We start from the raw sequence: 230,686 nt of genomic DNA on the forward strand, positions 1-230,686 counted from the left end.
CGTTTGAGTTTGAAAACAGCCAGAAACAGCTGGAAGGCTTTGATATCGATATTATTAAAGCCATCGCGAAAGCGGAAAATTTTGATGTCAAACTGGTCAACACGCCGTGGGAAGGTATCTTCGCGACGCTGGGTTCCGGGGATCGCGACATTATTATCTCGGGGATCACCATCACGGATAAACGTAAGCAGATGGTGGATTTTTCTCTTCCTTATTTCCCGGCGGAGCAGTCAATTGTCGTTCCGGCTGATTCAAAAGTGAGTTCTCTGGACTCGCTGAAAACGGAAAAGGTTGGCGTCGTTAACTCCAGCACCGGCGACATTGTGGTTTCTGGCGTTCTTGGGAAAAACAGCACCGCGATCAAACGGTTCGACAATACGCCGTTAATGTTGCAGGAACTGTTTGAGGATGGCGTCAGCGCGGCGGTCGGCGATGTTGGCGTGGTGAAATACTACATCAAGCAGCATCCGGAAAAACAGTTCAAGCTTGTCCCGGATGCCAAGTTCGAGCGCCAGTATTTTGGTATTGCGGTCGCCAAAGGGAACACCGAATTGCAGCAGAAAATTAACGCGGGATTGAAGAAAATCATCGCTGATGGCACCTACGATAAAATTTATAAAACCTGGTTTGACAGCGAAGTCCCGACGCTTCCGTCAGAGTAATTTGCGGTATTAATTTTTTTTAGGCTGGCACGCTGTCTGTGCCAGCTTTTTTGCAGGGGAAAACCATGACGGGATTTCGTTGGGAAATCATCCAGGAGTATGCGCCATTGTTTATGGAAGGCGCATGGATGACCATAAAATGCACCATCATCTGTGTCTGTCTTGGCACACTCTGGGGGCTGACGCTGGGGCTGGGCCGCATGGCAAAAGCCGAGCACGGCTTCTGGAAATACGCGCTCCGCTATTGTGTTCAGTATCCCGTTCGTTTCTACGTCAGCGCCTTTCGCGGAACGCCACTGTTTGTTCAGATCATGGTCGTCCATTTTGCGCTGGTGCCGCTGTTCATCAATCCCCGGGATGGGATGCTGGTTACCAGTGGACTGATGAGCGCCGATGTTGCCCGCGAATTGCGCTCGGGCTACGGTGCCTTCTTATCCTGTATTGTGGCCATTACGCTGAATGCCGGGGCCTATGTTTCCGAGATCTTCCGTGCGGGGATCCAGTCGATTGACCCCGGTCAGATGGAAGCGTCGCGGGCGCTGGGAATGCCGTGGTGGAAAACCATGCGCAAGGTTATCCTGCCTCAGGCTTTTCGCCGTATTCTTCCGCCGCTGGGCAATAATGCCATTGCAATTGTCAAAGATTCCTCACTCGCCTCGGCGATCGGGCTTGCCGATCTGGCCTACGCGGCGCGAACGGTTTCAGGGGCTTACGCGACCTACTGGGAACCCTACCTGACTATTTCGCTGGTGTACTGGGTACTCACCTTCCTGCTGGCGCAGCTGGTTAACCGTCTGGAAAAAAGGTTTGGTAAAAGTGATCCACATTAAAAATTTACATAAACACTTTGGTGACAACCACGTTCTGCGCGGTATTGACTGTGATATCAAACCCCAGGAGGTGGTGTGTATCATTGGTCCGTCAGGGTCGGGGAAAAGCACCTTCTTACGCTGCATGAATGCGCTTGAGACGGTCACCGAAGGCGAAGTCGTGGTGAACGGTTTTGCCGTTCACGATCGCAAGACCGATCTCAATAAAATGCGTGAAAGCGTGGGAATGGTATTCCAGCGTTTTAATCTGTTTCCGCACATGACGGTGCTGGACAACCTGATGATGGCGCCGCAAATGCTGTTGGGGATCTCCCGCAATGAAGCGGTCAGCCGGGCTGAAATGCTGTTGGAAAAGGTCGGGTTAAGCGATAAACGCGATGCCTGGCCTTCGCGCCTGTCGGGTGGTCAGCAGCAACGCGTGGCGATTGCGCGCGCGCTGGCAATGAATCCCTCGATCATGCTGTTCGACGAGCCAACCTCGGCGCTGGACCCGGAGCTAGTCGGCGATGTGCTGGAGGTGATGAAGAACCTGGCCAACGAAGGCATGACCATGGCGATCGTCACCCACGAAATGGGGTTTGCCCGTGAAGTGGCCGACCGGGTCATTTTTATCGATCACGGTATTATCCAGGAAGAGGGAACGCCTGAGGTGCTTTTTACGTCGCCAGCAAATCCGCGAACGGCTGAATTCTTAAGTAAGGTTCTCTGATATAAGGTGCCAGATCGGTATTTCCCGATCTGGCCATTTACGTCAAAAAATCAGATCTGCTCTTTTATTGTTTTGCTGCTGCCGTTTGTTTTTACCGACGCGATACCCACGTCACGCGACTGCGTGGAGGCATACATCTGGCTGGTGCCAATGATCTGATGATTGCCTGCTTTTAAATTAAAGAAGAACTTACCGTTCGACGCCGTTTTCGTTTCGTAGCGCTCGTCCAGCGGACTGTTCGACTGAACGGAGGCAATGCCATTTTCTGCCGCCGCTTTCGTGGTATACAGTTCGCTCGTGAGGATCACCTCGCCATTACCTGCTTTCAGTACAAAGCGAAACTGATCGTTTGTACTCTTACTTAATTCAAACCAACCGGCCATAATTATCACCTTTTTGAAAAGAGAGGAATTACCGCACCGTATTGAGCATAGTTTAATAATAATTTATCAGGCAATATTCGAAGGGATCTGAAAAGTCTCAAATAATTGCGCTGCAAAAGGAGGGAAATGAAACACGTCAACGTGCGTCTCGAAAAGCTCAGGAGCCGATTTCCGCCACCGGTCATTCTGTTAATCTTTGTGGTGGGAGATTGTCTTACCGCAAATCCGCGTTTTACCTTTGGTCTGGTCACCCAGGTTCTGAGCCTGGCGATAGCCGCAGTAAGCCTTGGCGTCATCCTGACAACCGCATGGCAAATGCATGTGAATCGCACCACGCTCAATCCGCTTCAGGCGGATAAAACGACGACGCTGGTCACGCGTGGATGTTATGCCTGGAGCCGAAACCCCATTTATCTTGGACTGAGCGGAGGGCAACTTGCCGTTGCGCTCTGGATGGGCAGTCTGCCTGGCGTGATTGCCGTACCACTCTTCATGCTGGCGGTGGCACGATTGCATATCGATTTTGAAGAGTTTCAGTTACATAAGCGCTTTGGGGCAGAGTGGGAGCGCTACGCTAAGCAGGTTCGTCGCTGGCTATAAAGGCCATCACGCTGACTATCCGCAGATTGCGTCAACAAAGGCGATGGCATCGGCAACGGCATGACGCGCCTGCCACGCAAGGTGTCCGGGGCTGTCGGCGTCGCAGAAACCGTGCCGGGCGTCGAACATATGACATTGTACCAGGGGCAGTGTTTCCAGCTTCTGTTGTAGTACCGTAGGATCGAATGACGGCTCGTGGCGAGCCATGATCATCAGCGCAGGGCAGTGGGGCACCTCGTCGCTGTACTGGCGGATTCGCGAACCGTAATGACAGATAACCCCGTCACACAAGCCGCTTCCTGCAACTCGCCATGCAAGCGTTGCGCCGGTGCTGTAGCCAATGACAATCAGTTTGCGATGTTGCGCGCGGAGTGTGGCAAGCAGCGTTAAGACGGGTTGCGGATCAAAACCCACGTGGTGCGAAAAATAGCGATAAGCCTCGTCCTGTTGCGCGTAGCTGTAGGGAATCTCATGCGGGAAAAGCGCGGGAGTATAGACCTCGAACCCACGCGCTCGCCACATCTCGCTGGTACGCCGGATATGCGCATTGATGCCGTAGATTTCATGCAGAATGACGACGGCATCCGACCGTGGACTGGGCATCTGCAGTTTAGTCGTCTGCTTTGTGAGCCCAGGCGGGCATGGATGTCAGGAAGCGAATCGCGCGCTTACGTGACTCCTCGGGACCGACTTTTTGCCAGGAATCAAGAAACCCCGCCAGGCCAGAAACGGCATCTTCCCAGGGTTTCAGATTGCCTTCGGCATCGCTGCAATACGCACAGTACGTATCGCTCACCCCTTTAGCGTTGGGTATCGATAATGGCATTCCACAGGCGTGGCAATATTGTTCTGTTTCTGACATTGCATCCTCCTTGTTTTATGATCGCCTAATAAATATACGGTTATTTGGCGGGCTGAATCCGATGCCAGATCAAATAACCCTTATGGATGTGTAACAAATATTGATTTGGTTTATGTATTAAGAAAATGAGGGTCTGTTAGTCTTACTGTCATCATCGATGACTCAAGGGATTGTTGTGCTGGAAATCTTTTCTTAACCCACTGAAAAATATCTTCAAATATTTTTCGCATAGCAAAATTTATGGTTCGTTCAGAACGAATCCGTTTTTGTATGGGTTAAAAAAGGATCAATATGCACGTCACATGGACCGTCAGTCCCGTGGGCTATCAGCGCATCGCGAAGCGCTGTCCTGCCTGCAATATCAAACGCGATTTCATCCCTTCCGGGGCTTTCAGAATGAATTCACAAAAGAAGCTGCTGGATGTCTGGAGCATCTATAAGTGTCTTCATTGCGATTACACCTGGAATATCAGCCTGTTCTCGCGACTCCCTGTCAGTCGTATCAACCACGCGCTCTATATGCGGATCGTTGCTAATGACGCAAGCACAATTCAACTTTTCGCTCACGATCGCCAAATCCTGAAGCGAAATAATGCTGAGCTTTCCGGGATCCCGGACTTTGCGGTTCGCGAGCAGTGGCGGATGACGCTTGCCCGACATCAGCAACTGAAGGTGAGTATCAGGTTAACGATCGCCTTTCAGGTCAGCCTGTTGGCGGTGGTGAAAAAACAGTTGCGACTCAGTACGGGGGAGGTCGCGCGATGGGTTGCCGAAGGTAAGATTCGCGGTATCACGCTGCGTGAGCTCAAAAATCGTAAACGTCATGAAACGGCTTATGATCTCTGGATGAGCCCGAACGCGTTTTACGCAACCCGGAAAATGCGCATAGGAGTGAAACGCTAAGCCAGACGACGCCTGGCCTACAAGGCGGGCGTCGACATCGGTGGAAAACGCAACGCCGAATCAGGTTCTTGTCTGGTGCTTTTCAAGGTAAATCATTGTCAGACCCGCGTGAATGGGTTCGCGACGGTATTCCTGATAACCGTGACGGCGGTACAGGCGTAAATTGCCTGCACTTTTATGTCCGGTAAAGAGTTCAAAACGTGTGATATCAGGGAATTGTCTTTCCAATGCATTCAGTAAGTCTGAGCCGATACCTCTGCGCTGAAAGTTCGGGTGGACAATCAAACGCCCCACATGGCAGGTATTCCCGACAACATGACCGCGCACCGAGCCGACAATTCGCCCCTCCGCCAGAGACGCTTTAAGCAGGAGTGTGTTCGTAAATTGCGCCCGTAATGATTCCAGCGTTTGCTGCAATGCAGGAATGGAATCATCCTGATAAAGTAATGCTTCACTCTGGTAAGCCATTTGCTGAAGCAATAAAATATCTTCTGCGTCGACGGGTTTGGCCTGAACGATGGTAATATCCACTTTACTCCTCCCTGTTTACCGCTTTCTGTTACCGTTATAACGTCTTTTTAGTTCGCGGAATATCTCCTCCTGAAATATCAATCTTCAATTGAGAGGAATTCTTCGCAAAAAGGCGTATAAGGACGCAGATTAGCGTAATTTCGCGAGAAACGAAGTCTCCGGTCTATATTTTTGACCAGCCGGTCTGTGGAATCTTCATTCAGGAGCTTGCACACGTGCCGTGTATCCAGATGCAATATTTTGCATGCCTCAAGCGTTGGGCAGAAATTCATGGAATGGAAAACTATCTGCTTTTCACTTCTGGCCACAACAGGCATTTCATCCTCCGCGGCGTGAAATCGGGTCACCAGCAAGTGGTGGGCTGCCTCTAACGGATGGCTATGTTCAGTACGCAGTACCGCGCTATTCTCACAGAACCAGAGTGTTCGACGGGCAATGGAATCCGCATTCAGCGCCCTGAGATCGTCATCAGTCGCGGAACGGAGATTATTGATTTCATGTCGAACATCCGCCCGATACAGAATTGAACATTCCCGCTGAAGAATGCCTTTATGAACGGTAATATCCATTCCTGCTTTATCAAACGCCTCGGTACAGAGGAATAAAATCCGCCGCCGCCCCTGGGCCAGCGCATCCTGAATAGAGTAGCCATAGGCAATCTCTTTGATACCAGACCATGCAATGGCAAAGGCACACATCGGGCAGGGTTCACTGGTTGAGAGAAGAAGACAACCCGATAAGTCTTTACCGATCTTTTTTCCGGCGAGTTTTATGGCATTAATTTCCGCGTGCGATGTCGGGTCTGCTTGCGTTTCCTCACCATCATGCGCGCAGGCAATGATTTCTCCATCCTTAATGATGACCGCACCAAATCCCTTATTTCCTTCACGCAGACTTTCTTCAGCCTCACGAATAGCATGACGCATATAATATTCAAGTTGAATAATATTATCCATAAGTTATTTATTCCGTGGCGTGTTTTTATGAATTATTACACCGGCTTTATAATAATGGCAAGGAACAATAATATGGCCTCCGGTCTCTAAAAGAAATGCTTCTCATCCGTCATCCGGAATAACTGAAATGCTTAAGATATCGCGTTAATGCGCCTGTTTTAGTTAAGTGAGGGGTCATGACCGATCGTCTAAACCATGCTATTAACGTTAATGGAGCAACGAATCCTGCGCTAAACGCCTGCAAAACCACGACGCCTTCAACACACGCCAGCGGATCCTGAATGTGACTTACCATCCTCTGGTTTGTCTTCCCTTACCTGACCAACGTGCACTGGCATTCTGGATCAGATGGCCACTCTGAAAATTTCTCAGTAGAATATCTTTCCTGTTGCATTTTTGTTTAATAAAATGAACATTACTCAATGACAATTTAACCAACGTAATACAAATTAGTTCGCGTTTCATTTTTTATGGCGTGTTTTTATAGTGTTAGTTGTAATGCCGAAATAATATGCTTATCTGTGTCAGGTATTTTTGTCTAATATTCTTAATTATCCCTGATTTATTTAAGTGTTATAATGTACTAAGGATATATTTAAGAATTTTCTTTGTTTCAAAGTTAATCCTATCTAATTATAATAAGTTCAGAAAAGGATTTTGGAGCATAGAGTATCTGACCGGATTTGATTTTTATCTGTTTTTGTTCTTATTTGATTATTGTGTTAATTAACACTCGGTCGCGTGTTTTGGTAAGTTAATATTTGGTATTTTCTCATTAAAAATTAGTTACGTTATTCTGTTAACCTTCTGATTTTCTGTCGCTCTTAACTCTGCCCCTGTTAGCCTTTCATCCTATGGTGAAAACTCCTTTTTATCACGGTATTAATTACGTTGTTTTATTTATCAGACAACCAGAACACATTATTTCACGCATCATCACAGGGATGATACAGATATAAACGATTAAAAACAGGATGTTAAATGACATATTCAGTTTTAATTCATGCGCAAAAAGCCAGTACCCGGAAAATTAAAAAGCCCGCCAGCGAAAGACGGGCAGCGTTCTCATTTCTGAGTAAAAGCATTGGAATAACTCAGGATGAATTTATCAGTAGCAATATTACAACCCGTACAGACAGGGTGTAACAGAGGGATCTTATGAACAAAATCTATCGCGTTATCTGGAACAGCACCCTGATGCAATGGGTTGTCACTTCGGAATTTGGTCGCGCCAGAATCAAAAGAGCCGTCAGCAATGCGGTGAAGGCGACCGGCCTGATGGCGGTAATGACAGCAGGGGCGTATGCAGCCACCTGCGATCTTGCCTCCCTGAATTGCCAGCTTGATGCCACCTGGAGCGCGGCAACAAACAGCAATGAGACCGGCGCTGCGGTCATTACTGACGGCAATACCTGGTCGGTTTCGGGGCTGGATACATGGCGGGCAGGAGATATGACCTATAAGTATTATACTCATCTCCAACAAGTCATTGACGCAGGCTACACCGTAATGCAAGGCGGGAGCGCTGTGACGTCTTTGCCTGCGGCCGGGAACACGATTATTTTCCCTGGCCTGACCACGGCGGTAACCGTATTTGATCCGATCACCTCGAGTAACAAAACGGTTATGGTCTATAGCTCTGGCGCGTTTACCGAGCTTGATGCCTACTATTTCAACCCTGCTGAATCCTTTGTCTTAGCGGATGCTGAACCTTATATTGATACCCGACTGGCAACGGTAACGAATGGTGTTGCTAATATATCGCTGAATAAAAGCCAGTATAATCTTGGGGAATTAAGAGAAAGCGCCCTGGTTTATGTGGATGGCACCACGGCAAATGACGCCACGGCTAACTGGACGTCACAACAACTCATTTATGCAAATATTCCGAGTGACCTGGATACGCTGGGTTCACCCATTAACCGGAGCATTAAGACTGACAGTTATGTGGGGACCTTCACCGCGTTTGACGGTTCATCGCATACCGTCAGTTCCCTGGCTGATTTTAAAACCTGGAATAACTGGCTTATCAGTAAATTGTCTTCCGGCGATCTGGCTTACACCAGCTATCAGTCTGAACTGAAAAAAGCGTATACCTCAACCTCGCAGACTTATCAGGTCTCTCACTCCCCGGATGGGTTTGACGTTTCTGTTTATGGTGAGCGTGATGTCGCTGTTCTTCAGGCAAATGGGCAAAATGCTACTATCAACATTGCCCCGGGTGGTTCAATTGATTTGAGAGCAAGCAGCAGCGCATCATTTCTGCTTGTCAAACTGAATAATAATGCCACGTTTATTAATAACGGTACGGCAATGACCACTAACAGGATCGCCCACATTAACAGTGGCTCATCCTTTATCAATAATGGGTTCCTGAGCCTGGGGGGGAATATCCCGGATAGCGCTTATCAAAATATCGCAATTGTCGTTGATGGCAACGACAGTCGTTTTATAAATAGCGCCCAGGGGACCTACACCATTTCACCCCGTTACAATTACACCAATAAAAACCAGAATGGGATTGTTGAAGGGGTTCAGACACATATCGGAACCACTGCTGAAAATGCCGGGACCATTAATACCGGTTACTGGAGCAACGCTGTCGATAAGTTTCAGACAGGCAGCGTCTGGATTGCCAAGGTGTATAACGCCTCTTCTTTCGTTAACACGCCGACGGGTCATATCAATTTAGGTTACACCCAGGATGGCAGTAGCGAAGCCTATCTGAATACCGAAAGTGCCGCGATTCACACGGAAACCGGTGGCCGCGGTGATAACCAGGGGACCATTACGCTGAGTTCGATGGCCAACGGTGTCTATGGTCTGCATGCCCTTGATGGCACCGCGTCCCTGGTAAACAGCGGCACTATCAACGTCAACAGCGACGGGGATGATGGGGCATTTGTTCCCTCTGAAAGCATCGGGATTTATTCGTTCAGCAAAACGGCGGGGACCGTTGGCAGTTCCGGCATCATCAACCTTAACGGCGTGAATAATACCGGGATCAAAGCGGTTTCCGGCGGGAAAGCGTCATTATCCGGCGACATCAATATTACCGGCGGCGCAGAGCTGTCAACCGGACTGCGTAACTACGGTGTCTGGTCTGAAGGCACTGGCTCGCAGGTCGATATTTCCGGCCAGATCAACATGGACGGGGACGGGGCGATAGGCGTTCATGCCCGCTATGGCGGCAATGTGACCATTTCCGGTACCGGTGAAGTGAACTTTACTGACGGCAGCAACCAGATTGGCTACTACGTCTATGGGCAGACGGCTTCCATCACCAACAACGGTACCGGCGCGCAGGATGTCAGCACCGAAGATTCCGTGCTGTTCCGCGTCGATGACGGGGCCGACTTTACCGGCGGCGCCGGTGCGGCGTCCGTCCTGACGGCCTCCGGTAAGGGGTCAACCGCCGTGGTCGCCAACGGTAAAGATGCCATCAGCGGTAATGTCTCCGCCTTTAACTCCGGCGGTATGACCCTTAATCTCTCCGGCCGGGATGCCACCGGCGTGGTTATCCAGGGCGGTGCGCAGGGTAAAATCTCGTCTAACGCCACCATCAACATGACCGCCACCGGCGCAGTCGCGGGGATTGCCGACGGTCAGGGCTATGACATCAACGGTAATGTTCTGGGCAGCCCGATTGCGGGCGTGCTGTCGAACGCGGCACTGGCGGCGGGGGCGGCAGGTTTTGGATCCGGCACCCTGCTGGTCACTGAGGCGGCGCTGAATTCCGCGCTGGATGCGGTAACCGGCTTCATTGCCCGTAACGGGGCGGAAGTCAGCAACGCCGGGAACATCGTCTTTACCGGAAACAACACCACCGGTCTGCTGGTTGAAGCGGGTGCCCGCGGTAATAATACCGGCAGCATCACCGTCGGTGCCGGCGGTACCGGGATCGTGGCGCAGGATGCGACCGGTACCCGCACCACGGTGGTCAACACCTCGGGTAACCTGGTGCTGAACGGTGGCAATACCGCCAACCGCACCACCGGGATTGTTGCCAGCGGTGCCAGCACCACGGTCAACATGACCGCCGGAACGGTGACCCTGAACGGCAACGGCGCCACCGGCGTGCGGGCCTCAGAGGGGGCAACCGTGAACCTCTCCGGTACTGCGACGCCTGCGTTTTCTTCCTCCGCGACGGACCAGATCCTGTTTGCTATTTCCGGCGCGGGCTCCACCATCAACACCAGTGTCCCGACCGGGACGGTGCTGGATGCCTCCGGTGAGCGTTCCACCCTGTTCCGTCTGGAAGATGGGGCGGCGATGGACGGCGACATTCAGGTGGCGGCCAGCGGGAAGGATGCAACTGCGCTGTACGCCACCGGTGAAAATACGACGGCGGTTATCGGCAGCGGCAGTCAATTGGATATCAGTGGTAACGGCGCCACCGGGGTGATTTCTTCGGGGAGTGCGACCGCCACCATCGAGAGCGGTGCGACGCTGGCGCTGACCGGTAGCGGTGCCACCGCCGGACTGGTTGACGGTAACACCTATGCGTCTGACGGCGCGCTCTTGCAGCAAAATACCGGCGCGGAACTGATTAACGCCGCAACCATCAGCTCCACGGTTTCCGGTGCCACCGCCTTTACGGCGCAAAACAGCGGAACACTGACCAACAGCGGTAATGTCCTGCTGACCGGCACGAATTCCACCGCCATTAAGGTAATGGGCGGGAAAGTTAACAACACCGGCAGCATCGAAGCGAACGGGACTGCCCTGTATATCGGAGCCGGTGACCAGGGACAGGCCTCTACCGTCACCAACAGCGGCACGGTGCTGGCGACCAACGGGAATGCCGCCATCGAACTGGCGGCCGGCAGCCTGAACCTCGTCGGCAGCGGCGTGGGCACCGTTGAAGCCCGCGGCACGGCAGACGGTGTGCTGGTCAGCAGCGGCGCCAGCGGACTCGACGTGACGAATGCCCATATTATTGTCAGCGCGGCGGGCGCATCCGGTAACGGCATCGAGAACGCCGGTAATCTGACCGACCTGCAACTGACGGGCACCACCATTGATGTGGCGAATGGTGCCGGGGTCCGTACCTCGGTGACCATCGACGACACCAACAGCGGCACTATTAATGTGGGCGGCGCGGGTACCGGGATTGCCTTTGCAAACGCCGATGGCAGTGCGACCAGCAGCAACCTGGACCTCTCCGGCTCGTCCGGCCTGACCATTAATGTCAGCGGCACCGGCGGTACGGGGATTTATGCGAACACCGCCGGCACCACTGACACCGCAGTGAGCGTGAACGTCAGCAACGCCGCGGGCGGCGCGGCTCTGAAACTCGGTAACGGCGTCACCTCCGCCACTAACCGCGGTACGCTGACCTCAGCCAGCACCACGACGGCGACGGTGGAGACGGCGAATGCCACCGCCTTTACCAACACTGCCACCGGGGTTATCACTGCGTCAGCGTCCGGTAACCCGGCGCTGGCGATGAACGCGGCGAATGCCACAGTGACTAACGCCGGGACCATCAACGGCGATGTGGTGATGAACCGTGCCAGCGGTACGGTGAACAACAGCGGTACGGTCAGTAACAATATCACCACCACCAGCGGCAATAACGCGGTCACGGTGGACAGCGGAACTGTTGGCGGCAATATCGCGCTGAGCGGTAACGGCACCAATACCGTTTTGCTGAAAAACAACGCGGACGTGAACACAGTCAGTGGTTCGGCGGGTAACGATACGGTCACCGTTCTGGGTAACGGTAACACCTTTACGGCGCTCAACGGCGGCAGCGGTACGGCCACGGCGGTGTTTGACGGCGTGACGGCGGGCTTCCATATGGACGGCACCGGCGCGCAAATCAACAACTATAACCAGGTGAATCTGCGTAACGGCTCGTTGTTCAGTCTGGATAACAACTATGCCCTCGGCGGTAAACCAGCCGGCGGTGCCGGGTTCAATATTGATGCCGCCTCGGTTCTGGCGGTGAACAGCACGGTCGACCGGACGCTGACCAATGCCCTGACCGGCACCGGTACCGTGGCGGTAGAGAACGCCGGACAGGCGTTTAACTTCGCCACCACCACCGGCAGCGCCTTTGTCGGGACCGTGGACCTGAGCAATGCGACCCTGGCGCTGGGCGGGGTGAACACCACCGCCCTGACGAATGCCACCCTGAAGGCCGATACCGGCAGCGTCACCACCGTGGCGGACGGGGAACAGGTTATCGGCGGTCTGGCTTTCGCCAGCGGTAAAGTGGCGTTTAACGCCAGCGCGCCAGCACAGAAAGTGGCGACCAGTCATATGACGGTCAACAGACTGGATGCATCCGGTAACGGTACGGTACAAATTAACGTTCCGGCGCCGTATGTCCCGGGCCATGAAACCAGCACTACCGCCTCACTGATGACTCAGGATGACGCCAACATCGGCCTGGAGCTGGTTGGCGCCGCACTGGTTAACGGTGCTGGCGGTAACCTGGTACTGCAGGACCAGAGCGGCAATGTCATCACGGACGACACGCAGGTGGATATCGCTCAGGGTGGCAGCACGGTGGCGAAAGGCACTTACGATTACCGCCTGACCACGGCCGGTTCATCCGGCAGCCAGGACGGTCTGTATGTCAACTATGGCCTGACAGAACTGGAGCTGCTGGCAAACCAGACCCTGACGCTCGACGGCACACCGGGTGCCACCGGTGCGGCAGCGGACCAGTCCGCCCGCATCACCGGCAGCGGCAGCCTGGCGGTCAGTACCACAGGCAGTGACGTACTGTCCCTGTCCAACAGCAGCAACGATTACACCGGTGATACCACGGTCCTGAGCGGGACTCTGCGTACTGACGTCGACGGTGCGCTGGGGGATACCGCCAGACTGGCGATTAACAGCGGAGCGAAGGCTGACCTCAACGGCACACGGCAGACTGCTGGCATCCTGGCCGGTGATGGCGGTTCACAGCTTGACTTCAACGCCGGCACGCTGACGCTGACGGGGGGCGGGGACAGTAACGGCATCCTGAACGGCGGTGGGAAACTGAACGTTGAAGGCGGCGTGCTGACCATTGACGGTGCCAACAGCAGTCTGAGTGTGATCACTAACATCAGCAGCGGTGCGGAAGTGGTCCTCAGTGATGCACAGGGCGCAGGCAGCGGTGATATCACCGACGAAGGCACCCTGACGCTGAACAATGTCACCGGGATGCTGGCAAACAACATCAGCGGAACCGGTAATGTGGACGCTACAAACACCACGGACGCCGCCCTCTCCGGTGACAACAGCAGCTTCAGTGGTCTGTTTAACATCGACAGCGGCAGCAACCTGACCGTCGGTGAACAGAACCATCTCGGTACGGCGACAGTGAACGATAACGGTCTGCTGACCGTCGACACCGCCAGTGACTGGACGCTGGTGAACAGCGTAAGCGGTAGCGGCGGCCTGAACAAACAGGGCGCAGGTACCCTGACCCTGACAGCGGACTCTGCTGCGTATACCGGTACTACCGACATCACCGCCGGCGAACTGACGCTCGGCAGTGACGCTGACTCTGCGTTGGAAATGGCGAGCCAACAGGTGAATGTACACAACGGCGCCACCTTCACCGGTTACGGCAGCACTGCCGGGAATGTGGATGTCATGCAGGGCGGGACGATGCAGATGACGGACTTCCTGGTCGGCGGCAACCTGAACAACCGCGGTTCCGTTCTGCTGACCCGTGCGGACGGTCAGCCGGGCAACACCCTGACCGTCAACGGCAACTACGCCGGCAGCAACGGCCTGCTGGCGTTCAACACCGAACTGGGTGGCGACAGCTCTCCGACCGACAAACTGACGGTGAACGGCAACACGGCGGGTAACACCCGGGTCAGTGTCACCAACACCGGCGGCACCGGGGCGCAGACGGTGAACGGTATTGAGGTGATTCAGGTGAACGGCAGCTCTGCCGGCAACTTCGCCCTGACCACCGGCACCGTGGAGGCCGGGGCTTATGTCTATGCGCTGGCGAAAGGCACCGGCAGCGCGGCGAAAAACTGGTATCTGACCAGTAAATGGAAAAACAGCACCACCCCGACAGACCCGGTCTCCCCGGCCACGCCGGATAAGCCAGGGACCTCACCGGTGGTTGACCCGACAGCACCGGATGCGCTGCGTCCGGAAGCGGGCAGCTATATCGGCAATATCGCGGCCGCCAACACGCTGTTCAACACCCGTCTGCACGACCGTCTCGGTGAACCACAGTACACCGATGCGCTGAAAGGCGAGGGACTGGCCGCCAGCATGTGGATGCGTCATGTCGGCGGACACGAACGGTCTTCTGCCGGTGACGGTCAGTTGAAAACACAGAGCAACCGCTACGTGCTGCAACTGGGTGGCGACATCGCGCAGTGGAGTACCGACGGCGCCGATCGCTGGCATCTGGGCGTGATGGGCGGCTATGCGAATGCGCACAGCAATACCCGCAGCGACCGTGCCGGTTACGGTTCAGACGGGCGTATCAGCGGCTACAGCGCCGGTCTGTACGGCACCTGGTACCAGAACGAGGCGGACAAAACCGGGGCGTATGTTGACAGCTGGATGCTGTACAACTGGTTCGACAGCAGTGTGGAAGCGGATAACCGCGACAGCGACAGCTACAACTCGAAAGGGCTGACCGCCTCGCTGGAAGCGGGTTACACCCTGAAAGCCGGTGAGTTCAACGGCAGCCAGGGCACACTGAACACCTGGTATGTACAGCCGCAGGCGCAGGTCACCTGGATGGGCGTGAAAGACAACGCGCACACCCGGAAAGACGGTACCCGCATCGAAACGCAGGGTGACGGCAACATCCAGACGCGTCTGGGCGTAAGAACGTACCTGAACAGTCACCACAAAATGGATGACGGTAAACAGCGTGAGTTCCAGCCGTTCGTGGAAGTGAACTGGATCCACAACACCGAAACCTTTGGCGTGAAGATGGACGGCACGAAAGTCAGTCGTGACGGCGCACGCAACCTGGGCGAAATCCGCACCGGGGTGGAAGGCAAAGTGAATGACCGTCTGAGCGTCTGGGGCAACGTGGGCGTACAGATGGGGGATAAAGGCTACAGTGACACCCAGGGCATGCTGGGAGTGAAATACAGCTGGTAACTGACAGCCAGGGAAATGTAGCTGAAGTAAAACAGGAGTCGGGAAACCGGCTCCTGTTTTTACTTATTCTTGCCCAATGACAACGTCTGTCGCAAGTCGCTTGCGGCATGATGGCGTTTAATATTGAACATCAGAAAAACCACTATAAGAATGACAATGTAGATATCCGTTTCGTCGTTCCTGAGTGTTGATTCGAGCTGTCGCTGACCCGGATCGAACCAGAAGCGTTCCATACCAGTATCCGGATCGTCCGTGAAGGTGGCAACGCGATGCGACTGAAATACAGCTTAGAAAGGAGAAGGACATGTTACAGGCTAAAGCGTTTCTGTTTGATATGGACGGCACCCTGGTAGACTCAACGGAGGTGGTTGAAAATGAATGGCGTAGGTTCAGTGCCCGCTTTGATCTGGATGCAGAAGAGGTTATCGCCTTTGCTCATGGGCGACAAACGATTGATACGGTTATTCATTTTTTAGGCGCAGGCGAAGAGGCCGTGACGGCAGCAGAGGAGCTGGATGCACGTGAACTGGTGATCCTTGACGGGATTGTCGCTATGGCCGGGGCGGCCGATTTGTTGAAGCGCCTGCCGCAGGAACGCTGGGCACTCGTTACCTCCGCAAGCAGAGAGTTGGCTATTAACAGGATGCGGGCAGCCGGATTACCGCTTCCGGCCGTGATGGTCTGCGCAGAGGATGTCGCAGAAGGAAAACCCTCGCCTGAAGGCTATCTGAAAGCAGCATCGATTCTTGGTTATCACGCCCGTCACTGTCTTGTTTTTGAGGATGCGGAGGCCGGTATACGGGCCGGGAATGCAAGCGGTGCGCGCGTGATTGCCGTCGTCCCCGATGCTAACGGTGCTCAGGACGCGTTTGCCTGCGCAACCTTGACCATGCTAAACATCGTCCCCGACAATAATGGCTTCAGGATAACTTTACGCACGGCTGAGGAGTAAGCGTCATTCCAGCCCCGTCTGGCAGAATCTGAAACTCCTGAAAAGGATAGTGGTCACTATCCATGAAATCATTAACTGCAGTGGGTAAAAAAGCCTATATATCCCGTTGAGTTCAAAATCAAAAGGGGGGAACTCTCACACCGTTCAGCGATGTCCGTCGCGCAGCTCGCGCGTGAGGACAGGCAATGTCTACTGTTATTCAAGGCCCCTAAACGATTATTGATTTACGTTTAATTGGGCTGACGTCGTGTAGCCAGAATTAAGAGACTGTCTATGATAGTAAAGCGATTTTATTGAATTCAGCAGATATCAGGAGAGGCATGTCATGGTGTCCCTGCAGGAATCGAATGAAGGTTTAATTGATTGATATTTTGGTGTTTATAAACTTAATTTTTGTTGAATACCATCACAGATACCATCAGGTGATTGTGACAACTCCAATTCTGGGTATCTCGAGAATAGAACCTGGGAAAGTGACCTGCATTGAATTTACTCCCTACCTTTTTATGAGCGGGTCATCCCATCGGTTCGGTTTGTGAACTGTTACTATAGCCATGTCGAACAACGGAAGATGGCAGAGGGAATATGGTGAGTCATCATTGGCTGGACCAAATGACAGAATGCTTGAAAGAAGCCCGAAAGAAACATGAAGACCTCAACAAAAAAGATGCTATTGAGTTTAACGTCTTTCGGTATATCACTGCTGACGAAAATGGTCTTTCACGCATCATTGCGGATTTGCTAAACGTGAACGATGTCCATGGTCAGCAAGCCCTCTTTCTAAGTAGCTTTCTGGAATTGATTGGAAGAGGGTCATGGGATGCAACATCTTGCAGATTTGTACAGTGTGAGCAGCAAACCGATGCCCTGGGCACTAAACGTCGAATTGATATCGTCGTACAGGGGGAGCGATGGACTTTAGGGATAGAGAACAAACCCAGTGCAGCCGATCAACCTAACCAGGTTTTGGACTATCTCCACGAGTTAAGGAAGCGCCGCAGCATACTAAACGAGACTTTGCTCATTTACCTAACTCCTGAAGGGAGCAGGCCAAGCCTGATTAGTATTGATGAGTACCAATGTGATGCCGCTCTTCAGTCTGGTGAACTTGTCCTCCTGTCTTATCAAAGCATTGTTGCGTGGCTGGATGGGTTATGCAAAAACGATGCGGTACCTTATCGTGTGCGAGTCTTTTTATTCGATTTACAGCGTTTTATTTCGGCGAATGTGCTGAATTGTAGGGAGGGGAAGGTTGTGGATGTGTTGTTAGACAAAATCTTTAACGACGATTCAACGCTGGATACAACGTTAAGCTTATTGAGCCTGCAAAATAGCATTTATCAAACCCTGACTAAAAAAGCGACTGCGGATTTGATACCACCGGCAGGCTGGGAAGTGTGTCGAAAATTATATCCAGATTACGGGATCGGATTACGGCCGCCAGAGGCCATTGGCTGGCACTACTGCATCGAGCCTGCCAAAGGGAGTTACCAGGATTGGAGTTACGGTATTAAGCTTGATAGCGCGTCGAACCCTACTGAATCCGCTTTGCTGGCTGCGCAACAACTCAAAATAGATTTCCCTACAGGGGCAAAATCTAGTGCCTGGTGGCCTTGGTGGCGAAGCTTTAATGGGTATCTGCCGCATGACCTTGATCCCACTGAATACAGGGATTGGCTCACAAGTAATCGTGCCTGGCTTGATATGAACAATGGTGAGTTTTCGAGACGCTGTGTCGATTTGTTTATTCGGCTGCATGAGTCGGTTAGCAGCGGAAGTTCTTTTAACATGTAAGGTCTTTTCAACTGACAGCCCAAAACATCGTTTCAGGTCATTACGTCATGCACTAATCTGTGTAAAATCAGAGCTAACCCAATATCGTGGAGTGCTCTGCTATGGCTGGCGTAAACAAAACTCATCTGACCGAAACGGACGTCATTACCAAATTCATCCTGCCCGCGATTAAAGACGCGGGCTGGGATGTGATGTCGCAGATCCGCCAGGAAGTGAAGCTCCGCGATGGTAAAGTGGTGGTGCGCGGCAAGCTGGCCGCGCGTCTAACCGTAAAATCAGCGGACATTGTGCTTTACCATAAGCTGGGATTACCGCTTGCCGTCATAGAGGCTAAAGCCAATAAGCATGAGATTGGCAAAGGGATGCAGCAAGGGCTGGATTACGCTCGCTTGCTCGACGTGCCTTTTGTTTTTGCCTCTAATGGCGATGGTTTTATCTTCCACGATAAAACGAATCCCACCCAGCTTGAATCAGAAATCACGCTCAACGATTTCCCAACGCCGGAACAGCTGTGGAATAAATACTGCGTCTGGAAAGGTTTCACCGCTGAGCAATTGCCGGTGATCAGTCAGGATTACCACGAAGGCAAATCAGGCAAGTCCCCGCGTTACTACCAGCTCCAGGCAATCAATAAAACAGTAGAGGCCGTATCTGCCGGGCAAAAACGGGTATTACTGGTGATGGCCACTGGAACCGGGAAAACGTATACAGCCTTTCAAATTATATGGCGTTTATGGAAAGCAAAAAATAAGAAACGCATTCTGTTCCTTGCTGACCGCAATATCCTGGTCGATCAGACTAAAATTAATGACTTCCAACCTTTTGAAAGCGCGATGACAAAAATCACCGGGCGCACCATCGACCCGGCCTATGAAATTCAACTGGCACTCTACCAGGCTATCACCGGCCCCGAAGAGCATCAGAAAGCGTTTAAACAGGTTGCCCCTGATTTCTTTGACCTGATTGTGATTGACGAATGCCATCGCGGCAGCGCGTCGGAAGACAGCGCCTGGCGTGAAATCCTCGAATACTTCAGCAGCGCTACGCAAATTGGCCTGACCGCCACGCCGAAAGAAACCGAAGAAGTCTCCAGCACCGACTACTTTGGTGAGCCGGTTTACACCTATTCGCTCAAAGAAGGCATCGAAGACGGTTTCCTTGCCCCTTACAAAGTGGTGCGTGTGGATATTGATGTCGACTTACAGGGTTGGCGGCCAACCAAAGGGCAGGTTGATAAACACGGTGAACTGATTGAAGACCGTATTTATAACCAGAAAGATTTTGACCGCACGATGGTCATTGATGAGCGCACCTGGCTGGTGGCACAAACCATCACTGACTATCTGAAACGCACCAACCCGATGGATAAAACCATCGTTTTCTGTAACGACATCGATCACGCCGATCGTATGCGCCGGGCGCTGGTCAACCTGAATCCGGAGCAGGTGGCAAAGAACGAAAAGTACGTGATGAAAATCACTGGCGACGACGATATCGGCAAAGGGCAACTGGATAACTTCATCAACCCGAAGAAAGCCTACCCGGTTATCGCCACCACCTCAGAATTGATGAGTACCGGTGTGGATGCGCAGACCTGCAAACTGGTGGTTCTGGACCAGAACATTCAGTCGATGACCAAATTTAAGCAGATCATCGGGCGCGGCACGCGTATCAACGAAAAATTCGGCAAGCTGTGGTTCACCATTCTCGATTTCAAAAAAGCGACCGAGCTATTTGCGGACGAACGCTTCGACGGCGTACCAGAGAAAGTGATCCGTACCACGCCGCAGGATATTACCGATCCTGAATCTGATTTCGACGACCAGCTTGAAGACGAAACGCCAGAGCACGAATTACCTGATTTGATAAATGGCGTCGATGAAACACCTGCCATCTATGACCCAACATCAGGTAACGGCAGTGGGGTTTTTGAAGAAGACGACGAAAACAAAATCCGTAAGTTCCACGTCAACGGCGTCACTGTAAAAGTGCTGGCAAAACGCGTTCAGTATTACGACGCGGATGGCAAACTGGTGACCGAATCCTTCCAGGACTACACCCGCAAAACGCTGCTCAAAGATAAAGACTACGCATCGCTTGATGACTTCATCCGTAAGTGGCACTCTGCGGACCGCAAACAGCTCATCATCAATGAGCTTGAGCAGCTCGGAGTGCTTTGGGATGTGCTGGCCGAAGAGGTGGGGAAAGATCTCGACCCGTTCGATTTGCTGTGCCACGTGGTTTACGGCCAGCAACCGTTGACGCGCAAAGAGCGCGCCGACAACGTGCGCAAGCGGAACTACTTCACCAAATACTCCGGGCCTGCGCAGAACGTATTGAATACGCTGCTGGATAAGTACGCCGATGAAGGTGTGCAGGAGATTGAGGACATCCAGGTGTTGAAGCTGAAACCATTCGATTCGCTCGGTCGCCCGCTGGAAATGATCAAAAGCAGCTTTGGTAGCAAACAGGCTTACGAAGATGCCGTGAACGAACTGGAAAGTGAAATCTACCAGTTGCCACCACGCACTGCCTGATAACCAACCCTTATTCTGCCACCTGGCGCTGACGGCTCCCGGTGGCATCCTTTTTAAAGAATGGAAAGAAAATATGTCGATTAGCTCAGTCATTAAATCCCTGCAGGACATCATGCGCAAAGACGCAGGCGTGGACGGCGATGCCCAGCGTCTGGGACAGCTTTCCTGGCTGCTGTTCCTGAAGATTTTTGATACCCAGGAAGAAGAGCTGGAACTGGAGCAGGATGACTACCGTCTGCCGATCCCGGAACGTTATTTGTGGCGCACCTGGGCGGCAGACAGCGAAGGCATTACCGGCGATGCATTACTGGAATTCGTCAACGATGATCTGTTCCCAAAACTAAAAAACATGACCGCGCCGATGGATACCAACCCGCGCGGCTTTGTAGTGAAACAAGCATTCAGTGACGCCTACAACTACATGAAAAACGGCACGCTGCTGCGTCAGGTGATCAACAAGCTCAACGAAATCGACTTCAGCAGCAGCCAGGAACGTCATCTGTTTGGCGACATCTACGAACAGATCCTGCGAGACCTGCAAAGCGCCGGGAATGCGGGTGAATTCTATACCCCGCGTGCCGTGACGCGCTTTATGGTCAACCGTATCGACCCGAAACTGGGTGAGTCAATTATGGACCCGGCCTGTGGAACGGGCGGCTTTCTTGCTTGTGCGTTCGATCATGTGAAAGAGCATTACGTCAACACCACCGAAGACCACAAAACCCTGCAACAGCAGATCCACGGCGTGGAGAAAAAACAACTTCCGCACCTGTTGTGTACCACCAACATGCTGTTGCACGGCATTGAAGTACCGGTGCAAATCCGGCACGACAACACGCTCAACAAACCGCTCTCCTCATGGGACGAACAGCTAGACGTGATTATCACCAACCCGCCGTTTGGTGGCACCGAAGAAGACGGCATTGAGAAAAACTTTCCGGCAGAGATGCAGACCCGTGAAACCGCCGATCTGTTCCTGCAACTGATTATCGAAGTGTTGGCAGACAAAGGCCGTGCGGCGGTGGTATTGCCGGACGGCACGCTGTTTGGCGAAGGTGTGAAAACCAAAATCAAAAAGCTGCTTACCGAAGAGTGCAATCTGCACACCATCGTGCGGTTGCCAAACGGCGTGTTTAACCCGTACACCGGCATCAAAACCAACATACTGTTCTTCACCAAGGGCCAGCCAACCAAAGACGTCTGGTTCTACGAGCACCCGTACCCGGCGGGCGTGAAGAACTACAGCAAAACCAAACCGATGAAGTTTGAAGAGTTCCAGACCGAAATCGACTGGTGGGGCAATGAAGCTGACGGTTTTGCCAGCCGCGAGGAGAACAACCAGGCGTGGAAAGTCAGTATCGACGACATCATCTCCCGCAACTTCAATCTTGATATCAAGAACCCCTATCAGGGTGAAACCATCAGCCACGACCCGGACGAGTTGCTGGCGAAGTTCCAGACGCAGCAGTCGGAAATCAGCGAGCTGCGCAACCAGCTTCGCGATATCCTCGGTGCCGCACTGGCGGGCAACAAGGAGGCGAACTGATGACCGTTGAGAATTTAATCACCGACCATATCGATATCTGGTCTTCTGCGCTGCAAACCCGCTCCACTGCCGGGCGCGGCAGTAATGGAAAAATTGACCTCTATGGCATCAAGAAACTGCGTGAGCTGATTCTGGAACTGGCGGTACGCGGCAAACTGGTGCCGCAGGACCCGAATGATGAACCAGCGTCAGAGCTGTTAAAGCGTATCGCCGCAGAGAAAGCAGAGCTAGTGAAGCAGGGTAAAATTAAAAAGCAGAAGCCCCTGCCGGAAATTAGCGAGGATGAGAAGCCTTTTGAATTGCCGGAGGGGTGGGAATGGGTGAGGCTGAATGATCTTGCTCCAATGTCGCTATTTGATGGCGATTGGATTGAGAGCAAAGACCAAGACCCTCAAGGTAACTATCGCTTAATTCAATTAGCCGACATTGGAGTTGGTGAGTTTAAAGATAAGTCGGAGAGATATATTAACGCCGAAACTTTCTCTAGGCTCAATTGTAATCAGTTATCTATGGGGGACATTCTTATTGCACGTCTTCCTAGGGAAGGTGCGAACAAGTTCCTGATATGAGATCATCATATTCATCCGGAGCGCATCCCAGAGGGACATCATGAGCCATCAACTCACCTTCGCCGATAGTGAATTCAGCACTAAGCGCCGTCAGACCCGAAAAGAGATTTTCCTCTCCCGCATGGAGCAGATTCTGCCATGGCAGAATATGACCGCTGTCATCGAGCCGTTTTATCCCAAGGCAGGCAATGGCCGACGGCCCTATCCGCTGGAGACCATGCTGCGTATTCACTGCATGCAGCATTGGTACAACCTGAGCGACGGTGCCATGGAAGATGCCCTGTACGAAATCGCCTCCATGCGCCTGTTTGCCCGATTATCCCTGGATAGCGCCCTGCCGGATCGCACCACCATCATGAATTTCCGCCACCTGCTCGAGCAGCATCAACTGGCCCGTCAATTGTTCAAGACCATCAATCGCTGGCTGGCCGAAGCAGGCGTCATGATGACCCAAGGCACTTTGGTGGATGCCACCATCATTGAGGCACCCAGCTCTACCAAGAACAAAGAGCAGCAACGCGATCCGGAGATGCATCAGACCAAGAAAGGCAATCAGTGGCACTTTGGCATGAAGGCCCACATTGGTGTCGATGCCAAGAGTGGCCTGACCCACAGCCTGGTCACCACCGCGGCCAACGAGCATGACCTCAATCAGCTGGGTAATCTGCTTCATGGAGAGGAGCAATTTGTCTCAGCCGATGCCGGCTACCAAGGAGCGCCACAGCGCGAGGAGCTGGCCGAGGTGGATGTGGACTGGCTGATCGCCGAGCGTCCCGGCAAGGTAAAAACCTTGAAGCAGCATCCGCGCAAGAACAAAACGGCCATCAACATCGAATACATGAAAGCCAGCATCCGTGCCAAGGTGGAGCACCCGTTTCGCATCATCAAGCGGCAGTTCGGCTTCGTGAAAGCCAGATACAAGGGGCTGCTGAAAAACGATAACCAACTGGCGATGTTATTCACCCTGGCCAACCTGTTTCGGGTGGACCAAATGATACGTCAGTGGGAGAGATCTCAGTAAAAACCGGAAATAACGCCAGAAATGGTGGAAAAAATAGCCTAAATAGGCTGATTCGATGTGTTTGCGGGAAAAAAATCGGCCCAGATCCGCGAAATTTTAATCAGCGAGTCAGCTTGGGAAGAAATGACCTGCTTATTCGCACCTTCCATAAATTGGTGTTTGAACACCGAAACGATCAGCATAAAATGCTATCGTTGCTGCACTTACCTAAAAATAACAGCATTGTAATTGATGGTGCAGGCATAGATATATCTTATTTTAATTTTAAAACCCCAAAAAAAGATAGCCCGGCAACTATTTTTTTTGCTGGACGAATGCTTAAAAGCAAAGGTTTGAATGATCTGATCCAAGCAAAAAATTTATTAAAGCAACGGGGAATCGATTGTATTCTAAAAGTGGCTGGAATCTTGGTAGATAATGATGAAGATGCCATTAGTCGTAAACAAATTCAGCAATGGCAAGATCAAGATGATATCGAATGGTTGGGAACTCGAACAGATATCAAAGAATTGCTTGAAGCGGCGCATGTTGTTGCATTACCATCACTTTACCCAGAAGGAATCCCACGAATATTATTAGAAGCCGGGGCCGTAGGTCGGCCTTGTGTCGTCTATGATAATGATGGTTGCAATGCTTTGATAGTAGACAACTATAATGGATTCGTTGTAGAGCGAAGCAATGTCAGCAAACTGGCTGATAAAATTAGTTTATTGATCACAAATCCCGATGAGCGAGATCGCATGGGGAAAAATGCCAGGCAAAATATCGAAGAACGTTTTACGTCAACATTGGTTATTGAGCAAACGCTCAAAGTCTATCAGGAAATATATAATAAATAATTACTTTTCGATATTTAATATTGTTTATGTATTTAGAAGTGAAACATATTTAACACCATTATATAATTTATTCTAGAATGATTTCATTGTTTATATTAATTTATGAAACAATGCAAAGAGATAATAAGAGGCATCATGAGATTATTGGTTCAGGATATTATAGTTCCTAGCATTGGGTTGTGTACTGATGAGTCGTTATATTACCATGCAGGAGAGCGGGTTTTTGCTGACTTAAACAGTAAAGAAATTCACGTTCCTAAAAATGCGGTGATTAGTTTTGATTCCTTCTTTAACTCTCTTAGTGTGAAGAAATGGAAAGAAAACACAACCATTGATAATCTTTTAGTGACATATAAAGTTCGTGGGAAAGGTTGCCTTTACATCAATCACTTTAACGATAGTAAAGATGAAGTTTTAGAGCAAATTATTATCGATAATGATGAAGGGGAAGTGCAATTTTCACTGAGTGGATTACATACTGGCTATATCTACTTAAGATGGCGAGCATTTGAAGAAAGCGTAATTGAATCCTTTTCATTTTATACCTCTTCACCTTGTAAAGACGTCAAACTCGGGTTAGTTATAACAACGTTTAATCGTGAAGAACAAGTTGTTAAGTCGGTCAAACGTATTCGTGATGAATTGTTAACTGATCCACGTTATGTAAATAAAATACAACTATATTTAATTAACAATGGTAATGATGTTGATGGTATCGATTATCCTGAAGTAAATATAGTCAAAAATAAAAACCTTGGCGGTGCCGGTGGGTTTTCTCGAGGCTTGTGTGAGTTGACGGACGAAGGCACTTTTACACATTGTATATTTATGGATGATGATGCAGCATGTGAAATCGATTCAATTCGACGTACATTTGCACTTCTTTCTCTGTCTAATGATGATAATCTGGCTGTATCGGCTGCTATGCTCTATGAAGAAAGGCCAAGAATTGTGCATGAAGCCGGTGCTGTAGTTTTCTGCGATGGTATTTTTCATCGCCCGGCAAAGATAGGCTTAAATGTCTCTGAGCGCTCAGGTATTATTAGTTTTGATGAAGAAGAGGCTTTGGGATATGGAGCCTGGTGGTTTTATGCGTTTAATATAAAGAATACTAAATACTATCCATTCCCTTTCTTTGTCCGGGGTGATGATATGCTATTTGGGCTAATGAACGATAATCATAAGATTATCACTCTCAATGGCATTGCATCCTGGCAGATGGATTTCAATAGAAAACTGAACCCGCTAGTCTTTTATCTTAGCTTCCGAGCTATGTTTATGAGTTCCTGCCGAAAAGTTACCTGGCGTAATAGAATAATGCTCTCAGCATTTTTCATGCGTGAAGTTATAATTCTATCGATGGCTAATCGCTATGAAAGTGCGCAGGCTGTTGTACAAGCTTATAAAGACTGCATGAGTGGGATAGATTTTTGGGAAAACAATGTAGATTGCGCTGAAGTACGAAAAAAGATAAATCAGCTTACTATTAATGAGAGATTTAATATACCTTCAAGTGATTTATTAAAAATTGAAACAGATTCTTTTTTGTATATAAAAGAAAATAAGATACATAAGGCCTTAAGATACTTGACATTAAATGGCCATCTTATTCCTAAATATTTCTTTAATAAAAGAGCTCGTTTAATACCTGAAACACACAAAAACCCGACTAATATGGTGTTTATGCGAAATGATGTTTACTATGTTTCGCAAATGAATGGTTCAGCAATGAAATTGTCGCATTCAAAAGAGAAATTTTTCCGTGTTGTTTTAAATGCAAGTTTACTTAGCTTTAACACGTTATTTTCCTTAAAGAAACGACTTGAGTCTTATCAGTCTGAAATTACCCGGTTGACGACTAAAGATTTTTGGAAAACTAAGTTTTAAAATAGGCCCCAATTGTTAACAATTGGGGCCTATTTTTTTTATGTTAACGGAAAGCCACGACCAGTAGGTGTGGCTGTTTACGAATTTAGTTCAACCTGATTACCTTTAAATTTAAATTTCGCTGGATTGTTTGAGATCTTTTAAAATTTTAATGCATCCATATAAGCGGTAATGAATGATATTTTTTGAATTGGAGGGTGTGACCAGCTTCACGTTATTGATATGAATAGTTAGATATTATTAGGTTTTAAATATCTTTACTGGAAGTCATCGTTTATCTGCAAGTGGTAATGATTTATATATGGTTTAATTTGCCAGAAATAATAATTCGACAACATGTGTATGGGCGGCTGCGCGCCAGGGTGTGTTAAAATCATAAAATGACTACACGCAGAATCATAGAAATTGTTTTTTTGAATTTTTTTTTTGGAGTTTGCATGAGCAATTTTTTTAAATTTTTAGGCTACTTGAAAACCAGAAGATTTCTCTATTTTATACTTTTTTTTCTGTCGCTTGCATTGTGCTGGCTTGATCCCACAAATGTGTTTTTCACCACGTTCTTTTCTGTTTTTCTTTTACTACGCTTAATTTTCTGCATTCGCAACAGAATAATTAGAAATAGCCTTGTGATTTTTGTTTCATTAATTACTTTTTTGACCTATTTTATCTATCAAAAGTACGGTGGCCTTTCCACAAGTATGGTAATGTCTACCTTCGGCGTAGGTCTTTCTGTATCATTAGGTACGGTGCAAACGTTTGGTCTCAAATTCCTGGTCGGTTTTCTTTTTATACTGTTCGTGATCTCGCTGTTATCGATTAAAATTCCGAAAGCATGCTACTCTATTAAAGAGCGTGTAGTTTTGACTGTCTGTCTTATTCTTATTCTTTCGAAACCAGTATTCGATGGTATCAGCTTTTGGGGTGCAAAATTCTTCATTAACAATCTCGAATACTCACCAACTTTTATTTCTCAGCCATATATCGACCAGTACAAGATTTTTTTTTGGTCCTCTCATTTCCTCAGTTTCTATCATCGCTGAAAATATAGTTGATGATGTCAAATATAAAAAGGTTGATCATGAAGAATATCCTGATTATATTAAGAATAAAACAGCAGGCAGCACAAATATTATTTATGTCATCGGCGAATCATCCAATCCTGGTCGTTATGGCATCTACGGTTATGGTAAAGACACCACACCAAACTTATCGCAGATGGATAGAGATGGAAAAATCTGCGTCGTTAACAATGTGCATTCCCCGGCTGCGCAAACACGACTTGCTGTACCAATGCTAGTTTCTTTCGAAACGCCTTTGCAGCGTGGTAATTTATTTAAGTATAAGAATCTTATCGAAATGGCAGAGTTGCAGGGGTACCATACATATTGGTTCGACTCTCAAATGCAAAACAATATGTGGAACAAACCCTTTGGCTATCTGGCTAAATACGCGGAAGTATTGCAAACTCCTGAAGAAAATAATACCCGCTTCCCAATTAACGAAGGGCAGGACGAAAAACTATTACCTGCAATCAAGCATTACTTTAAAGAATCACAAGAGAGAAACTTTTACGTTATTCATTTGATGGGCAACCATTTACCTTATTCTGCTCGCCGGGGAGATGAGGATAACCCTATGGTTGATGATTATGATGCGTCTATCTATAACGTAGATGATACCTTACAAAGCATTTTTACCCTTGCGGATTCCTATCTTAAAGATTACAAGCTGGTTTATGTATCAGACCATGGGGAAGTTGTTGGTCAGGGACATGGTTTCCCATCCAGCGATAATGAAATGTATAAAATTCCATTGCTGATGAATGATGCTTCCTGGTGTGCAAAGGCTGAACAATTACGCAATAATAATCATTATTTTTCATCAGATTTAACCAAGCTTCTGGTTTTAGAAATGATGGGTTATTCTGTCTCCGACCAACATTTACGGGATGCAGTAAAAAATTCTGATTTCGTACTGAATGAAAAAGAGGATGCTATCCGTTTCTCTGAATTAAGAGATGTGCCTTTACCGCAACATCCTTAATCGTCTGTTAATACATTAACTCTGGTTTAAATGTTGATCATATTAAACCAGAGTAATTTTCTACCTGTTACATTTTACTTATGTCTCGCCCTTAAATTCTCAATCACTTCCCCTAAATTCAGCCCCTGGTCCTGCAACAACACCAGCAGGTGATACATCAGGTCTGACGCCTCATTCTTCAGTTCAAACTTATCGTTAACCGTCGCGGCCAGCGCGGTCTCCACGCCTTCTTCCCCCACTTTCTGCGCAATACGTTTGGTGCCGCTGGCATACAGTTTCGCAGTGTATGAGCTCTCCGGGTCTGCATGTTTGCGCTCGGCCAGCAGTTGTTCCAGTTGATAGAGGAACAACCACTGGTGTCCGGTTTCCCCAAAGCAGCTTGACGTCCCTTTGTGGCAGGTCGGGCCTACCGGGTTGACCAACACTAGCAAGGTATCGTTATCGCAATCCGGGGTGATGCTGACCACATTAAGAAAGTTGCCGGAGGTTTCACCCTTTGTCCACAGGCGCTGTTTGGTGCGCGAGTAGAAGGTCACTTTGCCGCTTTCTTGCGTTTTCGCCAGCGCGTCCTCATTCATATATCCCAGCATTAACACTTCGCCAGATTCAGCGTGCTGTATGATGGCCGGCATCATGCCGTCGGTTTTTTGCCAATCCAGCTGTTCACTCAACATACCCTGATCTCCACGCCCTGGGCTGCCAGGAACGTTTTTAATTCGCCAATATTAATAATCTGTTTATGGAATACGGAAGCTGCGAGGGCGCCATCGACGTTGGCGTCGCGGAAGGCCTCAAGGAAGTGCTCCATGGTTCCGGCGCCGCCGGAGGCAATCAACGGAACGTTACACACTTCACGGACCTTTCTGAGCTGATCCAGATCGTAACCGTTGCGCACGCCGTCCTGGTTCATCATGTTGAGGACGATTTCTCCTGCTCCGCGCTTTTGTACCTCCTGCACCCAATCCAGCGTCTCCCATTGGGTGACGCGAGTCCGGCTTTCATCGCCGGTGTACTGATTAACGTGATATTTACCGGTTTGTTCATCAAACCAGGTATCGATACCTACCACGATGCACTGCACGCCAAAGCGATCGGCGAGGCGGGTAATTAACGTTGGATCCGCAAGCGCAGGCGAGTTAATTGAAATTTTATCTGCGCCGAAGGAGAGGATCTGCGCTGCGTCTTCCCTAGCCCAATTGGTCGGGCTTGTATTTATCCCGGACTAAATCAGCCTGCAATTACCGTTGTTGATGTTGCTATATTGCGCCCTTCAATAAATTATAAAACTGAATATTTAGTTAACGCTATAAATAGCAATGTTTTTAGAGAGCAGGTAGAGTCATTCGGTAAAGGTGCTACTCGTTTTAGAATTGCAACTGGTCATCTCAAATCTTTACTTATTCCAGTATCCCCGTTCAATGAGCAAAATCGACTTGTTGCAAGAGTCTATGAACTTCTGTCCCTTTGCGACCAACTGGAGCAGCAATCTCTGACCAGTCTGGACGCGCATCAGCAACTGGTGGAAACCCTGCTGGCAACGCTGACCGACAGCCAGAATGCCGAAGAACTTGCCGAAAACTGGGCGCGAATTAGCCAGCATTTCGACACGCTGTTTACCACTGAAGCGAGTATCGATGCGCTTAAGCAAACTATTCTGCAACTGGCGGTAATGGGTAAGCTGGTGCCGCAAGATCCTAACGACGAACCAGCTTCTGAACTGCTTAAACGTATTGAACAGGAAAAAGCACAACTGGTAAAAGAAGGGAAAATAAAAAAACAAAAACCTTTTCCGTCAATTAGTGATGATGAGAAACCGTTTGAATTACCGCAGGGATGGGAATGGTGTCGTATTGGTGAAATCATTGTAAATATGGATGCTGGTTGGAGTCCCTCGTGTTCTCCTGAACCATCGCCAAATGAAAATATTTGGGGAGTATTAAAAACTACTGCAGTGCAAAGTTTGGAATATAGAGAACAGGAAAATAAAACTTTGCCAAGTAGTAAACTGCCCCGACCTCAATATGAGGTTCATGATGGTGGGTAATGACTCCAACTTATTGATAGTGTTTTATGTTCAGATAATGCCCGATGACTTTGTCATGCAGCTCCACCGATTTTGAGAACGACAGCGACTTCCGTCCCAGCCGTGCCAGGTGCTGCCTCAGATTCAGGTTATGCCGCTCAATTCGCTGCGTATATCGCTTGCTGATTACGTGCAGCTTTCCCTTCAGGCGGGATTCATACAGCGGCCAGCCATCCGTCATCCATATCACCACGTCAAAGGGTGACAGCAGGCTCATAAGACGCCCCAGCGTCGCCATAGTGCGTTCACCGAATACGTGCGCAACAACCGTCTTCCGGAGCCTGTCATACGCGTAAAACAGCCAGCGCTGGCGCGATTTAGCCCCGACATAGCCCCACTGTTCGTCCATTTCCGCGCAGACGATGACGTCACTGCCCGGCTGTATGCGCGAGGTTACCGACTGCGGCCTGAGTTTTTTAAGTGACGTAAAATCGTGTTGAGGCCAACGCCCATAATGCGGGCGGTTGCCCGGCATCCAACGCCATTCATGGCCATATCAATGATTTTCTGGTGCGTACCGGGTTGAGAAGCGGTGTAAGTGAACTGCAGTTGCCATGTTTTACGGCAGTGAGAGCAGAGATAGCGCTGATGTCCGGCAGTGCTTTTGCCGTTACGCACCACCCCGTCAGTAGCTGAACAGGAGGGACAGCTGATAGAAACAGAAGCCACTGGAGCACCTCAAAAACACCATCATACACTAAATCAGTAAGTTGGCAGCATCACCATGATGGTGATATCTTAGTTACAAGAGCAGGACCAAAGAACAGAGTTGGTGTTTCGTGTTTAGTTGAAAAAACACGATCCAAGTTAATGATATCGGACAAAATCATCAGGTTTCATTTAATTTCTGATGAGATATCAGCGAAATATATTTCATTATGCCTTAACTGTGGGGTGACAGCTGATTATTTGGAAGCATCGAAGTCTGGTATGGCTGAGAGCCAAATGAATATATCTCAAGAAAATTTGAGGTCAGCACCGGTAGCTCTTCCTCCTACAGCAATCCAATTGAAGGTGATATCCACTATTGAAGACTTTTTCAAAGTATGTGACCAACTTAAGTCCCGTCTGCAAGCCGCCCAACAAACCCAGCTTCACCTGGCGGATGCGCTCACAGAGGCAGCATTAAACTAAGCGCCTGTCCACCAGGCTATTTTATTCGCCATTTTGGCCCTGGGCAGTGCTCAGAATCCTCACGTACTACGTGTACGCTCCGGTTCTTCCACGCTGTCCTAGTCCAAACTGGCTTCAACAATAACGCCAGCTGGATCAGGCGTTAAGGAAGAGACGATGCCGGTTCATCATGCTATCTGGCGGGTAGGGGAGAATCCTCAGCCGCTGATCATCAGCAAACTCGCCAGTGAGCAACTGCTGGAGAGGATGATTTTAACTGATCCCACCATCCTCTCCGATCAGTGGATGATCATCGGCCATCAGGAAAATACGCTCGATAAAGGGCGTATCGATCTGCTGGCGATTGCGCCGGATGCCTCGCTCATCCTGATTGAACTGAAGCGCGATCGCACTCCGCGAGAAGTGGTCGCGCAGGCGCTGGATTACGCCTCCTGGGTGGATGACTTATCCCCGGAGCGTCTTTCGCAGATCTACGAAAATTTTTCCGGCGGCAATCTTGGCGACGCATTCAGACAACGTTTTAACGTTGAACTCGAAGACGACGCCATCAACAAGTCACACCAGATAATTATTGTCGCAGCAGAGTTGGACCCTTCAACTGAACGCATCGTCGATTATCTGAGTAAATACGGAATCTCAATTAACGTCCTGTTCTTCAAGGTGTTCCAGCACGGTGACGAACAGTTTTTAAGCCGCGCCTGGCTTATTGACCCAAGCGAAACGCAAACCAATGCCGCGCAGGCCACTGCCACCAGCGCCAGTGCAAAAGAACCCTGGAACGGCGAGTTTTACGTATCGTTTGGTGACCCGAAAAGCCGCGTCTGGGAAGAAGCGCGTCGTTACGGATTTATCAGCGCAGGTGGTGGAAGCTGGTACAGCCAAACGTTAAAGCAGCTGCAGCCTGGCAATCGTGTGTGGGTAAAAATCCCGGCAACGGGCTACGTTGGTGTCGGCATCGTGCAGAGCGCCGTTGAACCCGCCAGCAGCTTCACCATTAACACGGAACACGGCGAGAAGTTGGCGATGGATGTCCTCAAATTTGGTGACGGATATCGTGAAAACGCCGACGACCCTGACAAATCAGAATATTTTGTTCCCGTGAAATGGCTGGAAACCCGTGCAGAAAGTGACGCGGTGAACGAGGTCGGATTCTTCGGCAATCAGAACACGGTCTGCAAGCCTACCACGCCGAAATGGCGTCATACGGTGGATAAGCTAAAACGTATTTTTTTACGTTGGGATGCTGAACGGGCAGAGTAAGAGAGGCTGGAATGAGGTCTGTTAACGATAAAGTATTAAAACTCGCTTTCCAGGGAGAATGGGAAATGCTTTTGCCCATTCTTGGTGATTATCCTCATCTGGTCAATCTTCCCAGTGAACCTAAAGGCTACACCCCGTTGCATCAGGCGGCATGGCATGGGGCTAATTTGTCGGTGATAGGGGAATTGTTATCTCTTGGGGCCGAGCGAAGTGCGACAACGAACACTAAGCGGCAGACGGCTTATGACATCGTGGTCGAAAAGCACAACAGACCCGAACTGGAGTATCTTCTTTTCCCACAAAAAGAGACTCTCGCGCAAATCATCAGAAAAGTCGTTGCCACTGAACGGCAATTGTTCACTGATTATGATGGCAACCAAATTTTGGTCGATAAAATGATTTCGGCTTCAGGTGTTGAGCCATGTCCTGATGACCTTAGCGAACTGGATACCAGGCTAAATCACCTCTTTTTTGCGTTGACGGGTAAAGCGATATCAACGACTGAAGCCATTCACTTTGATGTGGCTGAAGGTTTTACATTCATGGTAGAGGCTGATTTTTTCAGGCAGATATTTTTCCCATTGGTACATAAGGTTGCGGCAAAAAAGATTAGCTTTCCGGAACGTGAATGGGCTGTTGTATCTGACTTGTTTGATCCTGCGCCAACCCAGTGGGGATCGCGCGGGAGTCTCTTCTTATGGTTGGAAATGCGCAAGGCTTTGTGTCAGGTGAGTATCCCGGAAGATGAAGACGAGTTGGCAAATATCATCGCGGCGGCATTCCAGGCATTGACTGGAAGATCATTAATTCATCGGGTAGGGGAAGATGAGTTTTTTGTAAAACGGTTTAGCCGTGGCGGCGGATCTTCAGGCTATGTTTCCTCCCTGTACTGGCTGAATAACGTTATCCCACAGTTGCAAAAAAGACTGTCCTGGATGCAGGTGGTGTGGTTGATATCACCACATGAGGCGTAGTGCTTTTTTTTATTAGGTGCTGAAAGTTGCTTTTGTTGTTTTAGGCTTTTACCTCATCGCTGCAAATTTGCGGCACTTGCTGGTTTTTTTGAATCGTTCGAGAGGAAATTATGAACACAGCAGAATTAGGGCAGTTAGCGGTATTGCACAAATTAACCAGCCTTGGGGCCAGAAATATTGTCGTTCAAAAGGAAGGCAACAAGTCATTCATCTTATTTGAGGCACCCAACGGTAAAACGTGCAAAGTGACGACCCGATCGAAAAAAGCAGGAACATGGCAAACCACAACCAACTATGCTGCCCAGTGTACTCTTGATAAAAAAGATAATGCGTTTTGGGTGTTTGTTGATCTCGGACGAGAGCCGAATACTTTCTATATTACGCCGCTGTCGTGGATCAGGAATGATATTTATGAGGCTCATTTGGCGTATCTGGATAAGCATGGTGGGCACCGTGCGCAGAATGATGAGTCGACGCATCATTCTATTTCGGTAAAACGCATTGCTGGCTGGAAAAATGCTTGGGGAGAAATGGGCTTGAGTGAGTCTGCAAATAATTCTGCATAACTGGCATCACCTGAAAGGTTACGTTAAGCAGCTATCAGCCACTCGTACGCTGAAATCTGTGTGGCCATTTTTCAAAGCCGTCATACCTCACCTGATTTTTACTGATAGTAAGCACAGTAGTGTTGGTTCTGTTGGTTTAGTCGGTTCAATGCCCGGCAGGCCTTGCCAACACCGGGTTTTGCTGAACCAACATTGGTGATGCTGAGCTGGTTCAGCGGGACTTTCTGTTGGTTTACTGCCTGCCAGAGGGAATGTCAGTATTACTAATTATTGATTCAAAACGGATATTTGTTGGTTCAGCGCTGGTTCAATATGCGAATTAAAATCCTTATAAAACAATGAGCATTTTATATTGAACCGACTGAGCTAACTGAACCAACACCCTTTTTACGTATGTGAAAAATGCTATTCCTCAGATGCGGCGTAGTCCTCTGTCTGGAAGGTCAGGACGTAAACGTTAATCTGCCTTCCGTCGATGCGAGGTGATTTGCGCTGGTAACCTCGCCCGCTCGTAGGAGGGGTCAACATCCCTGAATTTTTCAGAACTTCAGCGAATTGCTTCGGGTTAAAGTTCTGGGCGATCTCTTTTTCAAATGTGCTTCGAAAGGTGTAGTAGATTGTCGGATCGTTTTCGTGCTTCCCTTTCTGACGATACCCCGCCAGATCCTTAATCGGCATATCGGCTGAGCTATAGGGGAACGGTGCAAACCGGCTGAATCCATAGGAATTCAAAAACGCCTCGCACTGTTCAATTATTTGCTGGTGTTCTTTGTTGCCGGTGCCGAACTCGCGTAGCCACGCGTTGTAACTGTGCTGTATTGCATCACGGCAGGTCTGTGCATCCCATCCCGTGACCGCTTCACTCAACTGTAACGCAGCCTCCAGAATGGCAAATCGTGCGGCCACACGATGTACCTGCTCGCCATAGTCGGCAGGAATAAGATTGCGCCAGTGTGCTTCACACTTACGCACGGTATCAATCGCCTGTTGCGAGTGGTCTGCCAGCCATTTTATCCACGACCTTCCAGCGGAACCGTGATGGTGCTGGTATGCTTCTTTGAGTGCGTCGGCATGTTGCTTGCCGTTCGCGTATTCATGAAAGCGCACAGCTTTACTGAGCGGTATATTCAGTAGGCGCACGAGTTGTCCCGCTTTGGTTTTGCGCCCCGCACTGGCTATGAATGTTTCTAAATCCATTTCACCTGTACTGATAGCCACGGTTCGCCAGCGTTTTAAATCGCGGTTGCCGCCTTCCTTCGCGCCCTGCAATTTTCCTACACCGTTAAATAGCGCATAGGCAGACTGCGACACGCTCACCGGGTCAGCTCCCTGTCCGACTTCATCCAGTGGCATTAATCCGTCATTGTGAGCGGCGGCTTCGTTTGCCAGCCCCAATGCCGTTCCGTACCACGTCAGGCGTAATAAATCCGGATTGCCGTATAAGCTGCTCGCCACATTCGCGGTGGTGGTTTTGCCTGCACTCGACTGCTCATAAAAGTGAATGCCGAACCCATCCGCGCCCGTCAGGCCGATTAATGGCGCTGCCAGGGCGGCAGCGACGCCGGTCATCATTGCATAGTTGCCGTATGCCAGACGCGCCACACTGCCACGCCAACTCTCAGTTGTGCCCTGTACGGCATAACCTGCACTTGCGGAGCTGCGACCGCTGAATAAAACAGGCCTGGCAGGTGTGCCGATGATTTCTCCGTCGGGCATGATATATGCCCCGCACTGCCAGCCAGTGGCATAGGTAACACGCCATAGCTCACGTGAGCTGTTGCGCTGTAACCAGTCGGCCAAAATTGCCCTCATATTGCTTTTAGCAGTGACTTTAACCCCGCCTGCTTTCAAAGCGCGCCAGCCTTCTCGCTCTCCAATATCCGCTAGGGGAATGGCAGCGGTCGTCGGTACGTCTGAGCCAAAGGCCAGCCAGCGTAATATCAGATACTGGTCTTTATCGTCGCGTCCGGAGCCGATCACGTCCATTGCTGACGCCAGCCAGTTTTCGTTATTGATAATATTGCCGCTTTCTTTGTCCACCTTTGGCACAATCCAGTACACACCATCCTCCCGGCTCTCGATACGCGGTTTTAACGGGTCTATTTCTGGAGGGCTAGATTTACCTCCCTCAATGGCCTGCAACTCTGGTTTCATGCTTTCTCCCTGTGCTTGGTACATCGAATCGGTAAACATGCAGATGCTCTCAGCTACCCCGTATTGCTGGTGGATGTCGTTCCAGTCGGCTTTATTCTCACCCGGTGGAAGAGCCACCCATCCAGCTACCAAAAGCGCCGCTTTATCTGCGACCGCTTTCCCGGTGTTTGGCTGGTTGTTGTGGTGGTCGTTATCAGCGGCAATAATTATTTTTGCTTGTGGGTACTGCTGACGCATCTGGATGGCGACGTGTAACAGGTTACCGGCATCGACTGCACAGATGGTCAGTGCATCCGGTCGCATTAAGTGAACTGATAAGGCCGTTGCCAGTCCTTCGGCAAGGATCACCTCCTGCGGTTGCTCTGTAGCGTTGATAGCGTGGAATGCTCCGCGTTTGGCTGAATCCACTACAAGACGTTTTTCCCCGCTCGAGGTAATGGTTTGTGCGGCAGTGACCGCACCAGTGTTGTCCACCAGCGGCAGCAGGATCGCGCCATTAGTGAGAAGGGGATAGGTGAGGCCGTTCAGCCCCTTTGATTTCAGATAGTCAGATTCGCCCTGTGTGACATTCTGGCACATCGCTGCATAGCGGCGAGAAAAGGCTAGGCGACGGTGCTCTGTGTCCTGTGCGGCCTGCTCCTGTCGCATTTGCTCACGCTGCAGGCGCTCTGTCTTAAGTAATTTCCGGCGCTCAATGACAGCGCTTAGATTCGTTTGCGATACCCGAAAATCAATACCCAGCACTTCCGCTACCAGCTGCGCGGCCTCTGTCGTGTCGCAGCCATTCACCTTCTTAATCAGATCGAGGCCGTCGCCAGCGCCACACTGATTGCAGATATGAGCCCCGCGCTCGTTGTCGTCGAACCGAAAGCGATCTGTTCCTCCGCACGCCGGGCAGGGGGTATGCCTGAGCGGTGAATCAGAAACTGCGATACTGAGGTCAGACAAAACGGAATGCCATTGCCCGGCAGCGGTATGAGTCACTTCGCGTATAAAGTCGATATTACGCATCGGATTCACCGCTCAAATGTTTGCTAATGATAATTAGCGGTTCACTTTTTTCAGCGTGAGTTTGGCCACTGGCAGTTAAGCCAGATTTTTCTAATTTCATAGTTTTTACTCCAGGGTTAGCTGTGCTTCTTCGAATCCAGCCAGGATCGGATCTCTGCAGCGTCGTAGACAGTGACGCGTTCAGAAAGACGAATGGACTTCGGGAAATCGGGTTTGCTTGTTTCCCAGCGCCAAAGAGTGACAGTGCTGACTTTGAGAAAATCAGCAGTAGCTCGTGGTCGGGCATGCCCGGTGTGAGGGTAGGGTTGTGTAATCATAGGTTTCACCTGCCATGTTATGTCGTTAGTGTAATCATCACGACAAATGTTAGGAGGTGCGTAGAACGATTTAAATACAGGGTAAGCTTACACAGTAGCAGGGTAAGTTTACTCTGCATTATGTTGAGCAATTTCCTCTTCCTGCATTTCCTTGAGTATTTTACTTATTCCTCTTTGGCTCGAATGAATAAAGCCTCCATAATCATTTCTATATTTCAATGTGGCTGAAGCCCATTTTGTAAAAACCAATTTACCACCTTTGTCGACACATTCACTCCGGTGATTGGCAAGTACCTTTTTAGCCGCAGATTCGAGTCTCTGCCTATTTTTATCATGCCTTGCACTTTGTGTTAGCGATACAGCATTTGGAATAATAGGTTTATCTTCTCGAGGTTTACCCGTGAAATAGCTATCCATTGGCTCACCAAGGATTGTAGCTGTCCAGATTTTTTCGATATCTAACCTTGTTATGAAAAGCTCACTCAATTCAAGTGAAAACTCCTCCTCTCCTTTGTAAATAAAAAAGACAGAGCAAATTTCATCAGATCTACTAACAGGGTGAAATAAATTATGTCCTTTGTGGTTTTTATTTGTTATGAATACTCCATTATTTTCATTTATAATTCCGGAGCTAATAATCCACAATCCATTAATGTACCCTGAAAAATTAAATCCATAACGGGATTGATGGAAATACACACCTTCTTTATGTCCTCGTTTAGAGTTAAAAATAGAACCATAAAAGCTCAACTCGGCTGTGATATTGTACGAGAGGTTATATCGTTCAATATTATCAGCGGCATTTTCGTAAAAGCTAACAGACAAATCACCAGCTAAATTTTTAGGCTCAAAAGCTATTGAGATAGCACCTATTTTATTCCAGTGAATTAAGTCTTCACATTCGCAATTGAGCAATTTAGCAGCTCTTTCGAATGAGCAGTATTCTAAAGGCGCGATTCGGTTCTCTTTCCAGACGTTGCTATCCATCACCTCATCCTCTTGCGCATCTGATAAAAACTGAGGCAGGCATCAGGTGTTACTGCTTTTCGCCTGACCGGGCTAGCCCCAGTTTGTTCGGTTAATTGCCAACAACCCGTAATTTCTTCATGTCATATGGTGCAACATGTTGATCAGAGTTTGCTTCAAGATAGTCTGACCACCACTGCATCATTCGGCGGCGCTCCTGCATGTGCTGCGCCAGATGAACATAAGCCGCACGTACCTCATTACGTTCCTGATGGCTCATTTGCCGCTCTACGGCATCCCGTGACCACAATCCTGATTCGGTAAGAGCAGAGCAGGCCATTGCCCGGAAACCATGTAAGCAAACATCGGCCTGAGTATCATAACCCATAGTACGGAGCGCTTTATTAACCGTGTTCTCACTCATAGGCTTATAGGGGTTGCTATCGCCAGGAAAAATCAGTGTGTACTCATTGCTGATGCTTTTAATCGATTTCAATACGTCAATTGCCTGCGAAGACAATGGTACTGAATGCCCACTGCCCATTTTAGCCCCACGTTCAGAGAATTTTACACCTGCGATTTCTTCTCGCTGACCAGGGATTGTCCACATGGCAGTATCAAAATTTATCTCGTCCCAGCGAGCGTGGCGAAGTTCGCTGGAGCGAACAAACGTATGAAGAGATAGTAATACTGCGAGTTTGGTGAGAGATCTGCCTGTGTATGTTGCAGTTTTCGTCATCAATTCTGGCAGGCGATCCAGAGGAAGGGCGGGGCGGTGTTTAGTTTTAGGACTCGTCAAAGCACCTTTCAGGTCGTGAGCTGGGTTGTACTCGACTATTCCACGCTGAACCGCATAGCGGAATACGCTGCTCATCGTTGTCTTTACTCTTCCCGTAGTAGCACCAATGCCTTGTTCGTTCATGCTGATAAGCAAAGGTAGCAGATCCCGTGTTTTTAAGCTGTCGATGGGTTTACTACCGATGAGAGGAAATATGTGGTTTTCCATTTCCCTCAATATTTTATTACGGGTGATCTCTTTCCACTCAGGATGTCCCATCGTTCCGCCGTGCCACTCACGGGCTATAGCCTCGAAAGTCGGTGACGTTGGTTCAGTGCTTTCAGCTTTTTTTGCTTCACGTGGATCTTTGCCGTCGGCAAGAAGCTGTCTGGCTTCATCTCTGCGTTTACGTGCTGTTGTCAGTGGAACATCCGGATACACGCCCAATGCTAATGTCGCCTGTTTACCAGCAAAGCGATAATTCATGCGCCAGTATTTGCCACCCGTTTTTTTGACCAAGAGGTACAGACTGCCACCATCGGTTATTTTGTAATCGGTGTCTCGTGGCTTGGCATTCTCGATCTGTTTGGGTGAAAGCTCGTTTATAGCCATAAATGGCACCCCCTCAAGAGGTAATTGATGGTATCTGGATATCGAACTGATGAATACCATCACTTATACCATCAGAGTGCTGTAATGTCATGAAGGTAATTGAACGCTGTGTAAGTGTGGTTTCTGTTGAAAGGCTTGGTATTGCTGATGTTGTGAAGTGAACTGAAGTGGTGTGAAATGACTTAATGGTGTCCCCTGCATACATCGAATTGGCATGGCAGGGGATTGTTAGGAAAGGGGTTTTTCAGAATTGGATTTTATTTTACCCGCAGTTTTACCCATCGTGGCGATTCAGGAGCTTTTCTTTGAATGCGCAATGCTCACTATATAACCAACGGGCGCGGCCGTGGATGAGTCTGCTTTTTGGCAGGGTGCCGTCTTTGATGCGGTCATAGATGAAGGTCTTTCCGAAACCAGTATCTGCCATGATGAATTTCAGATCAACCAGTGAATCGGGCTGTAATTGGTGTTGCATGGGTTTCATCTCCGGTTTGGAAATCGAACCTGTAAAACAGGTAAAAGAATGCCCTCACAGTGGAGGGCAAAAGGGATAACGTTGCAGTGCTTTCGCACCCAAAAGCCAGCTCATAACTGGCTATCAGTTGCGTCAGTCGTCTTCATCTTCGTCCCAGTCCTCGTCGTAATATGGCGAGGTGAGAAGGGGGTTAGTTGCTGAGAGAATCTCTCCGGCGGCGCCCTGCCGCTGAAGTCGACGAAGTGCTTCGTAAAGCTCAAATGCCTCGGTTCGCTCGTCACCTATATCGAGGGCGCATGCAACCTTGTGCGCCTCGGTGACCAGAGTTGATAGCTGGTTTCGGATGTCCTGAATGGTGCTCATAGTTCTCCTTACGCCGCACGCTGGGCGCGCAGCTTTTTCAGGTGATCTGCTGTTTCGATTTCTTCGGCGATCCGCTCGGCCTGTGCTTTGGTCAGCGGCTCGAATTCATGCTGAAAGCGGCCCATGCTGGCGATGCAGGTGCGACCGTTGCGGATGTAGTGGATTACTTCGTGGGTAGTGCGGATGATTTTGCAGGGCGCGCCGTGGGGATCGGCGTACCAGGTGTTAGGCTGGATTATCCTGAACATTGGGCACCACCTTAAATTCAATTACCCAAACCCATGGGTTGGCCTTCCAACTTTCCTCGCCGTAGATTGATTCCCACAGCTGCGCAAAGTTGTCATATGGAGTCCAGACTTCTCCGCCGCTATCTGGGTCAGAGTATGTTGGCCGCCATCCGGTAAGTTCCATGCCTTCAGCCTGCGCATCCTCCTGGCTGATAGAGTTCAAGCGCTCCACGCTCACGCTGGTAACTTCCAGCAGAATGCGACAGGCTGCGCGAGGCATGTGGATAGATGGTTTCCAGCACGAACGACCATCTTCATAGCCATCGTCATCACCCCAGGTAAAATCCCCATCTGCTGCGTAAATAGCGTGACCAGAGTAGTAACCATTACCAAACGGCATTTCGTGAATGGCTGTGGCAGGACGGTCAGGGATCCATGGCTGAATGCGACCGTCCTCATCCAGTTCATGGCTAACTACGCCCCACGTTTCGCGCACCCAGATGCGATCGCCGACGGCACCGAACGGGCAGGTATAGCCTTCATTCTCATCAGCAACGCCAAACACATCTTTCTTTGCAGGCTGCAGGTATCCGTTTTTATCGACCACGCCAGGCGTGTACCAGTGTGCGTTTAAATCCAGATCGTAACCGTTATGCGTTGGATGGAAGCCATCAGACGGCTGAATTTTCATGATGCGCCGGGTCTGCGTCTTCCGACCGCCGAGGATGGCGCGAACCATCTCGCCATTAAAAATCATTCCGCGCTCTTTCACTGGATCCCCCTCTGCTTATTCTTCAGCTCAATGACCGATTGGCACTCCGCGCATGTCTGGCAGCCGGGAACGGCGGCGCGCCGCGGCGCCGGGATATCCTCGCCGCATTCCGCGCAATGCTCAGCTGATATGGTGTTACGGTTGAGCCGGTGAGCGGAAAGGGCAGCGTTACGCTGAAGCTCTTCAATCTCTGCTGCTGTGTCGATGATGTCGGCCATGGTCAATGCTCCCGGAACTGTCGGTTAATTCGGTTGAAGGTGATACTTTGGCCATTCACCTGTCACTATCAGCCAAATGAGACGATGCGCGCGATAGAGGCGGCCAATCCTAACTTTGACGTAAAGCTTTCTACCGTTCCCACAAACCGAGCCAGCAACACTACCTTTCTGGACTTTTTTGCGACAAGTCTTCCAGGTCAGCAGCCCTGTTGTGGGGTCATATTCCAGAAGCTCTCTAACCATTTCGGCAGTTAATTCAGGGCAGTTTCTACTCGGCATTTTCATATCTCCCCGGAACAAGCTTCACATCGCCATCAACTTCATTCCCCCAAGCATCCCAGCCCGGTGCCGCGCTGCGACTAAACAGCTCAATGCGCGGCACATCTCCATAAAGCAGCTCCAGCCGGTGGCGCACTTCCCAAGGCTTTTCGCTGTGCGCGCCGAGCGGGCTGTAGACCACCTGCTTAATCGCGGCATGCTTTCGCTCCAGCCCGGCGCCGCGGGTAGCAATCAGCAAGTCCTCGGTGTTGGCTCGGGTGTGGTTGCCACCGTTCATGCGCGTCTCAGCGTTAAGCAGATCGAGGAAGTCGTAAAAGTCGGTGACTTCACCCTCGGCCAGCGCCTTGTTGATGCGCAGTTCCGCGTTCTGGTTCAGCTTCACCCAGGTAAAGCCCTTCATCGTGCGAACGGTAAAACCCCAGGCCTCGGCCAGTTCTATCGCTTCCTGGTTATGCGTACCTGTGTACCACATCGCCAGCACCGCGTTTTCGGCGGCTAGTTCCCACACTGGCAGACGCTTGATGTCGATTAACTTCATGGTGGAGTAGTGGTCGGCAGCGGCGCCGTTGCTTATGGTGTTGCCGTAAGACCAGGGCGGATCAGCGTAGATTAGAGAGTATTTTCCGGTCATACACCCTCCCGCTCCGGGTCGTTAACATCCCAGCCATTACGCTCCATATTGGTTTGCAGCCGCTTATCTCCGACCTCTTCGATACTCCGTCCGGTCATATCTGCGACTTCTGCGTTTGTGTGGCGCCACAGGTATGCAACTTCTTCTGCTGTCCATTCAGGCATGACTTTTCCTCCTGACGTTCTGGTCAGAGACTGTAATTTGCTGCGTACGGAGTAGATGGAACGCCCGGTTGCTGCAGCGACCTCTTCAGGTGTGAAACGACTGAGAAGGAATAACTCGGCTTTAGTCCAGCGTCTGCCGGTCATTCGAGATGGAATACTTGCGCCGATACGCGATGCTTGAGTTGTTATGGCGCGTTCCGTGCGCTCAAGCTTTTCAGCAATGACCGATACCGGCATTGTTCCACCCACTTCATGCAGGAATAGGTTTTCCCAAGATTGCCAAAGTACGCTCATTGGCTCTCCTTAAGGCGATACACGCAGCCGCCGATCGTTCCGTTTCCCCATTCCTCGCTGGTAAGTAGGTGTTGAATCCGAGACAGAGACGGGCCTGAGATGAATGTTTGTTGCATCTCCAAAGCAGGTGCCCACCCCTCGTAATAGGGCTCGTGATAGTTGAGAGTGATTCCGCCGGTATGACCAAGAGCTCCCTTTGCGGTCTGCCAACGGTGGAATGAAGTGATATGATTCCGCGCATCCTTACGCAGAATTCTGATAATCGATTCAGGAGTCATAGTGTTAACGGCAATGCCGCCCGCTAATGAAGAGTGGTTTTACGCAGCCTGTTTGAGCTCTTTGATGCGAATACCAGTGACGTCTTTGCATTTGTTCTGGTGCTCAGAAAATCCGTTAAGCAATTTCCATGTTTCTTCGTATCGATGCTTTAGCCGCTCGCTGTTGTTTTCAGAGCTGGCATATTCAGAGAAATCGGCAAGGATTTTGTCAGCATCCTCAGGCTGAGTTGTCCTCTCTTCCTGCTGCGCCTCATTGCAAGGTTGCTCTTCCTGTTGGACTGCAGATCCGGATGGCAATGCCCATGCTGGCAATGCTGGAGCCTTCCAGTAAAACACGCCGACCTCTTTTGATTTTGCATACTGGAATCCCGGTGCGCGTGTTGCTGAAACTACGGCAAAACCTTCATCCAGGTTGTAGAGGTAACGTCCGATACCCCACTGAACGGCGGCGCGCTTCATTGCGCCAGAACGCCCCCCTTTAACAGCTTCTACCTGGGTGTTTTCAGCCGCATCCCATTTGGTGATCCACTCGCCATCAACTTTGATGGAAATACCGCACTCAACCCCGCCATTATTTGGGATGTCGCGGTAGTCGTTACGCCAGCCAGCCTTTCCGCATACTTCATCCAGGCGTTTCATGATTGCCCGGTTAGTAACGTAAGCCAGCACTTTGGCCCAAATGCCGTTATTAGTTTTCCCTGCTTGCTGTATGCGCCATTCGATGTCGTCTGAATGGAATGGCTCATCTAATTTATTCAGATCCATGCTTCACCTCAGAACGGCAGGTTTTCGCCGAGAAAGTCACATTGATTGATGCGTTCATCACGAGCCATGCGCAGACAATGACGCTTCATGCTTTTGTTGGCGGACTTACGCCAGTACAGAGCTTCAACAACGTGATACTTGCGTTTTATCCGGCTGAGCTCCGGTGTTCTTGCTAAATCAACGGGGATCATTGTTCACCTCAGTAATGAATTTTTGCGCAGGGGATCAGGTCATCTTTCAGAGCGGTAAGCACTTCGATAGCCTGTTCGCGGGTTAAGCTTGTGTGGCTGGTGAGCGCGTTAACGATGTTGGTGCCGACCGTCTTGCGGTGCTTAACGTCAGCTTCGCGCTTGGCTTGCTCGTCGGCTTTGCGCTTCTCTTCGGCCAGGCGAGCATCTTCGGCCTGTTTTGCCTTCAGGCGCTCGGCTTCAACCGCCGCGGCTTTTTCGCGTTCCGCCCGGGCTTCCGCTTCCTGCTTCTCGCGAGCTGCACGCTGTTCCGCTTCAATGCGCTGGCGCTCCGCTAGTTCAGCGCGGGCTTTCTCTTCAGCCTCACGGCGTGCCGCTGCATCCAACTCAGCTTTGTGCTTCGCTTCTGCATCGCGGCGGGCTTGTTCTGCCGCTTCCTGTTTCAGTTGCTCATCACGTTCACGCTGAGCCTGTTCCGCCAGACGGCGCTGCTCTTCGCGGTCACGGTCAAAATCCTTATTCATCAGCAGGGCCATTTCGTGGTCCGCTTCGAACTTGGCAGCCAGCTCCTGATCGAACCTGATGTTCATCTCCAGCGCTTCGGCGTGCATCGCGTTCATGGCTTCTTCAGCCTTAATGCGTTCCTGCTCGGCTTCCCATTCGGTTAGTGGGCGGCGGGTCGCATCACGTAGCTCGTCGCAAGCATCAACGAATCGCTTAATTTCAGCCTCTGCTGGACGCACAGCCTCTTTCAGGCGCTTAAGGTATTCACGGCCCGGCTTTTCGATTGCCGTCTTGCTGCGGGATACCTGCGCCGCCAGAGAGGCGACACGGTCACGGCCTTTCTTCGTGGACAGGTCAGGTACTTCGTTCACTGCCTGGCGGATTTGCTCGAGGTAAACATCAAGGCCGCCCGATACGTAAAGCACCGGTGCCTGCTCAGGCTTGATTTCGATGACAGTTAAGTCCGTTACTTCGCTCATGGTTTCTCCTGAAATTTGGATGCAACGATGCCGCCCGCAGAAAGCCAGGCCGATCGGTTGAATAGGGTGGTTAGTGACTAAGTCCGTGACCGCGACCGTCGAGATAAACCTCAACAAGCAGCTCTTTGGTGTAGGTGCGCTCACAGCCGCGGTGAAGGTAGAGTTTGCCGCGGGCATTTGCTGATGCGGTCCACATTCCGTCTTTGTGCTTTACCAGCATTCCTGGCTGAACGGCGCCGCGGTTAACTTCAAACACTCCGTAATGGTGCATCATGCTTCACCTCAACCTTTTCCAGGAGACCAGCGATATGCATCTGCCAGCGGTTAAGCGTCAGCTTTTCACGCGGTGCCGATACCGACGTCAGCTGCCACTCGTTATCGTTGAGCTTTTTGGCGGTGTACTGCTTGCCGTTGTGGGTGACTGTCATAAATCCTCTTGGCCTTATCGCGGCGAACGGAACGTTAATAATGGGGTTGCGCAATATCTGGCGGTGGATGGCCGCCGGTTGTCATAAATGGGCAGACTCGAAAATCTGCCTATGTATGGCCGATAAAAAACCCGCCGTGGCGGGTCTTCAGAAATAGTTTTTTTGATCGTGCATCGCTCGCTCGAGAATCAACTTTGCATCTTCAAAGTTGGAAGATTCAAAAGCATCTCTTATGGCTTTAGCCAAGCAAGTTGCGTCGCTTTCATAGTCATCAGCTCTGCTTTCCCAGTTTGATGCCTCTTCTTCAGCCTCATAAAGGCGATCACCATACTCACACTCGAGCTCTTGGCGTACTTCATCACGAAGCTTCTCCTTGATGATTTGAGATGCTTCTTCAATCGGCATTGTTTCCAGAATCGTCTCTGGCTGATGAGTGCCGTACTTCAACGTAATATCAGTAGCAAACATGCAACCTCCGAAAAAATGCCCGCACGGTGGCGGGCCAAAAAAGACTTTTCAAACTTAACCAGAACAGGTCTTCGTCTCCTGTTTGGTTACGATGGCTTCATTACCATCACCAAGCACCGGGTTAAGATGCTTGAGGTTGGCTATGTCGTTACCCGCTGATGCGGGAGAAATGCTAAAGATGCCCAAACTCTTTCATGAGCATCTCTTCGTTATGTTTAATCTTTCGAATGGCGTATTCGCCATGATGGAAAACGGCCGCCTCGTTAAAAGCACGCACCGCATCAATTTTTGTTTGGAAAGTACCGAGGGCTATTTGCTTCCTGTTAACCTTGATCTGCGCTCTCCAGCACCCATGACGCTTATCAATGCTGATCCCGATGTAACCGCTGGTGTTTGTTGATTTAATGGATACATTCCGGCAGTTTTCCTCACGCTTAGCTTCTCTGAGGTTAACTAGGCGGTTGTCAGCTTTATCGCCGTTGATGTGGTCGATAAAACCTTCAGGCCAGTGTCCATGCACATAAAGCCATGCGAGCCTGTGAGCAAAGTATTGCTTTTGGTCGATCAGGATCTTGATGTACCCGTAACTGGTTAGCGTCCCCGCATAAGGAGATTTATTGCGAGCGCCTTTGTTAAAGTTCCATTTGAAATGACCACTTTCAGGATCGTAAGTTAGGATTTTGCGGAGATACTCTTGGTTTAACTCAGGCCGCATAATTACCTCCCTGCTTGTTTACCGTCAGCCCCTCGCAAAGAGCTGCCGGTAAAGATTCCCCGATGTTCGGGAACTGAGCAGCAAACCATTCCGGTGCGGTAAGGTGGCGTTAACCACCCCAGCGATCGCCCCTCTGAATTCTGCCGATATGTGATTTGCTGACGTTGAACATATCGGCAATCTGTTTTTGCGTTTTCTTTCCCTTAAGCCGTTTTATTTCATCAACGTCAGAACTACTTAATTTCGCTCTTGGGTTTAACTCGCCGTGACGGTGGCAACTTCTACCCTTAAGTGCCATATCATTCATATTGTCCTGATGGGTGCCAATTCGTAGGTGAGAAGGATTGATACACTTTGGGTTGTCACACTCGTGCATAACAATCAAGCCGCGAATGTCATCCAATGTGAGTCCGTTTGCCTCGCAATAAGCCTTCCTGTGAAGCTTTATTGATACCGTTTTACCGTTAACCTTAGTCGTGGTAATTCCGTATTTTCTGTTCTGTTTGTGTTCGACACATGCACTTAACATATCGACCTCTTTTGATAAAAATCATTAGGTTAAGTATTCGTGTGTAGTCAGCGCCAACTCCCTGCCAGTGTTGCCCGTTCTCACGCCGTTCTCGCTCTCGCGCGGGGATACTCTCTCACCGACCGGATCGCACCCGGTGATACAGCACGTTTTCGTGTAGGGGTCATAACAGGTCATTGACGCTGTAAATCTGCATGTTGTTAAAAAGCAGGCGACTTGCTATCCGCCGCTGGCTAACTTCGCTCAGCTGTCGATGTTTCGTTTCGATGGGCTTATTAAAAACCATAGTTGTTTTATCGTCAACAACAATAGTTGTATTAATGATTAATGTGGTTTTATTTGGTTGTTTTTAAACTAAATTTATTTTTAGCTCCGATGATGGTATGTTTGAAAAAACATCAAAAAGGAGTGGGTAATGGGCTTGGATGAAGAAAGAGTGAACATGATGGTTCACGCCATGGGGCGGGCGGTCATGGAGTTGTCACTGGCAGATTTACCTATGACCCAGCAAAACATCATCGACAAGCTGGAACGGTACCGGAAGGAAACGGGAAACGTGATAGGTAAGGGTGTGAACAGGGATGCAGCTGAGATAGTGCGGAAGGGCAATAAAAACCCGGCGCGGTGGCCGGGTTTTAGCTGGTGATTTGAAATCCTATATCTTCAAGCGTAGCGTCACCTCTGCATAATGCGTGAAAGTGGCGATCTTTCAGCCCGGCTTGTTTAGCCATGGATTTTATCAAATCTCTGGAAAATGGGGCGTGATGCTTATCAACTGTAACCACCCATTTCCCTTTGCTGTTCTTGAGAACCCATTGTTCGTGAGAGGTTCCTGTTTTGGGTTTCATTTCAAACCCCATTTTCTTAAGCCCTCTGATTACCTCGTCGTATTTCAAAGGGGTAAGCTTTTTCAAGAACATGTAATGCAGTCCTAAGCATGAGCATCACAAGGTTCAGCAAAGAGCTTTGCTTCACCTCGTTTTCTGACAAAGACCTGAAAGGCGATCACCCAATACTTTAGCCACATAGATAGCGGTGCTTTACGGCTAAGTAATTGTTTTGCATATTCCGGTTCTGATAGTGCTTCAGTGAAAAAGTCTTTAATCTGTTCGTCCAGTTTTTTTACGGCGTCCTGCATGGTATCTGCTTGCGCTGCCAATGACAGGTCTAAACACGCAGCTACGTAAACGCCGTTCTGCTGGTAGGCCATGCAACGTAAGGTTTTCATTTTGTATCTCCTCAGAAGCTCTCATATAGGAGCTTAAGTGAAGTTTACCCTATAGGTGATTTTAGGCAACTCAAAAAATAGATAAAAATGTAAATGTCAAGGAGTGGGGTTTATTAATCTGAATTTTTATACAGTGTAATTGTTTTGTATGAAAAATTCGCCATCCTTAACCAAACGTCTCATCAGGCCACTATAAGCACGATAGCAACAACCGAGAGCAAAGTAACCACGCCTACTATCAGATATTCTCTCATCACCCAAACACCTCATCAGGCCACTGCTACAGTTTGTTGTAAGCTATCGATTCATGGATCAGCGCTTTTCCCATGATGTAGAGCTGGTCCTGATTCTCTTCTGTTACATACCAGTCTTTGTAAGCCGGGTTATCTGAAAGCACGGCTAATTGCAGGCCCTGCATTTGCAGACGCTTAACATGGAAGTGCTGCCCAAAGACAAATGCGTATACTCCGTCAACCTTGAAGTTCCTCACTGACACATCGAAGAAGAGGCGATCACCAGACTGAATCGTTGGACACATACTGTCACCGTCTACAGTCATCACCTTCACATCATGCTGTGCGCGATTGCCGAAGAGGGCGCGGGCATGCTCATTTGTGAACTCAATAGCATGCAGAACTTCTACAAACTCAGAAATCATGAATGATCCCGGTCCCGCACTAACAGTGAGGTCGAGAACGTCTACGCGGAATACGTCCGAAGCTGCATTAGTTAATAAAGCTGCCCCTGATTGCTTTCCGTCATTAAGCATCGCCCCTTCTCCAGAGCTGAGCCAATCAGGCATTACCCCGAGCGCGTTAGCAATTTCCACAAGCTTGGTGGTCTGGCTGGCTTTTCCTGTTTCAATTTTCTGAATAGCCGCCTGGCTAACACCCACGAGATCCCCGAGCGCCTTTTGTGTCAGGCCTCGTGCCGCGCGTGCTTCTTTCAGTCTTCCAGCAAGTGTCGTTTTCATAAGGTTAAATGTACAACCGTGGTTTTATTCCATCAAACGAAAATGGTTGTTGACTAAATACAACCATAGTTTTATTCTTCGTTTATGTTCACTATGGAGGTTGTTATGAACCCAACCATTAAAACCGCTATCACCATCGTCGGGTCACAAAAAGCCCTTGGTGAAGCGTGCGCAGTGTCGCAGCAGGCGGTTTACAAGTGGCTACACAACAAAGCGAGGGTTTCTCCGGAGCATGTGAACAGCATCGTAAAAGCAACTGGTGGCGAGATTCAGGCCTACCAGATTCGCCCTGATTTGCCGACGCTGTTCCCGTCACCGGCCGACAATAACGCCGCCTAACCGGCGGCCCTAACCACGAAAGGGAAAGCAATGCATTCACTTGCGTATCAACAGAGTACCGGACTTGAACAACGTCCGTTGATTTCGATTTATCAAAGTGTTCCGCGTAATAACCGTAAGCTAACTCGAATACGGGAGGCAGTTAAGGCCTGGCAAAAAGCTACGCCGGGCCAGTCTCAGGTTCACATTTCTCAGCTGGTTGCGAAAGAGTGGCTGGCGCGCGGCGGGAAGGGGTTGTTACTGGCAGGTTCTGAACACAACACGAAGCAGAACTTCTTCCGGATGATTAACGATCCGGGCCCGAAGAACGACAAGGGGTTGATGCTACTGATCCCCGTCATTATCGACGTGATGGCGCGGGATAACGAGAAAGTGGCGAGAGAGTTCGGTCTGGTCGCAAAGACTGAGGCCGAACTGATAGCCGAGGCCATGAAAGAGTGCACTGAAGCACATCAGGCGAAGTTACTTGGTCAGCCGATACAACGCCTTGAGAAAGAGGTGAGAGAAGCTGCTGAAGCACTGCTGCGCTTCCTGCCAACTGAATCAATCGCTGCGGTGGTGACAAGTCTGGCCGCTATGGCGCCGGGAGTTATGTGATGGGTACTACCAAAAAAGCGAAAGCCCTTGAAGCGGTCACTTCAAAGGCCCTTATCACACTGTGTTACGCCAAGTAACTGGAGTAAGTATGTCAAAAACTCGCAAAAAGTACCAGGAAAAAGAGGAACGTCGCCATCCAGATTCACCAGATGGCCTGGTTGTCGCTGCCTCAAAAAACCGGGCGTTCGCTGAGCGCTTCGTTGGCATGGCAAGACTGGCACTGATTCAGGCAGGGGTGAAGCATGGGCGTCGTTAAGTTAGCTGATTATCGTAAACCTCAACAAGAGGTTATGGAGCGACAGGTGGCAGATATTGAAGATGGCTATACGCGCATCGCCAATGATTTGCTCGATGCCATTATGTCTAACAACTTCACCGTTCGGCAGATGAAACTCCTGCTAGCTGTAATTCGTAAAACATACGGATTTAACAAGACGTTTGACTGGATAAGTGGTGAGCAATTCTCAGAAATGACAGGCATGCCGAGAACAAGATGCAGTTCAACTAAAACAGAGTTGCTGAATATGCGGGTCTTGGTTACCGAAGGAAGAAAGGTTGGCATTAACAAGGTGATCTCAGATTGGTGCGTAGATAGACCAGAGCGTCGCAGAGAATACGGCTCTACAAAACACAAGGCTGGTTACATATACGTTTTTGCTGAAGATGAATTCGGTCCTGTGAAAATTGGCTTCACCACCCGTGATGCGGAAGAAAGGCTAAGAGAGGTTAAATACTACTTCGAAGGAAATAATCCTAAGGTGTTTTATGTTTCTCCTTTCCATCTTCACGCAGGGGCTATCGAACCACTGGTTCATGAAGCGATGAAAGAGCAGATGATTCGCGGAGAGATGTTCGAAACCACAGTGGCACAAGCAATAAATAAGATTAACGACGTGATGGAATATTTTACACCGTCTGTGACAAATAGTGTCACACCGTCAGTAAATCGTGATTTACAGCGTGAGGTACACACAAAAGACAATAATCAAAATACAGAAAAACAAGATCCCCCTAAATCCCCCCAGGGGGAAAACTCACTCGCTCAGGAAGTGATGGATTACTTCAACGAGCTAACGGGTAGTCGTTGTGCTGCACTGGCGCCTTTCGAGAAAGCTCTCTCCACGGTGAAGAGCAAAGACCAGTGCTACACCGCTGAAGAGCTGAAACTCGTTATCCGCTGGGCCCATGTGAACTGGGGTCACAGCTTCAAGCCAGAGAACCTGTGCCGTATGACCCGCTTTGATGGATACCTGTCAGACGCCCTGATATGGGCAGATGGTCATGGAAGCAACCCGAAAGCCTGTCCGCACGAAGAGATCATCAAGCTCTGGAATGAAAAATTCCCTTCGAAGGCCGTTTCACTGCATGAGTGGAACCGCCGCCGTCCGGCCTATCGAGACCTGGAAGCTGTGTGGAACGGCAAAACCACCCAGGGCAACTGGCGAGAACTGAAGCACATGGGAATGGCCTTCGAGCTGATTAGCAAGTCTTCCCTGTTCGGCACCAGAGGCGATCAGCCATGGCTGACTCTCGACTGGATACTGAATCCGAAGAACTGGGGATCTGTCTACGAGCAGGCCATCAACGAGCACCGTGAGCGCAAGGGAGTGAAAGCATGAGCCGTTTTATTGATTTATACGTTGAGCAGGCCGTCATCGGCGGAATAATGCTTGCAGCAGGTCGCCCAGAGGGTGCGGACATGGCTACCGATGCGATTGAGGGGCTGACTGAAGACCACTTCACAGCAACGCCTCACAAGGTGGCTCTGCGGTCCTACAAACGCCTCAACGAGTCCGGGGAGAAGATAGACCTGCTGACGTTGACCAGCGACCTTGAACGGCTTGGCGCGCTGGAAAGTGCCGGGGGATTCGCTTACCTGGCTGAATGCAGCAAAAACACTCCGTCTTTCGCAAACCTTGCAGCCTACTGCGAAAAGCTTCGGGAAATGTACCTTGGTCGCCGTATGACCCTGGCGTTACAGGTTGGGATCCAGAAGCTGTCCGAACCAACGACCGAGGGTATCGCAGACATCATCGGCAACATTCAGGCCGACATCTCTGGAATTGAGCACAGCGCTGACTACGGAACTGAACACATCACCACTGGAATCGATATGTCGCTTGAAACCATCCAGGCGATCATCAATGGCGACATCTGGAAATACAAAACAGAGCTCGGCATGTCGACCATCGATAGCGCTTTCGGAGGATTCAACAATACGGATTTTATCGTTGTTGGCGGACGTCCTGGCATGGGGAAAACCATGTTTAGCACCACAGTGACAGAAACCGTAGGCCTGAAAAACAAAAAGCCGGTGCTGTTCTTCAGTCTCGAAATGCCAGTGGAACAAATCTCTGAGCGAGTCGCTTTCCACCGGGCGCGGGTAAGCAAAGAAGATCTGCTGAGCAAAGTTAGCGGGAAAATGGACGAGGCATGGGGGAAGGTTAGTCACTGCATGAAGGAGTTCATCGACTCTCCAATCTACATCAATGACAAGCCATCCCTCAGCGTTCATCAGGTGCGAGCGGAAGCCAGGCGAATGAGCAAGAAACTGGGTGGACTTGGTGTGGTCATTGTCGATTACCTCCAGAAGATGCGCATGTCTGACCCTGAGAACATGAACCGCAGCGTAGGGGAGATCGCCACCGGCCTGAAAAACCTGGCGAAAGAGTTGCGTTGCCCGGTCATCGCACTGGCTCAGCTTAACCGTAAGGTCGAAGAACGTGCTAATAAGCGCCCGGTCGCAGCTGACCTCCGCGAGTCCGGTGTTATCGAGCAGGAAGCCGATGTGATTTTCATGATCTACCGGGATGAGAAATACAACCCGAACACCGAACTGAAAGGCATCACCGAAATCATCTGTGTGAAGTCCCGCCATGCGCCAGGGGCAGAAAAGACCTACCACTTCAGCAGCCGCTACTCCGGCCTGGACCCGGTAGATTTCACCTACAGCGGCCAGATGCAACAGGAGGCTGACTATGAGTGCTAAGACGATGAAAGGCAAACAGGTAATCCTGCGTTATCTCGAAACGCACCGGACCTTCACCGCGAAGGATGTGGCCACAGAGTGCGGCATGACCATCAACTGCATCACGAAGAACGCTATCGATCTGGAGCGGGCCCGGAAGATTGTGCGCGTGAGCAAGGTATGGCGAACGGTGACTTATCGCCTGGCCACGCAGGAAGAGCAGGCCGGTACCGCACGCAGCTGCACCAACGGAATATTTCAGGAATGCCGCAACAGCGCGGCTATGAAGCGAGTATTGATGGTTTGGGGGAGGGAAGGGGTATGAGCAACAAATACGAAGATCTGATTAAAAACGCCAGGATGAATGCCGACTGCGGTGAGCACATGTCACCGACAGAGGTTACGACTCTGCTTAACGTGGTTGAAACCACATTCGCGGCGCTGGCTGCGGAAGTGTACGACCTGAAACATCCTGGCACATACCTGCCATCGAAACGCGAAACTCCTGCTACGGACGCCTTCCTGGCTGAAGTGCGGGCGCAGGGTGTGGAGTCGTTTGCTGAAAGCCAGAAGGAATACGTCAGAATGAACCGCTACGAATTGGATTCCATGACTCGCGCTTCATATTGCGGAAGTGCTGTTGATGCTGAACGATTCGCCACCCAGCTTCGCAAAGGAGTGCAGTCATGAGCAAATTAACAATCGATTTACTCGTCATGGATGATGCCTGCGACCCATATATTTGCGGCGTTCGTGGAGCTTGCACCATTGAAGACTTGCAAGCTATTGAGAAGGAAATTGTTGAAAACCGAGGCGACCATTTGCCAACAGATGGTACCTACACCATCGAGGCCAGTTTCTTTGAAGGTCAGTACGGTGAATATGGTCGATGCGAATTATCTCCAGGGTGGGAGTGGGAGATTATTGAGTTTTCCACTTTTGATTTTGGTGAGGAGGCCGCCCAATGAGCAACATCGACAAACAGGCGCTGCGTGAAGCGGCGGAGAAAGCATTACCAGCGATGAAACGCCTGCTGATGATGCCTAACGATGAGTTATTTGATGAGGCGTTGTTAAACGTCGATGGTGATGTTGACGCGGCGAATGCATTTAACTTGCTCTCTGGACCGGAAACTATGCTGGCGCTGCTGGATGAGCTGGAAGCCGCAGAGAAGCTGATTGCTGAGCTGGAGTTGAAACTAGAAGCCGCAGACAAATTGCAGGATAGCGCGTTTCGTCATGGTCTCCAGCATGGCTTTAGTTACGGGCAAACGGATAATCAGGCGGGGTTCGAGCAAGCCATCCAGGCATATGGTCAGCAGTGGAAAGGAGAGTGAGTATGAAATACGAAATACCAGAATCAGAAGACATTGAATGGCAGCAGGATATGCTCCGTGAAATAGACAGCGCCCTTGACGTCTTGCGTGATGAGCATGAGCACGCAGTGGTGGTGGAAGAAATCATCAATGATATCACCGCGAGAATAGCATCACTCCGCGCGTACTCTGGATACTGAGGACTAACCCATGAGCCCTATTACCGAAGAATTCACCAAAGAGCAGTTACAGCAAATTATCGAAACTGACCACGTTCAATGCGGTGAGGCTTCTTCGCTGGCGCGTATCGCGCTGGCCTCGCTGGAGGCTGCGCCAGTGGCGTCATGCATCGTTGAGGATGGGGGCATGTGCGTTGATGGATTTGGTGAGTATGTAGGTCACTCGCTGCCAGATGGAACGCACCAGCTTTACGCCGCCCCGCCAGCGCCGGTAGTGCCGCCTGAGAAAAATGATAGCGATTACGTAACTGATTGTCATGGCGTGCCTAGCCTTGAGGATTGCGCACATCAGCGAGGGTGGAATGAATGCCGCGGCGCCATTCTTCAGGGTAGCCAACCTGTAAGTAATCGTGATGAGTTGCCGATGGACTACATGCAGGGGCATAAAGACGGCCTGGAGTGGGCCGCACGACTGGCAGAAGCCAATCACCCACAAACCGGCGACTGGCTTTACGATGACCCTATTGAGCTTGCAAAGGCGATTCGAAAAGGTCCGCACATGCCTGAATTAAAGTTAGTGCAAGCTGATGCTGATGACAACTTCTACTCGTGGTTTGGCAGATTCTGGCATGAAAATTATCAGCAAAAGAATTACACAACATCTGCAAAACAGATGCTTGGTACGATGGCTGAGTTTGCATTTAGAGCAGGGAGAGAGTCGGCAACTCAGGCTGGCAACTCTCCGGTAATTCCGGAAGGTTGGGTGATGGTGCCGATTGAGCCGACTGAAGACATGATCGTTAATGGCTTTGAATCAGAGCCTGATGAGAGTTTCAGTGATGAGAAGGAGTGGGAAGTATACGACGACATGAGTGGATGCCAGCAAGCTGCGCACCGGGCTAAGTTGTGCTGGGCGGCAATGATTGCAGCGGCGCCGAAGTTAGAGTGATTCTTGATAATCATTTTTCAAAAGTGATGTTATAATTAACCATCGTCGGTCTGAACACCCGGCGATGGGGTTGCGCTAAACGGGGACGTTTATGCGCACACAAAATCTGAAGTCACTTCTCCAGTCACAGATGCAGAAATGCACCTGCGATTTTCTGTATTCTGCGCTACCTATCGGAGGTGGCGTATGAGTATCAAATTTTACCTCCGCGACGAGCAGGTTCGCCGCAACCTCATTGACTACATCAACAAGCAGCCTGTAAACGCAGATTTCCCGCTCGTGGTGAGTTTTGCCGACCCTAAGCGCACTCTTCCTCAGAATTCACTGTTCCACGCGCTTTGCGGCGACCTGGCTAAGCATCGCATTGAGTGGGCTGGCTCTGCGTGGTCACTTCCGTCATGGAAATCAATTCTGGTTTCCGGTCACTCCATTGCCACTGGCGGGCAGGGGAAGGTTGTTGCCGGGATTGAGGGCGAATTGGTGGCAATTCGCGAAAGCACCTCATCGATGGGGATCAAACGGATGAATAGTCTGATTGAGTACACCCAAGCTTTCGCCGTCAGCCAGAACATACAGCTTCGCGATGTCCGTTACCGTGGCGATTATTTCGGGAGGCTTGCATGAATAACCCTCTCGCACGCGTCATCACCAACGAAATCTTCCGCGTTCCGGCACGCCGCAAACGTAAGCCCGCGGTTAAGCCGTCCGACATCCCGACACTGAAGGGCTACACCGCCCGCCTGGTGGATAAGAAATGGCTGCGTCTCGCGGCACGGAGAAAGCATGCGTAAACCAACCCGCCGTAAGTGCAAAGTGTGCGGTGAATACTTCGTGCCGAAATTCCACGACATCCGGATCCGATGGTGCTGCCCGGAGCACGGCGCAATCCTCGCGTTGGAAGAGCGCGAAAAGGAGAAGGTGAAAGCCGCGGCTAAACGCATCAAGGAGCAGAAAGAGGCAGAGAAGGCCGGGCGCAAGCGTCGTGCTGAACGTCGCAACGAGTTGAAGCCAATCCGCCACTGGGTGCAGATGACTCAGCGAGCTTTCAACGACTGGCGGCGCGAAATGCTGTTGGCCGCCGGGCATGGCTGTATATCCTGCGGAACGAAGACCGCCTTTGCCTGGCATGCCGGGCATTACCGTACCACGGCCGCCGCACCACAGCTTCGCTTTAATCCGGACAATATCTGGCTCCAGTGCTCCGCCTGCAACGTTCACAAGTCCGGGAACATTGAGGCGTACCGTGCCGCTCTGGTCGAACTGATCGGAGAAGAGCGCGTGCTGGCGCTGGAATCCAACAACAAAACCCACCGATACACCCGAGAAGAGCTCGATGGCATCCGCGCCAAAGCCCGAGCAGACCTTCGCGCACTGAAACAGCAGGAGGCAGCATGACCCGCACCGATATCGAAAATTACCAGAAAGCATCGGTACTGCGTGCCGATCCTGAATGCTCATGGATGAAGTTGGCTTCTGTACCGCGGCGCTCATATCTTGGGAAATATCGCCGCCTCACTCCTGCTCAAAGTCGGTGGGTTCGTTCGTTATTAGGACTTTGGGGAAGAGAGTTTGGTGGTAGTGACACCTCATATCTGTCTGGAGGTGGCGGCATGTGGTCGATGATACTCACTGGATGGACAGGTGAGCAGCAGGAGAGGATTACTACCGTACTCGCCGGTCTTCGCAAGATGGGGTATTCAGGAGATCAGCTTATCATGCAGGCAAAAGCTATCATCTGGCCTAAAAAGTCTCTATCCGATCTGATGGGAAATGCTGCTGATGAAGAAGAGGCTGAATTTATGGAGAGAGTGATTCTCAAATCATTCCCAAAAAATAGCATCGTCTACGAGATAGGGAAGGACTATTACACATGGCGCAAGACCATTAACGATATGGCCCGTTGGATGCAGTATCACCACGCGCCTTTCTTGACTGAAAAGCAGTGCATCGATCGCGTTCGGTGGTGTATCGATCTGTTCAATTCTGCTGTCTTCTTCACGTTAAAAGATGAATTAGGCTTCGAAAATGCAAAAACTTGCGAAAAAGACTTGAAAACAAGTTTTGAAGATGCATAATTCATATATGCTCGGACGTCGAAGGCGAAAGAGCGAGGTGGTGAGGAAAAAGAGGCGGCTCTCACCACTGAACCGCCTAGTTGGTATCTTCGACGCATCGTCTGGTACTCCAACCGTAGAGGGCTGAGAGGTTCTCCAAGACCTGAGTAATCAGGCCGCCATCTGGATGATGGCGTTGTTATTCGAAGCCTCGCCATCGTGCGGGGCTTTTTGCATTCAGGGTCAGAAGCACAGAGGTTGTGCGATCGGCTGTTAACCGATTGGTCGAAGGTTCGAATCCTTCCTGTCACGCCAAATACCTACCAGGACCATAAGAGCGAAAGCTCAACGCACTACCCTCATCTTGCCAGCCATCGTGCTGGCTTTTTCTATTTCAGGCCCCGGGAATCATCATCGACATGCTTCGTTGTTAAATCCAGCCCGTGAAGCCTGCTCCCTTACTACAAACAGCACCTGCTAACTATGCGAGGTGAGGCTATGAAAATGAATGACAAAAACCCTGAATTCTGGGCTGCGGTTTTGACCGGACTCAAAAATGCGTGGCCCCAGATTTTGGGGGCGTCAATGGCCGGACTCATTGCCTACGGTCGACTGATATACGACGGTGCCACCCGTAAGAATAAATGGCTTGAGGGCGTCCTTTGCGGCGCTCTTTCTTTATGTATCACCAGTGCGCTTGATGTTGTCGGACTTCCGGTATCGATATCACCCTTTGTTGGTGGCGTGATTGGATTCGTCGGCGTGGACAAGCTGCGCGAGATCGCTATCAGCGCACTTAAAAAACGGGCAGGAGTGAACGATGACAACCAGTAATGTTTCCCGCGGTATCCGCAACAACAATCCCGGCAATATCCGGTGGGGTGATGAGTGGCAGGGCTTGGTACCAAAAGCACAGCGCACTGATAAATCATTCTGCCAGTTCACCACACCTGAGTATGGTATCCGGGCGATGATCATCATCCTGCGCAATTACCAGCGTAAGCACGGTCTGAACACGGTAAGTGGCATTATTAAACGCTGGGCACCGCCGAACGAGAACAACACGCAGGCATATATCAACAGCGTGGCCCAGGCGACGGGCGTCACCCCCGACCAGCGCATCGATACCAGCGACAGCCGGTTCATGATGAAGCTGTTACAGGCCATCATTAAGCATGAAAACGGTAGCCAGCCTTACGGCTTCGATACGTTTGTTCGTGCAGTCGAACTGGCGGGGTAATCATGAATATCGCGCTGGTGGAAAAATACTGGAAGCCACTGGCGGTGATGACCATGGTTATCGTTGTCGCCGTGCTGTGTATCCTGCTGGCAAATAGCCGTTCTGATGTCGCTCTACTTCAAAGTGATAATGATGTTCTTCGCAATAACAACTCGCTGCAGGGACAGGTTATTGCCACTCAGGCACTCAACTTCAACCGCTTCAATCAGGTGGCCGAGAATTCCAGTCGCCTTAATTCGTTGATCGATGCAGGTACCGAAAAAACTGTCATCGAATACCGGGAGATTCTTCGACGTGAAAAAACCTGTGATCTGCCTGTTCCTGCTGATGTCGCTGGTGGGCTGCTCAGCTACGCGAACAGTTTACGTGCCAGCGCAATGCAAGCCGATTCCGGGAACGCTGACGCAGCCAGTGATAGCGCCACTTCCACCGGCACGCTGACGTATTGCCAGGCTGTTCTCTGGATTAAGCCGTTGCTGGCCGCTATTGAAAAAGCGAATAACCAACTGGCTGGCATACGTCAAATCGAGCAGGACCGAAAATGAGCCTTATCCCCTTGTGCGGATAAATTACTAAATATCCCCACGCGAGGATAAGACCATGAAGCATTAAGCGGATTGACCGCAGCCGATAGGCAATGCAGCAGTAGTGATGCTGCTCCGAGTCGCGTAATGGCGAGCCTGTGTAGTGATGGGTAAGGGTTCATAGATAACAATAAGCTCCGGGAAGGCAGCGCGATCGCCAAACGCGCACCGGTTATCAGCGGCGATGATGCGACAGCAACTCAAGGGCATGAGCGTGGCCACTCCGGGAAGTGGCAAAGTATTACAGAAGCTCTTCGCTGAGGGGCTTCGATAATAACAAACAGGCAGGTGATCAGATATGGCAAAACCGGACTGGGGAGCACTGCAACACCAGTTCCTCGCCGAGCATGCCAAAACAGGTATTTCCCCCAAAGACTGGTGCCAGGCTCAGGGACTGAATTACTCGACCGCAAAGCGCTACATCAAGATTGCGAATGGTAGTGCGAATTCGCAAAAAAAAATTGCGAATAAAACTGCGAATTCGCAGAAGGGAAAAATCAGTAAGCGTGGGGATTCTGAAACCGAAGACAAATGCAAAGGTAGCCCAAAACCCTCAAATTCTCCAGAAACGAAACCGATACGCGGTTCAAGGCGATCACCGCCAACAAATCCATTCAAGCCTGGTAATCAGCAAGCCCTCAAACATGGGGGGTATGGGCGCCGCATGCTTCTCTCTGATGCCATCACCGAAGACGCGAAGCTGCTCACGCTCGACGATGAGCTTTTCTGGCTGCGCGCGGCGAATCTGACGGCGGCGGAAAATATCGGTCGCTGGCAGGCAGAATTAGAGATTGTTGATGACAACAAGGTTAAAGATCTGCACTCGCTTATCTCGTCAGCTGAGAAAGCCATGCACCGAAACACGGCGCGCATTGAGTCCCTGGAATACACCAAGGGATCGATAGCAAAGCTTCATGTCGATGCTGCGTATAGAGAAGCCGCCACTGAAAAAGTGGAATTGGAAATTGACGTGATGAGAGACGGCGATAAAGACAACGCGATTGTCGTTCATAACTCGCTGCCAATACCGGGAAGATAATATGGCTGACATTTACCTTCCCACTCTTCACGATGGGCAGTTAATGGTCTGGTCCGATTCTTGGGATCACCAGTTAAACGCTGTTCGATGTGGCCGACGCTGGGGTAAAACCTTCATGCTCTCCAGCGCAGCGGTGACTTACGCTACAACGAAGTTTAAGCGGCCTGGCATGGATATTGAGCTCGGCGGCAGGGTGGGGATTTTTACCGCTGAATACCGTCAGTATCAGGAAATTTACGACAAGCTGGAAGAAGTCCTGCTGCCGTTAAAAAAGAGTTTCAGCCGTCAGGAAAAACGCCTGATGCTGAAGAACGGCGGGAAGATAGACTTCTGGGTAACAAACGATAACAAGCTGGCTGGTCGTGGTCGTGAATACGAAATAATCCTGATAGATGAGGCAGCGTTCACCAAATCACCGGAGATGCTGAGGGAGATCTGGCCGAAGTCGATTAAGCCAACGCTGCTGACGACGAAAGGCCGGGCCTACGTATTTTCAACGCCGGACGGGGTGGACGAAGAGAACTTCTTCTACGCCATCTGCCACGACAAGAACCTTGGCTTTATCGAGCATCACGCGCCGACATCCTCAAACCCGTTTGTTCCGCCGGAAGAACTGGAGAAGGAGAGGGCCAACAACGACCCGCGCGTGTTCCGCCAGGAGTTTCTGGCCGAGTTCGTCGACTGGTCCGCCGCTTCGCTGTTCGACGTCCGCAAATGGTTCGAGGGTGAGAATCAGGATCAGCCTGTCGATTACCCTGAAATGTGCCAGGCCGTCTTCGCTGTCATGGATACCGCTGTCAAAGGTGGTTCAGAGCATGACGGCACGGCGGTGGTGTATTACGCCGTCGACACCCGGCCCGGCATTCAGCGCCTCACCATTCTGGACTGGGATGTCGTGCAGATTGACGGCGCGCTGCTGGAAACGTGGATGCCGTCGGTGTTCGACCGCCTCAATGAGCTTTCCGGCCAGTGCGTTGCCATCAACGGCAGCCTTGGCGTGTTCATAGAAGACGCCAGCATGGGCAGCATCCTCCTGCAGAAAGGCGAAAGCCTTGGATGGCCGGTCAACAAAATTGAGTCCGCCCTGACCAGCAAAGGAAAGGACGAGCGCGCCATTATGGCCTCCGGTTATCACTACCGCGGCCTGGCGAAAATATCCCGATACGCCTACGAGAAGACAGCCGTCTTCAAGGGCGAGACAGCAAACCATCTGCACAAGCAGGTTTCCCGATTCCACCTTGCCGACAAGAAAGCGCATAAGCGCGCCGATGACCTGCTCGATGATTACACCTACGGGCTGATCATCGCCTTCGGCAGCGGCGACGCAATCTGACGAGAGAACCAATGAACGAAGACGATTTCGAAATCGGCAGCTGCTCTCACTCAGAGTTGATGGCATTGCTGGACAGCGACGACATCCAGCCAGGTTCCACGGCTGGCTATCAGACCTGCAAAACGGTTTACCTCTATCACCCGCTGGGCGGCAAGATGGTGGATCGCCCGATTAAAATGGCGATGAATGAGCCGCGCACCGTGCATGTTGCCCAGTCCTATGGGCTTGAACAGCGCCTGCGCGACGCGTTCGAGCGCGAGTGGAAAGCGATGGGTGCCAACCAGCACATCGCCAACGCCGCGCGCATCGCCCGAATTTACGGCGTATCAGCGATCGCAATGCTGGTGGATAACCAGGAGCCGAATGAATCGCTGGACTACCGCACGCTGTACAAGCACAACGTCAGCTTTAACATTCTCGACCCGCTGAACACCGCCGGCAGTATCGTGCTGAATCAGGACCCGAACGCGCAGGACTTCCAGAAAGTCGACGGAATCCGGGTTGCTGGCAAGCCGTATCACAAATCGCGCTGTGTCGTCGTGCAGAACGAGGATCCGATTTACCTCGCATACAACCAGGCGGCGTTCGGCTTCACCGGTCGCAGCGTGTACCAGCGCGCCCTCTACCCGCTGAAGTCTTTCATCCAGACCATGCGCACCGACGATATGGTTGCGGTGAAAGGCGGCTTGCTGGTGACGAAAATCAAGGGGCCAAGCTCCGTCGTCAACAACATGATGCAGAAGCTCAGCGGCATCAAGCGCATGATGCTGAAGCGCGGGAAGACGGGAGAGGTCCTGCAGATCGGCGAGAGCGACAATATCGAGTCAATCGACCTGAGCAACCTGGAAAAGCCTCTCGACTCTGCGCGTAAGCACATTCTCGAGAACGTGGCCGCCGCAGCCGACATGCCGGCGATCATCCTCAACTCTGAGACATTCGCCCAGGGCTTCGGTGAAGGCACTGAAGATGCCCGCGCCGTGGCGGTGTACATCGACAACATCCGCGAGTGGCTGGACCCGCTTTATGCTTTCTTCATCCGCGTGTGCCAGTACCGCGCCTGGAGCATTGAGTTCTTCCAGTCGCTCAGAGCCGACTTTCCGGAGCTGAAAAACACCTACAGCGTGTATTTCGCGAGCTGGATAAATAACTTCGAATATCGCTGGCCGTCATCTCTGAAAGAGCCGGAAAGCGAGAAAGTTAAGGTAGACGAAATACGATTCAACTCATTGATAAGCATGGGTGAGTTATTGCTTCCACAGTTAAATAATGACCCTGAAAACCGAGCTGCGTTGATTGAGTGGATGCAATCTAATGCAAACGCCAATGAAAACCTTTTCCCGCAGAGGCTTGATCTGGATTTCGATGATCTGAAGAAAAGACCTCCTACCAACCCTGATGGCAACCCCGAAAAGCCAGATGTCGACTGGAATTTGGTATGAACACTTTCACCCGAACAGTGAGAGATGCGGTGAAGTTCTTTCTCCGCAACGGCTACTCATCCCGTGAAGAGCTGGAGCGCTGGCAGGCGATTATCCGCCAGGCCGCCGAAAGCGAAACCGCCGATGACTACATGGCGATGGTCACCCGCAACCTGACGAAGGCATACGACCTGCAGGTGGGCCGCGCTGGCGCGCTGAAGCGCCATCAGGGCATATCCCGGTTCACGCTCAACTACCTTGAGCCGAAGCTGAGGACGGAGCTCGACAGGCGGATCCTCGCCAGCGCTGACCTAATCCAGCTCAACCGCAAAAAAGCCATCGACACCACGTTGTCGCGGTTTAGCGGCTGGGCCAGCAGCATTCCCTCAGCAGACAGCATTGCGCTGACCGGCATTCAGGGAACGATGCGGGAGACGGCAGCGCACATTCAGAAGGCCGCCGAGAAGGTCGACTATGAAGCGCGCCGGGTGATGATCGACCAGAACCATAAGCTGATAGCCAACATCGACAACGTGATCGCAACCAGCAATAACGCGATTGCAGCGATATGGCACAGCCACTGGCGGCGTCCGGGTTATGACTTCCGGGAAGACCACAAGGAACGCGATCAACTGTACTACCTGATTCGCGGGAACTGGGCGCAAAAAAACGGTTACGTTAAAGCTGGTCCAGCCGGTTACCTCGATGAAATCACTCAGCCTGGCGAAGAGGTTTTTTGTCAGTGCTACGTGACCTACATCTACAACCTCCGAAGCATTCCTGAATACATGCTGACCCAGAAGGGGCAGAAGTTCATGGAGTCGATGAAGAAAGCAGCATAGGAGCATTAAAACGTGGCTATTTTTGGCAGCGGGATAATGTTCCGTCAGGGTAAGTTCGTCTTCCTGATCCAGCGCTCGGATGATGGTACGTGGTGCCAGCCTGGCGGCACGGTAGAGCCGGGCGAGCTGGCTATTGATGCCGCGCGCCGCGAGGTGCTGGAAGAGGTGGGCTATCAGTACGATGGCCCGCTGACCCCGCACAGCGTATACGGCGATTATCTGACGTTTCGCGCCGAGGTGCCGGAGAGGTTCGAGGCGAAGCTTAACGACGAATCGCTGGCCGCCGGATGGTTTCACATTGACGATCTGCCCACGCCGCTTCATCAGCCATTCGCTGAGATGCTGGCGCAGCAGGCGCTCAATGAGACCGAAGTGGCCGCGCTCATCGCTGACGGGACGCTAAGCAGCCCGCAATTCTTTATCAACATGTGGATGTTCGCCATCCGGGTAACCGGAACAGGGGTTACCTGGCGCTCCGCAGATCAACAGATGGCCTTCCGTAACCCGGACGACTATCTCACCCCAGAGTTTCTCCAGCGAGTTGCCGGTGTACCACTTATCTGGCTGCACCCGGAGAAAAACAAGCTCGATAGCGATGAATTCGCGAAGCGTGTTATCGGCACCCTGACGAACAGTTGGGTTGCTGATAATGGCGAGGTCTGGGCTATTGCCCGGGTATATGACGCTGAAGCCGCCGAAATTATGGCGACACGGCAGCTGAGCACCTCGCCAACCGTCACGTACAGCGAAGCGCAGGACTCAATCATCAAAATCGACGGTCAGCCTCTATTGGTGGAAGGTTCCCCGGTATTGCTCGACCACGTTGCAATTTGTGAACAGGGCGTATGGGACAAGCTCCTTGCCCCTACTGGTGTTAAATCTGATTCCATTCCAAACGAGGCTGAAAAGATGGACAAAGAGGAATTGAAGGCCCTAATGCGTGAGTGCTTGGCAGACATGCAGAAAGAAAAGGCCGACTCCGATGCGAAAGAAAAAGCTGACGCTGAAGAGCGCGAAGCTAAAGAGAAAGCTGACGCTGAGGAAAAAGAAAAAGCGGATGCAGCTGAAGCCGAAGAAAAGGAAGCAAAAGAAAAAGCAGATGCTGAAGCCAAAGAGAAGGCCGACGCTGAAGATGCAGAACGTATGGAGAAAGAAAAGGCTGATTCTCAGCTGCGCCAGGAGATCGCCGACCTGCGCTCCCGCATCCCAGCTGAGTTGAGCGATGAAGAGCGTAACGAAGTCGCCGACGCACAGGTGAAGGCCGATAGCGTGTTCTCCTGCTTCGGCAAGCGCGCACCGGTTCCGCTGTCTGGTGAAAAGCCGCTGGCGTACCGACGCCGACTGATGATCCAGTTGCAGGAGCATTCTCCGGACTTCAAGTCCGTAGATCTGTCATCAATCGCTGATTCTGCGCTGCTCAATGTGGCTGAGAAGCAGATTTATGCCGATGCACAAAAATCAGCAAGTCTGACAGTTGGCCCAGGCATGTTGCGCGAAATTAAACGCGCTGATGCGACCGGTCGCCAGATCAGCACCTTCGAAGGCGATCCTGCTGCCACCTGGGCTCCATTCCAGTCCGGCAAACGTCAGGTAACCAGTTTCAACAACCAGGCTTAACGGGAGCTCTCAAGCATGGCTAACTTATCTCTTAACCCGATGGCAACCACGAATGCGCTGGGCTCCTTCGGTGTGCAGTCCGACGGTTATATTCAGGGCGTGGCGCTGGATGACCCGGCTAACCGCTTCAATCTGGCGGCGGGCACCGTGGCGGCAACGGAAACCAAACCACTTTGGGGCGGTCTGCCGGTTGCTGAACTTCTGCCTGGCACCAGTTCAAGCCCGCGCGGGTCATCCATCCGTCGCGCTGTGTCTGTTGCTGAACTGGAAGGCTTCACTGTCTTCAATCAGGCTCACAACGGCCTGACCACTCCGCAGTCGCCGGTCCCGCTGTACGCCTCTGGCATGAGCGTTTCTTACTACCGCCTGGGCTCCAACATGCGCGTTCCGCTGAAAGCATCTGCGCAGGTTGTTGCGCTGGGTACCTCCGGCGCTTCAGTGAAAACGCCGCTGGCCTGGGATTTTGTGAACAACCAGATCACCACTGCGGCGGCTGCCGGTTTCGCTGGCGCTGATATCGCGACAACTGCGGTGACCTATGCCAATGGTGTGGCTACGGCTACCACCGCATCGGCACACGGCCTTACTGCTGGCCAGTACGTGAAAATCAGCGGCGTCGCTCCTGCTGCGTACAACGGTACTGTGGTCGTGCTTTCAGTCGTGAACACAACGACCTTCACCTATGCCCCGGCAACTGCACCAGGCGGCGCTGCAACCACGCAGGGAACCATCGGCGCAGTTACTCTTTCCGACATCACGCTGCCGGTAAAAGTGCTCGCCATCGAATCAGGAAACTCCAAGACTGTCAGCTATGACAGCGTGACGGGATTCCTGACCTGGAATAACACCGACAGCTGCGCGCTGGTCTTACTTTAATCGGGAGCTGAATTAAATGGCTGCAATTACCCCCAGCTACACCATCGTCAATCCATCGTACATCGCTCCGGAGATGATCATTGGTTACCAGCAGGCATCAGGTGCGTTCGAAACCATCGCCAGCGGTAACCCGCAAGTCCGTCTCGGCGTGGGCGATCAGTACGTCTACATGCGCCGCCTGGATATTCGCACCCAGACCACTTCCAGCCAGTCCGGTAACGGTAACCAACTGCCGAGCGTGGCGCTGGATGCGAAGATGATTTCCACCCCAACCTACCTGTTCCGCTGCCGTGGTATCTACGATCACCATGACATGGCCGCTGCCGGTAACTGGAACTTTGCACTGCCGGAAGCCCAGCGCCTGGGCATGCGTCAGGGTATTTTCCAGCAGCTGCGCTCTGCTCTGCTGTACGGCATGAACCCTGCTGGCGGTGAAGGCCTGCTGAACACTGCTGGCGCGACTACCGAGTCCCTGCCTCCGGACAGTAACAGCAACACCACTGTGCTGACCTATGACCATGGTGAGATGGCGGTATATCTGCTGGGTCACGTACAGGCAGCATTGACACGCACCATGCAACTGGGCCGACAGCAGCGCGTCGTTATCCTTGGTCCGCAGCGCGTCCTCGGTGCCATGGAGATTCAGCAGATCGTTCAGCTGACTTCTTACCAGCGTCCTGGTGGTGGTACTGACACCGTCGGCGGCACAGTGAAAGAAGTGCTGAAAGGCGCAAACGTCCAGGTTGACTGGGTGTATGACGATACCCTGATCGGCGCTGGTGCTGGCGGTACCGACGCGGTGGTGATCACCATCCCTGAGGTCGAAGTGCCGATGGTCAACTCTACCGTAAACACCAACGAATTCGCCAAGCTGACCCCGTCTCTTGCCGCGAACGCGCTGATGTTTACCGACATGGCCGCGCCGCGCGAGATTCCGACGCCGATCGCTGGTGGTGCCATCGATGTTCTGTCCGAAATGCGTTCTACCGCAGGCTGGGCAGTTCGTCCGGAAGCAATCACCATCCTGTCCATGGATTACAGCGCCTGATCCATTCTTTGATGTGGTTAAGCCTCTGCCGGGGAGACTCAGCAGGGGCTTTTTTACGAGGGTAACCAATGAAACTCTATATCGCTAACACCACCAAGCAGCGCCAGATTTTCGCCTATCGCAAGCTGGAGACCGGCCGCCTTATTCAGATCCCGATTAACCACGGCGATCAGATGATGGTGCTGGATGGCTCAACTGAAGAAGTTGACGCAGTGGTGCAGCATCACCAGGTTTACGGTCTGGTTGACTCGACGAAAATCGACCAGAGCCAGGCGTTTGTCGGCTTGTGCTACAGCCTGAACAAGCCTGTATCAGCGTCGGTAATCGAAAAAGCAATCCGCGATAACGATATTCACCTGACCCGTGGCGCCCACGGCCGCCGCCAGGCATCCGTAGCGGCTCTGGATAGTTCTCTGCGCGAAAGCGGTACCGGCTATTCCGGCGAAATGGAAGTCAGCGCTGAGCAGGCGAAAGGCCGCGAAGACAGCGAAGACACCCCAACGGTTAACGAAACAATCGTGACTGAAAAATCCGGGAGCAAGAAAAAATGACAACGAGCCTGTCGGGATTCATCGAATTCGTTCGAACTGACATGGGCGTGACCGCCGCGCAGGTTCCCGACGACTCGCCGTCTTTCAACCTGGCATATGGCGGCGCGGTTGAGTGGGTAAACCCTGATATCGCGTGCGTCACGCCGAACCTGTACACCGTTGCGGTGTACAACCTGGGCGCGTCTTTCCTGGTCAACTATGGCACGGAATCGGTATTCGCCGAGTTCAGGAAAACGTATGGCCTGAACGATTTCAAGGCTGGCGTGATTACTGGTGCAGGGGATAACTCAACCAGCGCTCAGCGCCTGGTTCCGGACTTCTTCAAAGACCTGTCGCTGGCTGACCTGCAGATGTTGCAGGACCCATGGGGCCGCCGGTACCTGATGATTGCCCAGCAGTTCGGCAGCCTGTGGGGGCTGTCATGATCACCTTCCACCTTGGAGTGATTGACGTCCCGTATGAGGACGAGAACACCACAACAGGAGACGTCGCCGAGTATCTGGAGGAAAAGTACCAGATCATGCAGACGTTTTTCGACAGGTACAGCAACGACATCGCTGATTTGATGGCAAAGGACATGGCGGAACAACTGGAAAACTTGATTGCAGGCTTCCCGCCACAGAGTGACCCTTTTCGACAATCAATGTCACAGATCCATGACCTGTTCGTCGGATTCCTCGACAACGCCGAAATGAACGGATTGCCTGGAGTGCCAACGAAGCGCGCGCTGGAGGGTATTTCGAAGCGATTCAAAAGCGGAAAAGGGCCGAAACCTCGCCCTTCATTCATTGATACCGGAACCTACCAAGGGGCGATGTGCGCCTGGGTAAGCGGGGTGCTGAATGCCTTCCCTGAGTGAGTTGCAGCAGACTGCAAAAACCGAGCTTAACGCCACCCTGACGCAGGGTCTTGACGACCTGAGCCGCTTTCAGGTGGTCACGTTCACGAAGTATATCCGCAAGGTGCTGCCCCTCGATGGGTTCGTCTTCTGGGTGAAAGCTTCTGTTCTGTCGGACGACCCCAGCAGCGAGCCGGATACGGTTGAAGTTAAAGGCTATTTGCACCTGACGACCGAAACCATCCAGGACGATGAGCAGCTCTATGACCGGAACGTCGTGACGTTTACCGCTCAGGCGGATATCGACCCGTTCAACGACATCGGTTCTGATGTCCTGTACATCGGCGAGTTCTTCGGTATCCAGTTTTCTTTCTCCCGGCGCACCGGGCTGAACGAACCGGCCAACCTCTACCACTACACAGGGGAGGCAATATTCCCCTACATGCGGTCGCAGATCATCAACTCTGCTGACGATATCGATCTGTCTGATGTGGTGGTTTCGAGCTCATTGCCGGTATGGCTGACTTTGAGCCAGTACATGCCGATGTTTCCGGCCATGCTGTCGACGCAGAACCTTTCACCGCCGTATGCGACGGTGAAGTGCAGCAACACTGCGCCGATTGCCGGGAGCTTTTACCTCGATGAGCAGCAGAACCAGTATCAGCTGGTTTCCGAGGATGTGACGATCTCCATCACTGGCCTGCGTAATGCCGGAGTTGAAGATTTTCTGAGGTACGTGCAGCAGTACACGCTCGGCGATGACGCGGAAATGGGCGTGATGAATATCCCTGTCGTTCAGGACGAGCGCGTCACGCAGAACGAGCTGAACATCATAGCCATGAGAAAAACCATCAAGTTCAAAGTCAACTATTACCAGCAGCGCATGCGGAACGTCGCGCGCAAGCTGATCACGTCAGCGATTCCGTCCATTTACCCGGAGAAATAAATAAATGGCAATTGTTAACATTAACGTCTCGGTGACCAATCCACCGAAGCCCTCTCAGCTGCTCAAATCCGGCGCGATGATCTCCATGGGCGGAACAACCCTGGCTGCAGGTGAGTACCAGCTCCTGACGACGAAAGACGATCTGAAGGATATCACCTCACCGGCTAAAACTATTTCAACTATCACCTGGGCAACCGGCGTGGTCACGGTGACCCTCTCGGCAGCGCATGGCTGGAACGTTGGCAACACTATCCCGCTGGTTGTCTCTGGCGTTACTCCAGCAGCTTATAACCGCGCCGTAACCGCCACTGTGACCACTTCTACCGCCTTCACTTATCCGTTGGCTACAGACCCAGGAACGGCAACAGTTATGGGTACGGTGAAAACCGTAGCGGCAAACGAAATCATCGAGATGAACACCACGTTCTGGGCTCAGGGAACTACCCGCGCGGTCTACGTGCTGGAGCTGGGCGACGTGTCTGTCGCTGCTGCTGTGGCTGCACTGGCTGACTTCATCGATGAGGATATTTCGCTGGGCAACACCTACCAGAAATTCTTCTCATACCTGGTGCCGCGAGAGTGGGACTCCGAGGCAACATTCAAAACCCTGACAGGTCAGTACACCAGCCCGGCGTCTCTGGTTTACTTCTTCGTGACCACGACGATAGCAACTTATGAATCATGGGTTGCGACGGCAAATAAGTCTGTCCTGGCAGGCGTGGAAGCGCCGGGAATTCCTGCTACAGAATTTTCCATGGCGTTCCCGTTCCAGTCATCGCTGGCTAATGATCCTGGGTCGTCGAATATGGTTCCTCCGATGGCTTATCGCTTCGGCTACGGTGTAACTGAATATCCGATCGAAGGTAACGGCACGCTGCTGAAGCAGTTGCAGGACAACAGCATCAACTATATCGGCACCGCCGCAGAGGGTGGCCTGAGCAATAAGATGTTGGTGGCAGGCCACATGCTGGACGGTAACCCGTTCAACTACTGGTACTCAGTGGCCTGGGTTGCTATCAACCTCGAGCTAGATTTGGCTAATGAAATCATCAACGGCTCGAATACCAACATTAACCCGCTTTACTACGAGCAGAACGGCATTGACCGCCTTCAGCGCCGCGCACTTAAAACAATGCGGAATGGCATCAGTTACGGCCTGATTCTCGGTCGCGTGATTGGCACCGAACTGACACAGAAGGATTTCAATACCGAGTACGAGAAAGGCACGTATGCCGGGAACGCGGTGATTAACGCCGTTCCGTTCAGTAACTACAACAGCCTGAATCCGTCCGATTACGCTGCTGGAAAATACGCTGGCCTGAGTACCGTAATGACGCCGCGCCGCGGCTTCGAATCCATCACGTTTAACGTCAACGTAACCAACTTTGTAGGGGCATAAAATGGCAAACCCATTAGTACCACAGGGATTCCTCAACCGCGTCCGTGGAGCGGTTTCCATCACTGATGTTCCGGCTCTGAATGTCACCGCATCTTATCTTGGTAAAGACGGGATCAGCATACGCCCGGACGGTCCTGCAACGGACATTCTGCCGACCATGACCGGCACTGTTGGCAGTCAGGTACCGTATCAGCAGGTTACCTTAACCGTCCACATGCTGCGCACTCAGGGTCTTGCCGCAAGCTATCAACAGCGCTTTACGACGGACACAGCGCTTGGCGAGGTGGTCGTTACCCCGGACGCAACCACATTTGGCAACTTCACCCTGCTTAACTGCTATCTGGTCAACTTTAACGAAATGCCATTTAACGGCATGGATGCCGGGTACGTGGTAACCATCAGCGGCTACCTCATCACTAACGACAACATGTGGATCTGACCGTGAAAATTGATAAAAAACTTAATCTGGTCTGTTCGATCAGCCGTGATGACGGCTCTCTCATTTACGTTCACACCTCACCTTTCCCCTATGAGGTGGTGGAAGAGCATTGCCTGATGCTCGGTAGTCTGTTTACCAGCTTCATCGCTCAGGTTGGTGGGCTTGGTGCGGCCCGGGTAGCTGCAATGATGCTCCGGAAGAAAATTAAAAAGGAACAGGAGGTAACCGGGGAGGGTAGCCCAAACATTGTTGATGAAATCCAGCGTCAGACAACGGTCATTTTTAATGACAACGGTCAGTGGAAATCTGTGCCGTTAGATTCTGCGATGAAACAGGGCATTATTTCTGCTGACGAGTTTCGTGAGGTGGAAGGCGAAATCGTTTTTTTTATGGTTTCCTCTGCCATTCAGAAACCGGAACTCATCAAACCGACGGTGGGGAGCGTGATCGGTATGTTCGGTGGTCAGTTAACGTTATCGACCGCTACGGAGTGGCGAGGTTCTTTACTGACGTCGAAAACGGATACCGATACCCCGAACCAGACTGCCCCGCAGGAAACGTCGTTTATACCCTCCTAGACTGGGCCTCTAACGAGGGGTTCAGGGACGTTGTAAGGGAAATAGCTGGCGAAGAATACGCCAGCCCATCCCAGTTCAGGCAGCGCTTTATTATCTCTGCGTTAAAAGAAAGAGGCTATTTCAATGGCAGCTAAATCCATTATTGAAGTTGACGTGAATGATGAGAAATTCCTGTCATTTATGGATAAATTCAATGAGTACCAGGCTGCTCTTGAAGATCTTCCCGAAGCATGGCGGGCATCTGCGCAGGGTATTGGCGACACCGCCCGCGAAACGTCAAAAGCATCCTCAGAAGCAGAGGGGATGACAAAGGCTTTTTTGGATGGCGTTGATGCTTTGAATATGATGGTGAATAACCTCGATCGCATCAACACCAGCCTTGACGATGCCAATAAGCGTCAGAGTGACCTGAATAAGAAAACTGCTGGCTCTTCCAGCATATTTGGCAAACTTAAAAAGGACTCAAAAGAGTTCGCCGGCCATATCAAAGACGCCACAGTCAGCCTGCTGTCATGGGGCGGTATTGTAGGGCTGTTTACTGGTGTTCTCGGCGCTGGTGGGTTGTTCGGACTGAACCGCCTGGCATCCACCGCGAGCGCCCAGCGATTCACCTCTATGGGGTTGAATACCTCGATTGGTGCCCTGGATTCAACGGCCATTAACTACCAGCGTGCAGTGGCCAACCCAACAGCGACACTGGGCGCCATTCGTGACACTCAGGCCGATTTATCCCAGCGCTGGAAATTCCAGGCTATGGGGATCAATAACCCTGACCGTTCACCGGACCAGTTGCTGCCGGAGATGATTCGTGCCGCCAGGAGTATTTTCACGCAAACAGGTGGCACGTTGCAGGGGGCTAACGCCTACGGGTTGACCAGCTTCTTCAGCATTGACGACCTCAATCGCTTTAAAAATATGAGCGATGCCGAGATCGACGCTATGGAGAAACGTGCGAAGCGTGACGCTCAGTTGCTGCAGATCACTGATGAGCAGGCCCGGCAATGGCAGGACTTCAATGTTCAACTCGACTACAGCAGTCAGAGCATCAAAAACACGTTCATCCGTGGACTTGGCCCGCTTACCCCTGGACTGACAAAACTCTCTGATGCGCTGTCTGGTGCTATCGATACTGTTCTTCAATCTCCAGAACTTGGGAAATGGATAGACGGGCTCGCTGGTGGTATTCAGCGATTTGGTGATTACCTGGCCTCTCCCGACTTTAAAAATGATGTCGAAAACTTCATGGTAAAAGTCGAGAAGCTTGGAAAAGTAATTGGGAAGGTTGTTGACTGGATTATTGGTAAAACTAACCTGTCAGTCGATGACATTAAATCAGGCTCATCAATCCTAAGTGATAAACCAGTTGTCGACCCAAAAACTGGACAGAGTTACATTCCAGGGAGTGAAAGTGACCCAAATGTTTCAGCTGGTTTGAAATGGTTGAAAAGAGCTTCAGGCGTGACACCAACAGCCTACGATTCGTATTTTGAAGAAGCCGCGAAAAAATTCGACCTCGACCCAAAACTCCTTAAATCAGTTGCGGCTGCGGAATCATCCTGGGATCAGAATGCTGTGAGCAAAGCTGGTGCTCAGGGTCTGATGCAAGTAATGCCCATGAATTTTCAACCAGGTGAAAATCCTTTTGATCCACGAGACAACATAATGGCCGGAGCACGGGTTATGTCGTGGGCAAAACAGCAATCTGGAGGCGATTTTGATGAGATGTTGCGCTGGTATAATGGGGGTAAGAACCGCGGTAGTCAGGAGAATATTAACTATCCTGGGCGTGTGAAAGAGCAATACGCGGCTATTTACGGCACACAGCCAAATCCAGCCAACACCCCCAGCCAGGAAACTTCAGAAATTGCTCGTAACACTGCTAAAACCAATCAGCTTCTCCAGCAGGCTATCGACAGCAACAGAAACTCTGGTGGCGCCGGACTTGTTGTTTATAACAATACTGGTGGAAATGCAGTCGTAACAAGCGCTCAACTCGGAGCACGATAATAATGGGGTTCACTCGTGAGATGTACAAGCTGGGGTTTGAAATATCCCCGGTTATCCTGTGCGATGGCATCGCGCAGGCAATCCCAGGTGGTATGCTACCGATTGTTGCCCTGACCCAAAGTGCCAGTTTTGTTACTGGTCTTTTAGGGGGCGCAATAAATCTTACAGACCTGGATAAGTATTTCTGTCACTGGAAGCCAGTGCAGGGCGCGACGATAGTAGATTATGACATTGCCCGCTATCCTTTTGCTAACCAGGTTGTGGCCGCGAATGCCTTACTGGCACAACCGTTGCGTGTTGCTCTGGAAATGAAGGCCCCGGTTAACGAAAACACCGGGGTAATGACAAAGCTGGTAACAATAAGCGCACTCCAGTCTGTCTTACAGGCACACGCCAACTTGGGCGGAACATTCATCGTTGCTACCCCATCAGTTATCTATAACCGCTGCATTTTGCGCACTGTAAAGGATGTCACCAGCGGAAATGATGCATTACCTCAGCTGACATGGATGTGGGATTTCGAGCAGCCCCTTATTACCACCACTGATGCTGATAGGGCTGTTACCAACTTCCTTAAGAGAATAGATGCCGGGGACCCCAATAAAACACCTTCATGGACAAACACAGCATCATCTCTTGGTAATACTGCCTTGGGTGGAGCGGTAGCAAGTAGTGCTGAGGGGGTAATTGGACTGATCGGTAAACTCCAGGGGGCGTTCGGGATATGAGTACCGTCAATTATCCATTTACTGGAAGAGAGCAGCGTAGCATGACGTTCTCACCAATTCTGGACGGGAACGTCTATACCTGCCAGATGAGGTGGAACATCGCCGCACAGCGTTGGTATTTGTTGATCACTGATAGTTCTGACAACACGGTCATGAATACCGCCGTCGTAGGCTCAACATCTACTGGGGGGATAAACCTTTTAAGTGGAGTTTTCTCATCGACGACCATGATCTGGCGCGAAAAGAACGGACAGATTGAGGTAACGAGCTGATGCGTTATTACGAAATAAATATTCTTGATAGCAAGAATAAAGTCATTCAGCACTACTCCAGTCATAAAAATGGAGCGTACAACCCTGGCGCCTTGATGGTTGAATTTGACATTCTCAGGTTCGGAGAGTCTACCCCGCAGGGTGAAACTCACTTAACCATATGGGGGATTGGACCGAGAGACATGCAGCAGGCAAGGCAGAATCGCTATGGTAAAAAAATTCAGATCTTTGTTAGCATGTCAAAAGGGCTTCCACTGGCAGGCTCGGTGAATAAAAAGCTAGCTATAGAAGGCTATATCTTTCAGGTGTTCGGCAACTGGCAGGGCACAGAGCTGAGGCTGGACTTCATCATTGTCACTGGTCCGGTTAACACCACGGCCCGCGGGCAAATGGTTCCTCTCCAGCTAACCATGCCGTGGTCTATGGGGCAGAAACTTTCCGTTGCACTGACACAATGCATAATGACTATGGGCGGCTTTACACCAAACATAAGCATCAGCGACAGGCTGACGCTGAATTACGATCGCCCCATGTTTTGCGGCTCCCTCGCTGAACTGGCAAAAAACCTGAGAGCGTTTTCGCTGTCCCGCATCAAAGACCCAGGCTATACGGGCGTTGAAATTGCCGTGGTCAACGGCAACGAAATCCGTGTGTGGGATAACGACTACGCCAATCACCCCGATCAGGGCTCGAAGACCAGCGCGACGGAAAGGAGCAAAAATCCCGTCCAGATAAATTTCAATGACCTGATCGGCCAGCCAACGTGGATCAGTTTTGGCGTTGTCAGCGTCATCTGCGTTATGCGCGCTGACCTACAGACTGGCGACCACATCCTGATGCCGGAGAAGGCCAGGCCGATGATTCAGGCATCTTCTTACTCCCAGTTTAGAGACGACTCTGCCTTTAACGGTGAATTCGTCGTTCAATCGGTGCGGTTGCTGGGTAACAGCAGGCAGCCAACAGCAGAAGCGTGGATCACCGTGATTGAGGCATATCCGGCGGAGGCGGTTAAGACAAAATGAGCGTTGACCAGAAGCTAAATTTCGGCCGGAACATGAACAGGTTCGCTGAGCAGAAATTCCAGGAGGCGTTCCAGGCTGCAGGGAAGATACTTCCTGCCAGCATTGTTGAGCAGAAAGGCAATATGGTCACCGTGGCCTTCGAGTTGCATGACACGCCATATGTTTTCCCGAATGTCACTATTCCGCTTTTTGGCCCACAGTACATCCGCTATCCGATGCAGCCAGGTGATAAGGGCATTGTTATTCCTGCCGACACCTATCTCGGCGGTGTCAGCGGGCAGGGAGGCGGCGTCGCTGACTTAACCCCTCCGGCAAACCTGAGCGCTCTGGTATACCTGCCGATCAGCAACACGGAGTGGGAGGCCGTCGACGGGAACGTTGTCACTATCTATGGGCCCGAGGGCGTGACTATCAGGGACCAGGGCAGCAACACAACGTTTCTGTTAACGCCTGACAGCGTGACGATTGCGGCCGTTGATTTGTTTAAGGTCACAGTCGGTAGCACTGTCCTTACCCTTACGCAGGGTATGTGGAGCATCACGGGCCAGAGCGGGAAGCTGCAGGACTCAACCGCCAGCACCAGCCCAGAGATTATGCACACCGGCTGGGCCGCCCTGGTTTCATGGTTGAATAATCATCTGCATTCAAACGGTAATGGCGGTGCAAACACCGGCGTTCCGACCACTACTTTCAACGGGAATATCACGCAATGAGAACCTACGGAAGAGATGCAAATGGCAAGTGGGTGCTGGTGGTTCCGGATGAAAATGGCTTCAACGACTCTATCTATCTGACGACGCTGATCCAGAATCTGAAGCTGGCGCCGCAGGAGTCACCATTTTTTGCAAATAATGGCATCCCGGCTCAGAGCTCGGTCATTCAGCAGGTGCTTCCTACCTACTACGTCGACAGGCTTCAACGGCAATTTAGTCAGTATTTCTCATCGCTGCAGATCGCCCTGGTGAGTGATGACCCGCCCGTATACAACATTTCGGCGATAACGAACGCCGGTTCTAAAATTATCACAACGGTGAACGTATGAGTGATTTGTCCGTTAGCTATGACGCAGCCGGGCCCGTGCCGAAAACATCCGAAGAACTGCGCGCCGATCTTGTTTCAAGAGCAACTGAATTATCACCGGGCATCACGACAGACCTTCCAGGCTCCCTGATTGAGGATATCGTAGGTACTGATGTTGGCGCGCTGCTCATTGCCGATCAGATCCGCGTCGACCTCATAAACTCCGTCGGCCCGCTGAAAGCGAATATGTACATGCTGAACCTCCTGGCGCAGCAGGCAGGAATAAGCGCACAAAAAACTGAGGGATCGACTACCGTTCCTGTGACGTTTAGCGGTCCAGCAGGATTCGTCATACCGCAGGGGTTTCTGGTCAGCGACGGCACTTATACCTACCAGATCGCTGATGCGACAGTGGTCCTGTCTTCAGGCGTCAGCTCGATGGTAACAGCTATTGCGACAAACACCGGTTCGTGGGCCGTTCCGGTCGGTTCTGTTAACCAGATCCTCACCAGTCTGCCGTCTGACATTGCCCTGACCTGCACCAACCCGGTTGCCGGCACCTCTGGTGGAGCGCCTGAAACTAACTTCGAGTTTCGCGAGCGCGTATGGGAAGCTCAGATGTCGACTGTGCAGGGATATCCTGGCTTTATCCGCCAGAAGTTAACTGACCTGAATGATGTTCAGGCTCGTCTTGTTTCCGTAGTCCAGAGCGGTAGTTCCTGGATCGTGATGTGCGGTGGCGGCGATATCTATGAAATGGCAGGAGCCATTTATAAGTCAGCAGGCGACATCAGCAGGCTCAAGGGTGCAGACCTTAATGTAACCGGGATCACCAATGCGAACCCTGGGGTTGTCACAACTGACATCACTCATGGTTTCAGCTCAGGCCAGGTGATTCGTATTACCGGCGTAACAGGGATGAGTGGCGTCAACAACGTCAACCTTACCATTACCGTACTGAGCCCCAACACTTTTTCTATTGGCATAAATACCACTGCCTCAGGGGCATGGACAGGCGGCGGAATTGTCACTCCGAACCTGAGGAATAACGTTGTCACGATCAATGACTGGCCTGACAACTACGTCATACCCTTTGTTATCCCGCTGCAGCAGCTGGTGACGATTAAGTTTGAGTGGGCGACGGAAAGCGCCAACTATCTGACTGACGCGACTATCGCCTCACTGGTTTCACAGCCGGTTATCAATTATGTAAACGGGATATTCGCTGGAAAGCCGATGAATATCAATAACGTCAAGGATGTATTTCTTCAGGCTATTAACAGCACGCTCGATATGAGCCTGATTTCTACACTGAACGTTATTGTTACGGTGAATGGTGTAATCACAGGAGTGGATGCCGGAACCAACATTATCAGCGGCGACCCTTACAGCTACTGGTTCATTGCCTCTGACGGGGTTATCGTGGACGGAATATAATATGCTTGAAGATATCATTAAGTCTTACTTGTATACGCAGTATAACGATGATGATGATCTCCAGGCATTCGTCTCTGCGTATAACACAATGGCGCAGGACATTTATTCATGGATGATTAACGCCAACCTGCCGATCTTTGTCGGCGGGTATAATGCTGGTGACCAGTTAAAATGGATAGCCAGGGGGATTTATGGCGTTAAGCCGCCGGTGCTGGTCAGTGGAAAGCAATCCGTATTCGGCCCTTACAACGCCGTCCTGTTCAACCAGTTACCATTCAATGGCAGAAAGGTAGTTAATCAGTCAGAGCAGGTTGTCGTTTCAGATGATCTGTTTAAGCGCATCATGACGTGGAATTTCTACAAAGGTGATGGGTATTACTTTACCATCCCATGGTTAAAGCGTCGGATAATGAGATTTCTTACCGGGGTTGATGGCGTTGACGTCGTTAACGATCAGAGGTGGAGTATCTCGGTCTTGCTCTCAAGTTCAGGGGCAAGCATCTCAATAATTAAGGGATTCTGGAGGTTAACAGACGCCTCCATGTTTAATCACTTCACTTATAACTCACAGGCTTTTAATCAAAACAAAAGCGTCTTGATAAAAAGCACGGACTATGAATATGCATCGTTATTCAAGCAGGCCTTTGATAGCGGCCTGCTACACATGCCATTTTACCAACCCGTGAGCGTGACTATCATTGGTTGAATTGTTATTATGCTGCCACTTAATTGCGTCCTGGCAAGGGGGAGCTAAATGTTTGTAAAACATATAATATCTACATTGCTTGTGTTTCTGTTTTTGATGACCCAAGCGTGGGGGGGAGAACAACTTTCACCACAGGATCAAGATGAATACAATCAGATGTTAAACGAGATAAGAACCACAGGAATCAAGCCAACGGACTCTAATATTTACAACATGTGCGCCGCCTCATCCCTTCTTATTACAAATGCCGCAAATGATGCAATGAGTGGACAGTACTCTGGCGATCGCATGATTGGCGATATGTTGCTTATATCGCATGATGAATATAGGGATATGGTAAAGGCGCTGATAAAAAGCAATGCTGTAATTGATATTAAGAAAGATCCAAATTCTTTTGATGCGAATTTTCAAATGAAATGCCGGGCATCACCTGAAACCTATATAAAGAAATACAATGAAATATTTAGGTTAAAGATGTCGGAAAGTGATTTAAAAAATCAGTGGTAGTGATAAACATAGAAAAATAAACCCGCTTCGGCGGGTTTTTTATTACCAAAATCCCGGAGGATAAATGGCACTCACACTCTTAGCCGCTAATAATGCACAAACAGTGCTGGCGGCCGGAATAAACTCGTCTGCAACGTCACTCATCGTCAACACTGGCACGGGTGCTCTGTTCCCGTCCCCGGCTTCCGGGACGAGCTTCTTTAAGCTTACTATTGTTGATTCTGCTACGGGCTCTCTCTCTGAAATTGTTCATGTAACTGAACGAACTGGTGATTCGATGACGATCGAACGCGGGCAGGAGGGCACTGTTGCCCGAGCATGGTCCGCAAATGATATCGCCGCGAACATGATGACGGCTGGAACGCTATCTTATCTGTTAACGAATTTTCAGCCTCTGGATTCCACTTTAACAGCTCTTGCTACGCTTGTCGGAGCTGCAAATAAGTTGCCGTACTTTAACGGCGTTGACTCTGCAGCACTCACCGATCTTACTGCGGTTGGTCGTGACATCATCGGTAAAAAAACGGCTGCTGACATTCTCACATACCTTGGTTTGGGAGAAGGCTCTGCATTACCTGTAGGCGCCCCAATTCCCTGGCCTTCAGATTCAACACCATTTGGTTATGCGTTAATGCAGGGACAATCTTTTGATACTTCTGTTTATCCTCTTCTGACTGTGGCTTATCCATCTGGGGTGATACCTGATATGCGGGGGCAGACCATCAAGGGGAAACCAGCCAGTGGTCGCGCTGTATTGTCTCTGGAACAGGACGAGATCAAATCACACACGCACAGTGCGTCCGCTGATAATACAGACTTGGGTACAAAAACTTCATCGTCATTTGATTACGGTACTAAAACAGCCAGTACGTTTGACTATGGCACGAAAACGACAAATACAACGGGGGCGCATGCACATACGCTGCCTGTACTTAATGAAGAAAAAGGTGATGGAAGCAACGCTGCGGGGGCTACGGGGTTTACGGTTGGAACCGCAACAACATCGTCTACTGGGGCACATGCCCATACGGTTGACATTGGCGCACATAATCACACCGTAAATATTGGCGCTCACTCTCATACCGTAGCAATTGGCGTACATAGTCACACGATTACCGTCGCCGCGTCGGGTAACGCAGAAACGACCGTTAAGAACATTGCATTTAACTACATAGTGAGACTCGCATAATGACTTTTAAAATGAGTGAAACCGATCAAACAGTTACTGTTTATAACCTGCGTTCCGATACGAATGAATTTATTGGTTCCGGTGACGCTTTTATTCCTGCACATACCGGACTGCCAGCTAACTGCACCACGATAAAGCCACCGGCAATAAAAGCGGGATTTGTGGCGATTTTTGATTCAGAGAAGCAAAGATGGATTTCCCGTGAGGATCATCGTGGTGAGGTGGTGTTTGATACAGAAAACGGCAACGAACTGGTGATCACCGAGCTAGGCGCATATCCGGAAGGGACAACCACGTTAGCACCGGCTAATACATGGCAAAAATGGAATGGTAAGGCGTGGGTGAATGATGCGAAAGCGATACAGATTGCGTTAGTCAGTGATGCTGACGCTGAAAAGAAAAAATTGTTGGCACAAGCTAATAATAGTATTGCAACATTACAAGATGCAGTTGATTTCGATATGGCTACTGCCGAAGAAAAAACACTACTTATGGCTTTCAAGAAATATCGCGTTCTGCTAAATCGGATTGACGTTAGCAGGGCACCAGATATCGAATGGCCTGAAGTTCCTGTGTGATATCAGTGCCCCGTAAGGGGCTTTACTAACTGTTTTTTAATTTTAGTTTAAAATTTTTTAATTTCCCATACAGGGAATCTTTTATTGAGAAAGAAGGAACCCAATTGAAACCTGTTCTCCAGGGCCTTGGACTGCCATGAAAACAAACAACGGATACATTTTCAGGAACTTCTCCAGTCGCATTTGGATTTGCCAGAACCGAGTTGTAGCCAATCATTTTATTGGTTGCGATATCACATTTGTAACTTATCACTGAGCCAGGAATGATGTCCTGCCAAAGCATAGGATGAAGGATACTACCAATAAATCCTTGATCTCCCCATTTTTCTTCTGTCTGGCATTCATTCATGATTTTGTCTGGATCTGCAATGAATGCTTCCCATACTTTACGTTTAACTGACACGGGGATCATCATTATTGAAGAATTTACACGTGTTGGATGATTGAATTCACGTAGCATTGTGAAGTCAGTTGCTATTTCAAAAACGTCAAGGTTTCCTGTAACGACAACGTCAATATCAAAATATAGTAAGTCCTGATTACCAATGACAGGATGATCGGGGTTAAATAGTTCAATCTTAGACCACCAACCTGGCCAGTTATAAAGTAACGGTGCCGTTTCCACACCTTCAATAGTTTTTGCATCGGTAAGGCACAAAGACTTTCTACCCCCGAATTGACGATGTAACCATTGCGCGTGCTTAGATGTAAAGTTTTTGCCACAACGTAAAACAGATACAATTAACATAATGTTACTTTCCTTGAATTTCTGCGCCAATTTCCCGCATTTTTTCCAGTACAGCAGCCACATCTTCATCACTTAACGCCAACTGCGCAGCCATAAAAAAGAGGATGTGGGGTGACATTGCGCGGGGCGATTCACCGCCAGTGTATTTACGCCACTGGCTGTTGCTGGCAACACCTGCAAGATCTGCCATTTGAGTACCAGTATAACCGAGTTGCTCTTTAAGGCGGTTGAGATCATCCGGTGTAGGCGGCGTGTAATCGTTAATCAGTCGCATATGTCACCTTTAAAAAAGCCCCTTTCGGGGCTTCTTGTCAGAAAAATTTGAGTAGCACTGTAGTGATGGTGGCTACCGCGCCGATGAGCCCTGTGGCTACAACAATCGGATACCAGGCTGATTCTCTGTTGAGTTTTGACGTCTCAGCAATCAGCTTTGCAATTTCTGCGTTGATTTTTGCTAATTCTGCCTGGGTCATTGCTTTGCTCATGTGTTCTTCCTTTCGGGATTTGGGCTGCGGCCTTTCCGCTACCTCATGTGTTTAAGTATAGCCCCAATGGTGCTACTGGTCAACACTTGTCTCCCCCTTTATCAAAGAAAACTATGTGACGTATAAAATAAATTCTCCATCCTTTCAGAAGGCTGCTAACCCTTGCTTGAAAACAACTTGAATCCACCTTTTCAAAGAATATACTGTATATATAAGGGTCTTCCCTTGTTGTGGTGGCTGAAGGCATGATAATGGTGTATTTAATCGCCAGAGGTCACCGCCATGGACGAAAAGTCCCTCTACGCTCATATTCTCAACCTGTCCGATCCGTGGCAGGTAAAGTCCCTTTCTCTCGATGAAAATGCCGGTTCTGTTACTGTCACTATTGAGATCGCTGAAAACACCCGGCTAGCCTGTCCGACCTGCGGTAAATCCTGTTCTGTTCACGATCACCGTCATCGTAAATGGCGCCATCTTGATACCTGCCAGTTCACCACTATTGTTGAAGCCGATGTTCCACGAATTATGTGTCCGGAGCATGGCTGCCTGACGTTGCCTGTTCCGTGGGCTGGCCCCGGAAGCCGGTATACGTTGCTATTCGAATCGTTCGTTCTCTCATGGCTGAAAATCAGCACCGTTGATGCTGTCAGGAAGCAACTTAAGCTCAGTTGGAATGCGGTTGACGGCATTATGACCCGGGCAGTTAAGCGAGGTCTTGCCCGGATAAAAAAGCCATTATCCGCCCGTCATATGAATGTGGATGAGGTCGCCTTTAAAAAAGGACATCGTTACATAACGGTGATCTCCGATCGCGATGGTCGGGCGCTGGCCTTAACGGATGATCGCGGCACAGAGAGTCTTGCCGGCTATCTTCGCACGCTCACTGATGGGCAGTTGCTGGCTATCAAAACGCTCTCAATGGACATGAACGCGGGCTATATAAGAGCAGCGCGTATCCACTTACCCAGTGCGGTTGAGAAAATCGCCTTTGACCGCTTCCATGTGGCGAAGCAACTGGGCGAGGTAGTTGATAAAACCCGTCAGAATGAACATCCGCACCTCCCTGTTGAAAGCCGACACCAGGCAAAAGGAACCCGCTTCCTGTGGCAGTACAGCGATAAGTGGATGACCGAATCCCGGCAGGAAAAGCTGATGTGGCTGCGTGCACAGATGAAGCTGACGAGCCAGTGCTGGGCGCTGAAAGAGCTGGCAAAGGATATCTGGAACAGGCCATGGAGCGAGGAAAGACGGAGTGACTGGCAGAGATGGTTGGCGCTGGCGGCTAACAGTGACGTTCCCATGATGAAAAATGCCGCGAAAACGATAGGAAAAAGGCTGTACGGGATCCTGAATGCGATGCGACACAGTGTCTCAAACGGAAATGCGGAGGCACTTAACAGCAAGATCAGGCTGCTGAGGATAAAAGCCAGGGGATACCGAAACCGGGAGCGCTTTAAACTGGGGGTGATGTTCCACTACGGAAAGCTGAATATGGCGTTCTGAGCCTTCCCACCATGATCGGGGAAGACCCATATATAAACATTATTTATATGGGGGATTTATGCCGCGACGTTATGACATTGAGGCCGCATTCAGGTCTGCTGTAGTTGTTGAACCCAGCGGTCGCAGAACACTACGAACAGTTGATTTTGTGCGAGAACTTAAAAAGGTTAACTGGGATTTCTCCTTGCGGGATGCAAATGCCTGGATAGAGGCCAGCATAAGCACGTTCAAGGATATTTCCCCTACGGAAGGCGAGGATCGTTTGTTCATGCTCTATAACCCCAACGGAGGGCTATGACATGGGATTCCCATCACCGGCGGCTGACTACATCGATCATCGCATATCGCTTGACGAAAAATTTATTGAACATCCAGCATCTACATACTTCATGAGAGCGGGCCAAACATACTGGCGAGAAGGCATCCAGAATGGTGCCTTGCTGGTCGTGGATAGCTCACTAACACCATGTGATGGCTCTCTGCTCGTTTGTAGGATAGATGATGAGTTAAGGATAAAGCGTTATCGTTTACACCCAAGACCACACCTGGTGAATCTGGAGAGCGGTAAGCGTGAAGATATACCAGGGCAGACTGGTGACTACAACGTATCATCACCGGTATTCGGGGTGATCACCTACATCATCAACGATGCTCGCTCAGGTGAGTTTGATGATTGTCCGGTGATGTGATTACCCGGCATTTCCGTCTATGTAGTCAGCCCACCACTGCATCATTTCACGACGCTTATCGAGATACTGAGCATGGTTGTAAATGCCACGTATTGATCCGCTGTTTGCGTGTGCCAGTTGCTTTTCTATGGCATCAGCAGGCCATTCATGTTCATTCATGATTGTGCTGAACTGGTGCCGGAAGCCGTGTCCGCTTGCCAGGCCTTCATATCCAATCTGCCGAATAACCAGCAGCACGGCGTTCTCGCTAATCGGCTTTGTTTTGTCATTGCGTCCGGCGAAAACGAAACTTGATATCGGCTGAGTTACAGGCTTCAGTGTTTCAAGCAAAGAAATTACCTGGTCTGACATGGGGACAAGGTGAACTCGGCGCCCCTTCATCACCTCTTCACCGATAGTAATCGTCCTGGTTTCAAAATCGACGTTCGACCATTGCATGGACCGGAGTTCTTTAGTCCTCAGTACCGTGTACTGCAAAACCTGTGTTGCAATCTTCGATACGATGCTACCAGAGAAGCCAGATAGAGCTTTGTTGAAGGCCGGAATCTGATCAGCAGGAAGGAAAGGATAGTTCTTCTTGCGATATCCCTTCATTGCATCAGCCAGATCAGGAGCGGGGTTATATTTGGCCCTGCCGGTTACAATGGCGTACCTGAACACTTCCCCGCAGCGCCTCCTTGCCTTATTGGCCCTCTCCATTGCCCCACGGTCTTCAAACCTGCGGATCACTTCCAGTATCTGCATCGGTTCTATCTCGTGAATCTCCATCCCGCCAATCAATGGCAGAATGTCATCCTGGAACATGCGTGACAGTTCTGTGCTGTATACCTCTGACCATACCTGTTTTTTATGCTCGTACCATTCCTTGTATATAGAGCCGAACGAGTTGTCTTTGACTGACAGTTTTTTAGCCTTTACCGGATCTACACCGACAGATACATCCTTTTTCGCAAGCCATGCCTTGTCTCTGGCTTCCTGCAATGACATGAAAGGATATTTGCCTATTGTCATCACCTTCTCTTTACCATCGATCTTGTAACGAAGTTGCCAGACTTTCTTTCCGGTAACCGGCACATAAAGGTAAAGGCCATTGCTGTCGAGCAGCCGGTACGGTTTATCTTTCGGCTTTGCCGCGTCGATCTGCTTGATGGTGAGCATGGGTAAAATTCCGGTGGGTAAAATTATTTACTCGTTTTTTACCCGCCTGACTATGCGGCTGTCAACGTTCTATTGCGAACTATGGCGAACTGGTCTTTTATTTGATGCTTGCTGTGTAAGGGATTTTGCGAACTATTGCGGAGGGCGGCGAACCATAGAATGGTGTCCCCTGCAGGAATCGAACCTGCAACTAGCCCTTAGGAGGGGCTCGTTATATCCATTTAACTAAGGGGACGAAGCGGCACCGAGTATACCGGTTTTTGTTTGCCTCGGTAAGTGAGGGGCCGCCTGACTGTTCAAACCGTCGCCATTCAGGACTGTTTTTCCACCTTTTTCTGCGCGTTGTCTCTTTTTTGCGCCGCTATCCTGGCTTCTTCTTTACGCTTGTTGCTCATATCATTGCGGATCTGCGCGTGGCTCATCAGGGCAAAGATAAAGGTACCGCCGCAAATGTTTCCAGCAAGCGTCGGTAAGGCAAATGGCCAGAGGAAGTTGCTCCAGTGCAGCGTACCGTTAAATACCAGATAGAGAATTTCAACCGAACCCACCACGATGTGAGTGGTATCGCCCAGCGCAATCAGCCACGTCATCAGGATAATCACCACGATCTTCGCTGCGCCCGCTGCCGGGAACATCCAGACCATAGTGGCAATCAGCCAGCCGGAAATAATGGCGTTGGCAAACATTTCCGTGGGGCTGTTTTTCATCACCTCCATGCCTATCTTAACGAACGCATCACGGGTCTCTTCGTTGAAGATAGGCATGTATTCAAAGGCCCACGCTGCAATCGCAGTGCCCAGTACATTCCCCAACAGCACGATGCCCCACAGTCGCATTAACAGGCCCGCGTTACCGAACGTCGGATTTTGCATCACGGGCAACACGGCGGTGACGGTGTTTTCGGTAAATAGCTGCTGACGAGCCATAATGACGATGATAAAACCAAAGGTATAGCCGAGATTTTCCAGCAAGAAACTGCCCGGGACGCCCTTCAGCTCGACGTGGAAGATGCCTTTTGCCAGCAGTGAGGCTCCCATCGAAAGCCCGGCGGCAATGGCTGACCACAACAGCGCCATCGCATCCCGCTCCAGCTCTTTCTCCCCGTCCTGACGGATATGCTCGTGAATCGCCATCGCCCGCGAGGGGAGGCGGTCCTCATCCACTTCTATCTTCTTCCCGCTCTGTTTCTCTTCACTTTCGACGGCTAGCTCGTCGCTATGTGTATCTATCTTGTCGTTTTCATGATCAACCATCATTCATCCCCGGTATGAGCACAGACAAAATAAAGCGTAGCGGTTTTTCGCCTGAACCCCGTCAGGGCATACTCTGAAAACGCAAAAATGGTAACGTTTGTTTTTCGCTATCTCGCTAGAATAGAAGCGCGGCGATTCTGGTGTGACCAGGCTATGATCACATCAACGAGTTCGGTGATATAGACATCGTTTGACGTACTGTTACAATCGCTCACACCTTTACAGGCGGATACGGTAGCGTTCCGTCATGGATGGCAATCAGCGATAGCCATAATTAACAGGGAGACATTTATGAAGCTTCGCCTGTCGGCGCTTGCGCTGGGAACCACACTGCTGGTGGGGTGTGCAAGTTCTGGCACAGAACAGCAGGGGCGTTCAGACCCGTTTGAAGGGTTCAACCGCACCATGTACAACTTCAACTTTAATGTGTTGGATCCGTATATCGTTCGACCGGTGGCTGTCGCCTGGCGTGATTATGTTCCGCAGCCTGCCCGTAATGGTCTGAGCAACTTTACCGGAAACCTGGAAGAACCGGCGGTCATGGTGAACTATTTCCTGCAGGGTGATCCCTATCAGGGGATGGTGCATTTCACCCGTTTCTTCCTCAACACGATTCTGGGGATGGGCGGCTTTATTGACGTCGCCGGTATGGCTAACCAGAAACTGCAGCGCGTTGAGCCACATCGCTTCGGCAGTACCCTCGGCCACTATGGCGTAGGTTACGGTCCTTACGTGCAATTACCGTTCTACGGCAGTTGGACTATTCGTGATGACGGCGGTGATATGGCGGATACGTTCTATCCGGTTCTTTCCTGGCTGACCTGGCCGATGTCTATCGGTAAGTGGACGATTGAAGGGATTGAAACCCGCGCGCAGTTGCTGGATTCCGATGGTTTGCTGCGCCAGTCCTCCGATCCCTACATTATGGTTCGTGAAGCTTACTTCCAGCGTCATGACTTTATCGCGGATGGCGGGAAGCTCAAGCCGCAGGAAAACCCGAACGCGCAGGCGATTCAGGACGAACTGAAAGAGATCGATTCCGAGTGAGTCGATTGGGCAAATAAAAAGGTGAGCAAAAAGCTCACCTTTTTTACATCTGCAACTTTTACATCTGCAACAAATCAGAATGCGTAGTTGAAGTTGGTACCAAAGAGCCAGGCTTTACCTTCGGACTCGAACTGGTATGGACCTTCGCTAATTTTAACGCTCTGACCGTGCATGTAAGAGACGCCAACGTCCACTGAAGCATCTTTATTGAAGGCGTAGGTGGTACCGGCGCTCAGCCAGAAGCGGTCCTGATCCGGAATTGAGATAGAACGGTTTTGAGATGGAACCGGGCTATCATCGAAGGCGATACCGGTACGGAACGTCCAGTTGTCATCGTAGTAGTAGGTGGTACCCAGTGCGATGCGGTAGGCGTCTTTAAAGCCTTCATCTTTCTGGAACAACGTCTGACCACTGGTGGATTTCGCTTTCAGCTCCTGGAACTGACTCCAGCTGGTATAGGCCAGGCTGTAGTGAATAGCCCACTGCGGCGCCACGCGGTTATAACCCGACACTTCCCACATTTCTGGCAGGTTCAGGGTCAGATAACCCGACTGGGTTGCGCCGCCGGTAGCGGTCGGGATGCCCAGGTTGTAGTTGTTGATCGCTGGCGGCAGATCGCTGCTGTAGTTGCCTTTAAAATCAATTTTGACTTCCGAACGGTAGGTCAAGGCGTAGCGGTTGTTCTTATCCAGTTCATACAGGATCCCGGCGTTCCAGCCGAAGCCCCATTGGTTACCGTTCAGGTGGGCAATTTTAGTATCGCTCGGGATGCCGTTTGCGGTGGCAGCCAGTTGCTGACCCTGCGGCGTTTGTCCGGCAGGCGATTGCATTACCTGACCGGCGACCAGTTGACCCAGGTCACCGGCGAAGCGTTCGATTTTCGCCCGTGCATAAACGGCGTTCAGACCGAGACCAAAGCTCCAGGCGTCATCCAGGCGATAAGCACCGCTCAAGTTGAGGTTCATGGTTTCAAGGTCGGTGGTACCGCCGACAGAACCGCCCGCGTAGGTATCGTTAAACTCTGTCGCCAGACCGTAGTTAGAGGTAATTGATGCTCCCCAACCGAACTGATCGTTAATTGGCGCAACAAAGTGCGCGTTTGGCACCCATGCCGTTGGTGCGATGTTATCCGCATCAAGGCTACGGCCAGACGGCGAGCGTCCGCTGATGTTGACGTCCGGATCGATATAGACCGCACCCGCAGAAAACGTTGGGCGATCGAACATCGTGATCAGCGCTGGGTTACGGCTGACGTTACCTGCATCGTCTGCGATAGCGCCTTCACCCGAATAAGCCCGGCCGAGGCCAGAGGAAGAAAATTCGTTTAACTGAAAGCCTGCAGACCAGGCCTGGGTGGAGATAATTGCCACTGCGACTGCGAGAGCAGACTTTGTTAACAGGGTTTTCTGGCTCATGACCATAACCTCAATTGATTTATTTTTATACAAACTATGTTACATGGTGTAACAGGAGCGCGAAGTGTAGGGTCTGTGGTACGACTTAGAAATCAGACCAGTGGCGTGAGTATAGGTCTGACCAGATGAAATGTTGCAAGTATGTTTATAAGTTTTTTCAATTGTGATCTTAAAAACGCGATCCAGCTGGCAAAATTGACGGTTTGCGCACTCATTCTTTTGGGTGAAATTTGTTCTGGATCATTTTTAAGTGTGATTTCGGTCACTTATCGCATTTCGCACAATTAACAACTGGAGAGGCGAATGTGGGGAGCGTAAAATATCCCCATCGTTTATCTGGCACCCTGGGTGCAAAATACAGAGGAAATCTACAATGAGTAAATGCAGTGCTGATGAAACCCCGGTTTGCTGCTGTATGGATGTTGGTACCATCATGGACAACTCCGATTGCACCGCATCATACAGCCGCGTGTTCGCTAACCGCGCAGATGCAGAAGAGACGCTGGCGGCGCTGACCGAAAAAGCGCGTAGCGTGGAATCAGAACCGTGCAAAATCACCTCAACCTTCACCGAAGAGTCTGACGGTGTGCGTCTGGATATCGATTTTGTCTTCGCCTGTGAAGCCGAAACCCTGATCTTCCAGCTGGGTCTGCGTTAATCCCGCCTCGTTGTTTTTGATGCCCCGGTGATTTTTCCCGGGGCATTTTCATTTCAGGCAGTGATTATTCACTGTGCCATAGCTCTCACTTTCTTTGCGCACCGCTTGGCTAAATGTAAAAAATTGGTTAAGACTATGATCAGGTCAGACCACTTATTTTATTTTTACAGGGGAGTGTTATGCGTCAGGTTTTACCGCTGGTCACCCGTCAGGGCGATCGCATCGCCATTGTGAGCGGATTACGTACGCCTTTTGCCCGTCAGGCGACCGCCTATCATGGCATTCCCGCCGTCGATCTCGGCAAAATGGTGGTTGGCGAACTGCTTGCGCGCAGTGAAATCCCTGCCGATGTTATTGAGCAACTGGTTTTTGGGCAGGTCGTCCAGATGCCGGAAGCGCCGAACATTGCCCGTGAAATTGTGCTCGGGACCGGGATGAATGTGCATACCGATGCCTACAGCGTCAGTCGTGCCTGTGCGACCAGTTTTCAGGCCGTCGCTAACGTTGCGGAAAGCCTGATGGCCGGTACTATTCGTGCAGGTATCGCCGGCGGGGCGGACTCTTCTTCGGTGCTGCCCATTGGCGTCAGCAAAAAACTGGCGCGGGTGCTGGTTGATGTCAACAAAGCCCGCACGATGGGGCAGCGTCTGCAACTCTTTTCCCGTCTGCGCTTGCGCGATCTGATGCCCGTCCCGCCTGCCGTGGCGGAGTACTCTACCGGCCTGCGAATGGGCGATACCGCCGAACAGATGGCGAAAACCTACGGCATTACCCGTGAACAACAGGATGCTCTGGCGCATCGCTCTCATCAGCGCGCCGCCCAGGCGTGGGCAGAAGGAAAGCTGGCCGATGAGGTGATGACCACCTACACGCCGCCTTTTAAAGATCCCCTGTCTGAAGATAACAATATTCGCGGCAACTCCACGCTGGCGGACTATGCCAGACTGCGTCCGGCATTTGACCGGAAACATGGCAGCGTAACGGCGGCAAACAGTACACCGCTGACGGATGGCGCGGCGGCGGTCATCCTGATGACGGAATCCCGTGCCAAAGAGTTGGGGCTGGTTCCGCTCGGCTATCTGCGCAGCTACGCGTTTACCGCAATTGATGTCTGGCAGGATATGTTGCTGGGACCGGCCTGGTCCACGCCGCTGGCGCTGGAACGTGCGGGGATCACGATGGCCGATCTGACGCTTTTCGATATGCACGAAGCCTTTGCCGCGCAGACGCTGGCGAATCTCCAGTTACTCGGTAGTGAGCGCTTTGCCCGTGAGGTGCTCGGTCGGTCCCATGCCACCGGTGAAGTCGATGACAGCAAATTTAACGTACTCGGCGGCTCGATTGCCTTTGGACATCCGTTTGCCGCGACGGGCGTGAGGATGATTACGCAAACCCTGCACGAATTACGCCGGCGCGGTGGCGGCTTGGGTCTGGTCACCGCCTGTGCGGCGGGTGGACTGGGTGCGGCAATGGTTCTGGAGGCGGAATAATGGAAACGACATCGGCTTTTACGCTTAACGTTCGTCTGGACAACGTCGCCGTCATTTCCGTTGATGTCTCAGGAGAAAAGATGAACACCCTCAAGGCGGAATTCGCCTCCGAGGTTCGGGTCATACTTAAACAGATCCGTGAAAACAAGGCGATTCGCGGCGTCGTGATCGTTTCCGCGAAAGCGGACAATTTCATTGCCGGGGCGGATATCAATATGATTAGTCGCTGCAAAAGCGCGCAAGAAGCGGAAACGCTGGCGCGACAGGGGCAGCAACTGATGGCTGAGATCAACGCGCTGCCGATCCCGGTGGTTGCCGCCATTCACGGAGCCTGTCTGGGCGGCGGGCTTGAACTGGCGCTGGCCTGTCATGCGCGTGTCTGTACGGATGATGCGAAAACGGTTCTCGGTTTACCGGAAGTTCAACTGGGACTGCTACCGGGTTCAGGCGGCACCCAACGGCTTCCGCGACTGGTAGGCGTCAGTACGGCACTGGATATGATCCTCACCGGTAAGCAACTTCGCGCGAAGCAGGCGTTGAAAGCGGGGCTGGTGGACGAGGTGGTTCCGCAGACGATCCTGCTGGACGCCGCCGTGGAATGGGCGAAAAAAGATCGCCCCAGTCATCGATCCCTTCCGGTTCGTGAACGTATTCTGGCGGGCCCACTTGGGCGAGCGTTGCTGTTCCGCATGGTCGACAAGAAAACAGAACAGAAAACTCAGGGTAACTACCCGGCGACAGAACGCATTTTGCAGGTGATTGAAACGGGACTGGCGCAGGGCAGCAGCAGCGGCTATGACGCGGAAGCGCGCGCATTTGGCGAGCTGGCGATGACGCCGCAATCCCAGGCGTTACGTAATATCTTTTTTGCCAGTACGGACGTGAAAAAGGATCCGGGCAGTGAGGTTTCGCCAGGACCGTTACGCAGCGTCGGCGTATTAGGCGGCGGGCTGATGGGCGGGGGCATTGCATACGTTACTGCCTGTAAAGGTGGCTTGCCAGTTCGCATCAAAGACATTAATCCCAAAGGAATCAATCACGCACTGAAATACAGCTGGGATCAGCTTGAAACGAAGGTACGTCGCCGGCATATCAAAGCCAGCGAGCGTGACAAACAGCTGGCGCTGATTTCAGGTTCGGTGGACTATCGCGGCTTTTCCCATCGCGATGTGGTTATTGAGGCGGTGTTTGAAGATCTGTCGTTAAAACAACAGATGGTGGCGGAAGTTGAGCAAAATTGCGCATCTCACACCATTTTTGCGTCCAATACCTCATCTTTACCCATTGGCGATATTGCAGAAAAAGCGGCCAGACCCGAGCAGGTGATAGGTCTGCACTTCTTTAGCCCGGTTGAGAAAATGCCGCTGGTGGAGGTGATCCCGCATGCCACGACGTCGGGGCAAACCATCGCCACCACGGTTAAGTTGGCGAAAAAACAGGGCAAAACACCGATTGTGGTGCGTGATAAGGCTGGATTCTACGTAAACCGTATTCTTGCACCGTATATCAATGAAGCGATTCGCCTGCTAACCGAAGGCGAGCGGGTCGAACAGATCGACAGCGCACTGGTAAAGTTTGGTTTTCCTGTTGGGCCAATCCAACTTTTGGATGAGGTCGGAATCGACACAGGCACTAAAATTATACCGATACTGGAAGCCGCTTATGGCGAGCGTTTTAGCGCCCCTGCAAATGTTGTTTCATCAATATTGAATGACGATCGCAAAGGTAGAAAAAATGGTCGGGGTTTCTATCTTTATGGGGCGAAAGGGCGTAAAAGCAAAAAACAGGTCGACCCCGCAATTTATAGGCTTATTGGCGCGCAGGGGCAAAGTCGGCTCTCCACCCAGCAGATTGCGGAACGTTGCGTCATGTTAATGCTCAATGAGGCGGCGCGCTGCTTCGATGAGCAGGTGATCCGTAGCGCGCGCGATGGTGACATCGGCGCGGTGTTTGGTATTGGTTTTCCTCCGTTTCTCGGTGGCCCGTTCCGTTATATGGATTCTCTCGGCGCGGGTGAAGTGGTTGCGGTATTGCAACGTCTGGCTTCGCTGTATGGTCCACGGTTTTTGCCGTGCGATACGCTGTTACAGATGGCGGAGCGGGGTGAAAGTTTCTGGAAAGCAGATGCAACTGACCTGAATTAACAAGGTCAAATGTAAGGTAAATCCGTACTGAATGGTTGTGGTTTGGTTAAATTGTAAACACAGATTGACTATACTTACGCCATTGAGGTAAAACACAGCGTTTCATTCAGTGAACGGATAAGGCACAATGCCGGCCACTGCATTACAGCAACCCTGAGAGGTTTTAGCTGGGGTGCGTGTGATTCTGGTTAACAAAAGCGGTGCAATATGCAAGTTTTTATCATGCGTCACGGCGACGCGGCCCTCGATGCCGCCAGTGATTCGGTTCGTCCCTTAACCACCTGTGGTTGTGATGAATCCCGCCTTATGGCGAACTGGCTGAAAGGTCAAAAAGTGGATATCGAACGTGTTCTGGTGAGCCCGTTCCTGCGAGCCGAACAAACGTTGGATGTGGTAGGGGGATGCATGAACCTGCCAGGCGACGTGGATGTTTTGCCGGAGTTGACTCCCTGCGGCGATGTCGGTCTGGTCAGCGCTTATTTACAAGCTCTGGCCAATGAAGGTGTCGCCACCGCACTGGTGATTTCCCACCTCCCGTTAGTGGGTTACCTGGTGTCCGAGCTGTGCCCAGGCGAAACGCCGCCGATGTTTACCACCTCAGCGATTGCCAGTGTAACGCTGGATGACAGCGGAAAAGGGGTATTCAACTGGCAGATGAGTCCGTGTAACCTCAAAATGGCGAAAGCGATTTAACCTGTCGTCTTATCCTGTATCGGGATGAGGTTTGTCATACTCTCAAAGAGCCGCTGATGCGGCTCTTGTTGTTTTTGCGCTCAGGGCAGTTCCGGCGGTGCCCACTCTTCCACCTCGATCAGCACCAGCAGCGCGGCATCGCCGCCGTACTCTTTTGGTGCTTGATGGAAAGCCATGACATGCGGATGTTGCGCCAGCCACAGGGGCGTCTGTTGCTTCAGCACATGTTTGCCGTGACCGTGCATCACACAGGCGCAAAACACATGCTCCCGTCGACAGGCGGCAATCAGCGCGCCCAGTTCCTGCTTGGCCTGAAGCTGCGTCAGACCGTGTAAATCGAGAAACAATTCCGGAGAGTAATCGCCACGACGCATTTTCTTCAGTTCGAAATGGCTGACGTCAGGACGAACATATTTCACCGGGCCTTCCGTATTCAGCAGCGGCTGAAACTCATCAGAGAAATAGTGGCTGGCATCGGCCTGCTCAGAAAGCAGTCGCTTAACCGGAACTTCGGTGACCTTTTTACGTAGCGGGCGATGAACAATCGTGTCCTGTTTAATCTGACGGGTGCCGGTCATCAACTGTCGGAACAGCGCCTGGTCCTCCTCGCTGAGCGATGTTTTCTTTTTCATTCTGCGGTCTCATCTTTTTTTATTATCCGCTAGTTTACCCGACTCGATGCGGATGCGAATGCTCAAAACGCAATTTTCACCCGCTACCCCTGCGTGATTGCTGATTTATCGCCGTCTTCATGGCAAACTAGCCGCCGAAATTAATGCGAGCATGCCCTGGAGGAACAAATGGATAAAATTTTCGTTGATGAAGCAGTGAGTGATCTGCATACCATTCAGGACATGTTGCGCTGGGCGGTTAGCCGTTTTAGTGCGGCGAATATCTGGTACGGTCATGGTACGGATAACCCGTGGGATGAAGCCGTACAGCTGGTACTGCCCTCGTTGTATCTGCCGCTGGATATTCCCGAAGATATGCGCACCGCGCGCCTGACCTCCAGCGAACGCCACCGTATTGTTGAGCGCGTGATCCGTCGCGTGAACGAACGTATCCCGGTGGCCTATCTGACCAATAAAGCCTGGTTCTGCGGCCATGAGTTCTATGTCGATGAACGCGTGCTGGTGCCGCGCTCTCCGATTGGCGAGCTGATCAACAACCGCTTTGCGGGTCTGATTGCACAACAACCTCACCACATACTGGATATGTGTACGGGTAGCGGTTGTATCGCTATTGCCTGCGCCTACGCCTTCCCGGAAGCGGAAGTGGACGCGGTAGATATCTCGGCAGACGCGCTGGCCGTGACGGAACGCAACATTGAAGAGCACGGTCTGATCCATCACGTCACGCCCATTCGCTCCGATCTGTTCCGCGACCTGCCTAAGGTCCAGTACGACCTGATCGTGACCAACCCACCGTACGTTGACGCGGAAGATATGTCCGATCTGCCTAATGAATATCGTCATGAGCCGGAACTGGGGCTGGCGTCCGGTACTGACGGCCTGAAACTCACCCGTCGCATTCTGGGCAACGCGCCGGATTACCTGTCTGATGACGGTATTCTGATTTGTGAAGTCGGTAACAGCATGGTACATCTGATGGAACAATACCCGGATGTGCCGTTCACCTGGCTGGAATTTGACAATGGCGGCGATGGCGTCTTTATGCTGACCAAAGCCGAATTGATCGCTGCCCGCGAGCACTTCAGCCTCTATAAAGATTAAACCACAACGACAACAACGAGACCGCAATGGCAGGAAATACAATTGGACAACTCTTTCGTGTAACCACCTTCGGCGAATCGCACGGGCTGGCGCTCGGTTGTATCGTCGACGGTGTGCCGCCGGGCATTCCGCTGACGGAAGCTGACCTGCAACACGATCTCGACAGACGTCGCCCTGGCACGTCACGTTACACAACGCAGCGTCGTGAACCGGATCAGGTCAAAATCCTTTCCGGCGTGTTTGAAGGCGTAACGACAGGCACCAGCATTGGGCTGCTGATTGAAAACACCGATCAGCGTTCACAGGACTACAGCGCCATCAAGGACGTGTTTCGTCCCGGACACGCGGATTACACCTACGAGCAGAAATATGGTCTGCGCGATTATCGTGGCGGCGGACGTTCCTCAGCACGAGAAACCGCGATGCGCGTGGCGGCAGGGGCGATTGCTAAAAAATATCTCACTGAAAAATTTGGCATTATCATTCAGGGCTGTCTGACCCAGATGGGCGACATTCCGCTGGCGATCAAAGACTGGTCGCAGGTAGAGCTTAACCCTTTCTTCTGTCCGGACCCGGATAAGATTGAGGTGCTGGATGAACTGATGCGTGCGCTGAAAAAAGAGGGCGATTCCATCGGCGCGAAGGTAACCGTGGTCGCCAGCGGCGTACCGGCAGGGCTGGGCGAGCCGGTCTTTGATCGTCTCGATGCCGACATCGCCCACGCGCTGATGAGCATCAACGCGGTGAAAGGCGTCGAAATTGGCGACGGGTTTGACGTCGTGGCGCTTCGCGGTAGCCAGAACCGTGACGAAATCACCAAAGATGGGTTCCAGAGCAATCATGCTGGCGGTATTCTGGGCGGGATCAGCAGCGGTCAGCAGATCGTGGCCCACATGGCGCTGAAACCGACGTCCAGTATTACCGTCCCAGGGCGCACCATTAATCGCTTTGGCGAAGAGGTGGAGATGATCACCAAAGGACGCCACGATCCGTGCGTGGGGATCCGCGCCGTACCGATCGCGGAAGCGATGCTGGCGATCGTGCTGATGGATCACCTGTTACGTCAACGGGCGCAAAATGCGGATGTCAAAACGGATATTCCACGCTGGTAAGAGATGAAAAAAACCGCGATAGCACTGCTGGCACTGCTTGCCAGTACGACCAGTCTGGCGGCGACGCCGTGGCAAAAAATTGCCCAACCCGTGCCGGGCAGCGCGCAGTCAATTGGTGGCTTCTCGAACGGCTGCATTGTGGGGGCGGACACGCTTCCCGTGCAGTCCGAGCATTATCAGGTGATGCGCACCGATCAGCGTCGCTATTTCGGCCATCCCGACCTGGTGATGTTTATTCAGCGCCTGAGTACGCAGGTGAACAATCTTGGACTGGGAACGGTGCTGATTGGCGACATGGGAATGCCCGCCGGTGGTCGATTTAATGGTGGACATGCCAGCCATCAGACCGGCCTGGATGTGGATATTTTCCTGCAGTTGCCAAAAACGCGCTGGACTCAGGCGCAACTGCTGCGTCCCCAGGCGCTGGATTTGGTCGCCCGTGACGGTAAACATGTGGTGCCGACCCTGTGGAAACCGGAAATCGTCAGCCTGATTAAGCTGGCGGCGGAAGATAACGACGTCACCCGTATTTTTGTGAACCCTGCCATAAAACAGCAACTTTGCCTTGATGCCGGTACCGATCGCGACTGGTTACGTAAAGTGCGACCCTGGTTCCAGCATCGTGCGCATATGCATGTACGATTGCGTTGCCCTGCCGACAGCCTTGAGTGCGAAGACCAACCGTTGCCTCCTCCGGGCGATGGCTGCGGTGCCGAGCTGCAAAGTTGGTTTGAACCACCAAAACCTGGAACAACAAAGCCTGAGAAGAAGACACCACCTCCGTTGCCGCCTTCGTGCCAGGCGCTACTGGATGAGCATGTACTCTAATGGATAATTTTGCGGACCTGTTTATGGTCTCTCCGCTACTGTTGATGGTGTTGTTTTTTGTGGCAATGCTGGCTGGATTTATCGACTCACTGGCGGGCGGCGGCGGTCTGTTGACCATCCCCGCGCTGATGGCGGCAGGGATGTCTCCCGCGCAGGCGCTGGCGACCAACAAACTGCAGGCCTGCGGCGGCTCGATTTCTTCTTCGATTTATTTTATTCGCCGTAAAGTGGTGAACCTCGCTGACCAGAAACTCAATATCGCGATGACGTTTATTGGCTCGATGAGCGGCGCGCTGTTGGTGCAGCATGTGAAGTCTGACGTGTTACGTCAGGTCCTGCCGGTTCTGGTTATCTGCATTGGTCTCTACTTTTTACTGATGCCGAAAGTGGGTGAGGAAGACCGACAGCGTCGTCTGTACGGTCTGCCGTTTGCCCTGGTCGCCGGGGGTTGCGTAGGCTTTTACGATGGCTTTTTTGGCCCGGCGGCAGGTTCATTTTACGCGTTGTCATTTGTCATGCTGTGTGGCTATAACCTCGCTAAATCGACGGCCCACGCCAAGGTGCTGAATGCCACCTCCAATATTGGCGGTCTGCTGCTGTTTGTCATCGGCGGGAAAGTGGTTTGGGCCACCGGTTTTGTCATGCTGATCGGTCAATTTCTCGGGGCGCGAATGGGTTCCCGACTGGTACTGAGCAAAGGACAAAAGCTGATTCGCCCGATGATCGTCATTGTCTCGGCGGTGATGAGCATGAAACTTCTTTATGATAACCATGGACAGGAGATTCTCCACTGGCTGGGGATGAATTAATGAACAGTACGCACCGCTACGAACAGTTGATTGACATTTTTAACGGCTGCTTTGCCGATGATTTTAATACCCGTCTGATTAAAGGCGACGACGAACCGATCTATCTTCCTGCTGATGCAGAGATCCCGTATCACCGGATTGTCTTTGCGCACGGTTTTTACGCCAGCGCATTGCATGAGATTTCGCACTGGTGCATTGCCGGAAAGGCGCGCCGCGAGCTGGTGGATTTCGGTTACTGGTATTGTCCGGACGGTCGAGATGCGGCGACGCAGGGTCAGTTTGAAGATGTAGAAGTGAAACCGCAGGCGTTTGACTGGTTGTTCTGCGTGGCGGCGGGGTATCCGTTTAACGTCAGTTGCGACAACCTGGAAGGCGATTTTGAACCAGACCGCGTGGTGTTCCAGCGTCGGGTTCATGCACAGGTGATGGTGTATCTGGAGAACGGCATTCCCGAACGTCCGGCGCGATTCATTAAGGCATTACAGAATTATTATCACACGCCTGAACTTACGGCGGAACAGTTCCCGTGGCCAGAAGCGCTCAACTGAAGCCAGCGCCACGTTACAATGAGGAAAGAAGATGATCGCGGAGTTTGAATCACGCATTCTGGCATTAATCGATGACATGGTAGAGCATGCAAGCGATGATGAGCTGTTTGCCAGTGGGTATTTGCGTGGCCACCTGACGTTAGCCGTTGCAGAACTGGAAGGTACAGATGACCATTCTGCTCAGGCCGTCTATGCCAACGTCACCCGCAGCCTGGAAAACGCTATCGGTGCCGGTGAGTTGTCGCCGCGCGATCAGGCGTTAGTGAAAGAGATGTGGGACACGCTGTTCGAGAAAGCAGTGCAATAATCACGATAACGCCATCCGGCCTGGTTAACTTGCCGGATGGCGCGTCTGTTCATCCCATCGGTGTTTTAACCGCTTTCCCTTTCAACAATTTCCGCACCCATAAACGATTTGGATTTAATGCTGCCAGCGTGGCGGCATCCATCGGCATCGGTTCATTACTCATTTGTGAAGCCAGTATTTCTGCGCACAGGGGCGCGGAGCACAGCCCGCGGGAACCCAGCGCACCCAGCATAAATAAATCGTCATACACCGGCGCATTTGCCGCGCCCGCTTTGTTGTCGGCTAAATCGGCGTACTGCACCAGTGTGGCAGCGTAGTCCGGAACGCTTCCCACCATCGGCAAATGATCGCGGGTGGCGCAGCGCACGCCGCTGCGCGCCGCGTTGTCGCTGACATCGACCTCTTTGGCCCATTCCGCCGCCGGGAAGCAGTCAATCAAGCGCTGTCGATTTTGCTGCTGATCGTCTTCCCGATACTGCGTCTCTTCGCTGCCGCGATGGTAGCTGGCACCGATACAGTGCTGCTGATTAGCCGGGTTCTGCGGCGTGAGATAACCGTCATAGCACAGCACCTGACGAATCTTACAAAGCGCTGGCTTGGTCGGAATATGGCTGACCTGGCCGGCGACAGCGTAGACGGGCAACGGTTGTGTCTGCGTAAAATGGTTAATCTGATGACCGTTAGCCAGTACCACCACGGCATGTTCAGCGCAATTACCGTGCGTAAACTGCAAATTCCAGCCGGATGCAGACTGATTAAGTGCCGCCAGCGAATGCTGATAGTGACAGCGTAATCCCTGTTTTTCAGCAAGCAGAAGCACGGCGGCGGTTAATTGCGCCGGGCACAGCCAGCCGCCCAGAGGATACGTCACGCCGCCACAATCGGTATCGACGCCGGTAAGACGTCGCGCCTGTTCAGCAGCAACGGCGTTCGCCAGCGCTGACGGTAAATCCAGCGACAGCATCTGCGCGATTTTCTGCTGACTCTTGTCGTCCCAGCCCAGTTGCGTGACGCCACACCAGTCGTGATCGAACCTGACGGGCAGGGCGTCATAGAGACGACGGGCAAACGTAAACGCGGCGGGGAAAAAGAGGTTTATTGCCGCATCGTGTTTGCTGAGAAGAGGGTAGAGCGCCCCCTGACGGTTGCCGGACGCGCCCTGAGCGGGTTTATCATCCGCGCAATAGAGCGTGACCTGCCAACCGCGGCGCAACAGCGCCAGCGAAAGCAGCGCGCTGGCAATCCCGCCGCCAATGAGGGCAACCTCGCGTTTTTCACTGCCCTGACGGGAAAACCACGGCATTGATGCTGGCAGCGCGGGAGCGTGTTCCATCACGCCGCGCAGCATCTCGCGCTTGCGCCCAAAGCCTTTGCATTTCTGCATGGTAAAACCGGCTTCCTGTAAACCGCGACGGACAAATCCGGCAGACGTAAAGGTCGCCAGCGTACCACCCGGCCGAGCCAGTCTCGCCATCGCGTTAAACAGCGTTGGCGTCCACATGTCCGGGTTTTTGGCCGGGGCGAAGCCGTCAAGAAACCAGGCGTCGACTTTTTGATTCAGACTATCGTCAAGTTGATTGGTGAGTTCATTGATATCGCCAAACCAGAGATCGAGCGTGACGCGTCCTTCATCCAGCAGCAGACGGTGGCAACCCGCCAGCGGTAACGGCCACTGGGCCTGAAGCTGTCCGGCAAATTCAGCCAACTCCGGCCAGTGCTGATGTGCCGCCGTGAGATCGTCGCGGGTCAGCGGAAATTTTTCAAAACTGATGAAATGTAATCTTTGTAGCGTAGCCTCGGGCTGAGTGGCGCGAAATTCAGCAAACGCCTGCCAGAGCGTGAGAAAGTTCAGACCGGTGCCGAAACCGCTCTCCGCCACCACAAACAGCGGGTGAGAATGTTTTGCAAAACGTTCTGTGATTCGGTTGCCGCCGAGGAAGACATAGCGCGTCTCTTCCAGACCGTTGTCGTTGGAAAAGTAGACGTCGTCAAAATCTCGGGAAACAGGTGTACCCTCAGCGTTGAATTCGAGGTTGGCGGGTTGTATAGCGTATTGTTTCACGTAAGTTACTCGTCTGACAGGCAGTGTCACGATCTTAGCGATGTGTGCCAGGCGGCGCAAATTTCAGTACAAATTGGCTGATCGGACTTGTTCGGCGTACAAGTGTACGCTATTGTGCCAATCGAAACTTACTATAGTGCGATTACAGAGGTATTGAATGAAACGTGCAGTGATTACTGGCTTGGGCATCGTTTCCAGCATCGGTAATAACCAGCAGGAAGTCCTGGCATCTCTGCGTGAAGGACGTTCAGGGATCACTTTTTCTGACGAGTTTAAAGATGCAGGAATGCGTAGCCACGTATGGGGCAACGTCAAACTGGACACCACTGGTTTGATCGACCGTAAGGTGGTTCGTTTCATGAACGATGCCTCTATTTATGCCTATCTCTCCATGCGAGAAGCGATTGCAGATGCAGGCCTGAGTGAAGACGCGTATCAGAACAACCCGCGCGTTGGTCTGATTGCCGGTTCCGGCGGCTCTTCCAAAGCGCAGGTATTCGGTGCTGACGCAATGCGTAGTCCGCGTGGCCTGAAAGCGGTTGGCCCGTATGTGGTCACCAAAGCGATGGGCTCCGCAGTTTCTGCCTGCCTCGCAACACCGTTCAAAATTCACGGCGTAAACTACTCAATCAGCTCCGCCTGTGCGACCTCCGCACACTGCATCGGTAATGCGGTCGAGCAGATCCAACTGGGCAAACAGGACATCGTATTTGCGGGCGGCGGCGAAGAACTGGGCTGGGAAATGGCCTGTGAGTTCGACGCGATGGGCGCACTGTCCACCAAATATAATGACCAGCCTTCTAAAGCTTCTCGTACCTATGACGCGCACCGTGACGGTTTTGTTATCGCTGGCGGCGGCGGTATGGTGGTGGTTGAAGAACTGGAACACGCGCTGGCGCGTGGAGCCCATATCTACGCGGAAATCGTGGGCTACGGCGCGACGTCTGATGGCGCTGACATGGTGGCTCCGTCTGGTGAAGGCGCGGTGCGCTGCATGCAGATGGCGATGCACGGCGTTGATACTCCAATCGACTACCTGAACTCCCACGGTACCTCTACGCCAGTGGGTGACGTGAAAGAACTGGGTGCGATTCGCGAAGTGTTTGGCGATAACAGCCCGGCTATCTCCGCGACCAAAGCGATGACCGGTCACTCTCTGGGCGCTGCTGGCGTACAGGAAGCGATTTACTCTCTGCTGATGCTGGAACACGGCTTTGTCGCACCAAGCATCAACATCGAAGAGATGGACGAGCAGGCTGCCGGTCTGAACATTGTGACCGAAACTCTCGATCGTGAACTGACCACCGTTATGTCCAACAGCTTCGGTTTCGGCGGTACCAACGCCACGCTGGTGATGCGTAAACTGAAAGCGTAAGTGACTTTCTTAATAAGAAGGGGAGCCCGATTGCTCCCCTTTTTTGTTTCGTTGACAAAATGCATGCGTAGCAGGCAGACTTCAGGCCCATCATTATCTTCTGGATAATGCGTAAGCGTTTGACGTTATCCAACGCACCTTAATCCTGACGGTCAGGTGGAGGGGGCGTGGCAATTCCTCGCCTTACTCTGCATTCTGGAGTAACGCATGACAGCAGTAACCCATAAAGAAAAAACATCTGCAGCGAACACATCGCTTTTTCGCATCGCTTTTGCGGTCTTTTTGACCTACATGACGGTCGGCTTGCCGCTACCCGTTATTCCACTTTTTGTCCACCATGAGCTGGGCTATGGCAATACGATGGTTGGTATCGCCGTGGGAATTCAGTTTCTGGCTACCGTCTTAACACGCGGTTATTCCGGGCGACTTGCCGATCAGTACGGTGCCAAACGTTCTGCGCTTCAGGGGATGTTCGCCTGCGCGCTGGCGGGCGGCGCGTGGCTACTGGCGGCGCTGTTACCCGTTTCTGAACCGATCAAATTCGCATTATTGATAGTCGGACGTCTGATCCTCGGCTTTGGTGAAAGCCAGTTGCTCACCGGCACGCTGACCTGGGGACTGGGCCTGGTGGGGCCTGCACGTTCCGGCAAGGTGATGTCGTGGAACGGGATGGCGATTTACGTTGCGCTGGCTGCAGGCGCGCCGCTGGGGCTGCTCATCCACAGCCATTTTGGTTTTGCGGGTCTTGCGGGCACGACAATGGCGTTACCGCTGCTGGCATGGGCGTTTAACGGAACGGTGCGTAAAGTACCTGCTCATACGGGCGAGCGCCCCTCGCTGTGGAGCGTGGTGGGGCTTATCTGGAAACCGGGTCTGGGCCTCGCGTTGCAAGGTGTCGGATTTGCCGTTATCGGCACTTTTATCTCTCTCTATTTTGCCAGTCACGGTTGGGCGATGGCCGGCTTTACGCTGACCGCGTTTGGCGGGGCCTTTGTCATTATGCGCGTGCTGTTTGGCTGGATGCCGGACCGCTTTGGTGGGGTCAAGGTGGCTATCGCTTCCCTGCTGATAGAGACCGTTGGACTGATACTGCTCTGGCTGGCACCGACGGCGTGGTTTGCGCTGCTCGGGGCGGCATTAACCGGGGCCGGGTGTTCGCTAATCTTCCCGGCGCTCGGCGTTGAAGTGGTGAAACGCGTACCGTCGCAGGTTCGCGGTACCGCACTGGGGGGATACGCCGCATTTCAGGATATCTCTTACGCGGTCACCGGCCCGCTGGCGGGGTTGCTTGCCACGTCCTGTGGCTATCAATCTGTATTTCTTGCCGGAGCGATTTCGGCGGTACTGGGGATTGTGGTGACGCTGTTGTCGTTTCGCCGGGGCTAGATGACCAGCCAGAACACCAGTAACGCGATCAGCAGGGCGATAAACAACAGTCCGGGACGCGCGGTGAACGATCGCAGCGTCTCAATAAACGGTGCAAACGGACTGTAAATCGGCTGAATGTGGCGTGGATCGGTGAATTCCCGATCGCGCTCAACGCGCTTGAGGAAGATCTGATTCAGGAGGTCCTGTACCTGGGCGGTGGTGAGCACGGTTTGCGGTTGGAGCTGCCCGTTCTGCTGGGCGTAATCTTTCAAACTGGCCAGCTCGTCGGCTTCCAGCGGTTGCTTAAGCGCCGCCTGTAGCGATTGCAGAGTGGGAGCATGTTGCAGACTGAGGGTCTGACGCGCCTGTAGCCAGGTCGCCAGATGGGTGAAATGTTTTGCCGGGATCAGCTCACCGCTTTTCACGCCAGAGAGTTCCAGCATCGATTGCCAGATAAGCTTGCCGGATTCCCCCGTGGCGGCGGCCAGTTTAGTCACCAACTGATTTAACGTATTGTGTTCGGCTGGCATCAGCGGGCGATCGGTTGCCGGACGCTGTTGCGGCTGCGGGATCGACAACTGCCCCTGCTGTAAAAGCGTCAGTACGTTCTTAAGCTGTTCCGGTTTGAGTTGACTGAGCGCCGTTTGTCCGTACTGCTGGCGAATAAAATCGCTCACTGCCTGGCGGTTATTCCCCTGACTCAGCAATTCCGTCAACTGTGAAAGTACCTGACGGTTGGCATGATTCTGTTGGGCTACGCCAAGACGCTGGCTGAGATTTTGCTCCGCCGCAGGGAAATGACGTGACAGTAGCGGAGTGTCGCTTTTCACTCCAAGATCGTGCTTCATGCCGGCCCACACTTCCGCACTTTGCTGTTGCGTCAGTGAAATCAGGCGGGTTATCAGTCGTTCCAGTACGGTCCGCTGTTGCGTGGAGAGCGGTTGTTCGCCCGCCGTGGATACCGCAGGTTGCCCTTCGCCGGGAGGGTGCGCGGGAGTACCGGAAATAGGTTGCATCATCACTTATCCTTAAACCATCAATCTTAGCAAAGTATGCCTGGCGGCCAGATTATGGCACACTTGCCCGGTTAACTCTCGTTCTCAAACAGGTACGACAGACGTGAAAATTCTCGTTGATGAAAATATGCCTTATGCCCGCGAATTGTTTAGCCGTCTGGGCGAGGTCAAAGCGGTTCCTGGGCGCCCCATCCCTGTCGCTGAACTGGATGATGCCGACGCGTTAATGGTGCGTTCTGTCACCAAAGTGAACGCGTCATTGCTGGAGGGAAAGGCCATCAAGTTCGTTGGTACCGCAACTGCCGGCACCGATCATGTGGATGAGGACTGGCTTAAGCAGGCGGGAATCGGATTTTCAGCAGCGCCTGGCTGTAACGCCATTGCGGTGGTGGAGTATGTTTTCTCTTCGCTGCTGATGCTGGCGGAGCGTGACGGATTCGCATTGCGCGATCGTACCGTCGGGATTGTTGGCGTGGGTAACGTCGGGGGGCGCCTGCAGGCTCGGCTGGAAGCGCTGGGGATCCGTACGTTGTTATGCGATCCACCGCGCGCGGATCGTGGAGACGAGGGCGATTTTCGCTCGCTTGATGAGCTGGTACAGGAAGCCGATGTCCTGACCTTCCACACGCCGCTGTTTAAAGAAGGGCCATACAAAACGCACCATCTGGTCGATGAGGCGCTGATTGGTCGCCTGAAACCGGGCAGCATTCTGATTAATGCCTGTCGCGGCGCGGTGGTTGATAACGCCGCGCTGCTGGCGCGCCTTAACGCCGGGCAGGCGCTGAGCGTGGTCCTGGATGTCTGGGAAGGTGAACCGGATCTGAATGTCGAGCTGTTGAACAAGATCGATATTGGCACGGCGCACATTGCGGGCTACACGCTGGAAGGCAAGGCGCGCGGCACCACGCAGGTTTTTGAAGCCTGGAGCAAATTTATTGGTCGCGAGCAGCATGTCGCGCTGGATACCCTGCTGCCAGCGCCGGAATTTGGCCGCATTACGCTGCATGGACCGTTGGATCAGCCGACGCTGAAAAGACTGGTGCATTTGGTGTATGATGTGCGCCGCGACGATGCGCTACTGCGCAACGTTGCCGGAATACCGGGTGAATTTGATAAACTGCGCAAAAATTATCTCGAGCGCCGTGAATGGTCCTCACTGTACGTGATGTGCGACGACGCGGATGCGGCGGCGTTACTGTGTAAACTGGGTTTTAACGCGGTTCATCACCCGACACGTTAATGTCTTCTTAATGCTCCCTGACGAATAATCGGCAGGGAGGCTTATGCTTTTCTGGAGTAAACCACCATGTCTGAAGGCTGGAATATTGCCGTCCTCGGCGCGACGGGCGCCGTCGGCGAAGCGTTGCTTGAAACCCTGGCTGAACGTCAGTTCCCGGTTGGGGAAATTTTTGCGCTGGCACGTAATGAAAGTGCAGGCGAACATCTGCGCTTTGGTGGTAAGTCAGTGATGGTGCAGGATGCGGCTGAATTCGACTGGACGCAGGCACAGCTGGCCTTTTTCGTTGCCGGTGTCGACGCCACGGCAGCCTGGGTGGACGAGGCGACAAATGCGGGCTGTCTGGTCATTGATACCAGCGGTCTGTTCGCGCTTGAGCCGGACGTCCCGCTGGTGGTGCCAGACGTGAACCCGTTCGTGCTGGCAGACTACCGCAATCGTAACGTGATCGCTGTGCCGAACAGCCTGACCAGCCAGTTGCTGGCCGCGCTGAAGCCGCTTATCGATGAGGGGGGACTCTCTCGCATCACCGTAACCAGTCTGCTTTCTGCATCTGCGCACGGTAAGAAAGCCGTCGATGCCCTCGCCGGGCAGAGTGCGAAACTGCTGAACGGGATCCCCATTGATGACGATGATTTCTTTGGCCGCCAGCTGGCGTTCAATATGTTGCCGCTGTTGCCGGATCGCGAAGGCAGCGTGCGTGAAGAGCGGCGGATCGTCGATGAAGTGCGCAAAATCATGCAGGATGACGGGTTGATGATTTCGGCAAGCTGCGTACAGTCACCGGTGTTTTATGGCCACGCGCAGATGGTGGCATTTGAAGCGCTGCGTCCACTGGCTGCCGAAGAGGCTCGCGATGCCTTTGCCCGTGGCGAAGACATTGTGCTGTCGCAAGAGAGTGATTTCCCGACTCAGGTTGGCGATGCCACCGGCAGCGCGCACCTGTCCGTGGGCTGTGTGCGTAACGATTACGGTATGCCAGAGCAGGTTCAGTTCTGGTCCGTGGCGGATAACGTTCGCTTTGGCGGCGCGCTGATGGCGGTGAAAATTGCGGAAAAACTGGTGCAGGAGTACCTGTACTGATGTCTGACCAGCAACGCTCGCCGGTGTATAAAATTGCGCTGGGCATCGAGTATGACGGCAGCAAATATTATGGCTGGCAGCGTCAGAATGAAGTCCGCAGTGTGCAGGAAAAGCTGGAAAAGGCGCTCTCACAGGTTGCCAATGAGCCGATTAACGTCTTTTGCGCCGGACGCACCGATGCCGGTGTGCACGGCACCGGTCAGGTTGTGCATTTTGAAACCACCGCTTTGCGCAAAGATGCGGCATGGACATTGGGTGTAAATGCGAATTTACCTGGTGACATCGCGGTGCGATGGGTGAAAGCTGTACCGGAAGATTTTCACGCGCGTTTCAGCGCCACGGCTCGCCGATATCGTTACATCATCTACAATCATCGGTTACGTCCGGCGGTGTTAGGTAAAGGTGTGACGCATTATTATGAACCGCTGGACGCTGAGCGCATGCATCGTGCGGCGCAGTGTCTGATTGGCGAGAATGACTTTACGTCGTTTCGCGCCGTCCAGTGCCAGTCGCGCACGCCGTGGCGCAACGTGATGCACATTACGGTCTCGCGCCATGGCGCGTATGTGGTGGTCGATATCAAAGCGAATGCCTTTGTACATCATATGGTCAGGAACATTGTTGGCAGCCTGATGGAAGTAGGTGCCCACAACCAGCCGGAGAGCTGGATAGCAGAGTTGTTAGCGGCAAAGGACAGAACGCTCGCAGCGGCAACGGCGAAGGCCGAAGGACTGTATCTGGTTGCGGTGGACTACCCTGACCGGTTTGACCTTCCTAAACCGCCCATGGGCCCGCTCTTTCTGGCGGACTAATTCAAGTCGTATAAAGGCACAACTATGGACCTGATTTACTTCCTTATCGATTTTATCCTGCATATTGATGTGCACCTGGCGGAACTGGTCGCACAGTACGGCGTTTGGGTTTACGCGATTTTGTTCCTGATCCTGTTTTGTGAAACCGGACTGGTGGTGACGCCGTTCCTGCCAGGCGATTCCCTGCTGTTTGTGGCGGGGGCGCTGGCGTCGCTGGGCACTAACGATCTCAACGTGCACCTGATGGTGGTGTTGATGCTGATTGCCGCGATTGTTGGCGATGCGGTGAATTACACTATTGGTCGATTGTTCGGTGAGAAGTTATTCAGTAACCCGAACTCGAAGATTTTCCGCCGCAGCTATCTGGACAAGACGCATCAGTTTTACGAAAAACATGGCGGAAAAACCATCATTCTCGCCCGTTTTGTACCGATCGTCAGAACATTTGCGCCGTTTGTGGCGGGAATGGGACATATGTCGTATCGTCATTTTGCGGCTTATAACGTGATAGGCGCGCTGCTGTGGGTTCTGCTCTTCACCTACGCAGGTTACTTCTTTGGTACCATTCCGATGATTCAGAACAACCTTAAGTTGCTGATTGTCGGGATTATTGTGGTGTCTATCCTGCCGGGCGTGGTGGAAATTATTCGCCATAAACGCGCGGCGTCACGTGTAACAAAATAGAAACTAACTCGGCGGTTCGACCACTTTTTTGTCCAAAGTTTCGGGCTGTTATGTTTTAATGTGCAACATTCATGGTCTGTTGGGGGCAAAAATGGCATTATGCGCCCCCACGGCAAAACTGGAACACACCAGGTTCAGGCAGAAAGGTCATAAATGAGCTGGATTGAACGAATTAAAAGCAACATTACGCCCACCCGCAAGGCAAGTATTCCTGAAGGGGTGTGGACTAAGTGTGATAGCTGCGGTCAGGTTTTATACCGTGCTGAGCTGGAACGTAATCTCGAGGTCTGTCCGAAGTGTGACCATCACATGCGTATGTCGGCGCGTAACCGCCTGCATAGCCTGTTAGATGAAGGAACGCTGGTGGAGCTGGGTAGCGAACTTGAGCCGAAAGACGTACTGAAGTTCCGTGACTCCAAGAAATACAAAGACCGTCTGGCTTCCGCGCAAAAGGAAACCGGCGAGAAAGATGCGCTGGTGGTGATGAAAGGCACGCTTCACGGCATGCCGGTCGTCGCGGCGGCATTTGAGTTTGCTTTCATGGGCGGCTCGATGGGTTCTGTGGTCGGCGCACGTTTTGTGCGTGCTGTAGAACAGGCGCTGGAAGATAACTGTCCGCTGGTGTGCTTCTCCGCCTCCGGCGGCGCGCGTATGCAGGAAGCGCTGATGTCGCTGATGCAGATGGCGAAAACCTCTGCGGCGCTGGCAAAAATGCAGGAACGCGGTCTGCCGTACATCTCCGTGCTGACCGACCCAACGATGGGCGGTGTCTCTGCAAGCTTCGCGATGCTGGGCGATCTCAACATTGCTGAACCGAAAGCGCTGATCGGCTTCGCGGGTCCGCGCGTTATCGAACAAACCGTACGTGAGAAACTGCCGCCGGGATTCCAGCGCAGTGAGTTTCTGATCGAAAAAGGCGCTATCGATATGATCGTCCGCCGTCCGGAGATGCGCCTGAAACTGGCAAGCATTCTGGCGAAGCTGATGAATCTGCCGGCGCCAAATCCGGATACCCCGCGTGAAGGCGTGGTGGTGCCACCGGTGCCGGATCAGGAACCAGAGGCCTGATAACTGAAAAGGGCAGGGCCACAGGCGCTGCCCTTTTGCTTTTCTCAACGTAACGAATTTACGGGCATCATGAATAACAAACGTATTCCTAAAGCCGCGTCGCCCCTGGCCTCGTGGCTTTCTTATCTGGAAAACCTCCACGCGAAGACTATCGATCTGGGCCTTGAACGCGTAAGCCAGGTGGCTGCGCGGCTGGGCGTGCTGAAGCCTGCGCCGTTTGTCTTCACCGTGGCGGGCACCAATGGCAAGGGCACCACCTGCCGGACGCTGGAGTCCATATTGACGACAGCGGGATACAAAGTCGGGGTATACAGTTCGCCGCATCTGGTGCGCTACACCGAACGTGTGCGTGTGCAGGGCAATGAACTGCCAGAATCGGCCCACACAGAATCCTTTGCGGAGATTGAAGCGGCGCGTGGGGATATCTCGCTGACATATTTTGAATACGGCACGCTGTCTGCGTTGTGGCTGTTTAAGCAGGCGCGACTGGATGTGGTGATTCTGGAGGTCGGGTTGGGCGGACGACTGGACGCGACAAACATCGTTGATGCCGATATCGCCGTGGTTACCAGCATTGCGCTGGATCATACCGACTGGCTGGGGCCAGATCGTGAAAGTATTGGCCGCGAAAAGGCCGGCATTTTCCGTGCGGATAAACCAGCGATTGTCGGCGAACCCGAAATGCCCTATACCATCGCCGATGTGGCGCTGGAGAAAGGCGCACGCCTACAGCGCCGTGGCGAAGACTGGCAGTTTACGGTAACGGAGACGGGGTGGTCCTTCAGCGACTGCCACGGTACATTGACCGATTTACCGCTGCCACAGGTACCGCAACCCAATGCGGCGACCGCGCTGGCGGCACTGCGCGCCAGTGGCCTGAACGTCAGTGAACAGGCGATCCGCGACGGGATTGCTCAGGCGATTCTACCGGGACGTTTCCAGATTGTGAGCGAGTCGCCGCGCGTCATCCTCGATGTCGCGCATAATCCCCATGCGGCGGAATATCTGACCGGACGGCTGAAAATGTTGCCGAAAAAGGGGCGCGTTCTTGCCGTTATCGGTATGCTACATGATAAGGATATTGCGGGAACGTTGGCCTGGTTGAAAAGCGTGGTCGACGACTGGTATTGTGCTCCGCTGGAAGGCCCCCGGGGGGCGACGGCAGAGCAACTGCTGGAACATCTCGGTAAAGGCAGTGTCTATGACAGTGTCGCGCTGGCATGGCACGCCGCTCTGGCAGACGCGAGACCAGAAGATACCGTACTGGTGTGTGGTTCATTCCACACGGTTGCACATGTCATGGAAGTAATGGACGCGGGGAGAATCGGTGGCGAGTAAGTTTCAGAATCGTTTAGTCGGCACGATTGTGCTGGTCGCGCTGGGCGTGATTGTGCTGCCCGGGCTGCTCGACGGGCAGAAAAAACATTATCAGGATGAATTCGCGGCGATCCCGCTGGTGCCGAAACCCGGCGATCGCGACGAGCCGGATATGATGCCTGCGGCAACGCAGGCATTACCGACTCAACCACCGGAAGGGGCGGCAGAAGAGGTGCGGGCAGGCGATGCGGCGGCTCCGTCGCTGGATCCGTCACGCTATGCGTCAGCGAACAGTCCTGAGCTTGATACGACGCCAGCGCCCGTAGAACAACCCAAACCAAAACCGGTTGAAAAACCGAAGCCGCAACCGAAGCCACAGCCGACTGTGGACGCAACGCCCGCTCCGGTTCCCACTCCTGCGCCAAAACCGGCGGTGGAAGAGAAACCGGCACCGACGGGTAAAGCCTATGTTGTGCAGTTGGGTGCGCTGAAAAATGCCGATAAGGTCAATGAGATCGTGGGTAAACTTCGTGGCGCAGGTTTCCGGGTATATACTTCTCCGTCAACGCCAGTACAGGGTAAAATAACCCGTATTCTCGTGGGGCCGGATGCATCACGCGACAAGCTGAAAGGTTCGCTCGGCGAGTTACAGCAAATCTCCGGATTAAGCGGAGTGGTGATGGGGTACAGCCCGAACTAAGTTAGGGTTGCCTGATGGCGGCGCTCGGCGTCTTATCAGGCTTACCACCTTGTGTTTGTTGGCCGGATGAGGTGTTTACATCGCCATCCGGCAGTGCCCGAAGAGGCATAAAACGGTATGGCGTTGAATATTTTTTCAGCGCCATTTTTATTTACGCGCGGGAAGGAAATCCCTACGCAAACGTTTTCTTTTTCTGTTAGAATGCGCCCCGAACAGGACGACAGGGCGTAAAATCGTGGGACACATATGGTCTGGATTGATTACGCCATTATTGCGGTGATTGGTTTTTCCTGTCTGGTTAGCCTGATCCGTGGCTTTGTTCGTGAAGCGTTATCGTTGGTGACATGGGGTTGTGCTTTCTTTGTCGCCAGCCATTACTACACTTACCTGTCTGTCTGGTTTTCGGGCTTTGAAGACGAACTGGTTCGAAACGGGATTGCCATCGCGGTGCTGTTTATCGCGACACTTATCGTCGGCGCCATTGTGAACTACGTGGTAGGGCAACTGGTTGAGAAAACCGGTCTGTCAGGTACCGACCGGGTTCTGGGGGTCTGTTTCGGCGCGCTGCGTGGTGTGTTGATTGTTGCTGCCATTCTGTTCTTTCTCGACACCTTTACGGGCCTGTCGAAAGGTGAAGACTGGAGTAAGTCACAGCTGATCCCGGAGTTCAGTTTCATCATCAGATGGTTCTTTGACTATCTGCAAAGCTCGTCAAGTTTCTTGCCCAGAGCATAAGCGTTGGGTTGTAGCTTAACGAGGAAAAAGACGTATGTGCGGTATTGTCGGTATCGCCGGTGTTATGCCGGTTAACCAGTCGATTTATGACGCCTTAACAGTGCTCCAGCATCGTGGTCAGGATGCCGCTGGCATTATCACCATCGATGCAAATAACTGCTTCCGTTTGCGTAAGGCAAACGGCCTGGTGAGCGATGTATTCGAAGCGCGTCACATGCAGCGTATGCAGGGCAATATGGGCATCGGTCATGTGCGTTACCCAACGGCTGGTAGCTCCAGCGCCTCTGAAGCTCAACCTTTCTACGTCAACTCCCCGTATGGCATCACGCTTGCCCACAATGGCAACCTGACTAATGCCCACGAACTGCGTAAAAAGCTGTTTGAAGAGAAGCGCCGCCATATCAATACCACCTCAGATTCTGAGATCCTGCTCAATATCTTCGCCAGCGAACTGGATAAGTTCCGCCACTATCCGCTGGAAGCAGACAACATTTTTGCGGCAATTGCCGCGACCAACCGCCAGATCCGCGGCGCGTATGCCTGCGTGGCGATGATTATTGGTCACGGTATGGTCGCCTTCCGCGACCCGAACGGTATTCGTCCGCTGGTGTTGGGTAAACGTGATATCGGTGACGGCCGCACTGAGTATATGGTGGCGTCTGAGAGCGTTGCGCTGGATACGCTGGGCTTTGAGTTTCTGCGTGACGTTGCGTCGGGCGAAGCGGTCTATATCACTGAGAAAGGGCAATTGTTCACCCGTCAGTGTGCTGAAAACCCGGTCAGCAACCCGTGCCTGTTTGAGTATGTTTACTTCGCGCGTCCGGATTCCTTCATCGACAAGATTTCCGTCTACAGTGCCCGTGTGAATATGGGGACCAAACTTGGCGAAAAAATTGCCCGCGAATGGGAAGATCTGGATATCGACGTGGTCATTCCGATTCCGGAAACCTCCTGCGACATCGCGCTGGAAATTGCGCGTATTCTCGGTAAGCCGTACCGCCAGGGGTTTGTGAAAAACCGCTATGTCGGCCGTACCTTTATCATGCCGGGACAACAGCTGCGTCGTAAGTCCGTACGTCGCAAACTGAACGCTAACCGCGCTGAGTTCCGTGATAAAAATGTCCTGCTGGTGGATGACTCCATTGTGCGCGGCACCACCTCAGAACAGATTATTGAGATGGCGCGTGAAGCCGGGGCGAAAAAGGTCTATCTGGCCTCTGCCGCACCGGAGATTCGCTTCCCGAACGTGTACGGTATCGACATGCCTACCGCAAATGAACTGATTGCGCATGGTCGTGAAGTGGATGAGATTCGACAGATAATTGGCGCAGACGGTCTTATCTTCCAGGATCTTGACGATCTGATCGACGCCGTGCGTGCCGAGAACCCGGATATTCAGCAGTTTGAATGTTCCGTGTTTAACGGCGTCTACGTCACGAAGGATGTCGATCAGCAATATCTCGATTTCCTCGATTCCCTGCGTAATGACGATGCCAAAGCGGTCCAGTTGCAGAACGAAGTCGAAAACCTCGAGATGCACAACGAAGGGTAATCCTGACCTGCCAGGGGGCGAATCCCGCCCCCTGACTTGCAACTCCCCATAAAATCCTGCAAAGTCAGCCCAGAAGTCAGACAGGGCGATATATCATGAAACGACTCATAGTAGGGATCAGCGGTGCCAGCGGCGCCATTTACGGCGTGCGGCTGTTGCAGGTTTTACGCGATGTACCGGACGTTGAAACGCATCTCATCATGAGCCAGGCCGCCCGCCAGACGCTGTCGCTGGAGACCGATTTATCGCTGCGCGATGTCCAGGCGCTTGCCAACGTGACGCACGATGCGCGCGACATTGCCGCCAGCATTTCCTCAGGCTCATTTTCGACTGCCGGCATGGTGATTCTGCCATGCTCCATCAAAACCCTTTCCGGTATTGTGCACAGCTATACCGACGGCCTGTTGACCCGTGCGGCAGACGTGGTGTTGAAAGAGCGCCGTCCGCTGGTGCTGTGCGTTCGGGAAACGCCGCTCCATCTTGGGCATCTGCGCTTAATGACTCAGGCGGCGGAAATTGGTGCGGTGATTATGCCGCCGGTTCCGGCGTTTTATCATCGTCCTGTGACGCTGGATGATGTGATAAATCAAACGGTTAATCGCGTTCTCGATCAGTTTGATATCGCCCTGCCGCAGGACCTTTTTACCCGCTGGCAGGGGGCATAACATTGCGCTGTCAGCGTGCCTTTTTGCATCAGTTGCCCTGTTTCAGGGCAATTTTGTAACCGCGATCATATCCTCAACATTTAATTCGCTAAATCCATTCGAAACGCTGCGGTTCATCCGTCAGACCTGCTATCTTCAACATCAGGACAATATTGCAACGTTTTATTAACATATTTAACGTCGAATATCCCGGGCGGCGCGAAAATGGCATAAGACCTGCATGAAAAAGCCTGCAAACACACAACACAACGTAAAACATAATAAAGTCATTCCACTTGAGGGTTATGTATGAAGAAGTCAATTCTCGCTCTGTCATTGCTGATTGGTCTTTCTGCTACTGCATCCAGCTATGCGGCGCTGCCGCAAACGGTGCGCATTGGCACAGACACAACCTACGCCCCGTTCTCTTCGAAAGATGCCAAAGGCGACTTCATCGGCTTTGATATCGATCTGGGCAATGAGATGTGTAAGCGTATGCAGGTCAAATGTACCTGGGTCGCCAGTGATTTTGATGCGCTGATCCCATCACTCAAAGCGAAGAAAATTGATGCCATTATCTCTTCGCTCTCGATTACCGATAAGCGTCAGCAGGAAATCGCGTTCTCTGACAAGCTGTACGCGGCGGACTCGCGGTTGATTGCGGCGAAAGGCTCACCGATTCAGCCGACGCTTGACGCGCTGAAAGGTAAGCACGTTGGCGTGTTACAAGGCTCAACTCAGGAAGCGTATGCCAATGATATCTGGCGCAGCAAGGGCGTGGATGTGGTGGCCTATGCAAACCAGGATCTGATTTATTCCGACCTGACTGCGGGCCGTCTTGATGCGGCACTGCAGGACGAAGTTGCCGCCAGCGAAGGTTTCCTCAAACAGCCTGCGGGCAAAGACTATGCTTTTGCCGGTCCTTCCGTGAAGGATAAAAAGTACTTCGGCGACGGTACGGGCGTCGGTTTACGTAAAGATGATGCTGAACTGAAGGCCGCCTTCGATAAGGCACTTGCCGATCTGCGTCAGGATGGCACTTACGACAAGATGGCGAAAAAATACTTTGACTTTAACGTCTACGGTGACTGAAACCTCAATATGGGGAACGGATTGCACCGGTCGGGTTAACCATTACGGTGCGTGACAGGTGAATTGCACCGTTATGGTGCAATTAGTGCGGGTGAACAGGGTGGAAGTGCATATTTAAGCGCTTTTCATGCAAAATAAACCGGGCGACAGGGTAGAATGTTTTGCCTTGTCGACCCGATTAGTGGCACGATAACTGCACCTGGTCCTGTAAACATCCCCTATAAAAGACAGTCTGTTGAGGATAGTTATGAAAAAACTGGTGTTATCTCTTTCTCTGGTCCTGGCTTTCTCCAGTGCTACCGCAGCATTTGCCGCTATTCCGCAAAAAGTTCGTATCGGTACCGATCCGACCTATGCCCCGTTTGAGTCAAAGAATGCCAAGGGTGAATTAGTCGGTTTTGATATCGATCTGGCGAAAGAGCTGTGCAAACGTATTAATACACAATGTACCTTCGTTGAGAACCCGCTGGATGCGCTGATCCCTTCGTTAAAAGCGAAGAAAATCGACGCTATCATGTCCTCGCTTTCGATTACTGAAAAACGTCAGCAGGAAATCGCCTTCACCGACAAACTTTATGCAGCCGACTCGCGTCTGGTGGTGGCCAATGCGTCTGACATTCAGCCGACCGTTGAGTCGCTGAAAGGCAAGCGTGTCGGTGTGCTGCAGGGCACCACCCAGGAGACGTTTGGTAACGAACACTGGGCGCCAAAAGGCATTGAGATCGTGTCGTATCAGGGCCAGGACAATATTTACTCCGACCTGACTGCCGGACGTATTGATGCCGCATTCCAGGATGAAGTCGCCGCGAGCGAAGGCTTCCTGAAACAACCCGTTGGCAAAGATTACAAATTCGGCGGCCCGTCTGTGAAAGACGAGAAACTGTTTGGTGTAGGGACCGGTATGGGTCTGCGCAAAGAGGATAACGAATTGCGTGAAGCCCTGAACAAAGCGTTTGCAGAAATGCGCGCTGACGGAACTTACGAGAAGCTGGCGAAGAAGTACTTTGATTTTGATGTTTACGGCGGTTAATCACCGCAGGTGCAGATAAAGCCCGAAGATGTTTGACAGACTTTATGCCAGATGACGGCTTCGCCTTATCCGGCCTACGACGATGTTCTTGTAGGCCGGATAAGCGTAGCGCCATCCGGCATCAATGAAGTGTGTCATCACGTCAAAAGAGGCTTCTAACTCGCCACTCACGACAGGACAGGCAGCATGTTGTACGGGTTTTCAGGTGTTATTTTACAGGGCGCAATTGTCACGCTGGAACTGGCTCTCAGTTCCGTGGTGCTGGCCGTTCTGATCGGCCTCGTCGGAGCGGGGGCCAAACTCTCGCAAAACCGGGTGACGGGGCTTATTTTCGAAGGTTATACCACCCTCATTCGCGGGGTGCCGGATCTGGTGCTGATGCTGCTGATTTTTTATGGCTTGCAGATAGCACTCAACGCGTTAACCGATGCGATAGGCATCGGTCAGATTGATATCGACCCGATGGTCGCGGGTATTATTACGCTCGGCTTCATCTACGGTGCGTATTTTACGGAAACCTTCCGTGGCGCCTTTATGGCGGTCCCCAAAGGGCATATTGAAGCGGCAACGGCCTTCGGTTTCACCTCTTCCCAAATTTTTCGCCGCATTATGTTCCCGGCGATGATGCGTTATGCGCTGCCGGGGATTGGGAACAACTGGCAGGTGATCCTCAAAGCGACGGCGCTGGTCTCGCTGCTCGGTCTGGAAGATGTGGTAAAAGCCACGCAGTTGGCCGGGAAGAGCACCTGGGAGCCCTTCTATTTCGCCATCGTCTGCGGACTTATTTATCTGGTATTTACTACGGTTTCTAATGGTGTGCTGCTGTTCCTTGAGCGCCGCTACTCCGTCGGTGTGAAGAGGGCTGACCTGTGATCGAGATTATTCAGGAGTACTGGAAATCCCTGTTGTGGACGGACGGCTACCGCTTTACGGGCGTGGCGATAACGCTGTGGCTGCTGATCTCCTCCGTGGTGATGGGCGGCATTCTGGCAGTAATTCTGGCGATTGGCCGCGTTTCCAGTAACAAATTCATCCAGTTTCCCATTTGGCTATTCACCTATATTTTCCGCGGGACGCCACTGTACGTTCAGCTACTGGTGTTCTATTCAGGGATGTACACGCTGGAGATTGTCAAAGGCACGGATTTTCTTAACGCCTTCTTTCGCAGCGGTCTGAACTGTACCGTTCTGGCGCTGACGCTGAACACCTGCGCGTATACCACGGAGATTTTCGCTGGGGCGATCCGTTCGGTTCCACACGGTGAAATTGAAGCAGCGCGCGCGTATGGCTTCTCCTCGTTTAAAATGTATCGTTGCATTATTCTGCCTTCGGCGCTGCGTATCGCGTTGCCCGCGTACAGCAACGAGGTCATTTTGATGTTGCACTCCACGGCGCTGGCCTTCACCGCGACGGTTCCGGATCTACTGAAAATCGCCCGTGATATAAACTCGGCGACCTATCAGCCCTTTACCGCCTTCGGTATTGCCGCCGTGCTGTACTTAATCATATCGTATGTCCTGATAAGCCTCTTCCGCCGCGCGGAAAGGCGCTGGTTGCAGCATGTTTCCTCTAAATAATTCGAGTAACACGATGTCTGAGAATAAATTAAACGTTATCGATTTGCACAAACGCTACGGCGAACACGAAGTGCTGAAAGGGGTTTCGCTGCAGGCCAACGCCGGGGATGTGATCAGTATTATTGGTTCTTCTGGCTCGGGAAAAAGTACGTTTTTGCGCTGCATAAACTTCCTCGAAAAACCGAGTGAAGGGTCGATTGTGGTCAATGGCCAGAATATTAACCTGGTGCGTGACAAGGACGGTCAGCTAAAAGTGGCGGATAAAAATCAGCTTCGTTTACTGCGTACGCGCCTGACAATGGTGTTTCAGCACTTTAACCTGTGGAGCCACATGACGGTGCTGGAAAACGTCATGGAAGCGCCGATTCAGGTACTGGGCCTGAGCAAACAGGAGTCCCGCGAGCGGGCGATCAAATATCTGGCGAAAGTTGGTATTGATGAGCGCGCCCAGGGGAAATATCCGGTGCATCTTTCCGGCGGTCAGCAGCAGCGTGTGTCGATTGCGCGCGCGTTGGCGATGGAGCCGGAGGTGTTGCTCTTTGACGAACCGACCTCGGCGCTGGATCCTGAACTGGTGGGCGAAGTGCTGCGTATCATGCAGCAACTGGCAGAAGAGGGAAAAACGATGGTGGTGGTGACGCACGAAATGGGCTTTGCCCGCCATGTCTCCAGCCACGTTATTTTCCTGCATCAGGGGAAAATCGAAGAAGAGGGCAATCCGGAGCAACTCTTTGGCAATCCGCAAAGTCCACGTCTGCAACAGTTCCTGAAAGGATCGCTGAAGTAACATTTCTCTGTTGGCGTGGTGTTTTCAGCTAATAGTCCTGATAAGCGCAGCGCCTCAGGCTAACATTCAATGCCGGATGGGGGCGTAAACGCCTTATCCGGCCTACAGATCAACAAACGCCTCTGCCTCCAGACGGTATCCCCAGTCATCATAGTGGATACCGTTGACCTCAAACGCTTTCTCCAGTACCTGCGTACGCACAAATCCGAGCTTTTCCAGCAGACGAACTGAACCCCGATTCTCGGCGAGCACCCAGGCGTTGATGGCTTTCACACCGGCATCGCAAAAGGCATAGTTGCAGACGGCGCGAACGGCCTCGCTGGCGATACCGCGTCCCTGGGCTGCGGGGATGACGCAATAACCGATATCCGCTTCTTGCGGAAAATGATGGCTAACCTGTAAGCCAATGTCGCCCAGCGGTGTGGCATCGTGATGCTGGCGGATCACGAAGGTGTGTTTTGAGGTAAGGCGACGTGCAAACAATAAGCGTGTTTCGCGTTCGGGGCAGAGGTTGCCCATAAAACGCATGACGTCCGGATTTTCACGAAGCGCGAGGAAAAAGGGCCAGTCTGTGGGTTGAAACGGGGAAAGCGTCAGTCGTTCAGTGGTGAGTCGTGCCATAAAATCGCCATTCCGGGAGCCAGTGAGACTACCTTACCACCGGAATAGCGAGGGTGAACAGGGAAGACGTTAACGAACAACATCCGCCAGCGCTTCTTCAAGATCGTACCAACGGAAGGGAAATCCGGCGGCTTCCAGTCGTTTTGGCAGGGCGCGCTGCCCACCCAGCACCAGAACGGACGACTCGCCCATCAGCAGGCGAATCACCGTGGCCGGTACGCGAAGAATCGCAGGTCGCTGCAGGGCATGTCCTAGCGCATGAGCAAACTGTTCATTGCGTACCGGGTAGGGTGAGACCATGTTGAACGGCCCACGCAGATCGTTATCCAGCAGCCAGAGGATCGCATTGACCATGTCATCAATGTGGATCCAGGCCAGATACTGGCGACCGCTGCCGATTGGGCCACCGAGGCCCAGGCGAAAGGGCGGTATCATTTTGGCGAGGATCCCGCCTTTTGGCGCCAGCACCACGCCGGTACGCAGCAGGCACACGCGCGTTCTGTCGCTTTGCGCCTCACAGGCAATTTGCTCCCAGCGCGCGCAAAGCTTATGGGTGAATTCGTTATGCGGCGGCTCTTCCTCGGTGACAACCACTTCACCCAGATCACCGTAATAACCGGCGGCAGAACCTGAAATCAGGACCGACGGCGGCGTTTCACTGGCGTTAATGAGGTCCGCCAGTTTCTGGGTGATGCGCCAGCGGCTCTGGCACAGGCGATCTTTTTGCTCTGTCGTCCAGCGCTTGTCAGCAATGGGTTCACCGGCCAGGTTAATCACCGCATCGATGTCGTCGAGATTGTGCTTATCGTCCAGCGAGTTCCACAGGGTGACCCGATCATTAAGTTTTTTGCGGGCGTCATCGGGGCGGCGGGTCAGTACCGTCACCTGATGGCCCAGTTCCTGCAGGCGCGGGACCAGGTGTCCTCCGATAAGGCCAGTCCCTCCAGTTACCAGTATCTTCATGCAGCCTCCCGTGAAAGCGGTTAGCGCTGCCAGCTCAACGTCATGGAGACAGAATCGGCATAACGCAACGCGTGTAGTTTGTCGACTTCCACTTCAGCATAAGTGACCCAGTGGTGTTCGCGTGCGATATCGAGCACATCCTGGGTTAATTTTTCTAACAATGAGAAGCGGTTGTTCTCAACGTGCAGGATGATATTTTTGGTGATCGTGCGGTAGTTCAGCGCATCATTGATGTCTTCGCTGACGCGGGCTTTGTCTGCCGGATAGTGAATCGCAACGTTGATGACAATGTCCTGTCGGTTATTGATCTCTTCCTCTTTGATACCGATGAAAGTGCGTAAACGAAGGTTTTTTATACGAATAATAGCGTCATGATGTGACATTGCAGGTCTCCTCCATGTATGAACTCTCGCATGATACACGAGAACCCGGCCATGTTATTCTTTTGCACTCGCAGGATCCTGGTGCGCCCGCATCATCGCGCGTTCCGTGGCGGGTCGACTGCGAATGCGGTCAAACCAATTCTTCACAGCGGGAAACATGTCAAGGTCGACGCGCTGACGCTGCCAGGCGTTCACCCACGGCCAGCAGGCAATGTCGGCGATGCTGTAATGTTCACCGCCCAGCCACGGCGACGTTTCCAGCCGTTTATTGAGGACGTTATACAGCCGCTGTGTCTCCACCTGATAGCGTTCGATGGCGTAGGGGATGGCCTGCGGGGCGAAATGGTTGAAATGGTGATTCTGACCGAGCATCGGTCCCAGTCCGCCCACCTGCCAGAATAGCCATTGCAATGTGGTATGGCGCTCGCGCAATTCGCCGCTAAGCAACAGGCCGCTCTTTTCCGCCAGATAGATCAAAATGGCGCCGGACTCAAACAGGCTGAGCGGTGTGCCGCCATCGATCGGGGCATGATCGACGATGGTGGGGATTTTATTGTTGGGTGAAATGGCCAGGAAATCAGGGCGAAACTGATTTCCCTTACTGATATCCACCTTAATGAGTCGGTAGTCCAGTGCAGCCTCTTCAAGGAAGATCGTAATCTTGTGCCCATTGGGTGTCGGGGCATAATAGAGGTCGATCATTTCAGCTCCAGAAAGCATTGAGTGGAATTAGACAACCACAAGTATAGAAAGCCTGTTGCGCTGTGTGAGTTTTCATCAGGTGACAGCAAGCGAAAGACCCTCTATGTTGTGAGAAAAGCCTAATAACGACGAGGATGCTATGAGTAAACCCAACATCACGCTGTGGTCAGACGCGAATTTTTTCTCTCCCTACGTGCTATCTGCCTATGTTGCGTTGCAGGAAAAGGGGCTGCCGTTTAGCCTGAAAACCGTTGACCTGAACAGCGGCGAACATCTACAACCTGGCTGGCAGGGTTTTGCATTGACTCGCCGTGTGCCGTTGCTGGAAATCGATGGCTTTGAGCTGAGCGAGTCCTCCGCGATAGCTGAATATCTGGAAGACAGTTTTGCGCCACCCACCTGGGAACGAATCTATCCCCACGACCTGCAAAAGCGCGCGCGCGCGAGGCAGATTCAGGCATGGTTGCGCAGTGATTTAATGCCCATTCGAGAAGAGCGTCCGACGGATGTCGTTTTCGGAGGGGTAAAAAAAGGGCCGCTGAGCGACGCGGGGAAAGTCAGCGCGGAAAAACTGTTCGCCACGGCGGGGAATCTGCTGGCACACGACATGCCAAATCTTTTCGGAGAATGGTGTCTGGCCGATACCGATTTAGCCCTGATGCTCAACCGTCTGGTCCTCAATGGCGATGAGGTCCCTGAACGACTGGCGGAATATGCAGCATTTCAGTGGCAACGCGCATCTGTCCAGCGTTATATTGCGCTTTCCGCGAAGCGTTCAGGCTGATAAAGCGTCTACAATCCAGTATCATAATGTGGTTTTTGATGACACGGAGTATGTGATGAAACTGATGTTTGCATCCGACATTCACGGGTCCTTGCCTGCCACAGAACGCGTGCTGACGTTGTTTTCCCAGAGTGGCGCACAGTGGCTGGTGATACTGGGAGATGTACTCAACCACGGGCCGCGAAATGCCTTACCCGAAGGCTACGCGCCCGCTCAGGTGGCTGAGCGACTGAACGAACAGGCGGCGCAGATTATTGCGGTACGGGGAAACTGTGATAGCGAAGTGGATCAAATGCTGCTGAAGTTTCCAATGACCGCGCCCTGGCAGCAGGTGCTGTTGGATAATCAGCGGCTGTTTCTGACTCACGGCCATCTCTTTGGGCCGGATAGCCTGCCCGCTTTACGCGCCAGCGATGTCCTGGTGTATGGGCATACGCATCTGCCGGTGGCAGAAAAAAAAGGCGATATTTATCACTTCAACCCGGGTTCAGTAAGCATTCCTAAGGGGGGCTTTCAGGCAAGTTATGGCCTGCTGGACGATAATGTTTTAAGCGTTATCGCACTCAATGATCAAAGTATCATTGCACAGGTTGCGATTAATTCGTAATTTACCCCCACATATGTAAATGCGCCGTAAGAGCGCCAGAAAAAGAAGGTTTCCTGATGGTGGAACAGCGTCGTTTGGCAAGTACGGAATGGGTGGATATTGTGAATGAAGACAACGAAGTCATTGCACAATCCAGCCGGGAACAGATGCGAGCGCAGGGCCTGCGTCATCGTGCGACCTATATTGTCGTACACGACGGGATGGGCAAAATACTGGTGCAGCGTCGTACCGAGACAAAAGACTTTTTACCTGGAATGTTAGATGCCACTGCCGGTGGTGTTGTGCAGGCCGACGAACAACTGCTGGATTCTGCCCGTCGTGAAGCGGAAGAAGAGTTAGGCATTGCCGGCGTGCCATTTGCCGAACACGGTCAGTTCTACTTTGAAGATAAGAACTGTCGCGTCTGGGGGGCGTTGTTCAGTTGTGTGTCGCACGGCCCGTTCGCCTTACAGGAAGAAGAGGTCAGCGAAGTGTGCTGGCTGACGCCAGAAGAAATTACCGCTCGCTGCGATGAGTTCACGCCCGACTCTCTGAAAGCGCTGGCGCTATGGATGACCCGTAACGCCAAAAACGAAGCGGCCAGGTCAGAGTCGCAACAGGAGAAGCAGGAAGAGGCGGAGTAACCGCTCAGCAACTGTCCCTTACGCACAAACTGGAGGCGATCGGTTTTTGATCGCGCCAGTTGCCATCCTCAAACCGTGCCAGTAACGCGCGTCCAGCCTCAATACCAATCTTGCGATGGGGCACAGCCATCGTGGTTAACGGCGGCTGGCAAACCCTGCTCACATCACTATCGCCAAATCCGACTACCGCCAGATCGTCAGGCACTTTGATGCGTCGTCGCTGACACTCATACAGTACGCCACAGGCCAGTTCATCCGACACGCAAACCAGCGCGTCGAGTTCGGGCCAGGCGAGAATAAATTCGGGCAACTGCGAAGCGCCGGTGGAAAAGTTGGGGGGGAGCGCCGCGTTAATCACTCGATTCGGCGACATGTGGTGGCGCAGCATCGCCTTATACCAGCCTTGCAAGTGCTGCTGAAAAATCCACTGTTCCTGATTGGCGCAGAGCAGTCCAATGTTTTGATAGCCGCGTTGAATCAACATTTCGGTGAGTTCAAACATTGCTGCGACGTTATCAATACCAATGTTCATATCAATGGGATCGCTACGAATCGCGCCCATCTCCATGACCGGGATCCTGGCGTTTTTCAGCCAGTTCCGCACGGTGTCGCTGTGCTCGACGCTGAGCAAAATGGCGGCGGCAATATTGGAGGCCAGCAGCGTCTCAAGCAGCGTTTCTTCCTGTTCCAGGCGATGACGGGACTCTGCCAGCATGATCTGGTATCCGGCGGGCTGCAGGACTTCCTGCAATCCAGCGAACATTTCCGAGCAGCCAGCCTCTGAAAGATTTGGCACTACCATCGCAATGGTTCGTGATGACGCAGACGCCAGCGCACTTGCAGCCAGATTGGGCATGTAGCCCAGTTCATGCACTGCAGCGTCTATTTTTTCCCGGAGTTTATCGGAAACCTGTTCAGGCGTGCGCAGTGCACGAGAGACGGTCATGGTGCCGACACCGGCAAGGTGAGCGACATCCGCAATGGTCACCTTGCCTGTACTACGTCGTTTTCGGGTCAGAGACATACACATTCCTGCGCAATTACAATCGGTTGAGCCGCTTTTTATCGTCATTTTTTGCTTCGTATGCAGGGCAAGTATACGCCTTTAATGACTTTCATTGCTGTGATTTTACCCGGCAATTGTATTTTGATAGCGCTATCACATATCTGAACGATATCCCATGATAGCGCTATCTTTGTGAGAATGATCGCAGATAAGGTTTCATGGGTTGAATAAAGTTTGCTCACATTGAGCAAGAAATGAGGAGGGGACGTGCTGAATAAATGGTTAACGGAGTCAACCATCATGCTGCGCGAGAGCGTTGAGGACTGGCAGCAGGCTCTTGCGTGGTGTGCCAGACCTTTGCTTGCTGCCGGGATTATTACACCGGAGTACCTTACCGCCATCGTCGCGCAGCATCATCAACTGGGACCTTACTACGTCCTGGCACCGGGTCTGGCAATGCCGCATGCCAGACCGGAAGAAGGCGCAACAGCATTAGGGCTCTCATTGTTAAAACTGGAGCACGGTGTTTCATTTGGCGCAGGCGAATTTGATCCTGTCGACATTATTATCATGCTCGCGGCGCCGGATAAACATAGCCATATTGCCATGATATCCGCACTGGCTGAATTATTTTCAAGCGACGAGGATCTGGTGCGATTACATCAGGCAACAACCCTGGAGGAAATTAAAAAAATCATTTCACGTTTCTGATGTAAGTCATATTGGCATCTTCTAAAACATGACGCGAAAGCGTGATGCGGACGTACTCTACTTAAAAAAGGGGATAACAATGAAAATTCTGGCAATTTGTGGTTCTGGCCTGGGCAGCAGTTTTATGGTCGAAATGAATATTAAAAAAGTGCTCAAGAAACTTAATATTCAGGCAGATGTTGAACATTCCGATCTCTCCTCCGCCACGCCTGGAGCTGCCGATCTGTTTGTGATGGCAAAAGATATTGCCGCCAGTGCCAGCGTACCGGAAACTCAACTGGTGGTGATTAATAATATTATCGATATCAATGAACTGGAAGCGCAATTGCGCGAATGGTTCGACAAACAATAACTGTAAATGCACACCATCATGCAAACAGCCCGATGGCGGTTGCGCGCTGATGTGCATAAAGCGAGGTGGATATGTTTATCCTTGAAACGCTGAATTTTGTTGTTGATATTCTTAAAGTCCCTTCCGTGCTGGTGGGGTTAATTGCATTAATTGGCCTGGTCGCGCAAAAGAAAGCTTTTTCCGATGTGATAAAAGGGACAATTAAAACGATTCTGGGTTTTATTGTTCTTGGCGGCGGCGCAACGGTGCTGGTGGGATCGTTAAATCCGCTAGGCGGGATGTTTGAGCACGCATTTAATATTCAGGGCATCATTCCTAATAACGAAGCCATTGTCTCTATTGCTCTCGAGAAATATGGCGCCTCAACCGCGCTTATTATGGCGTTCGGGATGGTGGCGAATATTATTGTCGCCCGCTTCACGCGCCTGAAGTATATCTTCCTGACCGGGCATCATACGTTTTATATGGCCTGCATGATCGGCGTTATTCTGACCGTCGCCGGATTCGACGGGATCGGACTCGTCTTTACGGGCTCGCTGATTCTGGGGCTGGTGATGGCTTTTTTCCCCGCGCTGGCGCAGCGGTATATGCGGCGGATCACCGGAAATGATGAGATTGCCTTTGGTCACTTCGGCACTCTGGGATACGTGCTGTCAGGCTGGATCGGCAGCGTCTGCGGCAAAGGTTCCCGTTCGACCGAAGAGATGAACTTACCGAAGAACCTGAGCTTCCTGCGCGACAGTTCAATCTCTATCTCCCTGACCATGATGGTAATCTATCTGATTATGGCGATCAGCGCCGGTCGGGAATATGTCGAAAGTACCTTCAGCGGCGGGCAGAACTATCTGGTTTACGCCATCATCATGGCGATCACCTTTGCCGCCGGGGTGTTCATTATTCTGCAAGGTGTCCGTTTGATTCTGGCGGAAATCGTCCCGGCGTTTACCGGTTTTTCTGAAAAACTGGTGCCTAACGCGCGACCGGCGCTGGACTGCCCGGTGGTCTATCCCTATGCCCCGAATGCGGTACTGATTGGCTTTCTGTTCAGTTTTCTCGGCGGGCTGGTGGGGCTGTTTCTGTTGGGACAGATGAAACTGGTGCTGATCCTGCCAGGCGTTGTCCCACACTTTTTCACTGGCGCAACGGCCGGGGTGTTTGGTAACGCCACCGGTGGGCGTCGCGGGGCCATGATTGGCGCGTTTGCCAATGGCCTGTTAATCACCTTCCTGCCGGTTCTCCTCCTGCCCGTGCTGGGCGCGATTGGTTTTGCCAATACCACTTTCTCGGATGCCGATTTTGGCGTCGTTGGCATTGTGCTCGGCAACCTGGCGCGTTATCTGTCGCCTTTTGCCATCACGGGACTGGTTGTGGCGTTGTTTGCGCTGTTGGTGGCCTGGAACCTGTTCGCGAAAAACCGGACGGTAACGGGTCAGACTAAGGAAAATAATGGAGCCAAATCATGAGTGTGAAGGCGGTAACGCAACTGGCGCGCGAGATTCGCATCGCCACCCTGAAGTCGCTTATTGATCTCGGCTTTGGCCATTTTGGCGGCTGTATGTCGGTGGTGGAAACGCTGGCGGTTTTGTATGGCGAGGTGATGAACATTGACCCTGCCGATCCGGACTGGCCAGAGCGGGACTATTTCGTGTTATCAAAAGGCCATGCCGGACCGGCGCTGTATAGCACGCTGGCGCTGAAAGGTTACTTCCCGGTCGCAGAGTTGAGCACGCTGAACCAGAACGGCACGCGTCTGCCCAGTCACCCGGACAGGCTTAAGACGCGTGGCGTTGATGCGACGACAGGATCGCTGGGGCAGGGCATTTCTATCGCCGGGGGGATGGCGCTGTCGCACAAACTGGCGCAGCGGACTAACCGGGTATTCTGCATTGTGGGTGATGGCGAGCTCAATGAAGGACAGTGCTGGGAAGCGTTCCAGTTTATCGCTCACCATCGGCTGAACAACCTGACGGTCTTCGTTGACTGGAATAAGCAGCAACTGGATGGCGAACTGGATGACATCATCCACCCGTTTTGTCTTGAAGATAAATTTCGTGCGTTTGGTTTTGAGGCGTTCACGGTGAAAGGGGATGATATCCCCGGCCTGCTGGCGGTGGTCCAACCGGTTCTGGATAACCAGGCACGTCCACGCGTTGTGATTCTTGACAGCGTCAAAGGGCAGGGGGTGCCGTATCTGGAGCAATTAACCAACTCACATCACCTGCGCCTGACGGATGAGACCAGACATGCGCTGAACGATAATCTTCGCCAACTGGAGGCTACGCATGATTAAGCTCGCGCCCGCAGGACAAAAAGACAGTGTGGAGATGCGCAAGGTTTATGCCGGTTTTGTCGCGAAAGAAGTGGCGGCGGGAAGCCCGATCATTGCGCTGGAAGCGGATTTGATGAGCTCCATGGCGATGGACGGCGTGGCGCGCGAGTATCCGCAGCATGTCATTAATTGCGGCATCATGGAGGCGAACGTTATTGGTACTGCGGCAGGGCTGGCACTGACCGGACGCAAGCCGTTTGTGCATACCTTTACGGCGTTCGCCAGTCGCCGCTGTTTCGATCAACTGTTTATGTCGCTCGATTATCAGCGGAGTAACGTCAAAGTCATCGCCTCCGATGCCGGCGTGACCGCCTGTCATAACGGCGGGACGCACATGTCTTTCGAAGATATGGGCATCGTTCGCGGGCTGGCGCATTCGGTGGTGCTGGAGGTTACTGATGCCGTCATGTTTGACGATATCTTACGCCAACTGATTGACCTCGACGGGTTCTACTGGGTGCGCACCATCCGTAAACAGGCACCGAGTATTTACGCCCCGGGATCGACCTTTACGCTGGGGAAAGGAAATGTGTTGCGGGAAGGCAATGATGTCACCCTGATTGCCAATGGGATTATGGTGGCTGAAGCGCTGGAAGCGGCACGACAGCTGGAGCGGATGGGGGTCAGTACGGCCGTCATCGACATGTTCACCCTCAAGCCTGTCGATCGCATGCTGGTGAAGAACTATGCCGAAAAAACGGGGCGGATTGTGACCTGTGAAAATCACAGTATCCATAACGGGCTGGGATCGGCGGTAGCGGAAGTGCTGGTAGAAACCTGCCCGGTTCCGATGCGGCGGGTTGGCGTCAGGGAACGCTATGGACAGGTCGGCACCCAGGACTTCTTGCAGGAAGAGTATGGACTCACCGCGGCGGCGATTGTGACTGCGGCAAAATCACTGCTTTAGAAAGGAGAAACCGGATGAGCGCTAACGCTTATCCGGCCTACGAGGATAAGAAATATTGTAGGCCGGATAAGACGCGTTAGCGTCGCCATCCGGCATGTTGGATCAATGGTATCCCATAATCTGTGCGCCAATCACCACCATGCTGGACATAATAAACAGCAGTCCCAACAGCGTCGCACCCACTTTCAGCCAGTTACGAAAATCCACCCGACAGACGCCTAACGTCGCCATCAGTGACGCTGAGGTCGGATAGATGATATGGCTAAAGCCATCGCCAAACTGGAACGCCAGCACGGTTACCTGACGATTAACACCTACCAGATCGCCGAGCGGCGCTAACAGCGGCATGGTCAACGCCGCCTGACCGGATCCCGAGGTAACAAAGAAATTGAACACGGCCTGGAAGAGCAGCATAAACCACGCGGCAACGGCGTTATCCAGCCCGCTGATGCCGTTGGCAATGCTGTGCAACAGCGTATTCAGCACGCTCGCGTCACCTGCTTCGCCGTTGCCTACCAGCAGCAATATGCCTTTGGCAAAACCTACCAGCAGGGCAGGGGCAATCATCATGCGTGCACCTTCGGTGAAAGAGGACGCCATAATGTTGACCGTCATGCCGTTAAGGCGAAAAATAACGGCGATAATGCCAATCACCAGGCCCATGGTGAAGAACTGGCTGGCGATTTCTGGAATAAACCACGCGTTGACGATGACGCCCCAGACAACCCATACCATCACGCCGGTCAGAACCAGTAGTACCAGCCAGTCGCCGATCGTGAAGCGTCGCTCGACAACATCATCCTGCTGCTCGCGGAAGAAACGGTCAGATTCATGTACGCGCGACAGAAGCGGGTTCTTTTTCACCCGCGAGGCGTAGGCCAGGGTAAACGTCAGGCCAATCAGCGTTGAAATGACCCATACCACGATACGCAGACCGGAACCGGAGAGGACGGGAACGCCGGCGATACCCTGAGCAACCACCACGCAGAAGGGATTCATCCACGAACTGGCAAAGCCAATTTGTGTTGCAATATAGGTCACCAGCACGGTGGTGATACTGTCATAGCCCAGCCTCACCATCAGCGGCGCGATGATGATCGCAAAGGCGACCGCCTCTTCCCCCATACCGAATACCGCGCCGCCCAGCGAGAAGAGAATAAACAGCACCGGGATAAACAGAACCTCGTTGCCTTTGGTATGGCGGATCAGCGCCAGAATGCCATTATCAATCGTTCCTGTACGCATGACGATGCCAAACGCGCCACCAATCACCAGCATAAACATGATGATGCCAACGGCGGTGCCGAATTTAGAGCCAGAAGTCAGCCCTTCAAACGGGAAGTTCATCAGGCCCGGACTTTCGTCACCGGTGGTAAAGAACTTCACCGGGTGATACTGCGCTTCACCTGCCTCGTTGGTCAGAATGCGAAAGGAGTGCGGGTCGACCACTTTACGGGTTTTTGTCTGACCATCGACCTGGTATTGCACCTCCTGGCTGTCAAACATCCCGACGGGGACAACCCAGGTTGCAAGACTGGTTAAAATGGCGACAAAGAAAATAATCACCAACGTATCGGGCATGGCCCATTTTCTTCTGGTTGGCTGTGTTTCGGTTACTGCAGACATGACAGACTATCCCTGTTGCAAAGCAAAGAGGCTAAGTATGCAAACAGGCGAATGGTTATTCATTGATACAGCGCAGTTAAGCCAAAAAATCAGATTTTGCAACGCTGAAAGGACGGAAATAAAAAATCCGGAAATCGTTGAAATTTCCGGATGTTGACTGGGCTCGTGAGAGCCCAGGGGAGGCAGTTTACTGCTGCTGCTGTGAAGACTGAATCGCGGTCAGAGCGATGGTGTAGACGATATCGTCAACCAGCGCGCCACGGGACAGGTCGTTCACCGGCTTGCGCATACCCTGCAGCATCGGCCCGATGGAGATCAGGTCGGCTGAACGCTGTACCGCTTTGTAGGTGGTGTTACCGGTGTTCAGATCCGGGAAGATGAACACGGTAGCGCGACCGGCAACCGGAGAGTTCGGCGCTTTGGATTTCGCGACATCAGCCATCACGGCGGCATCGTACTGCAGCGGACCGTCGATCATCAGGTCAGGACGTTTTTCCTGCGCCAGACGAGTCGCTTCACGCACTTTTTCTACGTCGCTACCCGCGCCAGAGGTGCCGGTGGAGTAGGAGAGCATTGCGACGCGCGGTTCGATACCAAAGGCAATTGCGGAATCGGCGGACTGGATTGCGATCTCAGCCAGCTGTTCAGCGGTCGGATCCGGGTTGATCGCGCAGTCGCCGTAAACGTAAACCTGTTCCGGCAGCAGCATGAAGAATACGGAGGAAACCAGTGAACTGCCCGGCGCCGTTTTGATCAGCTGCAGCGGCGGACGAATAGTATTAGCCGTGGTGTGAACGGCACCGGATACCAGACCGTCAACTTCGTCTTGTTCCAGCATCAGCGTACCGAGAACCACGTTGTCTTCCAGCTGTTCGCGGGCAACGGTTTCGGTCATGCCTTTGCTCTTACGCAGTTCAACCAGACGTGCGACATAGCTATCGCGGACCACTTCCGGATCAACGATTTCGATGCCAGCGCCGAGTTCAACGCCCTGAGACGCCGCAACGCGGTTGATCTCTTCCGGATTACCCAGCAGCACGCAGGTTGCGATACCACGTTCAGCACAAATGGCTGCCGCTTTCACGGTACGCGGTTCGTCGCCTTCCGGCAGCACAACACGTTTACCGGCTTTACGCGCCAGTTCGGTCAACTGATAGCGGAAAGCTGGCGGAGACAGACGACGGCTACGCTCAGAGGTCGCGGTCAGAGACTCGATCCAGTCAGCGTTGATGTAGTTCGCCACGTACTCCTGAACTTTCTCGATACGTGCGTGATCGTCAACCGGCACTTCCAGGTTGAAGCTCTGCAGGCTCAGAGAGGTCTGCCAGGTATTGGTGTTCACCATGAATACCGGCAGGCCGGTCGCGAAAGCGCGTTCGCACAGTTTAGAGATGCGCGCGTCCATTTCGTAACCACCGGTCAGCAGCAGGGCGCCGATTTCTACGCCGTTCATCGCGGCCAGACAAGCGGCAACCAGCACGTCCGGACGGTCAGCGGAGGTGACCAGCAGGGAACCGGCACGGAAGTGTTCCAGCATGTGCGGAATGCTGCGCGCACAGAAGGTGACAGACTTCACGCGACGCGTGTTGATGTCGCCTTCGTTAACGATGGTGGCATTCAGGTGACGCGCCATGTCGATAGCACGGGTAGCGATCAGATCAAAGCTCCACGGCACTGCGCCGAGAACCGGCATCGGGCTGCTTGCGGTGAGCTGCGCCGGATCAACTTTCACGACCTGCGCTTTGGAAGAGTCGTCGAAAATCTCGGACAGATCCGGGCGAGTACGACCCTGTTCATCAACCGGGGCGTTCAGTTTGTTAACGATAACGCCGGTGATGTTGGTATTTTTTGTGCCGCCGAAGCTGCTGCGAGTCAGTTCAATACGCTCGTTCAGCTGTTCTGGCGTATCGGTGCCCTGAGACATCACGAAGACGATTTCTGCATTCAGCGTTTTAGCGATTTCGTAGTTCAGAGACTGCGCAAACTGGTGTTTACGGGTTGGGACCAGGCCTTCAACCAGTACCACTTCTGCGTCTTTGGTGTTCGCGTGGTAGTTCGCGATGATCTCTTCCATCAGCACATCTTTCTGATTGCTGGACAGCAGAGACTCAACGTGGCTCATCTTCAGCGGTTCAGCCGCTGTGACAGAGGAGTTTGCACGAACGATAGCGGTGGTCTGGTCTGGCGCATCGCCACCGGCGCGTGGCTGGGCGATTGGCTTAAAGACACTCAGACGAACGCCTTTGCGTTCCATAGCGCGGATGACGCCGAGGCTGACGCTGGTCAGGCCGACGCTGGTTCCGGTAGGGATCAGCATAATAATACGGGACACGGTTTATCCTCTTTCGTTACCGCCCGTTGGGCGGGTTACAAAACAGCACCGCCAGCTTAGCTGGCGGTGTGAAATCAGGCAGTCAGACGGCACGCGTCTTGCGCGATAACCAGTTCTTCGTTGGTTGGGATCACCACCGCAGGACGGGTACCTTCCTTGTTGATGAAACCAGACTTGCCGAAACGCGCAGCCAGGTTACGTTCATGATCAACTTCAAAGCCCAGCACGCCCAGTTTACCCAGAGACAGCTCGCGAACCATGGCCGCGTTCTCACCAATACCGCCGGTGAAGACAACCGCGTCCAGACGACCGTCCATCAGCGCCGTGTAGGAACCGATGTACTTCGCCAGACGGTGGCAGTAAACGTCCATTGCACGTTTCGCGTCTTCTTTGGTGGTGTAGTTGTCTTCAACGTAACGGCAGTCGCTGGTGACTTCGGTCAGACCCAGCAGGCCAGACTCTTTGGTCAGCATTTTGTTGATCTGATCAACGCTCATGCCCAGCGTGTCGTGCAGGTGGAAAATGATTGCCGGGTCGATATCACCAGAACGGGTACCCATTACCAGACCTTCCAGCGGGGTCAGACCCATAGAGGTATCAACACATTTACCGTTGCGGATAGCCGAAACAGAACCACCGTTGCCCAAGTGGCAAGTGATGATGTTCAGTTCGTCTACCGGTTTGTTCAGCATTTTTGCCGCTTCCTGAGTGACGAAGAAGTGGCTGGTACCGTGCGCGCCATAACGACGAACGCCGTGTTCTTTGTACAGGCTGTACGGCAGGGCATAGAGGTAAGACTCTTCCGGCATAGTCTGATGGAACGCGGTGTCAAACACAGCTACGTTTTTGTCTTTTAACTGCGGGAAGGATTTCAGCGCTTCTGCGATCCCGATCAGGTGAGCCGGGTTGTGCAGCGGTGCGAAAGAGGCAGAATCTTTGATGCCCTGAATAACAGAGTCATCGATAACCACGGAGCTGGTATACTTCTCGCCGCCGTGTACGATACGGTGACCGATTGCAGTCAACTGCGCAGACAGTTCTGGTTTTTGTGCCAGAATAGTATTAACGATAAAGTTCAGCGCTTCACTGTGAGCGGCGCCTGCACCTAAAGCCGCTTCTTGTTTACCGCCGTCCATTTTCCATTTGATACGTGCTTCTGGGAGATGGAAACATTCGGCTAAACCAGAAAGGTACTCTTCACCGTTAACTGCATCGATGATTGCAAATTTCAGTGAGGAGCTACCGCAGTTCAGAACCAGTACTAACTTACTCGACATGGAAGTACCTATTATTGATACGTGGCTAAAAAAACGTCAGGGAGCCATAGAGCGTAGCGCAGTGTGACGCTGACATTTATGATTAACATCATGCCAGTTGTCTTTTTTGGCATGATGGAAGAAATACCTTTGAGTCTATGCCATTTTGCGTATTTTTCAGCCAATGGCATACTATATGTAAATTTGACGACTCAATGATTTTGGACTACAGGCCATTTACAGGCCGCTACAGGATACCCGATAGTGGGTATCAATGACAAAATGTTTTGAACGTTGTCCCGCATAGTTGTTGTTTTGCACAAATATTTGAATTTTTATATGTGAAGTTGAGGTAAGCCATGTCGACGCCGGATCATCGCTCCGTAAATTTTTTTAGCCTTTTTCGTCGGGGGCAACATTACTCAAAGACGTGGCCAATGGAAAAGCGCCTTGCACCCGTCTTTGTTGAGAATCGCGTGATACGGATGACGCGTTACGCGATCCGCTTTATGCCGCCGATCGCCATCTTTACCCTGTGCTGGCAGATAGCACTGGGCGGCCAGTTAGGGCCTGCCGTCGCCACCGCGTTGTTCGCGCTCAGCCTGCCGATGCAGGGGCTGTGGTGGTTAGGAAAACGTTCCGTCACGCCACTGCCGCCCTCTATTCTGAACTGGTTTTATGAAGTCAGAGGCAAATTACAGGAAGCAGGGCAAGCGCTCTCCCCGGTTGAAGGAAAGCCGGATTACCAGGCGTTAGCTGACACGCTTAAGCGTGCCTTCAAACAACTCGATAAAACTTTCCTTGATGATTTGTAATTGACCCCGGATTACGCATATAAAAGAAGGCATATTGATGCCTTCTTTTTTTTCACTTTTTTCACCGTAGTAGAGTGATACAGGAGTCCCAAATGGAAATGACCAACGCTCAACGTCTTATTTTGTCTAATCAATACAAAATGATGACTATGCTCGATCCGACTAACGCCGAGCGCTATCGTCGTCTGCAGACGATTATTGAACGCGGTTACGGTCTGCAAATGCGCGAACTGGATCGGGAATTTGGCGAGCTGAAAGAGGAAACCTGTCGTACGGTTATCGACATCATGGAGATGTATCATGCCCTGCACGTCTCATGGGCCAATCTGAAAGATGCGCAAAGTATTGATGAGCGTCGGGTGACTTTCCTGGGTTTTGATGCCGCAACGGAAGCGCGCTACCTCGGCTACGTTCGCTTTATGGTGAATGTGGAAGGCCGTTACACCCATTTTGATGCCGGCACACACGGTTTCAACGCCCAGACCCCTATGTGGGAAAAATATCAGCGGATGTTAAGCGCATGGCATGCCTGCCCGCGTCAGTACCATTTGAGCGCCAACGAAATCAACCAAATCATCAATGCCTGAGGAGGTGAACGTGCAGTGCAAAGGCTTTCTGTTTGACCTGGATGGAACTCTGGTTGACTCTTTACCCGCAGTGGAACGCGCATGGTGTAACTGGGCCGATCGTTTTGGGTTGACGCATGACGACGTATTGAGTTTTGTTCATGGCAAGCAGGCGATCACCTCTTTGCGTCACTTTATGGCGGGCAAACCTGAGGCGGAGATCGCCGCTGAATTTACGCGTCTGGAGCGAATTGAAGCGACAGAAACGGCGGGCATCACTGCGCTGCCCGGTGCGGTTGCACTGCTCAACCATCTGAACAAGGCCGGGATTCCGTGGGCGATTGTGACCTCCGGGTCAATGCCGGTTGCTCGTGCGCGTCATCAGGTGGCCAATCTGCCGGCACCGGAGGTTTTCGTTACCGCTGAGCGGGTCAAACGCGGTAAGCCTGAACCGGATGCCTACCTGTTGGGGGCGCAGTTGCTGGGGTTAGCGCCGCACGAATGCGTGGTGGTGGAAGATGCTCCTGCAGGTGTGCTCTCGGGATTGGCTGCAGGTTGCCATGTTATCGCGGTAAATGCCCCGGCGGACACGCCGCGTCTGGATGAGGTCGATTTCGCGCTGACCAGTCTGGAGCAGCTTTCGGTGACCAAACAACCGAACGGTGATGTGGTCGTATTAAGAAATACCTGATCATGATTTAGCCCCGATTTGTCGGGGCTTTTTTATGGCAGAATCACTCCATCTTCTCATCTGACAAGGATAGGTTGTGAACGGTGAATTGATCTGGGTTCTCTCGCTGTTGGCGATTGCCGTTATTTTGTTTGCGACGGGCAGAGTGCGTATGGACGCGGTAGCTCTGTTGGTCATCGTAGCCTTTGTTCTGAGTGGAACATTGAGTCTTACCGAAGCCTTTTCTGGCTTCAGCGACCCTAACGTGGTGTTGATTGCCGCGCTGTTTATCATCGGCGACGGACTGGTGCGTACCGGTGTGGCGACCGTCATGGGCACCTGGCTGGTGAAAATGGCGGGCAGTAGCGAAGTTAAGATGCTGGTCCTGCTGATGCTGACCGTTGCCGGACTGGGCGCGTTTATGAGTTCAACTGGTGTTGTCGCTATCTTTATCCCCGTGGTACTCAGCGTCTCGATGCGTATGCAAACCTCGCCATCGCGCCTGATGATGCCACTGAGTTTCGCAGGGCTTATCAGCGGCATGATGACGCTGGTGGCCACCCCGCCAAACCTGGTGGTTAACAGTGAATTGCTGCGTGAAGGCCATGCTGGTTTCAGTTTCTTCAGCGTTACACCTATCGGTCTGGTCGTGCTGGTGCTGGGCATTATCTATATGCTGCTGATGCGTTTTATGCTCAAAGGCGACAATCCGCAACAGCAACGGGATGGCTGGAAGCGTCGTACCTTCCGCGATTTGATCAAAGAATATCGCCTGACCGGGCGTGCGCGTCGACTGGCGATTCGTCCGGGGTCGCCGATGATCGGTCAGCGCCTCGACGATCTCAAACTGCGCGAGCGCTATGGCGCCAACGTGATCGGTGTTGAACGCTGGCGGCGTTTTCGGCGGGTGATTGTGAATGTGAACGGGGTTTCGGAGTTTCGCGCCCGCGACGTATTGTTGATTGATATGTCTGCCGCCGATGTCGATCTCCGTGAATTCTGTAGCGAGCAATTGCTGGAGCCGATGGTGCTGCGCGGGGAATATTTCTCCGATCAGGCGCTGGATGTGGGAATGGCGGAAATTTCGCTGATCCCGGAATCGGAGCTGATTGGCAAGTCGGTGCGGGAAATTGGTTTTCGTACCCGTTACGGGCTGAACGTGGTTGGTCTGAAACGCGACGGCGTGGCGATCGAGGGCTCGCTTGCCGATGAGCCGCTGCTGATGGGCGATATCATCCTGGTCGTCGGTAACTGGAAGCTGATCGGTATGCTGGCGAAGCAGGGGCGAGATTTTGTTGCGCTTAACCTGCCGGAAGAGGTGAGCGAGGCTTCACCTGCGCACAGCCAGGCCCCGCACGCTATTTTCTGTCTGGTTCTGATGGTCGCGCTGATGCTGACCGACGAAATTCCTAATACCGTTGCGGCAATTGTTGCCTGTCTGCTGATGGGGAAATTCCGCTGCATTGACGCCGAAAGCGCGTACAAAGCGATTCACTGGCCAAGTATCATTTTGATCGTCGGCATGATGCCTTTTGCGCTGGCGTTGCAAAAGACCGGCGGTGTGGATCTGGCGGTGAAAGGGTTGATGGACGTCGGCGGCGGCTATGGGCCGTACATGATGTTGGGTTGTTTGTTTGTGCTGTGTGCGACCATTGGCCTGTTTATCTCAAATACCGCAACGGCGGTATTAATGGCGCCGATTGCCCTGGCGGCGGCGAAATCGATGGGCGTTTCCCCTTATCCATTTGCGATGGTGATTGCGATGGCGGCGTCAGCGGCCTTTATGACGCCGGTTTCATCACCGGTCAACACGCTGGTGTTAGGGCCGGGGAATTACAGCTTTAGCGATTTTTTGAAGCTGGGCGTTCCGTTCACCCTCATCGTGATGGCGGTATGCGTGGTGATGATCCCAATGTTGTTCCCGTTTTAATATTGTGCCGCATTGCCGGATGGTGCAAACGCGCATCCGGCAAACGATTACAGCGGAGAATCCTGGCTAATTTCATCAAGAGAAAGGTGGAAGCTGGGGACAAAGACCTCCATGAAATAGTCCATCTCCGGGCTCCGGCGTGATTCCAGCGTTTTTTCCAGCCGCGTCTTCGCCAGCAGGAATTCATTATTTCCCGCCGACAACTCTTCCAGACACTTCAGATACGCACACAGCGCGTCGGCCTGTTTCACAATTGATTTTTCTTCTTCGCTATATGCATGCTCATCAATCAGCGGCGCAAAAATATCCCGCAATTCATCGGGCACCATATCGACCAGTTTCTGCTGAGCGATTTTCTCAATAGCCTTATATTCCTGGGCGATTTGCGAATTGAAATATTTCACCGGTGTGGGCAGATCGCCGGTCAGCACTTCTGAAGCGTCGTGATACATCGCCAGTAACGCAATGCGCTCGGCATTAACCTGACCGGCAAATTTCCGGTTTTTGATTGCCGCCAGCGCATGGGCCACCATCGCGACCTGGAGGCTATGCTCAGAGACGTTTTCTGTGCGCACATTGCGCATTAAAGGCCAGCGGTTAATGAGTTTGAGGCGGGAGAGATGGGCAAAAAAATGACTCTGCTTCATAGTGACCTTTTCATGATAACAACCTGGAGGTCATTGTGCGCAGAGAAGGCCGCCGGATGCAAATACTCGTCATACTTCACGTTGCATGTGCGTTGGCTTTCGAGTTACTCGTCTCATCCATGAGACTCGCCCTTCCGGGCCGTCGCTCCGCGACGTTCAAATCTGTTCCTGACAGATTTGTCATTCACCCCAGTCACTTACTCGTGTAAGCTCCTGGGGATTCATTGCGTCGCCGCGTTACTCGACCAATGGTCTCGCCCCTTCGGGGCCAGCGCTTACGCTGTTCAAAAACACCTATGGTGTTTTTGTCCTGCAACGCGAATTATGTAGAGTATTCTGGCGGTTGATTTTCAGATTACAACTGCCGATATCCCGACAGGAAACGACTAAATTTGCTCAGCGACATTTCGATATCGTCAATGCGGGGCAGGGTGACGATACGCACATGGTCTGGCCACGGCCAGTTAAACGCCGTGCCCTGAACCAGCAGGACTTTTTCCTGTAACAGGAAATCGAGCACCATTTTCTGGTCGTCGTGAATATTGAAACGTTTGGCGTCAATTTTCGGGAACATATACAGCGCACCGCGCGGCTTCACGCAGGAGACGCCCGGAATATCGTTGATCAATTCCCAGGCGCGGTTGCGCTGCTCATACAGACGTCCACCGGGCATGATAAATTCACTGATGCTTTGGTAACCGCCCAGCGCCGTCTGAATCGCGTGCTGCGCCGGCACGTTGGCACAAAGACGCATCGATGCCAGCATCTCCAGCCCTTCGATATAACCTTTCGCATGCTTCTTCGGACCGTTGAGAACCATCCAGCCCTGACGGAATCCGGCCACGCGATAGGTTTTGGACAGGCCGTTAAACGTGATGGTCAGCAGGTCTGGCGCCATCGCGGCAATGGAATGGTGCTCGGCGTCGTCATACAGGATTTTATCGTAGATCTCATCGGCAAAGATGATGAGGTTATTCTGCCGCGCGATCTCGACTATCTCCATCAACAGTTCTTTGGAATAGACCGCACCGGTCGGGTTGTTTGGGTTAATAATGACGATCCCACGGGTACGCGGCGTGATTTTTGCGCGGATGTCGTCAAGGTCCGGGAACCAGTCGGACGACTCATCACACAGATAATGCACTGCATTCCCACCGGAGAGCGCGACGGCCGCCGTCCACAGCGGGTAATCCGGCGCGGGCACCAGCATTTCGTCCCCACTGTTCAGCAATGCCTGCATTGCCTGCACAATCAGTTCCGAAACGCCATTGCCGATATAGATATCTTCGACGGTGACGTCACGCATACCACGAGCCTGATAATGCTGCATGATGGCTTTACGTGCGGAATAGAGGCCTTTCGAATCGGAATAACCCTGCGCGGTAGGCAAATTACGAATGACGTCCACCAGAATCTCATCGGGGGCATCAAAGCCAAAGGGGGCGGGGTTACCAATGTTCAGTTTCAGGACTTTATTGCCTTCTTCTTCAAGGCGTTTCGCTTCCTTCAGAACAGGACCGCGGATGTCATAACAGACGTTATCTAATTTGCTGGATTTCTCAATGGGGGACATGAATCTTGACCTTTATGCTGTTATCACCACTTCCTGCCGTGGAAGTCAGTTTGAAACAATGTACTCCCACGGCGGGGCGTTTTGAAGGCTTTGCAGAAGAAGATTTTGCTGAATGGTTAAGCGCTATTGTGCTGTTATCGACTGGTTTTCAGCGGTTTTTCAGAGTCAAAAATAGCTGTTGTTGTGTTTTTTAGCATGATATTTCAGAGTTTTTGCTTATGGTTGGCGTATTCTCTTGCCGGGAAAAGGTTCTGCGCTCGTGAAATTTCGGGGTAACGCTTACGTCATTTAATAATTCGTAAATACTGAAAGATTAACTGTCGGCTGTGTTATCGGGATGTACGGGAACCCTGATGGTGTAAATCTAATGTTAAGCAGGATTTATGAATGACCTTGGATCTCATTAATTATTATTTAATAATTAAAAAGGCTTTACGTAAGTCGGGAATAATAGCAGCCTGGTTTGAGAAACATAACAAAACTTTGCATCAGATTATTCGTATTAAGGCTTATAAATAAAAAGGTTTTAGGTTAAGATACGCATGAGGAAATGACATGTGGTCGCGTGATTTGTTAATATCCCGAATGGGGTTTTGCGGCTAACTTACTGCCATGTATGCTTATTTCTCGTTGATGTATGCTCAGTTCCATTCTTTACATTTACACTTTTACATCCAGACAATGGCAGAAATCTGCATACACTTTAATAGGTCAGCCCGTTCTTAACGAAATAACCTGAGTGATCGCGTAAGGTATTATTACGTAAGAAAGGGAGTAGCATTTCGCCAGTCTCATGATATACCTATTTACTTTCACCTGCTGTCAGCGGGTGACTCTGCTAAGGAAGCGCATTACAAAGGGAATTGCTTGATTTTGTATGCACAGCATTAACAAGCTCAGTATGAGCCGCCAGTAAGTGAAAAATTATGATAAATGCAAATCGTCCGATAATTAACCTCGACCTCGATCTGCTGAGAACATTTGTTGCTGTTGCCGATCTGAACACATTTGCAGCAGCGGCTGCAGCGGTGTGTCGTACTCAGTCTGCGGTGAGCCAACAGATGCAGCGCCTCGAGCAGCTCGTGGGAAAAGAACTCTTCGCTCGTCACGGTCGTAACAAACTGTTGACTGAACACGGCATTCAGCTTCTGGGTTACGCCAGAAAAATTTTACGTTTCAATGATGAGGCTTGCTCATCATTGATGTTCAGCAATCTTCAGGGAGTATTAACTATCGGGGCTTCTGATGAATCCGCCGATACGATACTGCCTTTTCTTCTGAATCGCATTAGTTCGGTTTATCCGAAACTTGCGCTGGATGTCAGGGTGAAGCGAAATGCCTTCATGCTCGACATGCTGAAATCGCAAGAGGTGGATCTGATCGTCACCACCAATCGTCCAGGATCGTTTGAAAGCCTGACGCTGCGTACCTCACCGACGCACTGGTACTGTGCCGCAGAGTATGTGCTGCAAAAGGGCGAACCGGTTCCGCTGGTGTTATTGGACGATCCCAGTCCGTTCCGTGATGTGGTCCTTGCCACCCTGAATGCGGCGAATATCCCCTGGCGACTGGCTTATGTCGCGTCGACACTGCCGGCGGTACGCGCGGCGGTGAAGGCCGGTCTCGGCGTGACGGCGCGCCCGGTAGAAATGATGAGCCCGGACCTGCGCGTGCTGGGGGCAGTTGACGGATTACCCCCGTTGCCGGACACCGAATACCTGCTCTGCCGTGACCCGGCGTCGAAGAACGATCTGGCGCAGGTCATCTATCAGGCGATGGATACCTGGCAGAATCCGTGGCAGTACAGTCCGATTACCCCGGAAGGGGGAGATGATTCCGTGCTGGTCGAAGGAGACTATGAGTAACGGATCACAAAAAAGTCATTAAAAAATGTAAGTGTAAAAAAGAGCCACTGGTGATTAAAAAACATCCAGTGGTTCTTTTTTTGTACTAATATCCTTAACGGACGGGTGGGAAAAGGTAAAAATCCTCATAAATCAGCGAGTAGACGTTGCGATAAAAAAACGCGTAAAAAATAAGCAAAATTCGCAACTCAACGCTCTCATGTTAAAAAACGAGAGAAATTGTTGCTGTTTTTTGGGGTGGATTAACAAAAGCGTGTCACAGATCAAGAAAATACTCCTTTTTAGGGGAAGGCTTTTGGATCAATTCCTGTCAAAATAGGCGCGATTTTTCCTACTTACTTCACAACGGACACGATTCAACAACATCCCTTTTTAGCCTGTGAACCGATCAACACGGTGCTAAAGCGCATTAAATGTTAAGGGTGTTGTTATCATGTAAATTAATGTGAGGAAACTTTTGTCAAAGTTGACAAAAGGTTATAGAAAGGAGTAAAAAACCCCATCAATTGGCTGTCTAAAACATTTTTTGCAGCGATTGTAAGGTTTTTTTTATTCCTCCCCATGAATCGATGTGGCGTTCATCTGCCGAAAAGAGCAGAGAATTTGGCGCTACTTTTGATGAGTAAGCAATGAGTATGTCAACATCCACTGAAGTCATCGCTCATCACTGGGCATTCGCTATCTTTCTTATTGTTGCCATTGGCCTGTGCTGCCTGATGCTTATCGGCGGTTGGTTTTTAGGCGGTCGCGCACGCGCGAGGTCAAAAAACACCCCGTTTGAATCAGGTATCGACTCGGTCGGCACCGCCCGCTTACGCCTGTCTGCCAAGTTTTATCTGGTAGCCATGTTCTTCGTTATCTTCGACGTTGAAGCGCTGTATCTGTTCGCATGGTCGACCTCTATCCGTGAAAGCGGCTGGGTTGGCTTTGTGGAAGCTGCAATTTTTATTTTTGTGTTACTGGCAGGTCTGGTTTATCTGGTGCGTATTGGCGCGCTGGACTGGACGCCCGCGCGTTCACGCCGCGAGCGTATGAACCCGGAAACGAACAGTATCGCTAATCGTCAACGCTAACCGCGAGGCATTAAGATGGATTATACGCTCACCCGCATAGATCCTAACGGTGAGAACGACCGTTACCCCCTGCAAAAGCAGGAGATCGTAACCGACCCCCTGGAACAGGAAGTTAACAAAAACGTGTTCATGGGCAAACTGCATGACATGGTTAACTGGGGTCGCAAAAACTCAATCTGGCCTTATAACTTCGGCCTTTCCTGCTGCTACGTTGAGATGGTGACCTCGTTCACCGCCGTGCATGACGTGGCGCGCTTTGGTGCGGAAGTTCTGCGTGCTTCACCGCGTCAGGCCGACCTGATGGTGGTGGCGGGGACCTGCTTTACCAAAATGGCGCCGGTCATCCAGCGTCTCTACGACCAGATGCTGGAGCCGAAATGGGTGATTTCCATGGGCGCGTGTGCCAACTCCGGCGGTATGTACGATATTTATTCGGTAGTGCAGGGCGTTGATAAGTTTATCCCTGTGGATGTTTACATCCCGGGTTGCCCGCCGCGTCCGGAAGCGTACATGCAGGCGTTAATGCTGTTGCAGGATTCCATTGGCAAAGAACGTCGTCCGCTCTCCTGGGTGGTTGGCGATCAGGGCGTTTATCGCGCCAACATGCAGTCAGAGCGCGAGCGTAAACGCGGCGAACGCATTGCAGTAACGAATCTGCGTACACCAGACGAGATTTAATTTGCGCCTGTCGGCAGCAGCATTTTCTTCGCCCATCACTACATAAATTCAGCGAAGCTCTGTCGACAGTCACCACGGACCATTTGCAATGGTGAACAATATGACCGACTTAACCGCGCAAGATGCCGCATGGCAGACCCGGGATCACCTTGATGACCCGGTCATCGGCGAACTGCGCAACCGTTTTGGGCCGGATGCCTTTACCGTTCAGGCGACTCGCACCGGGGTACCCGTTGTTTGGGTCAAGCGTGAACAATTACTGGAAGTGGGCGATTTCTTAAAGAGATTGCCGAAACCTTACGTCATGCTGTTTGACTTACACGGCATGGACGAACGTCTGCGCACACACCGCGAAGGGTTACCCGCCGCGGATTTTTCCGTTTTCTACCACCTGATTTCCATTGAGCGCAATCGCGATATCATGCTCAAGGTGGCATTGTCAGAAAACGATCTGCGCGTGCCGACCTTCACCAAACTGTTCCCGAACGCCAACTGGTATGAGCGTGAAACCTGGGAAATGTTTGGCATTGATATTGAAGGTCACCCGCACCTGACGCGCCTGCTGATGCCACATACCTGGCAGGGCCACCCGCTACGTAAAGACTACCCGGCGCGTGCCACCGAATTCGATCCGTTTGAGCTGACTAAAGCGAAACAGGATCTGGAAATGGAAGCGCTGACTTTCAAACCGGAAGACTGGGGTATGCAGCGCGGAACCGAAAACGAGGACTTCATGTTCCTCAACCTCGGCCCGAACCACCCGTCCTCTCACGGTGCATTCCGTATTGTGCTTCAGCTTGATGGCGAAGAAATTGTCGACTGCGTGCCTGACATCGGCTACCACCACCGTGGTGCTGAAAAGATGGGTGAACGTCAGTCCTGGCACAGCTATATTCCGTATACCGACCGTATCGAATACCTCGGCGGCTGCGTTAACGAGATGCCGTACGTGCTGGCAGTGGAAAAACTGGCGGGCATTACCGTACCGGAACGCGTTAACGTTATCCGGGTGATGCTCTCCGAACTGTTCCGCATTAACAGTCACCTGCTGTATATCTCGACGTTTATTCAGGACGTCGGCGCCATGACGCCGGTCTTCTTTGCCTTTACCGATCGCCAGAAAATCTACGACATCGTGGAAGCGGTCACCGGCTACCGTATGCACCCGGCCTGGTTCCGTATCGGCGGCGTGGCGCATGACCTGCCGCGCGGTTGGGACAAACTGCTGCGTGAGTTCCTCGACTGGATGCCGAAGCGTCTGGCTTCTTACGAGAAAGCCGCACTGCAAAACACCATTCTGAAAGGGCGTTCGCAGGGCGTTGCCGCTTACGGTAAGAAAGAAGCGCTGGACTGGGGTTGCACCGGCGCGGCGCTGCGTGCGACCGGTATTGATTTCGACGTGCGTAAAGCGCGCCCTTACTCTGGCTATGAAAACTTTGACTTTGAAGTGCCGGTTGGCGGCGGGGTTTCCGACTGCTACACCCGCGTAATGCTGAAAGTTGAAGAGTTGCGTCAGAGTCTGCGCATCCTTGAGCAGTGCCTCAACAACATGCCGGAAGGCCCGTTCAAAGCGGATCACCCGCTGACGACGCCGCCGCCGAAAGAGCGCACGCTGCAACATATCGAAACCCTGATCACCCACTTCCTGCAAGTGTCGTGGGGCCCGGTCATGCCGGCGAACGAGTCCTTCCAGATGGTGGAAGCGACCAAGGGTATCAACAGTTACTACCTGACCAGTGATGGCAGCACCATGAGTTATCGTACCCGTATTCGTACCCCGAGCTATGCGCATCTGCAGCAGATCCCGGTGGCAGTACGTGGCAGCCTGGTGTCCGACCTGATCGTCCATCTGGGTAGTATCGATTTTGTTATGTCAGATGTGGACCGCTAATTATGCACGAGAATCAACAACCACAAACCGAGGCTTTTGAGCTGAGTGCGGCAGAGCGTGAAGCCATTGAGCACGAGAAGCACCACTACGAAGACCCGCGTGCGGCGTCCATTGAAGCGCTGAAGATCGTTCAGAAGCAGCGCGGCTGGGTGCCGGACGGTGCTATCCACGCGATCGCCGATGTGCTGGGGATCCCGGCCAGCGATGTCGAAGGTGTTGCGACGTTCTACAGCCAAATCTTCCGCCAGCCGGTGGGTCGCCATGTGATCCGCTATTGCGATAGCGTGGTATGCCATATCAACGGTTACCAGGGGATTCAGGCTGCGCTGGAGAAAAAGCTCAACATCAAGCCGGGGCAGACGACCTTCGACGGTCGCTTTACGCTGCTGCCGACCTGCTGCCTGGGGAACTGCGATAAAGGGCCGAACATGATGATCGATGAGGATACTCACGCTCACCTGACCCCGGAAGGCATTCCTGAACTGCTGGAGCGGTATAAATGAAAGACATTATCCGTACTCCCGAAACGCATCCGCTGACCTGGCGGCTGCGTGATGACAAACAGCCCGTCTGGCTGGACGAATACCGTAGCAAGAACGGCTACGAAGGTGCGCGTAAGGCGCTGACCGGTCTGTCGCCGGACGAGATTGTCAACCAGGTAAAAGACGCTGGCCTGAAAGGGCGCGGCGGCGCGGGCTTTTCCACGGGGCTTAAGTGGAGCCTGATGCCAAAAGACGAATCCATGAACATCCGTTACCTGCTGTGTAACGCCGATGAAATGGAGCCGGGCACCTATAAAGACCGTTTGCTGATGGAACAACTGCCGCACCTGTTGGTAGAAGGCATGTTGATCTCCGCGTTTGCGCTGAAAGCGTACCGGGGTTACATCTTCCTGCGCGGTGAATACATTGAAGCCGCCGTGAATCTGCGCCGTGCGATTGCGGAAGCGACCGAAGCCGGTCTGCTTGGCAAAAACATTATGGGCACCGGTTTTGACTTCGAACTGTTTGTCCATACCGGGGCAGGGCGTTACATCTGCGGTGAAGAGACTGCGCTTATCAACTCCCTCGAAGGCCGTCGCGCTAACCCGCGCTCGAAGCCGCCGTTCCCGGCGACCTCTGGCGCATGGGGTAAACCGACCTGCGTCAACAACGTGGAAACGCTGTGTAACGTTCCGGCGATCCTTGATAACGGCGTGGAGTGGTATCAGAACATTTCGAAGAGCAAAGATGCCGGTACCAAGCTGATGGGCTTCTCTGGTCGCGTGAAGAATCCGGGACTGTGGGAACTGCCGTTCGGTACCACCGCGCGTGAGATCCTCGAAGATTACGCGGGCGGTATGCGCGATGGGCTCAAGTTCAAAGCCTGGCAGCCCGGCGGCGCGGGAACCGATTTCCTGACGGAAGCGCACCTCGATTTGCCAATGGAATTTGAGAGCATTGGTAAGGCCGGAAGCCGTTTGGGTACGGCGCTGGCGATGGCGGTTGACCACGAGATTGGCATGGTGGGGCTGGTGCGAAACCTGGAAGAATTCTTCGCCCGTGAATCATGCGGTTGGTGTACGCCATGTCGTGACGGCCTGCCGTGGAGCGTAAAAATTCTGCGTGCGCTGGAGCGTGGTGAAGGTCAACCGGGGGATATCGAGACGCTTGAGCAACTGTGTCGTTTCCTCGGTCCGGGTAAAACCTTCTGTGCACACGCACCGGGTGCGGTTGAGCCGCTACAGAGCGCCATTAAATATTTCCGCGAAGAATTCGAAGCTGGCATCAAGCAGTCGTTCAGTAATACCCATGCGATTGGTGGTATTCAGCCGAACCTGCTTAAAGAGCGCTGGTAAACGTTTTACGCGAAAGCATTCAAGCTACGTCAAGGCGGCGACTGAGAGAATCCACTGAGCTTACTGATGTAAGTGACTGGGGTGAACGAAGGAAGCCAACGCCGAGGTAGCTTGAAGGATAAAGCGGAAAAGAAATTCGATTAACGCTCAGTCTCTGACTGAGCCAACTGGAAGCATGCTGACTATGGCTACGATTCATGTAGACGGCAAAGAATATGAGGTCAACGGAGCGGACAACCTGCTGGAAGCTTGTCTGTCTCTCGGCCTTGATATTCCGTACTTTTGCTGGCATCCGGCGCTGGGAAGCGTTGGTGCTTGCCGCCAGTGTGCGGTGAAGCAATACCAAAACGCGGAAGACACGCGTGGTCGCCTGGTGATGTCTTGTATGACACCGGCCACCGAAGGCACGTTTATTTCGATTGACGACGAAGAAGCGAAACAGTTCCGCGAAAGCGTGGTGGAGTGGTTAATGACCAACCACCCGCACGATTGTCCGGTCTGTGAAGAGGGCGGTAACTGTCATCTTCAGGATATGACCGTGATGACCGGCCACAGTTTCCGTCGTTATCGTTTCACCAAGCGTACTCACCGCAATCAGGACCTCGGACCGTTCATCTCTCACGAAATGAACCGCTGTATCGCCTGCTATCGCTGCGTGCGTTACTACAAAGATTATGCAGACGGCACCGATCTTGGCGTGTATGGCGCGCACGATAACGTCTACTTCGGTCGCCCGGAAGATGGCACGCTGGAAAGCGAGTTCTCCGGCAACCTGGTGGAAATCTGCCCGACCGGCGTCTTCACTGATAAAACGCACTCCGAGCGTTATAACCGTAAATGGGACATGCAGTTTGCACCGAGCATCTGCCAGCAGTGTTCCATCGGCTGTAACACCAGCCCGGGCGAGCGCTACGGCGAACTGCGTCGTATCGAAAACCGCTACAATGGGACCGTTAACCATTACTTCCTCTGCGACCGCGGTCGTTTTGGCTATGGTTACGTGAACCTGAAAGACCGTCCGCGTCAGCCGGTACAGCGTCGTGGCGATGACCTGATCACCCTCAACGCCGAGCAGGCGATGCAGGGCGCGGCAGACATTCTGCGTCAGTCGAAGAAAGTGATTGGCATCGGTTCTCCGCGCGCCAGCGTCGAGAGCAACTTCGCGCTGCGTGAACTGGTTGGAGCGGAAAACTTCTACACCGGGATTGCACATTCCGAGCAGGAACGTCTGCAACTGGCACTGAAAGTGCTGCGTGAGGGCGGAGTGCATACCCCTGCGCTGCGTGATATCGAATCTTACGATGCGGTGCTGGTGCTGGGCGAAGACATCACTCAGACCGGTGCTCGCGTTGCGCTGGCCGTGCGTCAGGCGGTAAAAGGCAAAGCACGCGAAATGGCGGCAGCCCAGAAAGTGGCTGACTGGCAGATTGCGGCGATCCTCAACATCGGCCAACGTGCGAAGCATCCGCTGTTCGTGACCAACGTGGACAACACGCGTCTGGATGATATCGCTGCCTGGACCTACCGTGCGCCGGTTGAAGATCAGGCGCGCTTAGGTTTCGCTATCGCCCACGCGCTGGACAACACGGCACCAGCCGTTGACGGCATCAGCAGCGATTTGCAAAACAAAATCGACGTGATCGTTCAGGCGCTGGCCGGGGCGAAAAAACCGCTGATTATTTCTGGCACCAACGCCGGTAGCACTGAAGTGATTCAGGCGGCTGCCAACGTGGCGAAAGCGCTGAAAGGTCGCGGGGCTGACGTCGGCATCACGATGATTGCCCGTTCTGTTAACAGTATGGGCCTGGGCATTATGGGTGGCGGTTCACTTGATGATGCGTTGACTGAACTGGAAACCGGTCGTGCAGACGCGGTGGTAGTGCTGGAAAACGATCTGCATCGTCACGCGTCGGCAACGCGCGTGAATGCCGCGCTGGCAAAAGCGCCGCTGGTAATGGTGGTTGACCATCAGCGCACCGCGATCATGGACAACGCCCACCTGGTGCTTTCTGCGGCAAGCTTTGCCGAAAGCGACGGTACGGTCATCAACAACGAAGGCCGCGCTCAGCGTTTCTTCCAGGTTTACGATCCGGCGTACTACGACGCCAACACCATTATGCTGGAAAGCTGGCGCTGGCTGCATTCGCTGCACAGCACCGTGCAGAGCCGCGAAGTGGACTGGACGCAGCTTGACCACGTTATCGACGCTGTAGTTGCCGCGATACCTGAACTGGCCGGCATTAAAGACGCTGCGCCGGATGCCACCTTCCGCATTCGTGGACAGAAACTGGCGCGTGAGCCGCACCGTTACAGCGGTCGTACAGCCATGCGCGCGAACATCAGCGTTCATGAACCGCGTCAGCCGCAGGACAAAGACACGATGTTTGCCTTCTCGATGGAAGGGAACAACCAGCCGTCCGCGCCGCGTTCACAGATTCCATTTGCCTGGGCTCCGGGCTGGAACTCCCCGCAGGCGTGGAACAAGTTCCAGGATGAAGTGGGCGGTAAGCTGCGTCATGGCGATCCGGGTGTGCGTCTGATCGAAGCGTCAGAAGGCGGTCTGGATTATTTCACGACCGTTCCGGCGAGCTTCCAGGCGCAGGACGGACAGTGGCGTATCGCGCCGTACTACCATCTGTTTGGTAGCGACGAATTGTCTCAGCGCGCGCCGGTCTTCCAGAGCCGCATGCCGCAACCGTACATCAAACTCAACCCGGCCGATGCCGCGAAGTTGGGCGTGAATGCCGGTACCCGCGTCTCCTTTAGCTACGATGGCAATACGGTCACGCTACCGGTTGAAATCGCTGAAGGGTTGACGGCAGGGCAGGTCGGTTTGCCGATGGGCATGCCGGGCATTGCCCCTGTTCTGGCGGGCGCACGTCTTGAGGATCTGCAGGAGGCACAACAATGAGTTGGATTACACCGGATCTGATTGAGATCCTGCTGACCATCCTCAAAGCGGTGGTGATCCTGCTGGTGGTGGTCACCTGCGGGGCATTCATGAGCTTTGGCGAACGTCGTCTGCTGGGGCTGTTCCAGAACCGTTACGGACCGAACCGTGTAGGCTGGGGCGGTTCGCTCCAGTTGGTCGCGGACATGATTAAGATGTTCTTTAAAGAAGACTGGATCCCGAAATTCTCGGATCGCGTCATCTTTACGCTTGCGCCAATGATTGCCTTTACTTCGCTGCTGTTGGCGTTTGCCATCGTGCCGGTGAGTCCGGGTTGGGTGGTTGCGGATCTGAACATCGGGATCCTGTTCTTCCTGATGATGGCGGGTCTGGCGGTGTATGCGGTGCTGTTCGCCGGTTGGTCGAGCAACAACAAATACTCGCTGTTGGGTGCAATGCGTGCGTCTGCGCAGACGCTCAGCTACGAAGTGTTCCTCGGACTTTCCCTGATGGGCGTGGTGGCGCAGGCCGGTTCATTTAACATGACCGACATCGTCAACAATCAGGCCGATATCTGGAACGTTATTCCGCAGTTCTTTGGTTTTGTCACCTTCGCTATCGCAGGCGTGGCGGTGTGTCACCGTCACCCGTTTGACCAGCCGGAAGCCGAGCAGGAACTGGCCGATGGTTATCACATTGAATACTCCGGGATGAAGTTCGGTCTGTTCTTTGTGGGGGAGTACATCGGTATCGTCACCATTTCTGCGCTGATGGTTACCTTGTTCTTCGGTGGCTGGCATGGCCCGTTATTACCGCCATTCATCTGGTTCGCGCTGAAAACCGCGTTCTTCATGATGATGTTCATTTTGATTCGTGCGTCGTTACCGCGTCCTCGTTATGACCAGGTAATGTCCTTCGGCTGGAAGATCTGCCTGCCGCTGACGCTCATCAACTTGCTGGTAACGGCGGCTGTCATTCTCTGGCAGGCGCAATAAGGGACACAAAGACCATGACCTTAAAAGAATTGTTAGTAGGTTTCGGCACCCAGGTACGCAGTATCTGGATGATCGGCCTGCACGCGTTCGCGAAACGCGAAACGCAGATGTACCCGGAAGAGCCGGTCTATCTACCGCCCCGTTTTCGTGGTCGTATCGTTCTGACGCGCGACCCGGACGGCGAGGAGCGCTGCGTTGCCTGTAACCTGTGTGCGGTAGCGTGTCCGGTAGGCTGTATTTCTCTGCAAAAAGCGGAGACCAAAGACGGTCGCTGGTATCCGGAGTTTTTCCGCATCAACTTCTCACGCTGCATTTTCTGCGGTCTGTGCGAAGAAGCCTGTCCGACAACCGCGATTCAGCTTACGCCAGATTTCGAACTGGGTGAGTACAAGCGCCAGGATCTGGTTTACGAGAAAGAGGATCTGCTGATCTCCGGTCCGGGTAAATATCCGGAATATAACTTCTACCGGATGGCAGGTATGGCAATCGACGGCAAAGATAAGGGCGAAGCAGAGAACGAAGCTAAGCCTATCGACGTCAAGAGCCTGTTACCGTAAGGAGAGGGGCAATGGAGTTCGCTTTTTATATCTGTGGCCTGGTCGCCATTCTCGCTACCTTGCGGGTGATCACCCATACCAATCCGGTGCACGCGCTGCTGTACCTGATTATTTCGCTGCTGGCGATTTCTGGAGTGTTCTTCTCGCTGGGGGCTTACTTCGCGGGTGCGCTGGAAATTATCGTTTATGCCGGCGCCATTATGGTGCTGTTCGTGTTCGTGGTGATGATGCTTAACCTGGGCGGTTCTGAAATCGAACAGGAGCGCCAGTGGCTGAAACCGCAGGTGTGGATTGGTCCGGCGATTCTGTCGGCCATCATGCTGGTGGTGATTGTGTACGCCATTTTGGGTGTTAACGACCAGGGTATCGACGGTACGCCAATCAGCGCGAAAGCGGTGGGTATTACACTGTTCGGGCCTTATGTACTGGCGGTTGAGCTGGCGTCCATGCTGCTGCTGGCGGGGCTGGTTGTCGCCTTCCACGTCGGTCGCGAAGAGCGCTCTGGCGAAGTGCTGAACAACCGGAAAGACGACAGCGCGAAAAGAAAAACGGAGGAGCACGCATGATCCCCTTACAACATGGACTGATCCTCGCTGCGATTTTATTCGTTCTGGGCTTAACCGGTCTGGTTATCCGCCGCAATCTGCTGTTTATGCTGATCGGTCTGGAAATCATGATCAACGCTTCCGCGCTGGCCTTTGTGGTCGCCGGTAGCTATTGGGGCCAGACCGATGGTCAGGTGATGTATATTCTCGCTATCAGCCTTGCGGCTGCCGAAGCGAGTATTGGACTTGCGCTGTTGCTGCAACTTCATCGCCGTCGCCAGAACCTGAACATCGATTCAGTAAGTGAGATGCGTGGATGAACATGCTTGCCTTAACCATCATTCTGCCATTGATTGGCTTTGTCCTGCTGGCGTTCTCTCGCGGACGCTGGTCAGAAAATCTCTCCGCCACCGTAGGCGTGGGCTCCATCGGTCTGGCGGCGCTGGTCACCGCCTTTGTGGGTGTCGACTTCTTCGCGAACGGCAAGCAGGCGTTTAGCGTCCCGCTGTGGACGTGGATGTCTGTCGGTGACTTCAACATTGGTTTTAACCTGGTACTGGACGGCCTGTCGCTGACCATGCTGTCGGTGGTCACCGGTGTTGGCTTCCTGATCCACATGTTCGCGTCCTGGTACATGCGCGGTGAAGAGGGGTATTCCCGCTTCTTCGCCTACACCAACCTGTTTATCGCCAGCATGGTTGTTCTGGTGCTGGCCGATAACCTGCTGTTGATGTACCTCGGCTGGGAAGGGGTGGGTCTGTGCTCCTATCTGCTGATCGGTTTCTACTACACCGATCCGAAGAATGGCGCGGCGGCCATGAAAGCGTTTGTCGTGACCCGTGTGGGTGACGTGTTCCTCGCCTTCGCACTGTTCATTCTGTACAACGAACTGGGCACCCTGAACTTCCGCGAGATGGTGGAACTGGCGCCGGCACACTTCGCCGCAGGCAACAATATGCTGACGTGGGCGACGCTGATGCTGCTGGGTGGCGCGGTCGGTAAATCGGCACAGCTGCCGTTGCAGACATGGCTGGCTGACGCGATGGCGGGCCCGACGCCTGTTTCCGCGTTGATCCACGCCGCAACGATGGTCACCGCCGGTGTCTACCTGATTGCCCGTACCCACGGCCTGTTCCTGATGACCCCGGAAATTCTGCATCTGGTGGGTATCGTTGGTGCGGTGACGCTGGTGATGGCAGGGTTTGCTGCCCTGGTACAGACCGACATCAAACGCGTACTCGCCTATTCCACCATGAGCCAGATAGGCTACATGTTCCTGGCGCTGGGCGTTCAGGCATGGGATGCGGCGATTTTCCACCTGATGACGCACGCCTTCTTTAAAGCGCTGCTGTTCCTGGCGTCCGGTTCCGTCATTCTGGCCTGCCATCACGAACAGAACATCTTCAAGATGGGCGGCCTGCGTAAGTCCATTCCGCTGGTTTATCTCTGCTTCCTGGTGGGGGGCGCGGCGCTGTCGGCACTGCCATTGATTACTGCTGGCTTCTTCAGTAAGGATGAGATTCTGGCGGGGGCCATGGCAAATGGTCATATCAATCTGATGGTGGCAGGTCTGGTCGGTGCATTCATGACCTCCCTGTATACCTTCCGTATGATTTTCATCGTGTTCCACGGTAAAGAACAAATTCACGCTCATGCAGGGAAGGGGATTACTCACCACCTGCCGTTGATTGTCCTGATGATTCTGTCCACCTTCATTGGCGCGCTGATTGTACCGCCGCTGCAGGGGGTATTGCCGCAGACAACAGAACTTGAGCATGGCCGCGTGATGACCCTGGAAATTACCTCTGGCGTGGTGGCGATTGCGGGCATCCTGATTGCTGCATGGCTGTGGCTGGGTAAACGTACGCTTGTGACGTCGATTGCCAACAGTGCGCCTGGCCGTCTGCTGGGGACCTGGTGGTATAACGCCTGGGGCTTCGACTGGCTGTACGACAAAGTGTTCGTTAAGCCATTCCTTGGCGTCGCCTGGCTGCTTAAACGCGATCCGCTTAATGCGCTGATGAACGTACCGGCAATTCTTTCCCGCTTCGCAGGTAAAGGTCTGCTGTTCAGCGAGAACGGTTATCTGCGCTGGTATGTCGCGTCAATGAGCATTGGCGCCGTCGTGGTGCTGGCACTGCTGATGGTATTGCGTTGAGTTTGAGGATTGGGGTGTTTTGCCCGGTGGCGCAGGGCTTACCGGGCCTACGAAACGTAGGTCGGATAAGCGCTAGCGCCATCCGACAGTACCCAAAAGAATTTTCGAAATTCGTTGAAAATCAGGTCCTTTAGAGGACTTTTACAAGGAATAAAGATCACCATGTTATTACCCTGGTTGATACTAATCCCCTTTATCGGTGGCTTTCTGTGCTGGCAGACCGAACGCTTTGGCGTGAAGGTGCCGCGCTGGATAGCGCTGGTAACCATGGGACTGACGCTCGCGCTTGGCCTGCAACTGTGGCTACAGGGCGGCTATTCGCTGACGCAATCTTCTGGCATTCCGCAGTGGCAGTCTGAATTTGTCCTGCCGTGGATCCCGCGCTTTGGCATCTCAATTCATCTGGCAATCGACGGCTTGTCGCTGCTGATGGTGGTGCTAACCGGCCTGCTCGGCGTTCTGGCGGTACTGTGCTCCTGGCGAGAAATCGAAAAATATCAGGGCTTTTTCCACCTGAACCTGATGTGGATCCTCGGCGGCGTTATCGGTGTGTTCCTTGCCATCGACATGTTCCTGTTCTTCTTCTTCTGGGAAATGATGTTGGTGCCGATGTACTTCCTGATCGCGTTGTGGGGCCATAAGGCGTCTGACGGTAAAACGCGTATCACGGCGGCAACCAAGTTCTTCATTTACACCCAGGCGAGTGGTCTGGTGATGCTGATTGCCATCCTGGCGCTGGTGTTCGTTCACCACAATGCGACCGGCGTGTGGACCTTCAACTATGAAGACCTGCTGAAAACCCCGATGTCGCACGGCGTCGAGTATCTGCTGATGCTGGGCTTCTTCATCGCGTTTGCGGTGAAAATGCCGGTGGTTCCGCTGCACGGCTGGCTGCCGGATGCGCACTCCCAGGCCCCGACCGCGGGTTCCGTTGACCTCGCCGGTATTTTGCTGAAAACCGCCGCTTACGGTCTGCTCCGCTTCTCCCTGCCGCTGTTCCCGAACGCGTCGGCGGAATTCGCGCCTATCGCGATGTGGCTGGGTGTCATCGGTATCTTCTACGGTGCGTGGATGGCGTTCACGCAGTACGACATCAAACGTCTGATCGCCTACACCTCGGTTTCACACATGGGCTTCGTGCTGATTGCCATCTACACCGGCAGCCAACTGGCATATCAGGGGGCGGTGATTCAGATGATCGCGCACGGCCTGTCCGCGGCGGGTCTGTTCATTCTGTGTGGTCAGTTGTACGAACGTCTGCACACTCGCGACATGCGCATGATGGGCGGTTTGTGGGGCAAAATGAAATGGTTGCCTGCACTGTCTATGTTCTTCGCGGTGGCGACGCTGGGTATGCCAGGTACCGGTAACTTCGTTGGCGAATTCATGATCCTGTTCGGCAGCTACCAGGTGGTTCCGGTCATCACCGTGATTTCGACCTTTGGTCTGGTGTTTGCCTCTGTTTACTCGCTGGCGATGCTGCATCGCGCTTACTTCGGTAAAGCAAAGAGCCAGATTGCAAAACAAGAACTGCCAGGGATGTCGCTGCGTGAGCTGTTTATCATCCTGTTGCTGGTCGTGCTTCTGGTACTGCTTGGCTTCTATCCGCAGCCGATTCTGGATACCTCGCATTCTGCGATGAGCAACATCCAGCAGTGGTTTGTTAATTCCGTTACTACTACAAGGCCGTAAATCGCCATGACAATAACTCCACAACACCTGATTGCGCTGCTACCGCTGCTGATCGTCGGCTTGACGGTGGTGGTTGTGATGCTCTCCATTGCGTGGCGACGCAATCACTTCCTCAATGCCACGCTGTCGGTCATTGGGCTTAACGCCGCGCTGGTTTCGCTCTGGTTTGTTGGCCAGGCTGGCGCGATGGATGTCACCCCGCTGATGCGGGTTGACGGTTTCGCGATGCTCTATACCGGACTGGTTCTGCTGGCGAGTCTGGCGACCTGTACCTTTGCCTACCCGTGGCTGGAAGGCTATGACGACAACCGGGAAGAGTTCTACCTGCTGGTGCTGATTGCCGCGCTGGGCGGTATTCTGCTGGCGAACGCGAATCATCTGGCGGCGCTGTTCCTCGGTATCGAGCTTATCTCCCTGCCGCTGTTCGGCCTGGTGGGTTATGCGTTCCGTCAGAAACGATCGCTTGAAGCCAGTATCAAATACACCATCCTGTCTGCCGCCGCCTCTTCATTCCTGCTGTTCGGTATGGCGCTGGTGTACGCGCAGTCTGGCAACCTGTCGTTTGTTGCGCTTGGTAAGAGCCTCGGCGACGGTATGCTGAACGAGCCGCTGCTGCTGGCAGGCTTCGGGATGATGATTGTGGGACTGGGCTTTAAACTCTCGCTGGTTCCGTTCCACCTCTGGACGCCAGACGTGTACCAGGGCGCTCCGGCTCCGGTTTCCACCTTCCTGGCGACGGCGAGCAAAATCGCTATCTTCGGTGTGGTGATGCGTCTGTTCCTGTACGCGCCGGTTGGCAACAGTGAAGCGGTTCGCGTGGTGTTGGGCGTGATTGCCTTTGCCTCCATCATCTTCGGTAACCTGATGGCGCTGAGCCAGACCAACATCAAGCGTCTGCTCGGTTACTCGTCTATCTCTCACCTCGGCTACCTGCTGGTGGCACTGATTGCCTTGCAGAGCGGCGAGATGTCAATGGAAGCGGTCGGCGTTTACCTCGCCGGTTACCTGTTCAGCAGCCTCGGCGCATTCGGCGTAGTCAGCCTGATGTCCAGCCCGTACCGTGGCCCGGATGCCGATTCTCTGTTCTCCTACCGTGGTCTGTTCTGGCATCGTCCGATCCTCGCGGCAGTGATGACGGTGATGATGCTGTCTCTGGCCGGTATCCCGATGACGCTGGGCTTTATCGGTAAGTTCTACGTGCTGGCAGTCGGTGTGCAGGCGCACCTGTGGTGGCTGGTTGCCGCTGTGGTGGTGGGTTCCGCGATTGGTTTGTACTACTACCTGCGCGTTGCCGTGAGTCTGTACCTGAGCGCACCGCAGCAGCTTAACCGTGATGCGCCGTCTAACTGGCAGTACAGCGCAGGCGGCATCGTGGTGCTGATCTCCGCGCTGCTGGTGCTGGTGCTGGGTATCTACCCGCAGCCGCTGATAAGCATCGTGCAGTTAGCCGCACCGCTGATGTAAGCGAAAAGCAGAAACGACAAACCCGCTCCGGCGGGTTTTTTTATGCCGAATTCCATACGATGAAATACGTAAGGCGTGATTCGGTTATGGTATAACGCAGATGCCTACGTGACAGGATGCAAAAATGTTCTTTACACATTCATCAACTTCATCCATTGGCTATTGGTTTACAGGTGCAGATGAGCACCAGAATCTTATTGTTGGTAATAAGATTAAAAATGCGCACCGTGGTCCACCGTGGATGGTTGTGGATCAAACGATCTCCTCGGTGATTGTAACGGCCAGGCACTGGCCTGGTCGTTTATGGCGTGTTCGTGTCATCAGGATGGGCGACATGTCTGGGTTGGTCGCTAACCCTGGCTACTGGCGCGCCAGTAAAATTGAGCTGATCGAAGCACTTTCCTGCGGTGTGCTGTTTGGCATGGCAGGGGAAGCAATAGTGACGCTACTGCAAGATATCAAATGTATAGACACAGAGCGGGCTGCGCTACTACAGACAAACCTGCCAGCGGATGCGCAACAACTCTGGCAACTGGCCTGGAAAAACTGGAATCGTCGTTTGCCCTCGCCAAGAACTGAGTATGATGATGAAAACGAAGAATTAACGCTGGGATGGCCTGGGCGTGATGACAAGGAGGTCTCTCCTGTCGGACGTGGTTTTATGCTGGTACAGGAACTCTTCCGCCAGCATGTCCGCGAAACTCAAGGCTCTGCGGCCTTTATCCGGGTTGAGGAGGACGGAGAGACAGAAGAATATCTGACGCCTCTGTGGTCAGCGGCTATACGGGCGCTGTTGTTTCGGATGATGGCGTTGGCAGAACGGGAATATCTTAGCCCGAGCGAATTCGCTCAATTAAGCCAAAGCTGGAACGCTGTTTTTGTCGGGAAACCCTGCATTCGTGACCGCCCAGGGGGGCTGCGGTAGGGTATAAATAAAGACTCCAGCGTGCCAGCCTGGCGCAAAAGAGAAACGGCCTGAAGAGAGGGCCGTTCGTCTTTCAATACTCAGTATTCCGTGCACTCAAAACATCTTAAGCGAACCTCAGGCAATCAGCTGACGGCTGACCAGCGGGCCGCTGACGTTTTGCGCCGCACGGTCCATCACTTCCTGAATAACGGATGACAGTTCATTGACCTCAAACTTTGCCACGTAGCCATCGGCTTTAACTTTGCGGACGTGATCTTCGTTGGCGCTGCCGGAGAGAGAAGAGTGAATCACCACCGGGATCTTCTTCAGCCGCTCGTCGGTTTTGATTTTCCGGGTGAGGGTGAAACCATCCATCTCCGGCATTTCAAGATCGGTTAGCACCAGTGCGATCTTCTCGCTGATCGCTTTGCCTTCCGCCTCCGCTTCCTGCGTCAACTGCTGGATTTTGTCCCACGCATCTTTACCGGTGACGTGCATCTGGTGGGGAATCTCCATTGCCGTCAGCGCTTTCTCCAGCATCGCGCGGGCCACGCGGGAATCTTCCGCGACAATGGCGACGGCACCGGGAGTGATGTTGAACTTATTGGTTTTCAGTTCCGTTGCGCGCAGGTCGTGATTCGACGGCACGATGTCATACAGGATCTGCTCAACGTCGAGCACCAGCGCCAGGTTGTTGGTCTCTTTGTCCTCATCCAGACAGGCGATACTGGTGATATAGCGGCCGTTCACCGCTTTCTCTGCGGTGTGTACCTGCTTCCAGTCCAGGCGCATAATGTTTTCCACTGACTCGACGGCGAAGGCCTGCACGCTACGGGCGTATTCGGTGATCAGCAGAATGTTGAGCCCATTCTCCGGTTTGCAGCCGGCAACGGCCGGGAGGTCAATGACCGGAATAACCTGATCGCGAATGTTGACCATTCCCAGCAGGGGGGCCTTCATCCCCGCCGGACGGGTAAAGGCAGGCATGGGTACAATTTCGCGCAATTTAAACACGTTAATGCCAAACAGCTCGGACTTCTGTTCGTGCAGGGAGTTTCCCAGGCGAAACAGCAGCAGCTCAAAGCGGTTGGACAGGGTCAGATTCGCCCTGTCATCGATATCTTTCTGGAAATTATCCATTCTGCCCTCAGTGTGAATACAGCGTTTTTACTGTTATCGGCACTGAGGGCGAAAAATGGAGCACTAAACCGTGAAAACGGCGAAATCGTCGGCAAGTTCCGTGGCAGGAAAGATTGCCTGACACTCTGCCAGCAGTCGCTGGCAGCCTGCGGCGTCATAGCGAGAACTGACGTGCGTCATGATGAGTTTCCCGACCTCGGCCTCCCGAGCCAACAGCGCCGCCTGGCGGGTAGAACTGTGTCCACGGCTGTTGGCCTTTTCTTCCATAGACGCATCCAGCGTGGTTTCGTGAATCATCACATCAACCCCTTTCGCCAGCGCAAGCGAGGATGCACAGGGCGCGGTGTCGCCAAAAATCGCAACCGCTTTACCGGGCGTCGCCGGGGCAAGAAAATCCGCACCGCGTATCACGCTGCCGTCTTCCAGCGTAACCGTTTTGCCGGCTTTCAGATCCTGAAACCAGGGCCCGGCTTTCACTCCTGCGGCTTTCAGCGCCCTGGCGTTCAGCGCGCCGGGTTTATCATGCTCTTCAACGCGGTAGCCGTAGCATTCCAGCGGGTGTTCAAGCGGGTAAGCCGTCACTTTTCGCAGCCCGTCATCAAGAATTTCCCCGGCGGTGATTTCGACGATTTCCAGCGGATAGTCGGTCCAGGAGCCGCTCAGGCGCAGCGCGGTTTCAGTAAACTCACGCAGTCCCTTCGGGCCGTAAAGCGTCAGCGGGTGAGCATTGCCCGCCATCGAACGGCTGCACAATAATCCCGGTAAACCGAACAGATGATCGCCGTGCAGATGGCTGATGAAAATCCGTTCAATCTTGCCGGGATGATGTGCCGTGCTCAACATCTGATGTTGTGTGCCTTCACCACAGTCAAACAGCCACAGAGCGGGCTGCGTCGGGTGCTGATGATGCAGCAAAATGGCCGTCACGTTACGTGCCCGCGTGGGAACGCCAGCCGAGGTGCCTAAAAAGAGAAATTCCATTATTTCATTACACTTTTGAAAAATAATCTGGCTAGTATAAATCGTTTACGGAAAAAGGAGCGCACGATGATTACCTGGCAAGACCTGCATCATTCGGAATTAACCGTCCCTCAACTCTATGCGCTGTTAAAACTGCGCTGCGCGGTGTTTGTCGTGGAGCAGAACTGCCCCTATCTTGATGTGGACGGTGACGACCTGGTGGGTGATAACCGTCATATCCTCGGTTGGCATGATGGCGAACTGGTGGCGTATGCGAGGATTCTGAAAAGTGCTGAAGATCTTGAACCCGTAGTGATTGGACGGGTGATCGTCAGTGAAGCGTTACGTGGTGAAAAACTGGGTCAAAACCTGATGGCGCAGGCGCTGGCATCCTGCCAACGACGCTGGCCGGAGAAGGCGCTGTATCTGGGCGCACAGGCGCATTTGCAGGAATTCTATGCGCGATTTGGTTTTACGCCGGTCACTGACGTGTACGATGAAGATGGCATCCCTCATGTGGGGATGGCGCGCGAAGCGATTCGGGCGTGATCCTGAGTCATTGTCTATAGTTAGGGGCAGGTTTTACTAACATGGAGAACGAGAATGTCTTATCAATTTGGTGATTCGCGTATTGATGACGACCTGACGTTGCTGAGTGAAACGCTGGAAGAGGTGCTGCGTTCCTCAGGGGATCCTGCCGATCAAAAGTACATCGAGCTGAAAGCGCGGGCGGAACAGGCGCTGGATGAGGTCAAAAAACGCGTAAGCCAGGCTTCAGATAGCTACTATTATCGCGCCAGGCAGGCGGTTTATCGTGCGGATGATTATGTACACGAAAAGCCCTGGCAGGGGATTGGTGTGGGCGCAACGGTCGGACTGGTGCTCGGTTTACTGCTGGCACGGCGCTAACCTGTAACCGGGATCGCATTTCCTCCCTAAACTGGGGTACTGCTTTTTTTCCGCAGTACCCCGTATAATGTGAGGTTTTTAACAGGGAGAGGTCCGCGTGCATTCACTCACTACTGCGCTGGAAGGTCTGACGCATCTTTTGTCGCAGGCGATCCCGGCGGCACCAGGCATTCGGGTTCTCGATGTTCCTTTCCCCCTCAATGACGCCTTTGATGCGTTAAGCTGGCTGGCAAGTCAGTCCATTTATCCGCAATTTTACTGGCAGCAGCGCAATGGCGATGAAGAGGCCGCGGTGCTGGGTGTCGTTGCCCTTTTTTCCTCGCTTGATGAGGCGCAACGCTTTCTTCGCCAACATCCGCAGCAAACCGACCTGCGTATCTGGGGGTTAAACGCGTTCGACCCTCAGCAGGGCAATCTCGTGTTACCGCGACTTGAGTGGCGGCGCTGTGCGGGCGTAGCGGTGCTGCGTCTGCATCTGTGGAGCGATGTTTCTCTGCGCGAGGATGCTGACCGGGCGCTGACCTTCCTGGCTTCGCTGGCGAGCGTAAAACCGTTGCCGACGCTACGTCTGAGCAAAACGGGTGAACAGCACTGGCCTGAAAAAGCGGGCTGGATAAACCTGATTGAGCAGGCCACTCAGACGATTGCCGACGGTGAACTGGATAAAGTGGTGCTGGCGCGCGCCAGCGACCTGCTATTTTCTCGCCCGGTGAATGCCGCTGCCGTTATGGCCTCGAGTCGCCGTTTGAATCTGAACTGCTACCATTTTTACATGGCTTTTTGCGCCGAGCGCGCGTTCCTTGGCTCGTCTCCGGAACGTCTCTGGCGTCGTCGTGATACCGCGCTACGCACCGAAGCGCTCGCCGGTACGGTGGCGAATCATCCTGATGATTATAAGGCCTGGCAACTGGGCGAATGGCTGATGAAGGACGACAAAAACCAGCGCGAAAATATGCTGGTAGTCGAGGATATTTGTCAGCGCCTGCAGGACTACACTCACTCACTGGACGTTTTGCCACCGCAGGTGCTGCGGTTGCGAAAAGTGCAGCACCTGCGACGTTGCATCTGGACGGCGCTGAATCAGGCGGACGACACGTTGTGTTTACTGCAGTTGCAGCCGACGGCGGCCGTCGCTGGGATCCCCCGCGAGCGGGCGCGGGCATTTATTCAACAACATGAACCCTTTGCGCGGGAATGGTACGCCGGGTCGGCGGGCTATCTGTCATTACAGCAAAGCGAATTTTGTGTCTCGCTGCGGTCGGCGAAAATCAGCGGTAACGTGGTTCGACTGTATGCCGGCGCGGGTATTGTTCGCGGGTCAGATCCTGAGCAGGAGTGGCAGGAAATCGACAATAAAGCCGCCGGCCTGCGATCTTTGTTACAGATGGATGGATAATGAGTCACATATTCCCGACTCATATCAATAATCCCTTTTTTCCGTTCTTTATACTGAGTCGCAATATTGATACCGGACAATCTCATGTCAGTAAGCGCATTTAACCGACGCTGGGCGGCGGTCATTCTGGAAGCATTAACTCGCCACGGTGTCAGGCATGTTTGCATTGCCCCTGGCTCACGTTCCACGCCGCTCACCCTGGCAGCGGCGGAAAATTCGACCTTTATTCACTACACCCATTTTGATGAGCGTGGTCTTGGTCATCTGGCGCTGGGACTGGCGAAGGTGAGCAAACAGCCCGTTGCTGTGATAGTGACCTCCGGCACGGCGGTGGCTAACCTTTATCCGGCACTGATTGAAGCGGGGCTGACCGGTGAAAAATTGATTCTCCTGACGGCCGATCGTCCCCCTGAACTGATTGACTGCGGCGCGAACCAGGCGATTCGCCAGGCGGGCATGTTTGCCTCGCATCCGTCACAAACGCTTTCCCTCCCGCGTCCGACGCAGGACATTCCGGCCCGTTGGCTGGTGTCGACCATCGACAATGCGTTGACCTCGCTACATGCTGGCGCGGTTCACATCAACTGTCCATTTGCCGAGCCGCTGTATGGCGAGATGGATGAGACCGGTCTGGCCTGGCAACAGCGCCTCGGTGACTGGTGGCAGGATGACAAGCCCTGGCTGCGCGAAGCGCGTCGGCTGGAGAGTGACAAACAGCGCGACTGGTTCTTCTGGCGCCAAAAACGCGGCGTCGTCGTCGCCGGGCGAATGAGCGCGGAAGAGGGCAAAAAAGTTGCGCTGTGGGCGCAGACGTTAGGCTGGCCGCTGATTGGCGATGTGCTGTCGCAAACCGGACAGCCGCTTCCGTGCGCCGATCTCTGGCTCGGTAATGCGAAGGCGGTGACGGAACTCCAACAGGCGCAAATTGTGGTGCAACTGGGGAGCAGCCTGACCGGAAAGCGCTTACTGCAATGGCAGGCAAGCTGTGCGCCTGAAGAGTACTGGATTGTCGATAATATCGAAGGACGGCTGGATCCTGCTCACCATCGTGGTCGTCGTCTGGTCGCAAAAATCGGCGACTGGCTGGAACTGCATCCAGCGGAAAAACGTCAGCCGTGGTGTGTAGACATACCGCGTCTGGCGGAGCAGGCCTGGCAGGCCGTGGTGGCGCGTCGGGATACCTTTGGCGAGGCACAACTGGCGCATCGTATTCGTGACTATCTGCCTGAACAGGGGCAGCTTTTCGTCGGCAACAGCCTGGTGGTGCGCTTGATTGATGCGCTGTCAAAACTCCCGGCCGGTTACCCGGTTTACAGTAATCGTGGAGCCAGCGGCATTGATGGCCTGTTATCGACGGCCGCCGGTGTGCAGCGCGCCAGCGCGAAATCGACGCTGGCTGTCGTGGGTGATTTATCGGCGTTGTATGACCTCAATGCGTTAGCCTTGCTGCGCCAGGTTTCCGCGCCGTTCGTCTTGATTGTGGTGAACAATAACGGCGGGCAGATTTTCTCGCTACTGCCCACGCCGCAGAGCGAACGTGAGCGCTTCTATCTGATGCCGCAGAATGTCCATTTTGAACACGCGGCCGCAATGTTTAACCTCAAGTACCATCGCCCGGAAAGCTGGGATGAACTGGAGGCGGCGCTGGCGGGTGCATGGCGTACCCCGGCAACCACGGTGATTGAACTGGTGGTCAACGACACCGACGGCGCACAAACTCTGCAACAATTGCTGGCGCAGGTAAGCCGTCTATGATCCTGCACGCGCAGGCAAAAGACGCACAGCCAGGTTCACCCTGGCTGGTTTTTCTGCACGGCTTTTCGGGTGACGGTCAGGAGTGGCAGCCGGTTGGCGAGCAGCTTACGAATTTTTCCCGGCTGTATGTTGATTTACCCGGTCACGGCGGATCGACAGATATTCGCGTCAGCGGATTTACCGATGTCATTGCTTTGCTGCGTAATACCCTTATTAGTTACAACATACTAAACTACTGGCTGGTGGGATATTCGCTCGGCGGCAGAGTGGCGATGATGGCGGCCTGTCAGGAGATGCCGGGGCTTTGCGGCCTGGTGGTTGAAGGCGGTCATCCGGGACTGCAAAGCGAGGCTGAACGCGACGCGCGCCGACGTTCCGATCATCGCTGGGCGGAACGTTTTCGCCATGACGCGCTGGCTGACGTGTTTACTGACTGGTATCAGCAGCCGGTGTTTGCCTCGCTGAACGCGCAGCAACGAGAAGCGCTGGTTGTTCTGCGTAGCCAGAATAACGGCGAAACGCTGGCGGCAATGCTGGAGGCCACTTCGCTGGCGGTCCAGCCTGATTTACGCGAGGCGCTCAACGCGCGCGCATTTCCGTTTTATTATTTATGTGGTGAACGTGACAGCAAATTCTGCGCTCTCGCGACGGAGTTAGCGGCGACCCGCCATGTGATTCGTAACGCCGGACACAACGCGCATCGGGAAAATCCCGCGGGCGTGGTGGACTGTCTGGCTCAGATTCTGCGTCTCTGACTAAAGGACACACTATGATCTATCCTGATGAAACAATGCTTTATGCGCCGGTAGAATGGCAAGATTGCTCCGAAGGCTACACCGACATTCGCTATGAGAAATCGACCGACGGTATCGCAAAAATCACCATTAATCGTCCACAGGTGCGCAACGCATTCCGTCCTCTGACCGTCAAAGAGATGATTCAGGCGCTGGCGGATGCCCGTTACGACGATAACGTGGGTGTGATTATTCTGACTGGCGCAGGCGATAAAGCCTTCTGTGCCGGCGGCGACCAGAAGGTTCGCGGCGACTACGGCGGCTATCAGGATGACTCCGGCGTGCATCATCTGAACGTGCTGGACTTCCAGCGCCAGATCCGTACCTGTCCGAAGCCGGTTGTGGCGATGGTGGCGGGTTACTCCATTGGCGGCGGTCATGTGCTGCATATGATGTGCGACCTGACGATCGCGGCGGAAAATGCCATCTTCGGCCAGACCGGCCCGAAAGTCGGTTCTTTCGACGGCGGCTGGGGCGCATCTTACATGGCGCGGATCGTTGGGCAGAAGAAAGCGCGTGAAATCTGGTTCCTATGCCGTCAGTACGACGCTAAACAGGCGCTGGATATGGGGCTGGTCAACACCGTGGTTCCGCTGGCGGATCTGGAAAAAGAGACCGTGCGCTGGTGTCGTGAAATGCTGCAAAACAGCCCGATGGCGCTGCGTTGCCTGAAAGCCGCGCTGAACGCTGACTGTGATGGTCAGGCCGGCCTGCAGGAACTGGCGGGTAACGCGACCATGCTGTTCTATATGACGGAAGAAGGTCAGGAAGGCCGTAACGCCTTCAACCAGAAACGTCAGCCTGATTTCAGCAAATTCAAACGGAATCCGTAATGCGTAGCGCGCAGGTATACCGCTGGCAGATCCCCATGGACGCGGGGGTGGTTCTGCGCGACAGGCGGTTAAAAACGCGTGACGGGCTGTATGTCCGTCTGCACGACGGCGAGCGTCAGGGATGGGGAGAGATCTCTCCACTGCCGGGCTTCAGTCAGGAAACCTGGGAAGAGGCGCAGGTTGCGCTGCTGGCCTGGGTTGACGGCTGGCAGCAAGGAGAAGACGCATTGCCGACAATGCCTTCTGTGGCCTTTGGCGTCAGCTGTGCGCTGGCGGAACTGGAAGGCGTCTTGCCAGAGGCAGCGGATTACCGGGCAGCGCCGCTGTGTACCGGGGATCCTGACGATCTGGTGCTCCAGCTTGCCGACATGCCCGGCGAAAAAGTGGCGAAGGTGAAGGTCGGACTGTACGAAGCGGTTCGCGACGGCATGGTGGTCAATTTGCTGCTGGAGGCGATACCGGAGCTGCAGTTGCGGCTGGATGCTAACCGTGCCTGGACGCCGCTGAAGGCCCAGCAGTTCGCGAAGTACGTGAACCCGGACTACCGCAACCGCATCGCTTTCCTCGAAGAACCGTGCAGAACACGCGATGACTCGCGAGTCTTTGCCCGGGAAACCGGTATTGCCATCGCCTGGGACGAGAGCCTGCGTGAAGCGGATTTTGCCTTTGAGGCAGAAGAGGGCGTCCGTGCGGTGGTTATCAAACCGACGCTGACCGGTTCGCTGGAGAAAGTACGCGAACAGGTGCAGGCGGCGCATGCGCTGGGGCTGACGGCGGTGATCAGTTCGTCTATTGAGTCGAGCCTGGGCCTGACGCAACTGGCGCGCATTGCCGCGTGGCTCACGCCAGATACCATTCCGGGACTGGATACGCTGAGTCTGATGCAGGCACAGCAGATTCGTCGCTGGCCGGGCAGCGCCTTGCCGCTGATTAACGACGACGCGCTGGAACGCCTGCGATGACCTTTCCTGACTGGCCGTGGCGTTACTGGCGGCAGGTTCAGGGAGACGTGCCAGCCTTACGCCTGAATGATGAGGTGCTAAGCTGGCGCGCACTCTGTAACCGGACTGATGCCCTGGCGAGCGGTTTTGCCGCACAGGGCGTCACCGAAGGCAGCGGCGTTATGCTGCGCGCCTGGAATCATCCGCAGACCCTGCTGGCGTGGCTGGCGCTGTTGCAGTGCGGAGCAAGGATTTTGCCGGTCAATCCACAACTTCCTCACCCGCTGCTGGCAACCCTGTTACCCGATCTCACGTTGCAGTTTGCGCTGGATCTGGAGGGAGAAAATTCGTTTCCCTTTCTGATCTCGCTGGACTGTCAGGACGCTGACGGTCAGCATGCCGTCGACTGGCAACCGCAGCGTCTGTGTTCCATGACGCTGACCTCCGGCTCGACGGGTCTACCGAAAGCGGCGGTCCATACCTGCCAGGCGCATCTTGCCAGTGCTGAAGGCGTGCTGTCGCTGATGACGCTGGCAAAAGAGGATGACTGGCTGCTCTCTCTGCCATTGTTTCATGTCTCTGGACAGGGAATTCTGTGGCGCTGGTTATCCGCCGGGGCGCGGATAACCGTGCGGGAAAAACAGCCGCTGGAACAGATGCTGGTCGGCTGTACGCATGCTTCGCTGGTGCCGACGCAACTCTGGCGACTGCTGGTGAACCAGACGCCGGTGGCGCTGAAAGCGGTTTTGCTGGGCGGCGCAGTGATTCCGGTCGCGTTAACCGAACAGGCGCGCGCACAGGGCATTCGCTGCTGGTGTGGTTACGGCCTGACGGAATTTGCCTCGACGGTGTGTGCGAAAGAGGCGGACGGTCTGGCTGATGTGGGTATGCCCTTACCAGGACGAGAAGTCAGAATCGTGAATGACGAAGTCTGGCTGCGGGCGGCCAGTATGGCGGAAGGCTACTGGCGAAACGGTAAACTGGTTCCGCTGGTCAACGATGAAGGCTGGTTTGCCACACGCGATCGCGGCGTGCTGAATGATGGCAAACTGACCATCGCCGGGCGTCTGGATAATCTCTTTTTTAGCGGCGGAGAGGGGATTCAGCCCGAAGAGGTGGAACGGGTAATTGTGACACATCCCCATGTGCTGCAGGCGTTTATCGTCCCGATCGCGGACGCCGAGTTTGGTCATCGTCCGGTGGCGGTGGTTGAATATGACGCTGATGTTTCACAGACCGCTCTTAGTGAATGGGTGAAGGACAAGCTGGCACGCTTCCAGCAGCCGGTCCACTGGCTTTCTCTACCTGCAGAATTGAAAAATGGGGGAATCAAGATTTCCCGACGGGCAATTGTTGATTGGGTGAATGAAATATTAAGAAAACATTAATTTCACCTCGCAATTTTACCAATTGATGCCCATTGCCACTTTGTTTATCTGCTACTGTGTAACGTAATGTAAACGTTCCCGATAAGTAAAGGTAAGCAATGGAATGGCAGGTGAAGAAGTCATGCTATGACAAAACGTCAGGGAAGCATGCATTAGTGTTGAGTGATGCCGGCGGTTCACTGAAAATGATCGCCGAAGTTCAGTCCGACATTGTGGTGAATGCCGGTGATATCCTTTCCCCGCAGAAGGATGCCCTGTATTCCGTCAACCGTGATAACGGGCGGACGGTGAAGATTCTGGATGCCAGAAGCTATACCTGCGACGAGTGGGAGCGCCTGAAGAGGCTACTGGTAAAAAAATGAGTATCAGCGAGTTCTCCGCTGCGCGGGCAGAAAAATGAACATCAGTCCGGCCATGATGCACAGTACGCCCAGCAACGCTTTCAGGGAAAATGCGCCTTGCCAGCCGGGTAAGGTCATCGACGCCACCCACACCAGCACATAACTCAGGCTGAGCAGCGCGTAAGCCTTGCTCAGCGCGAGGTGATGCAGCGCGTTATGCCAGCAGAAAACCGACAGCAAATAGCCCACCAGGCCGGCGAATAGCGCGAAGGTACCGGTATGACCGGAGAACAGCGCCGGGATAAACGTCTGCCACTGCGTCATCGGCGGCAGTTGTGCCATCGCATAGCCCAGACCCAGTTGCGCGACGGACGTGATGACAACGCTGCACAGTCCCCACAGTAATCCCATCACGCCGCGCTCCCCAGAATAAAAATACCGCTGATAATCAAGGCGATGCCCAGCCAGTGACGAAGTGTCACCGGTTCGCGCCAGATTTTCCATGCCAGCAGTGTGACCCAGACAAAATTCAGGCTGAGCATGGGGTAAGCAATACCCACAGGAATGCTCTGCAATACCAGCAACCACAAGACCATTGCCAGGCCGAGGCAGGCGAGCGCCAGCCCCAGCCACAGGGTAATATGACGTCTTCGCGCGCGTGTTGGCACGCGGAACGTCGCCTGCTTCTGGCATAACTGCCCCGCAACGCTGAGCAGGCTGGCCATCACTAAAACCAGCCAGATCATTTGGGACGATACTGAATCAGCACCAGACGCCCCTGATTATCGATTGTATCGGCAGGCGGAATGGCAAGGCGGTTGATGTCTTCATCTTTCGCGATAGTGAGCACGAGCGTAATAATCCCCTCCTGACGGTGTTGGCTGAGCCAGTCCGCAAAATCGGCATAGCGAATGAACCGGCCTTTGGCATCGGGATAGTTAAGGCCATATTTCAGTTCGCCTGTTTGCCCATACATTAAGATGTCATCCCGCTTCAGACTCCAGGCCAGACCAGCGGCGACCCCCACGCTATCGGTAAGAATGTAGCGGCTCGGCGCGAGGTTTTCTCGGGTCATTTCGACAAAAAACTGCGGCTGTTTGGATTCCATCACCCGATCGGGAACGGAAAAACCAAACAATAATGCCAACGCCAGTGGACACAACGCGGCGTAAACCCAGCTTTTCTCCGTGTTACTCAGCGTATACCAGCCGAAAAAGGTCCACAGGAAAAAAATACCCAGCGAGCAGAAGACCTTGTATACCTCGATGTGCACCCAGACCGGCGATTTCAGCGGCCCCCACGGCGAGACGACCAGCGTGGCAATAATCCCGATAATACCAAACAGGATATTGATCCAGCCGTTGATGCGCAGCGCGGCATAGCCCTTTTCCGCGGCGTTCAGCCCATATCTCGCCATCAGTATCGCGAGCGGGGCGAAACATGACAGGATATAGGTGGGCAATTTACCTTTGGCGATGCTGAAGAACACCAGCGGCATCACTATCCAACCGAGCAGATAGAGGGCACCGCGCGATTCATCGCGCTCCTGCCAGCCGGTTTTTAATGCTCCCGGAAGCAGCGCAAGCCACGGCAGACTTCCGGCGATCAGCACCGGCAGATAGTACCAGAATGGCGCTTTGTGCTGGGCGTCGTCCATCGCGAAACGCTGGATATGTTCAACCCAGAAAAAGTAGTGCCAGAAATCGGGTTCACGTTGGGTGATAGCCAGTCCCCACGGCAGGATGACGGCGACACAGCTGATGACCGCCAATCCGCCGTAAAGAAACAGGTCTTTCCAGCGTTTCTGCGCGGCGACCCACGGCAACACGCTGAGCACCGGTACGGCAAGCGCCAGAAAGCCCTTGGTCATGACGCCCATCCCGCAGGTCACGCCCAGCAGCAGGAATCCCATGCTTTTCCCTTGCCAGGTGGTGGACTGCATCGCCAGCCAGAAGCAGCACATTCCCGCCATCAGCCAGAGCGCGATCAGCGGATCGAGTACCGCATAGGTGCCAATCCCGTAAACAATGAACAACGACAAAAAGATAATGGCCGACAACAGCGCGGTACGCGTATCCCGCCATAAGCGCATGGCGAGCCATCCCACCAGTGCGGCGGTTACCAGCGTCGCAAAAATCGCGCCAGCGCGAACGCCGAAGTTGTTCGCTCCAAACAGCCATTGCCCGATGCTGTTGATCCAGTATCCGGCAATCGGTTTTTCAAAGTAACGCACTCCCAAAAAATGGGGGACAAGCCAGTCGCCGGATGCCAGCATTTCGCGACTGATCTCGGCATAGCGCGTTTCATCAGGCTGCCACAGCAGGCGCAGGTCGATGGGAATGATGTACCAGAACGCGATAAGTGCGATCAGTATCTGATAATAACGGGTGTTCTTCATCGTGTGACGCTCATCGCTTGCTGACAGCCTAACCATCCTTCTCTTCCCGCGATTTTACCGCGAATAATCTCTCCCGACGGCAAGGTATTGCGATCGGCAGGCAGCAGATCGCCAAGCGGGCAGAAGGTGATGCCCGCATCTGCCGCACGCTGGAGCAGATCCTCAAACTGGCTATGCCAGGCGCCGCCTTCGACTTCGGCATGGATGGTATACACGGGGGGACCGGGATCCTGCTGCATCCGGGAGAGGATCCAGTCGTTGAAATCTTCCGCCTGAACCTCGCGACCCACCGCTTCGTCCCACGTGGGCAGCGTGACCGGAATTTGCGGTGTGGCGAACGAACCATCCTCGAGAAGCGGACGGAACGGCGTCCTGCCGCGGCAATCGCTGTTGTAACGCAGAGGGAATGCCTCTTTGGCGAGAACCACACGCTGGTCAGCGCGCCAGCCTGCGACGGCTGAACAGGTCACCGGCTGGCCGGTGATCGCCTCCAGGGCGGTTATCCCGTGCAAAATATCGGCGATCAACTGCTGTTTGCTCCACTGAGGGCTACGGGCCTGCCAGGCATGGTGATCCCAGGCGTGTAGCCCGGTTTCATGCAGGCGCGCCGCTTCCCGGATAATCTCTGCGTTTGCGCGGCCGATTTCTTTCCCCGGCCAGGCGGTACCGGCCAGCAGAATATCCCAGCCGTAAAGAGAAGCCGCGTTTGAGCGCAGCATCTTCCACAGAAACTGCGGTTTGATCAGGCGCCAGAGATGGCGCCCCATGTTGTCTGGTCCGACGCTAAAGAAAAAACTTGCCCGAATGTGGTATCGGCTCAATGACGCTAACAGGCGTGGCACACCTTCGCGGGTGCCACGGAAGGTATCGACATCAATTCGCAAGCCTACTTTTGTCATGATGAATGTTCCGTGAGATCCACGCTGCGCAAGAAGAAATCCAGCGTCTCGTCGACCGTTTCGCGCATGTCGATGGTCGGTTCCCAGTCCAGGCAACGTTTTGCATTACGGATGTTGGGCTTACGGTGCTCAACATCCTGATAGCCTTTGCCATAGTAGCTGCTGCTCTCGACGACCCGTAACCCGGCAAACGGCGGGAAGTGATTGCGCAGTGGATGTTTGTCGAAACTCTCCAGCAGCATTTCCGCCAGTTCCTTGATGCTGGCTTCGTTTTCCGGGTTACCGATGTTGATGATTTCACCGTCACAGCGGCCACCCGCGTTTTCAATGATCCGGTATAGCGCTTCGATACCGTCGCGAATATCCGTAAAGCAGCGCTTCTGTTTCCCCCCTTCGATCAGCTTGATCGGCGAGCCTTCTACCAGATTGAGGATCAGCTGTGTAATGGCGCGCGAGCTGCCGATTCGCGCGGAATTCAGGCTGTCCAGACGCGGCCCCATCCAGTTGAACGGGCGGAAGAGGGTAAAGCGCAGTCCTTCTTTTTCGCCGTATGCCCAAATGACGCGATCGAGAAGCTGTTTGGACACCGAGTAAATCCAGCGGGGTTTATTGACCGGCCCGACAATGAGATTCGAGCTATCCTCATCGAACACTTTGTCGGTACACATTCCGTAAACTTCGGAAGTCGATGGGAAAATGATGCGCTTACGGTATTTCACGCAATAGCGAATGATTTTCAGGTTCTCTTCAAAATCCAGTTCAAAGACGCGCAGCGGGTTGCGGGTATATTCAATAGGGGTGGCAATGGCCACCAGCGGCAACACGACATCACATTTCTTAACGTGATATTCGATCCATTCAGAATGAATGCTGATGTCACCTTCCACAAAATGAAAACGCGGATGACTGAGGAAACGACTGATTGCGTCGCTGCCGATGTCCAGACCATAGATTTCATAGTGGTCTTCGCGTAACAGACGTTCGGTAAGATGGTTGCCGATGAAGCCATTCACGCCGAGGATCAGCACGCGGGTGCGGCGCTTGCTGGCGGCCAGCGATGGGGTGTTTAAACGAGAACCCGCAACCAGGCCGAGAATCTGTGCTAACTGTGCGCCTTGCACCGTGATGCCGTTGCCAGCCTGTCCAGTCACCACTTCCAGCGCACCTTCGGAACAGGCGATCAGCAGAGGGGAGACGGAAATCACGGTACCCGGTTGCGCGGTCTGGTTCTGAGCGTGGACGCGGGATGACCAGATAGTGAATTTCTGCGTACCGGAATAGCTGAACGCGCCCGGCCAGGGGGCCGCGACCGCCCGCACCATGTTGTGCAGCGTCGTTGCCGGTCTGTTCCAGGTCAGGAAGCTGTCTTCTGGCGTGCGGCGACCAAAGTAGGTCGCTTCACTCTCGTTTTGCTGGACGTCGTGTATCTCTTTTCGTTCGATGGCCGGTAATGCTTGTTCCAGCACCCGCCGTGCGGTCTGGCAAAGCTTATGATGTAGCGTAAGGGCCGTGTCGTCAGGCGAGATGGCGACGCGCTGTTGCGCGACAATGGCACCCGCATCGGCGCGTTTCACCATGCGGTGCAACGTCACGCCGGTTTCGCTTTCGCCATTCACCAGCACCCAGTTCAGCGGAGCGCGACCGCGATATTTCGGCAGTAGCGAACCGTGCAGGTTAAATGCGCCAGCCGGTGCCAGCGCCAGAATCGCATCGCTGAGCAGATGGCGATAGTAGAAAGAGAAAATAACGTCGGGAGCGAGTTGGCCGATACGCTCGGCCCAGATTGGGTGATTGACGTCATCGGGAGCATAGACCGGGATCCCCGCGTCAGCTGCCAGGCGAGAAACGGAGCCAAAAAACGCGTTTTCTCCCGGATTATCCGCATGCGTAAAAATGGCGGCAATTTCATAGCCGGCGTCGAGCACGGCCTGAACGCCCAAACACCCCATATCGTGATACGCGAAGACAACGGCTTTCATTGTTGGTTTTCCTTAGTAGAGTGCAGACTTTCCGGACGAATAACTTGCTGGACGAAATAGCGGGGACGGGCGCGTACATCGTTGTAAATCCGACCGATATATTCGCCGAGTAAACCCATGCCGATGAACTGCGCGCCAATAAAGGTAAACAGAACGGCAAACAGCATGAAAACCCCTTCTGCCGCCCATTGGGGGCCCAGCGTCAGGCGGAGGATGACGAGGAGTATCGACAGGGTAAATCCGGTGACGGCAATGACGCTGCCGAGCAGGCTCAGCATGCGCAGAGGCGTTGTCGTCAGGCAGGTCACCAGGTCGTACATCAGGTTAATCAGCCGCATAAAGCTGTATTTGGAGTCGCCAAATTCACGTTCAGCGTGATGAACGGGGATCTCCGTGGCGCGTCGGGCAAAGATATTCGCCAGAATCGGGATAAACGTGCTGCGTTCATGGCAATGCAGCATGGCATCAATAATGTGACGGCGATAAGCGCGAAGCATGCAGCCGTAGTCGCCCATCGCTTTGCCCGTGGTTCTCTGAATCAGATGGTTGATCATCTTCGAGGCTGTCTTGCGAAACAGACTGTCCTGACGATTCTGGCGCACGGTGCCGACCACGTCATACCCTTCGTCGGCTTTTGCCACCAGGCGAGGGATCTCTTCCGGTGGGTTTTGCAGATCGGCATCAAGCGTAATAATCAGGTCGCCGGTGACGTGACTGAATCCTGCCATGATGGCGGAATGCTGCCCGTAGTTGCGGTTCAGCAAAATCGAAACAACGTGGCTGCCTTCGGCTTCTGACGCGTCAATCAACAACTGTGCGGAGTTGTCGCTGCTGCCGTCATCAATCAACAGGATCTCATAATCTTTTCCCAGACTCTCGCAGGCTGCGGTGGTTCGCCTGAGCAGTTCCGGCAGGCTTTCCTGTTCGTTGTAGACAGGGATCACCACCGATACTTTCGTTATCGGGAGGGCTTCAAACATGGCTATTTTCCTGCAATCTGGCGAAGCGCGGTAATGACGCGAGCGGTATCCGCCGGGGTCATATCGGGAAACAGCGGTAGCGAGCAGATACGCGCACTGTTCCATTCGGTATTGGGGAGCGACAGGGTGTTAAAGCGTTCGCGGTAATATTTCTGCGTGTGTGCCGCGCGGAAATGCAAACCTGTACCGATCCCCTGGGCTTTAAGTGCCTCCATCAGCGCGTCGCGACTGATGCCGCACCGATCTTCGTCGGTACGAATAATAAACAGATGCCAGGCATGCACGTGGGGCCACGGCGGCAGACTCAGCGGCTGAAACGGGAGATCGGCCAGCGCGTGTTGGTACTCCAGGGCGATGACTGCCCGACGATGGTTGAGCGTCTCAAGCTTCTCTAACTGAACCAGGGCCATCGCCGCGTTAATGTCGGTCAGATTGTATTTATAGCCTGGCGTCAGGACCTCCGCCTGGGGCGCACGACCCCAGGTCTGGCGATCGAAGGCATCAACGCCGAGTCCGTGAAACTTCAGGTTGCGTAGCTGCCTGGCGAGTGACTCATCGTCGGTGACGATGAGTCCCCCTTCTGCACAAGTGACATTCTTGATGGCGTGAAAGGAGAAAATCGCGGTGCCCCGAGCGCCGACGTGGCGACCCTGATAATAAGTGCCGACCGCGTGGGCGGCATCTTCGATAACCGCAATACCGTGGCGTTCCGCGAGGGCGTAAATAGCATCCAGATCGGCCGGTGCGCCGGCGTAATGGACGGGAATGATGGCTTTCGTGCGCGGGGTGATGGCAGCTTCAATGTGTTCAGCGGTGACCATCAGCGTGTCGCGGTCGACATCCACCATGACCGGGGTTGCCCCCAGCAGCACAATCATGTTCAGTGTGGAAACCCAGGTCATTGACGGGGTGATGACTTCATCACCGGCACCGATTCCCAGCGCCATGAGGGCGATATGCATACCTGCCGTGGCAGAACTCACGGCAATGGCGTGTTGGTTTCCCGTCAACTGGCAGAAAGCCTCTTCCAGTTGCTGATTTTTCGGGCCAGTGGTAATCCATCCAGAATCGAGAACCGCTTTGATAGCGGCAAGTTCTTCCGTACCTACCGCCGGGCGAGAGAAAGGCAGAAAATCAGACATTATATTTCCTTCAGCCATTTGGATACTGCGAGCCTTTTATTTATTGCGTCATAAACAGGAGGCTAAATGAGGATTATCCAGTCAGACCTAAATAGTAGTATATGAATATTAAATTAACCTTAAGAACTTAACGTTATGGAAATATATGCTTTTTTACCCACGTTGCATTTGCAATGGCCGTGGCTTTCGGGCATTTTCCCCACATAAACGATCGTGCCTTTCATTAAGCAGTACGCTGCAAGGTTATATTTCTGTTTGCCGGTATCAAGTGGAGTTTAATGTGTTTGTAGTATCCCAATATTTTGTTAAATACAAAAAATATACCGTTGTTCTGCTATCGGCACTGGCGATCATGGTGGGGCTGGGCAGCCATTTCGCCTGGAGCAGCAACGGTCTACCGAGAATCGATTCCCGTACCCTGGCGGTACTGGCAAAACAGCATCCGGTAGTGGTGCTGTTTCGCCATGCTGAGCGCTGTGACCGGTCAGACAATACCTGTCTGTCGGATAAAACCGGCATCACTGAGCATGGGGCGATGCAGGCTCGCGCGCTGGGCGCCTCGTTTAGCAAAGAGATTAAAGACTACGATCTGTATGCCAGCGATACGGTGCGCACTGTTCAGTCAGCAACCTGGTTTGCTGCGGATAAAAAATTGACGGTGGATAAAGGCATGCATGCCTGTGGCCGGGGAACCGGGCAGGCCATTGAGCGTTTAGCAAATAAGTCGGAAAATAAAGACGTGGTTATTTTTACTCATAATCATTGCCTGACCTATCTGGCAAAAAATATGCGTGGCGTAAAATTGACACCGGATTATCTGGACGGTCTGGTGATGCATGTCGATAAGGGAAAACTGTATCTTGACGGTAAACTGGTCTCACCTTAACCAACATTATGAATAAAAGATGACAGCCGCAACAGCTGTCATCAGAGATTATAATAACCCTTTCAGTGTTAAGGTTTTCACTGTCGCAACGTTCAGATCGTATTGAGGTAAATCTTCCGGCTTGACCCAGGCAAACGCCTGAAATTCTTCATTGATATGCACTTCGCGATTGGCGGCGGTGCAGTCAAAAATCAGGTAAATCATATAGATCTCTTCCTGACTGCCATCGGGGTAGGTTTTCGTACGGATATCGTCACTGAAGGTCCAGGGTTTGATGTCAGTCAGAACCAGCGCACTGCCCAGTTCTTCGCGAATCTCACGGCGCAGGGCCTCTTCAATACGTTCTCCTGGCTCAACGCCACCGCCAGACAGCGCCCATTGACCCGGGAAAACTCCCCGATCGTTAGCCATCTGGCACAGGAGATAACTTCCTGCATTCTGTATTAAGGGGCAAACAATAGTCCTTTGACGCACGGTAATGTTCCTTGAAGCAGAGGTAGAGTTAGCAGGGAAAAGTTTATCCCCTGGCAACATCAGATAACATGTTTATTTTCCATTCACATGAGAAATGTACTGTAAGGGAAAGCGATAAATAAGAAATGGTTCCCGGACTCTCTCCGGGTCGATAAAAGGAATTAACGGCTCTCTTCTTCCTGCGTACCGGTATTATTTGGTTACAAAACGTTGAGCGATCGCTTTTTTAGCTCATTGATTCCTTTGGCGTTGGCAGTACAATCCCGCAGCTTTGGGAAACTTTATGTATTTGCTTGCTGGAAAGGGTAAAAATGAAGAAAAGCGTATTATTTGGAATAGCTGGAATGCTGTTCGTTTCTGCTTCTGCGAGTGCCATGAGCATCAGCGGTCAGGCGGGTAAAGAATATACCAACATTGGCGTCGGGTTTGGCACGGAGTCTACCGGACTGGCCTTGAGCGGTAACTGGATGCATAGCGATGACGACGGCGACGCTGCGGGGCTGGGATTGGGTATGAATATTCCACTCGGCCCGATGCTGGCGACCGTGGGCGGCAAAGGGGTCTATACCAGCCCGAACGACAGTGATGAAGGCTATGCGGCCGCCGTTGGCGGTGGATTACAGTGGCCGATAGGCGACAGCGTCCGCCTGTTCGGTGAGTACTACTACTCTCCGGATTCGTTATCCAGCGGTATCCAGAGCTATGAAGAGGCAAATGCCGGCGCGCGCTTGAAGATCATGCGTCCGCTTAGCATTGAAGCGGGTTATCGCTACCTGAATCTGGCGGGTAAAGATGGCAATCGCGATAATGCCATTGCGGACGGCCCATACGTTGGGGTCAACGCCAGCTTCTGACCCCGGTGGCGCGATCTCCTGTCGCGCCACTTTTATTCCCTTCAGGATATTTCTCTGCCACGCCACTTCCCCCTTTGCGTTATAGTATTTTCATCATAAAAGCAGGAGAACACGATGTTAAACGTGGAGATGTTATCCACCGGGGATGAAGTGTTGCACGGGCAAATCGTCGACACGAATGCTGCCTGGCTGGCCGATTTTTTCTTTAATCAGGGATTGCCCTTAACGCGCCGTAATACGGTGGGCGACAACCTCAACGATCTGGTCGCCATTTTGCGCGAGCGGAGTCAGCATGCTGATGTTTTGATCGTCAACGGCGGCCTGGGGCCGACCAGCGACGATCTCAGCGCGCTTGCTGCGGCGACGGCGAAAGGGGAAGGGCTGGTTCTGCACGAGGCCTGGCTTGCCGAGATGGAGCGATTCTTCCGGGAGCGCGGCAGAGTGATGGCGCCCAGCAACCGTAAACAGGCGGAACTGCCCGCCAGCGCCGAATTCATCAATAATCCTGTCGGCACCGCCTGCGGCTTTGCCGTGCAGCTCAATCGTTGTCTGATGTTCTTTACGCCGGGCGTACCGTCAGAATTTAAAGTGATGGTGGAACATGAGATCCTGCCACGTTTGCGCGAGCGTTTCTCTCTCACTGAGCCGCCGCTGTGTCTGCGTCTGACCACTTTTGGCCGTTCGGAAAGCGATCTGGCGCAAAGCCTCGACTCGCTTTCATTACCGGAAGGGGTGACCCTGGGTTATCGCTCATCGATGCCAATTATCGAGCTTAAACTGACCGGACCGTACGCCCAGCGTGAGGCGATGCGCAGCCTGTGGCAGGAGGTCAAGCGCGTTGCCGGGCAAAATCTGATTTTTGAAGGCACCGAAGGACTTCCTTTGCAGATTGCGCGCGAGTTGCAGAAAAGGCAGCTCAGCCTGACGTTGAGTGAGCAGTTCACCGGCGGGCTGGTGGCATTGCAGCTTTCTCGCGCGGGTGCGCCGCTGCTGGCCAGCGAAGTGGTACCTTCGCAGGAAGAGACGCTGGCGCAGACCGCGCACTGGACGTCGGAACGACGCGGTAAACATTACGCCGGACTGGCGCTGGCGATATCCGGGCTGGAAAACGATCACCTGAACTTTGCGCTGGCGACGCCAGATGGGACGTTTGCTCTGCGCGTGCATTTCAGCGTGACCCGTCACAGCCTGCTGGTCCGTCAGGAGGTCTGCGCGATGATGGCGCTTAACATGCTGCGTCGCTGGTTCAACGAACAGGATATTGCCAGCGAGCATGGCTGGATTGACGTGGTTGAATCGCTGACGCTGTAGTTTTTAATCGCCCGATGGCGCTGTGCTTTTCGGGCTGATTCTCTTTCTGTCCAACCCGCTGTACTCCTCGCGAAAAAATCCGTGATTCATCTCGCATTTTTGCACGTTATTTCTCCATTCTGCTGGAAGAAAGACGCGACATGACGCGCTTCACAAATTTACCCGCCATGACCGATCACACTGATTCCAGTATCTCAGACTGGAGTCCAGTATGTTGGAATCAAGCAAAGTCCCGGCGCTCACCCGCGCCATTGATATTCTCAATCTGATTGCGCGGATTGGCCCCTGCAGTGCCGCCACCATCATTGAAACGCTGGGTATTCCCAAAAGCACGGCTTACCTGCTGTTGAGTGAACTGAAGCGTCAGCGGTTTATCAGCGTCGATCATCAGGAGAACTTTTGTCTGTGGACTAAGCTGGTGGAGCTTTCCGGCCATGCGCTCAGCAAAATGGATCTGCGCGAACTGGCGCGTCCGCGCCTGACGAAACTGATGGATGAAACAGGGCTGCTCTGCCATCTGGGGATCATCGATCATGAGAGCGCGTATTACATTCTGAAGGTGGAATCGTCTTCGACCATCAGCGTGCGCTCCCATGAAGGGAAAAGCCTGTCGCTGTATCGCTCTGGCATTGGTAAATGTCTGCTGGCGTGGCAGCCTGCTGCCGTGCGCAACGCTATCATTGAGCAACTGGTGTGGGAGCAGGCGACCCCCACCACGATCACTCAACCTCAGCAACTCAGAGACGAACTGGAACGCATCCGCCAGCGCGGCTGGAGCTTTGATAACGGAGAAGATTATCCGGATGTGCGCTGCGTCGCCGCCCCCATTTTTAATGCCAATAACGAACCCGCCGCCGCCATTTCGGTGGTCGGCACCCGTTTAGAAATCAACGAAGAGAATCGTGATTATCTTGCTGGCAAAGCCATTGCCTGCGCGAAGGATATTTCACGTCTATTGGGATGGAAAAGTCCCTTCGATTCACTCGCATCATAATAATGGAGAACATCATGACCCTACCCAAAATTAAACATGTCCGCGCCTGGTTTACCGGTGGAGCAACGGCAGAAAAAGGAGCCGGCGGCGGCGATTATCATGACCAGGGCGCTAACCACTGGATTGACGATCACATCGCCACGCCGATGAGTAAATATCGTGAGTACGAACAGTCGCGTCAGTCGTTTGGGATTAACGTGCTGGGTACGCTGATTGTTGAAGTTGAAGCCGAAAACGGACAGACGGGCTTTGCGGTCTCCACGGCAGGAGAGATGGGCTGCTTTATCGTTGAAAAACATCTCAACCGTTTTATCGAAGGGAAATGCGTCAGCGATATCAAACTCATTCACGATCAGATGCTCGGTGCGACCATGTATTACTCGGGATCCGGCGGTCTGGTGATGAACACCATCTCTTGCGTTGATTTGGCGCTGTGGGATCTGTTTGGCAAGGTGGTGGGCCTGCCGGTTTACAAACTGCTGGGCGGCGCGGTGCGCGATGAAATTCAGTTCTATGCCACCGGCGCGCGTCCTGACCTGGCAAAAGAGATGGGCTTCATTGGCGGCAAAATGCCGACTCATTGGGGACCGCACGATGGCGACGCGGGGATCCGCAAAGATGCCGCCATGGTAGCGGAAATGCGTGAGAAGTGCGGCCCGGATTTCTGGCTGATGCTGGACTGCTGGATGAGTCAGGACGTGAATTACGCCACGAAACTGGCCCACGCCTGCGCGCCATCTAACCTGAAGTGGATTGAAGAGTGTTTGCCGCCGCAGCAGTACGAAGGCTATCGCGAACTGAAACGCAATGCGCCAGCTGGAATGATGGTCACCAGCGGCGAGCACCACGGCACGCTGCAGTCCTTCCGCACGCTGGCGGAAACTGGAATCGATATCATGCAGCCGGATGTCGGCTGGTGCGGCGGCCTGACCACGCTGGTCGAGATTGCTGCGATTGCGAAATCGCGTGGACAACTGGTCGTACCGCACGGCTCGTCGGTCTATTCGCACCATGCGGTGATTACTTTCACCAACACGCCGTTCAGTGAGTTCTTGATGACCAGTCCGGACTGCTCAACGATGCGTCCGCAGTTTGACCCGATTCTGCTTGATGAGCCGGTACCGGTGAATGGCCGCATTCATAAGTCCGTGCTGGATAAACCGGGATTTGGCGTCGAGCTTAACCGCGACTGTAACCTGAAACGCCCTTATAGCCACTAATGACCTGTGCGTTGCCGCAGAGACGGCAACGCCCTCATTTCTTTGAGGATCTTGCTATGAGTACCACTCTTCTTGACGGCGTAGTGAAGAAAAACCGCGCACGTTTGATCCCGTTCATGCTGGCACTGTATGTACTGGCGTTTCTGGACCGTTCGAACATTGGCTTTGCCAAAGAGACCTATCAGATTGATACCGGGCTGAGCAATGAGGCCTACGCGCTCGGCGCGGGGATCTTCTTCGTGGTCTACGCCTTTCTCGGCGTGCCCGCTAACCTGCTGATGCGCAAACTGGGGGCCAGAACCTGGATTGGCACCACTACGCTGCTGTGGGGATTCCTCTCCGCCGCGATGGCGTGGGCGGATACCGAGGCGAAATTCCTCATTATCCGTACTCTGCTGGGGGCGGCAGAAGCCGGTTTCTTCCCCGGCATGATCTATCTCACCTCACAATGGTTCCCACAGCGTAACCGCGCCAGCATTATGGGGCTGTTTTACATGGGGGCGCCGCTGGCGTTGACGCTGGGATCGCCGCTGTCCGGCGCACTGTTGGAGATGCACGGCTTTATGGGCTATCCCGGCTGGTTCTGGATGTTCGTTATCGAAGGTTTGCTGGCGGTAGGCGCAGGGATTTTCACCTTCTTCTGGCTGGATGACACCCCACAACAGGCGCGTTTCCTCAGCGTTGAAGAAAAAGCGGCGCTCATTAGCCAACTGGCGAGCGAAGAAGAGAAGAAGACCACGTCAAAACTCTCGGATGCCTTGCGTAACGGACGCGTCTGGCAACTGGCGATTATCTATCTGACGATTCAGGTGGCGGTGTACGGACTGATTTTCTTCCTGCCAACCCAGGTTGCCGCGCTGCTGGGAACCAAAGTGGGCTTCACGGCGTCGGTGGTCACCGCCATTCCGTGGGTTGCCGCACTGTTCGGGACCTGGCTTATCCCTCGCTACTCCGATCGCACTGGCGAACGCCGTAATGTCGCCGCGCTGACGCTGCTGGCTGCGGGGATTGGTATTGGTGTATCCGGCCTGGCATCACCGGTGGTGGCGATTCTGGCGCTTTGCGTGGCAGCGGTGGGTTTCATCGCCGTACAGCCGGTGTTCTGGACAATGCCGACGCAACTGCTTTCCGGCACAGCGCTGGCGGCGGGGATCGGTTTCGTGAACCTGTTTGGCGCGGTAGGCGGGTTTATCGCGCCAATTCTGCGCGTTAAGGCGGAAACGATGTTTGCCAGCGATGCCGCAGGACTGCTGACGCTGGCGGGTGTCGCGATTATCGGCTCATTGATTATCTTCACGCTGAGCGTGAACCGTCCCGCGTCGCAACCGGGTGCTGCGCATCAATAATTTTATCCACGTTGTAAGGATCATTATGAACGGATTGTTAGCAAACCCTTTTAAGGACGCACTCCGCAGAGGGGAAGTACAAATCGGACTGTGGCTGAGTTCGACAACCTCCTACATGGCGGAAATTGCCGCAACGTCGGGTTATGACTGGCTGTTGATCGACGGCGAACACGCGCCGAACACGGTGCAGGATCTCTATCATCAGTTGCAGGCGATTGCTCCCTACGCCAGCCAACCGGTGATCCGCCCGGTCGAAGGCGCTAAGGCGCTGATCAAACAGGTTCTGGATATCGGGGCACAGACGCTGTTGATTCCGATGGTTGATAGCGCAGAGCAGGCACGGCAGGTGGTTGCGGCCACCCGTTACCCGCCCGTTGGCGAGCGCGGCGTCGGGGCTAGCGTGGCGCGAGCGGCGCGCTGGGGGCGTATTGACAACTATATGGCGCAGGCCAATGCGTCACTCTGTTTGCTGGTACAGGTCGAAAGTAAAGCCGCGCTGGAGAATCTGGATGCGATCCTGGACGTGGACGGTATTGACGGTGTGTTTATTGGTCCTGCCGATCTTTCGGCGTCTTTGGGGTATCCGGACAACAGCGGACACCCGGAGGTGCAGCGGATTATCAAAGAGAGTATTCAGCGCATTCGTGCGGCTGGAAAAGCGGCGGGCTTTCTCGCCGTCGATCCGCTCATGGCGCAGAAATGTCTGGCGTGGGGCGCGAATTTTGTCGCCGTCGGCGTTGATACCATGCTGTATACCGAGGCGCTGGACCAGCGGCTGGCAATGTTTAAGCCCGGTCAGACGATGCCGAAACTGAAAAGCAGTTACTAAATCCATAGCCCGGCGGCACTGTGTCACCGGGCTATCTGTCAGGCTTTACGGACTGTTTGCCATGATATCATCGAGTGACAGTCCGGTTATCACCAGTACCTTGTCGCGTTCGATCCCGCTTTTCAGCATCATCCGCGCGATACGTAATGCCTCCTCCCTGGTGCCTTTTTGTAATCCTTCCTGTAGACCCTTTTGTAGTCCTTTCTGCAGCCCCGTGTGGTGGCCTTCCTGCCGAAGCCTTTCTGCAATCGTCATCAATTTCTCCTTGTGATGGGGAACGCGTCTGGCGACCTCATGGATAAAGTCACTGAAGCGGGACGCATCGCCGTACTGCACCAGGTAATTAAACAGCGTATGCAACTGGCTGTCATTAGCGGTACCGGTTATTAAAAGCGAAACCAGTCGGTCAACCAGCCCCATCAAATCACGATCGCGGATGTGTTTTTGCATCAGTTCCAGCAGGGCTATGCGCTTATGCTGCATGATTTCGTCGTCAGAGATGACCGTGATATCGACCAGCGGAAAGGCTTCCGTGTAGAGCCGCCGCGCCAGCTGTGGGTCGTCAAATTCGTCCAGCCAGTTCAGTGAAAAAGGGTATGGGCTTGGTTCGCCATGATAAAACAGCATCGGGATCACCAGCGGCAGGGTTTTATTTCCGCTATCAAGATGGTGTTGCATAGCGGCAGTGGCATAACGCATCAAACGAAATGCCATGTGCGGCACGGCGGTACTCTGATGTTCGATAACGCAGTAAATGTAACCCTCACCCTCGCGTGTTTTCAGCGACCACAAAACATCGGAATAGTAGGTTCTCAGGTTGTCTTCAATGAAGGTGGTGGATTCCAGCTTGAGCGTGGTTAAATCGCAGAGTTTGCATAACGACTCAGGAAGATGAATCTTAAGAAAATCCTGCGCAATTTCAGGATGGGTCATCATCTTTTTAAACACGGCATCGTGCTGTGTTGACGTCGTTGATTTCGCCATGGTTGTCCGTCACCAAAGAATCCAGTGACGTGACGATACGAGGTTATATTAAGGGCTGCATGCGCGAAATTCAGTCTTTGCGAAGAGGGGCGGGAGATAAATACGTACGACGGTAACGTATTCAATTTTGTGGAATGCTAAACGCAAAAACGCCCGGGGCACAGTACCGCCGGGCGAGTCATTTAGCCTAATGCTTTCGCCAGCAGGGTAATCGGATGTTCACAGCGTTTGCTGGTGGACATCTCGATTTGCCATTTGCAGGTCTCGCAGTCGGTAACCACAATATCTGCGCCGCTTTCTTCAATCTGTTTAAACAGTGGAGAGCCAATGGCTTGCGAGGTGGGGTAGTTCTCCTTCTTAAAGCCGTAGGTGCCGGCAATCCCACAGCACTGGGAATCCAGCACCGTGAGTTCCAGCCCCGGAATGCGACGCAGCAGTTCAAGGGTGTACAGCGTCCAGCCCATTTTTTCCATATGGCACGGGGTGTGGTAAACCACTTTCAACGGCAGTGTTTTCAGCGGCAGCGTTTTTCCTTCATCCAGTTTGCGCCACAGCCAGCGGGTCGCCAGTTCGATATGTTCCCGTAGACCGCTGTTGTCGACGTCCAGGACTTCCGGATACTCGTCACGCAGTGCAAAGGTACAGGTCGAAGACGTGGCAATCACCGGAATTCCCTTCACACTAATTGCTTCACGTAGAGACTCGACGTTGGTCACCGCCTGTTTACGCGCTTTATCGGTAAACCCGTTGGCAATCAGCGGTACGCCGCAGCACTTCTCTTTGCTCAATAACTGGACGCCTGTGCCCATCGCGTTCAGCACGTTGATCAAATCTTTGCCGAGCTGTGGGTGGTTGTAATTCACAAAGCAACCGTGGAAGAAGGCAACCTGATCGTTGTACTGCGCCTGCTGGGTCGCCACGCTGCGATACCAGCGGCGGAAGGTGCCAAAAGAGTATTTAGGCAATGTACGGCGATGATCGATTTTCAGCGCGTAATCGAGTAACTGGCGCACCGGTTTCAGCGAGGTTGCCGTATTGACAACTGGCGCGAACGGCGTGGAGACGCTGCCCATCAGGTCAGTATGGCTTAAGATAAAGTTACGCAGCGACGGACGCGACGTGTCATATTTGGCGCGCGCGCGCTGAATAATATCGCCGATTTTCACGTCAGATGGACAGGCTACTTCGCAGCGTTTGCAGTTAATGCAATATTTCAGCGCATCGTCATACAGTGCGCCATCTTTCAGGCGCAGGCGTTCGCCGTCGGGGCCGGCCTGTTTTGGGCCCGGATAGCTCGGGTTAACGCGGCTGACCGGACAGGCGGTGGTGCACACCGTGCATTTGATGCAACTTTCAAAACGGGTATCGCTCATTGCTCACCTCCTGCACGTGCTGCAATGTGATGGGCGGCATGTAAAGCAGTGACCGCACAGACGCCGCCTCCGCATCCCTGGGCAATCGGGTCGAATCCGCCGAGAACAGATCCAATGGCATACAGATTGTCTACCGTTTGTCCCGCCAGCGACGGGCGCAGCGTCTCATCGGTGGTGACGCCAAACTGCTGCCAGGGTTGCGCATCAAAGAAATCGCGTTGATACCATTCGGCGCGGGTCGCCGCTTGCTGAACATCCAGCCCCAGAATGGGCTCACGTATACCTTCACGTTCGGCGAGCAGGCCGCTGCTAAAGAAACTTCCGCTGGCGAGCACGGCAAAGCGCGGGCGCAGAGGGATGTCCGCGTGATTGCGCGTCCAGATTTCGCTCACCACGCCATTTTTACAGGTGACTTTCTTCACTTCATCGCCGGGCATCCAGAGTCCGCCCTGGCGGACGAACTGACGCTGTAACTGGTTATGCAGTCGGATCCCCAGCACCGACGGCGGCAAAGTGGGAAGTAACCTGAGCGAGCAGGGCAGGCGCTCGTTGAGCCAGCGCCAGAGACCGTCATCCGCCAGGCCAAAGCAGGCGGGCATGATGATCATTTCGCACGTTTTTGCTATCGGCAATAACGCGTCATACAGCAGGGGCCATTTGTCTTCGTTATCCAGAAAACGGGCGATGTTCACCGCCCGAAACTCGGTGGCGTTGTCGCGCAAAACGTCCAGTTCCGGCAGATCAATCTCGGCGGTTTCTACCTCCAGGTCGCGTTGACCAAGAGAGGCGGCAGCCAGGTGTGCCTGGAAATCAAGCAGGCCGCTAATGCCCACTACGCAGATACGTTTAGCCTCCAGCGGCCAGACAGGGACTTCCGGTGAACTGAGCCAGGTCGAACGCAGAGTACCTAACGGGGTGACCCGCTGATGCGACGACTGAACCTCGCCCTGCAGATGCGCACCGGATGCGTTTAGCAGCGCCTGCGCTTGCTCTGCGAGCATCAGCACCTGTTGGGTGCCGAGTGTCGTGTAAGGGTGTGTGGGAGCCTGTTCGCGCAGGGCGTTCAGGCCCGCAGTGATATCATGCACCGGCTGCCCATCCGGCAGCGCGCTGAGCAGATCCAGCGAGCCGGAGGAGAAGTGCAGCGCGCTCTGTCCACGGGTGACCACCGCGCAGCGTAAGCCGCTCTTTTGCAACTGTAGACCGCACAGGAGTCCGGCGAGACCGCCGCCCATAATGACCGTATCAAATCTCATCGCGCGGCTCCTTTTCCAGACCACATAATCCCTGGTACACCCAGCGGGTAAATTCGCTTTCGCGCAGCGCATCGCCCCAGGCGATCGGCTGCACGCCTTTCCAGCGTTCATTGAGAAAATCCGATAGCTGGGTGATGGATTGTGCAGCGGTGGTGATGTTAAAGCGTTGCAGCAACCCGGCAGCACGACAGGCGCAGAGTTCGCCCTGACAGGTGCCCATCCCTACGCGGGTGCGACGACGGAGATCCAGCAGGCTGTTAACGTTTAAATTTTCGACGGCGTACTGTACTTCACCCGCGGTGACGGCTTCGCACTCACAGACCAGGCTGCGGTGCTGGCGGCCATGGCTCAGCCACGCCGGCGTACGGTCGCCGTGGCGATACACCGCTGACCCTCGCAGTGGGGCGGGCAAGGAGATCACACGCTTCAGCGTGCTTTCCGTCGGTTCCTGTGAACCCGGTAGCGGTGTGTCTGCGGTGATGCAAGGGCGCGTGTTGCCAAGCTTACGGCAGACCGCGTCGGTAGCCCATTCCGCCATCAGGCGGTAGGTCATCAGTTTGCCGCCGGTAATGGTGATAAACCCGTCGAGGCCGTCGCGTTTCGCGTGATCGAACAGCACAATGCCGCGACTGACGTTACGACCACTCGGATCGTCATCACTGGCTACCAGCGGGCGCACCCCTGAGTAGGCGCGCAGAATACGGGTTTTCGCCATAATCGGCGCCAGCTTTTCACCTTCGCGCAGCAGAATATCGACCTCATCGGCGGTCACCCTGTTGCTGTCGATATCGTTGTAATCAATGTGGGTTGAGGTCGTGCCAATCAGCGAAATCGTGTCGCCGGGCACCAGAATATCGGCGTCAGACGGCTTACGGCAGCGGTTGATGACGTGCTGGTTGATGCGGTGGTCCATAATCAGCAGCGATCCTTTTGCCGGGAACATGCGGATACTCAAATCAGCATATTCCGCGATCCGTTGTCCCCAGATCCCGGCGGCATTAACCACCACCGGCGCATGCAGGGTTTGTGTTTCGCCGTTGAGATGGTTGCGCACATGGACACCGCTGACGGTCGCGCCTTCGCGGATAAGTCCAGTCACTTCGTGAGCGGTCAGGATGATGGCGCCGTGCTCTTTCGCATCGAGCATATTGGCCGCGGTCAGGCGGAACGGGTCAACGGTGCCGTCCGGCACTTTGACCGCGCCGATCAGTTGCGGATTTACCGACGGCTCAATAATCCGCGCCTGTTGCGGATCGACTGCTTCTGCACGAATCCCCGCTTCTTCGCAGGCGCGGATAAAGGTGGCCTGGAAGGAAAGTTCATCCTCCGGCAGGGTAATAAACAGACCGTCCGTTGGCTCAACGCAGTGGCGGGCGATACGTTTCAGAATTTGGTTTTCACTGATGCATTCACGGGCAGATTCCGCGTCAGTCACGGCATAGCGCGCACCGCTGTGCAGCAGTCCATGGTTACGGCCGGTTGCACCGGTCGCAATATCATGACGTTCGACTAAGATGACACGTAGACCGCGTAGCGCGCAGTCACGGGCAATTCCTGCGCCTGTGGCACCGCCTCCAATGATAATCACGTCACTTGTTTGCGAGTCGCGAGTTTTCATTGCTTTCCCTCACAGTTCGTTTTTTATCATTTAGCCACATAAAAAACATGGTTTGTTTGATTTCGCGCATATTCGCTCATGATTCGAAAATGAAACGTGATTTCGTGCGCCTTTCTGAACATTTGTCATAAATCTGTAACAATATGTGCTGCAATTCACATTCACGACAGGTATCTTTACCTAACATCGCCGCCATACGGGAATCTGCGGGGGGCGCTCGAACTACCTGCGGTGTTTACTACTTATAAAAGACGGGCCACGGAGGCTACATTATGTTGAGTATTTTTAAACCAGCGGCGCATAAAGCTCGCTTGCCAGCGGCGGAAATCGATCCGACTTACCGTCGGCTTCGCTGGCAGATATTCCTGGGAATATTCTTTGGCTATGCCGCGTATTATCTGGTGCGCAAGAACTTTGCTCTGGCGATGCCCTATCTGGTAGAGCAAGGCTTTTCGCGGGGAGATTTAGGTTTTGCCCTCTCGGGGATCTCCATTGCTTACGGATTTTCGAAATTCATCATGGGCTCGGTTTCGGATCGCTCGAATCCGCGCGTTTTCCTCCCTGCCGGCCTGATTCTTGCCGCAGCAGTGATGCTGTTCATGGGCTTTGTGCCGTGGGCGACATCGAGCATTGCCGTGATGTTTGTGCTGCTGTTCCTCTGCGGGTGGTTCCAGGGGATGGGGTGGCCGCCGTGCGGACGCACCATGGTGCACTGGTGGTCGCAGAAAGAACGTGGCGGAATCGTCTCCGTCTGGAACTGTGCGCATAACGTCGGTGGCGGGATCCCTCCGCTGCTGTTTCTGCTCGGGATGGCCTGGTTTAACGACTGGAAAGCGGCGCTGTATATGCCAGCGTTCGGCGCCATTCTGGTGGCAATTTTCGCTTTCGCGCTAATGCGTGATACTCCGCAATCCTGCGGTCTGCCGCCCATCGAAGAGTACAAAAACGACTACCCGGATGATTACAACGAAAAAGCGGAAGAAGAACTGACGGCGAAGCAGATCTTCATGCAGTACATCCTGCCGAACAAATTGCTGTGGTACATCGCTATCGCGAACGTGTTCGTCTATCTGTTGCGCTATGGCATTCTCGACTGGTCTCCGACTTATCTGAAAGAAGTGAAGCATTTTGCGCTGGATAAATCCTCCTGGGCCTACTTCTTCTATGAATACGCAGGGATCCCCGGGACGCTGCTGTGTGGCTGGATGTCGGACAAAGTGTTCCGTGGCAACCGTGGTGCGACCGGCGTGTTCTTTATGACGCTGGTGACTATCGCCACCATCATTTACTGGATGAACCCGGCAGGTAACCCGACCGTCGATATGATTTGTATGATTGTGATCGGCTTCCTGATTTACGGCCCGGTGATGTTGATTGGTCTGCATGCGCTGGAGCTGGCACCGAAAAAAGCCGCAGGGACGGCAGCTGGCTTTACCGGCCTGTTTGGTTACCTCGGTGGTTCCGTGGCGGCCAGCGCCATTGTCGGCTACACCGTTGACTTCTTCGGCTGGGACGGCGGCTTCATGGTGATGATCGGCGGCAGCATTCTGGCGGTTATCCTGCTCATTGTGGTGATGTTCGGCGAGAAACGCCACCATGCTGAGATGCAACTGAAACGCAACGGGGGCTAAGTGAATGAAGACAGCACTGAAAAACCTGAGTCTGACGCTGATGATGGCGGGCGTGGTAATGGGAAGTCATGCACTGGCGGCCACGACTACGGATAAAGTGGTGATTGCCCACCGTGGTGCGAGCGGATATCTGCCGGAGCATACGCTGCCCGCGAAAGCGATGGCCTATGCACAGGGAGCGGATTATCTGGAGCAGGATCTGGTGATGACCAAAGATGACCAACTGGTCGTTCTGCATGACCACTATCTGGATCGCGTGACGGATGTCGCCGAGCGTTTTCCGAATCGTGCGCGCAAAGACGGTCGTTACTACGCCATCGACTTTACGCTGGATGAAATCAAATCCCTGAAGTTTACCGAAGGGTTTGATCTGGAAAACGGCAAGAAGGTACAGACCTATCCAGGCCGTTTCCCGATGGGCAAGTCGGACTTCCGCGTGCATACCTTTGCCGAAGAGATCGAGTTTATTCAGGGGCTGAACCATTCCACCGGCAAGAACATCGGTATCTATCCGGAGATCAAAGCGCCGTGGTTCCATCATCAGGAAGGGAAGGACATTGCGACCAAGACGCTGGAAGTGCTGAAACAGTACGGCTACAGCGACAAGCAGGACAAGGTCTATCTGCAAAGTTTTGATGTAGCAGAACTCAAGCGCATCAAAAATGAGCTGGAACCCAAAATGGGGATGGATCTGAACCTGGTACAGCTGATCGCCTATACCGACTGGAATGAAACCCAGGAGAAGCAGCCGGACGGCAGTTGGGTCAATTACAACTATGACTGGATGTTCAAACCCGGGGCGATGAAGCAGGTGGCGGAGTATGCGGACGGCATTGGTCCGGACTACCACATGCTGATTGATGAGAAGTCGACGAAAGGCAATATCGCGCTGACTGGCATGGTGCAGGACGCCCATCAGAATAAGATGACGGTTCATCCTTATACGGTGCGCGCCGATCAGTTGCCGGACTACACGACGGATGTGAATCAGCTGTACGACATTCTGTACAACCAGGCGGGTGTGGACGGGCTGTTCACCGACTTCCCCGACAAAGCGGTGATGTTCTTACGTAAAGAGTAAAAACCGCGTTATCCCTCTCCACTGCACCCCAAAAGCGGGAAACCGCTGAGTAAGGTGCAGTTTTTTTATCTCATTTTCACGATAAGCCATAAAAAACGCACACCAGATCAAGAAATCCAGACCAGAACATAAATATCTTAAGAAATCCTTAAGCGGACGATTTATATTAATTGTCTGAATAGTTTATGACGTTATGGTAACGGATGAGGCCGAAATGGTGCAGGAAGAGTTTAATCACTGGTGGGCAACGGAAGGCGATTGGGTCGAAGAACCGAATTATCGACGCAAAGGGATGAGCGGTGTGCAATGCATCGAGCGCGACGGGAAGAAACTGTACGTGAAGCGGATGACTCAACACCTGTTTCACTCGGTACGCTATCCCTTCGGACGTCCGACGATTGTGCGTGAAATCGAGGTGATCAACGAACTGGCCCGCGCGGGCGTTATCGTGCCGAAAATTGTTTATGGCAAAGCGACAAAAATTGACGGTGAGTGGCGTGCGCTGCTGATCACCGAAGATATGAAAGGCTTTGTGAGCATCGAAGAGTGGTATAAACAGCATGCGGTGACGCCGTATCCTGATGAGGTGCGCGATGCAATGCTAAAAGCGGTCGCGCTGGCCTTTAAAAAAATGCACAGCGTCAATCGTCAGCACGGCTGCTGCTACGTACGTCATATCTATGTGAAAACGGAAGGGACGGTAGAAGCCGGGTTTTTAGATCTGGAAAAAAGCCGCCGCCGTTTACGTCGCCATAAAGCGGCACAGCATGACTTCTCCCAGCTTGAGAAGTACCTGAGTCCCATCCCGAAAGTGGACTGGGAACAGGTGAAGGCGTATTACTACGCGCTGTAGCGCACGCTACATCTCAATTTCAATGTCGCCTTTTGCCCGGCAACAGCAGGGCAAAATTTCACCCGGCTGAATGAACGCTAAAGGCTCGGCGATCCAGTCGACCTGGCCGGCAATCAGCCGGGTGCGGCACGAGCCGCAATAGCCTTCGCGACACTGGTATTCCACGTCAACGTTGTGCGACTCAAGCGCGGCGAGCAGGGAAGGGTGTTCATCCTGGCACAGCAACTGTGTGCCAGTGATGCGTAGCGTGACGCGTCCCATCAGAGCTGGAAATTACTCAGATCGTCGGTATCGACTTCGGAGTCGATCTGCCCGACCAGATAAGAGCTTACCTCCACTTCCTGCGGGGCCACCTGAACGTTATCGGACACCAGCCAGGTGTTGATCCACGGAATCGGGTTTGAACGGGTCTGGAACGGCAGATCCAGTCCGACCGCCTGCATACGAATGTTGGTGATGTATTCGACGTACTGGCAAAGAATGTCTTTGTTCAGGCCGATCATCGAACCGTCGCGGAACAGGTAGTCTGCCCACTCTTTTTCCTGCAGCGCGGCCTGCACAAACAGATCATAGCACTCCTGCTTACACTCTTCCGCGATTTCCGCCATTTCCGGATCGTCAACGCCGCTGCGCAGCAGGTTCAGCATATGCTGAGTGCCGGTCAGGTGCAGCGCTTCGTCACGGGCAATCAGGCGAATGATTTTGGCGTTGCCTTCCATCAGTTCGCGCTCGGCAAAAGCGAAAGAGCAGGCGAAGCTGACGTAGAAGCGAATCGCTTCCAGCGCGTTGACGCTCATCAGGCACAGATACAGTTTTTTCTTCAGCGCGCGCAGGTTCACGGTGACGGTTTTACCGTTCACGGTGTGCGTCCCTTCGCCCAGCAGATGCCAGTAGCTGGTCATCTCAATCAGCTCATCGTAATAGCTGGAAATCCCTTCCGCACGTTTCTGGATCTGCTCGTTGGTGACGATGTCATCAAACACGATTGCCGGATCGTTAACGATATTACGGATGATATGGGTGTAAGAGCGCGAATGAATGGTCTCAGAGAAGGCCCAGGTTTCGACCCAGGTTTCCAGTTCCGGAATGGAGATCAGCGGCAGCAGCGCCACGTTCGGACTACGTCCCTGAATGGAGTCCAGCAGCGTCTGGTACTTCAGGTTGCTGATAAAAATATGTTTTTCGTGCTCCGGCAGCGCCTGGTAGTCGATGCGGTCGCGGGAAACGTCAACCTCTTCAGGACGCCAGAAGAATGAGAGTTGCTTTTCGATCAGTTTTTCGAAGATGTCATATTTTTGCTGATCGTAGCGGGCCACGTTAACCGGCTGACCAAAAAACATCGGTTCCAGAAGCTGGTCATTTTTCGTCTGTGAAAAAGTGGTGTATGCCATGAATATGTCCTGTTTGGAGTTTAATGCCGGATGGCGTTACGCTTATCCGGCCTACAACACTTTAATGCCGGATGGCGCTACGCTTATCCGGCCTACAACGCTTTAATGCCGGATGGCGCTATGTTTATCCGGCCTACAACACGTTAATGCCGGATGGCGCTACGCTTATCCGGCCGACAACACGTTAATGCCGGATGGCGCTACGCTTATACGGCTTACAACACGTTAATGCCGGATGGCGCTACGCTTATCCGGCCTGCAACACGTTAAGGTCGGATGGCGCTATGCTTCCGGCCTACAACGCTTTAATGCCGGATGGCGTTACGCTTATCCGGCCTACAACGCTTTAATGCCGGATGGCGCTACGCTTATCTGGGCTACAACACGATGCATTTGTAGGCCGGATAAGGCGTTTACGCCGCCATCCGGCATCACAATATCAGATCTTACATGCGCCGCTTTCGCAGCCATCATCCTGAATGGAGGGCACCAGATCGTCCTGGGCATCTTCCGCGCCGTCGCGGGTGTTCTGATAATACAGCGTTTTGACCCCGAACTTATAGGCGGTGAGCAGGTCTTTCAGCAACTGCTGCATCGGCACTTTTCCTGACGGGAAGCGTGACGGATCGTAGTTGGTGTTGGCCGAAATCGACTGATCGATAAACTTCTGCATGATGCCGACCAGTTGCAGATAGCCGTCGTTGCCCGGCATTTCCCACAGCAGTTCATAGGCGTTGCCCAGGTGCTCGTAGTCCGGCACTACCTGACGCAGAATACCGTCTTTCGACGCTTTAATGCTGACGTAACCGCGCGGTGGCTCGATACCGTTAGTGGCGTTCGAGATCTGCGAAGAGGTTTCGGACGGCATCAGGGCAGAGAGCGTTGAGTTACGCAGACCAAAGGTCTTGATGGACTCACGAAGCGCTTCCCAGTCATGATGCAGTGGTTCGTCGGCGATAGCATCCAGATCTTTCTTGTAGGTATCGATCGGCAGAATGCCCTGCGCGTAGGTGGTTTCGTTAAACCACGGGCAGGCGCCTTGTTCGATAGCCAGTTCGTTAGAGGCCTTCAGCAGATAGTACTGAATGGCTTCAAACGTCTTGTGCGTCAGGTTGTTGGCGCTGCCGTCGGAGTAGCGCTTACCGTTTTTCGCCAGCCAGTAAGCAAAGTTAATCACGCCGATACCCAGCGTACGACGACCCATCGCTCCGCGTTTGGCGGCCGGGATCGGGTAGTCCTGATAATCTAACAGCGCATCAAGGGCGCGAACGGCCAGTACCGCCAGCTCTTCCAGTTCCTCGAGGCTGTTGATCGCCCCCAGGTTGAACGCGGAGAGTGTACACAGGGCGATTTCACCGTTTTCGTCGTTCACATCCATCAGCGGTTTGGTGGGCAGGGCGATTTCCAGGCACAGGTTAGACTGGCGTACCGGCGCAACCCGCGGATCGAACGGGCTGTGGGTGTTGCAGTGGTCAACGTTCTGAATGTAGATACGACCCGTAGACGCACGTTCCTGCATCATCAGAGAGAACAGTTCGACCGCTTTGACACGCTGTTTGCGGATGCTGTCATCGTTTTCATATTTTACGTACAGGCGTTCGAATTCATCCTGATCGGCGAAGAACGCGTCATACAGCCCCGGAACATCGGATGGGCTGAAGAGCGTAATGTCGCCGCCTTTCAGCAGACGGGTGTACATCAGCTTGTTGATTTGTACGCCGTAGTCCATGTGACGAACGCGGTTGCCTTCCACACCACGGTTGTTTTTCAGTACCAACAGGCTTTCAACTTCCAGATGCCACATCGGGTAGAACAGCGTGGCCGCCCCGCCGCGTACGCCGCCCTGAGAGCAGGACTTCACTGCGGTCTGGAAGTGTTTATAGAACGGGATACAGCCGGTGTGGAACGCTTCGCCACCGCGAATCGGACTGCCCAGCGCACGAATACGACCCGCGTTGATACCGATACCGGCACGCTGGGAGACGTATTTTACAATCGCGCTGGAGGTGGCGTTGATTGAGTCCAGGCTGTCGCCACACTCGATCAGTACGCAGGAACTGAACTGGCGCGTCGGGGTACGAACGCCGGACATAATCGGCGTCGGCAGCGAAATTTTGAACGTTGAGACCGCGTCATAAAAACGCTTTACGTATTCCAGACGGGTATCACGCGGGTAGTTAGAGAACAGGCAAGCCGCCACCAGAATATAGAGGAACTGGGCGCTTTCGTAGATCTCACCGGTGACACGGTTCTGGACCAGATATTTCCCTTCCAGCTGCTTAACGGCGGCGTAGGAGAAGGTCATATCACGGTCGTGTACGATAAACGAGTCCATCTGCTTGAACTCTTCTTCCGTGTAGTCTTCCAGCAGATGATTGTCGTATTTGCCCATTTCAACCATTTTCACCACATGGTCAAACAGTTTCGGCGGTTCGAACTCGCCGTAGGCTTTTTTACGCAGATGGAAAATCGCCAGGCGCGCAGCCAGGTACTGGTAATCCGGCGCTTCGCGAGAGATCAGGTCCGCCGCCGCTTTAATGATGGTTTCATGAATATCGGAGGTCTTGATACCGTCATAAAACTGGATGTGGGAGCGCAGTTCGACCTGAGAAATCGATACGTTATTCAGCCCTTCCGCCGCCCAATCCAGAACCCGATGGATTTTGTCGAGATTGATGCGCTCTGTACTACCATCACGCTTTGTCACCAGCAGACTCTGATTCATGTGGTTTTTACCTGTCCGTGAAAGAAAAAATATCCCCTGCATTATCCACAATGCCACCTTGTGACTAACTCTGTGGATAAATACTATATATAGGGGTTGAGTGTTAAAGTAAACGCTATATGGTGAGTATTCTAGTAGGGATTCTTTTCAGCACAAGAGTTGATTTTGAGGTTAAATTGAGGTTGCAAAAGGGTAAGAAAGGCTAAGTGCGCGTCTTATAAGGCCTGGCGGGGATGTCAATAATTTATAAAAAAAATAGATAATTTGATCGAGTGCTGATTTCTTCAACGAAGGTGTAGAATCTTCTTATGACCTGGCGCAAGTTTTGTAACCTGGGTACAGGCGAGAGATGCCGAATGGCGACGTAAACGTCTTATCCGGCCTACAGGGCATATTTCCGTAGGCCTGATAAGCGTAGTGCCATCAGGCAAGTGGATTATTCCGCGTTCGCCGTGGTGTGCACCATATAGTTCACATCAACGCCGGGGCCAAGCTTGAAGGTGTTGGTGATAGGGTTGAAATGCAACCCGGTCATATGGCGTTCCTGCAATACCGTCTGATCCACCCAGCCTAACAGCTCCGCAGGTTTAATAAATTTTTTAACATCATGGGTCCCTTTCGGCACCATGCGCAGAATATATTCCGCGCCGACAACGGCCATCAGCCAGGATTTGCCATTGCGGTTAAGGGTTGAGAAGAACACCTCGCCGCCGGGTTTGACCAGTTGCGCACAGGCTCTGACCACCGATTGCGGATCGGGCACATGCTCCAGCATCTCCATGCAGGTCACCACGTCATACTGGTGGGCATGTTTCGCTGCGTGTTCTTCCACGGTTTCCTGCACGTAATCCACCTGGATACCACTTTCCAGCGCATGCAGTTTTGCTACCTGCAAGGGCTCAAAGCCCATATCCAGACCGGTCACCGTGGCACCTTCACGGGCCATACTCTCTGCCAGAATGCCGCCGCCGCAGCCCACATCGAGCACCTTTTTACCAAACAGGCCGCCTGCGCGTTCAGCAATGTAACCCAGTCGCAGCGGGTTAATGCGATGCAATGGCTTAAATTCGCCTTCCAGATCCCACCAGCGTGACGCGACGGCTTCAAACTTGGCAATTTCTTCGTGGTCAACGTTGTGGTTTACCGGTGGTTTTACGGCATTCATCGGGGCTTTTACTCCTTCTATGGCTTGTTACAGGAGTATATCAGTCAACGCGGGTGAATAAAGCTTATTGGTTTACCTCAATCGGTGCGGATGTGTTATAATTTGCGACCTTTGAATCCGGGATACAGTAGAGGGATAGCGGTTAGATGAGCGACCTTGCGAGAGAAATTACACCGGTCAACATTGAGGAAGAGCTGAAGAACTCTTATCTGGATTATGCGATGTCGGTCATTGTTGGCCGTGCGCTGCCGGATGTCCGAGATGGCCTGAAGCCGGTACACCGTCGCGTACTTTACGCCATGAACGTATTGGGCAATGACTGGAACAAAGCCTACAAAAAATCAGCCCGTGTCGTTGGCGACGTCATCGGTAAATACCACCCGCACGGCGACTCTGCGGTATATGACACCATTGTTCGTATGGCTCAGCCGTTCTCGCTGCGATATATGCTGGTGGATGGTCAGGGGAACTTCGGTTCCATTGACGGCGACTCTGCGGCGGCGATGCGTTATACGGAAATCCGTCTGGCGAAGATTGCCCATGAGTTGATGGCGGATCTGGAAAAAGAGACGGTTGATTTTGTCGACAACTATGACGGCACGGAAAAAATCCCTGACGTTATGCCGACCAAAATCCCTAACCTGTTAGTGAACGGCTCCTCCGGTATCGCGGTTGGGATGGCGACTAACATTCCGCCGCACAACCTGACTGAAGTGGTCAACGGGTGTCTGGCGTATATCGACGATGAAGACATCAGCATTGAAGGGCTGATGGAATACATCCCGGGTCCGGACTTCCCGACGGCGGCGATTATCAATGGTCGTCGCGGCATTGAAGAAGCCTACCGTACCGGTCGCGGCAAAGTGTACATTCGCGCCCGCGCGGAAGTGGAAGCTGACGCGAAAACCGGTCGTGAAACCATCATTGTTCATGAAATCCCGTATCAGGTGAACAAAGCGCGCCTGATCGAGAAAATTGCGGAACTGGTAAAAGACAAACGCGTTGAAGGCATCAGCGCGCTGCGTGATGAGTCTGATAAAGACGGTATGCGCATCGTGATTGAAGTTAAACGTGACGCGGTTGGGGAAGTGGTACTCAACAACCTCTACTCCCAGACCCAGCTGCAGGTCTCTTTCGGTATCAACATGGTGGCACTACACCATGGTCAGCCGAAGATCATGAACCTGAAGGACATTATTTCAGCGTTTGTGCGCCACCGTCGTGAAGTGGTGACCCGCCGTACCATTTTCGAACTGCGTAAAGCCCGCGATCGTGCGCATATCCTCGAAGCGCTGGCGATTGCGTTGGCGAACATCGACCCGATCATTGAACTGATCCGTCGCGCGCCGACCCCGGCGGAAGCGAAAGCGGGGCTGATTGCGCGTCCGTGGGATCTGGGCAACGTGGCGGCGATGCTGGAACGTGCCGGTGATGATGCCGCGCGTCCGGAGTGGCTGGAGCCTGAATTTGGCGTGCGTGACGGTCAGTACTACCTGACGGAACAGCAGGCCCAGGCGATTCTGGATCTGCGTCTGCAGAAACTGACCGGCCTTGAGCACGAAAAACTGCTCGACGAATACAAAGAGCTGTTGGAACAGATTGCCGAACTGCTGCACATTCTGGGCAGCGCCGATCGCCTGATGGAAGTGATCCGCGAAGAGCTGGAACTGATCCGCGATCAGTTCGGCGACCAGCGTCGTACCGAAATCACCGCCAACAGCGCCGATATCAATATCGAAGATCTGATCAACCAGGAAGATGTGGTTGTCACCCTGTCTCACCAGGGCTACGTGAAGTATCAGCCGCTGACCGACTACGAAGCACAACGTCGTGGTGGGAAAGGCAAATCTGCTGCGCGTATTAAAGAAGAAGACTTTATTGACCGCCTGCTGGTGGCCAACACCCATGACACGATCCTCTGCTTCTCCAGCCGTGGTCGTCTGTACTGGATGAAGGTGTATCAGTTGCCTGAAGCGAGTCGTGGCGCGCGTGGTCGTCCGATCGTCAATCTGCTGCCGCTGGAAGCCAACGAACGCATCACTGCCATCCTGCCGGTACGCGAGTACGAAGAGGGCGTGAACGTCTTTATGGCGACTGCCAGCGGTACGGTGAAGAAAACGGCGCTGACCGAGTTCAGCCGTCCGCGTTCTGCCGGTATCATTGCGGTAAATCTGAACGACGGCGACGAACTGATTGGCGTGGATCTGACCTCCGGTTCCGACGAAGTCATGCTGTTCTCGGCGGCGGGCAAAGTGGTGCGCTTTAAAGAGAATGCCGTCCGTGCGATGGGCCGTACCGCGACCGGCGTCCGGGGTATCAAACTGGCGGGCGAAGACAAAGTCGTCTCTCTGATTATCCCACGCGGTGAAGGCGCGATCCTGACCGTAACGCAAAACGGTTACGGTAAGCGTACGGCGGCGGAAGAGTATCCGACCAAGTCCCGTGCGACGCAGGGCGTTATCTCTATCAAAGTGACCGAGCGCAACGGCTCCGTTGTTGGCGCGGTGCAAGTCGATGACTGCGACCAGATCATGATGATCACCGATGCCGGTACGTTAGTGCGTACTCGCGTGTCGGAAATCAGCGTGGTAGGGCGTAACACTCAGGGCGTGATCCTCATCCGTACCGCGGAAGATGAAAACGTGGTGGGTCTGCAGCGTGTGGCTGAGCCAGTGGATGACGAAGACCTCGATTCTATCGACGGTAGCGCGGCGGAAGGGGATGATGATATCGCCCCGGAAGCGGAAACCGACGACGATGTCGCAGACGATGCTGACGAGTAATTAGCGGGTTTACATACCACACAAAAGGGAGGCTTAGCCTCCCTTTTTTACGTCCTGAATTCACTATTCCCCTTGTCAACATTCGTGTCAGGGTGGTTTTGTATTTCATGTATAAAAATACAGAATTAAATGAATACTTATAACTCTGTGAAGGTGCTCACTGTTTGTTCAGCCATTTACCGCTAACTTTCCTCTTACCGAATACCGATATTTAAGATTCACTTCTGGAGGAGAACTGAAAAAATATTTAATAAAAACATCTGAGGTTTTGAAGAAAAAGCGTTGGCTGCCTTCGTCTGTCAGTTCACTTCTGACGGATGAATATACTTATACCTACACGTTGGGAGTTAACTATGATAGTTGAAATTGCAGAAGGCTTTATCCATCTTTTTCAGAGCGCAGGTAAGATATTCTCCGGGATGATCGTCAGTACCATTCCGATGCTGATAACCTTAATTTTGACCGTTAATTTTATTATGAAATTAATTGGCCAACAGCGAATGGAAAAAGTCGCCACCCTGATGGGGAAATCAAAAATATTAACCTATGGAATTTTACCCAGTTTTGCCTGGTTCTTCCTCAGCAGTCCGGGCGCGTTGACGATGGGTAAATTTTTACCAGAACGCTGTAAACCTGCTTATCAGGATGCACTGGGTAGCACCGTACACCCGCTGACGTCTCTGTTCCCACACATTGTACCATCGGAGCTCTTTATCTGGCTGGGCGTCGCCGCCGGTCTGACCCGACTCGACCTTCCGGTTGCCGATCTGGCTTTGCGCTATATCGCCGCGGGTATTCTACTCGGCTTTATCCGTGGTTTTCTTACGGAATATATCTTCACCCGGCTGGAGAAACGCGAACTTAATCAGGAATAAGGGAAAACAATGAAAGTACTATTTTCGGCTGACGTCGTAAAAGCTGGAAGAAAAGTGGAAGAGGGACTGCTTAATGGCATGTTGATTACCTTTAATGACCGCGCTCCGGAAGATTATCTCGACTACGTGCTGGTTATTAAGAATATTGTTTGTGATGTTACCCCATTACAAAAAACAATGGATTATGTTCTGCAGATGAATCATCACACCTGGAATATAACCTGCTGGGGGGAGGCTGCATGGCAAAATTTATGCGAGTTAGGTCATGTGACGGTGGTATTTGACGGGGCTGAAAAGCCAATAGCCTATGGTTCATTACACGTAAACAGTCATTGTTCTCCATCCGTAAATGAATTGATTGGCCCATTGAAAATAATGAGGAAAACCAATGAAAACTGTACTGATTAAAAAAGGTCATTCAGGGATTGGCGATGATATGTATTTATATCGCGATACCCGCATGGTGATTTTGTCGCTAACCGGGAAAACCATTGATCCGGTCGCGAAAAAACTGGGTGAAATGCTGGAGATGACCGTGGTTAACGGTTTTGATGCCATGCCGGATGATAAGAAAATCCTCTGTGTGGTGATCAACTGCGGCGGTTCACTTCGCTGTGGCATCTATCCGCAAAAAAGAATCAAGACGATCAACGTGCTGCCTACCGGTGCGATGGGGCCGCTGGCGAAATATATCACCGAGGATATCTACATCTCGGATGTCAGCCTTGACTCGCTTTCGCTGATTGAGACCATTAATCAACCGGTAAACGGGGAGGAAAACGTTGAGCACATTGAGCCGCTCCCCGCAGGCGACGTCTTCGCGGTTGCTCGCGATACCGAGGAGGTAAAACCGCGCGCCTCAGCGACCAACACCGCGCTGGAGTTGATGACGCGTTTTGCGACGGGGATCGGTAACTTTGTCAGCCTTCTCTACTCCTCTGCGCGTGAATCGGTTGAGTTGTGCATTAAAAACGTGATCCCCTTTATGGCCTTTATCTCGGTGCTGATCGCGCTGGTTCAGGAAACCGCGATTGGTCAGTGGACCGGGAATGCGCTATCGCCGCTTGCCGGATCGTTAACCGGGCTGTTTGTGATTGCAATTATCTGTGGCCTGCCCTTTATCTCTCCCATTCTGGCTCCCGGCGCGGCGATTGCGCAGGTTGTTGGCGTGCTGGTGGGAACGTTAATCGGTAGCGGGGTGGTTTCGCCTCTGATGGCGCTGCCGGCGCTGTTCGCGATTAACGTCCAGGTGGGGGCTGACTTCATTCCCGTTGGGCTTTCCATGCAGGAGGCGAAAGAGAAGACCATCCGTCTCGGTGTTCCCTCGTTCTTGTTATCACGGATGATTACCGCACCTCTGGCGGTGGCCATCGGTTATCTGTTTTCGTTTGGCTTGTTTAACTGAGGAATCGTGTAATGAACAAAATCAATGCCGCAGTGGTGGGGGCTGGTATTTACGGCAAACATCATATCAATGCGTATCACTATAATCCGTGGGTGAATCTGGTGGGTTTTTGCGAGATCAATCCGGAAATCCGCGCCAGAGTGGCGGCGGAGTTTCAGGTGCCGGGTTATGCCTCGCTGGCAGAGTTATTTGCCGCGACGGAGGTTGATCTGGTGTCAATTGCCACACCGGATCCGTTCCACTTTGATGCCACCATTGAGGCCATCAACGCGGGTAAACATGTGCTGATTGAAAAACCGATGGCGACAACGTCAGCGGAATGTCGGGAAATCATCCGTTGTGCACAGCAGCAGGGGGTGAAGATTGGTGTCGATTACCACAAGCGTTGGGACGGAATGGCACAGCATATTCATCATGAACTGTTGAAACCCGAAACCGGCCAGGTCCTGCGTGGCTACATGAGCATGGACGACATCATCGACGTGCCGAAAAACTGGCTGTCATGGGCGAACGAGAGCTCTCCCGTTCATTTCCTTGGAACACATTGTTTTGATTTGATTCGATATTATATGAATGGCGCCAATGCAGTGAGCGTCTATGCGATAGGACAGAAGAAGAAGCTGGTTGCGGAAGGCATCGATTCCTGGGACACCATTCAGTCTTTCGTCACGTTTGATAATGGCGCGCAATGGACTGTTGAAGTGGGGTGGTGCTTGCCTCCTTCCTTCCCCAAAGCAAATGACGGTCGTAGTTTTGTTATCACAGAGAATAACTATTATCGTGCCGACGCGCAGTTGCGGGGCTATGAAATGTTTACGCCACAGCGCAGCGCAACGCCAAATTATAATTTTATTAATTACGTTAATAATAAAGCCAGTGGGTATGGGATTCAGCCAATACATGATTTTGTTGAGCACGTTTTATTTGATACCCCTTATCTGGCAACCGCAGACGATGGGTTGCAAGCCACGTTAATTTGCGAAGCCGTGCATCACTCGTTATCAACAGGAAGTATTGTGCAGTTATAATTAATCTGCAATTTACGCCTCATAGACAGTCTTTTCTGGCTTTAATTTCTCTGATTAAGGCAGGGTTCTTTATTCCCCCGCAATCCGGTCGATGATCAGCGTTTATGAGGCGTCTTTTCATTATTCATATTCAGATAGCAATATTGCAGCGCATGGAAAAAAAGCGTATGCAATGACATTTTCAGCGCGGCAAAACTCAGTGGGCTGGCGCTGGACTGCGGCGTATATAAGGTCACATCGGCCAGCGACGCGCCGCTCTGATGGCAGGCTACCGCCAGCGAGGCTGCCTCATGCTCTCGAATCAAGGTAATCAATTGATTATCCGGCTCATCTTTAAGTCCTGGCAGCAGGATCACCGAATCGCAATCCGTCAGGGCGTTTGTCAACAGTGAATGGGCATTCTGGTACTCCACGGGAATACAGACTTTACCAATATCGCTATAGTCCTGAATGATATTGCTGAGTAAGGAACTCAATTCCCGTGGATGACAGAAATAGAGGTTACGACTGGAATTAATAATTTCAAAGAAGGTATTGAGTGCCGCCGGGTTATTATTATTAATAAACTCGCTAAGGATAACGTTGTTCTTCGTTGCCTGGGCCGGGAGTAGCGTCTCAGGTTCACTACGCAGACATTTAATTAAATCATATTTAAATGAAGTAAAACCCGTATAACCGAGAGATTGCGCAAAACGAACGATGGAGGGTTGGCTGGTCTGTGTCTTTTTTGAAATTGCCGTCGACGTCAGTTTTTCCGCGCCCGATAATGTCGCCAGAATGTAACGGCTAATTGTTTGTTCCGCGTGCGAGCCTGTTTTTACCAGTAACTGAAGTTGTTCGATAATGTTCATTAAGGTCCCTCGGTTTTGTTTATTATGACAGATACACTTTATCCTTCAAGCGGCCTCTGTGTTGGCTACGGCATTACTCGGCTCATCCATGAACCTCGTTCTTACGGACCGTCGCTTTGCCGGGTTGTAAAAAACCCCTGGCACATCGTTATCTCTGTGCCAGGGGTTTACAGGAGCGGCATCCATGCCAACTGAATGATGTTGTGTATAACCGGGGGACTCCAGGTATTAATTCATCCTTTCCACAATCATGGCTATTCCCTGACCGCCGCCGATACACAGCGTCGCCAGACCCAGCGTTTTATCTCTCGCGGCAAGCGCATGCAGTAATGTCACCAGAATTCGCGCGCCGCTGGCACCGATCGGATGACCAAGCGCAATCGCGCCGCCGTTAATGTTCACCTTCTCTGGGTCGAAGCCCAGCGTCTTGCCGACGGCGAGGAACTGCGCGGCAAACGCCTCATTGGCTTCAATCAGATCGATATCCGAAAGCTGTAGTCCGCTGTATTGCAGCGCCTTTTGCGTGGCGGGCTCCGGCCCCATTCCCATCAGCGCCGGGGCGACGCCGCCGCTGGCGTAGGCCTTAATGCGTGCCAACGGTTTCAGCCCCGCCGCCAGTGCCGCCGATTCTTCCATTACCACCAGCGCCGCCGCACCGTCGTTGATCCCTGAGGCGTTACCGGCGGTGACGGTGCCAGCTTTATCAAATGCCGGACGCAGCGCGGCAAGACCTTCCGCTGTTGAGTCAGCTTTGGGGAATTCATCGCGGTCAAAGACGATGGTTTTCTTCCGCGACGTGACGCTGACCGGCACAATCTCGGCCTGGAAGGCACCAGAATTGATGGCAGCTACCGCTTTTTGCTGGGAGAGCAACGCCAGCTCATCCTGCATTTCGCGGCTGATACCGTATTCGCGGGCGACGTTTTCGGCGGTGATCCCCATGTGATAGCCGTGGGTGGCACAGAGCAGGCCATCGCGCAAAATCACATCTGATAACTGACCGTCGCCGAGGCGATAGCCCCAGCGGGCTTTCGCATCCAGCAGATACGGTGCCAGACTCATGTTTTCCATGCCGCCGGCGACCAACGCCTGCGCCTGACCGGCCTGAATCGCCTGGGCGGCCAGCGCGACGCTTTTCAGGCCGGAGCCGCAGACTTTGTTGACGGTAAAACCGCAGACCGTCTCGCTAAGGCCGCTCTTTAGCAGCGCCTGGCGCGCCGGGTTTTGTCCCAGACCGGCCTGCAGCACGTTGCCCATGATCACTTCATCCACGCGCTGCGGATCGAGTTGTGCGCGTTCCAGCGCGGCGCTAATCACGGTTGCGCCAAGATCGATGGCGCTGGTTGTTGCCAGCGCGCCGTTGAAGCTGCCGATGGCGGTACGTGCTGCGCTGACGATGACACAATTTTTCATCTTCTGTTCCTTAAAAGTGAGTGGCTGCCGTCAGAAAAAGGTCAGGCCGACAACAAAAATGACGCCGGAGAAAAGCAGGGCGGTGATGCAGTAACCCATGATGTCGCGAACCCCCAGCCCGGCGATGGCCAGTGCGGGAAGCGCCCAGAAGGGTTGCGCCATGTTCATCCACTGCTCGCCGTAGGCGATCGCCATGACGGACTTGCCGAGATCGGCTCCTAACGCCTGCGCGGCTGGCATGACGAACGGTCCCTGAATAACCCAGTGACCGCCGCCTGACGGCACGGCAAAGTTGATCAGCGCGGAGCTGAAGAAGGTCATGACCGGGAAGGTGTCTTTATTGGCGACGTTGATGAAGAATTCGGTGATAAGTCCCCCGAGGCCGGAATGTTCCATCATTAACTGGATCCCGGCATAGAACGGGAACTGCACCAGGATACCGGCGGTGCTGCGCGCGGCGGCGCTAATGGCGCGCATATAGGCCATTGGCGTTTTGTGCAGCAGTAGACCGGCAATCATGAACATCAGGTTGACGGTGTTGATGGTGATGTTGAATCCTTTCTCGGCGAAGTAGATCCCGAGATAGGCGATGCCTAATGCCCCAATGATCAGCGCCAGGATACGGCTCTCTTCCAGTTTTTCTGACGGAGGCGCATTTGCCGGCAAGGTCTTCTGGAAATCAGGCTCTTCCATCAACAGTTTCGGATCGACGCTGACCACATCTGACGGTTTTGGCGTCATCATGCGAGTGATAAACGGCATGACCACAATCAACCCGAGAGTGATGAAGATGTTGAAACCGGTGAACAGGGTATCGCTGACCGGAATTAAGCCCGCGATGTGTTCAACCGGGTTACCCGGCGTTGCCGCCAGCAGGGGCATCGAACCGGAGAAGCCGCCGCCCCAGGTCAGAAAACCGATATAGGCGCAGGCAATCAGCAGCGGATAATCGGAACCCGGCACGCGACGGGCAACTTCACGGGCAAACATCGCCCCAACCACCAGGCCGAAGCCCCAGTTGATGACGCAGGCGACGGAGCCAAAGAAGGTCACCAGCATTACGCCCTGAGCGGGCGTTTTAGCGGCAGACGCGGCGGTGCGCAGCAGGTTTTTCACCGGACCAGAACTGGCCAGCGCGTGGCCTGTCACGATGATCAACGCCATCTGCATCCCGAAGGCCAGCAGGTTCCAGAAGCCGTCCCCCCAGAAACGCACCATCGCGACGGGCGTTTGCGGTGTTAACCACAGCGCGATGCCGAACGTCAGCAGCGTCAGCAGCATGGCGAAAATCAGGGGATCGGGCAGCCAGCGGCTGACAAAGCGCGTCATGAAACGCGAGATACGGCCAATCATGCGTCACCTCGCTGAACGACCAGATCGGCGGCAACGTCAAAGTGAGCTTCGGTTTTTGCGCGCAGGGTATCAAGGTCACACCCGTCGACGATTTCCGTCAGCCACATTTTACCGTCGATAAAGCGGAACACCGCGAGTTCAGTGACCAGCACATGTACCGCATGCTGGGCAGTCAGCGGCATGGTGCAGTGGCGGAGGATTTTCGCCGAGCCGTCTTTCGCGCAGTGCTCCATCGCGATAATGACGTTGCGCGCGCCGGTCACCAGATCCATTGCCCCCCCCATGCCGGGAACCATTTTGCCGGGCACCACCCAGTTCGCGAGGTTGGCCTGTTCATCAACCTGCAACCCGCCCAGAACGCAGGCATCCACATGACCGCCACGGATCAGGGCGAATGACATCGCGCTATCGAACATCGCCGCACCCGGCAAAATCCCGCAGGGTTGTCCGCCAGCGTTCACCAGATCGGGATGCGCGGTGGTGACCGGCCCCAGTCCAAGAAATCCGTTTTCTGATTGCAGAGTGATATGAATGTCATCCGGCAGGTAGTTGGCGACCATCGTCGGCAGGCCAATACCTAAGTTCACGACGTCACCATCATGAAGTTCTTGCGCCACGCGGCGCGCAATACGTTGTTTCGCATCCATTATTTGCTCTCCTGTGGAATGACGATATGGTCGATAACCGCACCGGGGGTGACTATCTGGTCAGGCAGCAGATCGCCTGTCTCAACGAGTTCGTCAGGTTCCACCAGGGTGATATCGGCGGCGAGGGCAATAAGTGGGTTAAAGTTGCGGGCGCTGAGTTGGTAGGTCAGGTTGCCGAGAGGGTCGGCACGGTGCGCGCGGATGAGCGCCAGATCGGCGCGCAACGGGCGCTCCAGCAGCCAGGTTTTTCCGTCGAGCGTCAGGGTTTGTTTGCCATCTTCCACGATGGTGCCGACGCCGGTGGGGGTCAGGAAGCCGCCGAGTCCTGCGCCGCCGCAGCGGATCTGCTCAATCAGCGTACCTTGCGGCACCAGTTGAACCTCCATCTCTTTGGCAATCATCCGACGCCCCGTTTCCGGGTTGGTGCCGATATGAGACGCAATGACTTTGTTTACCCGGCCATTGACGATCAGTGGGCCAATACCGGTATCGACAAAGGCGGTATCGTTGGCGATCAGCGTCAGGTCTCTGACGCCGGATTCAAGTAAGGCTTCGACAAGACGGGGTGGGGTCCCTACCCCCATAAAACCGCCAACCATGATGGTCATGCCGTCACGAAAGAACCCGGCAGCGTTTTGTAAGGTAATCAGTTTTGTTTTCATTATGTTTCCCTTTTGCATACTCCATTTTGGGTACGCAAAGGGAATAGCAAGCGGGATGCCAGAATGGCTAACGGGTGAGGAAATTAATTAACTGATTGAATTAAAAAAGTTATTTGTTTGTGTGCAGTGGGCTTATCGCGCGGAGGCTATGCAGAATTTTGCGCACTGTGCAAAATTCTGCATAGCAGATTCTGGTGCTACAACCCGGCCGTATCGATACCGTATTCCTGCAGTTTGTACATCAGAGCGCGTCGACTGATACCTAACATCAGCGCGGCGCGGGTGCGGTTGCCTTCATGCTGCTCGAGCACCTCGATAATAATTCGCTTCTCTTCACGTTTTATCTCTTCTTTCAGATTGCGTTCACCGGGCTGCGTGGCTTTTATCTCGCTGCTACCACTCACCGGCTGGCGGAGCGGGGCGGGCAGATCTTCAGCAAAAATAACCGCCCCGGTATTCATCACGACCGCCCGCTCAATGACGTTAGACAACTCCCGAATGTTGCCGGGCCAGGGCCAGGTGGTAAGCATCGACATGGCCGCAGGATCGATTTCAATAATATCGCGCTGATTTTCCGAACTGAATTTCTGTAAGAAGTGGTTAGCGAGTAGCGCAATATCTTCCCGTCGTTCACGCAGCGGGGGAAGTTGCAGATGAATGACGTTCAGACGGTAAAACAGGTCTTCGCGGAAGGCGCCTTCTTTTACCATTGCAGGGAGATCCCGGTTGGTGGCGGCAACGATACGGATATCTACCTGAATGGTCTGGTGTCCGCCCACGCGTTCAAACTCTCTTTCCTGCAGGATGCGCAGTAGCTTCGCCTGCAGTACCAGCGGCATTTCGCCAATTTCATCGAGCAGCAGCGTTCCCTGATGGGCGCGTTCAAACAGTCCCTGACGCTGAGTCTGTGCCCCGGTGAAGGCGCCTTTTTCATGACCAAACAGCTCGCTTTCCAGCAGTGACTCCGGCAGCGCGGCACAGTTGATTTTGATAAACGGCCCGTTTGCCCGGCGCGAGTTGTAGTGAATGGCGCGTGCAATCAGCTCTTTACCGGTGCCGCTTTCGCCACTGATCAAGACGTTGGCCTGCGACAGGGCAATTTTTGCCGTGTCTTTGCAGATATCCATCATCCGTGGACTGTTGGTCAGGATATGCCCCCACTGCCAGCTGGTGCTCAGCGCCTGATGCAGGCTGCGGATCTCCTGTTTCATCGCCTGCAATTGCAGTGCGCGTTGGATCAGTAAATTGAGTTCATCGAGATCGAAGGGTTTGATCACGTAGTCAAACGCGCCGCTGCGCAACGCTTCGACGGCGGTTTCGACTTCAGCGTAAGCGGTCATCAGGATCACGGGGATGCGCGGCTGCCGGGTGCGCATGACTTTCAGTGCATCAATCCCGTTCATTTCCGGCATACGGATATCCATCAGCACCACATCCGGCGGTGCGTCGACAAAGCGCTGCAAGGCTTCCTCACCGTTACTGGCGCAGTGCGTTTCATGCCCCTGTAGCGAGAATGCGGTAGTGAGCATGCGACGAACGTTGTCTTCGTCATCCACGATGAGGATACGATAGCGGGTTTTCATACTGACAAATTTCCCTGCGGGTTAATGGGTAAAATGAGGGTAAATGTCGCGCCGCATCCGGGCATGCTGGTGACGCGAATATCGCCCTGATGGGCATTGATGATGCGCTGGCTGAGCGCGAGTCCAAGCCCCGTTCCTGAGGCTTTGGTGGTGAAAAAGGGGTCAAAGATCTTTTTCTGTAGCGCGATATCGATCCCACAGCCGTTGTCTTCAATCGTCACGGCTTGTTGCGTGGCTGAATATTGCCAGGTGCGAATGCGAATTTCGCCGCGCGCGTTGATGGCCTGTACGGCATTAATCAGAATATTGAGGATCACCTGTTTCAACAGTTCGCGATCGGCAACGATGGCAGGTAATCCTTTATCCTGTTCGACGTTGAACGCGATCCGCGCCTGTACACCGGAGGTTTGCACCAGAATCAGCGTCTCTTCGATCAACGAATTAAGCAGCACTTGCTGCCACTGGCTTTGTCGTGGGCGGGAGAAATCCAGCAACTGCTGAATGACTCTATTGATGGAATCAATTTCTTTCAGTACCACGGACAGATATTCCTGATGTACCGGCAGGCTGGTTTGCTGACGGATGATCTGCACATAGCCGCGGATAGCGGTAAGCGGATTACGCACCTCATGCGCCACCCCGGCCATCAGTTCACCCAGCGTGGCAAGTCTCTCCGTCTGGGCCAGGCGACGCTGTGTTTCTTTGCGAGCGGTCAGGTCGGAAAAAATCACCAGTGCGCCGATCAATTCACCATTGGGGTTATGAATGCGGCTGGTGGTGACGCTGAGTTCGATGGTGCGATCGCGCGCCGGAAAACTGACTTCTTGTGCCAGATGTTCTGTACCGTGTGCCAGGGTATCGAGAACCGGGCTGGCAAAATGAGGGTCGGAAAACAGAGTGGCATAAGGCTGACCGACCAGTTCATTCAGCGTGTAGCCGGTAATCATTTCCGCTGCGGGGTTCATGGTGGTGACATCGCCCTGTCTGTCGATAGCAATCACGCCGTCGGCGGCGTTTTCAATGATCAGGTCGTTCAGGGTTTTGGTTTCACGCAGCGTTTGCGCCAGGGCGTTGACGCTGCGGCTGATTTGCCCCAGTTCGCCGGGGAGATTGGGAAGTTGTGCCGGCGTCTTCTGCGCCAGCGTCGACAGACCGTCCGTGATAATGTCGATATTCGCGCCAAGACGTCGGGAAAACAGCACAATCAGTAACAGGCTACAGAGCAGACCCGCCGCCAGTACCGCAATGATGCGCACGTCCATCCTCCAGGCCTGACGCTGAATATCTTCCGTCAGCTCATTTGCCCAGATGTAACCCATCACGTTACCGTCCCGGGTGATGGGGATCATCGAGTTGAGAATATCGCCACGCACCTGGCGACCGGAAAAGACCACCGGGGCATTGCTGCGCATCACTTCACGTCCGGGGTGATCGGCGGCAATCGTCACGCCGACGTTATTTTGATACAGCGCGGAAGGGGCGTAGGTCACAATCGCATCCAGCGCTTTGTTATAGTAGCCCGCGCCAATGCCCGGAAACGCCAGGGTTATCTGTTCGGTGATGGGGCCGAGTTCGGCATTCAGCGCCCGGATCCGCTCCTCCCGTGGCAACGTCGTAAAATCGTCAAAGCGTTCGCCGAGCGCCTGATCGAGCAGGTGTACGACGGCAGATAATTTTTTCTCTTTTTCGGATAAGACTGCTGACCGGCCTTCGGTTTCTACGATATAACCGATCGACAGCGTCGGCACGATGACCATCAGGATCGCCATCAGTATCATTTGATTGCGTAAGCGTCGCGGGTATAACCCTCTCAAAAAGCGCATGCTGGCATCCCTGTGGCTCTGTACGGCAAATGATGATTATCGATGGTTGCGGCAATGGTTTCTCAGCGGTGTATCATATTCCCGCAAACGGAGGCGCGGGCATTGCGACGCCGCGCATTTACCGCTACCTTAACCACACTCCATTTATCGCCTGAGGCGGAGCTTCGCCCTTTTGAAATACCTTGCTTCCTTTCGCACGACACTGAAAATCTCGCGCTACCTGTTCAGAGCGTTGGCGCTGTTGATTTGGCTGCTCATTGCCTTTGCCTCGGTGTTCTACATCGTGAACGCCCTGCATCAGCGGGAATCAGAGATTCGCCAGGAGTTTAATCTCAGTTCCGATCAGGCCCAGCGCTATATTCAGCGCACGGCGGATGTGATGAAAGAGCTCAAGTATATCGCTGAGAACCGCCTGACGGCGGAGAACGGCGTGCTGACTTCGCGGGCGCGTGACGATAAAACCGAGGTCCCGACCTTTCAGCCGCTGTTTGCTGATTCAGACTGTGCGGCAATGGGCAATGCATGGCGCGGATCGCTGGAGTCGCTGGCGTGGTTCATGCGCTACTGGCGCGACAACTTCTCTGCCGCCTACGACCTGAATCGCGTATTTCTCATTGGTAGCGATAATCTCTGCATGGCGAATTTCGGCCTGCGCGATATGCCCGTCGAGCGCGATAACGCGCTGAAAACGCTGCACGAGCGGATTATGAAGTACCGCAATGCGCCGCAGGATGAGTCCGGAAGCAATCTTTACTGGGTAGGGCAGGGGCCGCGTCCGGGGATCGGGTATTTCTACGCGCTGACGCCGGTCTATCTGGCAAACCGTCTGCAGGCGCTGTTAGGCGTTGAGCAGTCCATTCGGATGGAAAATTTCTTTACGCCGGGCAGTCTGCCGATGGGGGTGACCATTCTGGATGAAAATGGTCATGCGCTGATTTCACTGACCGGACCGGAAGGCACCATTAAGGCGGAGCCTCGCTGGATGCAGGAGCGTTCCTGGTTTGGCTATACGCCGGGTTTTCGTGAACTGGTGCTGAAGAAAAACCTGCCGCCGTCCTCGCTGAGCATTGTCTATTCCGTCCCGGTTGATCTGGTGCTGGAACGGATCCGGATGCTGATTCTGAATGCCATTCTGCTGAACGTGCTGGTGGGCGCGGCGCTGTTTACTCTCGCGCGGATGTACGAACGGCGGATCTTTATTCCGGCGGAAAGCGACGCCCAGCGTCTGGAAGAGCATGAGCAGTTTAACCGTAAGATTGTCGCTTCCGCGCCGGTCGGGATCTGCATTCTGCGCACCGTTGACGGTATTAACATTCTCAGTAATGAGCTGGCGCACACGTATCTGAACATGCTCACCCATGAGGACCGACAGAGGCTGACGCAAATCATCTGCGGACAGCAGGTGAACTTTGTCGATGTGCTGACCAGTAATAACACCAACCTGCAGATTAGCTTCGTCCATTCCCGCTATCGCAATGAAAACGTGGCGATCTGTGTGCTGGTGGATGTCTCCGCCCGCGTCAAAATGGAGGAGTCGTTGCAGGAGATGGCGCAGGCGGCTGAGCAGGCGAGTCAGTCGAAATCGATGTTCCTGGCGACCGTCAGCCACGAGCTGCGTACCCCGCTGTATGGCATCATCGGTAACCTCGATCTGCTGCAAACCAAAGCGTTACCCAAAGGGGTCGATCGCCTGGTGACGGCGATGAATAACTCTTCCAGTCTGCTGCTGAAAATCATCAGCGACATTCTCGACTTCTCGAAAATTGAATCTGAGCAGTTGAAAATTGAGCCGCGTGAATTCTCACCGCGCGAGGTGATGAGCCACATTACGGCGAACTATTTGCCGCTGGTGGTGCGCAAGCAGATAGGGTTGTACTGCTTTATCGAACCGAATGTGCCGGTTGCCCTCAATGGCGATCCGATGCGCCTGCAACAGGTGATTTCTAACCTGCTCAGTAATGCGATTAAATTCACCGACATTGGCTGCATCGTACTGCATGTTAGCCGTGACGATGATTACCTCAGTATTCGGGTGCGGGATACCGGCGTAGGGATCCCGGCGAAAGAGGTGGTGCGCCTGTTCGACCCGTTTTTCCAGGTCGGTACCGGCGTGCAGCGCAATTTCCAGGGGACGGGGCTGGGACTGGCGATTTGCGAAAAGCTGATCAGCATGATGGACGGCGACATTTCGGTCGATTCTGAACCGGGGATGGGCAGCCAGTTTACGGTGCGTATTCCGCTGTATGGCGCGCAGTATCCGGCGAAAAAAGGTCTCGATGGACTCGCCAGAACACGCTGTTGGCTGGCGGTGCGTAATGCCTCGCTGTGTCAATTTATTGAAAACAGCCTGACGCGCAACGGCGTCGAAGTGATGCGTTATGAAGGCCAACCTCCGGCGAGTGACGATGTATTGATCGCTGACGATGAGCTGGAACAGCCCTGGCAGGGGCGTGCGGCGGTTATTTTCTGTCGCCGTCACATTGGCATTCCGCTGGAAAGGGTGCCGGGGGAATGGGTTCACAGCGTCGCGTCGCCGCATGAACTGCCGGCGCTGCTGGCCCGGATCTACAGTATTGAACTCGACGATGACGAGCTCTCTTCCGCGTTACCGGCCCCGGAAAAAGCGGCGGCCACCAATGATGACATGATGATCCTGGTGGTTGACGATCATCCAATCAACCGTCGCCTGTTGGCCGATCAGTTGGGTTCGCTGGGGTATCAGTGCAAGACCGCGAATGACGGCGTGGATGCCCTGAACGTGCTAAGCAAAAACCACATCGATATCGTGCTGAGCGACGTCAACATGCCGAATATGGACGGCTATCGTCTGACGCAGCGTATTCGTCAGTTGGGGCTGACGCTACCGGTAGTCGGGGTGACGGCAAACGCCTTAGCCGAAGAGAAGCAGCGCTGTCTGGAGTCGGGGATGGACAGCTGTCTGTCGAAGCCGGTCACGCTGGACATTCTCAAGCAGACGCTGGCGGTGTATGCGGAGCGGGTCAGGAAAACACGGGGTTAAAAATGCCGGATGGCGGCTTTGCCTTATCCGGCCTACAGAACGGGGATGTTTTCCGTAATGAGTAGGCCTGATAAGCGGAGCGCCATCAGGCATTTTGCAACGGAAAGAGAAATTAGTCTTTGTCTGCCGGGCTCAGGGTCACGGAAGAAAGATAGTTCAGCAGTGCGATATCGTTCTCAACGCCCAGTTTCATCATGGCTGATTTCTTCTGGCTGCTGATGGTTTTGATACTGCGGTTCAGTTTCTTGGCGATTTCAGTGACCAGGAAACCCTCGGCAAACAGACGCAGGACTTCACTCTCTTTCGGAGAGAGACGTTTGTCGCCGTAGCCGCCCGCACTGATTTTTTCCAGCAGGCGAGAGACGCTTTCCGGGGTGAACTTTTTGCCTTTTTGCAGCGCCGCGAGCGCTTTCGGCAGATCGGTTGGCGCGCCCTGTTTCAGGACAATTCCTTCGATGTCGAGATCAAGAACCGCGCTCAGGATTGCCGGGTTATTGTTCATGGTCAGAACAATGATCGACAGGCTCGGAAAATGGCGCTTGATATATTTGATCAGAGTGATCCCATCGCCGTACTTGTCGCCCGGCATGGAGAGATCGGTAATCAACACGTGCGCATCTAATTTTGGCAGGTTGTTGATCAGTGCTGTGGAGTCTTCAAATTCGCCAACAACATTCACCCACTCGATTTGCTCAAGTGATTTGCGAATACCGAACAGTACAATCGGATGGTCATCGGCAATAATTACGTTCATATTGTTCATGTAAAGGCTACCTTGCTACAGCAAGCTCTTGACGTAGGCGTCAATGTCGCTGATGTATTTTTCTATTCCTGGAGCATCTTTCTCGCGAATCAGATGTTCCAGCGTTTCACATAACTGCTTGCCGGGTACCAGATTTAGCATGGCAAACACGCCTTTCAGGCGGTGAGCCGTTTGGGCTAGCGCAGCAAAATCGCTGATTGCTGCCTCAGTATACAACCTCTTAACATCATCCGGTACTGTGTCTACAAATAGTGCGTAATAACCGCTGGCATGAAGTTCGGCGTTTTCATCACCTCCCAGAGGGGATTCCGGGATCGCTTCCTGCGCCAGTTGCTCTTCAATTAGTTGTAGTACAGCTTCCTGCATAGCGTTGCTCATATTAAAGTTGACGCGAAGCTGGCCAGGGCCTATTTTCCGCACGCCTGACTCATCATCGCTTAAAAGCAAGCCGGAGGCAGTAAGATTAGACGGATTATCAGTTAAAAAGAGATCATATTCTTGACTTATGAGTCTCTCATCCGGGGTGATGCAGGTCGCCCCCCAGTTTTCCAACTGACGAAGCACAATGTTGCGAACCTCGTTAGAGGTCACGTCGATCATGACGCTGACATCATCCAGCAGACGCTCTTCGTCTTCTCTATGCTGGTCGAGCGGAGTCATTTTAACATGGACTGTATAGCGTGTACCCAGCGCATCTCGCGCTTTTATGTTCAAATGCCCGCCGAGTTTACGTGCCAACTGATCGCATAGCCAGAAGGCCAGCGGATTGGCTTTGCCGTAACGATCTTTCTGCGTCTCGCTGATGAACGGGAAATGTAGGTTGTCGATTTCGCTTAACGTCACGCCTTCACCGGTATCCAGAATGCGGAAAGTCAGGCGCTCCGCCACCGACTCATCCTGACTTACCTCAAGCGTGATTTTACCAATCTGGGTGGTCGTCACCGCGTACTGCATCAACAACAGTAAGATCCGTCGCAGCGCATCGCGATCGCCACGCCGCTCGTCGTTGGCCTTCAGATGGTTGTTGATGAGCAGTTGCAGCCCTTTGCGCTTCATGGCCGGCAGCACTTCCGGTACGACTTCGTCAATCAGCGCCTGAACCGAGAAGAGGGTCGGCTCGCTCTTCCAGGCGTCGCTTTCCAGCATGTTCGCCAGTTGAATTTCATCGATCATGCGGATCAATACATCGGCATGATTCGCCAGTTGCTGTGCATCAGACGTTTGCACCTGCGCGACCTCCGCCGCCAGCTTTTTGACCGGGTCTTTTAACGCCTCGCTGATGTTTTGCATAAAGGCGGTGCGGCCCTGCTGATTTTTTTCGTACAACCGCTGTGCCTGTTTGAGCTTTTTGTTCACCAGCACTTCACGATCCTGGTCACGGATAATAAAGATCTGGGTGCGCGGAGCGACCTGGCTGCGGAACAGGCGTATCTCATACAGCTCATTATTGACGGTTGCCTGGATCACGCCCTGATGCTGTTCCGCCATACTGGTGATGTTTTGCAGATTCAGATGCGGCAACAGATGGTCGGCAATTTTGTTACTCATCACCGTGCGGTTCGCCTCCTGGTCATGCACCAGCAGACCCAGCGGCAGCAGGGAGACAATTTCTTCATTAATCGCACGCAGAATACGTAGCTCATTATTGGCCGCGGTATTCGGCGCGACTTCGGTTGTGCGTCCCGGCTGGTTACGAAAGGTGGTATAGCCAAACAGCGCGAGGGCCAGCAGGCCAATATTCAGCAACAGCGGTAACAGGATGTTTTGCAGCGTATCGAGCAACAGCGTACCGAACGGCACCTGCCAGACCAGTCGCATTCCCGTCGAGTTCAGCGCCGAAGAGATTTCAATTTTCGAACTGTTAAAGCTGATGCTTACGCTGTCTGGTGATTCTTTATCCGCGTTGCGTGTGCTGACTGGGGTGGTGTCAGGCTCAAGGCGGAAGCTGTCCAGCGGCATGCCGGGGGGAATTAAGTCATTGATGGGCAGATCAAATGCGACAACGGTCGCCAGATGCCCCGGCTGGTTAAAGGTGGTCCGCAGGGTAAAGTAGTGGCCGTTTTGCCAGGCCAGACGACGCAGCGATGAAAAGCTTTCCCGCTCGTCCAGCGCATTGGCCTGCTGAAGCATCTCGGCCCGGCGTGAGTCGACAATGCTGCCAATGGTTGACTCTTTAAATCCCGAAGAGAGGTCTTTCAACGGCAGCGTCGAGATGAGGGTCAGACTGTTGTCCTGCCCGTTGAGATAATACATGGACCACGGCACCGTTTCGGCACCCCACAGCGTGTCGAGGTAGGTCGAGATGCGCTGTGTCATTTCCAGCGTTGAACTGTCATGCGAGCCAAAGATCAGCGCTTCGGTTTTACGACGCGGTTTTTCGAGATAGTAAACGTCCTGTTTCAGGCGCGTTTCCTGCAATCCTTCGCTGCTCGATGGATTCGTGGTCGCCGCGATGTTGTCATAGATTTGCCAGGTCGCGTAACGCCAGGTATCGACACGCTTATGGATAGCATGTGTGATATCGACGATTTGATAGCTCTTATCTTTTAGCCATGCGTTAACCGCGCTTTGCACCATCACGCCCATCGTTACCAGCAACACAATGATCAGCAATAAAAAGAAACGGGTAATGCTTCCCGGCAGGAGGGAGAATCGGGACGTAGCCGTTGTATCAGACTGACTCATTCGTGGTTATGACCTGTAAAACAACGCCGAAGGTGAAAGGGCAGTATAAAGGGTACGGTGTGAATTTCCACATTCTCTACTCATTGATGTTCTGCATTTTTTGCCAAAAAGAATTCATCGGTTAGATGACGTAAAAGTGTACAGCCCCGCAAGCTACGTACAAATATGACCCGACGCGTGATGACAAATAGCACGAAATAACAAGAAATCGGTTTCTGATATCAGTCAGTGACTGAATGAAGGTAAATAGTTAATAGTTGTTATTATTTTTGTGCGGTAGCACATAAAGAGAAAATAAGTGTAAAGAAGGGTAAAAAAAAACCGGACGCATCGCATCCGGTTGAAATAGGGGTAAACAGACATTCAGAAATGAATGACGGTAATAAATAAAGTTAATGATGATAGCGAGAGATATTTTAGTGATGCGCGACGATTTTGTTTTGTCATTCAGTGCTATGAAATTTATTTTAGTAACCTCTTGTTTTTGTTGTTATTTTTATATTTCTTGAGTGATTGTGCTTATTTTTTGTCTTTTTGAAGCAAAAAAAAAGTTCCCTCATATTTACATTTTGAAACACCTATGTGGATAAATGAAACATCTTAAAAGTTTTAGTATCATATTCGTGTTGGATTATTCTGCAATTTTGAGGAGAATGAACTTGCCGACTGGTTAATGAGGGTTAATCAGTATGCAGTGGCATAAAAAAGCAAATAAAGGCATATAACAGAGGGTTAATAACATGAAAGTTAAAGTACTGTCCCTCCTGGTACCAGCACTGCTGGTAGCAGGCGCAGCAAATGCGGCTGAAATTTACAACAAAGACGGCAACAAATTAGACCTGTTCGGTAAAGTCGACGGTCTGCATTATTTCTCCGATGACAAGAGTCTTGATGGCGATCAGACCTATATGCGTATCGGCTTCAAAGGCGAAACTCAGGTTAACGATCAGATCACCGGTTACGGCCAGTGGGAGTATCAGATCCAGGGTAACGCACCTGAATCCGAAAACAACTCCTGGACTCGTGTCGCATTTGCGGGTCTGAAATTCGGCGACGCGGGTTCTTTCGACTACGGTCGTAACTACGGCGTTGTGTATGACGTTACGTCCTGGACCGACGTTCTGCCAGAATTCGGTGGCGACACCTACGGTTCTGACAACTTCATGCAGCAGCGTGGTAACGGCTTTGCGACTTACCGTAACGCTGATTTCTTCGGTCTGGTTGATGGCCTGAACTTTGCCCTGCAGTATCAGGGTAAAAACGGCAGCCCGTCAGGCGAAGGTGCTGATGACTTAGCTTACACTGGCGTGACTAACAACGGTCGTGGAGCGCTGCGTCAGAACGGCGACGGTGTCGGCGGTTCCGTGACTTATGACATCGGTGAAGGCTTCGGTCTGGGTGCAGCAGTGAGCAGCTCCAAACGTACTGATGAGCAGAACAAAGCGATTTATCTTGGTAACGGCGATCGCGCTGAAACCTACACCGGCGGCCTGAAATACGACGCTAACAACGTTTATCTGGCAGCACAGTACACCCAGACCTACAACGCAACGCGCGTAGGCGGCGAAGGGTGGGCAAACAAAGCGCAGAACTTCGAAGTGGTTGCTCAGTACCAGTTCGACTTCGGTCTGCGTCCGTCCGTTGCTTACCTGCAGTCCAAAGGTAAAAACCTGGGGACTCTCAACGGTCGTAACTACGACGATGAAGATCTGCTGAAATATGTTGATGTTGGCGCAACCTATTACTTCAACAAAAACATGTCCACCTACGTTGATTACAAAATCAACCTGCTGGATGACAACAGCTTCACTCGTGATGCCGGTATCAGCACCGACGACATCGTTGCACTGGGCCTGGTTTACCAGTTCTAAGTTTGCTTAATGTCGATAAAAGGCCCTGCGGGGCCTTTTTTTGTGCGGTTCTACGACGCACAATCGGCGGTTTTTGGTGTACTCTTGCGCCTCTTTTGCAGGAGAACAATCACGTATGGAAATGAACATTGCTCGCGTGGCCTTACTGGCGATGACCGTCTTTTTTACCGGGTGCGATAACGCGCCGGACGCGGCGCAAACGCCAGCGACGGCTCCGGTAGTGCTGGAAGGGAAAACGATGGGCACCTTCTGGCGCGTGAGTGTGGTCGGTATTGATGCTAACGCGTCAGCGGCGCTACAAACGAAAATTCAGACGCAACTGGATGCCGACGACCAGTTGCTCTCAACCTATAAAAATGATTCGGCGCTGATGCGCTTCAACCTGTCGAAAAGCCTTTCTCCCTGGCCTGTCAGCGAAGCGATGGCGGATATTGTGACCTCAGCGCTGCGTATTGGGCAAAAAACGCAGGGCGCGATGGACATCACCGTCGGGCCATTGGTGAATTTGTGGGGATTTGGTCCCGACAAGCAGCCGGTCCAGATCCCGACGCAGGCGCAAATTGATGCGGCAAAAGCCAACAGCGGGTTGCAGCACCTGACGGTGATCAACCAGGCGAAACAACAGTATCTGCAAAAAGATCTGCCGGATTTGTTTGTCGATCTCTCCACCGTCGGTGAAGGTTACGCTGCCGATCACCTGGCACAGTTGATGGAGCGGGAAGGTATTGCCCGCTATCTGGTCTCTGTCGGCGGGGCGCTGAACAGTCGTGGGATGAACGCCGAAGGGCATCCGTGGCGGGTGGCGATCCAGAAACCCACCGATCGCGAGAATGCGGTTCAGGCGGTGGTGGATATTAACGGGCACGGCATCAGTACCTCCGGCAGTTACCGCAACTATTACGAGCTGAACGGCAAACGCCTCACCCATGTTATCGATCCGCAAACGGGTCGTCCCATTGAGCACAATCTGGTGTCGGTGACGGTGATTGCGCCAACGGCGCTGGAGGCGGATGGCTGGGATACCGGGCTGATGGTGCTCGGCACGGAGAAAGCCAAAGAGGTCGTACGCCAGGAAGGATTGGCGGTGTATATGATCATCAAAGAGGGGGAGGGATTCAAAACCTGGATGTCGCCACAATTTGAAAGCTTCCTCATCCGTGAACAAAATTAAAAAGCAAGATTGCGGGTTTTCGAGTGACGGGTTTCGGACACACTGCAGCTAAGCAGGCACTATGCTTAACGAAGGAGTCCAGAATGAAAAATTATCAACGCGTAAATGACGATCAGCGCTGGCAGTCGGTGTTAGAACGCGATTCTGACGCTGACGGTCAGTTTGTTTTTGCCGTGCAAACGACCGGGATCTTTTGTCGACCATCGTGTACGGCAAAACATGCGCTGCGTAAAAATGTCCGCTTCTTTCCCGACGCGCAGGCCGCGCTGATGGCTGGGTTTCGCCCGTGTAAACGCTGTCAGCCGGATAAAGCCAACGCCCAGCAGCACCGGCTGGATAAAATCACGCATGCCTGTCAGCTTCTGGAGCAGGAGAGCCCAATAACGCTCAATGTTCTGGCTGAGAAGGTGGCGATGAGCCCGTATCATCTGCATCGCTTGTTCAAAGCCACAACCGGGATGACGCCAAAAGCCTGGCAGCAATCGTATCGCGCCCGCCGCCTGCGCGACGCCCTGAGTCACGGCGAAAGCGTGACCCAGGCGATTCTGAATGCCGGTTTTCCAGACAGCAGCAGCTACTATCGTAACGCCGATGCGGCGCTTGGGATGACGGCAAAACAGTTCCGCCGTGGCGGTGACAAACTGGCCGTGCGCTATGCGCTGGCCGATTGCTCACTTGGACGCTGTCTGGTGGCGGAGAGCGAGCGGGGGATTTGCGCCATTTTGTTAGGGGATGACGATGTGGCGCTGATTGCTGAACTGCGGACCTTGTTCCCGGCCGCTCAGGGTCACCCTGCCGACGCCCATTTTCAGCAGCGCATCCACCGCGTTATTGCCAGTATTGACGGGCGCGACGCGGCGCTGACGTTGCCGCTGGATATTCAGGGCACCGCGTTTCAGCAGCAGGTCTGGCAGGCGCTGCGCACGATTCCTTACGGGGCGACCGTCAGCTATCAGCAACTGGCAAAAGCGATCGGCAAGCCGAAAGCGGTTCGTGCGGTCGCCAGCGCCTGTGGCGCGAACAAACTGGCGATCGTGATCCCCTGTCACCGCGTTGTCCGGGGTGATGGTTCGCTTTCCGGTTATCGCTGGGGCGTGTCGCGCAAGGCGCAGATCCTGCGGCGTGAATCGCCTGATGAGGGAGCATAATGCTCGATCTGTTTGCCGATTCGCAGCCCTGGCAGGAACCGCTGGCACCCGGCGCTGTCATTTTGCGCCGCTTTGCCTTCCGCGCGGCGCCGCAACTGGTACAGGAGATTGAGACGGTCGCCCACTGCTCGCCGTTTCGCCAGATGATCACCCCCGGCGGCTACACGATGTCGGTGGCGATGACCAACTGTGGGCGGCTGGGCTGGACGACCGACAGCCGCGGCTACCTCTATTCGCCTGTCGATCCGTTGACGGGACTCGCCTGGCCCGACTTCCCACCGTCCTTCCTGCGTCTGAGTCAGCAGGCGGCGACGGCGGCGGGCTATGCGGATTATCAGCCGGACGCCTGCCTGATCAACCGCTATGTGCCTGGCGCAAAGCTTTCCTTGCATCAGGATAAAGACGAGCCGGATCTGCGCGCGCCAATCGTCTCTGTCTCGCTGGGCTTACCGGCTGTCTTTCAGTTTGGCGGTCTGAAACGTAGCGATCCGCTGACGCGCATTCTGCTGGAACACGGTGACGTGGTGGTCTGGGGAGGAGAATCACGTCTGTTTTACCACGGGATTCAGCCGTTGAAGGCCGGGTTCCATCCGATGACCGCCGATTGTCGTTACAATCTGACTTTTCGCCAGGCGGGTAAAAAAGAATAAAAATAAGAATTATTATTGCTGAACGCGTTGAGACGTTTAAACTGCGGGCTGTTATTCCTTGTCCGGGTTGTATGAATGGAACTACTTCTTCTTGTCTGGCGGCAGTATCGCTGGCCATTTATTAGCGTGATGGCGCTCAGCCTCGTCAGCGCGGCGCTGGGGATTGGTCTTATCGCTTTTATCAACCAGCGTCTTATTGAGACCGCAGATCCCTCTCTGCTGGTTTTACCGGAATTTCTGGGATTGCTGTTGCTGTTGATGGCGGTGACGCTGGGCTCACAGCTGGCGCTCACCACGCTGGGACACCACTTTGTCTTCCGTCTGCGCAGTGAATTCATCAAACGTATTCTCGATACGCACGTTGAACGTATTGAGCAACTGGGCAGCGCCTCTCTGCTGGCCGGGTTGACCAGCGACGTGCGCAACATCACCATTGCCTTTGTCCGTCTGCCTGAACTGGTTCAGGGGATCATCCTGACCGTCGGCTCGGCGGCGTATCTGGCGATGCTGTCGACCAAAATGCTGCTGGTCACGGCTATCTGGATGATCATTACCATCTGGGGCGGTTTTATGCTGGTATCGCGGGTTTATCGGCATATGGCGACGCTGCGCGAAACCGAGGATAAACTGTATAACGATTATCAGACGGTGCTGGAAGGACGCAAAGAGCTGACGCTCAACCGCGAGCGCGCGGAGCATATTTTCACCCACCTCTATATTCCGGATGCCAAAGCGTATCGCCACCATATTATTCGCGCCGATACCTTCCACCTCAGTGCCGTAAACTGGTCGAATATCATGATGCTCGGCGCGATTGGTCTGGTGTTCTGGATGGCAAACAGCCTCGGCTGGGCGGATACCAACGTCGCGGCAACCTACTCGTTAACGCTACTGTTCCTGCGTACACCGCTGCTGTCGGCGGTGGGGGCATTACCCACGCTGCTGACGGCGCAGGTCGCTTTCAACAAGCTGAACAAATTCGCGCTGGCGCCATTTAAGGCTGAGTTCCCGCGCCCGCAGGCCTTCCCGGGATGGAAAACCCTCGAACTGCGTAACGTCATGTTCCACTATCAGGACAACGCGTTCTCCGTAGGACCGGTGAATCTGACGATTAACCGCGGTGAATTGCTGTTTTTAATCGGCGGCAACGGCAGCGGTAAATCGACGTTGGCGATGCTGCTGACGGGGCTATATCAGCCACAGTCCGGGGAGATCCTGCTGGACGGTAAGCCTGTCAGTGCCGAAAAGCCGGAAGATTATCGTAAGCTCTTTTCGGCGGTGTTTACCGACGTCTGGCTGTTTGACCAACTGCTGGGACCGGAAGGTAAACCGGCCGATCCTGCACTGGTTGAAAAGTGGCTTGAGCACCTGAAAATGGCGCACAAGCTGGAACTGAGCGATGGCCGGATCCTGAATCTGAAACTGTCGAAGGGGCAGAAAAAGCGCGTGGCGCTGCTGCTGGCGCTGGCGGAAGATCGCGACATTATTCTGCTCGACGAGTGGGCGGCCGATCAGGATCCGCACTTCCGCCGCGAGTTTTACCAGGTGCTGCTGCCGTTAATGCAGGAGATGGGGAAAACCATTTTTGCCATCAGCCACGACGACCATTATTTTATTCATGCCGACCGTTTGCTGGAAATGCGCAACGGACAGGTGAGTGAACTGGTGGGTGATGAGCGTGACGCTGCATCACGCGATGCGGTCGCGCGCACGGCCTGAGCTATCTGACCATTGTCCCGATGGCGCAACGCTTTTCGGGACAGCGGTTCTTTTTTTATCCATCTGACGCCCCCGTTTATTGTTATTTACATAACCTCGCGCCATGCTTAATGGCATCTCATATCATGGATTTATGATTAATGTTCGCAAAACACAAAAACAGCGCAAGGCTGCGCGATGAAGAGCGTGCGCGGCTGATCTGGCTGCTCACCACCGACAAAGCCATCGTTTCCACCCTGTTAGGCAAGCTCACCCTGGCTGAGCAATATGATGTCGGAACGTTATCCGACGATATTGCTGAGGTAGGCGCGCTGGTCGACCATCTTCCGCCGCCCGATCTCGCGGATACTCTGGAAGCGCTCCCGTCGGAAGAGCGTCACGCCCTCTGGCGGCTGATCGCAAGCGAAAAGCGCGGCTACGTGCTGCTCGAAGCCTCAGAAAACGTCTGGGACGACCTGATCGACGAAATGACCGACCGGGAGTTGCTTGAGGCGCTGCAATACCTCGACATCGACGAACAGATTTACCTGGTTCAACACCTGCCGCGTAACCTCACTGGCCGGTTACTGGCGACGCTGCCACCCGAAGAACGGGCCCGCGTGCGCCAGGTCATGCATTACGAAAAGAATCGCGTCGGTGCGATTATGGAGTTCGAGGTCATTACCGTTCGCCCGGACGTGACGCTGGAAGTCGTACAGCGCTATCTGCGTCGTCTGGGCAAGATGCCGGAAAACACCGATAAACTGTTTGTCACCCGCCGCGACAAAACGCTGGTCGGGGAGCTTACCCTGACCTGTATTTTGCTCAACGACGTGCAGCGCAAAGTCAGCGAGGTGATGGATGACGATCCGCTGACCTTCGCCCCGGAAGACAAAGCGGAAAACGCGGCGCGTACCTTCGAACGTGACAACCTGGTCAGCGCCGCGGTGGTTGATCCTTCCGGCAAACTGATGGGGCGCCTGACGATCGACGAGATAGTCGACGTGGTGTATGAAGAAACGGACACCGATCTACGTCGGATGGGCGGGTTGAGCGCGGAAGAGGACGTTTTTGCGCCCGTGCCTAAAGCGGTGAAAACGCGCTGGGCGTGGCTGGCTATCAACCTGTGTACCGCGTTCATCGCCTCTCGCGTGATTGATGGCTTTGAGCACACCATTTCGCAGCTGGTGGCGCTGGCGTCGCTGATGCCCATTGTCGCCGGGATCGGCGGGAATACCGGTAATCAGACCATCACCATGATTGTCCGGGCGCTGGCGTTACAAAACATTCAGCCGGGTAACCTGACGTTTCTTATTCTGCGCGAGATGGGCGTGGCGTTGGTGAATGGCCTTGTCTGGGGCGGGATCATGGGTGGGATCACCTGGTGGCTGTACGACGACATGGCGCTCGGCGGGGTGATGACCCTGGCAATGATGCTGAATCTGTTAATGGCGGCGCTAATGGGGGTGATCATCCCGATGACGATGGTGAAGCTCGGGCGCGACCCGGCGGTCGGTTCGAGCGTAATGATCACCGCGA

General features: G+C 53.1%; 219 protein-coding genes, 2 tRNA genes and 9 pseudogenes (2 of these 230 only partly in view). 153 read left to right on the plus strand and 77 right to left on the minus strand.

Going from position 1 to position 230,686, the window contains the following annotated elements; all coding sequences use genetic code 11:
- The 3 genes from GBC03_12120 to GBC03_12130 form a co-directional block, all read left to right on the plus strand.
- Positions 1 to 662 carry the 3' portion of a transporter substrate-binding domain-containing protein gene (locus GBC03_12120; protein QFS70900.1) on the plus strand. 106 nt of this gene lie to the left of the window's left edge, so the window shows 662 of its 768 coding nt (coding positions 107-768); its start codon lies beyond the left edge, outside the window; its stop codon occupies positions 660 to 662.
- 65 nt (positions 663 to 727) lie between these two features.
- Entirely contained in the window at positions 728 to 1,492 is a 765-nt protein-coding gene (locus GBC03_12125; GenBank protein ID QFS70901.1) for an ABC transporter permease subunit, read from the plus strand.
- Positions 1,479 to 2,201 carry an ATP-binding cassette domain-containing protein gene (locus GBC03_12130; GenBank protein QFS70902.1) on the plus strand — a complete coding sequence of 241 codons (723 nt, stop codon included), beginning with the start codon at positions 1,479 to 1,481 and terminating at the stop codon, positions 2,199 to 2,201. Before GBC03_12125 ends, GBC03_12130 begins: the two co-directional genes overlap by 14 nt.
- Positions 2,202 to 2,251: 50 nt before the next feature.
- Here GBC03_12130 and GBC03_12135 read toward each other — a convergent pair whose 3' ends face one another.
- Complete coding sequence (locus tag GBC03_12135; GenBank protein ID QFS70903.1) at positions 2,252 to 2,584, minus strand: DUF1508 domain-containing protein; 333 nt, start codon at positions 2,582 to 2,584, stop codon at positions 2,252 to 2,254.
- A gap of 126 nt (positions 2,585 to 2,710) precedes the next feature.
- On the opposite strand from GBC03_12135, the gene GBC03_12140 reads away from it, so the two are divergent.
- Complete coding sequence (locus tag GBC03_12140) at positions 2,711 to 3,184, plus strand: isoprenylcysteine carboxylmethyltransferase family protein (protein ID QFS70904.1); 474 nt, start codon at positions 2,711 to 2,713, stop codon at positions 3,182 to 3,184.
- A 15-nt stretch (positions 3,185 to 3,199) separates the two neighbouring features.
- Here the strand turns inward: GBC03_12140 and GBC03_12145 are convergent, their stop codons facing one another.
- Both GBC03_12145 and GBC03_12150 read right to left on the minus strand, forming a co-directional pair.
- On the minus strand, positions 3,200 to 3,787 hold the full coding sequence (locus tag GBC03_12145; GenBank protein QFS70905.1) for a dienelactone hydrolase family protein: 588 nt from the start codon (positions 3,785 to 3,787) through the stop codon (positions 3,200 to 3,202).
- 7 nt (positions 3,788 to 3,794) lie between these two features.
- A complete protein-coding gene (locus GBC03_12150) occupies positions 3,795 to 4,046 on the minus strand; it encodes a hypothetical protein (GenBank protein QFS70906.1) in 252 nt (83 codons plus the stop codon).
- A gap of 291 nt (positions 4,047 to 4,337) precedes the next feature.
- Between GBC03_12150 and GBC03_12155 the strand changes: the two genes are divergently transcribed.
- Complete coding sequence (locus tag GBC03_12155) at positions 4,338 to 4,949, plus strand: DUF1062 domain-containing protein (protein ID QFS70907.1); 612 nt, start codon at positions 4,338 to 4,340, stop codon at positions 4,947 to 4,949.
- A 60-nt stretch (positions 4,950 to 5,009) separates the two neighbouring features.
- Here GBC03_12155 and GBC03_12160 read toward each other — a convergent pair whose 3' ends face one another.
- Entirely contained in the window at positions 5,010 to 5,417 is a 408-nt protein-coding gene (locus GBC03_12160) for a GNAT family N-acetyltransferase (GenBank protein QFS73983.1), read from the minus strand.
- 140 nt (positions 5,418 to 5,557) lie between these two features.
- On the minus strand, positions 5,558 to 6,436 hold the full coding sequence (locus GBC03_12165) for a nucleoside deaminase (protein QFS70908.1): 879 nt from the start codon (positions 6,434 to 6,436) through the stop codon (positions 5,558 to 5,560).
- A gap of 1,158 nt (positions 6,437 to 7,594) precedes the next feature.
- On the opposite strand from GBC03_12165, the gene GBC03_12170 reads away from it, so the two are divergent.
- From GBC03_12170 to GBC03_12215, 10 genes and pseudogenes are all read left to right on the plus strand, one after another.
- The gene (locus tag GBC03_12170; protein ID QFS70909.1) at positions 7,595 to 15,523 is read left to right on the plus strand and encodes an autotransporter outer membrane beta-barrel domain-containing protein; all 7,929 of its coding nucleotides are present in this window, start codon (positions 7,595 to 7,597) and stop codon (positions 15,521 to 15,523) included.
- A 334-nt stretch (positions 15,524 to 15,857) separates the two neighbouring features.
- Positions 15,858 to 16,475: an HAD-IA family hydrolase gene (locus tag GBC03_12175; protein ID QFS73984.1), complete on the plus strand. Its 618-nt coding sequence runs from the start codon at positions 15,858 to 15,860 to the stop codon at positions 16,473 to 16,475.
- A 585-nt stretch (positions 16,476 to 17,060) separates the two neighbouring features.
- The gene (locus GBC03_12180; GenBank protein QFS70910.1) at positions 17,061 to 18,269 is read left to right on the plus strand and encodes a hypothetical protein; all 1,209 of its coding nucleotides are present in this window, start codon (positions 17,061 to 17,063) and stop codon (positions 18,267 to 18,269) included.
- Between the two features lie 101 nt (positions 18,270 to 18,370).
- Positions 18,371 to 20,806 carry a DEAD/DEAH box helicase gene (locus tag GBC03_12185; GenBank protein QFS70911.1) on the plus strand — a complete coding sequence of 812 codons (2,436 nt, stop codon included), beginning with the start codon at positions 18,371 to 18,373 and terminating at the stop codon, positions 20,804 to 20,806.
- 73 nt (positions 20,807 to 20,879) lie between these two features.
- Complete coding sequence (locus GBC03_12190) at positions 20,880 to 22,352, plus strand: N-6 DNA methylase (protein QFS70912.1); 1,473 nt, start codon at positions 20,880 to 20,882, stop codon at positions 22,350 to 22,352.
- Positions 22,352 to 22,690 (plus strand): annotated as a pseudogene (locus GBC03_12195) (restriction endonuclease subunit S). The gene GBC03_12190 and the pseudogene GBC03_12195 overlap by 1 nt, the downstream one beginning before the upstream one ends.
- A 271-nt stretch (positions 22,691 to 22,961) precedes the next feature.
- Positions 22,962 to 23,942: an IS5-like element ISKpn26 family transposase gene (locus GBC03_12200; protein QFS70913.1), complete on the plus strand. Its 981-nt coding sequence runs from the start codon at positions 22,962 to 22,964 to the stop codon at positions 23,940 to 23,942.
- Positions 23,943 to 24,127: 185 nt separating this feature from the next.
- Positions 24,128 to 24,781, plus strand: coding sequence for a glycosyltransferase (locus GBC03_12205; GenBank protein QFS70914.1), 654 nt, complete (start codon positions 24,128 to 24,130; stop codon positions 24,779 to 24,781).
- A 102-nt stretch (positions 24,782 to 24,883) separates the two neighbouring features.
- Entirely contained in the window at positions 24,884 to 26,668 is a 1,785-nt protein-coding gene (locus tag GBC03_12210; GenBank protein ID QFS70915.1) for a glycosyltransferase, read from the plus strand.
- A gap of 903 nt (positions 26,669 to 27,571) precedes the next feature.
- The gene (locus tag GBC03_12215; GenBank protein QFS70916.1) at positions 27,572 to 28,711 is read left to right on the plus strand and encodes a sulfatase-like hydrolase/transferase; all 1,140 of its coding nucleotides are present in this window, start codon (positions 27,572 to 27,574) and stop codon (positions 28,709 to 28,711) included.
- A gap of 74 nt (positions 28,712 to 28,785) precedes the next feature.
- On the opposite strand, the gene GBC03_12220 is transcribed toward GBC03_12215, so the two are convergent.
- Both GBC03_12220 and GBC03_12225 read right to left on the minus strand, forming a co-directional pair.
- On the minus strand, positions 28,786 to 29,385 hold the full coding sequence (locus GBC03_12220; protein QFS70917.1) for a bifunctional phosphoribosyl-AMP cyclohydrolase/phosphoribosyl-ATP diphosphatase HisIE: 600 nt from the start codon (positions 29,383 to 29,385) through the stop codon (positions 28,786 to 28,788).
- Positions 29,379 to 29,897, minus strand: a pseudogene (locus tag GBC03_12225) (imidazole glycerol phosphate synthase subunit HisF). Before GBC03_12225 ends, GBC03_12220 begins: the two are co-directional and overlap by 7 nt.
- Positions 29,898 to 30,122: 225 nt before the next feature.
- On the opposite strand from GBC03_12225, the pseudogene GBC03_12230 reads away from it, so the two are divergent.
- A pseudogene (locus GBC03_12230) lies at positions 30,123 to 30,740 on the plus strand (restriction endonuclease subunit S).
- Between the two features lie 25 nt (positions 30,741 to 30,765).
- Here GBC03_12230 and GBC03_12235 read toward each other — a convergent pair.
- Positions 30,766 to 31,463, minus strand: a pseudogene (locus GBC03_12235) (IS1 family transposase).
- Positions 31,464 to 31,529: 66 nt separating this feature from the next.
- Between GBC03_12235 and GBC03_12240 the strand changes: the two are divergent.
- From GBC03_12240 to GBC03_12255, 4 genes are all read left to right on the plus strand, one after another.
- Positions 31,530 to 31,928, plus strand: coding sequence for a hypothetical protein (locus GBC03_12240; GenBank protein QFS70918.1), 399 nt, complete (start codon positions 31,530 to 31,532; stop codon positions 31,926 to 31,928).
- Positions 31,929 to 32,084: 156 nt separating this feature from the next.
- Complete coding sequence (locus GBC03_12245; GenBank protein ID QFS70919.1) at positions 32,085 to 33,188, plus strand: nuclease; 1,104 nt, start codon at positions 32,085 to 32,087, stop codon at positions 33,186 to 33,188.
- Positions 33,189 to 33,199: 11 nt separating this feature from the next.
- The gene (locus GBC03_12250) at positions 33,200 to 34,162 is read left to right on the plus strand and encodes a hypothetical protein (GenBank protein ID QFS70920.1); all 963 of its coding nucleotides are present in this window, start codon (positions 33,200 to 33,202) and stop codon (positions 34,160 to 34,162) included.
- A gap of 110 nt (positions 34,163 to 34,272) precedes the next feature.
- Positions 34,273 to 34,728 carry a hypothetical protein gene (locus GBC03_12255; GenBank protein QFS70921.1) on the plus strand — a complete coding sequence of 152 codons (456 nt, stop codon included), beginning with the start codon at positions 34,273 to 34,275 and terminating at the stop codon, positions 34,726 to 34,728.
- 405 nt (positions 34,729 to 35,133) lie between these two features.
- On the opposite strand, the gene GBC03_12260 is transcribed toward GBC03_12255, so the two are convergent.
- The 20 genes and pseudogenes from GBC03_12260 to GBC03_12355 form a co-directional block, all read right to left on the minus strand.
- Positions 35,134 to 37,893 carry a DUF927 domain-containing protein gene (locus GBC03_12260; protein ID QFS70922.1) on the minus strand — a complete coding sequence of 920 codons (2,760 nt, stop codon included), beginning with the start codon at positions 37,891 to 37,893 and terminating at the stop codon, positions 35,134 to 35,136.
- A 116-nt stretch (positions 37,894 to 38,009) separates the two neighbouring features.
- The gene (locus tag GBC03_12265; protein ID QFS70923.1) at positions 38,010 to 38,210 is read right to left on the minus strand and encodes an AlpA family phage regulatory protein; all 201 of its coding nucleotides are present in this window, start codon (positions 38,208 to 38,210) and stop codon (positions 38,010 to 38,012) included.
- Positions 38,211 to 38,318: 108 nt separating this feature from the next.
- Entirely contained in the window at positions 38,319 to 39,197 is an 879-nt protein-coding gene (locus GBC03_12270; GenBank protein QFS70924.1) for a hypothetical protein, read from the minus strand.
- Positions 39,198 to 39,288: 91 nt separating this feature from the next.
- Complete coding sequence (locus tag GBC03_12275; GenBank protein ID QFS70925.1) at positions 39,289 to 40,566, minus strand: DUF4102 domain-containing protein; 1,278 nt, start codon at positions 40,564 to 40,566, stop codon at positions 39,289 to 39,291.
- A gap of 274 nt (positions 40,567 to 40,840) precedes the next feature.
- The gene (locus GBC03_12280; GenBank protein ID QFS70926.1) at positions 40,841 to 41,041 is read right to left on the minus strand and encodes an excisionase; all 201 of its coding nucleotides are present in this window, start codon (positions 41,039 to 41,041) and stop codon (positions 40,841 to 40,843) included.
- A 132-nt stretch (positions 41,042 to 41,173) separates the two neighbouring features.
- Positions 41,174 to 41,404: a hypothetical protein gene (locus GBC03_12285; GenBank protein ID QFS70927.1), complete on the minus strand. Its 231-nt coding sequence runs from the start codon at positions 41,402 to 41,404 to the stop codon at positions 41,174 to 41,176.
- An 8-nt stretch (positions 41,405 to 41,412) separates the two neighbouring features.
- A complete protein-coding gene (locus tag GBC03_12290) occupies positions 41,413 to 41,652 on the minus strand; it encodes a DUF4222 domain-containing protein (protein ID QFS70928.1) in 240 nt (79 codons plus the stop codon).
- Positions 41,630 to 42,388 carry a hypothetical protein gene (locus tag GBC03_12295; GenBank protein ID QFS70929.1) on the minus strand — a complete coding sequence of 253 codons (759 nt, stop codon included), beginning with the start codon at positions 42,386 to 42,388 and terminating at the stop codon, positions 41,630 to 41,632. The genes GBC03_12290 and GBC03_12295 overlap by 23 nt, the downstream gene beginning before the upstream one ends.
- 11 nt (positions 42,389 to 42,399) lie before the next feature.
- Complete coding sequence (locus GBC03_12300) at positions 42,400 to 42,621, minus strand: TraR/DksA family transcriptional regulator (GenBank protein ID QFS70930.1); 222 nt, start codon at positions 42,619 to 42,621, stop codon at positions 42,400 to 42,402.
- 268 nt (positions 42,622 to 42,889) lie between these two features.
- On the minus strand, positions 42,890 to 43,531 hold the full coding sequence (locus tag GBC03_12305; GenBank protein QFS70931.1) for a DNA methyltransferase: 642 nt from the start codon (positions 43,529 to 43,531) through the stop codon (positions 42,890 to 42,892).
- Between the two features lie 188 nt (positions 43,532 to 43,719).
- Positions 43,720 to 43,932: pseudogene (locus tag GBC03_12310) on the minus strand (hypothetical protein).
- Between the two features lie 53 nt (positions 43,933 to 43,985).
- Positions 43,986 to 44,267: a hypothetical protein gene (locus GBC03_12315; protein ID QFS70932.1), complete on the minus strand. Its 282-nt coding sequence runs from the start codon at positions 44,265 to 44,267 to the stop codon at positions 43,986 to 43,988.
- Between the two features lie 39 nt (positions 44,268 to 44,306).
- Positions 44,307 to 45,032, minus strand: coding sequence for a recombinase (locus GBC03_12320; GenBank protein QFS70933.1), 726 nt, complete (start codon positions 45,030 to 45,032; stop codon positions 44,307 to 44,309).
- An 8-nt stretch (positions 45,033 to 45,040) separates the two neighbouring features.
- A complete protein-coding gene (locus tag GBC03_12325) occupies positions 45,041 to 45,223 on the minus strand; it encodes a hypothetical protein (protein QFS70934.1) in 183 nt (60 codons plus the stop codon).
- A gap of 8 nt (positions 45,224 to 45,231) precedes the next feature.
- Complete coding sequence (locus tag GBC03_12330) at positions 45,232 to 46,203, minus strand: hypothetical protein (GenBank protein ID QFS70935.1); 972 nt, start codon at positions 46,201 to 46,203, stop codon at positions 45,232 to 45,234.
- A 70-nt stretch (positions 46,204 to 46,273) separates the two neighbouring features.
- Positions 46,274 to 46,477 (minus strand): cell division inhibitor protein, encoded by a 204-nt coding sequence (locus GBC03_12335; protein QFS70936.1) that lies wholly within the window; start codon positions 46,475 to 46,477, stop codon positions 46,274 to 46,276.
- Entirely contained in the window at positions 46,452 to 46,631 is a 180-nt protein-coding gene (locus GBC03_12340; GenBank protein QFS70937.1) for a hypothetical protein, read from the minus strand. The genes GBC03_12335 and GBC03_12340 overlap by 26 nt, the downstream gene beginning before the upstream one ends.
- A gap of 147 nt (positions 46,632 to 46,778) precedes the next feature.
- Positions 46,779 to 47,216, minus strand: a pseudogene (locus tag GBC03_12345) (hypothetical protein).
- Between the two features lie 55 nt (positions 47,217 to 47,271).
- Positions 47,272 to 47,814, minus strand: coding sequence for a Pathogenesis-related transcriptional factor and ERF protein (locus GBC03_12350; protein ID QFS70938.1), 543 nt, complete (start codon positions 47,812 to 47,814; stop codon positions 47,272 to 47,274).
- Positions 47,815 to 47,923: 109 nt separating this feature from the next.
- A complete protein-coding gene (locus GBC03_12355) occupies positions 47,924 to 48,343 on the minus strand; it encodes an HNH endonuclease (GenBank protein ID QFS70939.1) in 420 nt (139 codons plus the stop codon).
- A 415-nt stretch (positions 48,344 to 48,758) separates the two neighbouring features.
- On the opposite strand from GBC03_12355, the gene GBC03_12360 reads away from it, so the two are divergent.
- The gene (locus GBC03_12360; protein ID QFS70940.1) at positions 48,759 to 48,989 is read left to right on the plus strand and encodes a hypothetical protein; all 231 of its coding nucleotides are present in this window, start codon (positions 48,759 to 48,761) and stop codon (positions 48,987 to 48,989) included.
- Here the strand turns inward: GBC03_12360 and GBC03_12365 are convergent.
- The 3 genes from GBC03_12365 to GBC03_12375 form a co-directional block, all read right to left on the minus strand.
- On the minus strand, positions 48,979 to 49,263 hold the full coding sequence (locus tag GBC03_12365; GenBank protein ID QFS70941.1) for an addiction module toxin, HicA family: 285 nt from the start codon (positions 49,261 to 49,263) through the stop codon (positions 48,979 to 48,981). The genes GBC03_12360 and GBC03_12365 overlap by 11 nt on opposite strands.
- Positions 49,264 to 49,274: 11 nt before the next feature.
- On the minus strand, positions 49,275 to 49,571 hold the full coding sequence (locus GBC03_12370) for a DUF1902 domain-containing protein (protein QFS70942.1): 297 nt from the start codon (positions 49,569 to 49,571) through the stop codon (positions 49,275 to 49,277).
- 280 nt (positions 49,572 to 49,851) lie between these two features.
- Entirely contained in the window at positions 49,852 to 50,544 is a 693-nt protein-coding gene (locus GBC03_12375) for a helix-turn-helix domain-containing protein (GenBank protein ID QFS70943.1), read from the minus strand.
- Positions 50,545 to 50,649: 105 nt separating this feature from the next.
- Here GBC03_12375 and GBC03_12380 point away from each other — a divergent pair, with 105 nt between their 5' ends.
- The 42 genes and pseudogenes from GBC03_12380 to GBC03_12585 all read left to right on the plus strand — a co-directional run bounded on the left by GBC03_12380 (position 50,650) and on the right by GBC03_12585 (position 83,159).
- Positions 50,650 to 50,883: a transcriptional regulator gene (locus GBC03_12380; protein ID QFS70944.1), complete on the plus strand. Its 234-nt coding sequence runs from the start codon at positions 50,650 to 50,652 to the stop codon at positions 50,881 to 50,883.
- A gap of 30 nt (positions 50,884 to 50,913) precedes the next feature.
- On the plus strand, positions 50,914 to 51,480 hold the full coding sequence (locus GBC03_12385) for a hypothetical protein (GenBank protein ID QFS70945.1): 567 nt from the start codon (positions 50,914 to 50,916) through the stop codon (positions 51,478 to 51,480).
- Positions 51,481 to 51,722: 242 nt separating this feature from the next.
- Positions 51,723 to 53,099, plus strand: a complete 1,377-nt coding sequence (locus GBC03_12390; GenBank protein ID QFS70946.1) for a DNA replication protein — start codon at positions 51,723 to 51,725, stop codon at positions 53,097 to 53,099.
- Positions 53,096 to 54,469 carry an AAA family ATPase gene (locus tag GBC03_12395; GenBank protein ID QFS70947.1) on the plus strand — a complete coding sequence of 458 codons (1,374 nt, stop codon included), beginning with the start codon at positions 53,096 to 53,098 and terminating at the stop codon, positions 54,467 to 54,469. The genes GBC03_12390 and GBC03_12395 overlap by 4 nt, the downstream gene beginning before the upstream one ends.
- Positions 54,459 to 54,773, plus strand: a complete 315-nt coding sequence (locus tag GBC03_12400; protein QFS70948.1) for a protein ren — start codon at positions 54,459 to 54,461, stop codon at positions 54,771 to 54,773. Before GBC03_12395 ends, GBC03_12400 begins: the two co-directional genes overlap by 11 nt.
- 176 nt (positions 54,774 to 54,949) lie before the next feature.
- Positions 54,950 to 55,138 (plus strand): annotated as a pseudogene (locus GBC03_12405) (hypothetical protein).
- Positions 55,135 to 55,416 carry a hypothetical protein gene (locus tag GBC03_12410; protein ID QFS70949.1) on the plus strand — a complete coding sequence of 94 codons (282 nt, stop codon included), beginning with the start codon at positions 55,135 to 55,137 and terminating at the stop codon, positions 55,414 to 55,416. Before GBC03_12405 ends, GBC03_12410 begins: the two are co-directional and overlap by 4 nt.
- Positions 55,413 to 55,784, plus strand: a complete 372-nt coding sequence (locus GBC03_12415) for an ead/Ea22-like family protein (protein QFS70950.1) — start codon at positions 55,413 to 55,415, stop codon at positions 55,782 to 55,784. The genes GBC03_12410 and GBC03_12415 overlap by 4 nt, the downstream gene beginning before the upstream one ends.
- A 903-nt stretch (positions 55,785 to 56,687) precedes the next feature.
- Positions 56,688 to 56,891, plus strand: a pseudogene (locus GBC03_12420) (hypothetical protein).
- A gap of 186 nt (positions 56,892 to 57,077) precedes the next feature.
- Entirely contained in the window at positions 57,078 to 57,515 is a 438-nt protein-coding gene (locus GBC03_12425) for a recombination protein NinB (protein QFS70951.1), read from the plus strand.
- Positions 57,512 to 57,682 carry a NinE family protein gene (locus GBC03_12430; protein QFS70952.1) on the plus strand — a complete coding sequence of 57 codons (171 nt, stop codon included), beginning with the start codon at positions 57,512 to 57,514 and terminating at the stop codon, positions 57,680 to 57,682. The genes GBC03_12425 and GBC03_12430 overlap by 4 nt, the downstream gene beginning before the upstream one ends.
- Positions 57,675 to 58,286: a recombination protein NinG gene (locus GBC03_12435; protein ID QFS70953.1), complete on the plus strand. Its 612-nt coding sequence runs from the start codon at positions 57,675 to 57,677 to the stop codon at positions 58,284 to 58,286. Before GBC03_12430 ends, GBC03_12435 begins: the two co-directional genes overlap by 8 nt.
- The gene (locus GBC03_12440) at positions 58,283 to 58,966 is read left to right on the plus strand and encodes a DUF1133 family protein (GenBank protein QFS70954.1); all 684 of its coding nucleotides are present in this window, start codon (positions 58,283 to 58,285) and stop codon (positions 58,964 to 58,966) included. Before GBC03_12435 ends, GBC03_12440 begins: the two co-directional genes overlap by 4 nt.
- Before the next feature lie 219 nt (positions 58,967 to 59,185).
- Positions 59,186 to 59,260: transfer RNA gene (locus GBC03_12445), tRNA-Asn, on the plus strand.
- Between the two features lie 189 nt (positions 59,261 to 59,449).
- Positions 59,450 to 59,779 carry a phage holin, lambda family gene (locus tag GBC03_12450; GenBank protein QFS73985.1) on the plus strand — a complete coding sequence of 110 codons (330 nt, stop codon included), beginning with the start codon at positions 59,450 to 59,452 and terminating at the stop codon, positions 59,777 to 59,779.
- Entirely contained in the window at positions 59,766 to 60,185 is a 420-nt protein-coding gene (locus tag GBC03_12455; GenBank protein ID QFS70955.1) for a structural protein, read from the plus strand. Before GBC03_12450 ends, GBC03_12455 begins: the two co-directional genes overlap by 14 nt.
- A gap of 47 nt (positions 60,186 to 60,232) precedes the next feature.
- Complete coding sequence (locus tag GBC03_12460; GenBank protein QFS73986.1) at positions 60,233 to 60,730, plus strand: hypothetical protein; 498 nt, start codon at positions 60,233 to 60,235, stop codon at positions 60,728 to 60,730.
- A gap of 337 nt (positions 60,731 to 61,067) precedes the next feature.
- Entirely contained in the window at positions 61,068 to 61,808 is a 741-nt protein-coding gene (locus tag GBC03_12465) for a hypothetical protein (GenBank protein QFS70956.1), read from the plus strand.
- A gap of 1 nt (position 61,809) precedes the next feature.
- On the plus strand, positions 61,810 to 63,141 hold the full coding sequence (locus GBC03_12470) for a terminase (GenBank protein QFS70957.1): 1,332 nt from the start codon (positions 61,810 to 61,812) through the stop codon (positions 63,139 to 63,141).
- 11 nt (positions 63,142 to 63,152) lie between these two features.
- Positions 63,153 to 64,580 carry a DUF1073 domain-containing protein gene (locus tag GBC03_12475; GenBank protein QFS70958.1) on the plus strand — a complete coding sequence of 476 codons (1,428 nt, stop codon included), beginning with the start codon at positions 63,153 to 63,155 and terminating at the stop codon, positions 64,578 to 64,580.
- Positions 64,577 to 65,401, plus strand: coding sequence for a hypothetical protein (locus tag GBC03_12480; protein ID QFS70959.1), 825 nt, complete (start codon positions 64,577 to 64,579; stop codon positions 65,399 to 65,401). Before GBC03_12475 ends, GBC03_12480 begins: the two co-directional genes overlap by 4 nt.
- A 12-nt stretch (positions 65,402 to 65,413) precedes the next feature.
- The gene (locus GBC03_12485; GenBank protein ID QFS70960.1) at positions 65,414 to 67,018 is read left to right on the plus strand and encodes an NUDIX domain-containing protein; all 1,605 of its coding nucleotides are present in this window, start codon (positions 65,414 to 65,416) and stop codon (positions 67,016 to 67,018) included.
- Positions 67,019 to 67,033: 15 nt separating this feature from the next.
- A complete protein-coding gene (locus GBC03_12490) occupies positions 67,034 to 67,894 on the plus strand; it encodes a hypothetical protein (GenBank protein QFS70961.1) in 861 nt (286 codons plus the stop codon).
- Between the two features lie 16 nt (positions 67,895 to 67,910).
- Positions 67,911 to 68,942 carry a DUF2184 domain-containing protein gene (locus GBC03_12495; GenBank protein ID QFS70962.1) on the plus strand — a complete coding sequence of 344 codons (1,032 nt, stop codon included), beginning with the start codon at positions 67,911 to 67,913 and terminating at the stop codon, positions 68,940 to 68,942.
- A gap of 68 nt (positions 68,943 to 69,010) precedes the next feature.
- Positions 69,011 to 69,493: a hypothetical protein gene (locus GBC03_12500; GenBank protein QFS70963.1), complete on the plus strand. Its 483-nt coding sequence runs from the start codon at positions 69,011 to 69,013 to the stop codon at positions 69,491 to 69,493.
- A complete protein-coding gene (locus GBC03_12505; GenBank protein ID QFS70964.1) occupies positions 69,490 to 69,918 on the plus strand; it encodes a hypothetical protein in 429 nt (142 codons plus the stop codon). The genes GBC03_12500 and GBC03_12505 overlap by 4 nt, the downstream gene beginning before the upstream one ends.
- Positions 69,915 to 70,352: a hypothetical protein gene (locus tag GBC03_12510; protein QFS70965.1), complete on the plus strand. Its 438-nt coding sequence runs from the start codon at positions 69,915 to 69,917 to the stop codon at positions 70,350 to 70,352. The genes GBC03_12505 and GBC03_12510 overlap by 4 nt, the downstream gene beginning before the upstream one ends.
- The gene (locus tag GBC03_12515; GenBank protein QFS70966.1) at positions 70,336 to 71,277 is read left to right on the plus strand and encodes a hypothetical protein; all 942 of its coding nucleotides are present in this window, start codon (positions 70,336 to 70,338) and stop codon (positions 71,275 to 71,277) included. Before GBC03_12510 ends, GBC03_12515 begins: the two co-directional genes overlap by 17 nt.
- 4 nt (positions 71,278 to 71,281) lie before the next feature.
- Entirely contained in the window at positions 71,282 to 72,676 is a 1,395-nt protein-coding gene (locus GBC03_12520) for a hypothetical protein (protein QFS70967.1), read from the plus strand.
- 1 nt (position 72,677) lies between these two features.
- Entirely contained in the window at positions 72,678 to 73,115 is a 438-nt protein-coding gene (locus GBC03_12525) for a hypothetical protein (protein QFS70968.1), read from the plus strand.
- A 2-nt stretch (positions 73,116 to 73,117) separates the two neighbouring features.
- Positions 73,118 to 73,693: a hypothetical protein gene (locus GBC03_12530; protein QFS70969.1), complete on the plus strand. Its 576-nt coding sequence runs from the start codon at positions 73,118 to 73,120 to the stop codon at positions 73,691 to 73,693.
- Positions 73,694 to 73,816: 123 nt separating this feature from the next.
- On the plus strand, positions 73,817 to 75,700 hold the full coding sequence (locus GBC03_12535) for a transglycosylase SLT domain-containing protein (protein QFS70970.1): 1,884 nt from the start codon (positions 73,817 to 73,819) through the stop codon (positions 75,698 to 75,700).
- Between the two features lie 2 nt (positions 75,701 to 75,702).
- Entirely contained in the window at positions 75,703 to 76,428 is a 726-nt protein-coding gene (locus GBC03_12540; protein QFS70971.1) for a hypothetical protein, read from the plus strand.
- Positions 76,425 to 76,700 carry a hypothetical protein gene (locus GBC03_12545; protein QFS70972.1) on the plus strand — a complete coding sequence of 92 codons (276 nt, stop codon included), beginning with the start codon at positions 76,425 to 76,427 and terminating at the stop codon, positions 76,698 to 76,700. The genes GBC03_12540 and GBC03_12545 overlap by 4 nt, the downstream gene beginning before the upstream one ends.
- Entirely contained in the window at positions 76,700 to 77,722 is a 1,023-nt protein-coding gene (locus tag GBC03_12550; GenBank protein QFS70973.1) for a hypothetical protein, read from the plus strand. The genes GBC03_12545 and GBC03_12550 overlap by 1 nt, the downstream gene beginning before the upstream one ends.
- Positions 77,719 to 78,435: a hypothetical protein gene (locus GBC03_12555; GenBank protein QFS70974.1), complete on the plus strand. Its 717-nt coding sequence runs from the start codon at positions 77,719 to 77,721 to the stop codon at positions 78,433 to 78,435. The genes GBC03_12550 and GBC03_12555 overlap by 4 nt, the downstream gene beginning before the upstream one ends.
- Positions 78,432 to 78,764 carry a hypothetical protein gene (locus GBC03_12560; protein QFS70975.1) on the plus strand — a complete coding sequence of 111 codons (333 nt, stop codon included), beginning with the start codon at positions 78,432 to 78,434 and terminating at the stop codon, positions 78,762 to 78,764. Before GBC03_12555 ends, GBC03_12560 begins: the two co-directional genes overlap by 4 nt.
- A complete protein-coding gene (locus GBC03_12565; protein ID QFS70976.1) occupies positions 78,761 to 80,179 on the plus strand; it encodes a baseplate J-like family protein in 1,419 nt (472 codons plus the stop codon). Before GBC03_12560 ends, GBC03_12565 begins: the two co-directional genes overlap by 4 nt.
- 1 nt (position 80,180) lies before the next feature.
- Positions 80,181 to 80,885: a hypothetical protein gene (locus GBC03_12570; protein QFS70977.1), complete on the plus strand. Its 705-nt coding sequence runs from the start codon at positions 80,181 to 80,183 to the stop codon at positions 80,883 to 80,885.
- Between the two features lie 156 nt (positions 80,886 to 81,041).
- Complete coding sequence (locus GBC03_12575) at positions 81,042 to 81,392, plus strand: hypothetical protein (protein QFS73987.1); 351 nt, start codon at positions 81,042 to 81,044, stop codon at positions 81,390 to 81,392.
- Between the two features lie 64 nt (positions 81,393 to 81,456).
- A complete protein-coding gene (locus GBC03_12580; protein QFS70978.1) occupies positions 81,457 to 82,581 on the plus strand; it encodes a phage tail protein in 1,125 nt (374 codons plus the stop codon).
- Positions 82,581 to 83,159, plus strand: a complete 579-nt coding sequence (locus GBC03_12585; GenBank protein QFS70979.1) for a tail fiber assembly protein — start codon at positions 82,581 to 82,583, stop codon at positions 83,157 to 83,159. Before GBC03_12580 ends, GBC03_12585 begins: the two co-directional genes overlap by 1 nt.
- Before the next feature lie 25 nt (positions 83,160 to 83,184).
- Here GBC03_12585 and GBC03_12590 read toward each other — a convergent pair whose 3' ends face one another.
- A complete protein-coding gene (locus GBC03_12590; protein QFS70980.1) occupies positions 83,185 to 83,907 on the minus strand; it encodes a hypothetical protein in 723 nt (240 codons plus the stop codon).
- 4 nt (positions 83,908 to 83,911) lie between these two features.
- Entirely contained in the window at positions 83,912 to 84,181 is a 270-nt protein-coding gene (locus GBC03_12595) for an XRE family transcriptional regulator (protein ID QFS70981.1), read from the minus strand.
- 493 nt (positions 84,182 to 84,674) lie between these two features.
- On the opposite strand from GBC03_12595, the gene GBC03_12600 reads away from it, so the two are divergent.
- From GBC03_12600 to GBC03_12610, 3 genes are read left to right on the plus strand one after another with little or no spacing between them, the layout of a single operon-like run.
- Positions 84,675 to 85,895 carry an ISL3-like element ISKox3 family transposase gene (locus GBC03_12600; GenBank protein ID QFS70982.1) on the plus strand — a complete coding sequence of 407 codons (1,221 nt, stop codon included), beginning with the start codon at positions 84,675 to 84,677 and terminating at the stop codon, positions 85,893 to 85,895.
- Positions 85,896 to 85,953: 58 nt separating this feature from the next.
- Positions 85,954 to 86,193, plus strand: a complete 240-nt coding sequence (locus GBC03_12605) for a DNA polymerase V (protein ID QFS70983.1) — start codon at positions 85,954 to 85,956, stop codon at positions 86,191 to 86,193.
- Between the two features lies 1 nt (position 86,194).
- Positions 86,195 to 86,584 carry a LexA family transcriptional regulator gene (locus GBC03_12610; GenBank protein QFS70984.1) on the plus strand — a complete coding sequence of 130 codons (390 nt, stop codon included), beginning with the start codon at positions 86,195 to 86,197 and terminating at the stop codon, positions 86,582 to 86,584.
- Here the strand turns inward: GBC03_12610 and GBC03_12615 are convergent, their stop codons facing one another.
- The 3 genes from GBC03_12615 to GBC03_12625 form a co-directional block, all read right to left on the minus strand.
- Positions 86,585 to 87,742: a tyrosine-type recombinase/integrase gene (locus tag GBC03_12615; GenBank protein ID QFS70985.1), complete on the minus strand. Its 1,158-nt coding sequence runs from the start codon at positions 87,740 to 87,742 to the stop codon at positions 86,585 to 86,587.
- Between the two features lie 160 nt (positions 87,743 to 87,902).
- Positions 87,903 to 87,977 (minus strand) — tRNA-Arg (locus tag GBC03_12620).
- 76 nt (positions 87,978 to 88,053) lie between these two features.
- Entirely contained in the window at positions 88,054 to 88,995 is a 942-nt protein-coding gene (locus tag GBC03_12625) for a hypothetical protein (protein ID QFS73988.1), read from the minus strand.
- A 291-nt stretch (positions 88,996 to 89,286) separates the two neighbouring features.
- Between GBC03_12625 and mlaA the strand changes: the two genes are divergently transcribed.
- A complete protein-coding gene (mlaA, locus tag GBC03_12630; protein QFS70986.1) occupies positions 89,287 to 90,042 on the plus strand; it encodes a phospholipid-binding lipoprotein MlaA in 756 nt (251 codons plus the stop codon).
- Positions 90,043 to 90,116: 74 nt separating this feature from the next.
- Here mlaA and fadL read toward each other — a convergent pair whose 3' ends face one another.
- Positions 90,117 to 91,457: a long-chain fatty acid transporter FadL gene (gene fadL, locus GBC03_12635; protein QFS70987.1), complete on the minus strand. Its 1,341-nt coding sequence runs from the start codon at positions 91,455 to 91,457 to the stop codon at positions 90,117 to 90,119.
- A 373-nt stretch (positions 91,458 to 91,830) separates the two neighbouring features.
- On the opposite strand from fadL, the gene GBC03_12640 reads away from it, so the two are divergent.
- The 4 genes from GBC03_12640 (at position 91,831) to sixA (ending at position 96,442) form a co-directional block, all read left to right on the plus strand.
- On the plus strand, positions 91,831 to 92,115 hold the full coding sequence (locus GBC03_12640) for a DUF406 family protein (protein QFS70988.1): 285 nt from the start codon (positions 91,831 to 91,833) through the stop codon (positions 92,113 to 92,115).
- A 179-nt stretch (positions 92,116 to 92,294) separates the two neighbouring features.
- Positions 92,295 to 93,605 carry an acetyl-CoA C-acyltransferase FadI gene (gene fadI, locus GBC03_12645; protein QFS70989.1) on the plus strand — a complete coding sequence of 437 codons (1,311 nt, stop codon included), beginning with the start codon at positions 92,295 to 92,297 and terminating at the stop codon, positions 93,603 to 93,605.
- Positions 93,605 to 95,749: a fatty acid oxidation complex subunit alpha FadJ gene (fadJ, locus tag GBC03_12650; protein QFS70990.1), complete on the plus strand. Its 2,145-nt coding sequence runs from the start codon at positions 93,605 to 93,607 to the stop codon at positions 95,747 to 95,749. Before fadI ends, fadJ begins: the two co-directional genes overlap by 1 nt.
- A gap of 207 nt (positions 95,750 to 95,956) precedes the next feature.
- Positions 95,957 to 96,442, plus strand: a complete 486-nt coding sequence (gene sixA / locus GBC03_12655; GenBank protein ID QFS70991.1) for a phosphohistidine phosphatase SixA — start codon at positions 95,957 to 95,959, stop codon at positions 96,440 to 96,442.
- Between the two features lie 80 nt (positions 96,443 to 96,522).
- Here sixA and smrB read toward each other — a convergent pair whose 3' ends face one another.
- Positions 96,523 to 97,074 (minus strand): endonuclease SmrB, encoded by a 552-nt coding sequence (smrB, locus tag GBC03_12660; GenBank protein QFS70992.1) that lies wholly within the window; start codon positions 97,072 to 97,074, stop codon positions 96,523 to 96,525.
- A gap of 168 nt (positions 97,075 to 97,242) precedes the next feature.
- Between smrB and prmB the strand changes: the two genes are divergently transcribed.
- From prmB to GBC03_12690, 6 genes are read left to right on the plus strand one after another with little or no spacing between them, the layout of a single operon-like run.
- On the plus strand, positions 97,243 to 98,175 hold the full coding sequence (gene prmB / locus GBC03_12665) for a 50S ribosomal protein L3 N(5)-glutamine methyltransferase (protein QFS70993.1): 933 nt from the start codon (positions 97,243 to 97,245) through the stop codon (positions 98,173 to 98,175).
- 26 nt (positions 98,176 to 98,201) lie between these two features.
- On the plus strand, positions 98,202 to 99,287 hold the full coding sequence (aroC, locus tag GBC03_12670) for a chorismate synthase (GenBank protein ID QFS70994.1): 1,086 nt from the start codon (positions 98,202 to 98,204) through the stop codon (positions 99,285 to 99,287).
- A gap of 3 nt (positions 99,288 to 99,290) precedes the next feature.
- On the plus strand, positions 99,291 to 100,115 hold the full coding sequence (gene mepA, locus GBC03_12675) for a penicillin-insensitive murein endopeptidase (GenBank protein ID QFS70995.1): 825 nt from the start codon (positions 99,291 to 99,293) through the stop codon (positions 100,113 to 100,115).
- A complete protein-coding gene (locus tag GBC03_12680; GenBank protein QFS70996.1) occupies positions 100,115 to 100,924 on the plus strand; it encodes a TSUP family transporter in 810 nt (269 codons plus the stop codon). Before mepA ends, GBC03_12680 begins: the two co-directional genes overlap by 1 nt.
- Positions 100,924 to 101,472 (plus strand): elongation factor P hydroxylase, encoded by a 549-nt coding sequence (locus GBC03_12685; GenBank protein ID QFS70997.1) that lies wholly within the window; start codon positions 100,924 to 100,926, stop codon positions 101,470 to 101,472. The genes GBC03_12680 and GBC03_12685 overlap by 1 nt, the downstream gene beginning before the upstream one ends.
- A gap of 31 nt (positions 101,473 to 101,503) precedes the next feature.
- Positions 101,504 to 101,779, plus strand: a complete 276-nt coding sequence (locus tag GBC03_12690; protein ID QFS70998.1) for a YfcL family protein — start codon at positions 101,504 to 101,506, stop codon at positions 101,777 to 101,779.
- A 49-nt stretch (positions 101,780 to 101,828) separates the two neighbouring features.
- Here the strand turns inward: GBC03_12690 and mnmC are convergent, their stop codons facing one another.
- The gene (gene mnmC / locus GBC03_12695) at positions 101,829 to 103,841 is read right to left on the minus strand and encodes a bifunctional tRNA (5-methylaminomethyl-2-thiouridine)(34)-methyltransferase MnmD/FAD-dependent 5-carboxymethylaminomethyl-2-thiouridine(34) oxidoreductase MnmC (GenBank protein ID QFS70999.1); all 2,013 of its coding nucleotides are present in this window, start codon (positions 103,839 to 103,841) and stop codon (positions 101,829 to 101,831) included.
- A 157-nt stretch (positions 103,842 to 103,998) separates the two neighbouring features.
- On the opposite strand from mnmC, the gene fabB reads away from it, so the two are divergent.
- Together fabB and GBC03_12705 are read left to right on the plus strand one after the other, a co-directional pair.
- Positions 103,999 to 105,216, plus strand: coding sequence for a beta-ketoacyl-ACP synthase I (fabB, locus tag GBC03_12700; protein ID QFS71000.1), 1,218 nt, complete (start codon positions 103,999 to 104,001; stop codon positions 105,214 to 105,216).
- A 207-nt stretch (positions 105,217 to 105,423) separates the two neighbouring features.
- Entirely contained in the window at positions 105,424 to 106,602 is a 1,179-nt protein-coding gene (locus tag GBC03_12705) for an MFS transporter (protein QFS71001.1), read from the plus strand.
- Here GBC03_12705 and GBC03_12710 read toward each other — a convergent pair.
- Positions 106,599 to 107,600 carry a flagella biosynthesis regulator Flk gene (locus GBC03_12710; protein QFS73989.1) on the minus strand — a complete coding sequence of 334 codons (1,002 nt, stop codon included), beginning with the start codon at positions 107,598 to 107,600 and terminating at the stop codon, positions 106,599 to 106,601. The genes GBC03_12705 and GBC03_12710 overlap by 4 nt on opposite strands.
- 103 nt (positions 107,601 to 107,703) lie before the next feature.
- On the opposite strand from GBC03_12710, the gene pdxB reads away from it, so the two are divergent.
- The 16 genes and pseudogenes from pdxB to hisP all read left to right on the plus strand — a co-directional run bounded on the left by pdxB (position 107,704) and on the right by hisP (position 121,918).
- Positions 107,704 to 108,840 carry a 4-phosphoerythronate dehydrogenase PdxB gene (pdxB, locus tag GBC03_12715; GenBank protein QFS71002.1) on the plus strand — a complete coding sequence of 379 codons (1,137 nt, stop codon included), beginning with the start codon at positions 107,704 to 107,706 and terminating at the stop codon, positions 108,838 to 108,840.
- A gap of 66 nt (positions 108,841 to 108,906) precedes the next feature.
- A complete protein-coding gene (locus GBC03_12720) occupies positions 108,907 to 109,920 on the plus strand; it encodes an aspartate-semialdehyde dehydrogenase (protein QFS71003.1) in 1,014 nt (337 codons plus the stop codon).
- Entirely contained in the window at positions 109,920 to 110,732 is an 813-nt protein-coding gene (gene truA / locus GBC03_12725) for a tRNA pseudouridine(38-40) synthase TruA (protein QFS71004.1), read from the plus strand. The genes GBC03_12720 and truA overlap by 1 nt, the downstream gene beginning before the upstream one ends.
- A 24-nt stretch (positions 110,733 to 110,756) precedes the next feature.
- A complete protein-coding gene (locus GBC03_12730; GenBank protein ID QFS71005.1) occupies positions 110,757 to 111,416 on the plus strand; it encodes a DedA family protein in 660 nt (219 codons plus the stop codon).
- Between the two features lie 153 nt (positions 111,417 to 111,569).
- Positions 111,570 to 112,484 (plus strand): acetyl-CoA carboxylase, carboxyltransferase subunit beta, encoded by a 915-nt coding sequence (accD, locus tag GBC03_12735; GenBank protein ID QFS71006.1) that lies wholly within the window; start codon positions 111,570 to 111,572, stop codon positions 112,482 to 112,484.
- 69 nt (positions 112,485 to 112,553) lie between these two features.
- Positions 112,554 to 113,822 (plus strand): bifunctional tetrahydrofolate synthase/dihydrofolate synthase, encoded by a 1,269-nt coding sequence (gene folC, locus GBC03_12740; protein ID QFS71007.1) that lies wholly within the window; start codon positions 112,554 to 112,556, stop codon positions 113,820 to 113,822.
- Complete coding sequence (gene dedD, locus GBC03_12745) at positions 113,812 to 114,501, plus strand: cell division protein DedD (protein ID QFS71008.1); 690 nt, start codon at positions 113,812 to 113,814, stop codon at positions 114,499 to 114,501. Before folC ends, dedD begins: the two co-directional genes overlap by 11 nt.
- 246 nt (positions 114,502 to 114,747) lie before the next feature.
- A complete protein-coding gene (gene cvpA, locus GBC03_12750) occupies positions 114,748 to 115,236 on the plus strand; it encodes a colicin V production protein (GenBank protein QFS71009.1) in 489 nt (162 codons plus the stop codon).
- Between the two features lie 34 nt (positions 115,237 to 115,270).
- The gene (purF, locus tag GBC03_12755) at positions 115,271 to 116,788 is read left to right on the plus strand and encodes an amidophosphoribosyltransferase (protein ID QFS71010.1); all 1,518 of its coding nucleotides are present in this window, start codon (positions 115,271 to 115,273) and stop codon (positions 116,786 to 116,788) included.
- 95 nt (positions 116,789 to 116,883) lie between these two features.
- Positions 116,884 to 117,453: a UbiX family flavin prenyltransferase gene (locus GBC03_12760; GenBank protein ID QFS71011.1), complete on the plus strand. Its 570-nt coding sequence runs from the start codon at positions 116,884 to 116,886 to the stop codon at positions 117,451 to 117,453.
- Positions 117,454 to 117,741: 288 nt separating this feature from the next.
- Positions 117,742 to 118,524: a lysine/arginine/ornithine ABC transporter substrate-binding protein ArgT gene (argT, locus tag GBC03_12765; GenBank protein QFS71012.1), complete on the plus strand. Its 783-nt coding sequence runs from the start codon at positions 117,742 to 117,744 to the stop codon at positions 118,522 to 118,524.
- A 247-nt stretch (positions 118,525 to 118,771) separates the two neighbouring features.
- Entirely contained in the window at positions 118,772 to 119,554 is a 783-nt protein-coding gene (hisJ, locus tag GBC03_12770) for a histidine ABC transporter substrate-binding protein HisJ (protein QFS71013.1), read from the plus strand.
- A 44-nt stretch (positions 119,555 to 119,598) separates the two neighbouring features.
- Positions 119,599 to 119,673, plus strand: a pseudogene (locus GBC03_12775) (DUF3261 domain-containing protein).
- A gap of 67 nt (positions 119,674 to 119,740) precedes the next feature.
- Positions 119,741 to 120,427: an ABC transporter permease subunit gene (locus GBC03_12780; GenBank protein QFS71014.1), complete on the plus strand. Its 687-nt coding sequence runs from the start codon at positions 119,741 to 119,743 to the stop codon at positions 120,425 to 120,427.
- The gene (locus GBC03_12785; protein QFS71015.1) at positions 120,424 to 121,131 is read left to right on the plus strand and encodes an ABC transporter permease subunit; all 708 of its coding nucleotides are present in this window, start codon (positions 120,424 to 120,426) and stop codon (positions 121,129 to 121,131) included. Before GBC03_12780 ends, GBC03_12785 begins: the two co-directional genes overlap by 4 nt.
- A gap of 13 nt (positions 121,132 to 121,144) precedes the next feature.
- Entirely contained in the window at positions 121,145 to 121,918 is a 774-nt protein-coding gene (gene hisP, locus GBC03_12790; protein ID QFS71016.1) for a histidine ABC transporter ATP-binding protein HisP, read from the plus strand.
- A gap of 102 nt (positions 121,919 to 122,020) precedes the next feature.
- Here hisP and GBC03_12795 read toward each other — a convergent pair whose 3' ends face one another.
- From GBC03_12795 to yfcG, 4 genes are all read right to left on the minus strand, one after another.
- On the minus strand, positions 122,021 to 122,539 hold the full coding sequence (locus tag GBC03_12795; protein ID QFS71017.1) for a GNAT family N-acetyltransferase: 519 nt from the start codon (positions 122,537 to 122,539) through the stop codon (positions 122,021 to 122,023).
- Positions 122,540 to 122,608: 69 nt separating this feature from the next.
- Complete coding sequence (locus GBC03_12800; protein ID QFS71018.1) at positions 122,609 to 123,502, minus strand: TIGR01777 family protein; 894 nt, start codon at positions 123,500 to 123,502, stop codon at positions 122,609 to 122,611.
- Positions 123,503 to 123,522: 20 nt separating this feature from the next.
- The gene (folX, locus tag GBC03_12805) at positions 123,523 to 123,885 is read right to left on the minus strand and encodes a dihydroneopterin triphosphate 2'-epimerase (protein ID QFS71019.1); all 363 of its coding nucleotides are present in this window, start codon (positions 123,883 to 123,885) and stop codon (positions 123,523 to 123,525) included.
- Positions 123,886 to 123,939: 54 nt separating this feature from the next.
- Complete coding sequence (gene yfcG, locus GBC03_12810; protein ID QFS71020.1) at positions 123,940 to 124,587, minus strand: GSH-dependent disulfide bond oxidoreductase; 648 nt, start codon at positions 124,585 to 124,587, stop codon at positions 123,940 to 123,942.
- Between the two features lie 139 nt (positions 124,588 to 124,726).
- On the opposite strand from yfcG, the gene GBC03_12815 reads away from it, so the two are divergent.
- The 3 genes from GBC03_12815 to yfcD are packed head-to-tail and all read left to right on the plus strand — an operon-like array spanning position 124,727 to position 126,601.
- Positions 124,727 to 125,371, plus strand: a complete 645-nt coding sequence (locus GBC03_12815) for a glutathione transferase (protein QFS71021.1) — start codon at positions 124,727 to 124,729, stop codon at positions 125,369 to 125,371.
- Positions 125,372 to 125,426: 55 nt separating this feature from the next.
- Positions 125,427 to 125,978, plus strand: coding sequence for a phosphodiesterase (locus GBC03_12820; protein QFS71022.1), 552 nt, complete (start codon positions 125,427 to 125,429; stop codon positions 125,976 to 125,978).
- Between the two features lie 56 nt (positions 125,979 to 126,034).
- Entirely contained in the window at positions 126,035 to 126,601 is a 567-nt protein-coding gene (gene yfcD / locus GBC03_12825) for an NUDIX hydrolase YfcD (protein QFS71023.1), read from the plus strand.
- Positions 126,602 to 126,605: 4 nt separating this feature from the next.
- On the opposite strand, the gene GBC03_12830 is transcribed toward yfcD, so the two are convergent.
- A complete protein-coding gene (locus GBC03_12830; GenBank protein QFS71024.1) occupies positions 126,606 to 127,625 on the minus strand; it encodes a LacI family DNA-binding transcriptional regulator in 1,020 nt (339 codons plus the stop codon).
- A 249-nt stretch (positions 127,626 to 127,874) separates the two neighbouring features.
- Here GBC03_12830 and GBC03_12835 point away from each other — a divergent pair, with 249 nt between their 5' ends.
- From GBC03_12835 to GBC03_12855, 5 genes are all read left to right on the plus strand, one after another.
- Positions 127,875 to 128,318 carry a PTS sugar transporter subunit IIA gene (locus tag GBC03_12835; GenBank protein ID QFS71025.1) on the plus strand — a complete coding sequence of 148 codons (444 nt, stop codon included), beginning with the start codon at positions 127,875 to 127,877 and terminating at the stop codon, positions 128,316 to 128,318.
- Positions 128,319 to 128,397: 79 nt separating this feature from the next.
- Positions 128,398 to 128,670, plus strand: coding sequence for a PTS mannitol transporter subunit IIB (locus GBC03_12840; GenBank protein ID QFS71026.1), 273 nt, complete (start codon positions 128,398 to 128,400; stop codon positions 128,668 to 128,670).
- Positions 128,671 to 128,741: 71 nt separating this feature from the next.
- A complete protein-coding gene (locus GBC03_12845; protein ID QFS71027.1) occupies positions 128,742 to 130,133 on the plus strand; it encodes a PTS ascorbate transporter subunit IIC in 1,392 nt (463 codons plus the stop codon).
- Positions 130,130 to 130,960 (plus strand): transketolase, encoded by an 831-nt coding sequence (locus tag GBC03_12850; GenBank protein ID QFS71028.1) that lies wholly within the window; start codon positions 130,130 to 130,132, stop codon positions 130,958 to 130,960. Before GBC03_12845 ends, GBC03_12850 begins: the two co-directional genes overlap by 4 nt.
- Positions 130,953 to 131,906 (plus strand): transketolase family protein, encoded by a 954-nt coding sequence (locus tag GBC03_12855; protein QFS71029.1) that lies wholly within the window; start codon positions 130,953 to 130,955, stop codon positions 131,904 to 131,906. Before GBC03_12850 ends, GBC03_12855 begins: the two co-directional genes overlap by 8 nt.
- A gap of 102 nt (positions 131,907 to 132,008) precedes the next feature.
- On the opposite strand, the gene yfcC is transcribed toward GBC03_12855, so the two are convergent.
- The 3 genes from yfcC to GBC03_12870 form a co-directional block, all read right to left on the minus strand.
- Complete coding sequence (yfcC, locus tag GBC03_12860; GenBank protein ID QFS71030.1) at positions 132,009 to 133,532, minus strand: putative basic amino acid antiporter YfcC; 1,524 nt, start codon at positions 133,530 to 133,532, stop codon at positions 132,009 to 132,011.
- Positions 133,533 to 133,719: 187 nt separating this feature from the next.
- Positions 133,720 to 135,864 (minus strand): phosphate acetyltransferase, encoded by a 2,145-nt coding sequence (locus GBC03_12865; protein ID QFS71031.1) that lies wholly within the window; start codon positions 135,862 to 135,864, stop codon positions 133,720 to 133,722.
- Positions 135,865 to 135,938: 74 nt separating this feature from the next.
- Positions 135,939 to 137,141 (minus strand): acetate kinase, encoded by a 1,203-nt coding sequence (locus GBC03_12870; GenBank protein ID QFS71032.1) that lies wholly within the window; start codon positions 137,139 to 137,141, stop codon positions 135,939 to 135,941.
- Between the two features lie 338 nt (positions 137,142 to 137,479).
- Here GBC03_12870 and GBC03_12875 point away from each other — a divergent pair, with 338 nt between their 5' ends.
- The 4 genes from GBC03_12875 to GBC03_12890 all read left to right on the plus strand — a co-directional run bounded on the left by GBC03_12875 (position 137,480) and on the right by GBC03_12890 (position 141,101).
- Positions 137,480 to 137,935 carry a DUF412 family protein gene (locus tag GBC03_12875; GenBank protein ID QFS71033.1) on the plus strand — a complete coding sequence of 152 codons (456 nt, stop codon included), beginning with the start codon at positions 137,480 to 137,482 and terminating at the stop codon, positions 137,933 to 137,935.
- Between the two features lie 92 nt (positions 137,936 to 138,027).
- A complete protein-coding gene (locus tag GBC03_12880) occupies positions 138,028 to 138,522 on the plus strand; it encodes a YfbU family protein (protein QFS71034.1) in 495 nt (164 codons plus the stop codon).
- Positions 138,515 to 139,192 carry a sugar phosphatase gene (locus GBC03_12885; protein ID QFS71035.1) on the plus strand — a complete coding sequence of 226 codons (678 nt, stop codon included), beginning with the start codon at positions 138,515 to 138,517 and terminating at the stop codon, positions 139,190 to 139,192. Before GBC03_12880 ends, GBC03_12885 begins: the two co-directional genes overlap by 8 nt.
- Before the next feature lie 76 nt (positions 139,193 to 139,268).
- Positions 139,269 to 141,101 (plus strand): TRAP transporter large permease subunit, encoded by a 1,833-nt coding sequence (locus GBC03_12890; GenBank protein ID QFS71036.1) that lies wholly within the window; start codon positions 139,269 to 139,271, stop codon positions 141,099 to 141,101.
- Between the two features lie 47 nt (positions 141,102 to 141,148).
- Here the strand turns inward: GBC03_12890 and GBC03_12895 are convergent, their stop codons facing one another.
- Together GBC03_12895 and GBC03_12900 are read right to left on the minus strand one after the other, a co-directional pair.
- On the minus strand, positions 141,149 to 141,748 hold the full coding sequence (locus GBC03_12895; GenBank protein QFS71037.1) for a 5'-deoxynucleotidase: 600 nt from the start codon (positions 141,746 to 141,748) through the stop codon (positions 141,149 to 141,151).
- A gap of 355 nt (positions 141,749 to 142,103) precedes the next feature.
- Complete coding sequence (locus tag GBC03_12900) at positions 142,104 to 143,321, minus strand: aminotransferase class I/II-fold pyridoxal phosphate-dependent enzyme (protein ID QFS71038.1); 1,218 nt, start codon at positions 143,319 to 143,321, stop codon at positions 142,104 to 142,106.
- A 926-nt stretch (positions 143,322 to 144,247) separates the two neighbouring features.
- On the opposite strand from GBC03_12900, the gene lrhA reads away from it, so the two are divergent.
- The 15 genes from lrhA to GBC03_12975 all read left to right on the plus strand — a co-directional run bounded on the left by lrhA (position 144,248) and on the right by GBC03_12975 (position 161,891).
- Positions 144,248 to 145,186, plus strand: coding sequence for a transcriptional regulator LrhA (lrhA, locus tag GBC03_12905; GenBank protein QFS71039.1), 939 nt, complete (start codon positions 144,248 to 144,250; stop codon positions 145,184 to 145,186).
- Positions 145,187 to 145,815: 629 nt separating this feature from the next.
- The gene (gene nuoA / locus GBC03_12910; protein ID QFS71040.1) at positions 145,816 to 146,259 is read left to right on the plus strand and encodes an NADH-quinone oxidoreductase subunit NuoA; all 444 of its coding nucleotides are present in this window, start codon (positions 145,816 to 145,818) and stop codon (positions 146,257 to 146,259) included.
- Positions 146,260 to 146,274: 15 nt separating this feature from the next.
- Positions 146,275 to 146,937, plus strand: a complete 663-nt coding sequence (locus GBC03_12915) for an NADH-quinone oxidoreductase subunit B (GenBank protein QFS71041.1) — start codon at positions 146,275 to 146,277, stop codon at positions 146,935 to 146,937.
- Positions 146,938 to 147,025: 88 nt separating this feature from the next.
- On the plus strand, positions 147,026 to 148,828 hold the full coding sequence (gene nuoC, locus GBC03_12920) for an NADH-quinone oxidoreductase subunit C/D (protein QFS71042.1): 1,803 nt from the start codon (positions 147,026 to 147,028) through the stop codon (positions 148,826 to 148,828).
- A gap of 2 nt (positions 148,829 to 148,830) precedes the next feature.
- Positions 148,831 to 149,331, plus strand: coding sequence for an NADH-quinone oxidoreductase subunit NuoE (gene nuoE, locus GBC03_12925; protein ID QFS71043.1), 501 nt, complete (start codon positions 148,831 to 148,833; stop codon positions 149,329 to 149,331).
- A complete protein-coding gene (gene nuoF, locus GBC03_12930; protein QFS71044.1) occupies positions 149,328 to 150,665 on the plus strand; it encodes an NADH-quinone oxidoreductase subunit NuoF in 1,338 nt (445 codons plus the stop codon). Before nuoE ends, nuoF begins: the two co-directional genes overlap by 4 nt.
- Before the next feature lie 184 nt (positions 150,666 to 150,849).
- Complete coding sequence (nuoG, locus tag GBC03_12935; GenBank protein ID QFS71045.1) at positions 150,850 to 153,576, plus strand: NADH-quinone oxidoreductase subunit NuoG; 2,727 nt, start codon at positions 150,850 to 150,852, stop codon at positions 153,574 to 153,576.
- The gene (gene nuoH, locus GBC03_12940; protein ID QFS71046.1) at positions 153,573 to 154,550 is read left to right on the plus strand and encodes an NADH-quinone oxidoreductase subunit NuoH; all 978 of its coding nucleotides are present in this window, start codon (positions 153,573 to 153,575) and stop codon (positions 154,548 to 154,550) included. Before nuoG ends, nuoH begins: the two co-directional genes overlap by 4 nt.
- 14 nt (positions 154,551 to 154,564) lie before the next feature.
- Complete coding sequence (nuoI, locus tag GBC03_12945; protein ID QFS71047.1) at positions 154,565 to 155,107, plus strand: NADH-quinone oxidoreductase subunit NuoI; 543 nt, start codon at positions 154,565 to 154,567, stop codon at positions 155,105 to 155,107.
- An 11-nt stretch (positions 155,108 to 155,118) separates the two neighbouring features.
- Positions 155,119 to 155,673, plus strand: coding sequence for an NADH-quinone oxidoreductase subunit J (gene nuoJ / locus GBC03_12950; GenBank protein QFS71048.1), 555 nt, complete (start codon positions 155,119 to 155,121; stop codon positions 155,671 to 155,673).
- A complete protein-coding gene (gene nuoK, locus GBC03_12955; protein QFS71049.1) occupies positions 155,670 to 155,972 on the plus strand; it encodes an NADH-quinone oxidoreductase subunit NuoK in 303 nt (100 codons plus the stop codon). Before nuoJ ends, nuoK begins: the two co-directional genes overlap by 4 nt.
- Entirely contained in the window at positions 155,969 to 157,810 is a 1,842-nt protein-coding gene (gene nuoL / locus GBC03_12960; protein QFS71050.1) for an NADH-quinone oxidoreductase subunit L, read from the plus strand. The genes nuoK and nuoL overlap by 4 nt, the downstream gene beginning before the upstream one ends.
- A 162-nt stretch (positions 157,811 to 157,972) precedes the next feature.
- A complete protein-coding gene (nuoM, locus tag GBC03_12965; GenBank protein QFS71051.1) occupies positions 157,973 to 159,502 on the plus strand; it encodes an NADH-quinone oxidoreductase subunit M in 1,530 nt (509 codons plus the stop codon).
- A gap of 6 nt (positions 159,503 to 159,508) precedes the next feature.
- Positions 159,509 to 160,966 (plus strand): NADH-quinone oxidoreductase subunit NuoN, encoded by a 1,458-nt coding sequence (gene nuoN, locus GBC03_12970; protein QFS71052.1) that lies wholly within the window; start codon positions 159,509 to 159,511, stop codon positions 160,964 to 160,966.
- Positions 160,967 to 161,300: 334 nt separating this feature from the next.
- Complete coding sequence (locus GBC03_12975; GenBank protein QFS71053.1) at positions 161,301 to 161,891, plus strand: hypothetical protein; 591 nt, start codon at positions 161,301 to 161,303, stop codon at positions 161,889 to 161,891.
- Between the two features lie 117 nt (positions 161,892 to 162,008).
- Here the strand turns inward: GBC03_12975 and GBC03_12980 are convergent, their stop codons facing one another.
- Both GBC03_12980 and rbn read right to left on the minus strand, forming a co-directional pair.
- Positions 162,009 to 163,013 (minus strand): response regulator, encoded by a 1,005-nt coding sequence (locus GBC03_12980; GenBank protein QFS71054.1) that lies wholly within the window; start codon positions 163,011 to 163,013, stop codon positions 162,009 to 162,011.
- 63 nt (positions 163,014 to 163,076) lie between these two features.
- Positions 163,077 to 163,994, minus strand: coding sequence for a ribonuclease BN (gene rbn / locus GBC03_12985; protein ID QFS71055.1), 918 nt, complete (start codon positions 163,992 to 163,994; stop codon positions 163,077 to 163,079).
- 66 nt (positions 163,995 to 164,060) lie between these two features.
- Here rbn and GBC03_12990 point away from each other — a divergent pair, with 66 nt between their 5' ends.
- From GBC03_12990 to pmrD, 9 genes are all read left to right on the plus strand, one after another.
- On the plus strand, positions 164,061 to 164,522 hold the full coding sequence (locus GBC03_12990; GenBank protein QFS71056.1) for a GNAT family N-acetyltransferase: 462 nt from the start codon (positions 164,061 to 164,063) through the stop codon (positions 164,520 to 164,522).
- A gap of 54 nt (positions 164,523 to 164,576) precedes the next feature.
- A complete protein-coding gene (gene elaB / locus GBC03_12995; protein QFS71057.1) occupies positions 164,577 to 164,882 on the plus strand; it encodes a stress response protein ElaB in 306 nt (101 codons plus the stop codon).
- A 97-nt stretch (positions 164,883 to 164,979) separates the two neighbouring features.
- A complete protein-coding gene (menF, locus tag GBC03_13000; GenBank protein ID QFS71058.1) occupies positions 164,980 to 166,278 on the plus strand; it encodes an isochorismate synthase MenF in 1,299 nt (432 codons plus the stop codon).
- Positions 166,279 to 166,362: 84 nt separating this feature from the next.
- Positions 166,363 to 168,033 (plus strand): 2-succinyl-5-enolpyruvyl-6-hydroxy-3-cyclohexene-1-carboxylic-acid synthase, encoded by a 1,671-nt coding sequence (gene menD, locus GBC03_13005; GenBank protein ID QFS71059.1) that lies wholly within the window; start codon positions 166,363 to 166,365, stop codon positions 168,031 to 168,033.
- Complete coding sequence (gene menH / locus GBC03_13010) at positions 168,030 to 168,788, plus strand: 2-succinyl-6-hydroxy-2,4-cyclohexadiene-1-carboxylate synthase (GenBank protein ID QFS71060.1); 759 nt, start codon at positions 168,030 to 168,032, stop codon at positions 168,786 to 168,788. The genes menD and menH overlap by 4 nt, the downstream gene beginning before the upstream one ends.
- A 14-nt stretch (positions 168,789 to 168,802) precedes the next feature.
- Entirely contained in the window at positions 168,803 to 169,660 is an 858-nt protein-coding gene (gene menB, locus GBC03_13015) for a 1,4-dihydroxy-2-naphthoyl-CoA synthase (GenBank protein QFS71061.1), read from the plus strand.
- Positions 169,660 to 170,622: an o-succinylbenzoate synthase gene (menC, locus tag GBC03_13020; GenBank protein ID QFS71062.1), complete on the plus strand. Its 963-nt coding sequence runs from the start codon at positions 169,660 to 169,662 to the stop codon at positions 170,620 to 170,622. Before menB ends, menC begins: the two co-directional genes overlap by 1 nt.
- Positions 170,619 to 171,989, plus strand: coding sequence for an o-succinylbenzoate--CoA ligase (menE, locus tag GBC03_13025; GenBank protein ID QFS71063.1), 1,371 nt, complete (start codon positions 170,619 to 170,621; stop codon positions 171,987 to 171,989). Before menC ends, menE begins: the two co-directional genes overlap by 4 nt.
- 98 nt (positions 171,990 to 172,087) lie before the next feature.
- A complete protein-coding gene (pmrD, locus tag GBC03_13030; protein ID QFS71064.1) occupies positions 172,088 to 172,351 on the plus strand; it encodes a signal transduction protein PmrD in 264 nt (87 codons plus the stop codon).
- Positions 172,352 to 172,354: 3 nt separating this feature from the next.
- On the opposite strand, the gene GBC03_13035 is transcribed toward pmrD, so the two are convergent.
- The 7 genes from GBC03_13035 to arnB are packed head-to-tail and all read right to left on the minus strand — an operon-like array spanning position 172,355 to position 179,728.
- The gene (locus GBC03_13035) at positions 172,355 to 172,741 is read right to left on the minus strand and encodes a 4-amino-4-deoxy-L-arabinose-phospho-UDP flippase (GenBank protein QFS73990.1); all 387 of its coding nucleotides are present in this window, start codon (positions 172,739 to 172,741) and stop codon (positions 172,355 to 172,357) included.
- The gene (gene arnE, locus GBC03_13040; GenBank protein QFS71065.1) at positions 172,741 to 173,076 is read right to left on the minus strand and encodes a 4-amino-4-deoxy-L-arabinose-phosphoundecaprenol flippase subunit ArnE; all 336 of its coding nucleotides are present in this window, start codon (positions 173,074 to 173,076) and stop codon (positions 172,741 to 172,743) included. Before arnE ends, GBC03_13035 begins: the two co-directional genes overlap by 1 nt.
- The gene (gene arnT / locus GBC03_13045; GenBank protein ID QFS71066.1) at positions 173,073 to 174,728 is read right to left on the minus strand and encodes a lipid IV(A) 4-amino-4-deoxy-L-arabinosyltransferase; all 1,656 of its coding nucleotides are present in this window, start codon (positions 174,726 to 174,728) and stop codon (positions 173,073 to 173,075) included. Before arnT ends, arnE begins: the two co-directional genes overlap by 4 nt.
- Positions 174,725 to 175,627 carry a 4-deoxy-4-formamido-L-arabinose-phosphoundecaprenol deformylase gene (locus tag GBC03_13050; protein QFS71067.1) on the minus strand — a complete coding sequence of 301 codons (903 nt, stop codon included), beginning with the start codon at positions 175,625 to 175,627 and terminating at the stop codon, positions 174,725 to 174,727. The genes arnT and GBC03_13050 overlap by 4 nt, the downstream gene beginning before the upstream one ends.
- Entirely contained in the window at positions 175,624 to 177,606 is a 1,983-nt protein-coding gene (arnA, locus tag GBC03_13055) for a bifunctional UDP-4-amino-4-deoxy-L-arabinose formyltransferase/UDP-glucuronic acid oxidase ArnA (GenBank protein ID QFS71068.1), read from the minus strand. Before arnA ends, GBC03_13050 begins: the two co-directional genes overlap by 4 nt.
- Positions 177,603 to 178,586: an undecaprenyl-phosphate 4-deoxy-4-formamido-L-arabinose transferase gene (gene arnC, locus GBC03_13060; GenBank protein ID QFS71069.1), complete on the minus strand. Its 984-nt coding sequence runs from the start codon at positions 178,584 to 178,586 to the stop codon at positions 177,603 to 177,605. The genes arnA and arnC overlap by 4 nt, the downstream gene beginning before the upstream one ends.
- A 2-nt stretch (positions 178,587 to 178,588) precedes the next feature.
- Positions 178,589 to 179,728, minus strand: coding sequence for a UDP-4-amino-4-deoxy-L-arabinose aminotransferase (arnB, locus tag GBC03_13065; protein ID QFS71070.1), 1,140 nt, complete (start codon positions 179,726 to 179,728; stop codon positions 178,589 to 178,591).
- A 145-nt stretch (positions 179,729 to 179,873) separates the two neighbouring features.
- On the opposite strand from arnB, the gene GBC03_13070 reads away from it, so the two are divergent.
- Positions 179,874 to 180,614, plus strand: coding sequence for a lipopolysaccharide core heptose(II)-phosphate phosphatase (locus GBC03_13070; protein ID QFS71071.1), 741 nt, complete (start codon positions 179,874 to 179,876; stop codon positions 180,612 to 180,614).
- Positions 180,615 to 180,662: 48 nt separating this feature from the next.
- On the opposite strand, the gene nudI is transcribed toward GBC03_13070, so the two are convergent.
- A complete protein-coding gene (gene nudI / locus GBC03_13075) occupies positions 180,663 to 181,088 on the minus strand; it encodes a nucleoside triphosphatase NudI (GenBank protein QFS71072.1) in 426 nt (141 codons plus the stop codon).
- Positions 181,089 to 181,399: 311 nt separating this feature from the next.
- Between nudI and GBC03_13080 the strand changes: the two genes are divergently transcribed.
- The 6 genes from GBC03_13080 (at position 181,400) to GBC03_13105 (ending at position 187,642) form a co-directional block, all read left to right on the plus strand.
- A complete protein-coding gene (locus tag GBC03_13080) occupies positions 181,400 to 181,942 on the plus strand; it encodes a hypothetical protein (protein QFS71073.1) in 543 nt (180 codons plus the stop codon).
- Positions 181,943 to 182,056: 114 nt separating this feature from the next.
- On the plus strand, positions 182,057 to 183,253 hold the full coding sequence (locus GBC03_13085) for a nicotinamide mononucleotide deamidase-related protein YfaY (protein ID QFS71074.1): 1,197 nt from the start codon (positions 182,057 to 182,059) through the stop codon (positions 183,251 to 183,253).
- A 211-nt stretch (positions 183,254 to 183,464) separates the two neighbouring features.
- Positions 183,465 to 184,247 (plus strand): helix-turn-helix domain-containing protein, encoded by a 783-nt coding sequence (locus GBC03_13090; protein QFS71075.1) that lies wholly within the window; start codon positions 183,465 to 183,467, stop codon positions 184,245 to 184,247.
- Positions 184,248 to 184,261: 14 nt separating this feature from the next.
- Positions 184,262 to 185,467 (plus strand): L-rhamnonate dehydratase, encoded by a 1,206-nt coding sequence (gene rhmD / locus GBC03_13095; protein ID QFS71076.1) that lies wholly within the window; start codon positions 184,262 to 184,264, stop codon positions 185,465 to 185,467.
- Positions 185,468 to 185,523: 56 nt separating this feature from the next.
- A complete protein-coding gene (locus GBC03_13100) occupies positions 185,524 to 186,813 on the plus strand; it encodes an MFS transporter (protein QFS71077.1) in 1,290 nt (429 codons plus the stop codon).
- Positions 186,814 to 186,838: 25 nt separating this feature from the next.
- A complete protein-coding gene (locus GBC03_13105) occupies positions 186,839 to 187,642 on the plus strand; it encodes a 2-keto-3-deoxy-L-rhamnonate aldolase (GenBank protein QFS71078.1) in 804 nt (267 codons plus the stop codon).
- A gap of 45 nt (positions 187,643 to 187,687) precedes the next feature.
- On the opposite strand, the gene GBC03_13110 is transcribed toward GBC03_13105, so the two are convergent.
- From GBC03_13110 to glpA, 4 genes are all read right to left on the minus strand, one after another.
- Complete coding sequence (locus GBC03_13110) at positions 187,688 to 188,626, minus strand: Rpn family recombination-promoting nuclease/putative transposase (GenBank protein ID QFS71079.1); 939 nt, start codon at positions 188,624 to 188,626, stop codon at positions 187,688 to 187,690.
- Positions 188,627 to 188,808: 182 nt separating this feature from the next.
- Positions 188,809 to 189,999, minus strand: coding sequence for an anaerobic glycerol-3-phosphate dehydrogenase subunit C (glpC, locus tag GBC03_13115; GenBank protein ID QFS71080.1), 1,191 nt, complete (start codon positions 189,997 to 189,999; stop codon positions 188,809 to 188,811).
- Positions 189,996 to 191,255, minus strand: a complete 1,260-nt coding sequence (glpB, locus tag GBC03_13120; GenBank protein QFS71081.1) for a glycerol-3-phosphate dehydrogenase subunit GlpB — start codon at positions 191,253 to 191,255, stop codon at positions 189,996 to 189,998. The genes glpC and glpB overlap by 4 nt, the downstream gene beginning before the upstream one ends.
- On the minus strand, positions 191,245 to 192,873 hold the full coding sequence (gene glpA, locus GBC03_13125; protein ID QFS71082.1) for an anaerobic glycerol-3-phosphate dehydrogenase subunit A: 1,629 nt from the start codon (positions 192,871 to 192,873) through the stop codon (positions 191,245 to 191,247). Before glpA ends, glpB begins: the two co-directional genes overlap by 11 nt.
- A gap of 272 nt (positions 192,874 to 193,145) precedes the next feature.
- Here glpA and glpT point away from each other — a divergent pair, with 272 nt between their 5' ends.
- The 3 genes from glpT (at position 193,146) to inaA (ending at position 196,438) form a co-directional block, all read left to right on the plus strand.
- Positions 193,146 to 194,504 (plus strand): glycerol-3-phosphate transporter, encoded by a 1,359-nt coding sequence (glpT, locus tag GBC03_13130; GenBank protein QFS71083.1) that lies wholly within the window; start codon positions 193,146 to 193,148, stop codon positions 194,502 to 194,504.
- A gap of 4 nt (positions 194,505 to 194,508) precedes the next feature.
- Complete coding sequence (gene glpQ / locus GBC03_13135) at positions 194,509 to 195,585, plus strand: glycerophosphodiester phosphodiesterase (protein ID QFS71084.1); 1,077 nt, start codon at positions 194,509 to 194,511, stop codon at positions 195,583 to 195,585.
- Between the two features lie 214 nt (positions 195,586 to 195,799).
- Positions 195,800 to 196,438 (plus strand): lipopolysaccharide kinase InaA, encoded by a 639-nt coding sequence (inaA, locus tag GBC03_13140; GenBank protein ID QFS73991.1) that lies wholly within the window; start codon positions 195,800 to 195,802, stop codon positions 196,436 to 196,438.
- A 6-nt stretch (positions 196,439 to 196,444) separates the two neighbouring features.
- Here the strand turns inward: inaA and yfaE are convergent, their stop codons facing one another.
- The 4 genes from yfaE to ubiG form a co-directional block, all read right to left on the minus strand.
- A complete protein-coding gene (gene yfaE, locus GBC03_13145) occupies positions 196,445 to 196,699 on the minus strand; it encodes a ferredoxin-like diferric-tyrosyl radical cofactor maintenance protein YfaE (protein ID QFS71085.1) in 255 nt (84 codons plus the stop codon).
- Positions 196,699 to 197,829 carry a ribonucleotide-diphosphate reductase subunit beta gene (nrdB, locus tag GBC03_13150; protein QFS71086.1) on the minus strand — a complete coding sequence of 377 codons (1,131 nt, stop codon included), beginning with the start codon at positions 197,827 to 197,829 and terminating at the stop codon, positions 196,699 to 196,701. The genes yfaE and nrdB overlap by 1 nt, the downstream gene beginning before the upstream one ends.
- A gap of 439 nt (positions 197,830 to 198,268) precedes the next feature.
- Positions 198,269 to 200,554, minus strand: coding sequence for a ribonucleoside-diphosphate reductase subunit alpha (nrdA, locus tag GBC03_13155; GenBank protein QFS71087.1), 2,286 nt, complete (start codon positions 200,552 to 200,554; stop codon positions 198,269 to 198,271).
- Positions 200,555 to 200,990: 436 nt separating this feature from the next.
- Positions 200,991 to 201,719 carry a bifunctional 2-polyprenyl-6-hydroxyphenol methylase/3-demethylubiquinol 3-O-methyltransferase UbiG gene (ubiG, locus tag GBC03_13160; protein ID QFS71088.1) on the minus strand — a complete coding sequence of 243 codons (729 nt, stop codon included), beginning with the start codon at positions 201,717 to 201,719 and terminating at the stop codon, positions 200,991 to 200,993.
- Positions 201,720 to 201,865: 146 nt separating this feature from the next.
- Between ubiG and gyrA the strand changes: the two genes are divergently transcribed.
- The 5 genes from gyrA (at position 201,866) to GBC03_13185 (ending at position 207,810) form a co-directional block, all read left to right on the plus strand.
- Positions 201,866 to 204,502: a DNA topoisomerase (ATP-hydrolyzing) subunit A gene (gyrA, locus tag GBC03_13165; protein ID QFS71089.1), complete on the plus strand. Its 2,637-nt coding sequence runs from the start codon at positions 201,866 to 201,868 to the stop codon at positions 204,500 to 204,502.
- Between the two features lie 353 nt (positions 204,503 to 204,855).
- Positions 204,856 to 205,377 (plus strand): PTS sorbitol transporter subunit IIC, encoded by a 522-nt coding sequence (locus GBC03_13170; protein QFS71090.1) that lies wholly within the window; start codon positions 204,856 to 204,858, stop codon positions 205,375 to 205,377.
- Positions 205,378 to 205,386: 9 nt separating this feature from the next.
- Entirely contained in the window at positions 205,387 to 205,785 is a 399-nt protein-coding gene (locus GBC03_13175; protein ID QFS71091.1) for a PTS glucose transporter subunit IIA, read from the plus strand.
- The gene (locus GBC03_13180; GenBank protein ID QFS71092.1) at positions 205,766 to 206,782 is read left to right on the plus strand and encodes a PTS sorbitol transporter subunit IIB; all 1,017 of its coding nucleotides are present in this window, start codon (positions 205,766 to 205,768) and stop codon (positions 206,780 to 206,782) included. The genes GBC03_13175 and GBC03_13180 overlap by 20 nt, the downstream gene beginning before the upstream one ends.
- A gap of 11 nt (positions 206,783 to 206,793) precedes the next feature.
- On the plus strand, positions 206,794 to 207,810 hold the full coding sequence (locus GBC03_13185; GenBank protein ID QFS71093.1) for a gfo/Idh/MocA family oxidoreductase: 1,017 nt from the start codon (positions 206,794 to 206,796) through the stop codon (positions 207,808 to 207,810).
- Between the two features lie 95 nt (positions 207,811 to 207,905).
- Here the strand turns inward: GBC03_13185 and GBC03_13190 are convergent, their stop codons facing one another.
- From GBC03_13190 to atoS, 7 genes are all read right to left on the minus strand, one after another.
- The gene (locus GBC03_13190) at positions 207,906 to 208,661 is read right to left on the minus strand and encodes a MurR/RpiR family transcriptional regulator (protein QFS71094.1); all 756 of its coding nucleotides are present in this window, start codon (positions 208,659 to 208,661) and stop codon (positions 207,906 to 207,908) included.
- 228 nt (positions 208,662 to 208,889) lie between these two features.
- On the minus strand, positions 208,890 to 210,074 hold the full coding sequence (locus GBC03_13195; GenBank protein ID QFS71095.1) for an acetyl-CoA C-acyltransferase: 1,185 nt from the start codon (positions 210,072 to 210,074) through the stop codon (positions 208,890 to 208,892).
- Between the two features lie 30 nt (positions 210,075 to 210,104).
- Complete coding sequence (locus GBC03_13200) at positions 210,105 to 211,427, minus strand: TIGR00366 family protein (GenBank protein QFS71096.1); 1,323 nt, start codon at positions 211,425 to 211,427, stop codon at positions 210,105 to 210,107.
- On the minus strand, positions 211,424 to 212,074 hold the full coding sequence (locus tag GBC03_13205) for a 3-oxoacid CoA-transferase subunit B (protein QFS71097.1): 651 nt from the start codon (positions 212,072 to 212,074) through the stop codon (positions 211,424 to 211,426). Before GBC03_13205 ends, GBC03_13200 begins: the two co-directional genes overlap by 4 nt.
- Entirely contained in the window at positions 212,074 to 212,736 is a 663-nt protein-coding gene (atoD, locus tag GBC03_13210; GenBank protein ID QFS71098.1) for an acetate CoA-transferase subunit alpha, read from the minus strand. Before atoD ends, GBC03_13205 begins: the two co-directional genes overlap by 1 nt.
- 197 nt (positions 212,737 to 212,933) lie before the next feature.
- Complete coding sequence (gene atoC / locus GBC03_13215) at positions 212,934 to 214,319, minus strand: acetoacetate metabolism transcriptional regulator AtoC (GenBank protein ID QFS71099.1); 1,386 nt, start codon at positions 214,317 to 214,319, stop codon at positions 212,934 to 212,936.
- Positions 214,316 to 216,142 carry a two-component system sensor histidine kinase AtoS gene (atoS, locus tag GBC03_13220; GenBank protein ID QFS71100.1) on the minus strand — a complete coding sequence of 609 codons (1,827 nt, stop codon included), beginning with the start codon at positions 216,140 to 216,142 and terminating at the stop codon, positions 214,316 to 214,318. Before atoS ends, atoC begins: the two co-directional genes overlap by 4 nt.
- A 172-nt stretch (positions 216,143 to 216,314) precedes the next feature.
- On the opposite strand from atoS, the gene rcsC reads away from it, so the two are divergent.
- Complete coding sequence (gene rcsC, locus GBC03_13225; GenBank protein ID QFS71101.1) at positions 216,315 to 219,161, plus strand: two-component system sensor histidine kinase RcsC; 2,847 nt, start codon at positions 216,315 to 216,317, stop codon at positions 219,159 to 219,161.
- A 112-nt stretch (positions 219,162 to 219,273) separates the two neighbouring features.
- On the opposite strand, the gene rcsB is transcribed toward rcsC, so the two are convergent.
- Positions 219,274 to 219,924, minus strand: coding sequence for a transcriptional regulator RcsB (rcsB, locus tag GBC03_13230; GenBank protein QFS71102.1), 651 nt, complete (start codon positions 219,922 to 219,924; stop codon positions 219,274 to 219,276).
- Between the two features lie 15 nt (positions 219,925 to 219,939).
- Entirely contained in the window at positions 219,940 to 222,609 is a 2,670-nt protein-coding gene (rcsD, locus tag GBC03_13235) for a phosphotransferase RcsD (protein ID QFS71103.1), read from the minus strand.
- Between the two features lie 740 nt (positions 222,610 to 223,349).
- Between rcsD and ompC the strand changes: the two genes are divergently transcribed.
- From ompC to mgtE, 6 genes are all read left to right on the plus strand, one after another.
- Entirely contained in the window at positions 223,350 to 224,480 is a 1,131-nt protein-coding gene (gene ompC / locus GBC03_13240; protein QFS71104.1) for a porin OmpC, read from the plus strand.
- Between the two features lie 115 nt (positions 224,481 to 224,595).
- Positions 224,596 to 225,651 carry an FAD:protein FMN transferase ApbE gene (gene apbE, locus GBC03_13245; protein QFS71105.1) on the plus strand — a complete coding sequence of 352 codons (1,056 nt, stop codon included), beginning with the start codon at positions 224,596 to 224,598 and terminating at the stop codon, positions 225,649 to 225,651.
- 83 nt (positions 225,652 to 225,734) lie between these two features.
- On the plus strand, positions 225,735 to 226,799 hold the full coding sequence (ada, locus tag GBC03_13250; GenBank protein ID QFS71106.1) for a bifunctional DNA-binding transcriptional regulator/O6-methylguanine-DNA methyltransferase Ada: 1,065 nt from the start codon (positions 225,735 to 225,737) through the stop codon (positions 226,797 to 226,799).
- Positions 226,799 to 227,449: a DNA oxidative demethylase AlkB gene (alkB, locus tag GBC03_13255; GenBank protein QFS71107.1), complete on the plus strand. Its 651-nt coding sequence runs from the start codon at positions 226,799 to 226,801 to the stop codon at positions 227,447 to 227,449. The genes ada and alkB overlap by 1 nt, the downstream gene beginning before the upstream one ends.
- A 75-nt stretch (positions 227,450 to 227,524) precedes the next feature.
- Positions 227,525 to 229,168, plus strand: coding sequence for a multidrug ABC transporter permease/ATP-binding protein (locus GBC03_13260; GenBank protein QFS71108.1), 1,644 nt, complete (start codon positions 227,525 to 227,527; stop codon positions 229,166 to 229,168).
- A gap of 140 nt (positions 229,169 to 229,308) precedes the next feature.
- Positions 229,309 to 230,686 carry the 5' portion of a magnesium transporter gene (mgtE, locus tag GBC03_13265; GenBank protein ID QFS71109.1) on the plus strand. 59 nt of this gene lie beyond the right edge of the window, so the window shows 1,378 of its 1,437 coding nt (coding positions 1-1,378); it begins with the start codon at positions 229,309 to 229,311; the stop codon falls past the right edge of the window.

Origin of the sequence: Citrobacter telavivensis, assembly GCA_009363175.1 — a bacterium.
Lineage (GTDB): Bacteria > Pseudomonadota > Gammaproteobacteria > Enterobacterales > Enterobacteriaceae > Citrobacter_A > Citrobacter_A telavivensis.

What these genes read in the sequence shown, in the direction of transcription:
- GBC03_13035 (QFS73990.1), bottom strand. Translation starts at nt 172,741, where the DNA reads ATGGGATTACTGTGGGGACTGTGCAGCGTTGTCATCACGTCCGTCGCG.
- GBC03_12200 (QFS70913.1), top strand. Translation starts at nt 22,962, where the DNA reads ATGAGCCATCAACTCACCTTCGCCGATAGTGAATTCAGCACTAAGCGC.
- GBC03_12550 (QFS70973.1), top strand. Translation starts at nt 76,700, where the DNA reads ATGCGTTATTACGAAATAAATATTCTTGATAGCAAGAATAAAGTCATT.
- menH (QFS71060.1), top strand. Translation starts at nt 168,030, where the DNA reads ATGATCCTGCACGCGCAGGCAAAAGACGCACAGCCAGGTTCACCCTGG.
- GBC03_12730 (QFS71005.1), top strand. Translation starts at nt 110,757, where the DNA reads ATGGACCTGATTTACTTCCTTATCGATTTTATCCTGCATATTGATGTG.
- nrdB (QFS71086.1), bottom strand. Translation starts at nt 197,829, where the DNA reads ATGGCATACACCACTTTTTCACAGACGAAAAATGACCAGCTTCTGGAA.
- GBC03_12585 (QFS70979.1), top strand. Translation starts at nt 82,581, where the DNA reads ATGACTTTTAAAATGAGTGAAACCGATCAAACAGTTACTGTTTATAAC.
- GBC03_12210 (QFS70915.1), top strand. Translation starts at nt 24,884, where the DNA reads ATGAAACAATGCAAAGAGATAATAAGAGGCATCATGAGATTATTGGTT.
- nuoA (QFS71040.1), top strand. Translation starts at nt 145,816, where the DNA reads ATGAGTATGTCAACATCCACTGAAGTCATCGCTCATCACTGGGCATTC.
- arnC (QFS71069.1), bottom strand. Translation starts at nt 178,586, where the DNA reads ATGTTTGAAGCCCTCCCGATAACGAAAGTATCGGTGGTGATCCCTGTC.
- GBC03_12330 (QFS70935.1), bottom strand. Translation starts at nt 46,203, where the DNA reads ATGAGCGAAGTAACGGACTTAACTGTCATCGAAATCAAGCCTGAGCAG.
- GBC03_13090 (QFS71075.1), top strand. Translation starts at nt 183,465, where the DNA reads ATGTTGGAATCAAGCAAAGTCCCGGCGCTCACCCGCGCCATTGATATT.
- GBC03_12415 (QFS70950.1), top strand. Translation starts at nt 55,413, where the DNA reads ATGAGCAACATCGACAAACAGGCGCTGCGTGAAGCGGCGGAGAAAGCA.
- elaB (QFS71057.1), top strand. Translation starts at nt 164,577, where the DNA reads ATGTCTTATCAATTTGGTGATTCGCGTATTGATGACGACCTGACGTTG.
- GBC03_12720 (QFS71003.1), top strand. Translation starts at nt 108,907, where the DNA reads ATGTCTGAAGGCTGGAATATTGCCGTCCTCGGCGCGACGGGCGCCGTC.
- inaA (QFS73991.1), top strand. Translation starts at nt 195,800, where the DNA reads ATGGTGCAGGAAGAGTTTAATCACTGGTGGGCAACGGAAGGCGATTGG.
- GBC03_12500 (QFS70963.1), top strand. Translation starts at nt 69,011, where the DNA reads ATGAAACTCTATATCGCTAACACCACCAAGCAGCGCCAGATTTTCGCC.
- mlaA (QFS70986.1), top strand. Translation starts at nt 89,287, where the DNA reads ATGAAGCTTCGCCTGTCGGCGCTTGCGCTGGGAACCACACTGCTGGTG.
- GBC03_12515 (QFS70966.1), top strand. Translation starts at nt 70,336, where the DNA reads ATGCCTTCCCTGAGTGAGTTGCAGCAGACTGCAAAAACCGAGCTTAAC.
- GBC03_12425 (QFS70951.1), top strand. Translation starts at nt 57,078, where the DNA reads ATGAGTATCAAATTTTACCTCCGCGACGAGCAGGTTCGCCGCAACCTC.
- hisJ (QFS71013.1), top strand. Translation starts at nt 118,772, where the DNA reads ATGAAAAAACTGGTGTTATCTCTTTCTCTGGTCCTGGCTTTCTCCAGT.
- GBC03_13080 (QFS71073.1), top strand. Translation starts at nt 181,400, where the DNA reads ATGAAGAAAAGCGTATTATTTGGAATAGCTGGAATGCTGTTCGTTTCT.
- GBC03_12355 (QFS70939.1), bottom strand. Translation starts at nt 48,343, where the DNA reads ATGTTAAGTGCATGTGTCGAACACAAACAGAACAGAAAATACGGAATT.
- nuoC (QFS71042.1), top strand. Translation starts at nt 147,026, where the DNA reads ATGGTGAACAATATGACCGACTTAACCGCGCAAGATGCCGCATGGCAG.
- truA (QFS71004.1), top strand. Translation starts at nt 109,920, where the DNA reads ATGTCTGACCAGCAACGCTCGCCGGTGTATAAAATTGCGCTGGGCATC.
- lrhA (QFS71039.1), top strand. Translation starts at nt 144,248, where the DNA reads ATGATAAATGCAAATCGTCCGATAATTAACCTCGACCTCGATCTGCTG.
- GBC03_13110 (QFS71079.1), bottom strand. Translation starts at nt 188,626, where the DNA reads ATGGCGAAATCAACGACGTCAACACAGCACGATGCCGTGTTTAAAAAG.
- arnB (QFS71070.1), bottom strand. Translation starts at nt 179,728, where the DNA reads ATGTCTGATTTTCTGCCTTTCTCTCGCCCGGCGGTAGGTACGGAAGAA.
- GBC03_12830 (QFS71024.1), bottom strand. Translation starts at nt 127,625, where the DNA reads ATGTCTCTGACCCGAAAACGACGTAGTACAGGCAAGGTGACCATTGCG.
- glpC (QFS71080.1), bottom strand. Translation starts at nt 189,999, where the DNA reads ATGAGCGATACCCGTTTTGAAAGTTGCATCAAATGCACGGTGTGCACC.
- GBC03_12895 (QFS71037.1), bottom strand. Translation starts at nt 141,748, where the DNA reads ATGAAGCAGAGTCATTTTTTTGCCCATCTCTCCCGCCTCAAACTCATT.
- GBC03_12625 (QFS73988.1), bottom strand. Translation starts at nt 88,995, where the DNA reads ATGGTTGATCATGAAAACGACAAGATAGATACACATAGCGACGAGCTA.
- GBC03_12840 (QFS71026.1), top strand. Translation starts at nt 128,398, where the DNA reads ATGAAAATTCTGGCAATTTGTGGTTCTGGCCTGGGCAGCAGTTTTATG.
- GBC03_12915 (QFS71041.1), top strand. Translation starts at nt 146,275, where the DNA reads ATGGATTATACGCTCACCCGCATAGATCCTAACGGTGAGAACGACCGT.
- GBC03_13180 (QFS71092.1), top strand. Translation starts at nt 205,766, where the DNA reads ATGAAAACTGTACTGATTAAAAAAGGTCATTCAGGGATTGGCGATGAT.
- GBC03_12685 (QFS70997.1), top strand. Translation starts at nt 100,924, where the DNA reads ATGAACAGTACGCACCGCTACGAACAGTTGATTGACATTTTTAACGGC.
- nrdA (QFS71087.1), bottom strand. Translation starts at nt 200,554, where the DNA reads ATGAATCAGAGTCTGCTGGTGACAAAGCGTGATGGTAGTACAGAGCGC.
- alkB (QFS71107.1), top strand. Translation starts at nt 226,799, where the DNA reads ATGCTCGATCTGTTTGCCGATTCGCAGCCCTGGCAGGAACCGCTGGCA.
- GBC03_12255 (QFS70921.1), top strand. Translation starts at nt 34,273, where the DNA reads ATGAACACAGCAGAATTAGGGCAGTTAGCGGTATTGCACAAATTAACC.
- GBC03_12535 (QFS70970.1), top strand. Translation starts at nt 73,817, where the DNA reads ATGGCAGCTAAATCCATTATTGAAGTTGACGTGAATGATGAGAAATTC.
- GBC03_13260 (QFS71108.1), top strand. Translation starts at nt 227,525, where the DNA reads ATGGAACTACTTCTTCTTGTCTGGCGGCAGTATCGCTGGCCATTTATT.
- GBC03_12215 (QFS70916.1), top strand. Translation starts at nt 27,572, where the DNA reads ATGGTATCAGCTTTTGGGGTGCAAAATTCTTCATTAACAATCTCGAAT.
- GBC03_12475 (QFS70958.1), top strand. Translation starts at nt 63,153, where the DNA reads ATGAACGAAGACGATTTCGAAATCGGCAGCTGCTCTCACTCAGAGTTG.
- GBC03_12205 (QFS70914.1), top strand. Translation starts at nt 24,128, where the DNA reads ATGCTATCGTTGCTGCACTTACCTAAAAATAACAGCATTGTAATTGAT.
- GBC03_12305 (QFS70931.1), bottom strand. Translation starts at nt 43,531, where the DNA reads ATGACCGGAAAATACTCTCTAATCTACGCTGATCCGCCCTGGTCTTAC.
- GBC03_13070 (QFS71071.1), top strand. Translation starts at nt 179,874, where the DNA reads ATGCTTTTTTACCCACGTTGCATTTGCAATGGCCGTGGCTTTCGGGCA.
- ubiG (QFS71088.1), bottom strand. Translation starts at nt 201,719, where the DNA reads ATGAATGCCGTAAAACCACCGGTAAACCACAACGTTGACCACGAAGAA.
- GBC03_12595 (QFS70981.1), bottom strand. Translation starts at nt 84,181, where the DNA reads ATGCGACTGATTAACGATTACACGCCGCCTACACCGGATGATCTCAAC.
- rcsB (QFS71102.1), bottom strand. Translation starts at nt 219,924, where the DNA reads ATGAACAATATGAACGTAATTATTGCCGATGACCATCCGATTGTACTG.
- GBC03_12980 (QFS71054.1), bottom strand. Translation starts at nt 163,013, where the DNA reads ATGGATAATTTCCAGAAAGATATCGATGACAGGGCGAATCTGACCCTG.
- ompC (QFS71104.1), top strand. Translation starts at nt 223,350, where the DNA reads ATGAAAGTTAAAGTACTGTCCCTCCTGGTACCAGCACTGCTGGTAGCA.
- accD (QFS71006.1), top strand. Translation starts at nt 111,570, where the DNA reads ATGAGCTGGATTGAACGAATTAAAAGCAACATTACGCCCACCCGCAAG.
- GBC03_12365 (QFS70941.1), bottom strand. Translation starts at nt 49,263, where the DNA reads ATGTTCTTGAAAAAGCTTACCCCTTTGAAATACGACGAGGTAATCAGA.
- GBC03_12540 (QFS70971.1), top strand. Translation starts at nt 75,703, where the DNA reads ATGGGGTTCACTCGTGAGATGTACAAGCTGGGGTTTGAAATATCCCCG.
- GBC03_12185 (QFS70911.1), top strand. Translation starts at nt 18,371, where the DNA reads ATGGCTGGCGTAAACAAAACTCATCTGACCGAAACGGACGTCATTACC.
- glpT (QFS71083.1), top strand. Translation starts at nt 193,146, where the DNA reads ATGTTGAGTATTTTTAAACCAGCGGCGCATAAAGCTCGCTTGCCAGCG.
- hisP (QFS71016.1), top strand. Translation starts at nt 121,145, where the DNA reads ATGTCTGAGAATAAATTAAACGTTATCGATTTGCACAAACGCTACGGC.
- GBC03_12395 (QFS70947.1), top strand. Translation starts at nt 53,096, where the DNA reads ATGAGCCGTTTTATTGATTTATACGTTGAGCAGGCCGTCATCGGCGGA.
- GBC03_12140 (QFS70904.1), top strand. Translation starts at nt 2,711, where the DNA reads ATGAAACACGTCAACGTGCGTCTCGAAAAGCTCAGGAGCCGATTTCCG.
- GBC03_12320 (QFS70933.1), bottom strand. Translation starts at nt 45,032, where the DNA reads ATGGATCTGAATAAATTAGATGAGCCATTCCATTCAGACGACATCGAA.
- prmB (QFS70993.1), top strand. Translation starts at nt 97,243, where the DNA reads ATGGATAAAATTTTCGTTGATGAAGCAGTGAGTGATCTGCATACCATT.
- GBC03_12290 (QFS70928.1), bottom strand. Translation starts at nt 41,652, where the DNA reads ATGTTCAGGATAATCCAGCCTAACACCTGGTACGCCGATCCCCACGGC.
- GBC03_12820 (QFS71022.1), top strand. Translation starts at nt 125,427, where the DNA reads ATGAAACTGATGTTTGCATCCGACATTCACGGGTCCTTGCCTGCCACA.
- fadI (QFS70989.1), top strand. Translation starts at nt 92,295, where the DNA reads ATGCGTCAGGTTTTACCGCTGGTCACCCGTCAGGGCGATCGCATCGCC.
- purF (QFS71010.1), top strand. Translation starts at nt 115,271, where the DNA reads ATGTGCGGTATTGTCGGTATCGCCGGTGTTATGCCGGTTAACCAGTCG.
- GBC03_12815 (QFS71021.1), top strand. Translation starts at nt 124,727, where the DNA reads ATGAGTAAACCCAACATCACGCTGTGGTCAGACGCGAATTTTTTCTCT.
- arnE (QFS71065.1), bottom strand. Translation starts at nt 173,076, where the DNA reads ATGATCTGGCTGGTTTTAGTGATGGCCAGCCTGCTCAGCGTTGCGGGG.
- GBC03_12385 (QFS70945.1), top strand. Translation starts at nt 50,914, where the DNA reads ATGCATTCACTTGCGTATCAACAGAGTACCGGACTTGAACAACGTCCG.
- GBC03_13100 (QFS71077.1), top strand. Translation starts at nt 185,524, where the DNA reads ATGAGTACCACTCTTCTTGACGGCGTAGTGAAGAAAAACCGCGCACGT.
- GBC03_12315 (QFS70932.1), bottom strand. Translation starts at nt 44,267, where the DNA reads ATGACTCCTGAATCGATTATCAGAATTCTGCGTAAGGATGCGCGGAAT.
- GBC03_12435 (QFS70953.1), top strand. Translation starts at nt 57,675, where the DNA reads ATGCGTAAACCAACCCGCCGTAAGTGCAAAGTGTGCGGTGAATACTTC.
- cvpA (QFS71009.1), top strand. Translation starts at nt 114,748, where the DNA reads ATGGTCTGGATTGATTACGCCATTATTGCGGTGATTGGTTTTTCCTGT.
- nuoL (QFS71050.1), top strand. Translation starts at nt 155,969, where the DNA reads ATGAACATGCTTGCCTTAACCATCATTCTGCCATTGATTGGCTTTGTC.
- menC (QFS71062.1), top strand. Translation starts at nt 169,660, where the DNA reads ATGCGTAGCGCGCAGGTATACCGCTGGCAGATCCCCATGGACGCGGGG.
- gyrA (QFS71089.1), top strand. Translation starts at nt 201,866, where the DNA reads ATGAGCGACCTTGCGAGAGAAATTACACCGGTCAACATTGAGGAAGAG.
- GBC03_12270 (QFS70924.1), bottom strand. Translation starts at nt 39,197, where the DNA reads ATGGATAGCAACGTCTGGAAAGAGAACCGAATCGCGCCTTTAGAATAC.
- GBC03_12845 (QFS71027.1), top strand. Translation starts at nt 128,742, where the DNA reads ATGTTTATCCTTGAAACGCTGAATTTTGTTGTTGATATTCTTAAAGTC.
- GBC03_12505 (QFS70964.1), top strand. Translation starts at nt 69,490, where the DNA reads ATGACAACGAGCCTGTCGGGATTCATCGAATTCGTTCGAACTGACATG.
- GBC03_12350 (QFS70938.1), bottom strand. Translation starts at nt 47,814, where the DNA reads ATGCGGCCTGAGTTAAACCAAGAGTATCTCCGCAAAATCCTAACTTAC.
- GBC03_12450 (QFS73985.1), top strand. Translation starts at nt 59,450, where the DNA reads ATGAATGACAAAAACCCTGAATTCTGGGCTGCGGTTTTGACCGGACTC.
- atoC (QFS71099.1), bottom strand. Translation starts at nt 214,319, where the DNA reads ATGAAAACCCGCTATCGTATCCTCATCGTGGATGACGAAGACAACGTT.
- GBC03_12170 (QFS70909.1), top strand. Translation starts at nt 7,595, where the DNA reads ATGAACAAAATCTATCGCGTTATCTGGAACAGCACCCTGATGCAATGG.
- GBC03_12900 (QFS71038.1), bottom strand. Translation starts at nt 143,321, where the DNA reads ATGTCCCCCATTGAGAAATCCAGCAAATTAGATAACGTCTGTTATGAC.
- nuoF (QFS71044.1), top strand. Translation starts at nt 149,328, where the DNA reads ATGAAAGACATTATCCGTACTCCCGAAACGCATCCGCTGACCTGGCGG.
- GBC03_13195 (QFS71095.1), bottom strand. Translation starts at nt 210,074, where the DNA reads ATGAAAAATTGTGTCATCGTCAGCGCAGCACGTACCGCCATCGGCAGC.
- GBC03_12440 (QFS70954.1), top strand. Translation starts at nt 58,283, where the DNA reads ATGACCCGCACCGATATCGAAAATTACCAGAAAGCATCGGTACTGCGT.
- GBC03_12265 (QFS70923.1), bottom strand. Translation starts at nt 38,210, where the DNA reads ATGATTACACAACCCTACCCTCACACCGGGCATGCCCGACCACGAGCT.
- arnA (QFS71068.1), bottom strand. Translation starts at nt 177,606, where the DNA reads ATGAAAGCCGTTGTCTTCGCGTATCACGATATGGGGTGTTTGGGCGTT.
- GBC03_12880 (QFS71034.1), top strand. Translation starts at nt 138,028, where the DNA reads ATGGAAATGACCAACGCTCAACGTCTTATTTTGTCTAATCAATACAAA.
- GBC03_12410 (QFS70949.1), top strand. Translation starts at nt 55,135, where the DNA reads ATGAGCAAATTAACAATCGATTTACTCGTCATGGATGATGCCTGCGAC.
- GBC03_12380 (QFS70944.1), top strand. Translation starts at nt 50,650, where the DNA reads ATGAACCCAACCATTAAAACCGCTATCACCATCGTCGGGTCACAAAAA.
- mepA (QFS70995.1), top strand. Translation starts at nt 99,291, where the DNA reads ATGAAAAAAACCGCGATAGCACTGCTGGCACTGCTTGCCAGTACGACC.
- GBC03_12160 (QFS73983.1), bottom strand. Translation starts at nt 5,417, where the DNA reads ATGGCTTACCAGAGTGAAGCATTACTTTATCAGGATGATTCCATTCCT.
- yfcG (QFS71020.1), bottom strand. Translation starts at nt 124,587, where the DNA reads ATGATCGACCTCTATTATGCCCCGACACCCAATGGGCACAAGATTACG.
- GBC03_12680 (QFS70996.1), top strand. Translation starts at nt 100,115, where the DNA reads ATGGATAATTTTGCGGACCTGTTTATGGTCTCTCCGCTACTGTTGATG.
- GBC03_12555 (QFS70974.1), top strand. Translation starts at nt 77,719, where the DNA reads ATGAGCGTTGACCAGAAGCTAAATTTCGGCCGGAACATGAACAGGTTC.
- GBC03_13050 (QFS71067.1), bottom strand. Translation starts at nt 175,627, where the DNA reads ATGACAAAAGTAGGCTTGCGAATTGATGTCGATACCTTCCGTGGCACC.
- arnT (QFS71066.1), bottom strand. Translation starts at nt 174,728, where the DNA reads ATGAAGAACACCCGTTATTATCAGATACTGATCGCACTTATCGCGTTC.
- GBC03_12615 (QFS70985.1), bottom strand. Translation starts at nt 87,742, where the DNA reads ATGCTCACCATCAAGCAGATCGACGCGGCAAAGCCGAAAGATAAACCG.
- GBC03_12795 (QFS71017.1), bottom strand. Translation starts at nt 122,539, where the DNA reads ATGGCACGACTCACCACTGAACGACTGACGCTTTCCCCGTTTCAACCC.
- fadJ (QFS70990.1), top strand. Translation starts at nt 93,605, where the DNA reads ATGGAAACGACATCGGCTTTTACGCTTAACGTTCGTCTGGACAACGTC.
- GBC03_12480 (QFS70959.1), top strand. Translation starts at nt 64,577, where the DNA reads ATGAACACTTTCACCCGAACAGTGAGAGATGCGGTGAAGTTCTTTCTC.
- GBC03_12875 (QFS71033.1), top strand. Translation starts at nt 137,480, where the DNA reads ATGTCGACGCCGGATCATCGCTCCGTAAATTTTTTTAGCCTTTTTCGT.
- GBC03_13200 (QFS71096.1), bottom strand. Translation starts at nt 211,427, where the DNA reads ATGATTGGCCGTATCTCGCGTTTCATGACGCGCTTTGTCAGCCGCTGG.
- GBC03_12375 (QFS70943.1), bottom strand. Translation starts at nt 50,544, where the DNA reads ATGAAAACGACACTTGCTGGAAGACTGAAAGAAGCACGCGCGGCACGA.
- nuoE (QFS71043.1), top strand. Translation starts at nt 148,831, where the DNA reads ATGCACGAGAATCAACAACCACAAACCGAGGCTTTTGAGCTGAGTGCG.
- GBC03_13170 (QFS71090.1), top strand. Translation starts at nt 204,856, where the DNA reads ATGATAGTTGAAATTGCAGAAGGCTTTATCCATCTTTTTCAGAGCGCA.
- GBC03_12325 (QFS70934.1), bottom strand. Translation starts at nt 45,223, where the DNA reads ATGATCCCCGTTGATTTAGCAAGAACACCGGAGCTCAGCCGGATAAAA.
- GBC03_12150 (QFS70906.1), bottom strand. Translation starts at nt 4,046, where the DNA reads ATGTCAGAAACAGAACAATATTGCCACGCCTGTGGAATGCCATTATCG.
- GBC03_12280 (QFS70926.1), bottom strand. Translation starts at nt 41,041, where the DNA reads ATGCAACACCAATTACAGCCCGATTCACTGGTTGATCTGAAATTCATC.
- GBC03_12495 (QFS70962.1), top strand. Translation starts at nt 67,911, where the DNA reads ATGGCTGCAATTACCCCCAGCTACACCATCGTCAATCCATCGTACATC.
- GBC03_12245 (QFS70919.1), top strand. Translation starts at nt 32,085, where the DNA reads ATGCCGGTTCATCATGCTATCTGGCGGGTAGGGGAGAATCCTCAGCCG.
- GBC03_12165 (QFS70908.1), bottom strand. Translation starts at nt 6,436, where the DNA reads ATGGATAATATTATTCAACTTGAATATTATATGCGTCATGCTATTCGT.
- GBC03_12885 (QFS71035.1), top strand. Translation starts at nt 138,515, where the DNA reads ATGCCTGAGGAGGTGAACGTGCAGTGCAAAGGCTTTCTGTTTGACCTG.
- nuoG (QFS71045.1), top strand. Translation starts at nt 150,850, where the DNA reads ATGGCTACGATTCATGTAGACGGCAAAGAATATGAGGTCAACGGAGCG.
- GBC03_12285 (QFS70927.1), bottom strand. Translation starts at nt 41,404, where the DNA reads ATGAGCACCATTCAGGACATCCGAAACCAGCTATCAACTCTGGTCACC.
- GBC03_12135 (QFS70903.1), bottom strand. Translation starts at nt 2,584, where the DNA reads ATGGCCGGTTGGTTTGAATTAAGTAAGAGTACAAACGATCAGTTTCGC.
- GBC03_12850 (QFS71028.1), top strand. Translation starts at nt 130,130, where the DNA reads ATGAGTGTGAAGGCGGTAACGCAACTGGCGCGCGAGATTCGCATCGCC.
- GBC03_12780 (QFS71014.1), top strand. Translation starts at nt 119,741, where the DNA reads ATGTTGTACGGGTTTTCAGGTGTTATTTTACAGGGCGCAATTGTCACG.
- atoD (QFS71098.1), bottom strand. Translation starts at nt 212,736, where the DNA reads ATGAAAACAAAACTGATTACCTTACAAAACGCTGCCGGGTTCTTTCGT.
- glpA (QFS71082.1), bottom strand. Translation starts at nt 192,873, where the DNA reads ATGAAAACTCGCGACTCGCAAACAAGTGACGTGATTATCATTGGAGGC.
- GBC03_13085 (QFS71074.1), top strand. Translation starts at nt 182,057, where the DNA reads ATGTTAAACGTGGAGATGTTATCCACCGGGGATGAAGTGTTGCACGGG.
- GBC03_12155 (QFS70907.1), top strand. Translation starts at nt 4,338, where the DNA reads ATGCACGTCACATGGACCGTCAGTCCCGTGGGCTATCAGCGCATCGCG.
- GBC03_12605 (QFS70983.1), top strand. Translation starts at nt 85,954, where the DNA reads ATGCCGCGACGTTATGACATTGAGGCCGCATTCAGGTCTGCTGTAGTT.
- GBC03_12990 (QFS71056.1), top strand. Translation starts at nt 164,061, where the DNA reads ATGATTACCTGGCAAGACCTGCATCATTCGGAATTAACCGTCCCTCAA.
- smrB (QFS70992.1), bottom strand. Translation starts at nt 97,074, where the DNA reads ATGAAAAAGAAAACATCGCTCAGCGAGGAGGACCAGGCGCTGTTCCGA.
- GBC03_12260 (QFS70922.1), bottom strand. Translation starts at nt 37,893, where the DNA reads ATGCGTAATATCGACTTTATACGCGAAGTGACTCATACCGCTGCCGGG.
- GBC03_13175 (QFS71091.1), top strand. Translation starts at nt 205,387, where the DNA reads ATGAAAGTACTATTTTCGGCTGACGTCGTAAAAGCTGGAAGAAAAGTG.
- GBC03_12220 (QFS70917.1), bottom strand. Translation starts at nt 29,385, where the DNA reads ATGTTGAGTGAACAGCTGGATTGGCAAAAAACCGACGGCATGATGCCG.
- folX (QFS71019.1), bottom strand. Translation starts at nt 123,885, where the DNA reads ATGTCACATCATGACGCTATTATTCGTATAAAAAACCTTCGTTTACGC.
- GBC03_12145 (QFS70905.1), bottom strand. Translation starts at nt 3,787, where the DNA reads ATGCCCAGTCCACGGTCGGATGCCGTCGTCATTCTGCATGAAATCTAC.
- nuoI (QFS71047.1), top strand. Translation starts at nt 154,565, where the DNA reads ATGACCTTAAAAGAATTGTTAGTAGGTTTCGGCACCCAGGTACGCAGT.
- GBC03_12295 (QFS70929.1), bottom strand. Translation starts at nt 42,388, where the DNA reads ATGATTTTTAATGGCGAGATGGTTCGCGCCATCCTCGGCGGTCGGAAG.
- aroC (QFS70994.1), top strand. Translation starts at nt 98,202, where the DNA reads ATGGCAGGAAATACAATTGGACAACTCTTTCGTGTAACCACCTTCGGC.
- atoS (QFS71100.1), bottom strand. Translation starts at nt 216,142, where the DNA reads ATGCGCTTTTTGAGAGGGTTATACCCGCGACGCTTACGCAATCAAATG.
- GBC03_12640 (QFS70988.1), top strand. Translation starts at nt 91,831, where the DNA reads ATGAGTAAATGCAGTGCTGATGAAACCCCGGTTTGCTGCTGTATGGAT.
- GBC03_13205 (QFS71097.1), bottom strand. Translation starts at nt 212,074, where the DNA reads ATGGATGCGAAACAACGTATTGCGCGCCGCGTGGCGCAAGAACTTCAT.
- GBC03_12175 (QFS73984.1), top strand. Translation starts at nt 15,858, where the DNA reads ATGGACGGCACCCTGGTAGACTCAACGGAGGTGGTTGAAAATGAATGG.
- GBC03_12335 (QFS70936.1), bottom strand. Translation starts at nt 46,477, where the DNA reads ATGATGCACCATTACGGAGTGTTTGAAGTTAACCGCGGCGCCGTTCAG.
- GBC03_12565 (QFS70976.1), top strand. Translation starts at nt 78,761, where the DNA reads ATGAGTGATTTGTCCGTTAGCTATGACGCAGCCGGGCCCGTGCCGAAA.
- nuoM (QFS71051.1), top strand. Translation starts at nt 157,973, where the DNA reads ATGTTATTACCCTGGTTGATACTAATCCCCTTTATCGGTGGCTTTCTG.
- GBC03_12705 (QFS71001.1), top strand. Translation starts at nt 105,424, where the DNA reads ATGACAGCAGTAACCCATAAAGAAAAAACATCTGCAGCGAACACATCG.
- folC (QFS71007.1), top strand. Translation starts at nt 112,554, where the DNA reads ATGAATAACAAACGTATTCCTAAAGCCGCGTCGCCCCTGGCCTCGTGG.
- GBC03_12520 (QFS70967.1), top strand. Translation starts at nt 71,282, where the DNA reads ATGGCAATTGTTAACATTAACGTCTCGGTGACCAATCCACCGAAGCCC.
- GBC03_12560 (QFS70975.1), top strand. Translation starts at nt 78,432, where the DNA reads ATGAGAACCTACGGAAGAGATGCAAATGGCAAGTGGGTGCTGGTGGTT.
- GBC03_12610 (QFS70984.1), top strand. Translation starts at nt 86,195, where the DNA reads ATGGGATTCCCATCACCGGCGGCTGACTACATCGATCATCGCATATCG.
- GBC03_12800 (QFS71018.1), bottom strand. Translation starts at nt 123,502, where the DNA reads ATGAAGATACTGGTAACTGGAGGGACTGGCCTTATCGGAGGACACCTG.
- rbn (QFS71055.1), bottom strand. Translation starts at nt 163,994, where the DNA reads ATGGAATTTCTCTTTTTAGGCACCTCGGCTGGCGTTCCCACGCGGGCA.
- GBC03_12710 (QFS73989.1), bottom strand. Translation starts at nt 107,600, where the DNA reads ATGCAACCTATTTCCGGTACTCCCGCGCACCCTCCCGGCGAAGGGCAA.
- GBC03_12400 (QFS70948.1), top strand. Translation starts at nt 54,459, where the DNA reads ATGAGTGCTAAGACGATGAAAGGCAAACAGGTAATCCTGCGTTATCTC.
- GBC03_12545 (QFS70972.1), top strand. Translation starts at nt 76,425, where the DNA reads ATGAGTACCGTCAATTATCCATTTACTGGAAGAGAGCAGCGTAGCATG.
- GBC03_12340 (QFS70937.1), bottom strand. Translation starts at nt 46,631, where the DNA reads ATGACAGTCACCCACAACGGCAAGCAGTACACCGCCAAAAAGCTCAAC.
- GBC03_12370 (QFS70942.1), bottom strand. Translation starts at nt 49,571, where the DNA reads ATGAAAACCTTACGTTGCATGGCCTACCAGCAGAACGGCGTTTACGTA.
- GBC03_12125 (QFS70901.1), top strand. Translation starts at nt 728, where the DNA reads ATGACGGGATTTCGTTGGGAAATCATCCAGGAGTATGCGCCATTGTTT.
- GBC03_12600 (QFS70982.1), top strand. Translation starts at nt 84,675, where the DNA reads ATGGACGAAAAGTCCCTCTACGCTCATATTCTCAACCTGTCCGATCCG.
- menE (QFS71063.1), top strand. Translation starts at nt 170,619, where the DNA reads ATGACCTTTCCTGACTGGCCGTGGCGTTACTGGCGGCAGGTTCAGGGA.
- GBC03_12180 (QFS70910.1), top strand. Translation starts at nt 17,061, where the DNA reads ATGGTGAGTCATCATTGGCTGGACCAAATGACAGAATGCTTGAAAGAA.
- fadL (QFS70987.1), bottom strand. Translation starts at nt 91,457, where the DNA reads ATGAGCCAGAAAACCCTGTTAACAAAGTCTGCTCTCGCAGTCGCAGTG.
- GBC03_12760 (QFS71011.1), top strand. Translation starts at nt 116,884, where the DNA reads ATGAAACGACTCATAGTAGGGATCAGCGGTGCCAGCGGCGCCATTTAC.
- GBC03_12275 (QFS70925.1), bottom strand. Translation starts at nt 40,566, where the DNA reads ATGGCTATAAACGAGCTTTCACCCAAACAGATCGAGAATGCCAAGCCA.
- GBC03_12430 (QFS70952.1), top strand. Translation starts at nt 57,512, where the DNA reads ATGAATAACCCTCTCGCACGCGTCATCACCAACGAAATCTTCCGCGTT.
- GBC03_12190 (QFS70912.1), top strand. Translation starts at nt 20,880, where the DNA reads ATGTCGATTAGCTCAGTCATTAAATCCCTGCAGGACATCATGCGCAAA.
- yfaE (QFS71085.1), bottom strand. Translation starts at nt 196,699, where the DNA reads ATGGGACGCGTCACGCTACGCATCACTGGCACACAGTTGCTGTGCCAG.
- GBC03_12870 (QFS71032.1), bottom strand. Translation starts at nt 137,141, where the DNA reads ATGTCGAGTAAGTTAGTACTGGTTCTGAACTGCGGTAGCTCCTCACTG.
- pmrD (QFS71064.1), top strand. Translation starts at nt 172,088, where the DNA reads ATGGAATGGCAGGTGAAGAAGTCATGCTATGACAAAACGTCAGGGAAG.
- GBC03_12590 (QFS70980.1), bottom strand. Translation starts at nt 83,907, where the DNA reads ATGTTAATTGTATCTGTTTTACGTTGTGGCAAAAACTTTACATCTAAG.
- GBC03_12975 (QFS71053.1), top strand. Translation starts at nt 161,301, where the DNA reads ATGTCTGGGTTGGTCGCTAACCCTGGCTACTGGCGCGCCAGTAAAATT.
- glpB (QFS71081.1), bottom strand. Translation starts at nt 191,255, where the DNA reads ATGAGATTTGATACGGTCATTATGGGCGGCGGTCTCGCCGGACTCCTG.
- yfcD (QFS71023.1), top strand. Translation starts at nt 126,035, where the DNA reads ATGGTGGAACAGCGTCGTTTGGCAAGTACGGAATGGGTGGATATTGTG.
- fabB (QFS71000.1), top strand. Translation starts at nt 103,999, where the DNA reads ATGAAACGTGCAGTGATTACTGGCTTGGGCATCGTTTCCAGCATCGGT.
- GBC03_12510 (QFS70965.1), top strand. Translation starts at nt 69,915, where the DNA reads ATGATCACCTTCCACCTTGGAGTGATTGACGTCCCGTATGAGGACGAG.
- GBC03_12465 (QFS70956.1), top strand. Translation starts at nt 61,068, where the DNA reads ATGGCAAAACCGGACTGGGGAGCACTGCAACACCAGTTCCTCGCCGAG.
- GBC03_12250 (QFS70920.1), top strand. Translation starts at nt 33,200, where the DNA reads ATGAGGTCTGTTAACGATAAAGTATTAAAACTCGCTTTCCAGGGAGAA.
- rhmD (QFS71076.1), top strand. Translation starts at nt 184,262, where the DNA reads ATGACCCTACCCAAAATTAAACATGTCCGCGCCTGGTTTACCGGTGGA.
- GBC03_12490 (QFS70961.1), top strand. Translation starts at nt 67,034, where the DNA reads ATGGCTAACTTATCTCTTAACCCGATGGCAACCACGAATGCGCTGGGC.
- GBC03_12390 (QFS70946.1), top strand. Translation starts at nt 51,723, where the DNA reads ATGGGCGTCGTTAAGTTAGCTGATTATCGTAAACCTCAACAAGAGGTT.
- nuoJ (QFS71048.1), top strand. Translation starts at nt 155,119, where the DNA reads ATGGAGTTCGCTTTTTATATCTGTGGCCTGGTCGCCATTCTCGCTACC.
- GBC03_12575 (QFS73987.1), top strand. Translation starts at nt 81,042, where the DNA reads ATGTTAAACGAGATAAGAACCACAGGAATCAAGCCAACGGACTCTAAT.
- GBC03_13105 (QFS71078.1), top strand. Translation starts at nt 186,839, where the DNA reads ATGAACGGATTGTTAGCAAACCCTTTTAAGGACGCACTCCGCAGAGGG.
- GBC03_12525 (QFS70968.1), top strand. Translation starts at nt 72,678, where the DNA reads ATGGCAAACCCATTAGTACCACAGGGATTCCTCAACCGCGTCCGTGGA.
- sixA (QFS70991.1), top strand. Translation starts at nt 95,957, where the DNA reads ATGCAAGTTTTTATCATGCGTCACGGCGACGCGGCCCTCGATGCCGCC.
- rcsD (QFS71103.1), bottom strand. Translation starts at nt 222,609, where the DNA reads ATGAGTCAGTCTGATACAACGGCTACGTCCCGATTCTCCCTCCTGCCG.
- apbE (QFS71105.1), top strand. Translation starts at nt 224,596, where the DNA reads ATGGAAATGAACATTGCTCGCGTGGCCTTACTGGCGATGACCGTCTTT.
- GBC03_12455 (QFS70955.1), top strand. Translation starts at nt 59,766, where the DNA reads ATGACAACCAGTAATGTTTCCCGCGGTATCCGCAACAACAATCCCGGC.
- GBC03_12570 (QFS70977.1), top strand. Translation starts at nt 80,181, where the DNA reads ATGCTTGAAGATATCATTAAGTCTTACTTGTATACGCAGTATAACGAT.
- menD (QFS71059.1), top strand. Translation starts at nt 166,363, where the DNA reads ATGTCAGTAAGCGCATTTAACCGACGCTGGGCGGCGGTCATTCTGGAA.
- GBC03_13190 (QFS71094.1), bottom strand. Translation starts at nt 208,661, where the DNA reads ATGAACATTATCGAACAACTTCAGTTACTGGTAAAAACAGGCTCGCAC.
- yfcC (QFS71030.1), bottom strand. Translation starts at nt 133,532, where the DNA reads ATGTCTGCAGTAACCGAAACACAGCCAACCAGAAGAAAATGGGCCATG.
- GBC03_12580 (QFS70978.1), top strand. Translation starts at nt 81,457, where the DNA reads ATGGCACTCACACTCTTAGCCGCTAATAATGCACAAACAGTGCTGGCG.
- nuoH (QFS71046.1), top strand. Translation starts at nt 153,573, where the DNA reads ATGAGTTGGATTACACCGGATCTGATTGAGATCCTGCTGACCATCCTC.
- GBC03_12360 (QFS70940.1), top strand. Translation starts at nt 48,759, where the DNA reads ATGGGCTTGGATGAAGAAAGAGTGAACATGATGGTTCACGCCATGGGG.
- GBC03_12855 (QFS71029.1), top strand. Translation starts at nt 130,953, where the DNA reads ATGATTAAGCTCGCGCCCGCAGGACAAAAAGACAGTGTGGAGATGCGC.
- nuoN (QFS71052.1), top strand. Translation starts at nt 159,509, where the DNA reads ATGACAATAACTCCACAACACCTGATTGCGCTGCTACCGCTGCTGATC.
- GBC03_13185 (QFS71093.1), top strand. Translation starts at nt 206,794, where the DNA reads ATGAACAAAATCAATGCCGCAGTGGTGGGGGCTGGTATTTACGGCAAA.
- GBC03_12690 (QFS70998.1), top strand. Translation starts at nt 101,504, where the DNA reads ATGATCGCGGAGTTTGAATCACGCATTCTGGCATTAATCGATGACATG.
- GBC03_12300 (QFS70930.1), bottom strand. Translation starts at nt 42,621, where the DNA reads ATGGCCGACATCATCGACACAGCAGCAGAGATTGAAGAGCTTCAGCGT.
- glpQ (QFS71084.1), top strand. Translation starts at nt 194,509, where the DNA reads ATGAAGACAGCACTGAAAAACCTGAGTCTGACGCTGATGATGGCGGGC.
- ada (QFS71106.1), top strand. Translation starts at nt 225,735, where the DNA reads ATGAAAAATTATCAACGCGTAAATGACGATCAGCGCTGGCAGTCGGTG.
- argT (QFS71012.1), top strand. Translation starts at nt 117,742, where the DNA reads ATGAAGAAGTCAATTCTCGCTCTGTCATTGCTGATTGGTCTTTCTGCT.
- GBC03_12460 (QFS73986.1), top strand. Translation starts at nt 60,233, where the DNA reads ATGACCATGGTTATCGTTGTCGCCGTGCTGTGTATCCTGCTGGCAAAT.
- menB (QFS71061.1), top strand. Translation starts at nt 168,803, where the DNA reads ATGATCTATCCTGATGAAACAATGCTTTATGCGCCGGTAGAATGGCAA.
- nuoK (QFS71049.1), top strand. Translation starts at nt 155,670, where the DNA reads ATGATCCCCTTACAACATGGACTGATCCTCGCTGCGATTTTATTCGTT.
- GBC03_12470 (QFS70957.1), top strand. Translation starts at nt 61,810, where the DNA reads ATGGCTGACATTTACCTTCCCACTCTTCACGATGGGCAGTTAATGGTC.